The following is a 230,686-nucleotide window of genomic DNA, read 5'->3' on the forward strand; positions in this document are numbered from 1 at the left end:
ATAGCGGTGACTTGGCGTTTGTCGGCTGAACCGTTGCCGCACACTGCGGCTTTGGCCTCAGATGGCGTGTATGTGGCCACGGGCAATCCGGCTTTGGCTCCAGCGAGCATGGCGATGCCGGATGCTTGGGCGGTGCCGATAACACTGGCGACGTTATGTTGGCTGAAGACCCGTTCGACGGCGACGGCTTCAGGCTGGTGTCGTTCGAGAAAGTCACGCAGGCCCGCGTCGAGTTCAAACAGGCGGGTGGCTAGTTCGGTGTTGGGGTCGGTACGAATGACGCCCACGGCGACCATGGTTCCCTTGACTCCGGGGCTGCCTTCGACGATACCGACGCCGCAGCGGGTGAGTCCGGGGTCTACTCCCATGACGCGCAATTTCGCTCCTCGATGTCTGCCCCGCGGAGAGGCGGGCCTTCGACGTTGTTGAGGGCTGAGTTCGGCCCTCAGGGCTATAAGACTCTATCGTCCGGGGCAGACAGTTTCGGCGCGTGTGGGCAATTGTGATGCGGATTTTCTCTTTCGCTCCCGCTGGGGACGGGACCGTTAGCTCGCCAACGGCGAGAGGTGGGTGTTGCTCGCCGTTGACGGGCACCGGTACGGATCGATGGTTTTGTCCCTGTTGTCGCAAGGGCGTCCACAGGGTGGAACCGCATCGGTGATCTGGGCGTCAATCGCTGAAATTTACTTGCCGACCGGCTAGCTGGAACCTTAATCTCGTATGAGGCGAAGTCTCTCCCGCACTGACCTTAGTCAGGCCACTCCTACGTACCTTGCGAGTCTCTTGTGTCTGTTGTTTCCGTTAAGCCGGCAGTCGGCCCCACTCAAACACCGTCCTATCCACGGCGTTTCGTCGTCTTGCTGGTCTTTGTTCTCGGCGCGTTGACTGCTTTGGGACCACTGGCCAGCGACCTCTACCTACCCGCATTCCCCGAAATTGCCAACCAGCTGGGAAGCACCGAGGCGCGTATCCAGCTGACGATGACCTCGATGATGTTGGGCCTGGCGCTGGGACAAGCCATTCTAGGGCCACTGTCGGACCGCTATGGACGGCGCAAGCCCCTCCTGATCAGTGGCGCCATCTTCACTGTGGTGTCGCTCGCCTGCGCTCTGGCGCCCACCGCCGATATCCTCCTGATCCTGCGGTTCGTCCAGGGCCTCGCGGGGGCCGCGGGCATGGTCATCGCTCGCGCGGTCATTCGTGACTTCTTCGAAGGTGACGACATCGCTCGGTTCATCTCCAAGATGATGCTGGTGACGATGTTGGCTCCGCTTTTGGGTCCCATTCTGGGTGCGCAGCTACTCGAGCTGGGGTCGTGGCGATTCATCTTCATCTTCTTGACCGTGGCCTCGGCCATCACCATGATCTTTTTGTACTTCACGTTGCCCGAAAGCCTCCCGAAGGAGGCCCGGCGTGACTTCAACCTAGCCGAATTCGGCCGCACAGTCGGGCAGCTGCTGCGCGACGGGGCGTTCATGGCCCCGGTCATGGCGGTTGGGTTCAGCTTCGCGATGATGTTCACCTATATCTCGGGCTTCTCATTCGTGTCGCAGAACTCCTACGGAGCCACCCCACAAACCTTCGGACTCATCTTCGCCATCACCACCATTGCCCTGGTGATTGGTAATCAGGTCAACATCCTGCTCATTCGTTTTATCCGGTCGTCAACTCGGTTGGCCATCGGCTGCGCGATCAACACCATATCGGTTATCGCCCTGTTCGCGCTCCAACCGCTGGGCCTGGACACTCTGTGGACGATCACGGGAGTACTCGCGGTACTGATGTTCGGGGTCGGCGTGCTCTTCCCCAACGCCGGGTCGATGGCCATGACGTCCCAGCCGCCGCCCATCGCTGGCACGGCCTCAGCGATCATGGGATGCATCCAAATGGCGATGGGCGGTAGCCTCGCCGCCCTGGCCAGCATGAATCACGCCAGCGAGGTCACCTTCACCTCGATGACGACGGTGATGCTCGGTCTGGGCCTGGTCGCGGTGGTGGCTGTGGCCTTCACCGTGCGCATCTACCGAGCTCGCGAACAAGCTCTAGCCGCCTGAGCACCTACGAGGTGGGGCGTGGCTTTCGAGCAATCGAAAGCCACGCCCCACCTTTGCTTGGATATGACTACGGGAAACGCCCCCGAACGGGCTGGGAAGTCAGTCGATTTGCGCCAGGACCTCATCGGCGATATCAATATTGGAGAAGACGTTCTGCACCTCGTCTGAGTCTTCCAACGCTTCGATGACCTTGAAGACCTTCCTAGCCAAGTCCGCGTCAGCAGGTACCGTCACGCTGGGCTGAAACGAAGCCTCGGCCGAGTCATAGTCAATGCCCGCTGATTGCAGCGCGGTACGCACCGCGACCAGGTCGGTCGGTTCGGAGATGACCTCGAATGACTCCCCCAGGTTGTTGACCTCCTCGGCGCCCGCGTCCAACACCGCCATCAGTAGGTCGTCTTCACTCAAACCATCGGCCGCCGGAACCATGACGACGCCCTTACGGGAAAACATGTACGACACACTCCCGGCGTCGGCTGGGTTACCGCCGTTACGAGTCAGGGCCACCCGCACCTCACTCGCGGCCCGGTTGCGGTTGTCAGTCAGGCACTCGATCAGCAGCGCCACGCCTCCAGGTGCGTAACCCTCATACATGATCGTCTGATAGTCGGCACCGCCCGCTTCCAATCCTGCGCCACGCTTGACAGCTCGATCAATGTTGTCATTGGGAACCGAGCTCTTCTTGGCCTTTTGAATCGCGTCGTACAAAGTCGGATTGCCATCGGGGTCAGGACCACCGGTGCGAGAGGCGACTTCCACGTTCTTGATCAGTTTGGCGAACAACTTACCGCGCTTGGCGTCAATCACGGCTTTCTTGTGCTTGGTCGTCGCCCATTTAGAGTGGCCTGACATGTCCCTCTTCCGTCCCTCTCATCGTCTCCGACCCGGCTGAGTCGCAAACGAGTGCGGTTCTCAGCCCCGAGCCCCCGCAGCGGCCCGCACCATGGTCACAAAGTATTCGTGCACTCGAGCGTCGGTGGTCACCTCAGGGTGGAACGCCGTCGCCAAGTGATTTCCGGAGCGCACGGCGACGATCCTACCGTCTGCGGGCCCTTGGCTGATACGGCCGATCACCTCAACGTCATCGCCGATCTCCTCAACCCACGGAGCACGGATAAAGACGGTCCGATACGGGCCGCCCTCAATCCCGGTCAGCTCGACATCGGTTTCGAAGGAGTCGACTTGGCGACCGAAGGCGTTTCGCCGCACCGTCATGTCAATCGCGCCAAAGGAACGCTGATCGTCGCGACCGTCTACCACCCGGCGAGCCAACATGATCATGCCCGCGCAGGAGCCATAGGCGGGCATGCCGTCATCGAGACGCTTACGAATCGGTTCCAGCAAGTCGAATGCCAGCAGCAAATTGCTCATCGCCGTTGATTCGCCACCGGGAAGGACCAAAGCTTCCACATCGTCGAGTTCGCTCGCCCGACGGACCTTACGAACGTTCGCGCCAGCGGCCTCCAGTGCTCGGGCATGGTCGACCACGTCACCTTGCAGAGCCAACACTCCGATATTCGGTTTCGTCACGTTCAACATCCTCCCCAGACGCATTCCTCTTCGGCATGACACGTCACTTTTCAGCCTACGTCTAAACTCCGAGCACGGCCCGCTGGACCACATCCGGTTGTGAGCTGGAATGCCAGAAATTCACCAGCCTGTGAGCTGCGAAAATGTTCAATGGTTGCCGCAGACTGCCGGGCGCCTACGCTCAAGTCGCGTAAGCGAAGCCAGCAGTCGCGCCACCCACCAAGCTACCTGGCACAATATGGAGGCTTGCGAAAAACGGGCTCAGGGCCACAGGAGGCAAAGTTTACGCTGGTAAACGAGTCGACAGGTACACCACGGGTGCCGTTTACACAAGCCTTAAGGTCCGCTGCGAAACTTCTTCGCCCCACCCCAAGGAGCACTTCATGGCGACAAACGCAAAAGCCCGCGCCGCGCGCTCAATGCCCAGCCCGGCCCGGTCAGCCCGAGGCGCCCTCTGGCTGCAATCCGGAATCTCGGTCCTCAGCGGCGCGCTGGTGTGGCTGCTGCACGTGGCCGGTACCGATATGGTTCCCAACGCAGCGGTTGACCACGCCTACCGCGCCGCCGCCAGCTTGGCCGGATACGGTCTAGTCCTCCTTGGCCTCACCTTGCTAATGGGAACCCAGTGGCGCTTGCTCTGGCTACTGCTACTGACGTTGCAGTTTGCTACGGTGGCCGGCCTGTTTTGGCTGATTTTCACCGGGGGCGTTTACTGGGCGATGGGAGTGGCCTTGACTATTGTTCCGATAGTCATCATCGGCACGCTCACCGAACGGTCCTCGCGGCGGTGGTTCAACCGCTAACGATCCCGTCACCGCCGTTGCCCTCACTAAGATCACCTGCCCGACCGTCACGACAACGAGGTTAAAACCAGATGCTTCCCCAACCGAGCCAGCGCCACGATGGGCGACCGCCGCAGATCAAGAAGATCCAGATAGCGCTATGGGTGCAGGCGACATTTGCGCTCTGTGGCGGCAATCTAGTGGCGCTGACGCTCTATGGCGTCCAAAGTGCCTCCGTGGAGGAGCTACGTGAGGCCGGGTTCGCCGAACGACCGCCGACTGGCCCCTTCTGGATTCTGGTCGTGTTGCTGTTCCTCACCTGCGCATTCGCAGCTATGGCGGCGGGACGCCTATCCTCCCAGTTGCCGATCGCGCGCAAATGGGCCATCGCGGCATCGGTCATCTACTTCGCCGTTGGCTCCACGCTGGTCATGTTCGCGCCCAACATGGTGCTGGTGTTGGCCATCCCTCTCGTAGCGTGCATGTTTTCACTGTTCTGGCTTTTCAGTGCGGATGTCAAAGAATGGTTCACACCCAAGTAAGCCCGAGGAAGGACCCTTGGGTGGCATAGCCCACGAGAGTGGTCACAACTCATTAAAATGGGTTCGACACTCACATCGGCACCATCACGGCTTCGCAGACGTATCAGACCATCCGCGACTGACTCCGCCACCACCGTAAGCGAGAAACCATGACACATCCTTGGCCACGGTCAGGTTCGGCGCATTCGCAACCCCCGGAGAATGACGGCAGCCCCCCACAGCCCGGCGCGGGCCCCCAAACCGATACCGGTTTGCCCCATCGGGAGGCGACTAAACCGTTCGTGAGTCGGCTCGCCAAGGTCTGTCTCATCGCTATCTGTGTGTTCTCCGCACTGTCAATCGCAGGGCACAACTGGGCCGCCGCCGATGAAGAAACCGCACAATACACGGCCTTGGGCATCCCATACTTCCTGTTCATTTCCATCATCACGCTGCCGGTAATAGCGCTGGCGATTTTCCTTATCCGAGTAATCGACGTTCCCATAAGCGCGCTGGCCGCTGGCGGCATTAGCGTAGCGACAATTCTCGCCATGTTGTCGACACTTTCGTTTACCGCGCTATTCATCGCCACGTCCGGCTCCTCCTCGGCACCACTGCTCGACTCGGGCCGCCCATGGCCGTTCTATGTGGGCACAGTCAGCCAGTTCGCGGCGCTTCCGTTCTTGTATGGCGCGATTATCGGGTTCGCGCATCCGAGCGGGCGCGCCTGGATTCTCCGATCAGAGGGCGCCGGCGTAACGTCCCCCGCGCCGGGACGCGAATCCGCGACCTCTCCCCGCCCAGAAGGCCGTACCCACAAGAACTACTAAGGCATAGCTCTTCTCACCCCCGCCAAGGAGAAAACTCCCCCATGACCTATCCGCCCGCACATGGCCAAAATGTGCCCGGCCATGGGCTACCGCCACCCAGATCTCACCTGGACGGCCCGGCTGGAGCATACGGCCTGCCGTTGGAAGGCAGTTCCGTTGTCTCCGGACACAGCCTCGCCCCGCCGGTACGCAAGCCCGGGTCCATTGCCGGAGTCCAGACAATTCTGTGGATTTTGGCAGCCATCTCGGCGCTTGGCGAATTTTTTTCCATTATCAGCTTGGTCGAGTATGTCCACCCGCTAAGTCTCGTTGCCGTGGTGGTGGCTGGCTTCCTCACGGTGAAAAGCGTCATCGCGTCGATCTACATCGGACGCGGTCGCCGCTGGGCGTGGATTCTAGGTCTCATAGGGGCTGTCCTTGGCATTGTCTTTGGCCTCCTCGGCCTTGTCAGCGGCCTGTTTGTCTTCGAAGAGACCCCGATACCCCTATTGGCCGCGACCGTGTTCCTCGCAATGTATGTGACGCTGCTGTGTTTGCTGTGCAGCACAAGCGCACGTGTGTGGATCACGTCGCATCGGGCGCTGCCTATGATGCCCAGTCCGCATGGAACACCCACCGCCACAGGAGCGGGCGAATCTCCCGTCGAAGGCCCTACTCCGCAGGGCGCGAGTATGGATCCGCACGCGGTCGCGGCAGCCATGATGCAGATGATGCGCTACGACCCGGATAAGAAGCCTGGATCGCTCACCGCCGCCCAGGTGCTGCTATGGATCTGGACTTTCGGCGCCATCGCCATGGCTGGGATCTTGTGGATGGTCAGGCTGCAACCAGCCGAACCGGCCGAGCTCAATAGGTACTTCCCCGAATACCAGCCTTTGTTCATCTGCGCGATCGCCATGGCTGTGCTATTGCTGGTCATCTCCGTCGGGCTGGCGACGAAAAGCGCGTGGTCGGCAGTGGGATCGCTGGTTGGAGCCTGTGTTGCCTTTGCCTTGCACATAGCGATGTTCATCTTGATGTTTGTCTTCCTAGACAGTATGCGCAGCCCCTTTCACTCCTATTGGGAAGGCCACGTCCTCATCGCCGCCTGGAGCAACATGGCCCTCATACCCGTTGCGATCACCGCGATGATTCTCTGCATTGTCCCCAACGGGCGACGCTGGCTCGCCCACATCAACTCAACCAAGCCCCCACCGGTGGCCCACCGTCCACCCATATCTACCCACCAGAATCCACCCGCTCGTTAAGCCCTTACTCCCAACAGTCTTTGCGACACTTCGTCAACAGGAAGCCACACATGACCAATCACCCACCGGGCCCATTCCCTCCAGCGAGCGGGCAACCCGCACCCGGTTTCGCACCGACACCGCCACCTCAGCACTCCGGACCTCCGGCCAACTACGGGATGAATAGTGCCCCAGCCGGACCAGCTGGCGCATATGGCCATCTGCCGCACGGCCCGGCTCCGGTGCCAGGACAGCCACCACTTCCGTCGTTGACCAAACCCGGGACCGTCACCGGAATCCAGGTGATCCTGTGGATCATGGCCGCGATGTCGGCTATCGGCGAGCTGTTCTCGATCATCAGCTTGGTCAACTACTTTCACCCGCTGGGTCTCATTTCGGTCGTCCTCGCCGGTTTCCTGACGGTGAAAAGCATCATCGCGCCGATCTACATCGGACGCGGTCGCCGCTGGGCATGGATTCTGGCCCTGATCGGTACGATCCTGGGAATTGTCTTCGGAACTCTGGGCCTTATCTCGGGTGCTTTGAGCGCTATCCCCGTGGTCATTCTGGTGGCGACGTTGTTCCTCGGCCTGTACGTGACGCTTCTGTGTCTGTTGTGCACCTCGAGCGCCCGCCGGTGGATCACGACTAATCGCATAATGGCCATGGCCGCGGGAATGCCGACCGGCCACCCCCAGGCGAACTATCCGCCCCAAGGGCAGCAACTAAGGGCCCAGATTCCGCCCGGAACCGATCCACACGTCGCGGCCGCCGCGCTGATGTTGATGAATCAGGGCTCCAAACCCGCCATCCCGCACAAGAAACCTGGCTCGCTAACCACCGCTCAGGTCTTCGCCTGGATTCTGCTTGTTGGCTTGCTCCTTGCCGCCATCAACCAGCTACGTATTCTGATCCTGCTGACCAACGACCCACTTATCATCTACGTCGAGGACCTGATCGTATACACGTCGGTGCATCTGGCAGGCTATTCGCTTCTGACGATTATGTTGCTGGTGACTGTCTTCGGGTTCATCAAGACCGCCAGATGGTCAGGCACCTTCGCCCTGGTCACATCCATCGTGGCCACCGCGCTGTTGCTGGTTCCCCTTACCATCATCATCTTGGCGGAAATGTTCTTGGGCGGAAGGCTTTACTTGGCCGGTGATCAGTTCGGTACCTTCGTCAACTTCCTCTGCCTTGCCACCTTCCCGCTGGCTCCCGTGATGATGATTTTGATGATCGTCCCCAGTGGTCGACGCTGGATCAAGCACCAAGGATCCCTCACGTCGATGCCGCCGACCAACCAAGCGTATTTTTCAAGTCCCGCAGCCGCACCACCGCAGCGCGAGGCCTATGACCAGTCTGGTTACAGCGGATACTCCGAGCACTCGCCCTACGCCCAACCTGGAAGCCAGCCTCCGGCCAATCCTCAGTCGTATCACCAAGGCGGGCAGCCGCCCACCTTCCCTTAGCGGGACAGTTTCCTCTCGGCGCAAATGGGGGAGGCACTAAGTGGACGCCTTGTACGACAATAGGGTTAGGTGACGCAGAGCCATTTGCGCTGTCGCCGCTTGCCTCACCATGTCGGCCCCAGATACAACTTGAGCCTCAACAACGATCGGACGCGAACCACATGGCTTATCCACAGCCACCGCAACCTCGACCGGGCCCCGCCCAGCCCCCGGCGAGCCATCCGCAGCCCGGGGCCGCTCCCGTAGCCTCGGGACACGATCCTGCCACCGTTCCGCTGCGTGCCAGTCAGCTCTCAGGCCGACCGCAAACGGCGATGCCCATTGCCCCGGCCATCGCACCCAAGCGTTCGCAGCCTCCTCAGTATGCCGTTCCCATCCCCGACAAAGTGGGCCATAAGAAGTCCGGCACCATGAAGGCCGCGCAGATTCTTCTGTGGCTACTGGTGGGAATCTGCTTGGTGAACGCCGCACTTCCCAGTTTGCTACTGGGCGAGTTCACTCCGCGCATTTCGGCGATAGTGGCCGCTAGTGGCGCGGTGTTGTTGGCAGCCGGGACATACTGCGTCGTAGCCAAGCGGATGAACGCCCTGCGGTTGGCAACCGTCGGACTGCTGGCTGTGCTGATGGCGGCGTCAATCGTTGGATTTATCCTGGGCATGGCCGAGGGCACCCTCTCGTTTCTAGAGGCTTTGGCGATTTTCGGACAGTTGGGCTTGATGGCAACGACGGCCGGGGCTCTCCTGTCTTCGGGAGCGGTGCGGTGGACGAACCCGGGAAAGGACCCACGTCGATCGAGGAAACCATTTCCCGCCAATCCAGGCCAGCCTTCGCCCTCAATGCCCCCGACCGCGCAGCGGAGCGGGCAGCAACCGGCACCACCGGCTCGAACCATGGTGCCCACACAGCAGCAACTTCCACCTGGGTCCACGCATCCGGCAATGGGGCACCGGCCCATGTCTGCGCCCGCTGGGAATCCGCAACCACCACAGGCCGCTCCACATCAGGCGCCGTGGGTGCCCAAGTAATATTGCGCTGTGATCGGTAATGCCGCATCACTCCCCAATATCCACAGTCGCATAACCGACAAAGATGGTTCTGGAAACGTCATCTGTGGGCCGCGGAATGCTCATAGATTACAGCCTATGAACCTCACTTACTTGCGTGCGTTTGCCCTCATGATCGTTTCGATTTTCGTGGTCACCTCAATAGCCACTCCCGCCTTCGCCCATATGAATCAAGACGGAATCAACGCGAGGATTCTGGAGGGTTTGACCGGAGTACATGGCCGCCAGGGAGTCTGCCGTTCGATTCCATGATGAGTGGCCCTATCTCACGCGGCGACACGACACGACCAAACCTCAGAAATGCCGTATCAGCCATACATGAACGCTTAGTCTGCCGACTATGAAACAATTCATGTCTCGTATTGCCGCTGTGGCACTCGCGACCGGTCTCGTGGCCGCAGTCACCGCACCGGCTTCCGCTGAACGCATGCCCGTGGAGGGTCCGGTTACCGAAGCGGCGGCGCAGCCCGACTTTTCGCCCGGTGCCTTCCAGCGCACCGCCGTGCTGACGATAGTGTCCTCCAATCACACGCAATACCGTAGTCAAGTGCTGCACTGCGTCGAGGGAACCCACGATCATCCACGACACTCAGCGGCATGCCAGCAGCTAGAGGAGTCCAACGGACGCATCGCGATGATACCGATCGTGGACACTTACTGCACAATGGAGCGTGACCCGGTTCAGTTGCACGCCTGGATCATGTGGGACGGGAAGTATCAACAGTTCCAAGGAGAGTTCGGAAATGCCTGCCAGGCCAACGCCGAAACCGGCGGAATAGTTTTCGACTTTTGACCTAATCTAGGTGAGCTTGAGCAGCGATGCGAAATCGCCTGTCGGCAGGCTACTGGGTAACTGAGGATCGCACCTGACTTTTCATTGATTGCCATCAATGTCCAGAATGTGACAGGACTCTATGCTCATCGGGTTCGGGAGAGGGCACCAATGCCTTCTCCCGAAATTTTTCTCACTGGGAAACGCCGAGAACGACCTGCGAATAGACTAAGAACACGGTGCGAACTCTCAGAGTTTGTTGGCAAATCCGCCAAAATCCCCGTTGATCTTTTTTAACCTGCAACGCATGGACAAAACACGAAACATCATTCGCGGCAGCCTAGCAGCAGTAGCCGCTGGCGCCCTCGCTTTGGGCTACAGCAGTCCCGCTGCCGCTCATCACCACAGTACGCACGACAACGACTCCGCGCCGCAGCAGCTTGCGGACCCAGATCTCGTGGATCCGGGACTGGTCGATCCGGGTGATCTAGTCGATCCGGGTGATCTGGTGGACCCGGGTGATCTAGTCGATCCGGGTGATCTGGTGGACCCGGGTGATCTAGTCGATCCGGGTGATCTGGTCGATCCGGGTGATCTGGTGGATCCCGGTGATCTGGTGGATCCGGGTGACCTCACGGACCCGACCGGTCTCATCGACGCCGACATCCTCGCGACGGTTCTGGCTGACCTCAGCGCCGAAGAGCTTCTCGATCTGCTTCCCGAGGACCTTCTGATCGACCTGCAGGTTTCGCTGCTTCTTGAACTCTTGGCGATCCTGCCCGAGGACGTTCAGGCAGAGATCATCGCTCACCTGCCTGCTGAGTTGGTGGCCGCCATCGGCGCCGACCTGCCTGATGATGTCCTCGATGACATCACCGATGACCCGATTTCACCACAGCCGAGCACCTAGAGACAGTGCCGCTGAATCTCTAACCGCGCAACCGCTCTCGTCTCAAGGGTGCTGCGCTATCGAAAGAGCTCACAGCCACTGTGGGGCGGCCGAGGAATCGGCCGCCCCACAGTGTTCGCCACGGGTGATCAGTCCACGTCACAAACGCCAGACCAATCAGTTCTGCTGGGTATTACCAGCCACGCTTGGCAAGCTTGCTCGCCTCGTCCAAGGTGTCGACATTGATGCCGACCATGGCCTCACCCAGGCCACGTGAAACCTTGGCAATGACATCCGCGTCTTCGTGGAAGGCAGTGGCCTTAACGATGGCGGCAGCGCGCTTGGCGGGGTCTCCGGACTTGAAAATGCCCGAACCCACGAAAACACCCTCGGCACCCAATTGCATCATCATCGCCGCGTCGGCGGGAGTGGCAATGCCTCCAGCGGTGAACAACACGACCGGGAGTTTACCGGCTTGGGCCACTTCGGCGACGATCTCGTAAGGGGCGCGCAATTCCTTCGCAGCGGCGTGGAGCTCAGCGGAGTCCATCGTGCTCAATCGCTTGATGTCCGCCCGGATTTGGCGCATGTGACGAGTCGCCTCGACCACGTTGCCCGTACCCGCTTCACCCTTGGAGCGAATCATGGCCGCACCCTCGCTGAGGCGGCGCAGGGCTTCTCCCAAGTTCGTCGCTCCGCACACGAATGGGACAGTGAAGGGGAACTTGTCGATGTGGTTGGCCTCATCGGCTGGCGACAGCACCTCGGACTCATCGATGTAGTCGACGCCGATGGACTGAAGCACCTGAGCCTCGACAAAATGGCCGATGCGAGCCTTCGCCATGACCGGGATCGACACTGCGTCGATGATGCCATCGATCATGTCCGGGTCGCTCATCCGGCTAACTCCGCCCTCAACACGGATGTCGGCCGGAACGCGCTCCAGGGCCATAACTGCCACCGCACCGGCGTCCTCGGCGATCTTCGCCTGCTCAGGAGTGACGACGTCCATGATCACGCCACCTTTGAGCATGTCGGCCATGCCGCGCTTAACGCGCGCGGTGCCGACGGTGGTTTCCGCAGTGTTTTGCTGGTTGGACACGCTGACCGCTCCCATTTCCTCGGGGTAGTTGACACCCTGAATTTTACGCCGCGACGGCGCTCACAGTGATCGACGCTAATCGCAGCAGCCAGAGCCACAACATTCGTCACTGGTTGATGTGGCGTCGCCGCCGGTGATGACTTTCAGGTTCTTATGGCCGCGAGGGCACTGTCCTCCATCGTCGGATACCTCCAAGGAGAAGAAGATCCCACATTCCTCGCACCGATACGAAATCTTAGCCATGCTTCAAGCCTATCTCACGACTCATAGGCAACTTTTGGCGTGCTAGCGGGCACAACCGGCCCAAGTGGTCACCGAAAACCGATATCAGTGAGCAACAAAGCCCCATATCAGCCCTATAGGTGTATTCATGCCCGAACAGGACTCGAAAGGTTGATATGCCGCAGCTTCGGATCAGCCAACTCCCAGTATTCGGGGCGGGGAAGCCTCTCGGCAAAGCGCAGCCACACGGCGACTCGGCGTTCCCGGGAGGTGATCGCGTCACGAACCACGTCAGTGTGCACCTGACGCGCCACCGAGACTCGGCGATTGCTCGCGGCAAGCTCTTCAAGCATATGCGCTGGCAACGACGGTGGAAGAGCGCGAAGAATCTCGGTAAGGTCGTTCTCACGGTACTGGCGACGTTCACGGTCCATCGTCGTGTTGACCGGGGCGCACACGACTTCCTTCGCAATCCGAACCGCCTCGTCACATTCGGGCCGATCCGCCCATTTCAAGACAGTCGCGGCCCTCTCATCGAGCTTGGCCACCAAGGCCCGCTCAGCACCGTGCACCCGCTGATGCAGACGATTGACGCGGCGAAGCGACCACCACACATAGGTCGCCAGCGCCACTACCAGCCCACACATTGTTACCAACCACACCATAGGGCAATGCTATCGCCTTAACATGCACAAAGGTGATCACGTCTGTGAATCAACTGTTGCAATCTGACATCGCCTTACTACTACTGGCTCCCATCGCGGTAGCGCTAAAGCCTGCTGCGACGCCAGTTCAGGCCGCAGGCGATGAATCAGCGTCAATGGCGGCCCGATAGACCTCTGTGATCTGAGTAGCCACCACAGGCCAATCAAACCGTTTCACCCATTCATCCGCGTAACTGACGTACTGTGCGCGCATCTGCGGATCGTCCAGGAGGCCTCTGATGTGTTTGGCCAAATTGTCGGCATCGCCGTTAGTGAACAGGGCGCCAGCACGGCCGTCATCGACTACCAGCCGGAATGCCTCCAGGTTGCTGGCCAGCACACAGGCCCGCGCGGCCATCGCCTCGACCAAGATCATGCCGAACGACTCGCCGCCAGTATTGGGGGCTACATAGATGTCTATGCTGCGCAGCATTCGGGCCTTTTCCTCGTCGGAGACCATGCCAAGAAACTCGATGCGCGCGGCCACGTCAGCCGGTAGACCTTCGACGGCAGCCTTGTGGTCGCCTTTGCCCGCTACCACTAGCTTCAGCTCCGGGCGCTCTGGCGCCAACTGCGCAAACGCTTCTCGAAGGAGCCCGAAACCCTTGCGCGGCTCGTCGAAACGCCCAAGGAAACCCAGAGTATGGCCGTCTGGTTTACGTTCTGGCAGCGGCGAGGCGGTGCGATACGCCGATATCAAGACGCCATTGGGAATCTCCACTGCTCCCCCACCGAGATGCTCGACCTGCACCTTTCGTGCCAAGGCGCTGACGGCGATACGCGCGGAGATCTTTTCCAACACCAACTGGGCGAGACCGCGCCCTGCGGCGAGCGTCCTCGATCTAGTCATGGCGGTATGGAACGTGGCGACGACAGGGCAGCTGGCCATGAGGACGGCCAGGAAGGACAGACTGGGTGTCATGGGTTCGTGCACGTGAATGACATCAAAATCACCGGCCTTGACCCACCGGCGGACACGAGTGGCGGCGAGAGGACCGAAGGCCAGGCGGGCGACCGAACCGTTATAGGGAACTGCCACCGAGCCCGCGATGCCGGTCACGTACGAGGGAAGGTCAGCCGTCTCGCTGGCCGGACCGAGGACTTGGACGTGATGCCCCGCGGCGATAAGGGTTTCAGCTAGGTCCCGGATATGGAATTGCACGCCGCCGGGAACGTCGTAGGAGTAAGGGCTGACGATACCTATGCGCAAAGCGCTCATGTCAAGTCCTCGGTCGTACGCCCGGTGTTAGTGGAGCCGTTCTCATCCGCTGTATTGTCCCGCACTGGGCGTTCTTGGGAGCCCTGGTCGGAAGAATCCTCGCTGAGTGGAAATGAGCCCGGGGCATCCGTGCTTCCAGGAGCGGCCTCGGTATGCGCACCTGTTTGGTCACCACGGGCCGACATTCGCTCCATGGCTCGGACATTGAGATCCGGCCAGAAGCGTTGCAACATGTGCCAATCCTGCGGGTGTTCGGCGATTCCACGTGCGAAGTGATCGGCGACCTGTTGAGTCGCGGTGGCGACTCGTTGCCGTAGGCGTCCGGGTCCCGCTACGGGAATCTCCTCGGACAGGTAGCAGACGGCCCGGTCCTCGGCATAAAAAATGTGCGCCGCGTACAGCGGAACGTTCGCACGGGCAGCCAAGAGCGCGGGACCGGAAGGGAAGAGAGCTTTGTGGCCGAAGAAATCGACCTCCACTCCCCCACTCGATAGGTTGCGATCGGCCACCAAGGCCACCACATCACCCTTGGCGAGGCAGTCGGCGAGCTCCGTCTGTGGTGACCGGGCCCCACCCGTGAGCGGAATAATGTTCATACCCAGTTCACGCCGATAATCCAAGAAACGCTGGAAGACGCCTTCGGGTTTAAGTCGCTCGGCCACCGTCGACAGTTGCAGTCCCTGCGCGCCGACCCATGCTCCCGCCAGGTCCCAGTTACCTGAGTGCGGCAAGGCCACAACTGAGCCGCGCCCAGCCCGGCTGGCCTTGGCGACGGGTTCGAAACCGTGCATCTCGAATCGACGCAGCACATCTTGCTGGCTCAACGTCGGTAGCCGGAAAGCCTCCATCCAGTAGCGCAGGTAGGACCGCATCCCATCGCGTACCAGGAGCTCTAGTTCCTCCTCATTGAGGCGGCCGTCTGTAACGCGACGGAGGTTTTCACGTAGTTGTCTTACTCCACCGCCGTTGGCGCGCCATGTCCGGTCAGCCAACCGTTGGAATAGCGAGGCGGCCACACCTTCGGGCATTCTTCGAACCAGTGACCACCCGGAACGATAGGCAAATTCCACCAACGCATCACGCACTGGCATTCCTCAATTCCGCAGTTGGTCACGAGTGTGCAGCAGACGCTGCACGATGGTGGCGAACGAAAGTGCCGCTAGCAAACTCAGAACGATCAACATTCCAAAGGGCACGCCAAATATTTCCAACAGGCCTGCGAGGCCAATCAAGATCAGCCGCTCCAGGCGTTCGACGTAACCCACGTCGCACGTGGCACCCAATCCCTCTGCCCGCGCCTTTACGTATGAGACCACTTCGGAGGTCACCAGGCACGCCAACGCCACGGCCATTTCGATATAACGGTCCTGCAAAGCAAACCAGAAGGCGACGGCCCCTAGAATCGCCCCGTCTGCGATGCGGTCGCATACTGAGTCCAGTAGCGCTCCAAACTTACTGCCCCCGCCTTGGATACGAGCGATCGAACCGTCCAATATGTCGCCAAGGCAGGCGACTAGGAGGATGAAGAACGCCCATACCCAGTAGCCTTGCGGAATGAGCACAACGCTGGCCGTGACGACCACGAAGGTGCAGGCGAGGGTTACCGCGTTGGCGCTGATACCAAGGGCAACACAGCGCCGAGCGATGGAGTCGAGGAAGATGCGCAGCCAACTGCGGCCTTGAGTTCTGAGAAACTTAGCCATGTCTACTTAAGATAGTTCTTTCTCCCAGGATTGCGCCAGTTGTGCCCGAGTATCAGACAGAAACTGCGGAATCACTTTGGTCTGGCCCACAATGGGCATAAAGTTCGCATCGCCACCCCAGCGGGGGACAATATGTTGGTGCAGGTGACCGGCGATACCAGCTCCGGATATCGCGCCTTGGTTCATGCCGATATTGAACCCGTGCGCGCCCATGACGGCCCGGATGACACGCATGGAGCGCTGAACAAGCGCTCCCATTTCGGCCACTTCCTCGTCATGGAGATCTGTGTAGTCGGCGACATGGCGGAACGGGCAGATCATCAAGTGCCCCGAGTTGTACGGGAACTTATTAAGTACCACATACATCGACTTGCCCCGCGTCACAATCAGGCCGGTTTCGTCGTCCAGCTGTGGCACCTCGCAAAAGGGGCAACCTTGTCGGTCCTCAGGTGCGCCGGTGGGTTTGCCCTCCCCCTTGATGTAAGCCATACGGTGAGGCGTCCACAACCGCTGGTAGCCGTCTTGTTCACCTGCCAGGTCACTTTCGCGTTTCTCATCACTCACGTGACCGATCCTAAGCCTCCCGCGCACATGCCGCTACCGGGTGTCGCCAGCCGCGCCTTAGCGGCAGCAGTGATATGTGAGGGCGCAGTTGAGGCGACCGGATTGGAAGGAAGGGGCATTTTCGGCTGGCCCAGCGCGAAATTCGGGGCCGCATGCGGCAAAGGCGCATCTCAGTGTCAATTTCGGCCAGAGTTGGGCCACGCCTCAACCAGAGGCTAGCCACCTGGAACGTGGCCTCTCGCTTATTCAACAGGCTTTATCGTCGGTAGTGCACCCGGAGAACGTCAACAGCTGGCCTGCACCCATGCTGGCAACAAGCTCTCAGGCGCGGTACAGGGCCCGCCCAGTTAGAACCAGACGAGCCCTGTCCCCCATTCCTCACTGAGAATCCTTGACCCCACAGTCCACACGTCGACCGGGATACGCCTAGGTTCCTTCCTCATCGAGCCCCTCGGCGTCGAAGCCGTCGACTAGGCGCAGATGCGACCGAGCCTCCTCAACTCGCCCGAGTCGCTGCAATGTTCGTCCTAGCAACAGGCGAGCATAGAAGTCGGCCGGGTTCTGATCGACCATGTCGGAGGCCAGCTGGCGGGCCTTAGCCAGCTGCGCTGAGGCGAAATACGCCCGAGCAGCCAGCTGCTTGACATTGCCGTCGTTGGGGAAGCGCTCCAGTAGCGGCTGCATCAGCAGCAGCGCCCCACGCGGGTCGCGGTGTTTGGTCAGCAACGCATCGGCTTCCCGCAGGCGAGCGACTTCCTCGGGAAGTTCACGGTTGGACGCGGCTGCCTGGAAAAACTCCCGGATCGCCGACTCCTCCTGGATTCCGGCCAAAGACTGCTCCCCCACGGTCATGGTCGGAGAGGTCTCCACCTCGATCGCTTTGGCGCGCAGCAGCTGCTCGGCCAGTTCCTGTTGACCGGCGTCGCTGTTCATGAGCGCGCTGGCCTGGCTGAATCCGGCCGCCTGCGCAACCTCAATGACGACATCGAGAGATGACACGTCACGCTCGTCGACGTGCCACGCCTCCATTAGCGCCGTGGCGACGGCATGTTGAGTCTGGCTTCCACCGTCGGCGCGCGCCAAGAGGATGACGCGGGCGGCTTCAGTGGAATCGACGCGGCTGTCCACTGGAAGAGGACGCCACACGATATCGACGTCCTCTCCAGTGAAGCTGGCGAGGGCATCGTCTACTCGGCTTTTGCCGACGTATGCCCAGGGGCTCACCACGTCGGCCCAGAACTCTGCTTTCATATCTGGCCCAACGTCACGCCCGGTTCGGAAAATTCCGCCCATGGCCTGGGGCACACCCGGTGCCACCGGTAAAACAGCCCGGCGCAAACTAAGGTTTGCGCCGGGCTGTCAGTGGCAATGTTCACCTACTACTAGGTCGTGCTCTCGGCGCTGGGCTCCGCGGCGTTGTCTTCCGCCGCCGAAGGACTGGTGTTCACACGTGATTGCACGAACTCCACCACATGCCGCAACGCCTCATCCTTAGACACGCCATTGCGCTGCGATCCATCCCGATAGCGGAACGACACGGTTCCCGCCGCCTGATCGTCGTCTCCGGCGATGATCATGAACGGGATCTTCTGCAGCTGCGCGTTGCGGACCTTCTTTTGCATCCGGTCGTCGGAAAAGTCCACCTCACAGCGCACGCCCGCGCTTCGCAGTTGAGCAAAGAACTCATCCAGGTAGTCGACATTCTCCCCGCGCACCGGAATACCGATGGCCTGTACAGGAGCCAGCCAGGCCGGGAACGCCCCGGCATAGTGCTCGGTGAGCACCCCGAAGAACCGCTCGATCGACCCAAACAGCGCCCGGTGGATCATGACGGGCCGCTGCCGCGTACCGTCAGCCGCCACGTACTCCAATCCGAAACGTTCCGGCTGGTTGAAGTCAAGCTGAATGGTCGACATCTGCCAAGTACGACCAATGGCGTCCTTTGCCTGCACCGAAATCTTCGGCCCATAGAAAGCCGCCCCACCCGGGTCGTCAACCAGGTGCAGACCCGATTCCTCGCCGGCGGCCCGTAGCGCCTCCAGCGATTCCTCCCAGACCTCGTCGCTACCGATGTACTTCTCAGGGTCCTTGCTGGAAAGCTCCAGGTAAAAGTCATCCAGGCCATAATCCCGCAATAGGTCAAGGACAAAGCCCAGCAGGCTCTTCAGCTCTGCGGCGAGCTGTTCCTTGGTGCAAAAGATATGGGCGTCGTCCTGCGTCATGCCCCGTACTCGAGTCAGCCCGTGTACCACCCCGGACTTCTCGTAGCGATAGACCGACCCGAATTCGAACATCCGCAACGGCAGCTCACGGTAGGAGCGACCCCGGGAACGGAAGATCAGGCAGTGGTACGGGCAGTTCATTGGCTTGAGGTAATACTGCGCGCCTTCCATCTCCATGGGGGGGAACATTCCCTCGGAGTAGAAGCCCAGGTGCCCTGAGGTGTGGAACAGGTTCGCCTTGGTGATGTGTGGCGTGTTCACAAACTCATAGTTGGCGGCGATGTGCTTGCGGCGAGAGTAGTCTTCCATTTCCCGGCGGATGATGCCGCCCTTGGGGTGAAAGACCGGCAAGCCCGAGCCCAACTCCTCGGGGAACGAGAACAAATCCAGCTGCGTACCGAGCTTGCGGTGGTCGCGCTTCCCGGCTTCCTCAAGCAAGCGCAGGTGCTCCTTGAGGTCGGCCTTGGTTGGCCAGGCGGTGCCGTAAATGCGCTGGAGCTGCGGGTTCTTCTCCGAGCCCATCCAGTAGGCGGCGGCCGAGCGCATCAGCTTCACCGCACCAATGAGCTTGGTCGTGGGCAAGTGGGGGCCACGGCAGAGGTCAGACCACTCCACCTCACCGGTCTTGGGATTATGGTTGTCGTAGACGGTCAGTTCGCCTCCGCCAACCTCCATGACTTCCTCGGAGTCCAGCTCGTCGCCCTTGGTGTTGATCAGCTCCAACTTGAACGGCTCGTCGCTGAGCTCCTTGCGGGCCTCATCCTGGCTGTCATAGACGCGCCGGGAAAACGTCTGCCCCTGTTTGATGATCTGCAACATGCGCTTTTCGATTTGCTTGAGATCATCGGGGTGGAACGGTTGCGCCACGTCGAAGTCATAGTAGAAACCGTCGCGGATCGGTGGGCCGATGCCCAACTTGGCGTCCTCGTGCAGTTCCTGCACCGCTTGCGCCATGACGTGGGCCGCAGAGTGGCGCATGACGTTAAGGCCATCGGGGCTGTCCAGCTCCACCGGTTCCACGACCACGTCCGATTCCGGGGCCCAGGACAAGTCTCTGAGCTGGCCTTCGGCATCACGGACGACCACGATGGCCTTCGGACCCGTTGTGGGAAGACCTGCCTGAACCACCGCATCGGCGCACGTAGTGCCAGCCGTGACCTGAAGCGGCTCGATAACGGCTGGAGACTGATTGGGCGATGCGGAAGCCACAGATATCCCTCGCAATACAAAAGTTGTCGGATCGGGCCAGGTGACGCAGACGCGCCGGGCCCGACGTTGCCATGTCAATCTTAATCACGGCCGAACCTGGCATTCCACCCGATTACAGTCCCGGTGAGTTGCGGCGCGCCCACCACAGAGCGGCACCGTCACTGACCTCATCGAAACCGTCGATGGACCCCACGTGGCCAGCGCCGGAAAAATCCTTCGTCTATGCCTTGACCTTGGAGTCGGCTCCAAGGTCTACGTTTGATCAATGAACGCGATGACGGTCGGCCAATTGGCCACAACGATCGGGGTTAGTGCCGATACGGTGCGGTTTTGGGAACGCGAGGGGCTGCTGCCCGCTCCTCGCCGCTCTAGTGCGGGCTATCGCCTCTATCAGGAAGACTCTATCGACCGTCTGCGATTCATCCGCACATGCCAGCGGCTGGGCCTCACGTTGGCTGACATTGCTCAACTGTTGCAGGTGCGCGACACGGGACGCTGTCCATGCGAGAGCGCTGAGGGTCTCCTAGCGCGTCGTCTGGCCGAGGTCGAGGACGAGATCAGGCGGCTGCAAGTGCCGTAGGCCCAGCTGGCGAATGTGCGTGAGTCGGTTGCTGACCCCTGCGACGAGGAATCGGCTCGCCAGCTGCCGCCACAGTGGTGCCCGCCAGCGCCCTCACCGAACGGGCCCGAACCGATTCGCATCGACGAGAGGAGGTGAGCATGTCACAGACTGATTGCCCGTGTTGCACGGTTCAGGGCTGCCCGTACGCCTGTGAGTGCTGTCAATAGGTCCTTAGAGATCCTCGTCGGCCACGAGCAGGATCTTTCCGAAGTGCCCGCCTGCTTCCATGAGCCGATGCGCCTGCGCGGCCTCGGCCAGCGGCAGGCGGGCATGGATGGGCATGATGATCTCGTCTTCCTCCACTAGTGGCCACATGTCATCCTCGACCCCGGAGAGAATCTGAATGCGGGACAGTAGTGATCGCGAGCGCAAGGTGGAGCCGGTGATTTGGGCGCGTTTGGCCATGAGGCGAGCCATGTCTATTTCGCCGGTGCGGCCTTTTTGCAGCCCGATGGTGATCAACTGTCCATAGGGGGCGAGGGCCGCGATGTTGCGGTCGAGGTAGCCTCCGCCAAGGTTGTCGAGGATGATGTCAGCCCCGCCAGCTTCTTTGAGTACCGCGACGAAGTCCTCGTTCTCATAGTCGATGACGACGTCGGCGCCCAGTTCTAGCAGGCCGTCGTGGTTTGATTCGCGCGCTGTGGTGTACACGACCGCGTCGACGGCTTTGGCGAATTGCACGGCGAAGGTGCCGATGCCGCCTGCTCCCCCGTGAATGAGGACGGTGAGTTCTTCTTCAATTTCGCCGACGTCCACGAGGTTTGACCACACAGTGGCCGCGGCTTCGGGGAGAGCGGCCGCGTCTATGAGGTCGACGCCATCGGGTACGGCCATGAGCAGCCCGTAGTGGACCGCAACCTTGTCGGCGTAGCCGCCGCCGGGAAGTAGTGCGCACACCTCTTCGCCGAGCTCCCAGCTGGTAACGTCGTCTCCGAGAGCACTGATGCGCCCGGAACATTCCAGGCCAGGCCAGGCGGGCGCGCCTTTGGGCGGCGGGTAGTGCCCGGCCCTCTGCAACAGGTCGGCTCGGTTGACGCCCACCGCCGCGATGTCGATGACGACCTCTTCGGGCCCTGGTGTCGGATCGGGTAGATCGGCTTCGACCAGAGTTTCCGGCCCCCCTGGGGCCTCAATGACGACTGCGCGCATAGTGGTTGATCGTAGCGCGGTTTGGTTTCGGTGCAACCATTATTTAGGGTGCGACTTCTCATCGTGGGAGATGTTGAGGGGTACGGTGCGTGCGGTTGTGGGCTGACTGGTTGTGGCCACCACAAAAGCTCTGTGAATGAACGTCGATGGTCTGCTTTGCCGCAATGTGGCGGCCTGAGGAGGCTCCAGATGAAGGAGGAAGCGAGTGGGCGCGAAGGTTGCTCTCATCACCGGTATCACCGGCCAGGATGGTTCTTATTTGGCTGAACTGCTGCTGGGCAAGGGCTATGAGGTGCACGGCATCGTCCGCCGGTCCTCCCATATTGGCAACACCTCTCGTCTGGATGCGATCTATCAGGATCCACATGAGTCGGGGCGGCGGCTATTCCTTCACTACGGAGATGTGACCGACGCCGGGCTGATGGTTAATTTGATCCGAGACATCACCCCGACCGAGGTGTATAACTTCGCTGCGCAAAGCCATGTCCGGGTCAGCTTCGACCTACCCGACTACACGGCGAATGTCACAGCGTTGGGGGCTATCAGGCTGTTGGAGGCGATTCGCGCGGCTCGCATCGACGCCCGGGTGTTCCAAGCCTCTACCTCGGAACTGTATGGAACCACGCCGGCCCCGCAAAGCGAACTGACGCCGTTCCATCCGCGCAGCCCCTATGGGGTGGCGAAGCTGTACGCCTATTGGTCGGCGGTTAACTATCGCGAGGCCTTTGACTTGTTCGCCTGTAACGGCATCGCCTTTAACCACGAAAGCCCACGCCGAGGCGAAACATTCGTGACCCGCAAGATCACGCGGGCGGTGGCCCGGATCGAGGCGGGCCTGGAGAAGCGGGTGTACCTGGGCAATATGCAAGCGGTACGCGATTGGGGCTACGCGCCTGAGTATGTCGAGGCGATGTGGCGGATGCTGCAACAAGACCGGCCCGACGACTACGTCATCGCCACCGGCCAAGGAGCCTCGGTGGAGCAATTCTGCGCGGCGGCTTTTGCGCATGCGGGCATGGACTGGCGCGACCATGTCGAATACGACGCCCGTTATGAGCGTCCCGCTGAGGTTCCGCACCTAATTGGCGATCCCAGCAAGATTGAGGCGGCGATCGGCTGGCGGGCTCACACTAATTGGGAAGCGTTGGCGGCGCTGATGGTCGATGCTGACCGTCAAGCCCTGGCTCAGAATAGGGAATAATCTCATCACCTGCGACGTATGTGCCACCTGTTGGCCCGGTGGAGTTCATCGCAAACGAAAAACTGACGCCGGGCATTCCCGTACGCCAGCCTCTGTTACCGGCTCTCATAGCCGGTCTTTTGTGTCGTTGTGTCTGGAATTCTAGTCGCGGCGGCCCAGATTATCGCGGGCACGGTCACGCACGTTTTCTGGAATCGAGTCGGTCACCATGCCCATAATGTCCATGTCTCCGACAAGTTGCTGCGCCATCTGCGCCATCTTCATGGAGTAGGTGGCCGTGGCCTCATCGATCGTTTGCCGGATCATGCCACCCAGACGCGTACCGTGGCGCATCGCCGCGTCTTCGATGTCAATGTCGGTGACGTGTCCTTCGGAGTTGAGGACGACTTTGATGGAGCCGTCTTCGCTGACCGCCTCCGTGCTTTCGCTGGCCATTTCCGCCTGCAGCTGCTCGTACTTAGCCAACGTCTGTTCGGCCTCGCGCTGCATTTCCTCCAGTTTCGCCATCATTTCCTCGGGGTCAGGACGAGGGTTGTTGCGCATCCCCGAGAGCGGGTTGTTGTCAGTCACTTCTTCTCCTCTTCCGTGTTCTCGTCCTCGCCGATGACGTCCTTCAGGTCCGGGAGTCCTCCGCTGAAGAAGTCCTGCTCACCGGTGCCACCAAAAGTCTCTCCCAGCGTCGCGGAGATCTTTGCGTTGAGGTCGGCGTCTATCTCCTGACGCCCCCTTGCCAGCGTCTCGACGATCATCGTGCCCAACTCAGATCCGGACAGGCGCAGCGCGCGGTGGCTCAGTTCCAATTCCTTGATCGACCCAGCTGGCCCCATCAGCACGCTCACCTCCTTATTTTCGGAGGTAACCTCTAGTTCGGCCTCTTCGACCATGCGCTTAAGGCGGTCGGCCTTGGCTTGAAAGTCCTGCTCGTCCATGAGGAGAAATCCTTAATAGCGGGTTTCCTAGAAAGCGCGAACAGTGCGGCTATCCCAGCGGCACTGTCGCCAACTGCGTTCACAATATCCGACTATCGCTAACGCGAAAAACTCCACTAAGGCTGTGACATACATGGCTGTCTCACGTTAGGATCGCGCCCATGCAGATCCGCGAACGCACCATCTTGCTAACCGACGGCGTTGAGATCCCCAGAGTCGGATACGGCACCTCCAAGGTCAAAGGAGACCAGGCACACTCAGCTATCAGCACAGCGTTGGAGACCGGATACCGCCTCATCGACACCGCTGAGCTATACCAGAACGAATCTGAGCTAGGCCACATTCTCACCAACAGCGGGATCGACCGGGAGGAATTGTTCCTGACCTCAAAGGTATGGAACAACCACCAAGGCTATGACCAGACCAGGCAGGCCCTCGACGAGAGTCTTAACCGCTTGGGGACCGACTACCTGGACTTGTACCTCATTCACTGGCCCTGTCCGGATACCGACCGGTATGTCGACACTTGGCGCGCGCTCATCACCGCCCGCGCCGAGGGCCTCGTGACCTCGATTGGGACCTCCAATTTCCAACCAGAGCACATGCAGCGGCTCGCCGATGAGACCGGCGTGATGCCGGTTCTCAACCAAGTGGAACTTCACCCGTACTTCAACCAGCCATTTTTGCGCACCTGGCACCTGGAAAACGGCGTCGCGACCCAGTCTTGGGGACCGTTGGGACAACGCGCGGGCACACTGTTGAATGAAGAAGTCATCACCACCGCGGCGAAGGCACATGGCACGACCCCCGGACAAGTGGTCTTGCGATGGCACTTGCAACGAGACTGCCTAGTCATCCCCAAATCAGTCAACGCCGACCGCATAAAAGCTAACTTCGACCTGTACGATTTCGAGCTGTCTGAAGCGGAAATGCACGCCATCGACAAACTTGACACCGGAGAACGGCAAGGCGGGAGCCCCTACGAGGTTCACTGAGGCCTACCGGCGCTCTCGCAGCACGGCCCACCGTGCCGGAGCCGTTCGCACCAGGGGTAACTATCCGTGCCGCCTCAGATCGCGCCTGGCGGCAGAACATGGTGGCGCAAGAGTCGTATTCTGGGGGAGCTTCAGCGGCCACCCCCTTAATTCTGATGCGCCCCGACCCCGAGGACACGATGGTGTTCCCGGACAGGATTGAGGGCCCCGGCGCCGTGCGCGTGAGTCATCCAAGGAGAATCCCCATGGCCTTCCCGCCTCCCCCTGGCCACCACAGCCCCGATTACGGTCAGCATCGGCCACAATCTCATCCCGGTTCGCCCTATCGTGGACACCCGCAGTCTGGTCACTACCCGACTGCTCACAACAGCCACGTGCCCAACGGTGGATCACCGCTCCCGGCCCCTGGGCAATACAATCCCCATGCCGTTTTTCACAGCGCCCGCGCCCGCAAGGAGAAATCCGGTTGCGGAAAAGCCGCCCTCATCATCGGCATCTCCTTGGCTTCGATCCTCCTGCTCGGTGTCATCATGACGATCTACTTCCTGTTTCAGTCCGGCACGTCCGATTCCGATTCCACACCTGGGTCGTCAGCGCAAACTGTGGACGAACTGCACTACGACGGCCCCGGTCTGACGCTGGGAACAGGCGAGATCGTGGTCGATGTGTTCCTCGACTACTTGTGCGGAGCCTGTCAAAACTTTGACGCGGAATACGGGGACCAATTGCGCGCCATGGCGCTCAATGACGACATCACCCTCAACTACATTCCGGTGGACAACGCGGGTTACAACCAAGGATCCGCGACGGCCTCGGGCCAGTCAGCGGCAGCGGCGGCCTGTTTCCATGCGCACGCTGAAGACTCTTTCGGCGAATTTCACCGCGAGCTGCTGCGGGCTCAACCGCCGCAGGAGACCGGAGCCATGCAGCAGGCCGATCTGATCGAGTTCGCCGACCAGTTTGGAATGTCCACCGAACTCGAAGCATGCCTAGCCGAGGGCACATTCGGCGAATTTGGGATGGAGACCTCCGCACACGCGGCCCTGCACGGAATCACAAACACGCCTTCGGTGTGGGTGGATGGTGAATCCGTCGACACCTTTGGTGTACTCGATGCCATCGGCCAACGCTAACGAGGGCCTGTCCTGGCTGGGGCCGAGGGGATGCCTAGCCGTTGGACACTGCGGCATGACAGCGCCGACTTTCGGTCAACGCTTGGCAACAGAAACTCATGCGAAAGTGCGGATGCAAGGCCGCGGGAGGCGAAGTTTGCGCTGGTGAACGGGCTGACGACAATGCCGCAGGCGGCTATTGCATAGGCAATGCAGGTAATCGCGCCACCTTTGTGGCATTCGGTCGCCACATGTGTCGACGTGGTACGTCTAACCAGCATTGATACGTGGGCATGAGAACCAGTAGGCGCTCAGCCAATTCGTCGATGATGCGGGCAACCAGCTTCGGGGGCTATCGCCGCTGTAGGACCAGCCGGAATCAGGTATCCAAGTTTCAGGACTTATCTCTCTTGCGGATCGCACATGCCGCGGTACTGACGGCTTCGATGCCCCAGGTATCGAATGGATCGCGCACTTGCACGGCTACCTTCGGATCAGCCAACCAGAAAACGAAGCGGTCGCCTCGACGCCCGGCCCCATCGGGGTGCGCAAAGTCTTCTAGATGCCATTCGTCACGCCTTTGCTCATGATATTCGGCCAAGAATTCCACCACAGCCTCAATGTCACACAGTCGTTCCCCCCGCATCACTATGACTTGTAGGTCTACTCGGTGGCCGGAGTCAGTTGGGCTTTCCCATACTCGCTGGAAGAAGTCGACTTCGCCCCATTGGTGCTCAAAATCGGACGGCGTTCCTATGTCGCCGACAAGGGGGCCCAGGGTGAACCCGTGAAAGTTCTCCCCGTGGCTGTCGTCGGACTGCATTCCATTCGCATCGCTCATACTTCCACCCTAGGTCGGATTCAGTGGCTCGTTCGGTTTCGACACCGGTGAGGCCTGGACTTGTTTGGGGCGGAAATCGATCAGATAGTACATATCGACCACTGTGAACTGTCGATGCGCACTCCACTTGTGACTCAGGGTGAAAGCTGGTTATTAAGTGAATAGTTGGTCGCGGTATTTGTGTATCACCTCTTGAGACGGCCAATCATCCGATGAATAATAGAGGCATGTCAATATCTCGATGCTTTGACAGATTATCCCGACCGTTCACCCCATAGACAGTCCCATTTTCCCCTGAGCCGTCAACCTGAAGCATGTTCGCCTCCCCGATGCTTCGGGCTCGATCCCGTAGCCAGGTCTACGAAGGAGACTCATCGTGAAGCGCAGACTTCCCCGCTTCTGGGCATCAATAGCCGCCACGTTCGGTGCCGTCGTCCTCGCCACGTCGCTCGCCACCGCTCCTGCCGCAGCCGAGTACACTCCGACCACTGCCAATGACGGATACTCGGTAGCCTCCATTCCTCCGGGCATCCCCACTCTCTCCCAGGCCCAAAGCCAACTCAACGGGCTCACCGTCGAACCCGAAGGTTCCCGAGACGGTTACAGTCGAGATCTATTCCCACACTGGCGGGTCGTCGAATCACCGTGCACCGCTCGCCAATACGTCCTCGTCCGCGACGGCAGCAACGTCCAGACCGACAGCAACTGCCAGCCCACATCGGGATCCTGGTTCTCCGAATTCGACGGAGAAACCACCACCAACGCCGGGGACTTCGACATCGATCACATGGTGCCGCTAGCCGAAGCGTGGAGATCCGGCGCCGCCTCCTGGACCACCGCCGAACGCGCCGAATTCGCCAACGACGTGAACTCCTCGGCGCTGTGGGCCGTCAGTCGATCCTCCAACGCTTCAAAGGGTGACCGCGACCCGGCCGAGTGGATGCCCCCTCGCACCGCCATTCACTGCGACTACGCCAAGTCCTGGATCAACGTCAAACACCTCTACGATCTGAGCGTCGATGCGGCCGAACGCTCAGCGCTACAAAGCACCCTCGATACAGCCTGCTAAGTCCCGTCTCCTCCAAGTGAGAGCATCGGTTCCGGGTCCGGGGTGCCGGAACCGATGCTCTGTCTCCATCCTCCAACAACGTCCCGGTACCCCAACGATTCATGGTCTTGTGCATGTCCCTCTGGTGCACAAGACCATGAATCGTTTCAAGTCCCAGCGCTAGAGGCTAAGCATCTGCGCTATACCCATTGCGAACAGCCCATACGGCGGCCTGCGTGCGGTCCGCCGCGCCAATCTTCAACAAGATGTTCGTCACGTGAGTCTTGACTGTTTTCTCTGCCACCGTCAAATGGCGAGAGATTTGCCGGTTCGTCTGCCCGGCCGTGATCAGTTGCAACACTTGTTTCTCACGCGGAGTCAGCTCGACGGCCGAGGGGGTCGAACCGCCGCCTTTGGGATTCATCAGATGGCGCATCGCCTGGGGAGCCAGCAAGTTCTGACCCGCATATACGGTCGCGATCGCTTGTACCAGTGCGTGCGGCTCGATGTCCTTGTACACAAAGCCTGCCGCTCCGGCCTGAACCGCCGCCGGTACATGCTCAACATCAGTTGCCGAGGTGAGTACAATGACCTGCGGCATCGGGTCAGCTCCTCCCCGCAACGCCTCCAATACCCCCTGGCCGTCCATATGTGGCATCTTCAAATCAAGCAACACCACGTCAGGGCGATGCAGGGCAATCGCGTCGAGTGCTTCAATCCCGTTCTCGGCCTCCGCAACAACCTCCAGCTCAGCACGAGTATCCAGGTAGGCCCGCAATCCTTGCCGCACCACCGGGTGATCATCGACCAAAAGCACTGAAATGACGTCCTCATTCATTCGGGATCTCCAAGCTAAGCCGCGTTCCACGGCCCGGACTGGACTGGATGTGGAGCCGCCCCCCGATGGTGCTGGCGCGGTCAGTCATGGACAACACCCCCATACCGCGGGTGGCGGCCTCGGAGGGATCAAAACCGACCCCGTCGTCGGAAATTTCCACCCGCAGAACCTCAGTGGCGTGGGCTGTGACCAGAATCCGCTCAGCGTGAGCGTGTCGCAAGGCGTTGTGAAGTGCCTCCCGCACAATGCGCAAGACGTCCACTTCCTGGTTCTTCTCCAGCCGCGACTCGCCTGAGACCTCGACCTCAATGTGCGCCGGATGCGACTGACTGACCAGTTCAATCTGGCGTCGCAAGCATTCCAGCAGCCCCTCTCGGTCGAGGTCCGCGGGCCGCAATTCGACGATGACAGCTCGCAACTCGGCCACCGCTTCCCGAGCAAGCTGCGATACTTGCCCCATCAGCGCCCGGGCGCGTTCAGGGTCGGATTCGACAAGCGATTCTGCCGCCTGAGAGGTCAGCCGAAGAGAAAACAGCCGCTGAGACACCGCGTCATGCAGGTCCCGCGCCAGACGATTGCGTTCCTCCACAATCGAAAGCTCCCGCGAACGTTCGTAAAGGCGAGCATTGCGCAGGGCGATTCCGGCATGCAAGGCCAGTAGTGTCAGCCGCTCGGCATCGTCCTCAGAGAAACCGGGTTTGCCAGAGTCGTTGGCAACCACCACCAGCCCAATGTTCTCCTCTTCGTCCTCACCTCCGAAAATCGGCACCCCTAGAAACGCCGCCATGACCGGATGGGCTTTCGGAAAGTACTCAAAACGCGGGTCGCGCCGAATGTCGTCCAGACGCACAGGTTGACGCTGGCTCAGCATGGCGGCAAGCAGGCCATGCTGGCGTGGCAACGGCCCAATGGCCAAACGTTGTTTGTCCCCAATGCCATCGGTGATGAACTCGGCAAACCCACCGAAGTCGTCCGGAATTCCCACCGCCGCGTAGTCAGCGCCAACCAACTGGCGGGCCGACTGGGCAATAACCGTCATCACCTCGGCCGCCGACAAGTTCCGGTTGATCGCGGCGACAGCCTGGCTGACCTCATGCAGAACCCGCATGGGTTCGTGCGAACGGGGATCGGACATGACTTCACTATATAAGGCACCCGGCCCCGGCTAGTCGCCGAACAGCCACCCTCGACGCCGTTTTCGCAGCTCAGCAAATTACTCGACCTCATGGAGGGCATATTGGACCAATGGTCCTAAGACCAGCGGACCAGTACTCAATGCGACCTTAGCCCCAGGCGCGCGACCGCACTTCTTCATAACCTCGAAACCATGAATTCGAACTCACGCATTGCACTCATCACCGGCGCTTCCCGCGGACTCGGGAAAGCCCTCGCCCGGCAGTTGGCCAATGAAGGATGGACTCTCCTTTTGACTGCCCGTGGCGAGGCGGCCCTATCCGAGACCGCCACCGAAATCGGCGCCCACTATCTGGCCGGAGACGTGGCCGATCCACATCACCGCGATCGGCTCACCAAGAAAGCCCACGAGTTGGGAGGGTTGGACCTGCTGGTCAATAATGCCTCCAGTCTTGGGCCGACCCCGCTGCCAAAGCTGGCTGACGTCTACGTTGACGAACTTGCGCCCTTGTTCACCACCAATGTGTTCGCGCCGCTGGCGCTAACCCAGGCGATACTTCCACTCGTGCGGGCCCGCCAAGGGGCCATCATCACCATCTCCTCAGACGCGGCCACCGAGCCCTACGAACAGTGGGGAGCCTACGGCTCCACAAAGGCGACTCTAGACCAGATAGCCAATGTGCTGGGAGCCGAAGAACCCGACATTCGGGTGTGGGCCGTGGAACCCAGCGATATGAACACCGCCATGCTGCACGAGGCCCTGGGACCGGCCGAAGCGGCCGGGGCGAATCCACCCCAGCGGCCCGCAGCGGCAATAGCGCACCTCATCCGACTGCGGCCCGCATCAGGCCGCGTCCGGGCCCTCGACTTTGAAACCGAGTCGGCTCAGCCTCATTTCGAACAACTGCCCACGGAGGTGCGACCATCATGACCACGATCATTCCCCCGGCCTTGGAGTTCACGCTTGACCCATCGCTAGAGGCGTCTGCCCCGACCGAGAAGCGAAACTCATCGCGGTCCGACGTTCGGCTACTGCTGTCGGACTCCACCGCCGGGAAAGTCTCTCACCACTGGTTCTCCCAAATCCCGACGCTTCTGCGTCCAGGAGACCTCATGGTCGTCAATAACTCCGCGACTGTCGCCGCCTCGGTGCCCACCTCCGGTGGACTACTCGTGCATTTTTCCACCGAATTGGAGAAAGACGTTTGGCTGATTGAACTGCGGCAACCACACGGACACTCACATAGCCCCTATGCGGGTGGTCTGACCGGCGACACACTGCAGCTACCGGGCAAAACCCGCCTCAGGCTGCTTGAGCCCTACTCGTCACGACTGTGGAGAGCCCACATCACCGGGCTTGACGTACTGCGGTTGTTGGAGCGGCACGGTGCCCCGATTCGCTACTCATATGTCGATGAAGCCTGGCCCTTGAGCGACTATCAAACAGTTTTCGCCACCGAACCCGGAAGTGCCGAGATGCCCTCAGCGGGGCGTCCCTTCACCCCCGAGGTGGTCACGAAGCTCGTCTCAGCGGGAATCGGCATTCGGCCCGTCACCCTCCATACTGGCGTGTCGTCATTGGAGGGTCACGAACTCCCCTATCCCGAGCGTTTCGACGTACCTGATTACACCGCCCGGGCGGTGCGCTCAACCCGCGCCAACGGCGGACGTGTCATCGCCGTGGGAACCACGGTCGTTCGGGCGCTGGAATCCGCCGTCGATTCCACTGGAGAAGTTCAAGCAACTTCGGGCCTGACCAGTCATATCGTGACTCCCACGGTCGGAGTGCAAGCAGTAGACGGGCTGCTGACCGGATTGCACGAACCGGCATCAACTCATCTGGCCATGCTGGAGGCCATCAGCGATCACTCGATGCTCCACCGCAGCTACCGCGAAGCCATCGACCAACGCTATCTATGGCACGAGTTCGGGGACGTACATCTGATTCTTTGAAGACCATCCGAAATCCAGAAATGGCCCCCCGCGACCGCAGGCCGCCCTCCTCTCTGTCGAGGTCGGCGGCCTGCGGCTCCCTATCGAGATGAGGTGAAAAGATGGCCCTATGCCCGTTGACCCACTCACCGCTGCTCTACCGACGCCCCTCGAGGAGATAGCCGCCCCCTGGTTGGAAGACTCCGAGGTCCGCCTGCTGCTCAAAAGAGAGGACCTCATTCACCCTCTCCTACCGGGAAACAAGTGGCGCAAGCTGCGCTACAACCTCGAGACCGCGCGGACACAGGGACACGACACCTTGCTGACCTTCGGCGGGGCATACTCCAACCACATCAGGGCCGTAGCCGCCGCCGGTAAACTCGCAGGATTCGCCACAATCGGCGTTATTCGAGGAGAGGCACACGACCCACTCAACCCCTCGTTGCAATTCGCACACGACCAGGGCATGCAATTGACCTATCTCGACCGTGCGACGTACCGGCGCAAGCACGAGCCAGACGTCATCGACGCCCTTAACACCGAGTTCAAAGACTGCTATCTCATCCCTGAGGGTGGCAGCAACGCCCTGGCAGTCAAAGGCTGCGCCGAGATCCCAGGCGAAATCGCATCCGACTACGACCTCATCTGCTGCCCGGTCGGTACAGCTGGAACACTCGCGGGAATCGCCACCGGGCTACCGGAAGGAAAGCGCGCGCTGGGCTTCTCCGCCCTCAAAGGCGGCCACTTCCTCCACGACCAGACGGCTCGCCTGCAACTGGCGGCGACCGGCCAGGTACGGAACAACTGGAGCATCGCCACTGAGTTCCACTGCGGCGGCTACGCCAAACGTAACCGCGAACTGGAGGAGTTCATCAACTCCTTCGCCGAGGAACACGGCATTATCCTCGAATGGGTCTATGTGGCGAAGATGCTCTACGGCATACGCTCTATGACCAAGGCTGGCGCATTCTCACCGGGAACCACCATCATCGCCCTCATCACCGGATGAAGAAGCACGCTCAGCGAAGCGATCTTGCAGGTTATCCAACGTCTTCTCAATGTTGCGTCGATTGACCCGCGGATAGGGCGTAAACCGGAACAGCCACGACCAACGAGCCGGGCCCCAGTCGAAAGTCTCAGTGACCTTCGTCTTCGTACCACCTTCCATGGGCTCCAACTGCCAGCGCCAACGGTGTCCGTGGAAGTGACGCCAGGCGATGAGCCGGTTCTCCTCGAACTCGACCACCGTATTGAGGATCTTGTAGGAGGCTCCAATCTTCATGTCCATGCCGAATGTGGAGCCCAGCTCCAGGCGCTGATGGCTAGATTTCCGGTTACCCACGACCGTTCCTGAGCCGTCCAGCTCGGGGTGCCGCGCAGGGTCGGTAAGGAGATCGAAGATCTCTTCGGGTTTGGCCGCGATGACGCGGGTTCCCGATACTTGTCGTTGTCCCATACAGTGACCCTACTGTGCGGTAGGGGTCTGGCTCTAGTACTTCGCCAGGCCGCGTGGAAGGCCTCGATCAAACAGCCGCCGTCGCGTTCTCGGCGCTCGTGGCTGTAAGCAGCTGAGAGGTGGCCAAGTCGCGGTACATGTCGTCACTGGCAATCAGCTCCTCGTGGGTTCCCTCGGCTCGGACGACTCCGGCATCCATGACCACAATCTTGTCGGCGCTGGCCACGGTCGAGAGGCGGTGGGCGACGACGATGACATTGGTTTGTTCGGCGGCTGTGGCGATGACGCGGCGCAGGGCTTCCTCGTTAGTCGCGTCGAGCTGGGAGGTGGCCTCGTCCATCAGCAGCAGGCGGGGCTTGCGCAGCAGGGCCCGGGCGATGGCGACCCGTTGCCGCTCTCCCCCGGACAGGGTGGTCCCCCGGTGGCCGATCGTGGCGTCGAGTCCACCTGGAATTTCGGCGACCAGGTTGGACAGCTGTGCGCTTTCGATCGCTTGTTCCAGGTCCTGGTCAGTGGCATTTGGCGCTGCCAGTAGGAGATTGTCCCGCAGGGTGCCGTCGAGGACGGGAGCGTCCTGTTCGACGTAGCCGATCATGGATCTTAGGGCAGACAGCGGCCATTGCTCGACCGGAGTCCCGTTAATGCTGACGGTGCCGCTGGAAATCGGGTAGAAGCGCTCGATGAGCGAAAATACGGTGCTCTTTCCGGCCCCGGAAGGTCCGACGAGAGCCGTGAGGCCGCGCCCGGCTGCCTCGAATGTCACTCCGTGGTGCACGAGGGGAAGGTTGTCGCGGTAGCGGAAGGTGACGTCTGCGAAGGCCACCTCCAGTGGGCCCTCAAGATCAAGTCGATTATCGGCGCTGCTGACGGGCTCGCCTTCCAGGTCGGCCACATCGTCGATGCGTTTGATGGCGGCGAGGCCGGTTTGCAACTGGGTAGCCGATTGCACCAGGACTGAGATGGGTTCCATGAGATAGAACAGCAAGAGCAGGAATCCGATGAGTGTCGCGACGTCCATGGTTCCAGCGGCCACTCGCCCCCCGCCGATGCCCAGTACGGACATGAAGGCGATATTGACTGGCATCCAGGCGACGACCCCGCCCAGGGCTTCCCACACGGCCACGGTCAGACCCTTGCGCCACGATTCGCGGGCGGCTCCTTCGAGGCGGTCGATCTCGGCGTCCTCGGCCCCGTTGGCCTTGATCGTGCGAAACGCCCCAAACCCGCGTTCCAGTATGGAACCCATATCGCCGAGGGCCTCTTGGGAGGCAACGGTCGCGGCGCGGATGCGAGGCAGGATCACTCGCATGATGAGTGCGACGGTGATGATCAACGCGAAGGTGATGCCAAAGAGCAACAGGTCAAGCCAGGCCATCAAGACGATGCCGCCCAGCAGTAGGAACGCCGAGGTGGTCCCGTTGACGATGGCGGCGCTGACGACGGTCCGCAGCAGTGTCGTATCTGAGGTCAACCGGGCGACCAGATCCCCCGGTTTGAGGCGGTCGACTTCGGAGACGGTCAGCCGGACGAGTCGGCCAATGAGGCGCTTGCGAACTGTGAAGACGATGTCCTGGCCAGCTCGTTGCAAGAGGTAGGCGGCGAAGGAGCCGACCACGCCGCCGACAACCACCGCCGTGGCGAGAATGATGAGTGGGCCACGCAAGCCCGATTCGTCTTCGAGAGCTTGGATGATGGACATCGCCATCAGCGGTTGCAAGAGGCCGATGGCTCCGGCCACGAAGGCGAGACTTCCGCCAATGATCAATAGTCCGGTGTGTTGGGCCGCGTAGGAGAAGAGCCGTTTCATAGGCGCCTTCGTTTCGGTCTTCCCTGGGGTTTCGGGCGCTCCACCGTCGACCTCAAAGTCGCCCGATTCCTCGAGTGGGGCGGGGCTCTCGGGCGCGGGGGCGCTGCGGTGTGCCATGCGGGACTCCGGTTTCACAGGGATTGTCGGCTAATGCCAAGTTACCGCCATGATGAGGTTGATTCACCATCCCGCAGGAGTAAATCAATGCCCTACCGTGGGAGGAGGATATCCACCGTGGTCGGCGGCGAGCCTGCTGCGCGTCGGTGTCGAACAGGCTCGGCCGATTCATGCGGTGGCTTCACTCATTGGCGAATGGGTGAGCACTGCGGTGGTTGCGCAGAGCGTGCGCCCACCAGCTGAGCTGGTCTAGCATCGTCGCGGCCGACTTGTCGCACAGGGTGGGATCGATGATGTTTCCCTCATCATCGAAGGATTCCCAGAAGTTCGGAAAGCAGACCGTGTCACGGATAGCCACGGCGTTGAGCTCAGCGAATACCAGTCTCAGCTGCTCAACCGCCCGTAGGCCTCCCGAGACTCCGCCGTAGCTGACGAACGAAATGGGCTTGGCGGCCCATTCGGAATATAGCCAGTCAATACCGGTCTTCAACGGGGCCGGAAAGCTATGGTTGTACTCGGGTACGACCACCACGACAGCGTCGGCTTTGCCAATGCGCTTTCCGTAGTCGAGTACGGCCTGAGGTATGTCGCTCTCATTCTCGACCAGAGTATCGGGAAGGGCGACCTCAGCCAGATCGATGACGTCAACGGTGAATTCGGCATGTTCGTTGGCGCGCTGGGCAAACCAGCGAGTAACCATGGGGCTGACGCGGCCCTGTCGGGTGCTACCAACGATGACGGCGAGATTCAATGGGTTCGACATAGTGTCCTCCAATGTGAGTGTGTCGTTCACTGTCACCACCATGCGGGCCGGCGATTACACAATCCTTACGACCGGATGATGCCCCACCCGTAACCAGTGCGAGATACTCGACATTTCGGGTGTTGGCGCCTAAATGATGCCTCCTTACTGTTCTGTTGCGCGCCGATACGTGGCGCGGATTTGAGATGGACCACGTGGTGGCATTGTCGACATTGGCTACCGACCGGACTCGCGACAGTCACCGTTTGGACGAACCGAAGCGAAAGAATATGCTGGGTGGATGAAATTCGGAGCGCTCGGCCCCATCACAGTCTGGGACGACCAGGGACGCGAACTCACTGTCCCCGGCGTCAAAGTGCGTGCCCTTTTGGCTATGCTCCTCATTCATCGCGGCCAGGTCGTGTCTGTCGACAAGCTCGTGGACGCGTTGTGGGGCCATGCCGCTCCAGGCGATGCCGCAGCCGTTCTGCGCACGAAAGTAACTCACCTACGCCGAGTCATTGACCAGGCCGGAGGCAATGGCCGTTCCACTGTCCTGTGGCGTTCCCCCGGCTATGTCCTCGATGTCGCGGCGCAAGCGGTGGACTTTGAGGAGTTCGCCGCCATCATCGCCTCGGCTCGCAAAGAACAGTACGCACGTGGCACCGTCGAGTATCTCTCCTGGGGCCTCAGTAATTGGCGCGGTGAAGCCTTCGGCGAATTCCGTGACGAACTTTTCGCCAAGGCCATGGTGGCTCAGCTCGAAGAGCAGCGCATTGAGGCAATCGAGGAACGTGCCGAGGCGCGGCTTGAGTTGGGCGACCCGGCCTGGCTGACCTCTGAACTGGCCGAGGTCACCGAACACTACCCCCTGCGAGAACGCTTGCACGCAGTCTGGATGCGGGCGTTGTATCAACAGGGACGCCAAAATGAAGCGCTAGAGGTCTATGCGAAGTTGGCCCATCGGCTGCGCGAGGATATGGGCCTCGATCCCAGTCCAAATCTTGCCGCGCTACAACAATCCATTCTGCGGCAAGAAGAACCGGCCGCCCCCACTGAGAGCACTGCCGTGCCTCCTAGGCGAAATGCCTCTCGCGTTCCCACTCCCTTGACAGACATCATCGGCCGCGATGAGGACATCCGGCAAGCCCGCAAGTCCCTGCGAGAGAACCGCTTGGTCACCATTGCCGGTCCGGGCGGAGTGGGAAAGACACGCCTGGCTATCGAAATCGGAAATGAGTCCGCCGAGGAATATCCCGACGGGATCTGGTTTGTTGACCTAGCGCCCATTCCGGCTCCCTCAGGCGGGCCGGACGCCGATACGCGCGCCCAACACTCCATCCACGACGCTATCGCGCGGGCCATCGGGTTGCGAGACGACTACGCCGCCAGCAAGCACTCGTTCGAAAATCCGTCCCATCGCGACCGCCAGCCAGATACCGACACGCAACTCGCCTGTACTCCAGACCAACCCGAGCTGGCAGGCCGCATATCCAGTTTCCTCATGATCACTCGGTCTCTACTGATTGTGGACAATGCCGAGCACCTTCTCGAGGCCACCGCGAACGTCATTCGGCAACTGCTGTCCTCCACCGCTGATGTGCGGGTGTTGGTCACCAGCCGAGAGCCGTTCCGTTCACCATACGAGCAACTTCTAACCCTGCCCCCGTTGGACGTTCCGGGGGCACAAGCACACTTGGATCCAACCGACCTACATCGCTTCGCCGCTGTGAACCTGTTTCTAGCTCGCGCCCAATCGGCGGGGGTGAGGATTGATCCGACCCAGGAGAACCTCGCCCGGGTGTCCACAGTCTGCCGTCGCCTCGATGGCCTCCCGCTGGCGGTTGAACTGGCCGCCGCCAAGGTCCGGGCGCTGGGTTTGGAACACCTGGTAGAACGGCTTGATGATCGGTTCCGACTCCTCGCCACCGCTTCCTCAGGTGCCGATCCGCGCCACCAAACTCTACGCTCAGTCATCGACTGGAGCTGGGACATGCTCTCAGAAACCGAGCGAATGCTCTTGCGTCGAATATCCGTCTCCGCAGGCGGTTACCTGCTGGAGGCTGCCGAGAACGTAGCCGGATTCGGAGAACTCAATCCGACCGACATTGTGGAAACGCTGTCGCGATTGGTCGAACAATCGCTGCTATTCGCCTACGAAACTCCTCACGGCATGCGGTACCGGATGCTGGAGTCCATCGCCGCCTATGCGCTGGAACGGCTCGGCGCCTCCGGCGAATACCACACCGTCACGTCGCGACACGTGGCGTACTTTTCCTCACTGGTCACCGAAGCCGAGCAACGGCTGCGCACGCATGAGCAGTGCCACTGGCTCAAGGCCATGCAAGCGGAGTCCGATAACCTTCGTTCCGCGCTAAGCTACGCCACCGAATCGAGCGACCCCGTCGCTGCGCTGCGGGTAGCCAACTCATCGGTGTGGTTCTGGTTCATGCGCGGACGCCTCACCGAGGCGCATTGGTCACTCGCCGAAGCGATTCACACCGCTGAGGCGACGACCACAAACGACTCGTCCGTCGACACTTTGCTCGCAGAAGCCCGCAATTGGCTGGCCGCCCTGCGACTACGAATCAATGCTGGAATCGACCAAACAGCTGAGACCACAGCGCTCTTGCGCTCCTGTCCCACCGACAGCGCCCGGCTACGCCGTTCCCGCTGGTTTCTGGCCTTCACCATGGTCTGCTCCGAACACACATCCAACATCACCGTGGAACCGGGCACACCGGTGGAGGCAGCGCTAACAGGGACAACTGCAGACGACGTGTGGGGCGAGGCCGCCTCCGTCCTTGGCCGTGCTGGAATCGCCCTGACACTAGGCCGCGAGGACGAGGGACAACAACTCGCCGAAGAAGCGGCCACCCTATTCGATCGCCAAGGCGATAACTGGGGCTGGCTACAGGCCACCTGTTTCCTCAGCTGCGTCGCAGAGAGCCACGGAGATATGGACACGTCCCAAAAACTCAACCAGTCAGCGCTGGAAGTCGCAGAAGCACTAGAACTGACCAGCGAATACTCGATGCTACTGTCCAAAATGGGGTTGGCGGCTCTGGTGCGCGGAGAATTCGGCGATGCGCGCCAATGGTATCAACGGGCCCGCCATCTGGCCGGGGACCAGTGCGACTCCACCGTTGTCGGCATCGCGGAGGCAGGCTTGCGTCTGGTCGATAGACGACGCAGTGGAGGCAGCGTCATCGCCGAACTCGAACGGGAAATCCGGCCCGCGGTTCCGGCACCGACATGGGAGAAAGCCGCCTCATAGCCCCATCGGCGCTATGGGCCCACGAATCGCAGCCGGTCGAGCCAACGCCGCGACTCTCACCCGGTCCGCGATGCGGCGACCAGCCACCTCACCCACTAACAGAGCTCTTGAAGACTGAACTACCTGGCCTGGGCAGTCTTCTCGACACGGTCACATCGGTAGCTCCCTCCGCCAGCCAGGGCCGCCCGCATTCACGGACGGCCCTAGCCTAGAGCCTTATCGGCTAGCGAATCAGGACTTCGTACCCACCAACTCAGATTGCGCAGCCTCATCGACGGAGTTGCCCAGCTGCCGTTGCAGCTTCTCGCCCTCCACATCGACGTTGGGAATAATCCGATCAAGCCACCGTGGGACCCACCAGGCGCCTTTGCCCAACAGACTCAGCAAAGCCGGGATGATCGTCATCCGCACCACAAACGCGTCGAACGCGATCGCCACGGCCAGGCCGAAACCAATCGGGGCGATCAGATCCTCAGGACTGAAGATGAATGCCGCGAACACGCTGATCATGATCAACGCCGCAGCCGTCACCACCCGGGCGCTGTGCGAAAAGCCCGTGACGATCGCCTGGCGCGGGTCCTCCCCGTGCACGTACGCCTCACGCATTCGCGTCACCAGGAAAATCTGATAGTCCATCGCCAAACCAAACACGATACCGATCATCAAAATCGGCATGACGCTCATGATCGGGCCCGGTTCATCGATCCCGAACAGGCTCGAGGCCCATCCCCACTGGAAAACCGCCACCAAAGCGCCCATGGCGGCCGCGACACTGAGCAAGAATCCCAGCGCGGCGGTCAGGGGAACCAACAGGGAGCGGAACACCATCAGCAGAAGAATTAGTGACAGACCCACAATGAGCGCCAGATAGAACGGCAGCGCATCCGCCAAGGTCTCCGAAATGTCAATGTCAATCGCGGTGGGCCCCGACACGGCCCAATCAGCACCGGAGAAACCGGCCAACTCGGCGCGGATGTCATGCACCAACTGGGTCGTCTCCGCGCTGGCGGGCCCATGCTCGGGAATAACGGAGAACAAAACCGTATCGGCCTGCTCGTTGGGCATGGCCTGCTCGTCGACGGCGAGAACTCCTTCGAGCCCGTCGATAGCCGCGGCGGCCTCGGCCGCTGCGGAGAACGGGTCAGTGCCCGGCTCAAGATCCCCCACCATCAGCAACGGGCCATTGAAACCTGGACCGAAGCCTTCCGAAATGAAGTCATACGCCTGACGCTGGGTTGATTCTTCGCTAAACGATCCTTCGTCAGGCAAAGCCAACTCCATATCCGTCATCGGTATGGCAATGACGCCCAGGAAAAGGATTCCGGTCAGGCCTGTCAAAAGTGGACGCTTCACCACAGCCGTCGACCAGCGCCGCCCAAGCGTCGGGGTAGTGCGCTGTTTCCCCGCGTCGATCGCGGCCCGCTGTTTGCGAGTATGGATTCGCTTGCCCGCTATGCCGGCGAGGGCTGGCAGCAGCGTCAACGCGATGACCACGGCCACAAGCACAGTCGCGGCGGCGGCCAGCGCCATCTTGGTCAAGAATGGGATCTGGACGACCGAAAGACCTGTCAGAGCAATGGCGACCGTGAGGCCAGCGAAGAAGACCGCCGAACCCGCCGTACCGACCGCGCGCCCCATGGCTTCCTCTCGACTGAGGTTGCCCGCCAACTCGGCCCGGTATCGCATGAGGATAAACAGGGCGTAGTCGATGCCGACCGCCAGCCCAAGCATGGTCGCGAGGGTGCCAGTTTCCGAGCTGAGGTCGGTGAAGTAGGTGGCGGCCGAGATGCCGGCTACGCCGATGCCGACGCCGATGATGGCAGTCAGAATCGGTAGTCCGGCAGCCACTAGGGCACCGAAGGTGAAGGCTAGGACGACCGCCGCTACAGCTAGACCGACTAGTTCCGCAGTGCCAAGGTCGGGTTCGACCATGAATGCGTCGCCACCGGCTTCGACGGTGAGGCCAGCCGCTTGTCCGGTTTCAATCGCGGAGGTCAAGGCATCGCGGGCATCGTCGGACAAGGCCATCGCATCGGCGGTAAAGCTGATGTTGGCCAGAGCCATCGTCTCGTCGAGGCTAATCGGGCCTTCTTCGAACGGGTTGCTGATGGAAGCTAGCTGGGGTGCCTCGGCAATTTCGGCCAGGACCCGCTCTATGGCGGCCACAGATTCGGACTCAGTGATGGAGTGCCCGTCCTCGGCCACGAAAACTACCCGGGCGCTCGCGCCGTCTGCGGCGAAGCCGGGGAATCGCTCTTCGAGCAAGTCAAAGGCAGCTTGGGATTCGGTGCCGGGGAGCTCGAAGTTTGGTTCGGTCTCCTGGGCCATGGTCGCCGCGGCGGTGCCGATGCCAAGCAGGACGATAAGCCAGGTAGCTAGCACTAGCCAGCGGCGCCTATAGGCGCCTTTTCCGAGTCGATAGAGGTACGTCGCCACGGTATGTCTCCAATCGTGTGCGGTGTTTGTGGCACCGCGGGGCGGTTTTTGGGTGTGTTGATTTGCCCGAGGCTCGCGGCTGGGTCTTCCGGGGGCCGGCATGTCAGCGATGAACTTCGGTAGTGGTGGTCGCAGTCGTGGGTTAGCTCGTGCGGCTAGATGAATGGGCCTCCGAGTCATCGGCGTTGACGCTGGCGGGTTGCAGGTCGGGGTGGTTGAACTCGATGGAGTCGAATGCTTCGGTGATGAGTTCGATCAGGGCCGGGCCGTCTTCGTTGTCAAGCCATTGGTCGATCGATGCTTGCACAGCGGCGCAGGCGGCGGCGCCAAAGATTTTGGGAGAGAAGTCGCGAGTGAGATCTTTGCCGGTGATATCGCAAATTACTTGCGTGAGCAGGGCGGATTGTTCGGAGTATTGCCTTGCGTGGTAGGCGGCCAGAGCTGGAGACTCCCGGCAGAGTTGCTCCCGACGGCGAAATTCCTCGTCGGTCAGATCCATCTCGCTCATCAACTCCACGATGCCGTCGCGCAGGGACGCCCACAGTGTGTGGGTGGTGGCCCGCTCGCGCACGAAGTCAAAGAGGGAGAACGCGGCGTTTTGCTGGATGTAGAGGACGGCTTCCTCTTTGGAGGAGAAATAGTTGTGAAACGTGCGTTTTGACACGCCTGCCCGCTCGGCGATCTGGTCGGAGGTTATCGCTTCGAATCCGTCGCGTAGGGCTAGCTCCCACGCGGCCTTGTAGATGGCCAGGCGGGTCGATTCCTTCTTGCGCTCCCGGAAGCTCAGTTCTCCCATGGCCCGACAGTAGCAGGGGTAAATAGTGTTCACATAATGCACTCCCTGCATTTTTGCAAAGTGTGCACTTATTCACAGTGGCGCGCTTCCGGCGCGAACGCGCCGCCAATCGATGGTGGTCAATGCCGGCCCGCCCCTATCCCGGCCGCATGGCTGCTTCCACAGGCGGGTAGGTCAAATCCCCACCGGCTTCGAAAACTCTGAAGTTTTTCTCTTCTCAACGATGAAATTCCACGCACAGCGCAGTCTTATCTATGTATCCGCAAAATGAGAGGGCAACATCATGAGTGGGACAATCTTTGTCAATCTCCCGGTCGCCGACCTGGAAGCATCCAAGAAGTTCTATTCGAACATTGGGTTCGATAACGTACCGGCCTACTCCGATGAGAACGCAGCCGGAATGCGATACAGCGACACCATTTTCGTCATGCTGCTAACGACGGAGTTCTTCAGCACCTTCACAAATAGGCCAGTCGGGGACATAAACTCGCCGATCTCAAGTATTTACTGCCTCACCTGCGAGAGCACGGACGCCGTCGATAAAATCTACGAAGCCGCGGTCGCCAATGGAGCCATAAAGGGCAAGGAGATACCAGACATGGGAATGTACGTGCGTACCTTTTCCGATCTCGATGGGCACGCCTGGGAGATCCTGCATATGCCCGAACCACAGTAGCACCGCTGCGGCTGGCGCAAAGGCGCTCACCTGAGGCACAGGAGGCGACGTCTGCACAGGTAAACGAGCCGACGAGAACCCCGTAAGCGCTTTTGTGAAAGCCTCACTGGCCACGCGGCACGTTCTCTCACAAGCCCAGATCACTGCTCTAGAGCAGTATCGAACGACTGTGTCGATGTGCGGCATCTCGACGATGACGCGATCGAGAATGCCAGCGAGGTGGCCACAAATCTACTTGTCCGATACCCGAAGGAGAGAAAATGGGAAACTCTGTCTACATTAATATCCCGATTGAAAACCTTGAGCGTTCAAAGAAGTTCTTCGGCGCCCTGGGCTGGAAATCAGTACCTGAGTTCAGCGATGACAATGCCGCCTGTATGGCGATCTCAGAGCACACCTACATCATGTTGCTAACGAAGGATTTCTTCCCCACCTTCACCGATAAGGCCATTGCTGACACCAAGTCGAGTGTTGCGGCGCTCTACTGCATCGCGGTGGACAGCAAAGAGGAAGTGGATTCCTACGTTGAGAAAGCTTTGCACAACGGCGCCACGGAAGGAAAGGAGTTCCCCAACCGGGGAGAGCCTGATATGTACTTCCGAAGTGTCTATGACCCGGACGGTCACGGGTGGGAATTCATTTACATGCCGGAACATTCCCCGTCTCACCCCGGATAGTACGAGAGCCGGTATACGGCGAAACGCTCGTTGGGTGAAGGGAACCGCAGCCACGCGGTTCCCTTTGCTGGTGGTCACTGCTGAGCCGCGTGCGCAAGCGGCTCAGCAGTGACCACCAGCGTCAATCCAGATACGGAGGGAGATCACATTTCTCAAATAGCTCCGGGGTGTCCATAAACAGGTTCATGCCATAGATCAACCCGTCTTCGATCTCCAGTACATGCAGCGCCCACGGACGCCAACGCCCCTGACCTGCTGGGTCATTTCGAGGCGCGATCGGAGATTCATTCGCGGTCTCGGCTGGCCGATACTGCGCCAGCGCGGGAACCCCATTGGCCGATTCGGCGGGGATCAAACGCGAGCCCCTGCACCCACGACCGTGGCCTCCCAACCACAACCGCACTTGATTCGGGCCACAAAGCCACAGAGAAATCGGCGGCATCGAAAGAACGACATCTTCGTGCAACAAACTGGTCAGGTAATCAAGGTCGTAGCTTTCAAACGCTCGCACGTACTGTGCCAAGAACTGCTTTTGCCGCATATCCATCGCATCGGCTGGATCAGCGGTGCGATTCTTGGCCTTCGACATCGTCACTCGGGCTCGCTGCAAAGCGCTGTTAACGGCGGCCGGGGTGATCCCCAATAGCTCCGCTACCTCAACGGCCTGCCATTGCAGCACTTCACGCAGGATGAGTACCGCGCGCTGCTTGGGCGGAAGGTGTTGCAAGGCGGCCACAAATGCCAGCTGGATGGATTCACGAAGTGCCACCCTCTCGGCCGGGTCTGCGCTTTGCACCACACCGTCGGGGATTGGCGTCAGCCATGAACTTTCAGGCAAGACCGATATGTTTGCATCGGCCGCGTCGCTGGCGGGCCCCAGATCGGTCGGGCGAGCACGACGTTGCGAATGCTTCAACATGTCCAGGCAAACATTGGTGACGATCCGGTACAACCACGACCGCACGGAGGCCTCACCTTTGAAAGAATCTCGGGCTTTCCAAGCCCGCAAGAACGCCTCTTGCACAGCGTCTTCAGCCTCGAACGCCGAGCCAAGCATCCGGTAGCTATATGCGATGAGCTCTCGCCGATATGGCTCAAACTCCAGGTCAACGTCCATGGACACCATCATGCCACTCTGGTATGACATCGCAGTGCCCAACCGAGTTCACCGGTCAAACAATCTGCGTTGCATATTCCCCAGCGCGCAAAGCGGGGGCGAAAGCCACAAGACGATCGCCCCCCGCTGGGGATGACTAATCGGCGCACCGGCTTAAAGGTTGCCAATTTCGGAGGTCAAGATTGAAGCGGTACTGGAGTCCAGCTGCCCCGCCCTCGACATCGCGTCCACAAAGCGGACGGTGGCATTCAAGATTGCCTTCTCAGCGGTTGAAGAGCGCTCGCCGATCATTTGGGCGTTAGTCAGATTGGCCCGCACAATCGCTTCGGTGTGGGCGTTGAGGTCACCCGCGTCGGCCAAGTAGTCGAGCAGCTTGTGCAAGCCGGCGTAACTGACCGAAGCGTCGATCGTCGCCACCTCCGGGTCGTGGTCCGAAGCGCCAAGATGCCCATAAGCTGGCTCCTCATTGACCGCGTCCGCCGGATAGTCGACGTTGATCTTCGCCGATCGGGCGTCGACCAGCACCTCTAGCAAAGCCGGCGAGAACCACAAGTGGTCCAACGTCTGCGCCTGGCCCTGGAAACCAAAGGTGTAGGCGGCGCTGGGGTAGTCGGAGAGCATCTGGTCATACAGGTTCGTAAACGGCGAATCATACAAAGCCACCAACTGGTCAGAGGGGCCCTCGCCGATGCCGGAAATCTCCTCACCCGGAGCGTATGGGTCGTCCGGACGCGGGAAGACGTTCATGTCGCCACCAATGACAACGTGCGCTTGCGCGTCCTCGGCCAAAATGGCCTCGCCAATCGCGGCAACATACGCCGCCTGGTCGGTGCGTTGCAGAATCCGGCGGTCAGGCCCGGCGTTGAAATGGTTGTTTACCAGGTAGACGTCGTTGTACGTCGACGCTCCAATCTCGTCGCGCCAGATGCGGAACTGTCCGACCATTGGCGCGCGAGCGTGAACGTTGTCTCCCGAACATGCACGTGGACCCGATGAGGTGCACTGATCGAGTACCTCATCACGCAATACCGAGTTGAGAGCCTTGGGGTTGGATACCTCGAAATTCATCTCCAACGGTTCGCCGTCGTAGTCCAACGCGACATTTTCTCCCAAGACAGGGTCGGAGGCCTCGGCCTCCAGCAACTCGACCCGGTCGGTACGGTGCAGATATGCCGTGGTGATGCCGCGCAGATCCCCGCCGTCGAGGTCGAAGGAAGCCTCATAGGAGGGGCCGCCGATCTCGGAGATGACCAGCGCGAGTTCCTGAAGTGAATCCGGCGCACCGTTGGTACGAGTGTTGTCGTCCCCGGTGTTCTCCAAATCGCAGTCGAGGCGATCGGGGCCCAACTCGGCGCCGTGTTCGGGACTCCAGTCATCAGAAATCGAGCACACATCCTGTGCCTCGGTCTCCTGGATCAAGATCACATCGGGGCTATGCATGTCAGTGACGATCTGCTCAGCCATACGGACCAATCGGTCCTGATACTCCGCTTCAGAGCCCGGTACGTAATCGAACGGAGGATTAACCGTCGAACCGTCATCCCCAACACAGCCCTCATTGCCCACAAAGTCGCAACCGGAGTTGGGGTTATCGCGGTAGTCGTAGAGGTTCTCAACGTTGTACGAGGCGATCGACAGTTCGGTTTCACGGTCGATCTGTTGGACCGGGTGATTGTCCTTCGGGTCGACCCCGGAGGTGTCCAACTCCAGCTGATCCTGGACGTTCACCACGTGCTTTCCGAACGAGATATTGACCCCGCCCCGCGTGGAGTTGGTGATGACGTCGAAGGTCTTGGCCGGAGACAGAACCGCATACGGGTCGTCCAAGGTGTCCTTGACACCCGCGCCGCCGATCACAAACCGATAGCCGTTGCCATCGTCGAAATAGGAATCGGGGTTGTTGTCCAGCGGGTGCGCGTCGCGGAACACTCGGCGTTCGTAGGGGTTCTCTCGTTGAGCGACTTCATGGTCACCGCGCATCGCCCATACTTCGGAGTCAGAACCGCTGAAGACGTCGCGCCCAGAGATGACTTGGCTATCGGCGGGCACCTCCATCTGCATTCCGAGGTGACGCTGAAAGTACCGCCGCGAATCTTCGAAGTCGTCTGGCGGGTTGATCTCGGTGATCTCGACAGTCTGTTCAATGTCGAGTCCCGAGTCCACCCGGTCGTAAATGAAGGAGGAGCCTCCGGAGAACTGGGTCATGCCGAAGTACTGGGTCACTTCACCGTGGAGGATGATCTCGTCACCGACCTCCACGTCGTAATTGGAACCGAACTCTTCCTCAGCCGGAGAGTCAAATACGGTCCGCACGGTGGTGAACCTGGAATTGAAGACGTAGATGCCGTCGGAGGAGTTGGGGTCACCATCGGTGGCGTCAGCACGTTCTTGCAGGTAAAAACCGCGAGCGTTCTCACCTTCCATAATGGTCTGGGTGATAACGCCCTGCACGGCGACATCTTCGCCCAGCAGCGGGGAACGAAAGTTCGTGTCCTCGTCGCCTATCGATCCCTGGACTTCACCGATGTGAACGAATGGACGCTCGTCGGTTTGGGCCGCCCCATCGGCGTTTTCGGCCAGTACCGCGACGGGGACGAGGCTCACCGCCAACGCCGTCGCGCCGCCAAGCGCGACTAGGGCGGTTCTTCTTCGTGTGAGTTTCAAGGAGGATCCTCCACTGTGAGGGTGGTCGGGCCGGGGTGTGGCACGTCCTACGGACGAGTAACCATCAGTGTGTCAGCCTCGCCGATCGTTTCGATGACAGGCAGGCGAACCCGAGGTCAATTTTCCTGAATCATCCTATGGTCCCTTCTAACGTGTCAAGCCAAGGGGTTAATTACCTGCGACAATGTGGTTTTGAAGCCAGGTACTGGCGTCCAGACGCACTATGCGAAGCAGCTAGCCGACGCAGACCAGGTAATCGGCACGCACGCGGGTACGAGCAACAAGTTCGGCATTGCGCTGATCAGGTCCATAGCTCCAAGCCTTCGCCGCCTCGGGGGTGGCACCAAAGCGAACGTGACGCCCGACCAGCTGAGCTAGGCGACGTTCTTCGGGGGTGTCGACAAACCAACTCTCATCCAGAAGACCAGCCACCGGCGCGAATCCGAAGTCATCGAGAAGCAAATAGTTACCCTCGACAATGACCAACGGTTTCTCCTTCGGGACCGTGATCGCATCGGGTAGCGGTTCCCCAACATCCCGACGAAAGCTGGGAGCCTTGATAACCTCGGCCCCGCCACGAAGTCGTCGTAGCAGCTCCACAAAGGCTGGGGCGTCGAACGTGTCGGGGGCGCCTTGCCGGTCTCGACGGCCAAGCTCATCTAGTCGCGCCAGGGGCAGATGAAAGCCGTCCATGGGCACCAACGTAGCCACTCGCGCGAGAGTCTGACGTAGCTGCTTGGCCAGCCGAGATTTACCCGACCCAGGGGCTCCCGCGATACCGAGCAAAACTCGACGACCATCGTGCTGGGCCAGAAGCTTTCCAACGCGGGCCAGGCAGGCGGATTTGCTATACAGGACCCCTTTATGACTCATGCGGTCACTGTAATATCCACGCGCCCGCGCCCACGGTGTTTGGCACGGACCGCTTCAGCCGCGCATAGGTGAAGAACAGGCCATGGGCCAGAGTCAACTGCGAACAAGAGCGGCCTACCGTAGAGGAAGCCCACCCGTCGCACGGCGGCGGAAACCGGTTGCCCCCATCAGCGCCGTTCGCATCGGCGCACCGTGAGAAAGGCCCGCCATGCCCCACCCCTCCGAGCCCCCACATGACCAGCCGTCGAACAATCCTTACCTAAGTCGGGATCGTTTCGGGCCCGGTGGGACCGAACAACCACGCCTGGAGCACTCCCGCCACCAAGGCTCCGAGGAACAACCTCAGTTCGGATCTCACTTCGATCCCAATGACTACGGCCGTTACGGGTATGCAACGAACCCAAACCCTCCCTCTTCCAAGAGAGGCGTGCGCAATGTTGTGGTCGGCTGGCTTGTCATATTCGGCACGGTCACCATGGCGACAGTCGCGGCCATGATCTATTACATGTGGGCCAACGCACCCTCCAGTTCCCCGTTTGGCAGCGGGGAGAACGAACCGCTGGAGGCACGGGAGTGGTACAACGGCGACTGGGAATTCGCCCGCGAAGACGTGCGCGCCGGCAAAGAAGGAGAGCTGTTCACCACCAGTCTTGAGTTCGCCTACTCGTGGGATCACGACAACTGTGCAGGGGTATTCGTCGACGGGGAAGACTCTGCGCTTTTGGAAGACTGCAACTACGGCATTGAGGCGCACTACGTGCGGCCAGATCTTGAAATGGAGTTCTGCCAGCGGGTCTTGGAGTTCTCCAACGAAGACGCGCCCTTGGCCATCGAAGAGCTCTTCGACACCACCGACTTGGAGCCAACCGACTCCTCGCCAGTGGCATGTCAAGCCAATCTGGACGCGGGCGAGAACTACCTGACCCGGGCGCGGTCCGAGGGTGACTTTCTGGTGCTGACGGTGGCCTCATGGAGTCTGGAAGAACCCTCCGAAGATGAGTATTACGACATACTCACGGCGATCAATTACCGGCACACCGAGATCGGCAACGCGGTCATGTGGAAAAACGGCTTCTGAGGCTCACGAGGTTGACCTATTAGAGAGCGTGACCCAATGGACCGAGATGGAAGAAGTGGAGATCCGCCAGTCGGTCTAGGTGTGAGCACGATCGGCCATAGATGGCAGGGCCGAAAAACAAAGGTAGGTCTTCCACTGTGGACCTTCCCTTTCAGCTTATGATCGGTCTGGCAGTAGCGGCTATCGTTGCCACCTGGTCCATTCGTGCCCTCCCCCGCACCTCACTCATAGTCGGAGTCGTGGCATGGGCTAGCTTGATCCTCTATCCGATCGCCGAATTCTGTTTCCCGCAGTCCCTGCTCATGAACTGGGCGTTCGCCGGAATGGGCATTGCCATCGCTATTGGGGCGTTGTGTTTGCGTTCATCTGGGCAATTGGCGTGGCCGCCTCATTCGCCGCCCGTTATCGGTCAACCACCGGATCTAGTAGCGATGAAGGGTCTCTGCCCGTTCCTTGAGAGGTGGCACAGCCTCAGAAAAAGGTATGCACTGCCTCGACAACGATCCCGTCGTCTGAGACCACGGGAATCAACCCCCACTTGTCGAACGCGGTGCATGGGTGTGAGGGCCCCAAAGTGAGAACCTCACCCACCACCAAACCTGAGGTTTCTCCGGTCAGGAAGGCATGTTGGTCGGCGATCGCACTCATCGTCAAACCGGGCAGACGAATCCCATCTTCGTCGACAGGGTGCGCCAGACCTTGATCAAACGGTAGGTCCCGCCGCCCGGCGTCAAGAATCGCTCGGCCCGGCTCGGGAAGCGCCAGCACTCGGGACCGTGAGAGAAGCGCCGGACGCAGCTGCGGGCCATCTCCGCCCCGAGCAAACGGCGTGAGCCGAGCGTAGAAACCATGATCATGACTGAGGTAGGCCCCGCAGCGAAGAACGATTTCGGCCACTGGAGCCAGCCGACCCAGCACTGAGGCGACAATGTCGAAGTACGCACTTCCACCAGCGGTGACCATAGGGGAATCGGTCGCGAAGTCGCACGAGGAGTACAAGGAGACCACATCTTCGAGATAGGCCGCGACGTCCGCCAGATCCGACGCCTCAGTACCTGAGGTAATGACCCCTTCATAAGCAGCGACGCCGACTAGCCGGGCCCGCGGATGCGCCTCGACCAGCCTGGCCACCTCAGCTGCCGCCGTAAGCGAGCGTGCCCCCGCCCGCCCACCCGGGGCTCCTAGCTCGACACAGACATCGAGCGATGGCGCGCCAGCGGGAAGCGCGTCAAGCGCCGCTACCGCTGCGGGCGAGTCGACAAAGTGCGTCACCTCGATACCGTCAGCGGCCCACCTGGACAGCTCAGTCAGCTCAGCGGCATCGATGACTTGGTTGGCGATAAGGATGCGGCGCACTCCAAAGGCTCGGGCGACACGAGCTTGAGCCACGGAGGCCAGCGTGATGCCGACCGCCCCCGCGGCAAGCTGTTTGGACCACAGCTGCGGAGCCATCGTCGCCTTCCCATGCGGAGCTATGGCGACGCCACGGTCGTGGCACCACTGCGCCATCACGCGGACATTGTGCTCAACTGCCGAACCGGCCAGCGCCAGCGAGGGGGTGGGCAGGTGTTCGAGGCGGGGGCGGGAGGAAAGCCATTGCGCGATCGAATATTCATGTGCGTCACTTCCGACTGTCCGGCAGCGCCAATCGAGCGACTGATTGTCCAGCTCTGTGAGTGCGGCATGGTCCACGAGATACCCCTCCAGCAATAGGAATGTATCTTTACTATATGACTGACAAGACTGCCATCCACACCACCTCCGCCCCGGCCCCCGCCCACACCTTCCCCCAAGGAGTGCGCAAGGGCCCCCTGCTACAGGTCTCCGGTCAAGGCCCCGTCGACCCGGCCACCGGCACCTACCTGTACCCCGGTGATGTCAAAGCCCAGACCACCCGCACCCTCGACAACGTGCTCGCCATCCTCAACGCCGGCGGAGCCAGCCTAGACGACGTCATCATGCTGCGCGTCTATTTGACCGACCGCGCCGACTTCGCCGCGATGAACGAGGCATACGGGGCCTTTGTCACCGCCCACACCAGCAAAGGCACACCGCTTCCGTGCCGCACCACCGTCATGACCGGGTTGCCGCGCGAAGAAATGCTCGTCGAAATCGACGCCTTGGCAGTCGTGAACTAACCATGCGCGGCATAGTGGACGCCATCTGTTTCGGGGAGTCCATGGTCGTGGTCGCACCCGACCCTCCCCAACCATTGTGTGAGGGCCCGCCGACTCGACTGGGCTGCGCCGGGGCCGAATCAAACGTAGCGATATATCTAGCCGGAATGGGATTGCACGTAGCTTGGCGTGGACGACTCGGAACAGACCCCTTCGCCGACCTCATCACCGGCACTCTCAACGCGGCCAAAGTCGATACAGACTTGGTGGAGACCGACCCAAACGCCCCAACGGGGGTCTACTTCAAAGACCCGCAACCGACCGGTACCCAAGTGCACTACTACCGTTCCAACTCGGCGGCCTCCCACATGGGACCGGGATTCATGGACTGCATGCCCAGCTGCCGCCTGTGGCACTTCACCGGCATCACCGCGGCCTTGTCCAACTCGGCTCGAGCGCTGGCCACCGAGATACCCAAAGTCAGCGGCGCCTCGCTGACCAGTTTCGATGTCAACTACCGGCCCGCTCTCTGGTCTCCCCAGGCCGCACAGGCAGTGTTGCGCGATATCGCCAACCGAGTAGATATCGCGTTCGTGGGCCTCGACGAGGCCCACGCCCTGTGGGGAACCGAAACCCCTCAACAGGTGCGAGAAACCTTGCCCGGGGCGGGAACACTCGTGGTGAAGGACGCGGCAAACGGGGCGACGGCCTTTGGCCCAATGGGACCGATCTGGGCCGCCGCGCCCACGATCGACATCGTGGAGCCAGTCGGCGCGGGAGATGCTTTCGCCGCAGGCTATCTATATGGGCTACTCACCGACGCAGGCACAAAGGCTAGCCTGGAACTGGGCCACTTGTTCGCTCGCTCGGCGCTGAGCGTTGCGGGCGATATCGGCCCGCTTCCCGACCCACACGACATAGCCGCATTGGCCAAGCCGCAGTAGCGGCACCCAACGGCCCCTGAAGCACCCCTCCGAATTTGAGGAGACCTCCCATGACAACCACTTCGTTCGACGAGATCTTTGCCCGGGCCCGTTTCATGGTGATCCTGAGAGGGCTCAGTCCAGACCAGACGGTTGAGTTGTCCCTGAAGGCTTGGGAACTGGGCATCGACTCGGTTGAGGTGCCGATCGGGTTGGGCCATCACGTCGAATCGCTAGCCGCGGCGGTGAAGGCTGGGGCAGAGCGAGGCAAGCGGGTAGGAGCTGGGACAGTCGTCAGCGAGACTCATGTCGAGCAGGCCGCCGAGGTGGGGGCCGCCTATACCGTGGCCCCTGGGTTCGACGCCGATGTCCTCGCCGCCAGCAATGCCGCTGACCTTCCTCATTTGCCGGGCGTCGCAACGGCCACCGAAGTACAGCAAGCGGTGCGCTATGGCTGTCAATGGGTCAAGGTCTTTCCCGCGTCGGTTTTGGGCCCCGACTGGTTCCGCGCTATCGCCGGGCCATTCCCGGGCGTGAAGACTGTGGCCACAGGCGGCATTCACGCTTCCCAAGCCGGTGACTTTCACGCTGCCGGGGTCAATGTGGTCGGCCTCGGGTCGGCCCTATCCGACCCCGCCCAGTTCGCCGCGCTTGCGCGCATGATGGCGCACTAGCGCATCCCACGAACACGATCGAGAGCCCAGACGCAAGCCAAGCGAGAGTGGATCAGTTCCCTTCTTCCCAGACCGAGACGAGGCGTGTATGAACAAGGCTGACCGCACCGTGATTCGCAACGTCGACATTGTCGACGGTAGCGGCTCTGCCCGTTATAGAGGTGCCATTCTCCTCTCGGAGGGACGGATCGCCCAGATCGGCTCCCCAACGATGGACGCGCCCCTGGCGCAGCAGATCGACGGGAGTGGTTTGGTCGCCTCTCCTGGCTTTATCGACATGCACGCACACTCCGACTTGGCCGTGTTGACAGACTCCGACCATCTAGCTCGCCTAACTCAAGGCTGCACGCTGGAGGTGCTCGGACAGGACGGGCTCAGCTACGCGCCGTTGACCGAGGACACCACCGAGCAGCTGTGGGAGGTGCTCGCTGCCTGGAACGGACAGCCAGCGGAGCTCTCGCTGGACTGGCGGTCAGTCGATGACTATCTACAGCGGGTAGACGCGGTCACCCCCACCAACGTCGCCTACCTCCTGCCACATGGCACTTTGCGGATGCAGGCTATGGGCTGGCATGATCGTCCTCCCACCGAGTCGGAACTGGCCCACATGTGCGCCGCCATCGACATGGGCATGCGCGATGGAGCGTTCGGTCTCTCCGCAGGTCTGTCCTATGTGCCAGGCATGTACGCGCAGACGACCGAGCTGGTCGAACTGTGCCGGGTCGTCGCCGAGCACGCAGGGTTCTTCGCCCCTCATCAACGCAGCTACGGAGCGGGTGCCCTGGAAGGATACGCCGAAATGCTAGACATCGGCACCGCATCGGGATGCCCCGTCCACCTCACACACGCCACCATGAATTTCGGCGTCAACGCGGGCCGAGCCGAGGAACTTCTCGCTCTTGTCGACCGACACCGTGATTGCGGAGAGGATGTCAGCCTAGACACGTACCCGTACTTGCCGGGCATGACGAGCCTGTCGTCTCTTCTGCCTAGCTGGTCGGTCGAAGGAGGCACCGAGGCGCTATTGGAACGCCTGCGCGACCCACGTTTGCGTCGCCGCATCATCCATGAACTAGACCAAGTCGGCACCGATGGCGCGCATGGGGTTCCGGTCGACTGGGATGCCATCGAGATCTCCGGGGTCGCCGCACAAGATCTGCGGCATCTTCTCGGCAGCAGCGTCGCTGAGGCGGCCAAGGCGGCCGTGCGTGAGCCCGCCGAGTTTTATCTCGATGTATTGCTGGCCGATCGGCTACGCAGTTCATGCCTGATGCACGTGGGCCACGAGGACAATGTACGCGCCATTATGTGCCACCCGACCCACATGGGCAGCAGCGACGGCCTACTGCACGGTGAGAATGTCCACCCGAGGGCCTGGGGTTCCTTCGCTCGCTATCTGGGCCACTACGCCCGCAAGGTCGGGATCTTCAGCCTTGAAGAGGCCGTCGCCCACCTCACCGGCCGGCCAGCTCGGCGACTTGGGCTGACTGACCGTGGGCTTCTGGCCGAAGGGAACTGGGCCGACATGGTGCTGTTCGACCCCAACGCCATCGAGGACACCGCGACGTTCGAGGATTCCCGTTCCCCCGCCGCTGGCATAACGCACGTGTTCGTCAACGGTCGGCTAGCGCTCGCAGACGGGCGTCGCACTGACGTCGTCGCGGGACGTGCCCTCCGGGGCCCGGCGTGGCGCGGGCACTCCTGAGACTTCGGAGTCCGCGCCACGGGCGCGGTCCAAGAACGCGGCCATGGCCACCGCCAGAAGAGTGGCCGACCCAGCGACGAAGAATCCCCACTGAGCCCCGAACGTTTCGACCGTCCATCCGACCAAGGGCGCGCCAATCGCCGCCCCGATTGTCATCGCCGAACCCTGCATGCCCATGGCTTCCCCGCGCACTGACACCGGCGCGAGCCGCGAGACTCGGTCGGTGCTAGAGGCAACGGCCGGGGCCATGAAGAAACCGGCTGGAATAAAGGCCAATGCCAACAGCGCCCAGTGGCCAATGAAACCCAATGGGATGGTGCAGACAGCGACGATTCCCAGGAGAATCACCGGCGAAAAGTGTCGGTCGGAGCCCCCGATGACGATTGCCCCGATCAGGGAGTACAGCGCCCACGCCCCCAGGACGACCCAGGCCCACTGGAGTTGGCCATGATGTTCCAGGAGCGAAACAATCGCAATGTCGGATCCGGCGGCGGCGATCGTGATACCCGCGCCAACGAACATCATGCCGATGAGAGGCCCACGCATCCACTGGCCTCGGGCAGGTTTGGGGGCTTTGGCGACGTCGGCGGCGTGCGCCTCGCGTCCGGTAGGTGGGTCAATCAGCCACAACATCGTTCCAGCCACGATCACAACTGCGCCGATGACGATCAGAGTCAAGCGGGGGCTGACCTGGGTGGCCAGGATGGTCGCGGCCGATGGCGAGATGATGAACGCCGTTTCCACGCAGATGGAATCCATCGAGTAGGCGGTGCGACGCTTATGTTCAGGCACCAAGGCGGCGATGGGTTGGCGGATGACCACGAAGACTGGGATGGCGAGCATACCGGCGGGAAAGGCTGCCACGAGCAACACCGGATAACTCATGAACGGGGCGCTCAACCAGAACGCCGACGAACACACGGTCGTGATCGCGATGACGAAACGGAGGCTAAAACGGTCGGACGCGCGGCCCATGAGAGTCGAACCAGCGGCTTGCCCAAGGACATAGAGCGAGCCAACCAGACCAGCATGGAAATACGACATCTCCAGGCCAAAACGAACATAGAGCGTCAGAGCTAGCCCCGTCGCGGCGTAGGGCAGTCGAGCGAGAAGGCCCCCGAACAGCAGCGACTTCATCTTGGGGATCGCTGCTACCTCACGAAACGGCGCGAGGTTGAAGTTCATATAGGCCACGCACCCATTTTGCGGGCTTACTTGCCGCCTGGCCAGTCAATGACAGGGTGAGTCTGGTCGCTTCCCGCACGGTTGTCTCCCACCCATCACGGCGTCGTTTCCGGGGCAGGAGGCCTCCAGTGGGGCGACCGCCAGGAGCCTGGTGGCCGCCACCGGGGCGTTCAGGTGTCCTCGCCTACTGGCATGTCCACCGGACGGCGGCAAAGGAGTGGACCTCGGTCGGATCAGTCTCCGCATTCCCGGCCAGAATGGCACCATCTCCACTTATGGCTATGGCGTTGCTGGTGGCCGTAGGATCATCGATGATCGATGGCAGGGTGTGGACTCCGGCCTCATTGGCAAATGCCGCCCTGTTGCTCTCGTGTCCGGCGATCCAGCCCAGTTCGTTGATCGCGCTGACAAACTCCAGGCTCTTCGTCTCTGGGGCGAGGTCACCGGGCTGCCAGCGGACCGTGCTGGCCCCGGCTTGGTCGCCATTCCATACCGGTCCTGTGACCCATCCAGCGGTAATGTCGGCGGCGAACCCGTCGGTAGGGGACGCGTCGTTGGGCATGGGAAGCGGAATCCCCTCACCCTCGTTTGTCCACAGATAGTGCATGCGGTTGCCCGAGTCGTTTCTGCTAACGAAACCGACTTTGGTGCCTTCCTCGTCGATGGCGAATACGTCTCCGTTGTGGTATCCCTCGGGAAGTTCCAACTCGACGGGGGCCGTCGCATCGGCTTCCCAATAGACGGGGACCCGCCCCTGCCCGGCGTCGTTTGAGCCGACCACGACTCCTTCGTCATTGATGTCACGGGCTGCCGCTTCTCTGTCGTAGGGCAGTTCGGAGACGACGCCGTCGCGGTAGAGAATCGGGACCGCCCGGAAGTCCACATAGGTGGACCCGGCTCCGTCTCCGGACGAGTTGATGCCGCCCAGCAGCTGGTCCTCCCCGGAAATGTCCACTCGCGTGAGGTCGCCCTCGTGCCAGATCAGTACCTGTCGCTCAAAGTTGGCCTCGGGATCACTTGGGTACGTACGTCCGGCAATGTAGGCGCCTGTGCTGTCCATTGCCGTAGCGAAACTCATGTAGGAGTCATCGGGGTAGGGCAATTCCTCCACAAAACAGCTGGCAGCCGCGTGCGGCTGCTCACCGTTGTCCTGCTGAGCGGAGGCCATGTTCATGGTGACGACGGCGATCGCGCCGACAAGGAGCGCGCTGCTTCCCACGAGGAGTAGACGCTGTCGGCGTTTCGATCCTGGTTTTTGCACTGAAGGGGCCTTCTCTCTAAATTCTCTGCGGCTGTGCCACGCTCGCCGATTCATTCCCCCGGGCACTTCGCTTACGCGGCTTCGGTTCCTGTTCTTTGGACTACTTCGGACCGTCTGCGGGTTGCACAAGCAGCCGCGCAATCTGAAGAATCCTCACTCCGACCGTCGGGCTCATTATCTGGGGAGCCCCGAGCCCACCGGATGCTGGCTCAGCGCTATCCACGTAGTCTTCGATCCGGTAGCGGCTACCGTTCGTGAGTCGACGTCCCGAAACCACCCTCCAGAACCTCTATATGGCGGAAGTCAGCACTTCTCTAGTCGATTCAATGGCCTTGCGGCCTGACCTCGCATCCGTCGCTGACCTGCGGTTGGTCCGTGTCCGGAGTATGCCTCTTCCACACCGCCTAGTCCGCTTTGCCAGACTTGGCTCGCGCGACCCCGGCGTTGGAACACCCGACCACATCGGGTAAAGTTTCAAATCGTTCGGGTCGCTTAGCTCAGCGGGAGAGCACTACCTTCACACGGTAGGGGTCACTGGTTCGATCCCAGTAGCGACCACCATAAAAAACGCCCCTTGACAACTGAGTTAAGGGGCGTTTAGTCAGCAGAGAGTCAGCGAGCAGCCTTCTAACCATCGAAGATGTTCCGCACATCATCACCATCATCAGCAATGACGTGGGTGTATCGGTTGAGGGTCGTCGACGCCTGAGCGTGCCCGAGTAGACGTTGTGCGATGTTGACAGGGACTCCGGCGGTGACCAGCCACGTGGCGTAAGAATGGCGAAGGTCGTGAAAACGCAGCCCACCTTCCTCACGCAATGCCACCGTAGCCACCGCCTCATATTCGCTAGGGAAGATCTCTGAGAACACCTCACCGTCACGTCTCCAGACGCCTTCCCATTGGTTTTCACCGATCTCGAAGACCTCGCCGAGAAGGCCCGCACGGACCAGGGACGGTCGCCAGATCTGTTTGCGGAAGTTTGTGCGCCGCAGCGGTGACCCAGTCGCAGCCGGACATACCAACTCATCATCCCTAGGCTGCTCAGATTTGGCTTCCCGAAGCAGTGCCATAAGTGGCTCAGGGAGTTGATTCCCGAGCATGTTGAACCGTCATTCTCCATCGCTTACGTCCGTAAACGCCACTTCATTCTCACGACGTTCGCCCCCGGCTCCGGTAACCGCATCAACGTCAATTCATATACCTCTCAAGAGAACGAATTCAACCGACAGATCATACCAACATTGAGTTCGGTGTATCAGTTATTCACCGGAGATCGACTGCGTAACTTCGCGGACCTGGAAGGTAAGGAAACCCCTGACGAAGTAAAGCACCTGTGTAATCAGGGAGTTGAAGCGAATGAGGCGGCGGTGAACACAAAGGCCGACCAAAAGTTCGCTCCCAAGTTCTATCCATAGGAAGACGCCTGCATAATCTCCGCCAGCGGAGAAACCACATCGGAACTTCCAGTTGCGGAACCGCACCAGGGTTCGAACGTGATGGTGAGCATGCAAATCACGTCGCGTGAGTCCGAGTCTAGTTTGGACGACAGCTGTTACGAGCGTGGTTCATCCACCCACCTGTCTCCGCTGCTGCAACCGACGACTTCGGCATATGGAGAGCTATGCCTCAACGGCAACGAGAACTGTATCGGCCAGGCAACCTTTGTCATGGGAGCGTGGCAGGATGGTGGCTTTATCGGGCATTTCTCATTGAAGGTCCGAGAAAACCAAGGCAACGATGTTGATTCTGACTTCAGTGGCAATTGGGAAGCGCCTCTGCATCTAGTCGACCAGATCTTCGAAATCTAAATGGCGGTTAGTTGCGCTGATCAAAGGCAACTAACCGCCATTTAGGATCGTCGACTCTAGTCAACTGCGCTTTTAATAACCTCCGCCAGTTTCGACAGTTCCACTACTTCGGTCTCACCGTTCGCTCGGTTAGTGATTTCGGCAGTGCCTGAGTCAATGCCGCGCTTACTGACCGTGACGCGATACGGAATACCCACCAGCTCCGCGTCGGCAAACTTCGCACCAGGCCGTTCATTGCGGTCGTCGAGCAGTACTTCAATGCCGTCATTCGACAAGCGCTCGTAGAGATCTTCTCCCACGGCCGCAACGGATTCGTCCTTGCCCAGAATCACAACCGCCACCGAGTAAGGGGCTATAGACAGGGGCCAGACGATTCCTTTGTCGTCATGGTGAACTTCAACCGCGGCAGCGATAGCTCGTTCGACACCGATCCCGTAGCTGCCCATGATCGGCGTGACTTCTTTGCCATTGACATCCAGCACTGTCACGCCAAATGCGTCGGTGTATTTACGGCCCAGCTTGAAGATATGGCCGACTTCGATCGCGCGCACGGCGTCAAGTGGGGTGGCACACGTTGGGCATGGTTCACCTTGGGTGACTTCGCGCAAATCCGCCCATTGGCTCACCGTGATGTCGCGTTCCATATCGACACCTCGCAGGTGCTGTCCGTCGCGATTGGCGCCAGTGACCATATTGGTGCGACCTGCCAATGAGCTGTCAGCGATGATGGGGTATTTGTCGACATCGACTGCTCCGAGGCTTCCCGCGTGAGCGCCCATGGCGTCAACTATTTCTGCGTCGTCGGCGGGACGCATGTCGATCGCTCCAGTGGAGTCCAGAAGTTTCTGATCCACTAGTCCGTGGTCGCCACGCATGAGTACGAGCGTGAGTTCCCCATCGAGGAAGTACACCAGGGTCTTGATTTGCTGAACAGCGGGCACGTCGAAGCGCTGCACAAGGTCATTGATGGTGCGTACGTTCGGAGTGTCGAAGGCCGTTGCTTTGTCAGTAGTTGGCTCATCCGCGATGGGTTCCAATTGGGACGTCGCCTTTTCGGTGTTAGCAGCATATTTGCACGCGGGGCAGCTCATCACAATATCCTCACCGGCTGCCGCTGGGCAGGCGAATTCGGTGGATCCACTCCCGCTCATAGAGCCATTGGAGGCATCGGCGGCAAGCACGGGGATGCCAAGTCGTTCAAAGATTCGGTGGTAGGCCCGTTTGTGGGCGTCAAATGCGGTGTCCAGTCCCGCTTCGTCCACGTCGAAAGAGTAGGAGTCCTTCATGGTGAATTCGCGGACCCGCATGAGCCCTGCTTTGGGGCGTGCTTCGTCTCGCAATTTGGTTTGGAACTGGTACCAGATCTGTGGCAGTTGCTTGTAGGAACGCAATTCGGTTCCCAGTGACGTAAAGACTTCCTCATGGGTGACGCCGAGGGCCTGTTCGGCACCTTTGCGGTCCTTTAGGCGAAAGAGGTTGGGCCCCATGACATCCCACCGTCCAGATTGCTGCCATAGCGCGGCTGGGTGCATGACGGGAGTCAGGAATTCTTGGGCGCCAATGCGGTCGAGCTCCTCTCGAACGATTGCCATGACTTTGGTTCGTACTCGCACCGCAAGCGGCAGGAGGCTGTAGTGCCCAGCTTGTAGCTGGCGGATGTAGCCAGCGCGCACGAGCAGCCGGTGGCTCGCGGCGTCGGCTTCTGCCGGGTCCTCCCGCAGCGTTGGCGCGTACAAGTTCGACCATTTCATAACCTAGTTCCCTCCTGGATGAGTGAGAAAACCCCCAAGCTACCCACTGGCTCACGACTCTTCCACCCATTTTTGCATTTCATAGGGCGAGGAAGTACGACAGTGTCGGTGAATGCCTACACCTGAAAGCTACTGGTTCTCTGACTGGTTGATATAGGCGGTACCGTGATCTTTAGTCCAGTTGGACATTGGGTCCTCATCGTTGTTCTCACTGAGGTGTTTTCATCCTGGGTGAGTGTTGGGGATCGAGCTGAGGTTCGTGGTCCTGTTGTGGGGCAAGGGAAAGGCTCCTGGTAGAACAACAAGCGTCGAAACAAGTCGCTTCCAGGAGCCTCAATGCCATTCTACCAGTCTGCGTTAGGCATTTGAGGCTACTTTGGCTCACCTCATATTTTAGAACTAGCGCAGAATACGTGGCACCATCAAGTTTTTCCCGCACTATCTGGTCCAAAACATCTTGACCAAACCGTCGGATAAGTTTATGCCGTTTCGGCGGTAGAGGTCGCGTCTGATTATCCGCAGGGTTTATGGGGTCAGGACGGTTAATCTGACGGTTTACGGGGTCAAGAATCGATTTTAGCGCGCTTATGACCTGGGGTTTTAGGTTCAAACAAGCGTAGGTTAGGTCCACCAGCCCGAGAGGATCCACACCGTTTGGTGTGGGGCTTCTCTGTCGCCAAATCCGGGGCCCTTGCCAACCCGAATGAAGTTCCACCAACAATCCTTGACACGTTTCTGACCTATGCTGATGTCAGGCATATCTCTGGCCTAACAAGTGAGTCGTCATTCGTCGATCGTGGGACAGTTCAGTTTGGCCCAGCCTGCGGCATCGTCCACCATGGGCGCAAACCCCACAGGCGTCGGAAGTTTGTGGAGCAGCGTGCTATCGGCCCACATCGCTTGTGACACTTCGCTCGCCTTGGCGATGACGGTCGTTTGTTCAGATCTAGCCACGTATACGAGGTCAATATGGTTGTGCGGCCCCGCCTGCTTGTCGTCGACAGGCATCTTCAGAATGCCCCATGGCGCATGATGGACGATGACTTTGCGGTATTGGGGTAGCCGTTCAGGTAGGAGTGTCGCCCGAACTCCGGTCTCTTCAAGAACTTCGCGCAGAGCCCCTTCGGCCGGGTCCTCATTCGCCTCCAAGTGTCCACCTGGGTATAGCCACAGGTTCAACTTATTGTGGAAGATCAGGAGAGTATCTAGGCGCTCATTGAACACGATGGTGGATACGGTGAGGTGGCAAATTCGCGGCGACATTCGGCCCTACCGGCAATGCTGGGCATGAGGCGGTATGCCCCGCCATAGTTCTACGTCAACGGTTCTCAGGTGACTGCCAGTTGGATTGCCGGCCAGGAGAGCCATCGCATGAACCACATTTGTCCCCTAGGCCAGGATTTGCTGGACGGACGCCACGATCGAAGGGCGTTTACCGAAACTGTGTACGCCTTCTGGGTGATATCGCATGGCAGTACGACAGAAACCAGGCGCGGACCTGACAGGATCGGGAAATATAGACATTGCGGGCAGCGACGTTCGCCTGCACGGGGGCGTCGCTCCCACTTCCGCCAGGTTCACACATGGAGCGGGATTCACGGCGGCGAGGGAGCCTGGGCTACCGCTGACGCCGGGTTGCCATGTTTAAGAGTGTGTTTGGATTCAGCATGGGGATACAGCTGGAGGCAAGCCCATCTTACCCTCTTTTGTGAAACGACATGGATGTTATTCGGTTACTGACAGATACCCGACAGGGCCAATTTGATGTTGTTTGCCCCAATATCGCCGGAACGCGCCCGGGTCTGTATTGCCGATCATCTAACGTCACTTGGTTTTGAATGGTAGATCTAATTATGAGGTGTTCATCGCTTCCGCTGGGCCCACTATCAGCGAGGCGGTGGCTGAGTTGTCGGTCGCATCCGGGGGGATTTGACCGGAACACTGGGGGGAATGGCCATGGGGACTGCACGTTCGACGACGGTCGATATAGATACCACGATGCGCCTGGTCGCGCCCGACTTTGCGACGGTCAGCGTCCGCGCGAGTCTCCGCTACGAGCCTGACGACCCCTATGCGGTCCACGTCATGTTTCACCCAGATGGGTCATCTTCGGACCAGGTCAGCTGGTCATTCTCCCGCGAATTGTTGGCCTGCGGGCTTGACGAACCGACCGGGATCGGTGATGTGAGGGTGTGGCCGTGGACGACTCCACGAGGCGACTCTGTCGCCCTGGCCCTGTCCTCTCCCGACGGCAACGCTCTGTTCGAAGTGTCGCGCAGCGTTGTCCAACGGTTCCTACGCCGCAGTTACAGCCTCGTGCAACGTGGTCGGGAAAGTTCGTATGTCAATGTGGACCAAACAGTGGCGCGGCTGCTCACCGACTGCTAGTAGTCACCAGCTTTATTCACACGCCGCAGAGGGGGAACGATTCGTTCGTTCCCCCTTTTACTCCCCTAGTCGGCATCCGGCATGTGGCGCACGAGAGCCACTGCTTGCTGGGCGATCTCAGACTCCTCATTGGTCGCAATCACCAACACCTTGGTGGACGACACGGCCGTGGAAATGACCGTTGTCCCAGGTGTGTGATTCGCTTCCTGGTCAATCTCAATTCCCAGCCCGGAGAGTCCATCGAGGACGCGGGCGCGTACACCCGGACTGTTCTCCCCAATGCCAGCTGTGAACACCACCGCGTCGACCCGCCCCAACGCGGCCGTATACGCGCCAATGTACTTGCGAATACGGTAGGCGTAGGCCTCCAATGCCATCTGTGAATCGGCATCGCCGTGATCAGCCGCCGCTTCCACGGCACGCATGTCCGACTCCCCGGCCAGCGCCGCCATTCCGGACTTCTGGTTGAGGGTCTGATCGAGTTCTTCGAAGCTCGCTCCGGTTTGCCGGTGGAGATAGAAAATCAGTGCTGGGTCGATGTCTCCGCAACGGGTTCCCATGATGAGCCCCTCTAGTGGGGTCATTCCCATGGAGGTGTCAATGCATCGTCCGCCTTGGACTGCGGAGATGGATGCGCCATTGCCGAGGTGGGCGACGATGACGTTGCAGTCGGCTACGTCGCGGCCCAGAATCCGTGCGGCCTCTCGGGAGACATAGGAGTGGGAGGTGCCGTGGAATCCATAGCGTCGTACGCCGTATTGCTCCCGCCATTGGCGTGGAACGGCGTAGGTGCGGGCGTGTTCGGGCATCGTGGAGTGGAATGCCGTGTCGAAGACGGCCACTTGTGGCAAGTTGTCAAAGATGTTTCGCGCGGTGCGGATTCCTTGGAGGTTGGCGGGGTTGTGCAGTGGAGCGAGTGGGATGAGGGAGGCGATGGTTTTTTCGACTTCGTCGGTGACCAGGACGGGGGCGACGAATTTTTCTCCTCCGTGGACTACTCGGTGGGCGACAGCCACGAGGTTTGTTTCCGATAGTGGGGTTGCGGTTTCGACAAAGGCCGCTTGCATGGCATCGAGCGCGGCGGCGTGGTCGGGTATGGCTTGCTCGATGCGGCGCTTGTGGCTGCCGTGGCGGTGGGTGAGTGTCGACTGTGCTTGGCCTATGCGTTCGATGAGGCCGCTGGCGAGGGCTTCTGTGGTGTGGTCGGCGTTGAGCAACTGATACTTCAGTGAGGACGATCCACAGTTGATGACAAGGACGTGCTGGTTGGTGTGGTTGGCTGTCGTCACGAGGTTTCCTCCCCGGCTTGGATGGCCGTCAGTGCGACCGTGTTGACGATGTCGACCACGGTCGCGCCACGCGAGAGGTCGTTAACGGGCTTGCGCAGCCCCTGCAACAGCGGGCCGACGGCGATAGCACCGGCGGAACGTTGCACAGCCTTGTAGAGGTTGTTGCCTGTGTTGAGGTCCGGGACGATAAAGACAGTGGCTCGACCGGCTACTTGAGAGTCGGGAAGTTTGGTGCCCGCCACCGAGGCGTCCGCGGCCGCGTCATATTGGATCGGGCCTTCTATGGCCAGGTTGGCGTGCGTGGCTTTGACGAGGTCGGTCGCTTCCCGGACTTTGTCGACCTCGGCGCCCTGTCCCGATGCTCCGGTGGAGTACGACAGCATCGCCACTCGTGGTTCGATGTCGAACATGCCAGCGGTGTGGGCTGAGGAGGTGGCGATGTCGGCGAGTTGTTCGGCGGTGGGGTTGGGGTTGACGGCGCAGTCGCCGTAGACGAGAACTCTGTCTTCCAAGCACATGAAGAACACTGAGGAGACCACCGACGTCCCCGGTTTGGTCTTGATGATTTCAAAGGAGGGGCGGATCGTGTGGGCGGTGGTGTGGACGGCCCCGGACACCATGCCGTCGACCATTCCGGTGTGGACCATCATGGTGCCGAAGTAGGACACGTCGGTGACCACATCCATGGCTTGGTCGACGGTGACTCCTTTGTGAGATCGCAGCTTTGCGTATTCGGCTGCAAAACGTTCTCGGATTTCATGGTCGCCGGGGTTGAGGATGCGGGCTTGGTCGATGTCGGCGCCCAACTCCGATGCTTGTTGGCGGATCGCTGACTCTTCCCCCAATAGCGTCAGGCGGGCGACGTTGCGTCGCAGCAGCATGTCAGCTGCCTTGATGATGCGTGGCTCAGCCCCTTCGGGCAACACGATGTGGCGTTCGAGCTTGCGTGCTCGTTCCAGCATTCGGTGTTCGAACATCAGCGGGGTGACTGCCTCGGAGGTGGTCAGTCGCATCTGTGAGAGCAACCGTTCTGAGTCCACTCCAGAGGCGAACGCGTCAAGCGCGGTGGCAATTTTGCTGTCACCGCCAGCCAGGAGCGTGCCGTGCACTCCCCCAGCGAGAACTGCCATTTCGAAGGTGTCCCGGTCTACCAGGATGATCGGAAGGCGTGAGTCCATACCGTTGACAATGTCGAGCACTTGTGGCGGCGGGCGCATGCCTCCGGTGAGGAATACCGCCGATAGGGACGGGACGCCTTCGGCCTGATGCGCGGCGAGCAGTCCTAGGAGCACCTCGGACCGGTCGCCGGGGAGGATGACGGCTTTGCCTTCGGAGAGTCGGTTGAGCAGGTTCGGCAGTGTCATCGCGGCGACGACGACATCGGTGATGATGCGAGAGAGGACTTCCGTGTCGCCGGAGAGCAAGTGCCCATCGGCAGCTTCGATGAGGTCGGCGACGGTGGGCGCTTCAAGTTTGGGACGTTCCACTATGACGTCGGCTTCAGGATGGGCGGCGGCGACTTGGTCGGCCAGCTCAGGGTCTACTCGGTTGATGACCGTTCCCAAGATCGTCGCGTGTGCGGCTTTGGCCTCGTCTACGCCGAACCGGCACGCGGCCTCGATGTCGGTCAGGGAGCGGTTGAAGCCGGTGACGACCATGAGCATGGGGGCCGCTAGGTTGACGGCCACTTGGGTGTTGAAGCCGAATTCGACCACGTTGGCCACGTCGGTGTAGTCGGAACCGACGATGAGGATGGCCTCGTGGCGTGCTGCCAGGGCGTGGTAGCGCTCGACGATCCTGGACATCGCGTTCTTGCCGTTGGCGCGTACTTGTGAGTACGTGGCTCCGACGGAGTCGGCGTAGTGGTCGCCGAGTCGGTAGCGTTGCCGCAGGAGCGTGATGATGGGGTCGCCGGATTCGGGGTGCTCGTCGCGCACGATGGGGCGAAACACCGCTACCGAACCGGTTTGCTTGGTCAACTGTTCCATGACGCCTAGCGCGATGGCGGACTTACCGCTGGAGGCGTCGAGACTTGCCAGATACAGACTTTGAGCCACGAATTGAGCGTATCGGCCCGGGCGGGGTGGCGCAGGGCTTCTGCGCTACGAATCACGGCACTTTCTCACCACAGTCTCATAATTTTTAAGGCGAGACCCCGACTGGGTCTCGCCTTAAAAGCTATGGGGTGTCACAAGCCAACGAATACATGGCAGTGGCACTCAGGCTGGTGAAGCCCGCGTTTACTCTGGTCGTTCGACCGGCTGCGGGGCGGGCGTTCCGGTGTAACGGGCGCGGGGGCGAATGATCTTGGAATCGCGAGCTTGTTCCAAGACGTTCGCCGACCAACCGACCACCCGGGAGGAGGCGAAGGTGGGGGTGAACATGTCGCGCGGCACACCGCACAGTTCCATGACGACGCCCGCGTAAAACTCGACGTTTGTGTACAGGCTGCGACCCGGTTTCACTTCGGCGAGGATCTCCACGACGCGCTTTTCGACCTGCTTGGCAAACTCGACCAAGTCTCCACCGAGGTCGGTGGCTACGCCGCGCAGCATGACCGAGCGCGGATCGTCGGTCTTGTAGACGTTGTGCCCGAAGCCCATCATGCGACGACCGGCTTCAAGTTCGCCGCGTACCCAGGTGTCGATGTTGTCGCGGGTACCAATCGCGTCAAGGGCGTCCAGTGCCCGTGACGGTGCGCCCCCGTGCAGCGGCCCGGAGAGAGCGCCGATGGCGCCGGTCAGGCATGCTCCGACGTCGGCTCCCGTGGAGGCGATGACACGGCCGGTGAAGGTGGAGGCGTTGAAACCGTGGTCGATGGTCGACATTAGGTAGGCCTCAATGGCGCGGGCGTGGGCCTCGGTGGGCTTCTCCCCGGTCAACATGTAGAGATAGTTGGCCGCGTATCCCAGGTCATCGTGGGGGGCAATGGCCTCTTGTCCCTGACTGTACCGGTACAGGGAGGTAAGGATGGTGGGCACGAGGGCGGAGGCAAAGAGGACGTCGTCGAGGCGAGAGTCCTCGTCAATGTCATACACGGGCTTCATGCCACGCTCGGCGCAGGCAAAGGAGAGTGCGGTCCGCATGCCATCTAGTGGCTTGGCGTGTGCGAGTTTGGGGAGAAGCTCAGCTAGGGCGGGGCTGGGCTGGCGGTAGGGTGCGACCCGTTTGGTGAAATCGGCCAGCTCTGCGGCGTTGGGCAGCTTGCCGTTGAACATCAAGTACCAGACTTCTTCAAAGCTGCACTTTTCGATCAGTTCAATGGCCGAATACTGGCGGTAATGATAGAAGCCTTCTTCACCTCGGACATCCCCGATAACGGTATCGGCCACGATCACACGATCTAGGCCGCGGGGTACTTCGATGAACTCCGTCATGGGGACCTCCATTGGTCAGGCAGTATTTTCCGAAGACAATGTTTACGCAAGACTGGGTCTTGTGGTTGCGACCCTTACGTTAGTGCCACGGCGCTCTCTGTGAGAGTCGAGACTCGACGTGACGGGCTCTGGTCAGGGGATCGTAAGAAAAAAGAGTAGCCCCGTTTGCATACCGAGCGCTACCAGACGGTAGGTCTGGGTGTTGTTAGTCATAGCTTTTTGACCGCCTGGCATCATAGCGGAATGAACGAGGGTTTGAATGCTGCTCCTGGGGTAGCGGTTGGCGTGTTGTTGCTGGTGGCCGCGATCATGTGGTTTTCCCCATCGGCCCGACACAAGTTGCGGAAATTGACCCTGTGGCTGGTGGTGGCCGCTATCGCCGCCATTATTTTGTGGGGCTATGCCTCCAATGCCACAGCGGGATGACAAAAATCGGAGAAGGAATGGTCTTGCAGGTCACCTATCGACTTGAATGAAGTCAACAATGAAAGTGGAATGAAACCTACAAACGCACTTACATCCCTGAGTTGAGCTAGTCATGACTATGCCCCCGACGTGACGTCGGGGGCATAAGCGATCTGGTCAGTGTGCGATTGGTTCGGTCAATCCTCGTGGGGGCTACCGATTTTCCGGCTTTGCCACAAGTTGCGGGGCGGATATGACCGCTGCGGCGCGGCACGGATCGACCAAACCCACACTTGAGTCCACAAGCGAATGTGGGGATGAGACGCTGTGGCAATGAATCATAAGGAGGTTTAGGCGGTTGGATCCGGCATGATCGTACAGGACAGTCGGGCCGTCGCGACCCGCTTTCCCTCTTCTTCGGTGGTGACGACGATTTCATAGACAGCGGAGGTGCGCCCAAGGTGGGCCGCAGTTGCCTTCGCGACGATGTAACCGTCCATCACCGGCCGATGGTGGGTGATATTGAGGTCAACGCCGACGGCGATTTTCCCAGGCCCGGCGTGCAGCATCGCACTAACCGAACCGACCGTCTCACACAACGCGGCCGTCGCCCCGCCATGCAGCAATCCGTACGGCTGCGTGTTGCCCTCGACCGGCATGCGCGCTTCGGAACCGGTGGAATCAGCGCGTATCGCGTCAATCCCCATCCACTTTCCGAGCGCACCGGCGCTCATCAGTTCAACGAGATCGACACCGACCTCTGACCATTGCTTAATAGCGGCAGGAGTAAAGATCTTCTCCGCCTCTGGGGGGAATACCTCGTGGGTTTCTCTGCTACTCACGCTCGGTAGCTTAGCGTGAAACACGCGAATGAATCAATTACTCTCGGGAAGCGACCGAACTCGAGAATTCGGACGCAGAATTCCAAAAGCCACGCCCAAAGCGAGAATCCCACTTAAAGTGTTTGTGTGATTACCGAACGTGTGGACAATCGGGTATCTTTCCGTCGCGCGGCCGTGAGCATTGCCACGGCTGCTCTCGCCACTACCACTGCGGGGTTGCTGTGGGTGACACAAACTCAGGCCGCCCCCTTGCCTGACGGGCTGGGTCCGTGTGTGGGCGAAAACTGTCCCGACACGTGGCCAGATCCCAATAGCGACGCACCCACTGGTTTCGACGAAGCCATTAACATCTACGTCGGCGGTGATTTCCTAGTACGGGAACGCGCTGCTGAGGCAGAAGGGCTAGTCGTGGTCCTCAACGACTTTGACATGAGCAAGAGCGGCCAAAGCTCTATTTACAACGTCGGTGCCGTGGGAGTGGGTTCGCGAGTACCGCCGCCAAACGGTAGCCCCTATCTTGTCGTGGGAAACGATATTTCGGTAGCGGACGGGCAACGCCTACTGGGTACCGATGGAGCTGGTGGCAACACTGGCCAGCTGATATATGGCAACGATTTCACCGGGCCGGGCACCTCTGATCCCACCGCCATCCAGGATTCCGCGGCTATCGAGCCATACGTTCACATCCGCGACAACTTGACGTCCGCCAGCACCTGCTATGCCTATGTGGACACCGAAAGACGTCCCTCTACTGGGACCGTCCAGGTCCAATCGTGGGGTGACGTGACCTTCATTGGTGATGGCGCATCGATGTTGCAGGTCTTCGAGATAGATGCGGAGCTACCTCCGGCGGACGTCGCGGACGCTGATATCGCGTTCGAAGGCATTCCCGAGGGCGCTACCGTCTTGATCAATGTTTACGGTGACATGCCAATCATCCGCACCACCGGCGGATTCGATAGTAGCTGGGCCGGGCTTCGTCACCACATCCTGTGGAATTTTCCCGATAGCCAGGAGGTGACGCTCAGCGGTAGGTCTCAGTTCGAAGGCTCCGTCCTCGTCGGGCCACAGGCGAGTATGACGACCGTCAGCACTGCTGGCGTCAACGGTCGTTTCTTCACTGCGGGAAGCTTGACGCACACCAGCCCACCTGGAACCGGTGGCGAGGAGTTCCACAGCTATCCCTTCGATGGGGACCTGCCTGACTGCGAGTCGGATCCTGATCCCACTACGGACCCGACCACCGATCCGACCACCGATCCGACCACCGACCCCACTACGGACCCGACCACCGATCCGACCACCGACCCCACTACGGACCCGACCACCGATCCGACCACCGATCCGACCACCGACCCCACTACGGACCCGACCACGGACCCGACGACCGATCCGACGACGGACCCGACGACGGACCCCACCAAGGATCCGATCATCGATAAGCCGACCAAGTCAGCCATCGGGGTACTGCCTACCACGGGAGCCAATATCGCTCTGGGCGTGACTGTCGGAGCACTGGCGCTAGGAACTGGAACCGCTGTGCTGCTGGCCATCCGCCGCCGAGACCAAGACGGCTTCGATCAGGCCGAATCATTCACCGACGAGAAGGCCTAACCCAGGTAACCAAAAGGTGACAAAGGGAGAGTCAGCGCCGTGACATTGCGAGGGGCCAGGTTCGTGTTTTTCATCGAACCCGGCCCCTCCTCGTGTCATATTTCACCTGCTACATCGGTTTTTTCCCAGGGGATCGGTGATGATTTCGGGCCAGCCGGTCGATCACGGGTCCATCACAAGTCAGCATCAGTCGCCAATGCCCCATATCGAACCTCATCGAGCTCTGAAAGACTCACCCCAGGAGACAAAATAGACAGACCCCCCAGAAGATCGCAGTCAAACTTAGTGTTGGCGTGCCGTCTCAAATATCGGAGGACCGCCCCATGCGCCGAACCGCCAAGATCGCTCTCTCCTCCGCCGCGTCAGTACTTCTCGTGCTCTCCGCCTGCAGCAGCGAGGGAGACGGTACGTCCGGCGTGGGGTTCGAAGACTGCGACGACAACCCCTTGGAATGCAACTCCGGCGAACGAATCGATGGCGGTGACCTGGTCTGGGCACTGGACTCGGGATGGAACGGCTGGACCAACGCCAAAGCCGAGACGTTCTCGCTGTCTCAGCTGACCGTGATCGAACCCGTATCCCCCGGGCATATCGATGTTCTTCCCGACGGATCTGATGACCTAGACACCGCCACCTGGGACGCCGAACCCGAGCTCATCAATGAAGATCCCATGCAGGTGCGCTACCAGCTCAACCCTGATGCCAACTGGGGAGACGGCACAAGCATCGGGTATGACGACTTCATCTGGTTTTGGTACGCGTATTCGGGAGACCCCACAAAGTGCGAAGCGTGTACTCCACCCTCAACCGTCTACGGCGCCAACGTGGAATCCATCGAGGAAGAGAAAGAAAACAGCTTCGTCATCACGTTCCGCGAGGGATATACCAACCCCGAGTGGCGCTACACCAATGTCATTTTGCACCCGGCCCACATCGCCGAAGCCAACGGGTTCACCGACTGGCAGACCAACCCTGAGGTGATGGCCGCCTCCGTCGACTACTTCGCCGAGACTCCCCCGCTCGAATGGTCGGCCGGCCCATACCGCATGATCAGAGCCGAGGTCGGCGACTACGCCATCTACGAACCCAACCAGGACTGGGCGGGCGACACTGATCGCACGCTGGACACGCTTACCTTCCAGGCGTTCAACGACACCGACGCGATCTTCACCGAAATGCGCCAAGAGGCAGTGCATGGCACCGCCCCCCGTCGATTCGACCCCAACATTATCGACCAGCTCCGTGGCGCTGAGGAGATGCGCCACAATGTTGCGCCCGGAGCCGCATGGGAACACATCACGCTCAACACACAAGGCGAGTTCCTCAGCGACGTCGAGCTACGACGGGCGGTCTTCACCGCCATTGACGTCAAACGCCTCAACGAGCGCGTCTACGGCAACGCCACCGACGAACTTGACCAGAAGCTCAACCACTTGTTTGGCCCCGACGACCAATATTTCGTCGACCACATCTCCCAGACCACACAAGGAACCGGAGACATAGAGGCCGCGCGACAGATCCTAGACACAGCAGGATACACCTGGGACGAGGACGACAACCTGCTCAGCGCCGAGGGCGACCACGTGCGGCTGGACTACCGCGTTATCGCCGACAACGTGGCCGCGCAGACAAAGGCCGAGCTCGTGCAGTTCGACCTGGAAAACATCGGCATCGACATGAACATCGACCCGTTTAACTCCGCTGACCTCACCAGTATGTTGGGAGAAGGCGAATTCGACCTAGCCCAGTTTGGTTGGACCGCAAACCCCCTATTCGCCGCAGTTCCCAACCAACAATGGCACTCCGCCTCGGCGTCGAACTTCGGTAAACTTCACAACGACGACCTGGACGCGACGATTGACCGCATCCAGCAAACCCTCGATATGGACGAAGCCGCAGCGTACGCCAACGAGGCCGTCGCAATCCTCACCGAGGAAGCCTACGTACTGCCGTTGATCCATAACCCGGCTTTGATCATCGTCTCCGAGGACCTCGTCAACGTCAGGGACAACTGGGCCACCCCCACTCGAGCCACCTACAACGTCGCGGAATGGGGATTCGTCGCCCAATAGGTCCAACAGTTCGGTTTGGGCCCTCGGTCGAACGCGGCCGCCACCCACCCCACAAGCGTGGGCCTGTGGCATCCCCGCTGACGCCCGCATTCCTCCTCATAGTGTCTCCCTCACTGGACATCGAACGAGTCTCCCGCTAACCACACAAGGACGGTGTGACATTATTCGTTGTCCGCAACAGATCAGAAGTAACATAGGAAGCAGCTGGACATCGATAACACTCTTTAATTTATTTCGTGCGGAATCGAGGTGCACCCGACGAGCAAAACTGGTTGAAAGTCAGGACATTCGAGCGTCAAATTCCAAAACTGACATTGGGTGAAGTAGCAACCTGCTTACCTCATTGTCACAGCGACAGAACGCCAGCTACCCCGCTTGCTCAGTCCTAGCCCATAGGTTATGGTTTCGTCGCGGGGGAAAGCGCGGTAAGGGAGGCGCATATGGCAACGGTGCAATCTGCGCCTATAGTCCGTGTAGCCGTTCTCCAGGACCTGCAAAGGGAACTGGAAAGCAACAGCCGGATCATCCTTCACGGCCCTACAGGGATGGGCAAGACCACCCTCGCCAACCAACTTCTCGAAAATCTCACGCACCTTCGAGTGCTCTCCGCTCGCGCCACACCCATCACAGCCAGTCAGGATAACTCTACGCTCATTGAACTCCTGAGCTCGGTCACCGAATCCGATATTGCGGCGGTCGAATCAACGAAACGCGCCACAATAGAAAACTTGATGGAGTCGCTCGCACCTCCGACGGAGCACAATCCCTGCGCAGTGCGAATTGCAGTCACCGAATTGATCGCCACCATGGCAATGAAACAGCCGTTGCTGCTTTTCATCGACGACGCGCAGTGGCTAGACAATTCCACCATAGATGTCATCTCCTACCTCTTGCGTCGCCTACCGAATGAACGTGTCCACGCGATACTCGTCGTTCCGCCCGACTCCATAGAGGATCTCCATCGCACTTTTGATCTCACTAGTTTCGGCGTACCGCCATGGGACATCACTGAAGTCAACAAACTCATCCAAAGCCACGGCATTCCCAGCCGCCTCTCGGGGCGCATCCACCATGCCAGTGGCGGCAACCCCTACCTTGCGGAGCTGGCAGCATCGTCCCTGACCGGATGGCGCGAACCGTCAGACTTTCTGCAAGCACCGCAGGAGACGGCCGAAAGCCGCATGGCAACTAGCCGCACTATCGACGAACTGCCCCGTGAGGTCCGTAAGACACTCTTGCTCGTTGCCCTCTCCGACCACCCCACTACCACTCTTCTCCGCCGGGCCGGAGACACCGAATGCGCGGCCCACCTCGATCGGGCCCGCGACATCGTGTCAATCGACGCCGACGGCATCATCACCTTCTGTGCCGAGATCTTCGCCGACGGAGTCCGCGACCAGGCCGGCCACGATGATGTCATCGCCGCCCACCGGGCCCTCGCCGATGCGGAGAACGACGTCATCTTCTCCCTCAAACACCAAGCTCTCGCCAATGTTGACACCAGTGCCGAGCTCGCCCGCGCGCTAGGAGAGGCCTCGGGGCAAGCTGTCGAGCGCGGGTACCGCAAACTCGCCGCCGAGCTGCTCCTCCTCTCGGCTGAACGCACCCCAGCCGATCAACCCGACAAGGCCATCGAAAGGCTCGTCCTCGCCACTCAACACGCCGAGATGACCAGCCATACCGATCTGGTCCGTCGTGCCGCCTCCGGAGTGCTGCGGCTGGCCACCAGCCCCGCGGACCGGGTTCGCGCGCATTTCGCACTCATGCAGGCAGCCGGACAGGCTCTGGCCGACCTCGACGAGGTCTTCGCCGAAGCCGAAGCGCTCGCCGCCACCGAACCAGCGCTGCTGGCCGAATACAAGATGTGGCAGGCTTGGCGCGCCAACGTCAGCATGGCCGACCCACATCGTGCCATCGAATACACCAAAGAGGCCGCGAATCTCGCCCACGGAGTCGACCAAGAACTTTACTCCGTAGCCCTCACCTACCAAGCGGTGCTCACCCGCAGCGTCGGTGACCTGAGCTGCCGAGCCATTCTCGAGGAAGCACTGGCCGCCACCCCAACGAACTACAACGGCGAAATCCGCACTTCCGCGCCACAAATGAAAGCCATCTTCGCCCTCCTCGACTACAAAGTAGACGAATCACGCGAACTCAACCTCGAATTGCTCCCCCAAGTCAGTAAGCGCGGCGACCTACGTGACCAGGTGGGGATCTGGCACATGCTCGCCACCACCGAGATCCGGGCTGGCAACTGCGCAAAAGCTTTGCGCTACATCAAAAGGGCAATGGAACGCAACGAGACCACCGACCATTCGCCCGGACCACTATGGATCGCGGCATCGGCGGTCTATGCCGCTGCCGTCTCCATGGACGAAGGCAAGGCGTTGGCCCGCAACGCGCTGGATGCCAGTCGGGAGGAAAACGACCTCCTCCACATCGCTCACTCCCTGACCAGCATTGGTCAATTCCAGCTCATCTCCGGGGACGCCCACGCCGCTGTCAGTGCGCTCTCCGAGGGTCGCACTTTGCTGACCACCGCCGGAATCATAGATCCTTCACTGGCCCGCTGGCATTCAGACCTAGTGGAGGCGCTGGCAATGACAGGACGGGTCGCCGAGGCCGAGGGGCTGCTCATCGATCTTCGCTCGTTGGCCACCCAACTTGAGCTACCGTTCGTGCTGGCGAGCCTAGACCGGGCAGAATCAGCTTGCCTCACCGCACGTGGAGACACCGACGCGGCAGCTGCGATGCTCCTCAAAGCCCGCGAAGCGTTTGAGGGCCTGCGGCTGCCATTGGAGATCGGGAGGGTGATTCTCACCCAGGGACGACTTGAGCGGCGGCGACGCAGGCAGAAGGCGGCCCGGGACTATATAGCGGAGGCCGCACAGCTGTTTCGCGACCACGAGGCGTACGGCTGGCTTGGCATTGTCGAATCCGAACAGACTCGGCTGAGCCAAGGCCCCCGCAACACCGAGTCCAAATTGTCCCTCACCCACGCCGAGCAACGGCTGGCGAAGCTGGTCGCCGAGGGCGCCTCCAATCGGGAGGCCGCAGCGCAGCTGTATTTGAGCGTGAAGACGGTCGAGAGCACCTTGACACGGGTCTATCGCAAGGTCGGCATCCGCTCACGCACTCAGCTTGTGGAATACATGGGGCGCCACAGTGAGAGCTCCGAGCAGTAATACCCCGGCCAGGCCCACCAGCAAGGCGTCGTATCCGATTGCGAACGACCAGACGTGAGCACTCCCCGCCATGCCTGCCTCGAATTCGGATTTCCCCAAATGGCCACCGTCGTGTGCATCTACGAGGCTTATGCAAAAGGGCGGATTCAAGGCCGCAGGAGGCCAAGTTTTCGCAGGTAAACGAGCCGACGAGAACGAAGAAGGTGCCTTTTGCATAAGCCTCGTAGTTCGTTCAAACTGTGTTTTCTGCGGCTCGACCGATATTTTCCGACCATGCCGACATGAACAGGTCATCACGTGCGGCAAAAAGGGATACTCAAGGCTTTTGTCAATTTTATGTGAATTAACCGAATTCAGCCATGTTTGGTCACTAACAGTGTTCGGCTAATACGCGGATGAAATAGGACCCTCATAGCCCCGGGGCGACGCGCACGAAATTTTTCTTCCCATCACGCTTTTCGAAGTCCACCACCGCGTCGAAGCTACCCACATTCTTCAGGCCCATCAAGGCCAAAATTCCTAACTTGACCTGCAAATACTATTGCTTCCAATTTGTCAAGTAGAAACAATTCAGTGAATACACAAAGCTACCCAAAAGCCGCGCTGGGTAACCCCCTGTAATACAAGGGTTTTCCCTCTACTCGGGGTTAATTGACACTCCTAAGATTTCGATTAGACGGGCACAATCCGAAACCCTGGCGGATATGCGTCCGTACGAGGAATATCTATTCCCCAGGTGGCTGCCGCTGGGGGCAGCCACCTGTTCGTGGAAAGGACCCCTTCATGTCACATTCTGGGACGGCGACATCCCACAAACATCGGCCACGATATATCTCTCGGAGTCTCGCCGCTGCGGCGGCACTAGCGACCACCAGCGCCCTAGCGCTATCGGTTTCTAGTCCCGCCAGTGCTCAAACCGCTGAGATTTTCGGAACCGATAACCCCGACGTCATCGACAACCAATTCATGGTGGTTCTCAACGACACCCCGGGAACGTCCGAAGAAAACATCACCGGTACCGCCGAACTGATCGCCGGCAAATACGACGGCACGATCAACCACATCTACAGCAACGCTCTGCAAGGCTTCTCGGTGGAAATGAACGCCGCAGAAGCCGAGAAGGTCGCCGCGCTGCCAGAGGTGGACTTCGTAGAAGCCGTCTACGAAGTAGAAGCCGACACCACCACCCAGTCCAACCCACCCAACTGGGGGCTGGACCGCATCGACCAACAATCGCTTCCACTCGACGATGAATACACCTATCCCTCATCAGGTGGTTCGGGAGTGACGGTCTATGTCATGGACACCGGAATCCGCACGACTCACCAAGAGTTTGGCTCCCGTGCATCCACCGGCCCGAACTTCACCGGCGATGGGGTAGACAACGGCGACTGTCAAGGACACGGCACCCACGTGGCTGGTTCGGTAGCCGGTGCGCAGTACGGCGTGGCGAAATCCGCCGACGTCGTCTCACTGAAGGTTCTCGCTTGCAACGGCCGCGGATCGCTGGACGGCATCATCGCCGCCATCGACTGGGTCACCGACAACGCCTCAGGACCGTCCATCGTCAACATGAGTTTGGGTGGTAACTCAAGCAGCGGCGACCAGGCTTACGAAGCAGCCATCAACGCTTCCATCAACGCTGGCGTGACCTACGTGGCCGCCGCCGGTAACGATGGCGCAAATGCCTGCAACTACAGCCCGGCTCGATTCGAAAACGTCATCACGGTCGGTAATAGCAACTCCAACGACTCTCGCCACATCAGCCACCCCGGACCGAGTAACTTCGGCCCGTGCGTGGATATCTTCGGCCCCGGAACCGACATCTTGTCGGCCACTCACCAGAACAACACTGGCGTCGTGAGCTTCACCGGTACATCCATGGCAGCCCCGCACGTTGCGGGAGTCGCGGCCCTGTACCTCGGTGAGAACCCGAACGCCAGCCCGGCTCAGGTCGAAAACGCGCTGCTGAGCAACGCGGTCTCCGGAGCCCTGTCGAACATTGGACAAGGGTCGCCGAACCTGTTGCTGAACTCGCAGTTCCTGCTGAACGGCGACGATGACAACGACAATGGCGACACTCCGCCCGTCGAGGGCTGTGACGGCTACCAGCACACCGAGTCCGGTTCACTCCAGGCCGGTAACTGGCACTTCCTGCCCGGCAGCCAAGGCTACTTCTACGCCAGCGCCGGTACGCACGAGGCATGCTTGGAAACCGCCAATGGTGGCTTCCGGCTTTACCTGGAGTACTGGAATGGTTCTAGCTGGACCATCGTCGCTTCCGGTGAAGACAGCCTCACCTATCAGGGGCCTGCCGGGCACTACAGCTACGTTGTAGCGGCCACGAATGGCGGGTCTGGGGCATACACCCTGGGGTTCTCCACTCCTTAAGGCCACACCCTGGGCTTTAACGAGATTGACCCCTAAACCCTTCGGTTCGGGCAGTGCCTATAGGCACTGCCCGAACTCATTGCTAGGCGAACTTACCTGGCGTAAAGTCCTCGAATGCTGCGACGAACGAGTCCGCGTGTCTGTTGCGTCCCTAGGTGCTCTCGCTGAGGTTCCGTTCGACTTTTGACATGACCTCATCAGGCTTAGATCCTGGCCCCGCAGCGACTTCGCGGCGCACCAAGGCTGTGCGGAGCCGAATGCGAAGTCGGTGGTAGATGGCGAGGAGGCCGCTGCCTTCAGGCCGTCACCAGCTGGGAGGCCGCTAGGTCGGCATACATCGGAACGCTTCGCATGAGTTCTGCGTGAGTACCAACGGCCTGTATTTCTCCCGCGTCCATCACCACGATCTGTTTGGCTGCCACGACTGTGGACAATCGATGGGCGATGGCAATGACCGTGGTAGTCTTCGCCACCGACTGGATGACCTCACGCAGTTTGCCTTCATTGGTCGCGTCCAGCTGAGATGTCACCTCGTCCAATAGCAGCAACCGTGGTGAGCGCAGCAGTGCCCTGGCAATGGCGACCCTCTGTCGTTCCCCGCCCGACAACGCCACTCCTCTGTGTCCGACTTGGGTGTCCACACCCTCAGGCAGGTTGGCGACCATTTCCCCCAGGCGTGCTTCTTCCAAGGCTCGCCACAATTCCTCCGCCGAAGCGTGTGGTGCCCCAAGAAGTAGGTTGTCGCGCAAGCTTCCGGCCAACACCGGCGCGTCTTGTTCCACGTAGCCGATAGTGCCGCGCAGTCCCGCTAGCGGCCACTGTGCCACGTCCACCCCATCAATTCGAACGGTGCCCCGATCCGGGGAGTAAAAGCGCTCGATCAGTGAAAAGACCGTCGTCTTGCCTGAGCCCGAAGGGCCCACTAGCGCCGTCAGGCCTGGACCCGTACAGCTAAATGAGACTCCTTTGTGCACGGCGGGGAGGTTCGAATCGTATGCGAACCAGACATCGCGTAGCTCCACCGTGGCGGCCCGGCTGCTGGTGGGGAGCGTCGTGGAGGGAGCTTCAAACTGTTCCACGGGCAGGGAGTGAGTCGCCTCGATTCGCCGCATGGCCGCTAGTCCGGTCTGGAGCTGGGTTGCCGCGCTGGTCAGCATGTCGATCGGGTGCATTAGATAGACCAGCAACAGCATGAATCCGATCAGTTCCCCTATGCGCATCGCCCCGGTGGCGACCTGCGCCCCACCGAGGGCGAGAACTGCCAGGTAGGCCAGATTTAGTGGGGCCCATGTCAGCACGGTCGTCGAGGCTTGCCAGGCTACCGCCCGTACCCCGAATCGCCACGTTCGCGCATTGATGTCGCTGAAGCGTTGCCGCTCCATTGGCTCGGCTCCGTTGGCTTTGATCGTGCGCAGGTTCGACAGCATTCGTTCCACGGCCGCGCCCAAGTCCCCCAGGGCTGCCTGTGATTGTTCGAAGGCCGCGCCGACGCGAGGGAGGACCAGTTTCATCATGAGCGCGACGAACCCGACCATCGCCGCGGTTATGACGAATAGTCGCCAGTTGAACCAGGCGAGCAGTCCCAGACCGACTGCCAACAAGAGTCCATGGGTCACCAGGTTGGATATCGCGGCGGTGGCTACGGTGCGCAGGAGGGTGGTGTCGGCTGTCAGGCGTGAGACCACGTCGCCGGGTTTGAGGGTGTCCGCTGCTGGCACTCGCAGGCCGGACAAAGTCGTCAGGAGGCGTTGTCGCACGCCTCGCACGAGATTTTGCCCGGCGCGGTCAATGAGGTAGTAGCCTGCCGCTGAGATAACGGCTCCTGCGATCAAGACGGCGGCCAGCCATGCCAGAGCGACGGTTGAGACGGCTCCGTCTTGGAGCGACTCGATCAAGGCGGCAGCGATCAGCGGTTGCGACAGTGCGATCGTTCCACCGGCTAGCGACAGTATACTCCCGGCGACCAGGAGCCTCTTGTGTTCGCGGGCGTAAAACCACAGTTGCCGTAGTTTGGCGGGAGTCTCCTCCAAGCGTGCGCTCATCCGCTGGCTTCGCTTTCTGGGGCCGCTTTGGCCGCCATGTAGTCGGCTCGGCGCAGCAGGTGCGTCGCGACCGTTTCTCCACTGGCCCATTCAAGGTCGGCCATGTCCAGGCTGCTGGGGTTTTGGACGATGCGTCGAATCGCGGTCTCCAACTGCTTCCATATTTGACTAGGTCCGTCTTCGGGATCTGCGTATCCGATGAGCCGGTTGACCGCTAGGGCTTCGATGCGCCGAGTGAACGATTCGGGGTAGGTGGTTCGGTTTGATGTCATGCCCAGGACCGGGATGCGGTTCCAAACGAGGTCGCAGGTGACGGTTCCGTTGGCGTTGGCGAGGACGACGTCGGAGGCCGCGTAGTAGGTTTCGGGTGTGCCGGTGATACCGACCCAGGTGATGTCGTCGCGACGGTGGTAGGGCACGTCTCGGAATTTTTCTCCCAAGACGAAAAGGTGATGGCCGCGTGGCGTTTTTTCAAGCCAGGTGTCGACAGCCGCGGAGGCGATGAGTTGATTGTCCAGCGCTGCGGCGTAGCCTCCGACGGTGACTGTGGCGGCGAATTGGCGGGTGTCCAGGCTCAGTTGAGTGCGGGCTTGAGATCGGCTGATGGCGAAGTCGCTGACGACGGGTCCGAAATAGTTGATAGGTGTCGTGGTGTCGAAGGGTCCTGGGTGGGCTCGCCTGAAGTCGAGCATGATGATTTCCCCGGCATAGTTGAGCAGAGAGTCGTTCTCTGGTTGGCCCATTTCGGAGAACATCCAGTCGGTGAGCAAGATGGCTCGTCGTTTCCATTCTTTGACGCAGAAGGGGAGCGCCCATATGACTTCGTCTGTGATGACCAGATCGGGGCGTTCCCGTTGCTCAAGTAGCTTCCATAGGTGGCGTCCGGCGGCGGGGGTCATGTCTTCGTGGTCGCCAATGCCCATGTCGGTGAACGTCTCTCCATACAACTGGAAGTATTCGGAGGCGCTGCCCGAGGCCATGATGTCGATGTGGAGGTCTGGTCGAAGTCGGCGCATCGCGGCGATGATGCGTCGGTCGCGGGCGGCGTGTCCGAAGCCGTGTCCGCGGGCTAGGAACAGGATCTTCATTGATCGTTCTCCCTTGCGTCGGTTGGTGCGGCCGTCGAAGGCAAACCTCGGCTGGAAAGTTCTAGTTGCCCCAGGGCGGCGGCGAAGGGAGCGCATCCCCAGCCTTCGTTGTCGCCGGTAGTCCAACTGCGGACGGGAACTGGAGGAATGACCTGGCAGTGTGGACGTTCGTTGATCGCCGCGACGTGAGTTGCGGTGACGGTGCTTTGCCATCCTCCTGGAGGTAGCGCGGGAGCGACGATGACGGGAACGTTGGCGCAGTGGATAGTCAGCAGACTGGGGGAATCGGCCAGTCCAAGCGCCAACCTGGCTAGGTAGTGCAGTGTGGAGGGATAGACGAGGATTGCTTGGGCCCACTTGTTCCACGCGACATGCACAGCTGTGGTTGCGTCGTCATCCCATTGATCGATGTGAATTTCTTGCCCCGTGATGAGACTGAGCGCGGTTGGGGTGACGAACTGGCGCGCCGAGGGCGTCAGGATGACGGTAACGCTCAGGTCGGGGTAGGTCGTGCGGAGCCAAGAGAGGTCGGCGGGCAGATATGCGGCGCTGACTGACCCGGTGGCGATCACGAGAAGGCGCGAAAAGCTTAGCGGGGGCCACGAGGGGTCGGTCGACGTCACGGTCATCATGGACTTAGTTCGTCCTCCTCAGCTCGGGGCCCTACGGCGATTTCACCGATGGGGAGTTCGTCGACTGGCTGGCGGCCGGTTGCTTCGGCGAAAACGGCAGCATCTCCACTGCCGACCGGACAGCAGGCGAGCTTCATCGCCTCGGCGCTCAATTGCAAAGCCAGCATGATCACCCCGGCGTTCTTGAGGGTCAACGAATAGGCCAGGTCGCCGTATTTGGTAGCCAGCGCGGGATATCGGCTGGTGAGGGTGATGAGGATATGCGGCACTGCAACTTTTCTCAGTGCGCGATAGGAGTGGTCGATCAGCGCGACGATGTGTTCGGTGTCGGTGTTGAGGACAGTCAGCGCGTGGTCGTGGGGCCGATAGTGGTAGATGCCGGGTGCGAGGCCTTCGCAGCGGCGAACGGTTAGGTAGTACTCGATCTCATGTATGCCTCCGGCGGCTGGGACGGGGCGTTTGTTTGGGTTTTGGCCGTCCTCCTCGCTGCGGGCGCCGGTGACGCGATAGAGCAGTTCTGCGATGTTGCTCAAGGTCATGGGGGTTTGGCCGTAGGAGCGACGTGATTTACGGCTTTCCATGAGTGTGGCCAAGGATGGGTCGGTGAGTGCGCGCCTGTTGAGGTCAGGCTTGGGCAGTTCGATGATCGCCTTGGTTTCGGGCCCGGTGGGTTTGTTGTCCTCGCGGTCGGGCCCCGGTAGCCCTTCATCGTTGGGGTGGGAAAACTCTGGCTGGGTGGGACCGTAGAGGCTCAGGCCGTCCCGGCTGCGGCTGTGTGCCCAGGCGGTGGCGAATCCGTGGAACTGGTGTGGGGGCGTGTTTTCCTCTGACAGGTGGGTGTCACTGCTATGGGTGAGTATTCCCAAGGCCAGCATCATCTGTGCCAACTCTTTGACTGCGGTGGCTGACATGTCCGATGGTGCGCAGATGTGGTGAACTGGCGCGGGGGTGGCCCATTGTGCGAGGAGTCCCGCTAGCGCGGGTTGGTGTAGTTCGACGACTCCCCCGGTCACGGGGTTTTGCGCGACGAGATGTCGTCTCAAGCGACGGATGGCCGTAAAGCGCGACAGTTGTAGGTGAGGGCGCGAATCGTGGGTGGGTGGTTTCACCAGTTGTCCGATGCGAGTGGTCATCCGTCCCGTGGCGATCTCGGTGTCACCCTCGTTGACGAAGGTGACGACCAAGCCGTCGGCCAGGAGCCGCACGATAGTGGATCTGGTGTGCCCGAGGGGCTGCGCCGGGTCTCGCAACTCTTTTTCAACCTCGGAGAGTGCCCGTGGGACGCCGAGGTATTCGAGGGTTCTCCGAAAGAGTCCGTCTCGGTCACGGTAGCGGACGCATCCCGCGCGGTCGGATGTACACACGAGCCGACCGGTGTGGTCTGGGCTAAAGGCGAGGTCTGGGTCTCTACGCAATCTCATGTCCACCACGGTCTCTTTTCTCCGAAGTGGTATCCGATCCGGATCGCCTCTGTGGTCATTTCGAACAAAGGTCGGGCTAGTCGATCGAGTGTTTCAGTTGCCATGGCGGGAAACAGTACTGCTTGACCGATCGTCGTGAGTGCTCTGTGGACGATGGAGTGCTCGAGTACACTTTGCAATTGTTTTTCGGTCATTGGCAGCGGCCGGGCGGCGGCGGTCCCGTCCGGGTGTTGCAGTCGCACCGAATCGCGCCCCAGCGTGATTCCCATGGCGAAGGGCAGCAGCCACATGTGATCGATGAGGTCCGGAAGTTGCCGATAGCGTCGCCTCCAACCTCGCAGTGTCGCCTCGGCCAGCGCGGTGACCTGGGGGGCCTGATCTCCTAGCCACTCTTCAGTAAGGCAGATCTTCCAAGGTTGGTCGCATCCCTCCGGTGGCCGAATCGCGTAGAAGGGACGAGAGGCGAATTCGTCGGCCAGGAAGTGGGAGAAGGTGGGGAGTTGTTCGACTGTGGCGCGCAGTTCGGCTGGCATGTCGTCGACCACGTCGTCGGCGAAGCATACCGAATGGCGCGGCCCCTGATTCGCGTTGCCGGTGAGGCTGTCTTCGGGAACGTGTTCGACCAGGGTGGGGATGCGGCACAGTGGCGTTATCGCCCGGTCGTCGAGGAAGGCCCGCAATGCCACGTCATCGGCGCGATGCCATTCGCTGACGCGGCCGGCCGTGGCGGAGGCGAAGTCGCGAGCCAGGCCGCTGGGCATCACCAGGGCGACACATGGCACGTATTCGTCGAGCACTTCGGCCCAGGCGCCCCCGGCCATGGCGGCAAAGCGCAGGTGGTGGGCTGTCAGGGAGCTCCATTCGGTGAATAGTGACAGTGGGGTGGCCGGATACAGTTTGAGGATGGTGTGGAGTTTCTCGGCAAATCCGTCGCACAGTTTCGCATCGTCTTGCAGCACGAGGTGATGTGTGGCTTCCTCAGTTACGGCGGCCCAGGCTAGGGAGGCTGTACGCAAGGCTGAGGGTGTCTCCTCCGGTGCCGGATCGAGGATGATCGTCGCGTTGAGCTCCGGGTGCCGTTTAGAGAGTTCCCGGGCCCGATGAGCGCGGCTGGGGTGAGCCATGATGGCTACGGAGAGTCGGATGTTCACGTTGGCGTCCCTGCCTCAACTGTGGTGAGGTGAATGATGGCGTTCCCGCTGGGCCAGGCCCTAGTACGGTCGTTGCGGGTCACGCTGGGAAATTGTGGTCGCAGGGAATTAATCAGGCGGTGAGCGAGGATTCCGGCCGCCACGGTGCCGTGCCGCAGGTCGGACCAGTGGCGCGGGGCCGCTGAACCGATGCGGATGCGGAGTCCTGCGGGTTCGATAGGCGGTGTTTCAATGGGCGAACTTCCGTGTTCCCAGCTAGTGGTGCTGCCATCGCCATTCCAAAGCTCGACGTGGACCACCAGAGAAGCTAGCTGAGCGATCTGATCAACGCACTCGGAAATGGTCGCGAGTGGATGGTGACCCGGGGGCGTTTGAGCCGGGATGTGGCCTGCGGTGGTGTGGCCTTCGGGTAGCGCCATGGCCTCGTGGTAGGTCGCTCGTCGTTCTTTCAACGGCATTCGATCTCCTCATCGAAGCTCAGCACGGCGGCAATTTTTTCCCGGTCGGTAAACAGTTCCAGGTCTTGAGCTAGCTCAGCGGCGTCCACTGAGATCATTCGAGCCGTCGGCACCGCTGTAGCAACGCGATCGGCCGTCTCTCCGGCGTGTAGGAAGGCTCGCCGGATGCTCGCCTCAGCGTCAGCGGTCTGGAGCCGTCCTGGACAGGCCACCAGAGCCAGTGCCAGCGAGCCGCACTTGGTCGTCGGGCGTACTAGATCGGCGCGCGTAGCGATGAGGGCCGCCTCAGTTGGTGAGTAGCGGTAGATCGGGTATGGCAAGGTGGCCGCGCCCATCAGGTAGATATCGACGGCGGGGCTCGCTCGCGCGGTCTCCATTGCGGTGATCAGGGCAGGCGGCAGACCCGATTTGGCCAGTGGCAGCCGGGGGGAGGTGGCGAGGTCGCGATCGTTGATCTCGGGCGAGATTGTGGACGGAGATAGGTTTCGGTTGAGCCATTCCCATTGCGACAGTGTGTTCGCCTGTGAGTGGGTCGATTCGCTGCGGGTCACGTCGCAGGTGGGGCATTGGGGGTCGGGGACGACATCCCGGTGGCTAAAGGAGCCGGAGACGGGGTCCCACTGCCATAGGCGGTGGGGTGGGCGCGGTGGGTTGAACCCTGTGGCCATGGCGTGAACCTCGGCGATGGCTAGGGCACTCATGATGCCGATGTGGGCCGCTTGGGGGTTCGCCGAGGCAGGGCTTATGCCGCTGTGGCGAAAGCACGCTAGACACGTGGTCGCCGGTCCGGTGAAGACGGGCCCCAGGTGAAGTTGGCCGGTAGCAGCGACCCGCAAGAGGTCGATTTTGTTTCGTCTGGCGAACGCATAAGCGGCTGGCAGATGTTCTGCGACGTCACAGGCGATCACCAAGGCGTTGCTGGTCGCGGGTGGTTCGCCCAGGTCCGAAACCCGTCCCATTCCAGCCTTGATCGCGTCGGTTCTCAGCCGCGCGAAGATTTCGCTGGGCGCGGCTATGAAGAGCTCTTGTTTATTCAGGGCTTGCGCGACCGCGGTGGGGTGATCGTGGGCGCCTGTCACCGACAGATGACGCGCCACGAAGGCGGTGGCCGCGTCGGGACTGGCCTCACCTGGGCCGGTCACCAGTAGGCCTCGCTGCCGCAATGCATCCAGCAGGGTTGTCACGTGGTCAAGTGGGACGTCCAGCTGGCTGGCCAACTGGGCGGGCGAGGAGTGTCCGTCCAACAGAGGCAGCAGCGAGGCCAGGATAGCTGTCGAGGCGGCGCCGCTAATGCGGACCCGGCGGGGCCCGCCTTCTATCAGGATGAGGCCCGGTTCGGCCACGATGGCGAGGCCAGGTGCCAAGAGTGGATGGCGCGGCGTCATTGTGGCTCCTTTACAGGGGTCTCGATGGGCGCCGCCGCCGCGATCGCCTCGGCTAGGCGGGGGTCTCCCCACGCACTCGATTTTGGACAGTCGGGGCAATCCTGGCGTGCCGATACCTGGTAGGTCGACAACTGCGAGCTCATGAGGTCCAGCAGGTGCGTCGATCCCGGCATCGGCGCCGCGCATGCCATACGTATGAGAGATTCGGCCAAGCTCACGTGGTGCGGCAGATGTCCGTAGACGCCCAAGGTGTCATCGGCGCTATATGCGCGGCGCAATCTCAAGCGAAGCTGGCGGCCAGGATCGTGCTGATCACGGCGGAATTCGAAGCACGAATAGCAAGGGCCGTTAGTGGGGTCAATCCAGGGGCCAACGATGAGGCGTGGGTGCTCGACCATGACAGGCAGCCATGGGGTTCCCGCGGCGGCGGCACGACGGTTCCATTCGGCGCAATGGCCCGGTTCGGGTCTCCAGGAGACCAGGACGAGGGCCGATGCGTGGTCGGGTGGGTCCTCTACCGGGACGATTCGCGCTCCGAGGTCGCAAAGTTCTCGCGCGACATCGCGCCCGAACTCGCCGATCGCGCTCACGGCAAGCCGGTCTAGGCGAATGGCTGTGGCCATGAGTTCTGCTCCTTTTCTGACAGCGCGGGGTAACCCATGCGAGCACACGCTTCGGCTAGCCGCGGATGAGCGCGAAACTGACTGCGCGGATGCAGAGACATCGGCTGCAAATCGGGCACGATCACAGCCACCGCGCACAGACCCACTCGGCGGAGTTCCGCCGTGGTCAGGTCGGCGCAATAGGCGGCCATGTTAAGTTCCCGCAGCCGCGACAAGATTTGACGCAGAGCCGTTAGTGGGTCTTCGGGCAGGCCAGGGCCAGGTTCGATGACCAAACGTTGGTCTAGGCCGTCGGTGAGGAACTCGAATGCCACGCCTCGCTGTGGCTGCGCCATGTACCGAGCGCCGTCCATGATGTCGTTCCACGTGGCGTCCACTTGGTCGGGTGCGGTGGAGTGCAGGAGCTGCCGGATGGTGAAGACTTCGATGAGCGCCTTTTCAGCGGCCTCGGCTAGTGAGCGCCCGGTGCTCGCCCCGACGAGGTTGCGTCCTTGGCGGTCATGTGCGGACTGTTGGAGTACATAGACTGTGGGAACACCGATGTCGGTCGTAGCGTCGAATAGGTGGGTGGTGAGGAATCGCCGGCGTCCGGCTTCGAGTAGGTATCGCACATGGGCCGAATAGGCACTGTGGTGGACCGGAGGCAATGGTAGTTTCTCTAGCCAGGTCAAGGCGATGGCGTCGCGCTCGATGACTTCCATGAGCCCGCTCAAGAGCGCCCGAACGGGGTCGGAATGGACAGCGTGCCCGGTCGAAATCTGGAAGCAGATGCGTTCATTGGGTTCGGCATGAATGCCATATCCAGTCAGGACGGCGGGAAGCCAGGTCGGTTCATTCGTGTATAGGTCCACGCCACGCCGCCACCTGATTTGCGCTGCCGGATCGAAGGGGACGAAGGGATTATCAGGGTGGGCGTATTCGCTTGTGGTGCAACGAGCCAGCCTCGAATGGTCGAAGACCCTGCCGGGTAGATCTGAGGCCCGAGCGCGCACCAGCTCAGCGGTTGGGAACGAACCGGCGTAACGCTCATAGGCTTCGGCTATGGCGATGTGACGGGCCAACTGGGCATCGTCCAACAATCGGCCGGTTCCACTCAGGATGGTGTGACCATGCGTTTCGGTGACTCCATGGTGTCCAATATGGGTGTTGCCCGCGCGAGCGTGAGCCATGCGTACCCGATCCAGTCCGCGCCCAGCCAGACTGAATCGCACGTCGCTGACAACGCCGAGCGGATGAACGGATTGAGTCAAGGTGTGCATGAGGTCCTCGAATTAGGGCCAGAGGGCGCAGCCATTGGCTTGGGCGGGACCCAGCGGCGGCCTCGGCGGCCCACGTGGGCTTCGGTGGAGGCCCGGAGCTGGGACCCGGGCCCCACCACGACTGCCTTTTCTAACAGCCGCACCGGACGCTCGAAGCGCAACATCCGGAGATCGTGGAGACATCGGGGTCGTGCGGAGTCAGGTCGCCGGCGTTTTCCAATATGTCGGCCACGAGCGCGTCCCAGTCTCCGTTCGAGACGTCTTGGACATCAAGGTCGAGTTCTTCGTGCATGGCATGTGCGGACATATGCCCTCCAAACTGATAGGGGTGGGCGATCCGCAAAGGTGCTCGGGTTGCGGAGTCGGCCAGGGCCCAGTGCTCCGCGGTGCGGTCACACTCAAGCACGGATCAGCCCGTCTGCTCTATTATTAAGAAGTATTACTAATAATAGATGCGTAGACTTTACCACCAGGACAAATGCCGCACCCGCTTTCGGCGACATGAACGCGCAGCTCACCGCATGAATATTCACAAAACCAACCGATAACACCGCTACCATAAATGTGATCAACATCACTTTGGCAATGCGGGGGTTGACTCGCGCGAGGTCTCGCACCGCAGGTCTACAGTGGCCTGACCATATAGAACTCTGGAATGATCAGCGGAATGGGTCTTCCCTGTTCTCGGTCGTGCCCCAAGGATCATCCTCCAGCAACCACGAGTCGTAGGCGTCTTCGGAAGACTCCTCCTCTTCGGGCTCCGTCCTGGTTTGCCCCAACCTCGGTGGCGGAGGCGGTGGCGGGGCCATCGCCCGGACCTGCGGTGCAGCCCGATTCACCATCGCCCCACCAGATGGGCCCTGGGCACCGGCTCCCGCTGCGCCTCCTTGGCCGCCAGAGCCACCGCCGGAGGGCATGCCACCGCCAGACATCAACATGCCGCCATAAAGGCCGCCCTGTGTGTCACCTTCTCCCCCATGGAGCTGCCAATCAACACCACCATCCTCACCCACCGGCGCGGTAGGCGGAAAAATTGGAGCCATTCCCGCCGCACTTGCGCCAGGCACTAGACCCATGGAGCTCCCCCACTGGCCGGAGTCATCCAGGTCAGCACTGGCGCCACTGGGAATCATCGGCAGCATCTGACCGGAGCCACCCAATTCGTAGTTGGGAAGCCGGCCGCCCTGCCCCGCCGTCTCTTGGCCATAGGAGGGAGCGACAATTCCGGGAAAGGTTTCAGCCTCTCCCTGATAGGCAATATCCGGAAGCCGCCCTACCGTCATGCTGAAGGCAGGCCGCGTCAAACCAGTCTCGGTGTTGATCACTCGTTGACGAAGATCATCACCTACGGCCACATGGTGCTCATATATCTCCCAGCGCAACTCATCGATGAACTCACGCAACCACATTCCGGCATCCTTGCGTGCCTGCGCCTCGGCCGTAGTGAGATCCACACCATTGGCCTGGTAGAACATCATCTGTTCTTCAAGCGCCATATGCATCTCATTGACGAAAAGACTCGCCGCGCCCTCATCACCGATCGCCCAGGCCAGTGCCGCTTCAGGGGTGAACCTCTCACATTCCCCCTCATGCCACGGGACACGCGCGTGAATCGAAGCGCCTGAGGAAAGTTCCTGGTACCAAGCCGGGTCGATGTGAAAGTTCGGAATGGGGAACGGCACACCCTCTCCCGAGACTCCTTGCTGTGCGGCGATAATGTCCGAAGATTCACTCAAGGAATCATGCAGTCTGTGCGCGTTGTCGGCAATCGTGCGGGAAAAAACTGACAATTGATGGATGAGGTCTTGTAGTTCGTCATAGTCCTCCCCCGCATAGCCAAGCCCGAGCTCCTTGATTCCTGCCTCGATGTCACGCCGGATGGAGTCGACGTCGTCGGCAACGCACGTTTTCCATTCCGCTGCCAGTGGCAACAAGGCATGGATGTCCTCTGGGCGGACCGCGTCGAGCATCTTAAGGAATGTCGGGCTATCTGGAGTGGGGCGATACTGCCCATTCGGATGGAGGCTTCCTGATTGACCAGCATCCACCACCGCCGACATGAGGACTTGCCAGTCAAATTCATCTTGGGTCGAGCCCAGCCCACAACTGCATGGTGTTTGAGCCGAAACCACCTCCGAGGCCGCCATATTCTCCGAGCGTGGTACGTCGGAGAATGTGGGTCCCACTTCAGCCTCGGAGCCTTGGGCATTGTGCGTGGAGGAGAGGCTCTGTCCATGATCGGTCATTGGCATCCTGGGGTGGTCTCGTGCAGGTACAGACTTTGGAAATCTGACGAGCTGCTAGGGGCGATAGCGTGTCTCATCGTTCCCGTTGGGAATCGGCAGTTCGAAGTTCTTCGACATTGGCGGCCTCGGATTCGCTGTGGCGAGCCAACGCCTCGTCAAGCCCCGACCGCAGCCGCCCGAGAGTATTCTTCATACCTTGCAGATCATTCCAGACAATCTCGGCCGCCTGACGGTACTCACCAGCACGCGCGGCACCAGGGTCGGTCAGACCAAATGCCGGAGCATGCTGCAACCGTCCCGATCTCAACGACGAAATCGCGCCACTTTCAAGTTTCTGCTGGGATTCCTCTAGCAAGGTTTGAAAACGGGCAATCGCCGCAGGGTCAAGCTCTCGGTGTAGGCCGCTCATGGGAATCTCCAGGGCAATAGGTTAAGGCGGGTGGGCTAGGTTGATTGGGGGAGCCAGAAAAGGCTCCCCCAATCAACCTAGCGATATGGGTCGTCCTCTTCATCGGCCACTGCGAACACGTCTTCGTCTTCGCGCAGCCAGTCACTGTTCTTACTCTCGGAATCAGTGTTGTTGCCAGACCCAGCGCCGCCACCCATAGGCATCATCGCAGCGCCGCCTCCCATGCGGGAGCCACCGGAGCCGCCCGTCCCCGCAGCGCCTGAGGCCCCTGGGGTCCCTGCGACCACCCCTCCGACCGAGCCAGCTGCCCCCGTGCCAGCGGTGCCAGTGCCAAGTCCGCCGACGCCACTAGCAGGCGCACCGCTGCCTGAGGTGCCGGATGGCCCGGACGGAGGTGTGCCCCCATAAAGCCCACCGTCAAAACTAGGCTCATCAGGACGTTCAGGTCGGGGGCGTTCGGGGATTCTCCAGTCCGGTTCATCATCCCGCTCGTTGTCCCGCTCGTTGTCTGGTTTCTCGTCCGGTTCGGGTGGGCAAACTGGAAGCTCTGGATCCGGTCCTGGGTACCAAAAGACGCGCTCCTCCTCGTCGTCTTTTTCCTCTTCATCCACGCTTTCGTCGCGCTCTTTTTCCTCGTCGACAATGTCGTCTTCAGGCGGTGGCGGCGGATCGGGATCCTCTGTATCGTCTAGATCATCCCGATCGAGGTTCGGCGGGTCGAACGTCGGCGGATCGGGTTGACCCCCTGGGCCATCAGGGCCAATACCGCCTCCCCCACCTCCTCCACCTGGAGGAGCGGTAGGAAGGTTCCCCAGAGGACCGACCCCCTCAACCAGGTCAACCCCAATGCCCAGTTGGGCGGGGTTCGGTGGATTCCCAGGGGGTAGGGACAGCTCCATCTCATTGAGTTCACGAACGATGGACTCATGCAGTGTCCTGAGAACTTCCACCCTTTGCGTATGCCCGTCAATGAGCCTCTGTTCCATGTCCTTGATCATGGGTTCAAGCTTGTCGTGCATATCCTTATGGGCCCGATCTTGAGCTTCCTTTTGGGAACTGACTTGCCCGGACTCCAGCAAATAATTCTCATGTGCGGCCACCCAGTCTCGGTAGTCGCCAACGAATGTCTCAGCCTCCGTCGGATTACGAGTTGCCAGCGATATGGCTTCCACGGGTTCAAGAACTGAGCACGGACCGTCCCGCCACGCTGGTCGAACGTGGACTTTGACGTTGCTCAGGAAACGCGCGTCTTGGTATTCGGTCAGTGGAGGTGGGTATTTGGCTCCACTACAGGAGGTCTGCAAGTTATCGATGGCCTGAGCACGCCTACGCATGCTGTCAGCCATGCCGCTGGTCTTTTCCAGGATGTCATCGATATGGCGTACGATTTCACGCGCGTACTCGTCCAATCGATCGAAATCCTCGCCCACCCATTCTCCAGAGAGCTTCTTGAGGCCAGAGACGATGGTGTCACGGCATTCCCGCAAAGGAGCCGCGAAGTCATTCTTCCAATTGTCGGCGATGGGGAGGATCGCGTGTTGGGCGCCAGCACGGATGTGCGACTTGGCTCTAAGTACCGCACCGGGGTCTGGTTCGCCGACTTCCCCACTGGGGGCCGCGCAGTGATCTTCTGGTTCCACCACTACGGACATGGCCTGTTCCCACACCGGCTGGGTGGGATTGCACCCGAGGTTGCAATCACAACCCGCGGCCATACTGGTGTACGAGGGATCTGAGTACAAGGTGGCGTTATGTGGCTTCAAAGAGTAGTTCGGCGCGCTGGGGGTGCGGCCACCGTCGAAAATGGTGTTGCTCATATCAGGTACCAATCACGTGGTGGGCGCTACTATTCGAGGGCAGCCGAGAAGTTGGTCAGTTCGACCGTATTGGCCTCTTCGGCTTCGGCTTCAGCGGCGACCGCCTCATCGATGGAGTCGGCCAGCGCTGACAGGTTGTCCAACAGTGTTTGCATGTCGGTGACAACAGTGCGGTATGCGCTTTCATATTTTTGTTCATTGACCTGGGCGATTTCGGGAACGCCAAAGGCTGGCATAAAGGACAGGACTCCGCTATGCAGGTTGGTCATTGAAGTTGCGTCGAGGTCAGATGCGGCCTGTTTGAGGTCGTTGCTGAAGTCTATGGCTGCGTCGGGGTCGAATGATCTGTCGCCAGCTGTCATGGGTTGCCTCCGGCTATAGATGTTGAGGGGTGTCAATACCTGAAATTGTTACGCGCATTACTACGATACAAGGGGTTCACCAATGGGCCTCCGGCTTGCAGACCGTGAGTTCTTACTGCTCCATGGCCCCCTTGGGCTTGTCATCGTCACGGGGGTTTTCCTGACACGGCCCGCCTACACGCAGAGGATGGATATGCCACCGGTAGTGAGCGATCGAGCACTGAATCGGGCGCTGTTGCAGCGCCAATGGCTGCTTGAAAAGGTCGATGCCACCGCCGAGAATGCCGTCGACCATCTCATTGGACTACAGGCGCAACTGGGAGACCCTCCCTACTACCAGTTGTGGAGTCGGCTGCGCGAGTTTTCTCCGCAGGATCTGTCATCGCTATTGCTGGAGCGGAAGGTAGTCCGCATCGTGACGATGCGAGGGACGATTCATCTGGTGAGGGCGGCCGACTGTTTTCCTTTGCGAGATCTAACCCAGGTCATTATGGATCGTGAGGTGGCCTCGGGTTCACGTAAGCAGGTGGTGGAACAAGTTAATCCCACGCTCATCGCAAGGGAGGGGCAACGGATCCTCCGAGGTGGCCCGCGCTCGAGTGTGGAAATCGGTGAGCGTTTGGCTCAGAGATGGCCGGCTTTTCGACCCAATCACTTGGTCTCGGTACTACGCAACGTGCTTCCGCTGGTGCAAACTCCTCCGCGCGGCGTGTGGGGACAAGGTGGCGCGCTCACCTATGCGCACGCTGCGCAGTGGCTGGGGATGAAGGCACAAGCTGTAGCCGATCCGCAGGGCACGATAAGGCGGTATTTGCGCGCGTTCGGCCCGGCCACGGTGTTGGACTATCAAAAATGGTGTGGATTGTCCAAACAAAGAGAGCATTTCGAGCGCCTGCGCCCCCAGCTGATCACATACACCGATGCGGTCGGCAAGGAGCTGTTTGATATTCCAAACGCTCCGGTGCCAGCGGAGGACATGGAGGTTCCCCTTATCAAAATCATTGGACCGTTTGACAATCTTGTCTTGTCTCATGCCCGGCGAGATCGGATTATGGACCAGCGGGCTTGGGAACGCTTGGCGACCCCGAATGGCCAGTTTCCAGGGATGTTCCTGCGTGATGGAATGTTGGCGGGCGTGTGGTTTATCGATCGCAAGAATACGGCGGCAACCATCCGGTTCGAACTTTTTCACAACCTTTCGACGTATGAGAGGGACCTGCTGGAGCACGAAGGTGAAGAGCTGTTGCGGTTTGCGGCACCAGATTCCCAACAGCGTCATGTCACCTTCGTGCCAGATGGGTCCTTATCGGGCCCGGGGCCCTATTCGCATCGCCATTCGACGCCATGGGTCAGGCCGTCAGCTTCAGTGCTGGTCAGGGCGAACCCAACGACGCTGCGGCCACTGATTCCGGTGACAGTTGACCCGATCTCATCGGGCTGGGCTAGACCTGGCAAATCGAAGACGCCATCGTCGGTTTGCAGGATGGCATGGGTGGGCGTATTTCCCACTGTCCAGCCATTGGCGTTGATGTGGGAGACGTTGGAGTGAGCAAGAATTTCGTATTCGCCGGTCTCGGAGCGCCAGCGCAGGCCTTGATGTTCTAGCGTTCCATCATCGCCGAAGATGTGCGCTGAGCCGACGATCCAGCCGTTACTGATATCGAAGGCAAAACTATCCATTGTGCCCTCAACATGGTCGATGTCGAGGATGTCACCGTCGTCGTTGGCGCTTTTCCACAGGTAGGCGACGTCGCCGCCTCCAGCGTGAGGAAAGACATGACCGACAATGGTGCCATCTTCGTCAATGCCACGCCCCATGCCAAACGAATGGCCTTCGGGCAGAGCCAGCACTTGGGGTTCTGCCTCGGGATATTCCCAGTAAATGGGTACGGCTCCGGAGCCATCGTGCCGATAGCCAACGACCTCACCTGCGTCGTTGATGTCCATTGCGTAGCCCTCGCCATAGAGTTTCATGCTGATGACTTCGCCGTCCACATAGGCGATGGGGACGGCTTGGCCGTCTTTGGTGACAGTTCCTACGGCGTCGCCGTGGGCGTTGATCGAGTTCAACCAGGGTTCTTCTCCAGGGGTGTCGATGACGGTTATGCCATCGTCGTGCCACATGATCGCGCTCACTGGCGCGGTAGCCTCGGCTGGGTAGGCACGTCCACCGATATAAGTACCGGTGGGATCGACCGAGACGGTGACGGTCCATTCGTAGCCAGCCGGGACCGGAAGTTGCCTGACTTCGCAGTCGATGACGGCGGTTTCGCTACTTGCGGGAGAGGCGGTGGTGTCCTGCGCTATGGCGGGGCTTGAAATGGCCACCGTGGCGGCTCCCATGATGAGCGCGCTGCCTCCGGCTAGGAGACTGCGCGTCGTTGCCGTATAGGGTTTCAGGCTCACGTTACGGATCCCTTCGCATACAACGTTGGGCGAATTCTTTGCTCTGGGGTGCGAAAACCGCACATGAATATGACCTCTCGACTGTCCATTGAGGTTGCATATGTCGTTGGTTTTGCGCAGAACAAGGGCCCTAGCGATGGAAGACATCGCTAGGGCCCTTCCCCGTTTCCCTTAGGTTTAACTCGGTTAGTCGCGCGGAGGTAGCGGCGCGACCCGCAAGTCGGGTTTCGCAGTGAGCTCCGGACGAGTCGCCGGGCTCTCCTCTAGTTCGGCCACCGCCTGCGCGATCGCTGCCTCCAGCTGCGGATCGGTGCCCTTGGCGAAGTCCTGCGGTGCGAATTCGACCTCGATGTCAGGGTCGACCCCGTAGTTCTCAATGCCCCAACCGATTCCATTGAAGTGAGATGCCGCTTCGGGCTGTGTGACCAAAGTGTTGTCCGCCAAGAAGAAACGGACGTTGATGCCCACGACACCGCCCCAGGTCCGCTTACCGATGAGCGTTCCAATCCCGCGTGATTTGAAGGTCTGACTGACAATGTCGCCGTCTGAACCCGCGTATTCGTTGGTGATGCCGATGGCCGGGCCTCGCAAGGCATAGTTAGGTTGCGAGAACGGCTTGCCGTGCGGGGTGGCGAAGTATCCGATGCGAGGCCGGGAGAGGACATCGAGCAGCAGTTGGGATACATGGCCGCCGCCGTTAAAGCGGAGGTCCACGATCATCGCTTCCCGGGAGCACTCGGAGAGGAAACCACGGTGGAATTCGGAGTAACCATCGGCCATCATGTCGGGAATGTGGACATAACCAATGCGCCCGTTGGTGGCCTGGTGGACTGCGGCCCGGTTCGCTTCGACCCAGTCGCGGTAGCGGACGCCCGCCTCGTTGGCCAGCGGCGTGACGGTGACGGTCCGCGCCGGTGAGCCCGGCGTGCGGACGGTCAGCCGCACTTCCTGCCCGGCCAGGTTCACGAGTCGTTCGTTCACCGAAGTGTGTTCGTCAACCGGCATTCCATTGACGGCCAGGATTTCGTCCCCGTCGGCCACGTTGACGCCCGGCAGGTTGAGCGGAGAGGTCGCGGCTGGTCGCCACCTGTCGCCTTGGGCGATATTGCTGACTCGGTACGTCCCCGTGGCTGCGTCGAAGTCAAGATCCGCGGCCAAGTGCCCAATCCCGTAGTGGTCGGGGCCATGGTAGTCCCCCAGCATTTCGTAAGCGTGCGAGGTGCCTAGCTCGCCGTGCATTTCCCAAATGAGGTCGGAGAACTCACTGCGGCTACAGACGCGGTGGGCCAAGGGAGCGTAGCGGTCGAAGACCGCCGGCCAGTCCAGGCCACCGAGATCCTGATTCCAAAAGTGGTCACGCTGGAGACGCCAAGCTTCGGCGAACATTTGCGGCCATTCGCTGGCGGGCTGTACCGAAACCTTGACGCGGCCAAGGTCGACCCAACCGCTCTCGCGGCCCGCCGCGTCGCCTTCGGGCACTTTTTCGGTGGCTTTGACTACTCGCAGGCGATTTCCGGCCCGGTATAGAAGGGTGGAGGCGTCGGCGCTCAACCACGCGTCAGTCACTCCGTCGGCGACCTTCTCGACCTTGCCGGTAGCGGTGTCGACGCTGTGCAAAGTCGAGTCTGACGCTACACCTGCGGACATCAACGCGCTGCTGTCAGTAGGTTTGACGGCGTTGGACAGCGCTAGGACCTTTCCCTTGACGCCGAAGAGCTTCTCGTACTGCCCAGCTTCCAAGGGAACGGGTACGACGCGATCGGCAAGGCCGTCCACATCGACGCGCACGGTTACCTCCGCGTCCTCCTCTTCACCCAGTTCAGACTTTTCCTCCCGGTTGGAGAACGGGGCGGGCGTGGACTTTTGCAGTACCACCGCATAGGGCTTGGTACCCCACATGAAGCTCATGTTGAAGTCAAGACTGTCGTAGCTGGCTTGAAATTCGCGCCGGCCAACAAAGTAAAGGTATTTGCCTTCGGCATCGAAGGTGGGCCGGTGCTCGACAAACACGTTGCGGGCGGCGAGCGTCGTCTCCCCGGTGGCCAGTTCGCACAGGTGCACGGTTTGCCCAGCGACGAGTTCAGTGCCGTCAAAGGACTCACACGATCGTGAGTAGGCAACCCACGCGCCATCGGGTGAGACTGCCAGGTCCGCAATCGCCGCGGCTTCGGATGAGTCCAAGACGGTGATGGTGCCGCTGGCGTCTTCCAGATCGAGCAGCATGAGTTCGCCCCGGTGGTTATTCATGACAACCTTCGCCGCGTTCGGGAGGGCGACGATCTCGGTGGGGCGACCAAAATCGGCAAACGGCAGTTTGCGAGGCGCAGTAATCCCGTCAGTGAAAAGCTCCACCAGGTATTCACCAGTGTCGGCGGCGGAGGCGACCGCCAGCACAGACGCACCCCCGGCCAAGGTAGTCGGCAGACGGTACGCGGTTCCATCGACCTCACCTAGCTGGGTGACCGGACCATCCCAGGGTCGCAGGTTGAACAGTTTGCCACGCGAATTGAGCACGACTTCGCTACCGTCATGGGAGATGGTGGCCGCGTGCAGGTACTTCATCGGGTCGACAAACCGTCGGCTCTTGCGGTTACTGGTCGCCGCGATGGTGACGTCAACCTTTCGGGTTTGCGACCCTGGCTCGAGAACGTACAGGTCACCACCCGCGTGATAGGCCAACCTGCGGCCGTCCGAGGCGAGACCGCGAGCGTAGAAGTCGTCGTGGTCGGTGTGGCGTTGTATGCGCGAGCCGTCTTTGTCGCACGAGTAGACGTTGGCATACCCCTCGAAGTCGGACAAGAAGTATAGGCGGCCATCGATCAAGTGTGGGTCTTCGATGTATCCGCTCAATTCGTTCATACGCCGATAGCTGCCACTGCCGTCGACGTCGATCCACAAGTGCCCGGCGGTACCGCCCCGGTAACGCTTGCGATGGGCCGCAGGAGTCTTGGGGTTCACTCGCGAAATGACAGAAGTACCGGTCGCGTCCTCGACGAATCCATGCACGTAACCAAGGTCGCGCTTGATTGGCTGGCCACCGACTTCCACTTCCCACAGGTTGAAGGAGGGCCTGTGTGGAGAGAAGGCGTTGGAGGCATAGCGGATCGTTTGGCCGCTGAGATCCCAGCCGACCCATATGATCGTTCCGCCTTGGTAGGTCTGCCTGGACGACAAGCCCCCGTCGGTGGCGACCACATAAATGTCGCTCTCACCTTCTTCGTGGCCTACATAGGCGATACGAGTTCCGTCCGGGGAGATGGCAATGTGGGTGACACGGCCTTTTCCCGCGGTGATCCGGCGGGCGGTGCCGCCGGAGGCTGGCACTGTCCAGATGTCGTCTTCGGCAACGAATGCCAGGGTGTCGCCGCAAATGGCGGTGAACCGGGGGTACGCGGTCATAACTGACGCCTCCTGATTAGATCTGAAGATATATTTTCACACTATCTCGATTATCCAATTTCTGAAAGACAATTTTAAGATTTTCTCGGCCGTACCCCCTCGGCGCGAGTGAACACACAGCTAAAGAGACCACGGGAAGCCAAAATTTGCCACACACCATTCGCCTAGCTAGGCCACGCCATCCACACGGCAACGTGGCCCCACACCTTGCGATCATGGGCTCCGTCCAACGACAGACCGGAACCTTCACGCCTTCGCACCAGCGGCACCTTTAGTCACACTCACCAAGTACTGCCGCCGGTTGAGTGGATTGCTATCAGACCTCGACCGAGTCGGATATTCACCCCGCACCCGCTGATAATGGTCGAAACGGGTCTCCATCGCACCTTCTCCATGCGTCAGCGATGGCAGCCGGCGCGCAAGCGCGCCCGCTGAAGCGACCGGGAGCGCTCCAGCCAGAATCGACGTCTCCGAGACTTCCTCATTGGCATGAACCACCGCCCGCAACCCGGCCATAACCTGCCATACCGCAGGGAACGTGCCAGTGGGAACTTCCAGGTGGAACGCCTGCATCGGCTCAAACACAGCAGTGCGGGACCTACGCAAAGCGTCCATCAACACCAGCGGGGTCAAGTTGCGGAACCCACCAGCCGTCGATGACATGCGGCTGTCAAACGTCCCACCCATCCGACTCTGCCGCGCCCAATAACCACAATGGGTCATCGTGACCAGGCAGTCGGTTACCCGCCATCCATACAAGCCCTCTCGCAACGTCGCATGGACTGCCTCCTCTACTGCCCGAAAGAACGCTGGCGGCATCGAACCCAGCTCCACTTCCAAAGCGAATGCCACGCCTGAACCCACCGCAGCTGGCTCCACCCGCAAGCCGACGGTGCCCAAGAACGGATTGGAATCGGTGTTGATCACCTCAAGAGCCGTCCCCACTCCTAGGGGGCGCTCAATGCAGACCGTAGAGGTCTCCCGGAAATCCACCTCGACGCCATAGTCAGTAGCCAAGGTGGACTGAATGACTTCCTTCTGAACATCACCAAATAGCGACACATATGTCTCTTGCCGAAGGTCGTCTTGCCGCACATTGATCAAAGGGTCCTGCTCGGCCAGTTCTGACAAAGCGGCTCGCATTGTGCCCTTGAGGTCGGCTGAACGCGGATAAATCACCGTCTCCAACGTCGGCGGAGCGAAGTATCGCCGCGGGCCATCAACATTACAAACCCCCAGTTCATCCCCCACTCTGGCCTGCTCCAAACCAGATACAATCCCGATCTGACCCGCGCTTAGACGTGGACGCGGTACCACCGCCCCAGGCTCGATGACTTTCAGGCCCGTCACTCGCCCCTCCGCATCAGCGCCAATAGGCACCTGCTGACGCACATGGAGGCTGCCCGCAAAAAGCCGAACATAGGCGACCTTGTTACCGCGAGAAGTTCGCTCGACCTTAAACACGCGCCCCGACAGCGGCGCGTCGGCCTCACCCGAGGCCGACGGCAACCACCGCGTGATCGCATCGGGCAAAATCGAGATACCGGCACCGGTGTGGGCAGAACCAAAGTAGACAGGCGTGACCGCGCCTTGGCGAGACTGAGTTTCCAACGCGCCCAACAATCTGGGTCCCGTCCATCGCACCCCGTTGACGAAGTCGCCCATCAATTGCTCATCACTCACCGACAAGAGATCAATCAGTTCACAGGTAAGCCTTGGGTCCTCCGCCGAGTACGGGAAGAAACGCGCATTTGCCGTTCCCGCATTATGCACAGCGCCCATCGACACCATCGAAGGAGTCAGCTTGCGCGAGATCTGACCAAGAGTTCGGGCCACATCGGCACCAACCCGGTCGATCTTATTGACAAAAATGAGCGTAGGTATGCCAAGCCGACGCAACGTCCGCATCAAGATGCGTGTCTGGGGCTGTACCCCCTCCACAGCTGACACCACCAGCACGACACCGTCGAGGACTGCCAGTACTCGCTCAACCTCAGCGATGAAATCGGGGTGGCCGGGAGTGTCGATGATGTTGACCATGACACCGGCGCTGGCAAACGAGGCCACCGCCGACTTGATCGTGATGCCGCGCTGGCGCTCCAAGGCTAGCGAATCAGTCTGGGTGTTGCCTTGATCAACGCTGCCGATGTGGTCTATTGCCCCAGCGGTGTGGAGAAGCCGCTCGGTCAGGCTTGTCTTTCCCGCATCAACATGGGCCACGATTCCAAGGTTCAACGAGCAGGTCACAGGTCATTTCCTCACGATTGCCGAATAGTTGCATCTGTGTAGAAACAGCCTGTGCTCGCATGAATGAATTCCTCTCGTGGATGTTGTTAGAGCTCCTATCAGGTTTGTTTCCGTGGCGAGGATGGTGTGCTGTCAGTGCGTGGGGAGGCGGAGGCCCTTGTTCATACCCAGCGGGTATGGGCAAGGGCCGACAACGCGGCCAGGCGCGACATCACTCCACCGCAGTAGGAAGAGAAACCTGATAGGAGCTCTAAGGGGCAGTTAAGCAAAGATATTGGCCGTAGGGCAAACGGTTTTCAGTACTGTGGACGATACGAATGCGCTCCATCTGATCAGAGGGGAGGACCTCATGCCTGCGGTGGAAACACGCTTGGCGGCAACCGTCCTCGGAGCCGCGGACCCGCGCGCTCTCGGTGCCTTCTACTCGGCCCTGCTCGGCTGGGACATCAAACACAATGAGCCTGACTGGGTCACAGTACGGCCCGACGATGGCAGCGCGGGCCTGTCGTTTCAACGCGAAGTCGAATTCACGCCACCGGTCTGGCCACGCGGTGCAGCGGGGACCCAACGTATGCACGCTCACTTGGACATCGCCGTGCGAGACTTGGAAGCCGGGGTCGCCTGGGCCGAGGAGCTCGGAGCCTCGCAATCGGGCCATCAGCCGCAACCGGGCGTCTGCGTCATGGCCGATCCAGTTGGACACATTTTCTGTCTCTTCGCTGCCGAAACGCTCTAGCCCACAGCGGCCCTATTGCGCCTTCAGTGGAACGTAGACCTCGAAGAGAAGCTACGCACCCGAGCGAACCAATGGTCAGGGCCGTCACGGATATCTGCGCGAAACGAGTTCGGGACTGTATGCGCGCTGTTGCGGCGCATGGTCGATTAAACCCCGTGCGCAGGCGGGTTCGACGTTGTGCGGTCCCGATTCAGCACAGCCCGACATTTCGTGGAATCCCAGCTGCGCCCGAGGCCACATGGCCCAGCAGGCTCCGCGCGTCTCAGGACCATCCGTCTCGACAGCAGGCGAGGACGGATGTGACGAGCACGGCTGGCTGTTGCCTAGTTGGCCCCAGCTCGCCGCCGGATCGCGCTAAAGATGATCGTGCCAACGAAGAGAACGATTCCGATCAAAGCCAGCCACAGCAAGCCTTCGAAAACGAACCCGATGATCGACAACACTGCCCATGCAACGAGCAGGATAATAATGATTGTCCACATCTTCTCAGGTTACGCCTTTGGGGGCTTAAGCGAGGCAAATATGCTCAAAGAGCGCTACCATAAGAGTTTTCCATCCTTGAGGCTTATGCAAAAGGGACCATCATTATAATGTTCCCTTTTGCCTTATATGCGTGTTTTGGTGGGCCTGGCCGGGTGCTTCTCAAACCCTCGCAAGCCTCTGGTGGCGTTGATTCGCCGTGTTCTCAGGGGTGCCAAGCGTGCGAGGCCACGTCCTCCGCGACGGGAGATCGAGGATGCGCGGGGTGCGGTGGCGAAAAGTTCGCCCGTGGTTCAAACTCGTTTGAACGCCCAGAGTCGAGCGGAGTTGCCGGACGGCTACGCGGCTGGGGTGCCCGTGCGGGAGCCGGCGGAGCGGCTCGGCGGCCATCGCGAGACGGTTCGGGCGCCTGCTCGTCACGCTGGTCTTGCTCCTCGCAACGGACCGGAGCTTCCTCAGCATATGCGCGATGAGGCCGTGGCCCCGTATGCGTCGGGTTTGTCGCTGTTGAAGGTTGGTCGGCAACTCGGGATCGGCGACGAGACGGTTCGGGCTGAGGTGCTCGCTTCCGGCGGAACCCTCCGGCCCCGGGGTCGGCACACCGTTGTCGCCTGACGCGAACGCTCCGCGGCAAGGGTTCGCGCCCGCCTCGATGAGACAGGCGCGAACGGCGATGCCGGGGTGAATCAGTTGCCGGAAGGGTCGCCGTCGAGCGGGTAGTCGAGCTTGGCATAGGCCTCGGCGTATGACTGCGCCGCGGCGAGCATGATCGCGTCGAGCGTGCTCGTGGTCCGTTGCTTCGCGACGTGAATCTCGACTCCGGCGTCGTGCGCCCGCCTGGGCTCGGAGAGTCCGCGGTCGAAGGCGACCCGGTAGAGGGAAACAGCTTCGTGTTCCTTGCCGAGGTAATCGTGGACGGACGCCCACTCGCACAGGGCGTCTGGATCGTCTTTCGGCGCGCTCTACGACCAGGGTTTGCATGTGGTCGAGCATCGTGTCGGGTGCGGTGTCGTCTACCGATTCCCAGAACGACGCGATCGGGCGTCCCAGTCGGCCATCCATCCCGTCAACATCTCACGCAGTCGATGCTCGCGCGGCGATCAGCCTGTCCCTGTCAGTGCTAGGCAACTCGGGGTTCTGGCTACCCCGCTGTAGCCCAAGCAGGGTGGATGCATGACCGGTTCGCAAGCTCTGCTGCTGGTTGGCACCGCCAGATGTTTCGGGAAGGGGAGCGCCGTATGACGACCACTGTCGGTCCCGCACCTGATGCCGAGGTCGGCCAACCACCGGCTGCCGTGCCGCGGCGGAAGGCGGCGCTCGCGCTCTTCGCGTTGAGTGTCGGCGGGTTCGGGATCGGGTTGACCGAGTTCGTCATCGCCGGGCTGCTCACCGAGGTCGGCACGGATCTGGGCGTCACCATCAGCCAGGCCGGGCACCTCGTCGGCGTCTACGCGCTCGCGGTCGTGCCCGGCGCGTTGCTCATCACCCCGTTTCTCATGCGGCGGCCCCCGAAGTACGCGCTGGCGGTGCTGCTGGCGTTCTTCGTCGTGGGGAATCTGCTCTCGGCGTGGGCGCCGACGTATGAGGTGATGATGGCGGGCCGGATCGTCGCCGCGCTCGCGCACGGCGGCTACTTCGGCATCGGAGCAGTGCTCGCCGCCTCGCTCGTGCCCGCCTCGAAGCGGGCGTCTGCCGTGGCGGCCCTGTTCGCGGGCCTCACGATCGCGAACGTCCTCGGAGTGCCCGCGGGAGCGCTCGTGGGCCAGCAGTTCGGGTGGCGCACGGTGTTTTGGATCATCAGCGTCCTCGGCGTGGTCGCGCTGGCCGGGCTGATCGCTCTCGTGCCGAAGACGGAGCCGGAACGGGATCAGTTGCCTGTCGTCCAGCAGTTCCGGGCCCTGGCCCGCCCGCAGGTGCTCGCCTCACTGTTGACCACCGCGCTGGTGTTCGGCGGCATGTTCGGGGTGTTCACCTTCATCGAGCCGCTGCTGCGGGAGGTCACCGGTTATTCGGCCGCCGCGATCCCGTGGCTGCTGGTGATCTTCGGAGCGGGCCTGTTCGCGGGCAACATCCTCGGCGGCAAGGCCGCGGACAGGAACGCGGACAACGCGGTGCTGATCCTGTCGATCCTGCTGCCGATGGTGATCCTCGCCCTGGGTGCGGTCGCGGGCATGCCGGTGCCGGTCGCGATCGCGTTGTTCCTGCTCGGCCTGGTCGGCTTCGCGACCGTGCCGGGCCTGCAGGCGCGGGTGATGCGGCACGCGCAGGGGGCTGCGACCTTGGCTTCGGCGACGAACATCGCCGCGTTCAACCTCGGCAACACCATCGGCGTCAGCCTCGCCGGTGCCGCGATCGCCGCCGGCTACGGGCTAGTCAGCCCCACCATCGTGGGCGCGGGCCTCACAGTCATCGGCCTGGCGCTCATCGTCGTCGCGCGCGTCGCCGCACGGCACCGGGCTTCTTCATCGTCTCTCCACCTCACCTCGGCAACCTAGGAAGGCTGCACCATGCATCTCGATCTCGAAAGCCGCGTCATCATCGTCACCGGCGGCACCAGCGGCATCGGCCTCGCCACCGCCCACGAACTCGCAAGCGAAGGAGCGAACGTCGTGGCAGTCGCCCGCCGCGGCCCTGGAGACGGCGTACTTCCCGCATCGGCGCACTTCGTCGCCGCCGACCTGAAAGCACCGGACGCCGCGGCCCGGGTTGTGGCGAAAACCATCGAACGGCACGGCCGTATCGATGGGCTGGTGAACAACGCCGCCCTGTTCGATACCCGCGACTCGTTCGAGGCGATCGACGACGAGCTGTGGGAGTCGACGTTCGAGGTGAACCTGTTCGCCCTCGCCCGCCTCACCCGCGCCGTGATCCCGGCAATGCGGGACGCTGGCGGCGGAAGCATCGTGCACCTCGGCAGCGAAGCTGCCCGCATACCCGATCCGACGATGGCCGCCTACGCCGCGTCGAAGGCGGCGGTGCTGTCGCTGTCGAAATCGCTGGCGATCGAGTACGGGCTGGCGGGTATCCGCTCGAACGTCGTGTCACCCGGCCCGACTCGCACCGCGCTGTTCGACGCCCCGGGCGGGTTCGCCGAGCAGCTCGCCGCGCGCTTCGGCACCGACCCCGACACTGCGGTCGACCGATTCATCCGAGAGGAGCGCCGCCTGCCCACCGGCCGAATCGGCCGACCCGAGGACGTCGCCGGAGTGATCGCATACCTGCTCTCACCACAGGCGGGGCAGGTGACGGGTGCGGAGTGGTCGGTCGACGGCGGCGCACTGCGCCAAATCTGACCGGACCCATCATGACCACGATCACTGCCCCTGAAACGACGCTCTCCAGTGCTGTCGCATCCGATGGCGCGCCGGTGCCGCTCCTCGTGCATCGACCGGAGAGCCCGCGCGGCTGGATCGTCTGGGCGCACGGCGGTTCCTGGCAGTACGGCTCCGCTGCCGCCTGGGCGCCCGTCACCGGCGGGCTCGCATCCCTGTCGGGGTGGGCGGTCGTCTCCGTCGAGTACCGCCTCGCGCCGGAGCACCGGTTCCCGGCCGCGGTGCTCGACGTGCTTGCAGCACTCGCCTGGGCCGACCGTCGATCCGACGGGTTGCCGGTGGCCGTCGGGGGCGACAGCGCCGGCGGCACAATCGCCGCCTCCGCCGCGCTCGCCCGGCGCAATACCGGCGACCGGGTGCCGGCCCAGGTGTTGGCGTATCCGCCGCTCGATCCCGAATGCGCCCGCCCTTCCCATCGGATCGGGTCTGGCGCGTTTCCGAACCGGGAGGACCTGCGTGCGGCATGGCGACTCTGGCTGGACAGCACTCCCGAGCCGACGATCCTGCCCACTCCACTGGAGGCTCCGAGTCTTGCTGGGCTGGCCCCGGTGTCCCTGGTCGTCGGCAGCGACGATCCGGTTCGCGACGACGTGATCGTCTACGCCGACCAGCTCCGCGCCGACGGCATCCCCGTGACGTTGGAGGTGCTTCCCGGCGTCGGGCACGCCGACCTGCTCAGCCCTCGCAGCCGCGCGCTCGCGGCGGTGGCCGCGGCACTGTCCGAACTATCCACTCCGAGTCCTCAACCGAATCACCTGGAAGGAACCCCATCATGACTACCATTCCCGTGCCGCTTGAGGCGTTGACCCGTCACTTCATCGACCTGCGGGACAGCAACCATTTCGGCCACGTCACCCGCACCGGCAAGGAGACCGCCTTCGGAGAAGCCGTCCAACTGCTCGACGGCCCGGCCCGACAGGTGCTGGCAGAGTTCAACGAGCATCTCCTTGCCGGCACGGGGAAGATCGAGGTGACCGGTCTGCACCGTGACCAGCGTGGCGGGCTCATCGCCTCCTGGCTGCTGACCTGGCCCGAACAGCGCGCCGCCAACCTCGCCCCCATCAGCCTGATCGCGACCTACGGCGCCGGGTTCCACCACCCGCACCTGCGCGGCGCGACCATCGGCGAGTGGCCGCTGAACGTCGCCGAGCCCGAGCACGCCGAAGAGCTGGTGCCGGTGCTGCGCACGATCGCCGGCGCCGATATCCACAACCTCGTCTTCCAGGTCGGCGGCGACTGGCGCATCATCCCCGCCCTCCACCCCGCAAACGCCGAGAAGAAGTCAGCATGAGGGTCTCGATCCTCGACCAGGTACCGATCACCGAACACACGCCGACGCCAGCGGAGGCCGTCACGAGCGGCCTCCGCCTCGCCCAGGAAGCGGAAGCGCTGGGGTATCACCGGATCTGGTTCGCCGAGCACCACCGCTCGGCCTCGTTCGCGAGCACCGCACCGGAAATGATGACCGCCCTCGCGCTGGAGCGCACTCGGCGTATTCGGGTCGGCACCGGTGGCATTCTCCTCCCGCTGTATCCCGTCCAGAAGATCATCGAGGTGATGAGCCTGCTCGGGCAAGTGCACGGTGATCGGATCGATACCGGAGTTGGGCGTGCTGCCTTGGACGACCCGGACTACGGGGAGAAGATCGCCGCCCTCGCCCACGCCCTCGGCACACAGCATCCGTCAAGGGACGGTGAGCCGGATGGCCGGGTCTGGGTGCTCGGCGCAGGCGGCTCCGCCTCACCCCTCGCCGGCCTCGCCGGCGCCGGATATGCGCACGGACACTTCTTCGTGCCCCGCGGCGGCGAAACCGCGATGTCTGCCTACCGTGCAACGACCGCCGAGCATGGTCATGGTGCGCATACGGTGCTGGCGGTGCGCGTGGTCACCGCCGAGACGCGCGAACGCGCCCAAGAGCTGGCGGATGCGACGCTGCTGTGGCGGGCACGCAAAGACCTCGGCTTCGTCGGGCCAATCCCGTCGGCCGAGACCACGCTGCGGCACGAGTGGACCGATGCTGAGCACACCCGCGCGAAAGCCCGATCCCAAGCGATCATCACGGGCACGCCCGACCAAGTGAGCACCGAACTCACGGCACTGGCCGAAGCGCACAACACGGACGAGGTCATGATCAACACCCTCACCAGCGACCCGAACGACCGACTGACCTCGTACCGGATGCTGGCCGAACGCCTCATGGAGTGATCGTCACGGTCACCGCACGAAGAAGCGCTCCCAGAGATGATCCTGGGAGCGCTTCTTCACTGTGCGTCGGACGACCGGTTACAAGGCCGAGGTCAGTAGCCGCAGCGCGGCGAACGACGCGCTGCCGGGCTCAGCGGTGTGGGTGAGGATACGTTGCCCGTTGCCCTCAGGCAGATGCAGCACCTCATAGCCCAGCTCCAGCTCCCCGACCTTGGGATGGCGGAATCGCTTCGCTCCGCTCGTGCACAGCCGAACGTCGTGGCCGGCCCAAAGACGGGCGAACTCAGGGCTGTTCATGCTCAGCTCCCCGACCATTTCGGCCAGGCGCATGTCGTCGGCGAACTGCGCCGCGACGTAGCGCAAGGAGGCGACAGCGAGGGCAGCTTCGTCGGTCCAGTCGACGTAGAGGTCGCGGGTGTGCTCGTCGAGGAACAGCAGCTTCAACTGGTTCGGACGATTCTCTTCCCACGAGGGCGCATCGCAATCGAGGTGCCCAGCGAGTAGGAGGTGGCCAGCCCGGTTCCAGGCGAGGATGTCGTTGAACCGGCCCAGCAGCACCGCGGGCACATCGCCCATCGAGTGCAACAGTTGCGCCGCGCCGGGCTTGGCCACCTCCGGCTTCGACGCCTGCGGTCGCTTCACCGGGGCGGGGTGCGCCAGCGCATACAGATGCGCCCGTTCGTCGTCGTCGAGCTGGAGGGCACGCGCGAGCGCGTCGATGATGGCATCCGAGGCGTTCTGCGACTGCCCCTGTTCCAGCCGGGTCAGATAGGTCACCGAGACTCCGGCCAACTGCGCGAGTTCCTCCCGGCGCAGGCCGGGAACGCGGCGGCGTCCGTAGCTGTTGACGCCGACCTCGTCCGGGGTGATCCGGTCGCGACGCGAGCGTAGGAACTCGCCCAGCTCGGTGACCGGGCCATCGGTATCAGTGGACTGCGGTAGTGCCATGCCATCTATTGTCCCGCACGCGTACCGGCGGAGCCTGACCCTGTCAGTGCTAGGCAACCGCAGGCCACTCAAACCGGGGATCTGGCTACCTCGTTCGCATCGTCCGATTCTGGATGTCATGAGCCAAACAGACACCTCACCACCACCCAGTACCGCATCGACACCTGTTCCGGCGGAGCGGTTCACCGCAGCCCAGAAGATCGCCATGGCGGTCCTGCTGACGGCGAACTTCACCCTCGCGGTCGACTTCTCGATCCTCAACGTCGCCCTGCCGCACATCGGCACCGAGCTCGGCTTCGCCACCTCTGCCCTGCAATGGATCGTGACCTCCTTCGCGCTCTGCGCCGCCGGATTCACGCTCTTCTTCGGCCGCGTCGCTGACCTGTTCGGCCGCAAGCGGCTGTTCATGATCGGGATCGTGCTGCTCGGCGTCTCCTCCCTGGCCGGCGGACTCGCGACCGAGCCCGTGCTGCTGCTCATCGCCCGCGTCGGCCAGGGCATCGCAACCGCGATGGTCACCCCCGCCGCGCTCTCGCTCATGACCACCATGTTCCCCGAAGGCCCCGCCCGATCCCGAGCCCTCGGACTCAACGGCGCGCTTATGGCCGCTGGCTTCACCGCGGGCGCCGTGCTCGGCGGGCTGCTCACGGGGGCCGTATCGTGGCGGTGGGCGTTCTTCATCAACGTCGCAGTCGCCCTCGTCGTGATCGTGATCGCCCCGTTCGTGCTGCGCGAACCCGCCCGTGGCCCCCGTCCCAAGCTCGACGTGCCCGGCGCCGTCACGATCACCCTCGCGCTGGTCGCGCTCGTGTTCGGGATCGACACCGCCGGTCACAACGGCTGGACGCACCCCGGCACCTGGGGTCCGATCCTCGCCGCCCTGATCCTGTTCGCCGTGTTCCTGAAGATCGAGGGCCGCGTCACCGAGCCCCTCGTCGCACCGGGCCTACTGAAGCGCTCGAATATCGGCTGGGGCAACACCGCAGGCCTCCTCGCCTTCGGAACCTTCACCTCGCTCGTGTTCCTGCTAACCCTCTACCTGCAGCAGATCCTCGGCTACTCCGCGATCACCGCGGGCCTGATCCTGGGTGTGCTCGGCATCGGCACCGTGATCGGCGGCCTCATCGCCCCGAAGATCATCGGCAAGACCAGCGCCAAGACCGCGATCGTCGTAGGCCTCGTAGTACAGGCCGCCGCGACCGCGCCGCTCGCGTTCGCGGGCGACAGCCGCGTCTGGCTGGTGCCGGTGCTGATTCTGACGTTCGTCGGCGGGATCGCGAACCTCGTCGCGATCGTCGGCTACGTCGTCGCCTCCACCTCCGGCGTCCCCGCCAACCAGCAGGGCCTCGCCACCGGCCTCGTAACGATGAGCCAGCAGGTCGGCATCGCCCTCGGCACCCCCGTGATGTCGGCGATCGCCACGGGCATGGTCGCCGCGACGCTGCTGCCCGGGTTGCAGCTCGCGATCGGCGTCAATGCTGTGATCGCGATCGGTGCGGCGATCCTCATCGCAGTCTCCCTACGCCTGCCGAAGACACCTGCTCCGCTCACGACACCGCAACCAGCCGGCGTAGCCGCCTAGCGACATCCCCCTCAATCATGGACGCCCTGCGAGCTCCCGGCCTGATCAGGAGCTCGCAGGGCGTTCACCTATGGCCGGACTGATCGTGATGTTTGAGCCCGTATTCGCGCGAACCAGCACGATCCACCGACCTGTCGGCCCGGTCGCCTACGACTGTGTGACGCTCATCGTGATCCGGTCGGGGTCGGCGATCCTGTACTCCGAATTCGGCGGAAAAGTTCGCTACAAAGGTGAAATCTATAAGGGTAAGCATGAACCACTAATTGATGCCGCAACGTTCCATCGAGTGCAGGAGATAATCGAGTCACGGGCACCTATTCGTGAACGACGATGGCATCACTTCATCAAAGGGCTAGCTTGGTGCAATCGCTGCGACAACCGTTTGATATACGAACGCGGCAAGAACCCTCGTGGAGTCATCTACTTCTACTTTCAGTGCCGAGGCCGTCGACTATCCAATTGTGACCTTCCTTGGCTGCGAGAAACCGACGTCGAGAAAGAAATTGAGAGCCACCTGGCCACTGTCCAGATTCCTCACCAATACGCTGAAGAGCTTCAAGATGCGCTCACAGAGGCCCATGCCAGCCGCAGCGGCCTCGCAAAAGCACACAAGAAAAACCTCGTTCGCGAGAAGCGTGAACTGGAACGACGACACGTCGAACTAGTCAAGCTCGTTGGCCACCCAAAGTGGCCCGCCGAAGTACTGACCGGGCAAGTTGCTGAGGTGACAGATCAACTCGACACGATCAAGGCTCAGCTAGAGACGTGCCAGCAGCTCGACATTCAATCCACCAAAGAGTCGCTGCAAATCGTACTTGAGTTGCTGCGGACACCCAGAGAAACGTACAAGCGCGTCCAAGAGGTCGGCAAGACCCTCATGCTGAAGGCAATCTTTGACAAGATCTGGCTTGACGCCGATGACGAAACCAAGACCCCCTACACCGTGAGAGACCGTCTCGGCCCAGTCACTGAACCACTCCTACCAGCGACCCGATCTCCACAAGAAAGGGCCGCCAAACGTGGCGGCCCCATGCTCACACCCTCGAAGTTCACCTTCAAAGGTCAGTGTTCGGATAAGAACTTTTTGGTGGACGATACTGGGATCGAACCAGTGACCTCTTCCGTGTCAGGGAAGCGCTCTCCCGCTGAGCTAATCGTCCAAGTCTTCGTTGAGGTGGAGACGGGATTCGAACCCGTGTAGACGGCTTTGCAGGCCGCTGCCTCGCCTCTCGGCCACTCCACCAACGCACTTGCGCGGTTTCCGAGCGGAAGACGGGGTTCGAACCCGCGACCTACACCTTGGCAAGGTGTCGCGCTACCAGCTGCGCCACTTCCGCATATCGCCCTGCGAGTTTACAACCCCGCGTTGGCAACGGGAAAACCTTAGCTCACTACTCACCGCGCGCCTAACTCGGGGTGGCCCCAGTCTAACGGCTGGAGCCGGACGTGGGCTTTCCGGTGCATATTTGCCACGGGCGCGCCACTCATCTTCACGGGGATGACAGAATGCCTACGTTGTAGTTTGGCCGGTTTTGACGTAAGGAATCCCGTGGCTATCGCGATTGATCAACGAATTGCCAATGAACTCTCCGTGGCACCCACGTCGGTGAAGGCTGCCGTTACGCTGCTCGACGAGGGTTCAACCGTGCCGTTCATCGCCCGCTACCGCAAGGAAGCCACGGGCGGACTCACCGACGAGCAGCTACGTACGCTCGAGGAGCGACTCGCCTATTTGCGTGACTTGGAAGACCGGCGCAAGACTATCCTTGAATCGGTATCTGAACAGGGGAAACTCACCGACGAGCTGGCTGCGCAGATTCAGGATGCCGACACGAAGGCTCGTCTGGAAGACCTCTACCTCCCCTACAAGCCCAAACGTCGAACCAAGGCCCAGATCGCCAGAGAAGCGGGCTTGGAGCCACTCGCCGACGCGCTTTGGCACGACCCCACTTTGGATCCCGAACAGACCGCCGCTGGCTATGTAAACCCCGAAGTTGACATCAACGATCTCACCTCAGCGTTGAACGGCGCCCGGGCAATCCTGACCGAACGGTTCTCCGAAGACGCCGATGTCATCGGCCAACTGCGCGAACGTATGTGGAGCCGCGGCAGGCTCGTGTCCACAGTTCGGGACGGCAAGGAAGCCGACGGTAAGAAGTTTTCTGACTACTTCGATTTTGCCCAGGGTTTTGACAAGCTTCCCTCGCACCGCGTTCTTGCCATGTTGCGCGGAGAAAAGGAGGAAGTGCTCTCGTTGACACTCGAGCCGGGCGAAACCGAGGAAGACGTGGCCGCCTACGAGGCGATCATCGCCTCCCATTTCGGTATCCATGACCAGGGACGCGCAGCCGACAAATGGCTAGCAAAATGTGTCTCGTGGGCCTGGAAGACTCGAATAATCGTCAAACTTGGCGTCGACGTTCGCATGCGGCTGTGGAACAAAGCTGAAGACGAGGCCGTCGCCGTCTTCGCTGGGAATCTTCGCGACCTCTTGTTGGCCGCACCTGCCGGACAGCATGTGGTAATGGGACTCGACCCGGCCTACCGCACAGGGGTCAAGGTCGCCGTGGTCGACGCGACCGGCAAAGTCGTCGACACGGCGGCGGTATTCCCACACCAGCCCCAAAATCAATGGGACAAAGCTCTGGCCACGTTGGCGACGTTGGCGCAAAAGCACGATGTCGACCTGATCGCCATTGGCAACGGCACGGCTTCCCGTGAGACCGACAAACTCGCCGCGGAACTAGTCAAGGCATTGCCAGCCGCGAAGCTAAAGAAGATCATGATTTCCGAAGCTGGCGCCTCGGTGTATTCGGCCTCGGCCTACGCCAGTCGCGAGCTGCCATCGTTGGACGTGTCGCTACGCGGCGCGGTGTCAATCGCGCGACGTTTGCAGGATCCGCTGGCTGAGCTGGTCAAAATTGACCCCAAGCATATTGGGGTAGGGCAATACCAGCATGACCTGACCGACGCGAAGCTGACCCGTTCCTTGGACGCCGTCGTAGAAGACTGTGTCAACGCCGTCGGTGTGGACCTCAACACCGCGTCGGTGCCTTTGCTGGCGCGCGTCTCTGGGATCAGCGAGTCCATTGCGGGCAATATCGTGGCCTGGCGAGACGAAAACGGCAAATTCCCTGACCGCAAGACACTCTTGAAGGTGCCCCGCCTGGGGCCCAAGGCGTTCGAACAAGCGGCGGGGTTCCTGCGCGTACCGCAAGGCACCAACCCATTGGACACCTCTGCGGTACACCCGGAGGCGTATCCGGTGGTCGAACGGATTCTCGCGGCCACGGGAGGCGGGATCGAGACTGTCATAGGTAATTCGGCGAAGCTGCAGTCGCTCAAGCCTGCCGACTTCGCTGACGAAACGTTCGGTGTGCCAACGGTCAGCGACATTCTCTTGGAGCTGGACAAGCCGGGACGGGATCCGCGCCCTGAGTTCACCACCGCGTCTTTCGCTGACGGGGTAGAGAAGATGAGCGACTTGAAACCGGGCATGATCTTGGAGGGCGTGGTCACCAACGTGGCCGCGTTCGGGGCGTTCGTCGATGTTGGAGTACATCAGGACGGTTTGGTCCATATCTCGGCAATGGCCAACACCTTCATTTCCGATCCACGTCAAGTCGCTAAGCCTGGGGACGTTGTCAAAGTCAAGGTCCAGTCGGTGGAGTTGGAACGAAAGCGCATTTCACTGACTATGCGGCTGGATGAGCCGGAGCCCGATCAACGCCCGGCGGGTAAGCCGCAACAGCGGTCACGGGAGGGCCAGCCGCAGCGTCGACAGGGACGTGGGAATCCTAACGATGGTCGCCAGCGCGGTAGTTCCTCTGGCGGGGCCATGGCGGAGGCCCTGCGTAGGGCCGGTTTGACCGATTAGCTGATCAGTTGAAGCATGTGAACAGGGGACCAGACGTGCCCTGTTCTCGAAGACTGGCCAGTGGTGCGGTCTGTGCGCCGGGTATGGCTGTGGGTGCGGGTTGCCGGGTGGGCAATGTTGACGCGGCCTCGAGCATCTACAGTGGAGAAATGGTGATCCAACGGGGTTCGGACTCTGAACGGCTCTTTGACTTCCTGGTGGGAGTGGCTGTGGCGTTCTTCGTGGTCGTACCTCTGCCGCTATTTGCCTTGAGCGCTCGTCGCCAGGCGGGCGACCTCGAGTGGCTGGCCTGGATTGTGCTGGCCATTGCTTGTCTGGCGATCTTTTTTCGACGGCGCTATCCATTGACTGTCAGCATCGTTACCGTCGTGTGCACGCTGTTGTACTACCCGCTTAGCGACCTCGATGGTTTCGTGCTTTTGACGGTGGTGGTCGCGCTCTACACGCTCGCCTCAGTTGGGCGGGTAGCTGCCTCTGCTTTTCTCAGTACTGCGGTCTTCGCTGTCATCGTCATCAGCCAAGTGATGCGAGACTTCGTCAATGTCTCCATCATGAGTTTGCTTCTGATGGCGGGATGGTTCATTGCGGTCGTGGCCTTGGGTGGATTGGTGGGCAACTATCGCTCGTTTCGAGCGCAGTCGCAGGCCGCTATGGAGAGCGAGGCTAAACGGATGGTCTCGGAGGAGCGGTTGCGTATCGCTCGCGATTTGCATGATTCCGTGGGTCACCATGTGTCGCTGATTCGGGTGCAGGCGATGGCGGCGCTGCGTAAGGCGCGTAAAGATCCCGGGTATTCGGCTGCGGATACGTTGGAGGTCATCGGTGAGACAAGCCAGCAAGCGCTCAAGGAGTTGCGGTCGACGGTGCGAGTCATGCGGTCGGTCGACAGTGAGTCTCCATTGCAGCCACTTCCTGGCTTGGATGGGCTGGAGGAGCTTGTCGGGTCTGTCCGTGATTCGGGCCTGGCGGTGACGTTGGCGCACGAGGTGGACCGTCAGCTTCCTCGCGCGGTGGAGGTGGCGGTGTACCGCATCGTGCAGGAGTCATTGACGAATGTGACTCGCCACGCCCGTGCCAGCGCAGCATGGGTGTCTATCGCTTTGGGTCCTTCGTCGGTGGTGGTGTTGGTGGAGGATGACGGAATCGGCGGGAGCTGTAGCCCAGGTAGCGGCTTGGCCGGTATGCGGGAGCGAGCTGAGGCTCTTGGCGGTTCGTTCGTCGCGAAGCCCATTGGACAAGGTGCCCAGTCCGTTGGGGACGTGTCCGGGCGCTCCGACCGGGGGTTCATGGTGCGGGCGATCATTCCGGTGGAGGGAACATGATCTCAATTTTGCTGGTTGACGACCAGAGGCTGGTGCGGGCGGGTTTTGCCTCGATCCTCGGCGACGAGGACGATATGGAGGTGGTGGCGCAGGCGTCCGATGGGCACCAAGCGGTCGAATTGGCGCGTCAACTTCAGCCAGATGTCGTGCTGATGGATATTCGGATGCCGCAGTTGAACGGGCTTGACGCGACCAGGGAAATCTTGGGGGGCGACCGCTGTCCGCAGACCAAGATTATCGTCTTGACGACCTTTGATATTGATGACTATATATATGCCGCGTTGCGGGCGGGGGCCAGCGGGTTCTTGGTGAAGGACACCGACCCCGATGAGCTCGTACATGCGGTGCGGGTGGTGGCGGCCGGGGAAGCATTGATGTCTCCGTCGATCACGCGCCGTTTGATTAGCGAGTTTGTCTCCTCTACGTCACAGCGAAGGCAGCGTGACCCGGCGTTGAACGCGTTGACAGGGCGGGAGACTGAAGTGTTGACGCTTGTGGGTGCGGGTCTTTCGAACGACGAGATTGCCGGAGAATTGTTCGTCTCACCCGCGACTGCGAAGACGCACGTCAGCCGGGTCTTGTCAAAGCTTCGAGCGCGAGACCGGGCCCAGCTGGTCGTTATTGCCTATGAGTCGGGACTTATCACGCCGGGCACGGGGCGCTGAGGTCGATTTCTAGCCTGGGTCCAGCCGGGCGCCAATGTGGTCTGCCTCATTTGACCGGGATGCGTCCTTAATCTGGAAGCAGCCTCGTAGGCTCCGTTTGTTTGGGTGCTGAGAGGCCACCTACACCCACCGGTGTATCCACACCCGAGTCACTACACCCACGGGCTCACTCACAATGCCAGCTACAGACTGATGCGCGGCCCCTCTCCATAGGGCGAATGTTGTTGGCATGAGCAAAGAAACTGAAACCAAACCGGGAACGTCGGCCCTGAGCCGATTGTCGAGTTGGACCAACCGTCGGCCACTGCTCGCTCTGCTGATGTGGGCGTTGATCTTGGTCGGGACCGTCGGCGCTATGGGAGCCATCGGCGGAGACTTTTACGACGAGCACACCCTGCCTGGGAGCGAGTCCCAGGAGTTGGCAGACCTATTGGAGGAGGTCGCCCCGGAGGCGACCGATGGAACCATCCAAGTCGTCTTTGGCGCCGCTGCTGGCGTCACCAGCCCGCAGGTCGAAGCACAGGTCGAAGGCGTCCTCGCTGAATTGTCAGGCATGGACGGCGTCGCGAGAGTAGACGATCCATACACCTTTCACGGGAGCATTTCAGACGACGAGACGATCGGGTACACGACGCTCACTCTCGATAAGCCCCCGCTCGATATCGACAAGGATGAAGTACGCGCCCTGGTTGACGTCGTTGAGGACGCGACCAACGAAGAGGTCGCGTTCGCGATGGGTGGGGAACCTATTGCCAATTCACTCGAAGCCGCCGGAGGGGAAGCCGAGGGCTTCGGAATGCTCGCCGCCCTCATCATCTTGGTGTTCATGTTCGGCTCGTTGCTGGCCGCGTCGGTTCCACTGATCACTGCCATTTTTGCCGTCGGTACGGCGTTGGCTGTGATGACACTTCTGTCGCACGTGTTCACCTTCCCCACATATTTGGTACCGATGATGATGTTGGTCGGACTTGGGGTCGGTATTGACTACGCCCTCTTGATTTTTGCCCGGTACCGTTCCGAAATTCTGCGTGGCCGCGCCCGGCACATCGCCGGTGACATCGCCTTGAATACGGCTGGACGTTCCGTTCTCTTCGCCGGTTGTGTCGTGATCGTGGCGCTGTTGGGTCTGTATTCGCTTGGAATCAGCAGCATCCAAGCCCTGGCCCTTGGCGTGATGTTGACCGTAGCGGTAACGATGTTGGCATCGGTTACGTTGTTGCCTTCCCTGCTGGCTCTTTTCGGCCGCAGGCTGGAACGTCGCATTCTCACTCGGCAAGCAAAGCGCCGCCAGCTGGGTAAGGCAGAGCCGGGCAAGCGTTGGGACGCATGGGCGGGAATGATTGAACGCCGCCCCTGGTCAGCCATGCTGCTGGTGGTCATCATGTTGGGGTTGTTGACGGTTCCAGTGTTCGGTATGCGATTGGGTTTTGCCGACGCTAGCGCCGATGATGAATCAATGACCACCTATCAGGCACACGACATGTTGTCCGAAGGGTTCGGTCCTGGCTACACCGGACCTCTCATAGTCGTCACCAACGGTACCGAGGCTGACGCGGCGCAGGCCGAACGCAGCATGGCGGCGCTGGATAGCACTGAAGCTGTGGCTCCCGCTTTCGAGGTCGCCAACGGCGTGTGGCTCTCAACCGTGGTGAGTGTGGACAGTCCCCATGCGGAAGCGACGGAAGATCTGGTCCGCCAGTTGCGTGAGGATGTTCTCGCGCAACTGAGCGAAGCGAACGACGCTCAGTATCTCGTCGGTGGATCTACGGCCGCGGCGATTGATTTTGCCGAAGTCATGAGCGATAAGATGCCCTATTTCTTGGCCCTGGTCGTGGGAGTGTCCACACTGCTATTGATGATCGTCTTCCGCTCAATTTGGATCCCCGTGAAGGCCGCAGCGCTGAACTTGCTCACTATTGGTGCGGCATTGGGCATTGTGACGCTCGTGTTCCAAAACGGGTGGTTCAATACCGCAGAAGGCCCAATTGAGGCGTTCGTGCCGGTCATGATCTTCGCGATCGTCTTCGGCCTGTCGATGGACTACGAGGTATTCCTCGTATCGCGAATGCAAGAGGAGTGGAAGCGCTCCGGCAATGCGATAGCCGCCGTTCGCAAGGGTCTATCGACAACAGCTGGGGTCATCACCGCGGCTGCGGCGATCATGATGGTCGTCTTTGGCGCGTTCATCCTGTCGCCCGATCGCATGATGCAGCAATTCGGCCTGGGGCTTGCGATAGCCATCTTCCTAGACGCCATTGTCATTCGTTGCCTGGTCATGCCGGCAATCATGCGTTTGCTCGGTCAGCGTGCCTGGTGGCTACCCACCTGGCTGGACCGCGCGTTGCCACACGTCACCATTGAGCCCGAGCCTGCGCCGCAGCAGAAGGAACCCGATCTGGTAGGTGCGACTCCGCAAAACCACCGCACCTGATTCGTAAAGATTTCCGCGTGGTCCCGGCCAAGGCCGGGGCCACGTTTCTTGTGCATGGGTTGCCGTCTGTGATGGCCCCGGGACGGCAAAGACGTCCTGGCCACCAACAACGGCCAGTTGGCGGCGCTAGCTAAGTGCTCGTTTCAAGCTCTGGGGAAGGGAATGGCGATGGGGTACCGTATCGTGCGGTTGCGGATCTGGGTGGTGTTTGGGACGGTTGGCACTCTGGTGACCGACCCCTTCGGGTTGATGCCGAGGCGGACGTGATCGAGGATTATCGCATCAGACATGACCACGGACAATTGGTTGGCCGATACTCGAACCTCCTACGACACCGTTGCTGTCAGCTATAACGACCAAGCGCGCGATGCCATTGGTGGGGACCCTCACCGTCGCGCCGCTCTGGAAGTGTTCGCCGATCGTGTGAAAGCCGCTGGCGGGGGCCCAGTGGCAGACCTCGGCTGCGGCCCCGGACACGTCACCGCCCACCTGCGCCGACTCGGTGTCGACGCCTTCGGTATTGACCTTTTTCCGGGGATGATCGCCGTGGCCCGGTATGACCACCCCGACTTGCATTTCGAGGTGGGTTCGATGACCGACCTACATCTGAGCGATGCATCGGTGGCGGGTCTGCTCGCCTGGTGGCCGTTGATCCACATTCCCGACGATGAGGCACCGACTGTCTTTGCGCATTGCCGCCGGGTACTGCGTCTGGGCGGACCGTTGCAGCTGGGGTTTCACGTTGGTGACACCACACAGCTGGAAACGCAGCATTATGGAGGCCACCCCATGACGGTCTACGTTCACCGCCGGCAGCCTGACCAGGTGGCTTCCTGGCTGTGTGGGGCTGGGTTTGAGATCGAAGTCCAGTGGCTGTGTAGCCCGGATGACCACGTTCCGCAAGCATCTCTTTTCGCGCGCCGCTCGTCCTGACCAGCTGTCTACCACGACTGGTTACACTCCAAACGGATCAAGCCGATCATTCCGCAACGAGGCTGGACGAAGACAATCGGTCTAAGCACGACCCACTGCGTTGTCGAACAGGCCATCGGCCACCTTCACCTGGTCAAACACCTCCCCGTACGTTGGGAACGCCGACTCAGCCTCCACCGCTGCTTCACCGAACTCGCCGCGCTTATCTGCTGCAGCCGCCTCATGCAGGCAACGTGAAACGAGCTCTAAGGTCGGCAATGGAATACGTTACTGCGTACCCGCACCTAACCAGCACGTCGATATCGGAGCCTCCACGGAACTAACCTCAGGGCGCTCTAAGCCCTCGTGTAACGGACTTCTGGCAGTTCCGTGCCATCTGGCATGGAAAACGATGCCTCTGTTTTGTCGAAGGTAAAGCCGTGCTTTTCATAGAATCGCCGAGCTCGTTCATTGTCACGAAGAACCCAAAGCCGATAGGGCAGCAACTGTATTTGGCGCAGGTAGGTCAACCCAACATCGAGCAGTTCCGCTGCTATGCCTCGTCCCCAGTACTCAGTGTGCAAGTACAGGGCATATAGTTCCCCACCTTCCCCCGGATCAAGCTGTGCCGGGTCTTCGATCGTGCGGTAGGGCCCAACGTTGGCCCAGCCCACGATCACTCCGTCCGCTGTTTCAGCGACATAATTTTCTGTGTTTGGAGCCGGGTTCTCCAGTCTATTCCGCAATCGTGGAGACGCCTCAGTCGCCAAGTTGTCTAGGAACACCTGCGGCATAATCCCTCGGTACCCGTGCTGCCAGCCTCGAACTCGAGCTAGAGCTATCCCGTCGGCATCTTCCACAGTGGCACGGCGAATCTTCATAAGCCCAGTCTCCCACGGGACGTCCAGCAATTTTCGCCCTCGTAGCGCAGCTGTACACATTGCTCCCCACGACGATGGCCCGCATGAGAGTCACGTGATGGGCCACCCTAGTTGGCTCTGAGACTAGCTGGTGTTTCCACTATGGGCACTGCCCCTATCACCGTCGCGGACAGACGGTAACGCCGTTTCTTGATTCGGGCGGGCCCTGCCCCATGTGAGAAAAGCACAGTGGATCCGAACCCAATCCTCACTACTTGGCACGCTCCACCATGGTGATTGGCCGGTTTGCCGTTGACAGGGAGATAGCCCCAGACGTGACCTGCTGACCTGTACGCAGGGTGAGATACCTGTCGGTCAACGACAACCTCTACACATTGCACGCTCCGAACCAGATCGCTAATGCATGCTCTCTTAGAATCTGCGTGGGAGATGGCATTCATAGAGATGCCGACTTTGGTAGCCGCAAGAAGCGTGGTGGCTGGCCGCTAACGCTGCAAGCCAGCCCCAAAGCCCTCATGTGGTGCGCCGAATTTCCTTCAAATGGACACAGGCTCTTCCACTTCGCTAGTTCTCTTTCGATGAGCCCGGTCCTCGATCAACCGCTTCGCACGTTTGGCCAAGAGCATATTTACCCGCATGATGACAAGTGCGTTGATGGCATGGATTCCGAACATGACGTGGGTGACGGTGTTGTCCCCCAGGTTCGACCTGCCGATTGCCATTTGCACCATCATGAGGGCAAACACCGCCGCAGCCATACCAAGCGTTCCCCTCGAACCACGTGCGAGCAGTGCGAGGACCAGGTTGATCAGGGAAAGCGCCACCAGAATGTGTCCCAGATTCCGATGTTCGGAGAACGAGACGAAGGGAACGTCAAATTGGGCCGCTGCATAGCCAGCCAGGAAGAACTGGATCAGTACTCCCCAGCCAAGCGCATAGACCGACGTTGCGAAGACTCTAGGCATGAGACGCACCTGAGCCTGCGGTGTTCACAAGCGTATTTTCGATGTGAGAAGTTGCGGCGATCGCGCCGTAGGAGAGGAGGAAGGCCAGGCAATGGTCAAGGTATGTCGTTCCTTGCCATGCTTCGACGTCTGCTGGGGTGATTCGTGACGGTTCGATCGCGGCCAGAAGAATCAGGCGTGCCGCTTCGTGTTCTTTCTCCAGGGACGCGATTTCTTGGTCGATCCAGTCGACTCGAGTCGGAGGATCATCGAGGAATTGTCTGATAGAAGTCTCCAGCTTCTGGGCGGTATCGTGACTGACTAGTTCGCGGCCCTGAGTGGCCGTGGCTTTGAGCCTGGCCCAGGCGGTTCCCACCGGTTCGTCTTGAGACCACCTCGGTATGTCGAGGTCCACCGCCCAGTTATGCATATGGGATTCGAGCTCGCAGCGGCGTGCGGGTTGCAGCTCTTGATCGAAGAGTCTTTTCCAGGTTGGCGTCACCTTGGATTTCAAGGTTTCTGCATTGACCTGGCCTGCCGGTGCGAATGAGTCGGTTGTCAGGGCCTGCACCATTCTTGTAAAGAAGTGGAAGAACAAGGCGGTGCCGATGATTCGCGGTGCGACATCGTGCGAAAAGGGCCCCTCGACGCGTGCGGGATCACAGACATCACCGGTGAATGTCGACCGTGCCCACACCGCGACTCCCGCGTAGTCCCTATTGCCGGGAATCTCCCCCTGCATGAGTTCTTCGGCCAATTCGTGGGCCCCCGCAGCGTGAAGGAGGAAACCGTGAGCGCTCGTGCAATACGAGCATCCACTCTCCCGCGCTATCGCGATGGCCACGACTTCCTTGGTGATGCGTTCCTGACGGCCGCCGACGAGGAGAGATTCTCGTAGTGCGGCCCACGCGGAGGCCAATAGTTCCGGAGCCGCGGATAGCGCCATGAGCGGAGGGGGGAGGGTGCCCAGCTCAAGTTTGGCGTTCTTGTAAACAACCGCCACAGCACCGGTGGCGTCTTCTTCTCTCACCGGAGCGACCAGTTTGAACGGTGATGACATCTTGAGTCTCCTTCGCTGCTACCGGTTTCCCGGTGGTTTCAAGGTGAGCTCAATGGTGGAGGATTTCAAGTTGAGAGTCGTCAACCCAGTGCGGGCAATTTTAAGTCCTACGTCCGATGCAAATCTTGAGCTTTGTACTACGAACGCGGTAGATAAATTATCAACCCAGCGATTGACGACACCAGTATCAGGCTCACCTACAGTTAATGCATGATTCGCACGTTCTTCCAGTCACGCACTCGCCTCGATGCCTTCCTGGCCTTGGTGTGCGTGCTGGTGGCAATCGCACAGGGGGCTATAGCCGAGCGGATGGGGCTCCTAGGTTGGATCTTCCTCCTCATCGGTCCCCTCGCCCTGCTGCTACGGAGCCGTTCGCCGCGCGCTGTGCTGCTCGTGACATTCGGAGCCTCGGTCGCCGTCATCCTCACCTCAGACATCGGATACTTGCCGGTGGTCGCCGTGTTGGTGTCAATCGTGACTGTGGCAGGGGCAGGACACTACTGGTTGTCCTCAGCTGTGGTCGGAGGAGTACTCGCCTCAGTAGTCGCGATGCGGTTGCCGGATGGTGGCGGCTCGGTGACCGAAACTCAATTGCTCGAGTTCATGGTGTTTGCCGGATGGTTCCTGGTTGCGTTGAAGGTGGGCGTCGCCCTCCGCTTCTACCGGCTGGCCATGACCGAGTCTCAGGAAAAAGTGGCCCAGATGGAGCGCAGCAGGGAGGAGACCGCCCTACGCAAAGCAAGCGAAGAACGTCTGCGTATCGCAAGGGAACTGCACGATTCGCTCGTCCACACGATATCTGTCATCCGTGTGCATTCCAGTGTGGCCGTCCACCTGGCGCGTAAGAAAGGCGAGGTAGTACCGGATTCGACATTGGCGATATACGAGGCTGCGCAGGAGGCCAATCGTGAACTTCGACAAACTCTTGGCATGCTACGAGATGAGGAGATTCAGAACGGAATCTCACGCTTGGAAGATCTGGTGAACCGTTCCCAGTCAACGGAGCTTGCTGTAGACCTCAGGGTCGATCCGCAACTCGAATCAGAATCCGAAAAAGTTCACATTCCATCTACTGTGGATCATACTGTCTATCGCATCGTGCAAGAATCATTGACTAATGTGGCGCGGCATTCGACGGGAAACAAGGCCGAAATTTCCATTGCGTATGCCGATCGTGGCATCGACGTCTTGGTAGCCGACAACGGGCACATTTCGCCCTCAGTCGCGACAGCCCCGGGCAACGGCCTAACAGGAATGTCGGAGCGGGTGTCGGCGCTGGGTGGGGAGCTAACAGCTGGCCCAAGTGAGTCTGGTGGGTTTCGCGTCCACGCACGGCTTCCCGTAGCGGCGTCGCGATGATCACGGTAATACTGGCGGACGACCAGGTCTTGATGCGCGGTGGCTTCCGGGCCCTTATCGACGCCGAGGATGACATGACCGTACTGGCCGAGGCAGCCAACGGCAACGAAGCAGTTGCGCAAGCGCGAATCCATCAGCCCGACCTCGTCCTCATGGATATTGAGATGCCTGAGGTAAACGGCATTGAGGCCATGGCCGAAATCGCAGCGGATGCGTCCCTGTCATCGGTACGAGTCGTCATGCTGACCAACTACTCATTTGACAACTACGTATTCCAGGCACTTAAAGCTGGGGCGGCAGGATACTTGATGAAGGACATGGAGCCCGCCGAACTACTACGATCGATTCGTTGCGCTGCCGAAGGGGACACATTGTTGTCCCCGACCATCACCCGCAAGCTCATCGAAGACTACGTCACCCGCCCGCTGGCTGGCCACGAGACCGAGCTAGTAAAGCGACTTACCGCCAGGGAGAAGGAAGTAGCGACACTGCTATCTCGAGGATTGAGCAACTCCGACATCACCGAACAACTAAGAATCAGCCCAGCTACCACCAAGACCCACATCAATCGAGCCATGAACAAATTGGGAGCCCGCGATCGTGCTCACCTGGTCGTCATCGCATATGAGACTGGGCTCGTCACCCGGTCGGTTCAGAGAATGGATTGACAAAAGTGTCGCTGCGCCGAGAGCATAGTCGACAAGTTAAGAGCTCCTATCAGGTTTGTTTCCGTGGCGAGGATGGTGTGCTGTCAGTGCGTGGGGAGGCGGAGGCCCTTGTTCATACCCAGCGGGTATGGGCAAGGGCCGACAACGCGGCCAGGCGCGACATCACTCCACCGCAGTAGGAAGAGAAACCTGATAGGGGCTCTAAGGGTTGGCCATTCGCAAAAGCAATCACTACAACATCACTTGAGTCCACAAGCCTTGTAGTAAAGCGGCCACAGATGCAAAGCAGAAAGGCGACACAATAGTCACCACCATCGGATGCGCCAGTCGCTTGCTGTCCCACTTACCAATGGACCCACACTCCGTTTGCCGTGTGGAGGCCCAGCTATAAGCACTCTTACGAACCTGGAATTACAAATCCACAACGCGGTATCGCCCTACCTTACAGACCAATCCAAGAGTGGAGATTCAAGGCTGTAGCGACATTCGCACTGGTAAATAGTCGACGAGAAAGACTCAGGTGACTCTTGCCTAAGAGCTCCTATCAGGTTTGTTTCCGTGGCGAGGATGGTGTGCTGTCAGTGTGTGGCGAGGCGGAGGCCCTTGTTCATACCCAGCGGGTATGGGCAAGGGCCGACAACGCGGCCAGGCGCGACATCACTCCACCGCAGTAGGAAGAGAAACCTGATAGGAGCTCTAAGCCTCCGCAACCCGTGTGTCGGTGGCAGTGGGGACGCAGGTCGCCACCGACTGAGGGCACTACCTGGATCCTCAGCGATCCACGACGCGCACAGACGGCCACAGACGGCCAGAAAGATCGAACTCGTTGGTGTAATACTTCGCGCATCGTCGGTACGGCACACCCACTTACCTGGTGCACCGACCGCGCAAACCCACGTCCCTTGCTAGGTCGATCGGCTAGCCGACCACACGCTCACCAAGCTATTTTTATCCAGCCGGTTCGGCTACTCGCATCCCACAGGTGTGGTGCGATCGAGCCTGGTAGTTCACGAAAGTGCCGCTCCGCAAGGAGAGCATTGGGTAGACAAGCGGGGACCGAGACAGCGCTAAACAGCAAGCTCCCTAGGTTGAAATAGGCTCACTGACGGTTGAGATACTCATTGATTCGCTCCAGCTGCACCGCAACAGACTTCGGACCTGTCGCACCATGCGTAGAACGAGCAGCCAAGGCACCCTCGACATCCAAAACCTCGCGCACCGACGGATCAAGGTGCTCAGAAATCGCCCGCAAATCAGCATCGGCCACCTCATGTAGTTCAAGACCGGTACTCTCGCAGTGCGCGACCACTTCACCAGCTACCTCGTGGGCGCTGCGGAATGGGATGCCCTTGCGGACCAGCCAATCGGCAACCTCCGTAGCCAGCGCAAACCCGGTAGGAGCGGATGTGCGGATTCGGTCGGTGTTGAAACGCATGGTGGCGACCATGCCTGTCACCGCCGGGAGTAGCAATTCTAGGTTGTCCAATGAATCAAAGACGGGCTCTTTATCTTCCTGCAGGTCCTTGTTGTATGCAAAAGGCAATCCTTTGAGGGTGACGAGGAGCGATTGCAGGTTGCCAACCAGCCGGCCCGATTTCCCACGAGCCAGCTCGGCCACATCGGGGTTTTTCTTCTGCGGCATGATCGACGAACCGGTGGAAAAGGCATCGTCGATTACGACCCAGCTGAACTCCTGACTGGCCCAGAAAATGACCTCCTCCCCCAGCCGAGACAAGTGCACGCCAATCATGGAACAGACGAACAGTAGTTCAGCGGCGAAGTCGCGATCTGCTACCGCGTCGATGGAATTCTCGGCAGCGGTGGTGAACCCGAGTTCCTCTGCTACGGCTTGCGGGTCCAGCGGCAACGATGAACCCGAGAGGGCACCTGCGCCCAACGGGCAGATAGCCGCACGGCGGTCCCAGTCGTCAAGTCGATCCACGTCCCGGCGGAACCCTTGGGCATGGGCTAGCAGCTGATGGCCAAGAGTCACGGGCTGGGCGTGCTGGAGATGAGTGAATCCGGGAGCCGGAGCGCTGGCAAGTCCTTCGGCTTGATCGGCCAGGGCCGCGATCAGTCCCAGGAGGTTTGCACGAAGGGCCTGCGCCTGATCGCGGCAGTAAAGGCGCAGGTCGGTAGCAATTTGGTCGTTGCGACTGCGACCAGCTCGAAGTTTGCCGCCTACGTCGCCGAGTTTTTCGACTAGGCCACGTTCAAGGGCGGTGTGGACGTCCTCGTCGGCGAGGGTGGCGACGAATGTTCCGTCAGCGACTTCGGTATGCAGCTCATTGATGGCGCCAAGTATCTGGGACAGCTCGCCTTCGCTAAGTAGACCAGCGCGGTACAGAACTCGGGCATGCGCAGCCGAGGCTTTGAGGTCATAGGGAGCCAAGCGCCAGTCGAATTCGATGGATGCGTTGAGCGCTTCCAATGCTTCACTTGGCCCGCCTTGAAAGCGGCCACCCCATAGTTTTGTCATATCCTCGTCTACCTTCGTTTTTATGTTTCAGATGCGCACAAGGCCGTTGGTGGACCCATGTGGTTTCGTTCACGGTCTCTCCCCCGGTGGCGAGCCAGTTCCGCGAGGGCATTGGAGATCAGCCGATGGCCTGGAGTCCGCCGCGCCGGTAGGCCTGGCCTATTTTGGCTGCCGCTACGTGCAAATTGCGACACGAACAAGAGCTTCCTGGCACGGTCGCCGCAACTAGGCGCTACGACGGCTACCAGCTAAGAGTTCCAGCCAAACACACGGCAAGACGCCGAACGTTCTTTGGGTTAAGACCGGAGAACGCGCCAGAACAACGGGTGCGGGCGTCGCCGATCGGCGACGCCTCTCACGCCCGGAAGCCTATGCGAGATTCACTCGCCCTTCTTGACCCGTTCGTTTCGTTCCGCGGCCAGCTTCGCGGGCATCGACCACAGCTCCACGAATCCCTTGGCGTGAGACTGATCGAACGTATCGCCCTCATCATAGGTGGCTAGATCGAAGTCATACAGGCTCGCATCGGACCATCGACCGGTCACCGTCGCCTTACCAGCGTGCAAATGCAGTCGGATGTCCCCAGTGACATGCTTCTGTGTGTGATCAATGAACGCTTCAAGCGAGTCTTTCAACGGTGAGAACCAAAGGCCGTCATAGACCATTTCGCCCCAGCGTTGGTCGACCCCACGCTTAAACCGGGCTTGTTCACGTTCCAACGTGATGTTCTCAAGCTCTTGGTGCGCAGCGATGAGAGCGATCCCGGCGGGAGATTCGTAAACCTCACGGCTCTTGATACCGACCAAACGGTCCTCGACCATGTCGATCCGGCCCACGCCTTGTTGCCCGGCCCGGTAGTTGAGCTCACTGATTAGTTCAAACGCCGTCTTCGTTTCGCCATCGAGGGCGACGGGCCGCCCACCGTCAAAACTGATGACCACAGTGTCGCCATCGCGAGGCTGGGCCGGATCGGCGGTGTAGGAGTAGATATCCTCAATCGGCGCATTGCCAAGATCTTCCAAGAATCCCGTCTCGACAGCCCGGCCCCACAAGTTCTGATCAATGGAGTACGGAGACTTGGTGGTGACGTCGATCGGAAGGTCACGTTTCTGCGCATAGGCGATGGCCTTATCCCGGGTCCAAGCGAAGTCACGGGCCGGAGCCACAACAGACAGATGCGGGGCCAAAGCGGCCAGACCAGCCTCGAACCGCACCTGATCGTTCCCCTTACCCGTGCAACCATGGCTGACAACAGTTGCCGAGTGTTTGATCGCGGCTTGGGCAAGGTGCTTGACGATCAGAGGCCGCGAAAGTGCGCTGACCAACGGGTAGCGGTCCATATAGAGCGCGTTGGCGGCCACCGCCGGATAGCAATAGTCAACCGCGAATTCCTCCCGCGCATCGACGACTTCGGCAGCGACTGCCCCGCAGCCCTCGGCCCGCTGGCGTACGACCTCAAGGTCCTCCCCACCTTGGCCCAAGTCGATCGCCACGGCTACCACTTCGGCGTTGAGTTCCTCGGCCAGGTATGGAATCGCAACGGAGGTGTCCAGCCCTCCGGAGTACGCAAGCACGACCCGTTCTTTGCTCATTGTTTCCTACTCCTTGAGTTCCTTGTGGTGACCTGGCGACTTGCCAGCCCACTGCAGCATTTGTTCGGCCAGCTCCACCCCGAGCAGCCCTTCCCGGGCCACCAGAACGACCGTGTCGTCTCCAGCAATGGAGCCGATGACTTCAGAGATGCCAGAGCGGTCGATCGCGCTGGCGAGGTATTGGGCCGCTCCTGGCGGGGTGCGCAGAACGGCAAGGTTGCCCGAATGGTCAGCCGAGACCAGTAGTTCCCGGATGAGTCGCAAGAGCCGGTCGGGGGCCTGCGTCGCGTCGCGCAGCGGGCGTTCACCTTCAGGGAAGATGGAGTACACGCTTGCGCCTCCGTCGGTGCCGCGCACCTTCACCGCACCCAGTTCCTCCAAGTCCCGCGACAGTGTGGCTTGCGTGGTCTCGATTCCGTGTTCGGCCAGAAGCACCGCCAGCTCTCCCTGCGAGCGAATCTCGTGGCGGGCGATGATGTCGACAATGCGGGATTGCCGGGCAGCCTTCGTGGTCGGTACGGTCATGGTCTGTCTCCTATTAGCCAAGTCAACAGCGCCTTTTGCGCATGCAGTCGATTCTCCGCCTGATCGAGGACCCGCGAGGCCGGTCCATCAAGCACCGCCGATGTTATTTCCTCTCCGCGGTGGGCAGGTAGACAGTGCAACACAATCGCTTCGTTGTCGGCATTGTGGAGCAGTTCGGTGTTGAGCTGGTAACGACCCAGGTCAGCCCGGCGTTGCGAGCCATCGGACTGCGTCATTGACGTCCAGGTATCCGTTGTGACGACATCGGCGCCCGTGACGGCTTCGACCGGATCTTCGGTGAGGAGGATTTTCGCCCCTGCGGCGCGCGCCGATGAGATCAGGTTCGCATCGGGCTGATAGGCCTTCGGCGACGCCAACCGCAACTCACAGCCGGTCATAGCGGCGATGGCCACATAGGAGCGCCCCATGTTGTGGCTGGTGTCGCCGAGGAAGGCAATGGATGATTGGGCCGGGTTGTGGCCGTTCTCGATCATGGTTTGCAAATCCGCCAGCAGCTGACAGGGATGCCAATTGTCGGTTAGCGCGTTGATCACCGGCGCGGAGGAGACGCTTGCCAGCTCCTCAATGTCGGAGTCGGCCCCTGTGCGCAACACGATCGCGTCGACGTACCGCGACAGCACCGCTCCGGTGTCGGCGAGCGTCTCGCCTCGCACATGGTGGGTGTTGGCCGTGTCAATGACCAGTGGGTTTCCTCCCAATTCGGTCACGCCGACTTGAAAAGAAACCCGGGTGCGGGTTGATGCCTTGGCGAACACGAGCGCCACAGACTTGTCTTTGAGCGTCTGGAATTCGTGCCGGTGGGCCTTCATCTGGGCTGCGAGCGCGAGGATCTCAGCCTGCTCTGCGGTGGAGATATCGGAGTCTTTCAGGAAGTGCCGTGGTTGTGAACCGTGCGGAACTGATGCGCCCATGATGAGATTCTCACCTGTAGCGGCCCGGTCGTGGGCGAGGATCTCCGGCGAGTTGCGGGGAGTGTCGGTGATCATTCGGAGGCTCCTTGTGCGAGGTGGTTTCCGCCAGCGGGGCTGGCCTGTGAGCTCGTGGCTTCGGCAAGGCTGGTGGCCAACGCCGCGCAGAACAAATCGACTTCTGCCTGGGTGATGGTCAGCGGCGGGGCTATCCGGATGGTGTCGGGCCGAACCGGATTGGCCAATACTCCGTGCTTTTCGAGCCTCTGGCAGACTTCGGCGGCATTGGTGGTGTGAAGTCCAATGCCACGCCACAGCCCATGGCCTCGGACTTCCGCTACCGCGGGGTGCCCCTTTAGGGCTGAGAGGAGATGCTCTCCCATCGCCGTGACATGACTCAGCAAGTCGTCATGGGCGATGGTGTTGATGACGGCGAGGGCGGCCGCGCATGCCACCGGGTTACCTCCGAAGGTGGAACCGTGAGAGCCTTTGACCAGCACATCTGCGTACGGTCCGACCCCGATGCAGGCGCCAATCGGTAGCCCGCCGCCGAGTCCTTTCGCGACGGTGATCAGGTCGGGCGTGATCTTGTCGCTGTGATGGGCAAACCAGCGCCCGGTGCGGCCAATACCGGATTGGATCTCGTCGCATACCAGCGCGGCGCCAGCCTTGGTACATGCGGTCCGAGCCTCGGCCAGATACCCCTTGGGCGGCACGACCACGCCAGCTTCGCCTTGCGTCGGTTCCAAAAAGACGGCGGCGACATCCTCGCCCAGCGCCTCTTTGAGCGCTGCGGCGTCTCCATAGGGCACGAACGTGACCTCGATGCCAAAAGGCGCGAACGGCTGGCGAATGTCGCTTTTCCCGGTGAGAGCGAGTGCTCCCAGGGTCCGGCCGTGGAAACCGCTCTCGGCCGCGACGATGCGCCGCCTGTTATCACTGGCACCGGCGAGGAGGGCAATTTTGAGTGCGGCCTCGTTGGCTTCGGTGCCCGAGTTACACAAGAAGACTTTGCCCACAACACCTGCGATGTCCAATAGTTGCTCGGCCAACCGTATCCCTGTGGGGTGCGCGTAAAGGTTAGACGTGTGTGCCAGGTGGCGTACTTGGTCGCACACGGCCGCGGTGATGGCGGGGTGGTTGTGTCCGAGCGCGGACACGGCGATTCCGCCGATCATGTCCAGGTAACTCTTGCCGTGAACATCAGTGACATAGCGCCCATGACCGGACTCTAGAGTCAGGCGTGGGTGTCCATAGTTCCCCATGAGCGCCGTGGATTGCCGCTGATGCCATTGGTTGCCAATACCCTCACCACTGAGGGCCGCGGATGTGTAGCTCATGAGTTGCCTCCTGGAGCGGGGGTGACGGTGGTGCCCACGGGCGTTCCCTCTGCCAGCGCAGCGCGCAGCAGGGCGCTGCTGTCTCGTCCGTCGATAATGTGCGCGGTGCCGACTCCGGCTTCGACTGCCCGCAGGCAGCCTTCGGCTTTGGGGACCATTCCGGCAGATAGGTGCGCCAACATCCCTTTGAGGGCTTCGGTGTCAAGGTTTGGGATGAGGCTGTCGGTCTCAGGCCAGTTGGAGTACAGGCCCGTCACGTCGGTGAGGACGATGAATTTGTCGGCCTTGATTGCCGCGGCGATCGCCGCGGCAGCGGTGTCGGCGTTGAGGTTGTGGACGGCGCCACCGGCGTCGGGAGCCAGGGTCGAGACGACGGGAATGCGGCCACTGGTGAGCAGGTCGCGCAGGATCGAGGGGTTGACCGATCCTGCGTCACCTACCCGACCGATGTCGACGGGTTGCCCGTCTATGTCGGCGTAGCGTTTGACTGCGGTGAGGAGCCCGGCGTCTTCTCCTGACAGGCCGACGGCGACTGGTTGGAGTTGATTGATGTGTCCGACGAGTTCCCGATTGACTTGTCCATGCAGCACCATTCGGACGATGTCGATCATGTCCGGTGTGGTGACTCGCAGGCCGCCTTTGAATTCGGACTCGATGCCGAACCGGTCGAGCATCGCCGAGATTTGCGGGCCTCCTCCGTGGACGACGATGGGTTGAATTCCGTGTTCGCTCAGGCAGAGCAGGTTGGCGGCAAATTGCTGTTGCAGTGCCAGACTGGTCATGGCGTTGCCGCCATATTTGATGACGGCAGTGCTGGTGGTCACGTTTTGGGTCTCAGGTTCGTTGTGGTTCATGAGGAGTAGGCCGAGTTCTCTTCGACGTAGGCGTGTGAGAGGTCGTTGGTCCATACGGTGGCGCAGTCGTCGCCCGCGTTGAGCTCGATCGTGATGTCGACAGCTCGCGAGGTGAGGTCAACGAGGCTCCGGTTTGCCGCGGCCGCTGTGTTGCGGCAAATCTGGACACCGTTGATGGTCACGTCGATGCGATCGGGTTCGAACTTCGCCTGGCTGGTGCCGATGGCGGCGACGATGCGCCCCCAGTTGGGGTCACTTCCATATAGCGCCGTCTTCACGAGGTTGTCGCGGGCGACGCAGCGGGCGACTTCGACCGCGTCGTCTTCGCTGGCGGCCCCGGTGACGGTGATGGCGATGTCCTTGGTGGAACCTTCGGCGTCGGCGAGCATCTGCATGCCTAGGTCGTGGCATACGGCGGTGAGTTCGCTCGTGAAGGTTTCGACATCAACCTCGATTCCCGCGGCTCCGGAGGCCAAGAGAAGTACCGTGTCGTTGGTGGACATGGATCCGTCGGAGTCGAGCCGGTCGAAGGTGTGGCGGCAGGCGTGTCCGAGGGCTTCCTCTGCGATGGCGGAGTCGATGAGGGCATCGGTGGTGATGACGACGAGCATCGTGGCCAGGCCGGGGGCCAGCATTCCGGCCCCTTTGGCCATGCCGCCGATGGTCCATCCGGAGGTGGTGCGGCTGGTGTGTTTGGGAACCGAATCGGTCGTCATGATCGCTTGCGCGGCTGCTCTGTCATCGTCTGTGCCTAGCATGCTGACGGCCTCGGGTATGGCGTTCAGAAGGGCCTCTATCGGTAGCCTCTCTCCGATTAGCCCGGTGGAGCATACGGCCACCTCGGCGGCGGAGCACGAAAGGTTGGCGGCGACGCTTTCGGCGGTGCGATGAGTGTCGGCGAAACCCTCGGGGCCGGTGCAGGCGTTGGCACCGCCGGAGTTGAGCACGACGGCGCGCACCTTTGCGGCAGCGAGCACTTGGCGGCTCCACATGACGGGCGCGGCTTGCACCCGATTGGAGGTGAACCGGCCAGCGGCGACGTATTGCGGGCCGTCGTTGACGACCAGCGCTAGGTCAAGGGCATCGTTGTCTTTGATCCCTGCGGCTATTCCCGCTGAGCGAAATCCAAGGGCTTTGGTGACGGTCATGGGGCGACTCCATTCACGGCTAGGCCGGTCGCTTCGTCGAGTCCAAGCATGAGGTTGGCGCATTGGATGATCTGGCTGGCCGCGCCCTTGCCGAGGTTGTCGATGGCGCTACAGACGATGACGCGACCGGAGTCGGCGTCGAGGGTGGCTTGGAGCTGGACTGCGTTGGAGCCGAGGGTTGCACCGGTGTGCGGCCAGAGCCCTTCGGGCAGCAGCCGGACAAATGTCTGGTCGTCGTAGGCCTGGGCCAGGACTGACTGCACGTCGGCGGCGCTGATGTCGTCTCTGGTCGGCTTGGCGGTGACGGTGGCCAGGATGCCGCGTGGCATGGGTGCCAGTAGTGGAGTCATCGACACGCTCCTGGCGCCGGTGGCGGCTTTTATCTCTGGAACGTGCTGGTGGCAGCCAACTTTGTAGGGGCTGACGGCACCGGAGACTTCGGAGGCCAGTAGCCGCGCGGCCGGGGTCCGCCCGGCACCGGAGGTGCCGGAGGCGGCCACGACGACAACGTCGTCGGGCTCGACTAGGCCCGCGTCCAGCAGCGGCCGTAGCGCGACGATGACGGAGACGGCGTAGCAGCCGGTGGCGGCGACTCGCGTGGCAGTGGAGATGTCGGCGCGATGTCCGGGCAGCTCGGGCAATCCATAGGTCCAGTCGGGGTCGATCCGATGGTCGGAACCGAGGTCGATGACCTTGATTTCGGGGCTGAGTTTGCCAACGAGATGGGTGGATTCTCCGTGCGGGAGGGTCAGGACGACCACATCGGCGTCACTGAGGTTTTCTGGGGTGGTGCTGGCGAAGTAGTGGCCGGCGTAGGTGGCAAGGTGGGGGTGGACAGACGTGATGGCGGCTCCGGCGTGGCTGTGCGCCGTGGCGGCCGCGAGCTGGAGTTCCGGGTGGCTGGCGATCAGGCGGAGGACTTCTCCCCCTGCATAGCCTGATGCACCTGCGACAGCGACGCGGTATCCCACGTGGCAACCTCCCGAATAAATAGTCAGAATATTGAGTAATTATGCGCTAGGTCAGATTCTAATACAGCCCCCGCGCCGAAGCAACGGCAATTCCCAGCCTGTTGCACGCAAAAACTATGGTGTTGGTAACCATGACGATGGGTCGTGCCCGAAGGGGCCCTCAACGCCCGGTCCACTTCCGCGTACGCCCATCCCCCTCGGAAACGCAAACGCAGCTGCCCGAAAGGCATCGGACATATGAGTGAGGCCCTCGACCATCTCGGCACCGCCGCAGCAAACACCCCCGTCGTCAAGCACGTCTGGAGCGCGGGAAACAGCGTCTACGACGCATGGGGCGACCCCGCCCAGCTCACCGCCGCCGCAGCCGACGCGGCCACCAGTGGTTGGGCCCTGTATTCGGAAGTGAAAAGTCTGGGCGGATGGCTCACCGACCCCATCGGCAACCTCGCCGGCCTAGGCGTCGACATGCTGCTGGCCTTCGTACAGCCGATCCAAGACCTCATCCACCTCGTTACCGGTGACCCCGGCTCGATGGCCGACGCGGCGCGAGTCTGGGACGACGTCGGGGCCTCCTTGCAGGAGGCGGGCTCATACGTGGTCGAAGCTGGTGAGTCCAACCTCGGCGACACCTATAGCCTGGACGTCCTGGTCGCGCGAGGGGCCCTAGGCGTGGCCGGAACCTGCCTTTCGGGCCTGACGGTCCTTGGGTTCGGTGTGAAAATGCTCCTCACCATCGCCCAATGCATCGCCACGCTCGCCTATGAAATCATCAAGATGCTGCTATCTCAGCTAGTCAAACACCTCATCATCTCCGGCCTGGTCGCTCTGGCCACCGCAAAGATCACCCTAGGTGGGTCGCTGGGCAAGTTCCTGGCCTGGGCCAAGGTACAAAGCGCCAACACCTATATCAAAGCTGGCGGAAAGTACGATGCCACGCAGTCACTCATGGAAAACCTTGGCGGCGCGGTACAAGAGGAGGTCACGAAAATGTTCGGCGAGAACCTCAATAAGACACTGTTCAAGATCACCAACAGCACCATCAAGGACACCGTGCTCACGGTCTTGCCCGAGTCGGCCACCGGAGAGTCCTCAGTGAGCTCTCCCCAAGGCACCGGCAGCGGCGGCGGAGCCCTGTCCATTCTGATTAACCCGGAGGGGCTGCGCCAGGCATCCGCTGATGTCAACCATCTTGCCGGCGAGGTCGATGGCATCGTCAGCCGCTCCAATGACGCCGGTACCTCCGACATAACTTGGGGAGTCGTGGGAATTCCGTGGGCGGCGGGCTACTTCGCGGCCTCCAACGCCTATCGCCAGCTCATCAAAACCTCGGCAAGCGCCCTAGAAGTCTGTAGTTCCACTCTCGACCACCAAGCCGAAGCCTGGCAGAGCGTCGAAGACACGATCACGCAAGTGTTCGATGACTACGACGAAGAGATCAGCGTCAGCGAGCGTTGATGCCCCAGCTATCAATGTCTCCCTACGTCACCCTCTCCGCCCTTCTAGCGCTCCTCTCCGTGGTCTCCCTGCTCTGTGCCTGGATCGCGATGCGGCGCCGGGTCCGGGCCGACGAAGAATGGGCACAGGCAAACCCCGACTATGTCTTGCCTGCCTATAAGTGGGAAACCCGCAAAATATGGATGCGGCGCGGCTATGAGGCCAACCGGCGGTTTACCCGACGGGCGGGACCGGCCATCGTCGTCTACTTCAGCGTCTTCTCACTGTTGGGAGCATGGCTGACAGCAGCTCTCATGTTTCTCACCCTGGCCCCACCAGCGCAAGACGATGTCACCATCGGTGAAGTCCTCGACGTGCATCAATGCGCCAAACCGTGGTACTGGACCTCCGGGGCCTATGCGTGCTCTGTATCAGTGGATTGGGAAGACCCCGAGATTCAAAACGACCAGACAGTAACGGTGCACAGTCTCGAGTCGATGTCCACCTCATCGGAGGCGACACTGGCGAGCAACGGCACCTGGGTGATTCCCGCTCAGAGGCTCCAGGCCGCATCATCGTGGTGGGCCATCGCCCCAATTTTCCTCGTGGGAGCCTGGGGCATTGTGCTGGGTTCTCTACACTTCCCCCACCACTCCCACATTCGCCGCGTTCGTGACTGGCCTACCTATTGAGGACGCCTCCATGACTGTGAACCACTGGACCTATCACCTAACTGATCCTCCTGCGGTGCGACAACGCTCGGCGCAACTGGAGATCGATGGCCACCCGGCACGATCTTTGGTCGACGACGGAACAGTCGAGGTCGACCCACCTGACATGTACCGGTGGCTCCAACTGAAGCCCACCGCTAACGTCGACACCCGGCCACCACCGATCGCGGGGATGCCCGATGGGTTCGGCGTACTGGCCGTAGAAGTACGCTCCCGGGTCTCGATTCCCTTGCTGTTGGTCGATGGGAGGCCCGTATCAATCGGTCGCGGCCGCACCCGAATCGCCCTGCCTCCCGGCCACCACTGTGTCGAAGTGCAATCGAACTACACCAGCGAGCCGGTCATAGTCACCATCGGCGCGCAAACCACCGAGGAGATCGAATACTTCGAATCGGAGGACGGCCTCACCGCCGAATTCGGGCATCGGCCCGGTCAATACCGACCCATTCCCGGGCCCCGCTATCAGATGAAATCCCTCTACATACTCGGCCTGATAGCGGCCCTGCCGTTGTTCATCGTCGCCATTCTCGTCAGCGGCCGCGAAGCGTTGCTGATGTGGAGCGCAATTGCGGCCATCTACCTTCCGCTACTGGCATATATGCCGCGCCGATCCCGGTTTCGACGTCAGTGGGAAGAGGACACCGCCAACCATCTGCGTCGCATCGGTCGGCCCAGTTACCCCTATCCATGGGGTCAAACCGGCGACCACCTACCTGCGGCCATCGGCAAAGCAACGGTGAACCGCCCCTCCTCTAGCGTCCACGGCAGCGGATTGATCTTGCGACTCCGAGCGACCAGAATTCGCTACCCCAAGCCCAATAACGCGGCGGGAAACGCCCATCTGGCCATGTACCCGCTGGCCGCACCCAGCGTGTTCATCAATGGTCAACGTCAACCAGCCACCTGGGGAACCTGGTGGTATCCACTCCCCGCCGGTAAACACACAGTCCGTGTCGTCGTAGACGGCGTACCACCCGGGATCGGGCTCGGCTGCGTCCCCGACGACCAGGTGGAAGACGAATCGTACGAATTCGAGCTAGGCCACGGGGCACAAAGGGAAGTGTTCGCCAACGCGACCGTCCATACCATGCTCGACGCCCGCTCATCGAGCGTGAGTTTCTCCCGCCCCCAGCTATCGGTGCATGGGGCCCTCAGGGACATCGCATCCCTCACCACCACGTCGACCTGACTCCAGGCCCAGCAACACCTCCAACTCATCGTCGTTACCGGTATGGACGATTTCACCCCTTTGACACAACTTGACATATCGACAAAAGTCACTGATAGCCTCACCCCTACTTTCGTTTCGCCTCCACACCCCACCACGCGATCAAGGAGCCCACGTTGGAAGACTTTCTCGAAACCCTCGGCAGCGGCAACGACATGTACTGGAAGTACTTCGTCATTCCACTGCTTGTCGCCGTCAGTTTGTACTTCACGCTCAGATCATTGGGAGTGCAGTTTCGGTTGATTCCACACATGTTTCGCACCATTAGCGAAACACCGGGCCAAGCCTCCGACGGTAAAAAGGGGATCTCCGCCTTCCAGGCGTTCTCCATCTCGGCCGCCGCCCGTGTCGGCACTGGCAACGTCGTCGGTGTATCGGTAGCCATCAGCGCTGGAGGCCCCGGCGCGGTGTTCTGGATGTGGGTCATGGCGATCATCGTCGCTGGAGCCGCATTCGCCGAATCAACCCTCGGACAGCTGTACAAGATCCGAGAGAAGACCAGTTACGTAGGTGGACCGGCCTATTACATGGAACGTGGGTTGGGCAAGCGCTGGATGGGAATGCTCTTCGCGGCCATCCTCATTTTCACATTCCCGTTCACCTTCATGATGGTGCAATCGAACACCTTCACCGGAGCTGTCAACAACTCCCTTGAGGCAGCCGGAGGAACCAACACCAACGCCAGCTCGGTCATCATCACCCTGATCTTGGTGACTATGATCGCCGCCGTCATCTTCGGCGGGGTACGCCGCATCGCCAACGTCGCCCAGACCGCAGTGCCACTCATGGCGGCGATCTACCTGGTCATCGGTATTGCGATCATCGCAATGAACATCGACCAGATCCCCGGCGTCGTCAGTAACATCTTTGGGTCAGCCTTCGGTCTACGCGAGGTCGCCGGAGCCACCATAGGTACCGCCATCATCGTCGGTGTCCAGCGCGGCATGTTCTCCAACGAGGCGGGTATGGGTTCGGTTCCCAACGCCGCGGCCACCGCCTCGGTGAGCCACCCGGTGAAGCAAGGACTGACGCAAAGCTTCGGCGTGTACTTCGACACCCTACTCATCTGCTCCATCACCGCCTTCATCGTCCTGGTCTCCAACCCCACGCTCGGAGACGAGGAGATCGCTGGCGACCTGGTGCAGATGGCCATCGGTGAGTCCCTGGGCGCCTGGTCAATCCATGTCCTGACCGTCGTGCTGCTGTTCTTGACGTTCACTTCGTGCCTGGGTAACTACTACTACGGTGAATCGAATCTGCGATTCATCACCAGCAACCGATTCGCGTTCACCGCATTCCGCTCGGGCATCTTGGTGGTCGCGTTCATCGGTGGTATCGCCACCCTCGACCTGGTGTGGGCGTTCGCGGACGTCACCATGGGCGTCATGGCAGCCGTGAACCTCTTGGCGCTGATTCCGCTGAGCGGAATTGTCTTCAAGCTGCTGAAAGACTACGAGGAGCAGACAAAACTCGGAATCGACCCCGTGTTCACACGCGACCGCATCCCTGGCCTCAAGGGCGTGGAATGTTGGGAGCCCGAAAGTGAACGTCCCGACGCATCGACAAACGAGTCGGCCACCGATTCTGCCGTGAAGCCATAGGACGTTCCGCCACTTCGAGTGTTTTAGGCCCACGGGTCTTGCACAACAGGCAGAAGGGGTCTGCCGACCGCAAACGCGGTGGGTAGACCCCTTATCTTTGTCGACGTGAATGCCGTAGAGTTCCGCGCCGATCGCGACCGCCCTCATTTGCTGCACCTAGTAGCCGACCAGGTAATCCAGGCCACCATCGACCTGGACGACCCCACTTACCTCGACGCCGAGTACATGCAGCGCATGACCTACCTGATCGACGCGATAACGCCGACTGGTCAACCGCTGCGAACCTTTCACCTAGGCGGTGGAGCCCTTGCCATGGCCCGCTACATCGCGGCCACCCGCCCGCGCTCGTACCAACAGGCAGTTGAACCCAGCCAGGAGATCATCGACCAGCTACGGCGCTACGCTCCCCTGCCACGAGGGGTGAAAGTCAAAATCCGCACCGGTGACGCGCGCACCCAGCTGGAGGCAGCACCGGAGAACTGCTACGAACTGATTATCACCGATGCCTTTAATGGGGCCAGAGTTCCCGCCCACCTGACCACCATCGAATTCCTGCAACAGGTCAAACGAGTGCTCAGCGGTGGAGGCCACTATACGGTCAATCTCTGTGATGGCGGCAAACTCCACTACTTGAAGTCCTGCCTGGCGGGGATGGCTGAGGAATTCGATCACCTCACGCTCATGGCCGAACCTGCCGTGTTGCGGGGACGCCGTTACGGAAACGTGGTCGTTTGTGCCGCAGAGACGGCATTGCCCGAAGACGACATGCGCCGCCGCGCTGCGGGGGCACCATTTCCCTGCCGAGTCGTCAGCGGGTCGGAACTTGCCAAGCTCATTGGATACGCCAAACCGTTCACTGACGCTACCGCGCAGGCATCTCCGCCTCCGCCCAAAACATGGCGCGAGCATTGACCACCGTTAGAACATCTCTTCGGGCACGGCGATCGACCTCGCCACCGCGCGAAACAACCAGCTCCCCAACCATAGTGGCCCACCGCAACAACGATGTTCGCACGTTCAGGGACCTCCACTAAAGACAGTGGAAGTCCCTGAACGTTGCCCGATGGTCTACACGTCGCGCAACGTGGCTCCCAGCCGTTGCGCTGCCTCGGCAACACCGGCATCACGCACTTCGACGGCTTCCTCATTGGTGAGGGTTCGGTCGGAAGCCCGCAAAATCAGCTTGAACGCCAGCGACTTACGCCCCTCTCCAAGTTTTTCGCCCCGGTACACATCGAACAGCTCGACATTCTCCAGTAGCTGGCCGCCACCGGAATGCAGCGCCGCTGCGACCTCGCCTGCCGGGGTGTCCTCGGATACGACTAGGGCCACGTCGATCCGCGCCACCGGGTAGTGCGAGATCACTGGTGCGGCGGCGTTGCCCGCGAAGGGCAAGGCCGTCACATCAAGTTCAACCGCACAGGTGCGCTTTGGCAGGTCAAGTTTTTCGCACACTTCAGGGTGCAGCTCGCCAGCATGGCCAATGACCACCGAGCCAACAGCCAGCTCCGCACACCGGCCCGGATGCCACGGGGCTCGCTCACCTTGGCGCACGCTCAGTTCGAGGCCACAGGCGTCGACGATGACTTCGGCGGCCTCAATGGCGTCCGACCAGTCAAAATCGCGGCCATGGGCCCCGGCCGCACTCGGGTCTACCTTGCCGCACAACAGGGCCGCCACATGCCGTGGCTGCTGTGGGCGACGGGCCTCCGCTTCGGCCAACTGTTCGTCGCTGGGGCGGTGTTCCACCGGCAACTGCACATAGTCGGCCTTATCCCATCCCGCCACTGGCAGGAAGACGAGACCCTCCTCGAACAACGCCAGATCCTTGGCTCCGCGCGACAAGTTCAACTGCGCGATCCCCACCAAACTGGCCAATACCGAGGTACGCAGTTGCGGGCGACTGTCGTCTAGCGGGTTGAGCAGCCGGAGAGCCTCGCGACGTTCGTCGTCGGCGGGCAAATTGAAATCCTCATGCCGTTGCGGCGAGACGAAGGGGAAGGAGAACGTCTCCACGAATCCGTTGTTGGCCAGTGCGTTGGCGATGCGGCGACGGCGACGCTGAATCGGCGTCAGGCCGCGTCCGGCATAGGCCTTGGGCAGGACCGACGGAATCTTGTCGTACCCGTCTAGGCGCACGACTTCCTCGACTAGGTCAGCTGGGTCAGTCAGGTCGGGCCGCCAGGAGGCGGGGGTGACCTGAACCTTCTGGCCAAGGTCGGCGACGATGCAGCCAGCGGCAACCAGCATGCCGATGACGGTGCCCTTGCTGTACTCGATGCCAGCCACGCGACTCGGTAGCGTCACATCGAACGGGATGGGTTCGCGACGGGAACGATTGTCGATGTCGGTGACGCCGTGGCGTACCTGGCCGCCACCGTACTCGACCAACAGGTCCAGGGCCCTGCGGATGGCTACCGCGCTGAGGGCCGGGTCGACGCCACGCTCGTAGCGTTTGGATGCTTCGCTAGAGAGTTTATGCCGTCGCGCGGTTCGGGCGATGGCGATAGGGTCCCATATCGCGCCTTCCATGAGCACACGCGTGGTGTTGGCGGATACTTCGGTGGAATCGCCGCCCATTGTCCCGGCCAGGGAGACCGGCCCCGACTCGTCACAGATGACAATGTCTTCAGCGTCGAGTTCGCGTTCGACGTCATCGAGGGTCGTCAGTTTTTCACCTGCGGTGGCACGGCGAACAACGAGCTCCCCTTGCACCTTGTCGGCGTCGAATGCGTGGAGTGGGTGGCCCAGGTCCAACATGACGTAGTTGGTGACGTCAACCGCAAGCCCAATGGGCCGCATTCCGGCTTGGGTGAGCCGGTCGGCCAGCCATTTGGGACTGGGCGCGTAGGCGTCCACACCGTCGACTTCGATCAGGCCGAAGCGTGGACAGCCCACTGGGTCTTCGACTCGTACCGAGTAACCTGAGTCGTTGCCTTCGGGTTCGGCCACCAGGCTGGCGGGGTCGGTGAACGTGACTCCAAGTTGATGCGCGACTTCGCGGGCGATACCGCGCATCGAGAAGCAGTGTCCCATGTCGGGAGTGACGGCGAGTTCGAATACGACGTCGTCAAGGCCGACAGCGGGTCGAGCGTCGTCGCCGGGAGCCACCTGTAGGTTCTCGGGCAGCACGATAATGCCATCGTGATCCTCCGAGATGCCCAGTTCACGGCCGGAGCAGATCATTCCTTCGCTCATACGGCCGTAGGTTTTGCGTGAGCCGATGGCGAAGCCGCCAGGCAGGACCGAGCCCGGCAGCACCACTACCACGAGGTCGCCTTCGGAGAAGTTCGTCGCCCCGCAGATAACCTTCTGTGGTTCGTCCTTGCCGATGTCGACGTGACAGTAGCGGATCGGTTTCTTGAAGCCGGTGAGTTCCTCGATCGAGGAGACGCGGCCGACGACGAGGTCGCCTTGCACGTTCTGGCGCAGGTCGGTGACGTTTTCGACTTCGAGCCCGGCGGCGATGAAGGCGCGGTCCAACTCCTCGGTCGGTAGATCAGCGGGCAGGGCGACATATTCGGCGAGCCATGTGACTGGTACCAGCATTGCGTTACTCCTCCACCCGCAGGCCTAGCGGGAATCGGATGTCCCCGTCGATAATGTCTCTCAGGTCGGTGATGTCGTGGCTGAGCATGAGCGCGCGGTCGACCCCCATGCCAAAGGCGAACCCAGAGTACTTTTCTGGATCGATGCCACAGGCAGCGAGAACACGCGGGTTGACCATGCCGCAGCCGCCCCATTCAATCCATCGTGGCCCGTCCTTGTGGGCTGTGAACCACAGGTCCACTTCCATTGATGGCTCGGTGAAGGGGAAGTACGAGGGGCGGAAACGTACTTCGGCGTCCTCGCCGAACATGGCACGGGCCCAGTGGCTCAACGTGCCTCGCAGGTTGGCGATGGTGATGCCCTCGTCAACCACGAGCCCCTCGGTCTGGTGGAACACCGGCGAATGTGTCGAGTCGACTTCGTCGGTCCGGTAGACACGGCCCGGGGCGACCGTGTAAATCGGTGGGTTCTTGCGTTCCAACATGGTGTGGATTTGCACCGTTGAGGTATGTGGGCGCATGACGAGGCCCGACCCGGCGTTGCCATTGGAATCGGCGATATGGAATGTGTCCATCATGGTGCGGGCCGGATGGTCTGGGTGAATGTTGAGCGCGTCAAACGCGAACCATTCGAGGTCCACCTCGGGCCCATCCGCGACTTCGAAGCCCAGGGAGAGGAAGTAGTCGGCGATGGCGTCGATCTTGGCGTTGATCGGGTGGCGAGCGCCAGCACGCTTACCGCCTAGGCGGGCGGTGACATCGACAGTCTCCTCGCGGAGAATGCGAGCAGCCTCTTGGGCGGTCAGGACTTCCTTGCGCTCCTCGAATGCCTCGGATACGGCGGTGCGGGCGATGTTGACGTTCTTACCTGCGGAGGCCTTGGCTTTGCCCGGCAGCGAGCCAATCTCACGGCGGGCTAGCGACAGTGGAGCTTTGTCACCTAGGTGAGCAGACTTTGCTTCAGCGAGCTGGTCAAGGTTCGCCGCAGTCGCGAACGCCTCTTGGGCGGCCTTGGTGGCCTGATTTAGCGCGTCGGGATGGAGGGCTGAACCCTCGGGGATCGCAGATTGTTCGTGATTGTCACTCATGGTTCTCTTCCGGCAGTACCCGTCAATAGCGTGGTCGAAGCGAGGCTTGTGGCAGTCGTCGCGGAGCCCAACGCGGGCTCGGAACGCTAACGAATGGCAGACTCGCGGCTGTACTTGTAGGCACGATGCTGCTAGCGCGGTGCTTCATGCGGCCTGATCTTGCGCGGCTGTGCCGCCCGCCCACCGAAAAGAGCTACGCCAAGGACCATCGACGCGGCCCGCGCTCGGCGGGCCACATAAACTCCATGTCCTTGGCGTAGATACACATGCAACTATCGTAACCGATGGGCGAAGCCGCGTCACTCTTGCGCGGCGTTGCGCTGCGAAGACGCGGTCACGTACAGGCACACGCCGGCAGCGACCGCCAAGTTCAGGCTCTCAGCCTGTCCCCAAATGGGCACCCTCACCTTGCGGTGCGCAATCGAGGCCAGTTCGCTGTCGAGGCCATGCGGCTCGGAGCCAAATAGCCAAACGATCGGACCCACCAAGTCGCCCGCGGCAGCCAGCTCGAAAACATCAGCGTCGCCACCAGCATCAGCGGCGAAGACCTGAGCACCGAGGTCACTCATCGTCGCCACGTGTTCGGCGGTGACTCCGCCCCGCACAACGGGCAGGTGAAACAGGCTGCCAGCGGAAGCCCGCACGCACTTGCCGTTGTAGGGATCGACCGATTCCTCGGGGAACACCACCGCGTCGGCCCCGGCCGCGTCGGCGGCGCGAAGAATCGTGCCAGCGTTCCCCGGGTCCGCAATGCGATCGCACACGACCACTAGCCGGGCGTCGGCGGGGACATGGTCCTCAAGGTACCTACACTCGGCAATCAAGCCCTGTGGCGTCACAGTGTCAGCCAACGCCTCCAACACCTCATCCTCCACCACATGGGTGTATGCCCCAGAACGCTCGGCAGAGGCGATGATGTCGGTGAAACGTTCGGCGGCGGATTCGGTGTAGTACAGGTCGATGATGGCACCGGCGATCGCGGCTTCAGCGACCGATTGGGGGCCCTCGGCTAGGAAACGGCGCACCTTGTCACGGTTGCGGCGGCGATTGAGCTTCCGCGCAGAAACAACCCGGGCAGAGCGCGTGGTTAGCTTCTGCCCGGGTTGTGTCGCAGTCACAGGGACCGACCTACTTCTCGGCCGGGAGGGCCTTGCGGGCCACTTCCACCAGCTGCGAGAAGGCGTCGGCGTCGCGCACGGCCAGGTCGGCCAGGATCTTGCGGTCGACCTCAACCTCGGCGGCCTTCAACCCCTGGATAAACCGGTTGTAGGTGATGCCGTTGGCGCGGGCTCCAGCGTTGATACGGCTGATCCACAGGCGACGGAACTCGGCCTTGCGGGCGCGGCGGTCGCGGTAGGAGTAGTCGTACGAGTGAAGCAGCTGCTCCTTGGCCTTGCGGTAGAGGCGCGAACGCTGACCACGGTAGCCCTTGGCGGATTCGAGTACGGCGCGACGCTTCTTACGAGCGTTGACGGACCGTTTCACGCGTGCCACAGATAATTCTCCTTGATTCAGACCGCCTAGTCGGGACGGTCACGGCTGTCTGTTTATGGGGCTTAGCGGCCCAGCATCTTCTTCACGGTGGGAGCGTCGGCCTTGGAGACACTGACGCGGCCGTCAAGCTTGCGGGTGCGCTTGCTGGACTTGTGCTCCAGCAAGTGGTTCTTGTTGGTCTGGCGGCGCATGAGCTTGCCAGAGCCGGTGACCTTGATCCGCTTCTTCATGCCACTGTGGCTCTTTTGCTTCGGCATAATGCCTCTCCTCGTATGTAGCAGGGGCGTACCCTGGCTGATTCTCGCCGCGCGAAACCGCGAGCACCAGGCGGTGATAACCGGTCGAGCCCGGTCGGATGTCCCCAAGGGGACTAATGAAGCTCTATTCGACGGCTTCCTTTTGGTCGCTGCGTGCAGCGCCCTTGCGTCCGCCACCCTTCACATCGCCTTTGGGGCGGTGAGGGGCTACAACCATGATCATGTTGCGGCCGTCCTGCTTCGGAGCCGACTCCACCACGCCTAGGTCGGCGATTTCCTCAGCCAGTTTGCTAAGCAAACGGTGCCCCAGTTCGGGGCGGCTCTGCTCACGACCGCGGAACATGATGGTGATCTTGACTTTGTCGCCCGCCTTCAAGAACCGAACGATGTGACCCTTTTTGGTGTTGTAGTCGTTCGTGTCGATCTTGGGCCGCAGCTTCATTTCTTTGATGACAGTCTGCTGCTGGTTGCGGCGAGCGGCCCTGGCCTTCTGCGCACTCTCGTACTTGAACTTTCCGTAGTCCATGAGCTTGCACACCGGGGGGCGAGCCTGCGGCGCAACCTCTACCAGGTCCATGTCCACGTCGGCTGCCAGCTGCAGGGCTTTCTCGATGGTGACAATACCTACTTGTTCACCCTGCGGACCGACCAGTCGTACTTCTCGTGACCGGATCTGTTCGTTGACGCGCAAATCGCTAATGAGGCCTCCTAGGAGATTTTGCGTGGTGGTGACCGACACAATCAGAGACCCAGAATGAGAAATGGCCCCAGCGTAGCTGAGGCCCATTCATAAAGTCGCCAGCGCGAGGCGGCGACTAGACCCGTTCCCAGCCTGTCGGCGGTTCGGGTGGGAGCTGGGCTCCGCTTGCGACGTCGCTGATCGGACAGCGACGCAGTCAAGTGTGAATTTTAGCAGGTGTTCATGACCGACCCATCAAGGCACGGGTGCGAGCTGTGATGCACACCCCTTCCGCAGGGGCGGTTAACCGTCTTGGTCGTCGCCCTCAGCGGTGCGGAACCCTTCGAGCAGCGCCCGCAGGTCACGGACGGCTTGAATGGCGAGTTCACGATCGGTCTTTTGAATGGCCATCATCGACATTTCGTCGTCGTCGGCCAGTTCCAGGGTGGCCCATGACATACCGCGTGGGAAGGAGACGCGCTCGACGACTTGCCAGGGCACGTACTTGAATGAGCCGATGTTTCGGACCCAGATGCCGTGGGAGTCGGCCCGGACTACAGGGCGGGTGAAGAGGAGGAAAAGCGCGGCGCCGAACAGGCCCAGCAGAATCATGGCGACTTGGTCGGCCGGGTGGAACACTCCTCCGGCAGCAGTGGTGGTGCCCATGAAGAAGGACAGGACAAAGAATGTCCCGGCAAAAAGAACGGCGGACACCCAGCAGGCGATGCGGGATTTGCGGGGACGAACAACCACAGACGGCGATTCGGTCATGGCTTCGCGCTCCTTTATTGCTTCCACGGTCTCAGTCTGCCACTTTCGTCTAGGTCACAGTGACGCCGGTGGGAAGTTCAATGGTCTACGGAGAGCCATTGCAAGCCATCCAGCGGCTTGGACCTGCGGATACAAGACCAGGATGCTTAGGGAAGCTGGTCGAGTTCCAGCGAGGAGTCGAAGGCCAAGAGGGTTTTGGCCTCTCCGGTGACGATGGGCCAACCGCGACGGCGGGCTCCGCACCAGGCCACGTGTCCGGCGGCGACGTTGCCGTGCTGGCGGGTACGCGACATCATGAGCCCCACGTCGCGGGCGGCTTTGCGGTCGAGCTCCATGATCACGGTGACGGGAAGTCCCAGCAGTACTTGCAGGGCGTCACGGTCGCGGCGGCGGGCTTGCGCCCAAGCCTCAGCCAATGCGCCTGAGGGCACGGCGAGGACTACTCCCTCTTTGACGGCGGTCCACACGACGGCTTGGGGGTAGGGCATGGAGGCGGCAAACCCGACGAGGGCCGATACGTCCAGAATTCGGCCACCGATCACAGTTTCGCCTCACCCTCACCGTTAGCGTCGACTCCGAGGACCTCGCGGGCCCATGCCAAATGTTCCATGCTCGGGGAGTGGCCCTTGCGGTCGAAGAGATCCTTCAGCTCTTCGAGTGAACGATCTCGGTCCAGCCGCGCTTGGACCGCGTGCTCGACATACGCCGCTACGGAATCGGCCCTGCCTGCGGCGACCAGACGGCGTATCTGGTCGACCTGTTCCCGGGGCAGGGCGACTTCTGCGTGTTCTGAGTTCACCGCTTTAGGTTATCGAGCTTCACAGTGATACAAATTGTGGCCTTCGACAATGACAGCGGCCTGCGAATACAGGTACGGTCGAGTTGACACCGATGTCATCCGGCCTGCCATGAGGGTTGTACACAAGAGCAATGGCGTGGGGATTCTCCGCCGAGGCCGCAGCTGGATCGTTCATCTCAGTGAGCGAACCAATGTGGACCAGAATGTGCCCTTTTGTGCGACCCACGTGACCTGGCTGGCTATGAAAGGCCCACTCTATGTCTAACAAAAAACCCGTGAGCGGGGAACGAAGCCACGACCCCCGGTTTCCCGAGAAATTTCTCCAGTTCATGTCAACTGGATGGGGCGACACCTCCCTGGCGAACCTGAAGCCGGTTGAGCAGGCTCCACGCCATGCGGCGCGCCGCCAGGCACTGTCGAACGCCTTCCCCGGCGAGACGCTCATTATCCCCACTGGTGGGGAAAAGGTGCGTGCGAACGACACCTTCTTTAAGTTCCGCGCGGGTACCGATTTCGCCTACTTCACCGGCGACTACGACCCCGAGGGCGTGCTCGTGCTGCACGCTGTCGCCGATGGCCACGACGCGGTTTTGTATCGGCGGGCTCGCAAGGGCACCGATTCCGATGAGTTCTTCCGTTCGGCGAAGTACGGCGAGCTGTGGATTGGCCGTCGTCACTCGCTGAGCGAAACCACCACGCTGCTGGGCCTCGAGTGCCGGGACGTGGAAGACCTCCAGAAGGCCCTCTCGGGGCTGCGCCGCGATCAGGTGCGCCTATCGCGCGGATTCGACGCGACGGTGGATTCGTGGTTCGCCGCGGAGACTGTCGCAGAGGGCCTAACCCGCGATAAGGAGTTCGACCGCGTCATGAGCGAGCTTCGGCTACGCAAGGACGCCTGGGAGCTAGCCCAGTTGCAAGACGCCGTCGACGCGACCGTACGCGGGTTCGAGGACGTGGCACGCATTCTGCCCGCGGATCGTTCGGTACCGGAGCGACTTCTTGAAGGTGTGTTTCACCAAAGGGCACGAGTGGAGGGCAACTCGATCGGCTACGACTCGATCGTGGGGGCCGGCCCGCACGCGACCACGCTGCACTGGAACACCAACACGGGGCACACCGCGCCCGGTGAGTTGATCCTGATGGACATGGGAGTGGAGAATCGCCACCTCTATACCGCCGATGTGACGCGGACTGTGCCGGTGAGCGGCACGTTCACTCCGTTGCAAAGGCAGGTCTACGAGATCGTCCTGGCCAGTCAACAAGCTGGAATGGACATCATCAAGCCGGGTGTGGAGTTCCAGGAAGTTCACACCACTTGTATGCGAGTCCTGGCTGAAGGGCTGTCTGACCTCGGTGTGCTTCCGGTCAGCGTCGACGAGGCCATGGACAAGGACAGCATGCTCTACCGCCGCTGGACTCTGCACGGATTCGGCCACATGCTGGGTCTCGACGTGCACGACTGTGCCAGCTCCAGCCCGGAGAAGTACCACAAGGGCACTTTGGAGGAAGACTACGTGCTCACCGTCGAGCCGGGGCTGTACTTCCAGGCCAATGACGAGCTCGTACCGGAGGAGCTGCGCGGTATCGGCGTGCGCATCGAGGATGATGTGCAGGTCACGGCCGATGGCCATAAGAACCTGTCGGACGGGTTGCCTCGCGAGGTCGACGAGATCGAGAACTGGATGTCAGATCAGCGCGATGCTGGAATGCGACTTCCAGGACTGAGCGACTAACGCGATTGGCCATGGCTCAATTCCCCATCACAATAGGTCAATCCGGCTGCGGGCTTGGTTCCACAAGTACTGAGTCGGAGGCCATCCGTTAAGGGAACAGAGCTGGCAGCCCGCGGATGACACGCAGTGGCAGCTGGGGCGAGGCCTTCGCATACTTGGAGGCCCCTGGCGAAATCCATCCGCGCACGTTCGCTCATTAGAGGACAAGGACTAGTCCTACCCACTCTTGTGGGAAAGGCACCTCGGAGCGGTCGTTGGGTTCAGTGCCGGTGAGTTCACTGGGGTGGGGTTAGCCCGCGATAACACGGAGCGTATAGTCCGCTTTAAGGCTTTTATCACCGCACCGGCCCCGGCGGCGGCGATATACACCGCACACCAACCGCCCGTCGCCGCCGGGGCTCTAATTCAATAAGTATCGCCTTCGGGCGTTGCGGGCCTCGCGTTAACGCGAGGCCCAATTTTTATGCTTCTTAGGGCCGGTTGCGGACGGTGTTAATCGCCGATGCCAGCACAGGGCACAGCGTCCTTTTGGATTCCAGCCCGAGTTTCTCCAGCTTCGCCCAGAACGCCTCTGCCCCAATGGAAAAGGCCGACGCGAATCCCTGCGGACCACAGTGGCAGTAACACAGGCTGGGAGGAAAAATGTATTCGCCGACATCAATTATGAAAAGTAGAGTGCAAAGATGCACTCCCCAGCTATCACGTCGACCACGCGCGCTTCACTCCTCCCCCTCCTAGCCGCCGGAATCACGATTATGGCGTGGGCATCCGGATTCGTCGCGGTCCGACACCTCGCCGGGGACGTATCCTCCGGAGCACTCGCATTGGGCCGCATCGGCAGCGCCGCCCTGGCATTGAGTGTCATCGTCTTCATCTACCGCCGATACTCCCCGGCCCAACGGGCTCAACCACTGTTGCCGCGCCGCCGCCACCTGCCCTTGCTGACGCTATCGGCCATACTGTGGTTTGGTATCTACCATCTGGCGCTAAATCAGTCGGTCCACTACATTGACGCTGGGACTGCGGCCCTGGTGACCAACACCGCGCCCATCATCATCGCGGTCCTCGCCGGGCTGTTTCTCCGTGAAGGGTTCTCGGTCCCACTGCTGGTGGGCATGGGTGTGGCCCTCATTGGAGTCATCGTCATTTCCATGGCCAATAGCAGCGGATTCGACGCCAGTCTTCTCGGCATCGCGCTTTGCCTGGTATGCGCCGTGACATGGGCAGTTGGCGTAGTCGCGCAAAAACCCCTGCTCGATGAAGGGCTTTCCGCACTAAACGTCACCTGGTGGTCATGCGTCATCGGAGCACTCATGTGTCTACCCTTTGCGGTCAATCTGGCCTCTGATGTCTCCGCGGCTGGGTGGACGGCTCTTTGGTGGACCGTCTACCTTGGCGTCATTCCCACCGCACTCGGCTTCACCACCTGGGCATGGGCCGTTACCCGTATGGGCGCCGGACGTTTGGCGGGCAGCCTCTACCTCGTTCCACCGACGGTGATCCTCATGGGCTGGGTCGTGCTGGCCGAGGTGCCACCGGCGATGGCGATCCTCGGTGGAGCGCTGTGTTTGCTAGGCGTGGCCATCACCCGCTATCAAAGGCGCAATCCCGCACCGCGACAGACCACAAACACCGCCGAGGACATGATGCAACCACAGAAACCCGCCAGTGCGGCTAAGAAATTATCGACCGGAGCCGGTGGACATAATCGCACTTCAGACACCTGCCACAGGGGTGCGCCAGCGGCTAGCGGTGCCCCAAGTTTCGAAATTTTTCCCGATCTGGGGAACCCAGTTGCGCAATTGATCGTCTCAACCGTATGAATACCTCACGAGACACCAAGACGCGGCCGGTTGTTGCCACCGGTGCTCTCGCATTTTCCTCGGCGCTGCTCCTGGCAGCGTGTGGAACAGCCGACGAGGGCAACACTGACAACGCGGAAAACGGCTCCATCGATCCATTTTTGGTGGCCATAGAATCGGACACCTTCGAGGCCCAAGGAACGGTCCTCCAAGGCCCCGACGACGAGGCACCCCAGCTGTGCCAGGTGGTACAGCACAGTCTTCCTCCCCAATGTTCGGGCATCGACCTCGAAGGCTGGGATTGGGACGATGTCAACCATGAATCCGAGGCCGATCACCGGTGGGGTGAATACACCGTTACCGGCACCTACGACGGGCAGACTTTCACCCTCACCGAAGACCCGCGCGAGAACGAGGTCGGGATACCGGTTGAGGACGAAGACGGCGTCACCTTCACTACTCCCTGTAGCGAACCTGACGGCGGCTGGGAGCCCGAAGACACCAGCTTGACCTCAGACGAAGCGTTGCACGACGCCATGGGCTTGGCGACCCAACGCGACGAATTCGCCGGGCAATGGATCGACAACAACAGCACCCTCGAGGGCGAAAACGACGTCGAATCGCTGATCTACAACGTGACCGCGACGGAAAACCTCGATGAGATCGAAAGCGAACTACGCGGAGTCTGGGGCGGAAACCTATGTGTTTCGGAGGCTAAATACACCCACCAAGAGCTGCTTGAGATCCAAGCGACCATGGAGGAAGAGCTAAGTGACAGCTTTATCCACATCGGGGTCAACGAGGTTGAAAACCACGTTGAGGTTGAGGTCACAGTCGTAAGCACGCAGGCCCAGGCCGACATCGACGAGCGATTCGGAGAAGGAGCTGTGGAGTTCAACAGCTGGCTGCGACCAGTTAAGTAGCCACACTCACCACATGAAAAGAGCATAAAGGCTCTTCCGGGAACTTTACGCGCAAAGGGTAGGTGAAGCCCTTCTAAGTCTGACCGAGACTCCCAGACTTAGGAGGGCTTCACCGTGTTTGGACCTCGGCGCCCTCCCTCTTCGCCCGGCCAGCGCGCGCCACCGGCGTCTGTCGACGAGCCAGCCTCATCGGCCTCACGCCAACACCTGAGGAAAAATCTCTTCCTACTGTGCACATAGCCAATGGCCAGCTGCTACACCGGGTACCTACCCGCCGGATCTGTCTCACTCGGCCTGCGCAAGCAGCGGAGCCCCCATCTGTGGCAGGTGTATAAACGAGTTATGGACCACCCACACAAGCCCGCGGGCGAGAGCCCCCAGGGCGCTTTGACCTATTCCTCATATCTGGCGCTGGACGAACTACTCGCCGCGCAACGTCCGCGCTCCGATGAACATGACGAAATGTTGTTCATCATCATCCACCAAGTCTATGAACTGTGGTTCAAGCAAATGCTGCACGAACTGCACGAGGTTCAACGGCGCATGAAACTGGGCGAGACCACGAGCACGCTTCGTACGCTACGCCGCTCATTGAGCATCCTCAAAGCCGCCGTCGCCAACATTGACGTGCTGGAAACCATGACCCCCACTCAATTTGCCAGCTTCCGCTCCCGCCTTGATGCCTCCTCGGGCTTCCAAAGCGCCCAATTTCGGCAGTTGGAGGCCCTCATGGGCCGCCGGGACGACTCGGTGTTGCGTCACTATGCCCCCGACAGCAGCGAATACGCGGCCATCAAACAAGAGCTGACCAGCCCGAATCTGTTCGACTCGTTCTTGACCTACCTGTCGCACCGCGGCTATGCGGTTCCCACCGATCGAGACGTGACCCAGCCTTTGGAGGCCTGCGAGCCGGTCCAGGACATCTTGATCGAGGTCTATGCCAAGGACGAGGGTCCCGCCTTCGTCGCCGAGCAAATGGTCGACCTCGACGAGGGCTTCCAAGAATGGCGCTACCGCCACGTCATGATGGTCAAACGCACCATCGGGGACAAAATGGGCACCGGGGGTTCCTCTGGCGTCAACTACCTGCAATCCACCACGTTCACTCCGGCCTTCCCGGACCTGTGGGCGGTAAGGAGCAAACTGTGAACTTGGGAGAACTGACATCCTCCCCCAACGTTCTGGCCTCGCATTACTCTCGATTTCAGGTCGCCGACCGGCTCCTGTTGACCGGCCATTCGCATCAGGCATGGCCGGATGTGGCCCTCGATGGACTCACGGAGAGTTTCACCTCAGCCGCCCGCGGCGTTGACGCAAAGTGGGACGACGCGCTGGCCAAGGCCGACGACCTACGAGCAGCGGTACGGGCGTGGATTCAGGACCCAGGCGCGGATATTGCGCTAGGGTCCTCGACGCACGAATTGTTGATTCGATTGCTGTCCGGTTTTGGGATTTTGGGTGCCAAGGGTTCCGGATCTGGTCGAGGCAAGATCATCACCACGGACATGGAATTTCATTCGGCTACCCGGCAATTGCAGCGACTGGCCGAAGACGGGCTTGAGGTGGATGTCGTCTCGGCTCAGCCGGTCTCGACCCTGTCGGAGCGAATCGCCGCTCGCTGCGATCACCACACCGCCGCTGTGCTGGTCTCCTCGGTCCTCTTCACGACCTCGCAGCGAATTCCACATCTGGACCTGTTGGCGACCAAAGCTAGCAAGGTCGGCGCGGAGTTCATTGTCGACGCTTACCACCACATCGGACCGTCCGTCTTTTCGGTGGCCGACCTCGGGTTGGATTCGGCGTGGATAGTCGGCGGTGGCTACAAGTATCTGCAGTGGGGCGAGGGAGTGTGCTGGATGCGGCTACCTGCTCATGCCCAGCAACTTCGACCGGTCGTCACCGGCTGGTACGCACAGTTCGGAGCGCTTTCGGAGTCCAACGAGTCCGGCCAGGTCGCCTATGGACCAGGCGGACAACGCTTCGCCGGTTCCACCTATGACCCCACCAGTCATTACCGGGCGGCTGCCGTCGCGACCTTTTTCGCTGAACAGGGACTAACGGCCTCGTTTTTGGAGCAGGTGTACCGCCACCAGGTCGGGGTACTCATGGACGCCTTCGACGGGCTCGACCTCCCCGATTCGGTGGTGACTCGGGACCGGTCGATGGCCACTGAGGACCTAGGCGGCTTTCTGACCCTGTCCAGCCCTCACGCTGCCCAACTACAGCAACGTCTTGCTGACAAGGAAGTTCTCACCGACGCCCGAGGCGCTTTCCTTCGCTTTGGACCAGCGCCTTATCTCACCGACGACCAGCTGCGCGAAGCGATGTCCATCTTGGGCGAAGTGGCACGCACGGTGTGATCCATGATGTTTTACTTGAGCCCTCGGCGAGGGGCCTGGCGCTGCACGCGGCCCTTGCCGAGGGCCGCGTGACAGTCCGCCAATGAGCACGAATGGACAACGTGGGCCCACTTGCGCCTCGATCGACTGCTATACGAGGTGACCTGTGTTCAAGCTGCCCGCGCCCGCGGCCTGGATGCGTTGGTTTCGAGGCAGGCTCCTTGACGTGGATGCCAGTGCACCTATCGATCTCCCCGTGCGTGAGCCACTACCGTTTCGGCTCTTGGGCCAGCGCCATGAATTCCAACCGGTTTCCAAAGGGGCATCGCGTGTAGAAGCGTACGTAGCCCGCAGAGACCGTCTTTTGGTCGGCTGCGCTGCCGTCGTTGCGGTACATGGGATGATTTTCCAGTTCACCGTCCCAGGTGACTGGGTAATTGGCGGACTGCAGGCGGTCGGCCAACGCCGTTAGGGATTCGATATCGCCCCAGACGATTCCCGGATGCACTTTCGGTGGGGCCTGGAAGCCGGGAATCGCTCCGAGGTGGAACTCGATGTTCCCTCCGGTGGGGCCTCGGAACCACTTTCCGCCTCGAGTCGCCAGCGCCGGTGGTTTCGCCAGTTCTGTAAGCCCGAGGATATCGACATAGAAGGGGGCTAGTTTGGCCTCTTCTCCGACGGGGAATCCCAGTTGGATGTGGTGAATACCAAAGTACATGTCGTGCCCTTCCCGTGATATGCTCACAGCAATCTTAACAAGACGTACGTACGGTTTGGTTCGCGAGTGTGCCATCCATCGCCAGATGTGCCACCTGCGCCACCAATCCATTTCACTAAGGCAGACTAAGAGTGCTGCAAACTACGAACTAATAGGAGTACAAGTGGTGAGCAAGGACTCCTTCGGCGCCCGCGGAAAGCTTTCCGTCAACGGCACCGAACACGACATTTTCCGCATCGACACGGTCGAGGGCCACCAGCGCCTTCCCTTCAGCCTCAAGGTGCTGCTGGAAAACCTACTGCGCAACGAAGACGGCGCGAACATCACCGCCGACCACATCCGCGCCCTCGGCAACTGGGATGCCAAAGCCGACCCCAGCGTCGAAATTCAGTTCACGCCCGGTCGCGTCATCATGCAAGACTTCACCGGCGTCCCTTGTGTAGTCGACCTGGCGACCATGCGCGAAGCCGTATCCGACCTCGGCGGGGACCCCGCCACCATCAACCCGTTGGCCCCTGCCGAACTGGTGATCGACCACTCGGTCATCGTCGACTACTTCGGCAGCCCCGACGCCTTCCAGCGCAACGTGGAACGTGAATACGAGCGCAACCGCGAGCGCTACCAGTTCCTGCGCTGGGGCCAGACTGGATTCGACGAGTTCAAAGTCGTTCCGCCGGGAACTGGCATCGTCCACCAGGTCAACATTGAAAACCTCGCCCGCGTGGTCATGACGCGCGATGGCGTCGCCTACCCCGACACGTGTGTCGGTACCGACTCGCACACCACGATGCAAAACGGCATCGGCGTGCTGGGCTGGGGCGTAGGCGGTATCGAGGCTGAGGCCGCGATGCTCGGCCAATCGATTTCCATGCTGATCCCCCGCGTCGTTGGATTCAAACTGACCGGGAAGATGCCCGCTGGCGCTACCGCCACCGACCTGGTTCTAACCATTACGCAGATGCTGCGTGAACATGGTGTCGTCGGTAAGTTTGTCGAGTTCTACGGTGAGGGCGTAGGCACCGTTCCGGTGGCCGACCGCTCCACGCTGGGCAACATGAGCCCCGAATTCGGTTCGACGTGCGCGATGTTCCCGCTGGACGAGCAGACCACTGACTACCTGCGTATGACCGGACGCACCGAGGAAGAGATCGCCTTGGTCGAGGCATACGCCAAAGAGCAGGGCATGTGGCACGACCCGAAGGCAGAACCGGCCTACTCGGAGTACCTGGAACTTGATCTGAGCACGGTCAAGGCCTCGATCGCTGGGCCGAAGCGCCCCCAGGACCGGATTGAGGTTTCCGCGGCGGACACCGCTTGGCGTCGCGACGTGGCCAACTATGTCGATGGTTTTGAGGGCGACCGCCCCTCGAACCCGCAGACGGTCTATTCCAACGGCAAAGAGTTCGAGGTAGACCACGGCGCGGTCGTTATCGCCGCCATCACCTCGTGCACCAACACCTCAAACCCGTTTGTCATGGTCGGCGCGGGCCTGCTGGCGAAGAACGCCGTCGAGGCGGGCTTGCTGACGAAACCGTGGGTTAAGACATCGCTGGCCCCGGGCTCGAAGGTCGTCACCGACTACCTCGAGCGCGCCGGATTGGACACCTACCTTGACAAGCTGGGCTTTAACCTCGTCGGTTACGGCTGCACCACCTGCATTGGCAACTCCGGTCCACTGCCCGAAGAGGTCTCGGCCGCCGTCAACGCCGGCGACCTCGCCGTGTCGGCGGTGCTGTCGGGTAACCGAAACTTCGAGGGACGCATTAACCCCGATGTGAAGATGAACTACCTGGCTTCGCCGCCGCTGGTGGTCGCTTACGCGCTGGCGGGGTCGATGGACTTTAACCTCGAGACGCAACCGCTGGGCACCAACGCCGAGGGCAAAGAGATCTTCATGCGTGATATCTGGCCCTCCTACGATGAGATCGCCGCGGTGGTCCATTCCAACATCGGCCGCGACATGTTCCTGGAGCAGTACGCCTCGGTGTTTGAGGGCGACGAGACGTGGAAGTCGCTGCCGATTCCAACGGGCAATCTGTTCGAGTGGGACGAGAACTCCACCTACGTGCGCAAGGCACCGTTCTTCGAGGGTATGTCGGCTACTCCGGAACCAGTGGAGGATGTACAGGGCGCTCGCGTCCTCGCCAAACTTGGCGACTCCGTGACAACCGACCACATTTCTCCGGCCAGCACCATCAAGGCCGACAGCCCGGCCGGACAGTACCTGCGCGAACAGGGCGTCGAACCCGCCGACTTCAACTCCTACGGCTCGCGCCGAGGTAACCACGAGGTCATGATCCGCGGGACCTTCGCCAATATCCGTCTGCGCAACCAGTTGGCTCCCGGCACCGAGGGCGGCTGGACCCGTGACTTCACCGCCGAGGGCGGCCCGGTCACCACGATTTACGAAGCGGCTCAGAACTACGCGGCGGCTGGCGTGCCGCTGGTCGTGCTGACAGGTAAGGAGTACGGCACCGGGTCTTCCCGCGACTGGGCAGCCAAGGGCACCCGTCTACTGGGCGTCAAGGCTGTGGTGGCAGCGTCGTATGAACGTATCCACCGTTCGAACCTGATCGGTATGGGTGTGCTGCCTTTGCAGTACCCCGAAGGCGAGAACGCCGACACCTTGGGCCTGACCGGTGAAGAGACCATCTCCATCACCGGCATCTCCGAGATCAACAATACGATCCCCGAGACAGTGAACGTGAAGGCTGTCGCGCAAGACGGCTCAACTGTCGAATTTGACGCGACCGTACGGCTGGACACGCCTGGGGAAGCCGAGTACTACCGCAACGGCGGCATCCTGCAGTACGTGCTGCGCAACCTGCTCAACAAGTAACGTGTTTTAGTCTGGGGCCTGGCCCGAGACTGGCAACACGGCGATGGGGACGGCCCGAGGGCCGTCCCCATCGCCATTTCTGGATTACAGAGGACTGAAAGGGAGGCGACTGCCACCAGACGGTGGGTGCGTGCGCCAAGATCACCGTGGCTTGAGAGTATTTCTGCATGCACATTGGTCAGCCGCTCCTTCGCTTCCTGCGAGCAGGGATCTTCGCGGCTGTCTGCGTCACCGTCTCGGCAGGGCTGCACCGGCTGGCTGGCGGCGAATCGATTTCATGGCTGGGTTACACGGCCGCAGCCTTGTTCATTGGCGCGGGCGCCTATGTTCTCGCCGGTCGTCAGCGCGGCATTACGACAATCCTGTCAGCTTGTCTGACCAGCCAGGTCCTCTTGCATATTCTTTTCACCCTCGGGGCCGACCCGGCCGGGGCTGGTACGCACACCCATCATCAGCCAATGGCGATGGTGCTTCTCCACGCTGCGGCGGCCGGGGTTTCGGCAGTGTGGTTGGCCCGAGGTGACGCCGCACTAGCGGCATTCTTCGACTATCTGCTTCTATGGCTGGCGCCCGCGCTGATTGCGTTCATGGCCGCCGCTATCCCGCTGGTCACCAGCCTGGTTGTCCGGGCTAAGGCGGAATGCCCGCGCCGCTCGCAACTGACGGGGCTGGCCTTGGTCGCGCCCCGGCGGGGACCACCGGCGTGCGTGCTCATTTAAGTCCTATTTCTGGGGTCAGTCGCATGTAACGCACTGGGCCAGACAGCTGTCGCTGTCTTGGCTGACTCCATTTCCTGCACGAATCGCTCGTCGGCCGCCGCGTCCTTGGATTGCTTGTCAAGGCCGCAGCGACGCCTTTATCCGTCCGGTCACCTTGACTGGCCGCGGCCAGGCCCACGCGCATTAAGTGATCGATCCTCACTTCCGCTCAAGGCCAGTTATGACGCTGACCCGAGGACTTCGGCGAACCCGAGCCGTGCCATCGGCCCTCTCATCGTTTCGACAGAATCAGGAACACTTGTGACCACTGCACGTTCTCTTCATACCCTTTCACCACGTTGTCTTGTCGGCGCCACCGCCGCGTTCGCAGCCACCATGACGCTCATCGGCTGCGGCAGCAACCACGAGCCGGTCTCTGAAACTCCAGCCTCCACCATGGCCGACGCGGTCACGGTCACCGACGCCTGGGTGGCGGCGACCGATGATGCCATGACCGCCGCTTTCGGCATCATCGAGAATTCCTCCGCCACCGAGGTGCGCATAGTCGAGGTCGCCAGCGAACTATCCATCATGGAACTACACGAGGTGGTGGCGGTGGACGGGAACACCACCATGCGTCAAAAGGAAGCAGGATTCACCATCCCCGCGCACGGTGAACACGAACTAGTCCGGGGCGGCGACCATTTCATGTTCATGAGCCTCGAGGAGCCCATAACTGCCGGGGACATTGTCGCGATCACGCTGATCTTCGACGATGACTCGGAACTCACCGTCGATACCATCGCCAAAGACGCCACTGGCGGCGAAGAAGAGTACGAGTCCGGCGACAACCACGCCGACCACACTGAACACGACCACAATGGGCACGGAAAGAGGGACTCCGTATGAGTGCCTCAGAAAATCAACTAAGCAGGAGGCGACTACTAGGCTACGCGGCCGCCACCACTGGCGTCGCCGCCAGCGCCGCCGCCGGGGCCATGGGTGGCCACATGATTTCCCAGCGGGTACGACCTCAACCGACCGACGACTCGGAAATGGCCTCTCAACGAGTGGAGGCGTTTTTCGGCCCACATCAGGCAGGAATCGCGACCGATCCGCAAGCCCATGCGCTATTGCTGGCATTCGACCTCAATGAGGAAGTCGACCTGGAGCGTTTCATGGCGCTGATGCGGATCATCTCCGATGATGCGGCCCGGCTGACTCAGGGGCAGCCAGCGCTGGCCGACAATGACCCGACGCTGGCGAAGAACCCGGCGGGGCTGACTGTCACGTTCGGGTTCGGCCCCATGCTGTTTACAAAACTGGGCTTGGCCACCCAGCTGCCGGAGGGACCGGTCCGTATCCCTGGATTCGATATCGACCGACTTGACGTGCAATGGACGGATGGGGATCTTATCGTCCAGTTGTGCGCCGACGATGAACTGGCGCTTATCCACGCACAGCGCATGATGGTCAAGGATCTACGTGCTTTCATGAGTGTGCGCTGGGCACAGCGCGGTTTTCGGCCCCTACCGACAGTCCTCAGTGACACGCCGCGCAATGTCATGGGGCAGCTCGACGGTACCTCTAATCCTCGACCGGGAACCGATGAGTTCTCACAAACGGTGTGGGCTGATGCGGCCCCTGATGTTCCGGAATGGTTCACCGGTGGAACGACCATGGTGGTGCGGCGCATCCGAGTGGAGTTGGATGAATGGGACCGGCTCGATGAGGTCGGTAAGGAACTGGCGCTGGGTCGCAAGATGGATTCCGGCGCACCGTTGGGAGGGACTGCTGAGCACGACGAGCCGGACTTTGCGGCCCGGAAGGAGGGCGGGTTGCCCGTGATTCCGACCAATGCCCACATTCGGCGGGCTCATAGCGACGATGGGGCGCGGATTTTTCGCCGTAGTTACAACTTCGATGCGGGGCCGACTGCTGGGGGAACGCCTGAGGCGGGGCTGTTGTTCGTGTCGTTTCAGGCGCGGCTGCGCCAGTTCGTGGCGATTCAGGAGCGCTTGGCGGAGGCCGACATGCTCAATTCGTATACGACCCCGGTGGGTTCCTCGGTCTTCTTTGTCCCGCCAGGCTGTGAATATGGGGGCTGGGTGGGGCAGACACTGTTGGATCGCTAGGAACGGTTCTCGCTCCTGGGGACGACTCGTAGATAGGAGCGGGTGACCACCTCCTCAACCGAGGGATGGAGCGGGCCTGTGGCCCGCTCCATCCCTGTGCACTGTTCCGACCGATGTGTGTGACCCGATGGGTGGCGAGGCTCCCCACGTCGACGACGGGGGTCTAGCTGCCGATCAACCACACCGGCGCGGTTCGAGCATTTCCATTTCGTTGGAGTCGCTTGGGGGAAGTCCAACCCAATGGCGACGAGGCACCTATCTGATCGTTGACTGTGGATCCGGCTACCTTAAGGATCGGCGGCTAGCCCTCCCCCGCTTGACTTCCGACAGCTTTGGCAGGCCGCAGCATCGCCCAGGCCATCCACAGCAAACCCAATCCCAGCACGAGGCCATGTCCGATGCGAGCCGCCGGTGGGGTGAAAAACTGCGGCAGGTACAACGCGAATCCTCCGGCCATGATGACCGCCGACCAGCGGTGCGCGATTCCGGTGCGCCACAGTGCCACCGCGGCCATGACCGCGCCCAGCGCCAAGGCCACCAGACCGAGGCCAAAGAAGGTCATGGCAAGGCTATGTTCACGAATCTGATCGGCGAGGGCGACAGCCTCACCTGCGGACAATTCCTTAGCCACGGTGTTGAGCGTGAATGTCTCCAACCCGTAGTAGGGCAAGGTGAGGCCGACTCCGGTCAAGAAAGTGGCGGCGGCCGCGGTGAGCAGGCGAGTATGTGGCCCAGCGTTTATCCATCCGGCGAAGGTCCATAGACCCACGGCAGTGGCAATGAAACCGACCATTCCCAGGCAATGTGAGACCAACCAGGCGTCGGAGGCGAACGCAGCGGCGTTCGCTACCGTGTCGCCCTCAGTCTTGTCGCCCCAAGGACGCAGGGTCGGATAGAGAATGAACGCGATGCCCGCCAGCGCGAAGCTGGTCGCACCGAGGAGTGACCGTGTTGATGGGTGGGTGCCCATGGGGTGTCCTTTCATTGATGAGGTTTCCTGTCTCTCATGCTAGTGGGACACCCTGCGGCCCAATGGTTGGGAAGTGGCGGCGAAAGTGGTCTTCGAGGTCGACTTTTACCCATCGGTGGATGGCTGAGGGATCATAGATCGCGCTGGGGCAGTATGAGCGGAGAGCCCTCGACGGTCGTCGTCGTCACCGGGTGTTGATACACCTGGCTGATCAGCTCGGGCCGCAGCACTTCCTCGGGGGTGCCGCTGGCGGCAACGGTTCCCTGGTCGAGTAGGACGATGCGGTCGCTATAGGCGGCGGCGAGGTTCAGGTCGTGCAAGACGACGATAATGCCCCTCTCTTGTGCCGCCAGTTCCCGCAAGGTGCGGCCGACGAGTTCTTGGTGGCGCAAGTCGAGTGCGGCGGTTGGTTCGTCGAGCAACAAGACCCGAGTGTCTTGAGCCAGAACGCGAGCGAGCATCACGCGGGCCTTTTCGCCTCCGGAGAGGGTGTTGAACGCCGTGTGTCGCATGTGCGTGACATCGCAGCGGGCCATGGCCGCCTCGACGTGGTCCTCGTCGTGTTCCTCGGCGGCGGTCTTAGCCCACGGGTTGCGCCCCATCCGCACGATGTCGACCACGGTGAAGGGGAACGATACGGTGTGTGCCTGTGGCAAGACAGCTTGCCGGCGGGCGATCTCCAACGCGGGTAGGCGTTCGATGGGGGTGCCGTAGAGGGTGATGTCGCCGCTAGTGGGTTCGAGGTCGGTGCATATCGCGGCCAACAAGGTGGATTTTCCTGCCCCGTTGGGGCCTACAAGGCTGACGACTTCGCCGTGTTTGACCGTGAGGTCGACCCGGTCGAGCACCCGTCGGCCTCCCCGGTCCACGATCAGGTCGCGGACGTTGACCACGTGGCCTTCATAGTGGGAACGGAATCGTTCCACCTCATCGTGGCTGTGGCGCAAGAGCGCGGAGAACATTAGGCCCATCCTCCTTGGCGTCGGCGGGTCCGGCGCAAGAGCCAGAAAAAGAACGGGCTGCCCACTAGCGCGGTGAGGACCCCTAGCGGTAGTTCGGCGGGGGCGGCGATGGTACGAGCGGCCAAGTCCGCCCACACGAGGACGGCTGCGCCTCCGAGCATGGACAGTGGTATGAGGACGCGGTGGCCCGGGCCGATTGCCATGCGCAACAGGTGCGGTACCACGAGCCCGATAAATCCGATGACACCGGATACGGCGACCGCCGCCGCGGTCAGGAGGGCGATGACTCCGATGAGGACGATCCGCATTCGTTCCACGTTGACACCTAGGTGGCGGGCGGGCCGCTCTCCCAGCGATAGCAAGTCTAGGCTGCGGGCGTACAACGGTGCGATGATCAGGCCAAGCGCGGCCAATGGCAGGATCGCGATGACTTTGGGCCAGGTGGCTTGGGCGAGGGAACCCATCTGCCAGAAGGTGATCGAAGTGATTTGCGATTCATCGGAGATGAAGATCAGGAGCCCGATGCCCGCTCCGGCGAAGGCGTTGATGGCAACCCCCGTCAAGATCAAGGTGACAACCTCGGTCTTTCCGCCTGATCGCGACATCGCGTAGACGACCACGACGGTGATCAGGCCGGTGATGAAGGCACATACACCGATGGTCCAGGTACCGGCGAAGGTGAGGCTGAGGGCGATGGCGGCCACGGCGCCGACTGAAGCTCCGGTGGAGACGCCAATGATGCCCGGCTCGGCCAACGGGTTGCCGAACATTCCCTGCATAAGGGTGCCTCCGACCGCGAGGCAGGCACCGACGACGCAGGCGAGCACGACGCGGGGGAACCGAATGTTCCATAGGACGTCTTCACCGAAGTCATCCACCGGGCCTCCGCCGAGTCCGAGTCGGTTCGCTATGGAGTCCAACACTTCTGAGACGCCGATGTGGTAGGCGCCGGTGCCAGCCGAGACCACGATTCCCGTGGCCAGCACCGCGATCATGGCGATGGTCAAGAGAGCCGGTCCGCCAATGCGGCTCAGCCGTGAGTTCTCGTGCCGCTGTTGTTGGTTTAGCGACCTTGGCGGGGATTGTGGAGGGTTGGTCTCGGTTACCGTCATTGGACCGAACCGTGAATCTGCGCGCTGAGCGATGTGATGACATCGGCTGTGCGGGGGCCGTAGTTGAGCAAGACACCGTCGGCGATCGCGGCGACTCGCCGGTTCTGTCCAGCCGGGGTCTGGGCCACGCCCGCCAATTGCAGGAGCCCGTCGACACCGCCGACGGAATCGAGACCTTTTGTCATGGTGAGGAACGCGTCGGGTTGTGCCGCGGCCATGGCCTCGGGGGTCAAGGGGACGAAGTCGCCTTCGAGCCCAGCTTCCTTGCCCGCGTCAATCCCTCCGGCCGCCTCGATGATGTCGCTGGCTCCGGAGTTGGTGCCGCCCAGGAAATATACCGACGCCGATCCTCGCAAGTACAGGAACGCCACGCGTAGTGGCGGTCCTTCCCCGGTAGTGGCCGCTGCGGAGCTTATGCGTTGGTCGGTGTGTTCGATGAGGTCATATCCGGCCTGAGGTACGCCCAAAGCGGTGGCTATGGCGTCGATTCGTGGGTTGATCCCGGCCAGATCTGTGACAGAGTCAAAAGTGGCGATGGTGGCTCCGGCGGCACGCAATTGGTCCAAGGTCGCATCGTCGGCCGAGGCCGGTTCGGTGAGGATGAGCGTTGGCTGGGTGGACAGGACTCCTTCGACCGATACGTCGTGGCCGTGGGAAATCAGTGGTAGATCGGCGGCTTGATCGAAGGTTGCCGTCACATCGCGGGCGACGATACGGTCCCCCAGCCCGAGGGTAAAGACGATCTCGCTAATCGCGCCTGAGAGTGGCACTATCCGGCTGATGTCGGTGATGGTGATCTCTTGTCCCGTGGCGTCAGTGACGGTGACCGGCAGCTCTGGGGTCGCTGTGGTTTCTATGGGTTCGACTGCGGTGGGAACTGCGTCGTTGTCGACCGTCGCGGCTGACGTTGGGTCTGGCGTGTCTCGCAGCCCCCACCAGAGGCCACCGACGGCCAGTCCGGTGGCGGCGGGAACCCCCAGTAGCAGTGAGCGACGACGGAGACGGCGAGACATATGGTTTTTCCTTACGCTGGGGCGATTCACCGGATGGCAGGGCGAGGGGCTCGTTCGTAGGGGTATGTGTCGCCGGGGCTCGACCTAGCGTTGAGACCGGCCCGCACCGGGCGGTCGGTTGGCATGGCCTCGCTCATGGCTGTTGGTAGGGGGCGGTTGCGCTGGCGCGGTCTGGGGCCGCAGTTTCCTCCCTGGCGTGCAGAAGGTTCATGTCGTGGCCCCTGCTGACTACGGGGCAGGGGCCACAACATGAACCCTGGGCTCGCCATTGCCGCGACGCTGGGTGGTCGCTGGCGGTGGGAGGAGCGAGCCCGCCGAGGAGTGGAAGGTGAGTGACCACATCCTCGAATCAGAACTTAGCATAGCCTAACCTAACTTAGAAGTGGCCCCACCAAGAAATCTCGCAACTATTTAGGTTAGTCTAACCTAAGTAAATCTTGGAGGTTTCACAGATGCCCCGGCTTTTCCCTCGCCTTCGCGCAGGTCAGACCCACACTGGCCCCGTGTGCCGCCCCGCTGAGGTTGGCACGCCCCGCGCCTTTCTCGCGCTCATCGGCCTCGCCGCTGGGCTCATCGTCGTTCTCCCGTCACCTGCCTTCGCCGAAGAGGAACACACCGTCTCCGGCGGACGACTCGACTGGGGCGTCCGCGATAGCTTCGTCAACTATGTGTCTGGGCCCATCGCGCAAGGCAATGTCAACCTCGATGAGGGACTCTCCACCCACAGCGGCGCCTTCCGCTTTCACAGCGCCCACGGCGACTACTCCGGCACCGGACAGCTGAGGATCTCCTATCAAGGATCAGTTCACTTCACAGGGCACCAGCAAGACGATGGCAGCTTTGAACTGGATTTGCGCTTGTCCAACCCCACCATCGACATCACCGATTCCGGCAGCAAGCTCTACGTCGACATCGACCGCCCAGACGGCAGCTTCGATCAAGTCGCCTTCGCCGAACTGGGCATATCCAGCAGTGCCACGGCCGGACAATCCACGACCGTTAGCGCCCAGACAGTGGGCGTCACGCTCACCACCGAAGGAGCCGAATCCTTCGCCGGGTTCTACCACCCAGGCGAAGAACTGGCCCCACTGAGCTTCACCGGCGACCTCACCCCCATCGAGCCCGAACCCTCAGCTGCCGAACCCACCGACGACTCCACACAGCAACTGGTAGCAGGCGCATTGGACTGGGGAGTCCGCACCACATGGCGTGAATTCATTACCGGAGATATCGCCCAGGGCGGTTGGCGGGTTGACCACGGAGCACAAGACGGCGGAGCGGTATTTCGCTTCGAAGAAGCCCGCCAGCGAGGCGTCGGTGAGGAAATCCTCGATCAAGACGGTCAGGGCGCGCTGGCCTTCTCAGGTGAAGTCTCCTTTTATGGCAACGACATCGACCTCTCTATCAGCGACCCCGACATAACCTTCAATGCGCACGTTGGCACATTGAGCGCACTAGTCGATGATCAACGACTCCCACTGGTGACCTTCTCCCCCGACTGGGATCACACAGATGGCCTGCTGCAACTGGCCGAGGCCGAGACCTCTCTGTCCGAGGAAGCCGTGGAGGTATTCAACGGCTTCTACCAGGCTGGAGAACCAATGGATCCCTTGAGCCTCAGCATCCCTCTGGAACCTGGGGTTCAACCCACAGCACTGCCGAACCTCGGGTCAGACCCCGTCGAAGTCTCCCCGGCGCATCAGGAAGACCAGCCGGACTCATCGGTGCCGACACTGCCATGGCTGCTGGCCATAGCGGCCATCATTGTGCTCGGCGCAGGCATAGCGCTGAGGTTCGCGCTACGACGCCGCGCCGCGGCCGCCAACGACCAGGACCGCTCGCACACCGAGCAAAGCCAGATCGAACCACAGTCTTCCTCTCTCTCGGAGTCCGATGCCGAGACTGAGGAAAAACCCCAGCCCCCCACGCAGACTGAGTCTGCCTCAACCACCCATCCTGACAAGGAGTAAAGACACCCATGTCCCCATCCACTCAACCGCGCCGGTCTCGCAAACGGCGTGCCGCACTTGCGGTAGCAGCGATGTTCGCCGCCCAAGGCGCGCTATTCCTCGCCCCGCAAACCGTCTCCGCCGACGAAAGCCAGTCGTTCCCCATCGTGGACGGCTTCCTCGACTGGGGATTCAAGGAATCCTTCCGCAACTACGTGTCTGGGCCCATCGCCGGCGGTGACATCACCGTGTCTGACGGAGCCGAACGCAACGGCGACGGCTCGTTTAGATTCACCGACGCCACCGGAGAGTACTCCCGCACCAGCCACAACGTTTCGGTGGAGACCGAAGGGACCGTGCACTTCCACGGTCACTCCGGGGACCTCGATGTGACATTCGAGAACATCAGAGTGCAAACCGACCATGCCGCCAACAGCGGCAAGGTCATCATCGACGTCACGTCGGGCTCCAATTCCTACCCCGACACTCACTTTGCCGACCTGGACCTCGAAGGGCTGTCGTGGGATCGGGGCGATCTAACCATCATGAGCGACATCCCCTCGGTGTTGACCGAGGCCGGATCGGACTCCATGGTCGCACTCATCAACGGCAACGAGTCCCGGTTCTATCAAGCAGGCGAAACCCTTGACCCGTTGACCATCGCTATTGAGGCTGACGCTTCCGGCGGTGGCAGCGGCGGCAGCGGTGGAGGTGGCGGTGGAGGTGGCGACACCGGCGACAAGGGCGAGGAGGACGACGAAAAGAAGAAGCGCCACGAGGACGAGCCCGATGGCCCCCTGACCATCGAGGACGGACGCCTGGACTGGGGCTTCAAAGACTCCTTCCGCAACTACATCACCGGACCGATCGCCAACGGCACGATCACCGTTGCCGGTGGCGCGGAGAACAACTCATCCTCATTTGGCTTCGTCGACGCCCACGGCACCTTTGACCCTGACACCGGCGAGCTAGACGCCCGGTTCTCCGGATCAGTGAACTTCTATGGCCACTCCGGCTCGCTAGATCTCACCTTCGAAGACCTGCGCATCGCTGGGGAGGCCAGCAACCTGAAGCTGTACACCAATGGAGCCCCCATCGCCGACCTTAAGGTGGACGCCCTCGCCCTCAAAGGCGACCAGCTTGTGCTGGCCGACGTACCGGCGACGCTCACCGAGCAGGGCGCAGACCTCATGGCAGGCGACGTCAACGGTAACGAGGTGCGCTTCTACGAGCCCGGTGACGCCCTAGACCTGGTGTATGTGGCACTGGCCTTCGAAGAAGGGGTGGACCTTGGCAGCGGCACCGGCCGACTGCCGGTCACTGGTACCACGCTCACCTGGGCCCTGGCCGGTGGCGCCGCGCTACTAGTGGTGGGAACGGCCGCCCTCGTGATGACGCGCCGCCGTGTCACCATGCCCGCTTAATAGCCACCATGACCGAAAGCCGGTAAGTGTGTTCAGGTCGGGCTGAGGCACCCGCCTTGGCCCGACCACCACCCCACCAACGCACTCTGAGCCACACCTACCGCCGTCAGCCCGACATCGCCCCCGGAGGCCCTCGATCTCCGGACCGAAACGTCGATCATCGACTTCGCCAGTTCTCGGATGATCGAACGGAATGGGCCGCAGCCTCATCGTTCATTCGCGCAATCCGTGCCATAAAGTAGGCACGCGACGAATGAACACTCTAGTCCGACGACTCCATGTTCGCTCGCTCATCTGGGCAGACACTCATCGTCTCCACTACGGGCTAGGAGTGGTTGCGGCCCGTTTGCATGCCAAGAACCGCGATGCCAGCACCGCTGGGGCCATGACGGCATCTTTGAATCAGATTCGCATTCTTCCGCGATTTTTTGACCTCCCGCATACCGCCTCGAGTGTTAGATTGAGGTGAACGCCAAGGGACACCAGCGACGGGAGTGGCATGACAGTCGCGGACGTACAACAACAGCACATCATCGGGCTAATCACGAGTTTTGCGTCCTTGGACAAGCGCGAGGAGCTGCTGCGGCTCGCGGAGGATCCCGCCAAGCACGGTGACCTGCTGGCCCTTCTGTTCCATCGCGGAACATTGGGAACCCACTGGGCCCGCAAGGTGACCTCCGGTCGCGACACGCACACCATCGAACAGCTGCTGCACGCCTCGGGCTCGGGTGGCCAATGTGTGGTCATCAGTACTAGCCCCGATGCCGACGGCCAATGCCTACCTTTGGCCGAGGCACTGGAGAAGTACGTTGGATCCGGCTCAACGCTCATCATCTCCTGTTCTCCCGGAGAACTCGTCTACTTCGAAGACGACAGCACCGATGAACGCTACGTCTTCAGCACCCGCGACGGAACAGCTTCGTTCTTCTAAAGGACCTCCGACTTCAATTGCCTCTGGCCGGAAGCGCGTCGAGGAGATCACGCCATTGGCCCACGGCCTCGGCCTTTACCGGACTCGCCCATGATTGGCGCACCGCCGAACCCAGATGAAATTGGCGGATTCCAGCGGCGAACAGCACCGGAATATGCCGCACCTTTAGCCCACCCCCTGCCAGGATCAGGTCCGTGGGAACCCGCCCCGCCAGCACATTCACCCCTTGATCAAGGCCCTGGGGCGAACCCGCCGTCAAAACCGTGTCCAGGCCGGGAAGGTCCAGAAGCTGTGCAAACAAGCTCTCGGAATGAACACTGTGATCGATGGCGCGGTGAAAGGTCCATGGCCGATTGACAACGGTGGCCAACTGCCGTGTGGAGACCTCGTCGAACGCGCCAGCCTCGTCGAGGAAACCGAACACGAACCCGTCGGCCCCTGCCGACTCAAGCTGCTCGGCCGCTTCGCACAGGTGCTCGATTTCGGCCACGCTGGCGCTAAACCCGGCGTTGGGACGCAACATACATCGCAGCGGCAGCGAGGTGGCGGACCGAATCGTGGCCACCAGGTCGCGACTAGGCGTCAGTCCGTCGGCCTCCATATCCGTAACGACCTCGAGACGGTCTGCTCCGCCAGCTTCGGCCGCGATGGCGTCTTCGGGAGTAAGGGCAATAATTTCCAGCAGCGGTCGGGCCACAATGCGTCCTTAAGTGTTCAGGCTCGGGCAGTCCAGCTCAAGACTTGGGGATTCACTGCAGGCAATACTGACACAGTGGGCATACAGACGTACTGCGGTCTTGCGGCCACAGCCCCCACGACAGACATACCGACCACATGATCACTTTGTGCCGAATCGAGCTACTGGGCTCCGTACCACACCAGTTCCCACGTGGTGGCGACCTGCGCGCCCCCGAATTTCTCCACCATCTTCACCGAGGCGGCGTTCGCGCTATCAATATTGGCAATCGCCGAATCGTATCCACGTCCTCGCAGCTGGGCGAGCATATGCCGAAGTAAAGTGCCGCCGAGGCCCCGTGACCGGTACCGAGGGTGCGCGCCCACGAATCCGATTTTGGCTCCACTGGGATTGCGCCACGTACGGGCCATTGCCGCGAAATCTCCCGACTGGCTCAGCGCCACCAGGTACAGTGCTGGGTCGTACGGTGGGCTGTCGGCCAGATCAGCGGCGAAGTCGTCGCTACCCCATCGCCATCCCCTGGTACCGGGCACAAACTGCCGCAGATCGTCGTCCCACTCAAGCAGCTGGGCGAGCGAAAATTGGTCACTTTGCTTCAGAATCCACTCGCTATCGTCTTGCGGCTGGTCGACTGCCGGAATATTCCACGCGATGTCTTTGCGGTCGAAGACAAAGCCAAGGCCCAGCAATTCTTTGAGCCCAGAGGTGTCATCCGGGCACATGACACGCAAAGGTACTCCATTGTGCGCGTTCGCGGCTGTGAGCAACTCCAGCCCATCGGTTAGGGGGCTTTCCCACCGGAGGAAGACCTTGCCATCGGGGCGCTGGTGGGCGCGCGCTGTGCAGTCTCGGTACCGATTCCGCCATTGGCCAATCAGCCAAATAAGTCCAGTTCATGGCCATAGGATAGGGACTCTTACTCCTTTGTCACAAACGTTTCATGGCACACCTTCTCGGCTCAATGGCAAGTCACTGAATGCTGCTTTGAAGACTCGTAGCCGAATCCCGCACACATGCGTATCCGCACTTGGGCACGGTCCAGGCGACCTCGACACCGCAGTGCCCTCCAGAGAGGACTCGACCTCACTGACGAATGGAATGGGTATTCATTTCCATATGAGGTGGCTATGGGTTACCGAGGACTACCCAATCGACATGTGATCCATTGTGATCCTTGGAACCGTCGCCAATGATTCGCCAGTGCGGATAAATGCGAGGTTCGGTGAGCCAATCGCAGTACAGGCAATAAAAATGGGACAGTCCGCGCAGGACTGTCCCCAAGGGGTTACTCTGCTGCCTCGCAGGGGGAGTCGCATGTCCAAGGGTGCTTCGGACATACACCTGATTTCGGCAACGTCGTTCAGAATAACAGAGATGTCCGATGTTGTGTGTTCACGATTTCGCGCTGAGACGGATGTGCCACTTGCCCATCTACCACCAAGATCATTTGCGATCAGGAAACGGGGTTAATCGCGCCACCAATGATCAATGATGAGTGTAAATATTTGCCAGGATATCGACCTCCCGACGACGAGGGAATATTCATTCTTACCAATTCTTGGCTGACATTCATCCCATGAGCCGCCCACCGGATACGTTCCATAGCACCGCGTTCGCACTCTCAGCCAAATAGGACGAAGGTCTCACCTTCCAAGTCCAAAATAACGGCTCGCCCGGTGGTGGCCGCGCTTCTCAAACAGACGCGCGGCCACCACGCACCCTTAACGGTCCTGCGGTCGCGCAGGCAACGAGGTGAACGTGAGATTCGGCTTCGGAGATGCCTGATAGGTCGCCACCTGGGCAGTCTCCAGCTGATCGAGAATGTTCGCGATCGCCGCGTCCAACTGCGGGTCTTTTCCGGCGGCGAAGTCCTGCGGGGCGTATTCGACCTCGATATCGGGGTCGGACCCGTAGTTCTCCACGTCCCATCCGACATCGTTCATGTGGGTGGCGATCTCCGGTTGCGTCACCAACGTGTTGTCGGCCAGAAAGAAGCGGACGGAGATGCCCACGACGCCGCCCCACGTGCGCCTGCCGATGACCGGTCCCAGGCCACGCATCTTGAACGTGTGGGTTCCAATGTCGCCGTCCGAGCCGGCGAATTCGTTGGTCACGGTGACCAACGGGCCGCGGCGTACGTTGCGAGGCACCGCAAACGGTTTGGCGTTACGGGCGACCATGTGGCCAAACCGGGTCCGGTCCAGACGATCCCACAACAGCGCCGAGACGCGGCCTCCACTGTTGAAGCGCAGATCGACGATGAGCGCGTGGCGGGAGACTTCCTCGAAGTAGCTTCGGTGGAACTCCGCATATCCGTCGGACATCATGTCGGGAATGTGGATGTAGCCCACTCTTCCACCGGTCGCCTCATGCACGGCCGCCCGATTGGACTCCACCCAGTCCCGATAACGAGCGGGCCGATCGTCTGCCAACGCGGTGACGTTGACCGCCCGGACTGTCCCAGACTTGGAACGAAGCACCAGCTCTATCTTTTGATTGGCGAGGTTGGCCAGCCGTTGTTCAGGGGAGGCCTCCGGTCCGACGCTCATGCCGTTGACCGCCAGGAGTTCCTCACCGACCGCAGCGTTTACTCCCGGCCGGTTCAACGGCGACGTCGCCGTGGGTTTCCACCGGTCGCCGATGACGATCTCGTCGATGCGATACGTCTTGCTGGTGGAGTCGAAAGAGAACGAGGCGCCCAATTTGCCTTGAGGGTAGTTTGCTCCGCCAATGTAGTCGCCCAGCATCTCATAGGCATGGGACGAGGAGAGCTCTCCCTGCATCTCCTGCATGAGGTCGGAGAATTCGGCCCGGGAGGCCACGCGGTCGACTAGGGGCCGATACCGGTCAAATACCGCCTGCCAGTCGATTCCGCCCATGTGTTCGATCCAGAAGTAGTCGCGTTGCAACGACCATCCCTCAGCGAAAATCTGACCCCACTCCGCGGCGGGCAGCACCGAGAGCTTGATTCGGTCCACATCGATCCAGCCCTGCTGTTTGGAAAACCTAGCTTTGCCAGGATCATCCTCATCGGAGACCTTCTCGTCGGGGGTGATGACCCGTAGCTCCTCGCCGGAGCGATACATCAAAGTGCTCGCATCAGAGCTAAGCCAAGCCTGGGAGACGTCTTCGGCGATCGTCTCCACCTCGCCGGTCTTGAGGTCCACGCAGCGCAGAATGCCGCGCCCCGGCTTGTTCTTGTTGAACAAGTCAGCCGAGGCAGCGGGTTTGAGCGGATTTGACAGTGTCAACACCTTGCCTTTGAGGGCAAACAGCTGCTGGAAATTGCCCGCCTCCAATGGGAAGGGCACCAGTCTTTCGGGGGCGGTCTCAGCATCGATGCGGGCCGGTACCGCCGCGTCATTCTCTGTGGGCGGGGTGTACTCGTCGTCGAACGGCGCAGGGGTGTCTCGACTGAGAGCGACCGCGTAGGGCCTACTCCCCCACGGGAAACCGATGTCGAGATGAAGCGCGTCCTCGGCCGGCTCGTATTCGCGTCGACCAATGAAGTACAGGAATTTTCCGTCCGGGTCAAACGTTGGTCTCTCGTCGGACAGCACGGGACGCGACGCCAGGTGACTTGCCCCAGTTTCCAAGTTATGTAGATAAATGGCCCGGTAGGGGGTGGATTCGGTCCCGTCCGGAGAGTCCAGACGAATCGAATAGGTCAGCCAGCGCCCGTCGGGTGAGAATTCAACATCCTCAATCGAGCCAGTGTCCGACTCCACCAGCACCGAGGCATCGGATTCAGGGGACCCCAGGTCAGCCAAGAGCAGCTGCCCACGGTGGTTGCACAGGGCCACCTGGTCGGAAATCGGAGAGGCGCAGATAGATTCGATGCGGCCTATGCCTTCGACCTCGCGCGTGCCTTCCTTGTTTGCGAGGTCAAAGAACTCAATGCGTTGTGGTGGGGTAAGACCCGTGGCGTCGAGGCGTACGAGGTGCTCGGGTTCATCCGCGGTGGAGGCCAGGGCAAGTAGCGAGGTTCCATTGTGCAGCCAGGTGGGGAGCCGATACCCGGTGCCGTCGACCTCGCCCAGTTGCCGGACGGGGCCGTCCCAAGGGCGTAGGGCGAAGAGTTTGCCACGGGTGTTCACCACGGCCGTGGAGCCATCGGGCGAGAGTGTGGCGCCTTGTAGGTACGTCATGGGGTCAACGAAGCGGCGTGCCGTGCGGATGTTGGTGGCTGGCAGGTCGACGCCAAGGTGTCGAGAATGATTCTCGATGGGATCCAGTAGGTACAACTCGGCACCGCAGTGATAAGCCAGACGGCGACCGTCGCAGGTCAGGCCGCGAGCATAGTAGTCGTCATGGTCGGTGTGACGGCGTTGGTCGCTGCCGTCGAAGCGGCAGGAGTAGACGTTGCCGATGCCTTCGTGGTCGCTGAGGAAGTACAACCGGTCGCCTAGCAACTGTGGGCAAGAGACGTTGCCCCTCAGCTCGGACATGAGGCGGTAGGTGCCATCGCCGGTGGAGTCAATCCAGAAGTGACCGGCGTTGCCTCCTCGGTAGCGTTTCCAGTGCGCGGGTTCGGTCTTGGGGGTGGTGCGGGCGACCACGGAGTTTCCGGCATGGTCCTCGCTGTAGGCGGTGGCCATTCCGACCGGCAGTTTCGTTGGTCGGCCTCCGGGCGCGACTTCCCACAGGTTGAAGCGGCGGCGGGTGAAGTTGGTGGCATTGCTCGCGTAGCGAATCGTGGTGCCCTCGGGGTTCCACCCGACCCAGATGATCTCATCGCCTTGATAGGTGAGCTGCTGAGGAAGGCCGCCCTCGGCACTGACTAGGTAGAGCTCGGTGGTTCCTTCATCGTTGCCGACGAAGGCAATGTGTTCCCCATCTGGGGAGAAGGCGGTCGCGGTGACGCTGCCGAGGGTGGATGTCAGGCGGCGGGCGGTGCCGCCGGTGGCAGCTACTGACCACAGGTCATCTTCGGCGACGAATGCCAGCAAGTTGCCGTTGAGAGTGGGGTATCGGGGATACGCAAGGGCCACACGGCCTCCTCGTTTTTTGGTAGGGTCCCTCGCCACGCTATCGAAGTCGGCGGCGGCCCGGTACCGATTAAAGCGACCTCTGACACGGCCAGGGTCGCAGTTGAGGTGGGGCGGCGTGTGGGTGGTTTAGGGCAACGGTGTTGTTGGACGGTCAATGCCCGCAGCTGGAGGCGGGGCCTCTAGCTGCGGGCATCGGTGACGGACGAATTGTGGTGCTTATGCGCCGAAATTGTGAGAGTTGGCGTTGCGGCACTGCTGCGGCTGCCTGAATTGGACAGACACTGCTGTGGCCGCTGCGGCTCCGACGGGTGGTGGCATCCGCGCAGCCTCAGGAACTGCGTGGGTGCCCGGCCCGTTGGTGGAGCCGCCGCACCGTGTTTCCACCGTCGGGACGCCCCGGTCAGGACCGGAGTGAACCGAGGAGGTCGACGGCCGAGCGAGCGGACCAGGCGGCCGGCCGTCGAACAATGCGTCCGGTGTCGTGGTCGGGGACGGACATTCCTCCGTCCCCGATAGTGGACTCAACTTGCCAGGCGCGCAGTGGCCGCGGGGACTTCTCGTTGAGATTCCCCGGTGTAGGCGCTGAGCGGGCGAATGAGCGCGTTCGCCGCTAGTTGTTCGATGACATGCGCCGACCAGCCGGTGATGCGTGACATGACGAATATTGGCGTGAACATGGGGATGGAAAAGCCCATGAGGTAATAGGCCGGACCGGCGGGAAAATCGAGATTGGGGTGAATGCCTTTGAGGGAAAGCATCTCCGCTTCCAGCTCCTCGTACATCGCCACCCACTTCTCGCCGCCGGTCAGCTCCGCCATTGTGGTGAAGGCGTCCTTCATCGTCGGTACGCGAGAGTCGGCGTCTTTGTATACCCGGTGCCCGAAACCCATGACCTTGTTTTTTGCCGCTACTTGGTCGCGCAGCCACTGGGCTGCTTTCGCAGGGTCGTCGATTTCCAACATCATGTGCATGACCGCTTCGTTGGCTCCACCGTGCAGCGGGCCCTTCAGCGCGCCGATGGCGGCCGTCACCGAGGAGTAGATGTCCGACAGAGTCGAGGTGACGACGCGAGCGGTGAAGGTCGAGGCGTTGAAGCTGTGCTCGGCGTAGAGGATCATCGAGATCTCAAAGCAACGCACGACTTCCTTCGGCGGGACTTCCCCAAAGCACATGTGGAAGAAGTTCTCGCTGAAGCCCAGCGACGTATCGGGAGCGATCCGGTCGAGTCCTTGGCGGCGCCGATAGTCGTGAGCGACGATGGTTGGCAGTTTCGCGAACATGGCCTCGGCCTTAGCCTGGTTGGCTTGCGGCGAGTTGTCGTCTTCGGCTGGGTCTTCGGCTCCTAGGCAGCTGACCGCAGTGCGCAGCATGTCCATTGGATGGCAGTTGTCCGGCAGCCGGTCGATGATGGAGATCGTCGAACGGCTCACCTCGCGCTGGGACCGGGTACGTTCGTTAAAGCTTCGCAGTTGTGCCGCGTCGGGCAATTCGCCAAACCAGATCAGGTAGGCGACTTCCTCGAATGTGCATGAGGCAGCCAACTCTTGCACCGGGTATCCCCGGTAGGTCAGCGAATTGGTTTCGGCGACCACATTGGAAATGGTGGTGTTGTCGACGACAACACCGGCCAATCCCTTATGGATGTCTGTGCTCACTGATTCCTCCCGGGGACCTCGAAGTTGAACAGGGCCTGGTCGAATTCGTTGTAATCGGAGTAACGAACCAATTCATATAGGCGCTTGCGGGTTTGCATCCGCTCCACGGCCGGTTCCTGGTGCCCGGTCGCCTTCAGTGTGTCGAATAGTTCATCAACCGCCCCCATGGCCGAGCGCCACGAGGTGACGGGCCAGATGACGAGGTTGTACCCGAGGTTTTCCAGCTGCGTGGTGGTCAACAGTGGAGTCTTGCCGAATTCGGTCATATTGGCCAGCAACGGCACATCGACGGCCTTGCGGAAAGCGGCCATCTCCTCCTCGGTTTGGAGCGCTTCGGGAAAGAGCATGTCGGCCCCGGCATCTACATAGGCCTTAGCTCGTTCGATAGCCGCGTCGAGCCCCTCGGAGGTGCGCGCGTCGGTACGGGCGCAGATGACGAAGCTGGGGTCGCGCCGGGCCTTGACGGCGGCGCGCACTTTCCGCACCATCTCGTCAGTGGCCACGATCTGCTTGTTGTCCAGGTGCCCACATCGCTTTGGGTTGACCTGGTCCTCCAAGTGGCACCCTGCCAGTCCGCCCTCTTCAAAGGCGTTAATCGTGCGGGCGACGTTGGCCGGTTCACCAAAGCCGGTGTCAGCGTCGATGATCGTGGGCAGGTCGGTCACTCGGGCGATCTGCTGACCGCGCAGTGCCACCTCGGTGAGCGTCGTTAGCCCAATGTCGGGCAGCGCCAAGTCAGTCGACAACACGGCCCCAGAGACGTAGACCCCTTCGAAGCCGTGGTCTTCGACGGCGCGGGCGACCAGCGGCGAGAAGGCGCCGGGGAAGCGAATGAGCTGCCCGGAAGCCAGCTGAGCGCGGAACTGGCGGCGCTTGTCGGTCGGCGAAACGTAGCGTTTCGGTTCACTGTTTGTCATTAGAAGAGTCCTTCCCCGGCGGTGACCGAACCGATCAGGTCGGCTGGAGCGATAACGTTGAGCGCGCGTACTTGCTCGACCGACAGCTCGTTGACACGACAGGCCAGATCAAGGAAGCGGTCTTGCTCGTCCTTGGCGATGATGCCCTCGGCCAGGGTGCGGAACTTGGCGATGTAGTGCTCGCGCTGGAACGGACGGGCTCCAGCGGGGTGGGCGTCGGCCACGGCAATCTCGTCGGTGATCGTCGAGCCGTCGTCCAAGGTGATGACCACGCGGGCACCGAAGGCTTTCTCGTTGGGGTCTTTGGCGTGGTAGCGCCGGGTCCACTCTGGGTCCTCGGCGGTGCGGATCTTGTGCCACAACTCCACCGTCGAGGGCCGGTTGGCCCTGTCGGGGGCATACGAGTGTTCGTGGTGCCAGCTGCCATCTTCGAGCGCGACGGCGAAGATGTACATCAGCGAGTGGTCCAGTGTCTCGCGGCTGGCCTTCGGGTCCATCTTCTGTGGGTCGTTCGCACCGGTGCCGATTACGTAGTGCGTGTGGTGGCTGGTGTGGATTTCCACGTCTGTGATCTTCGAGAGGTCGCCGACCTTCGGCCCCATGCGGCGGGCGATGTCGATGAGCGCCTGACTTTGGTACTCGGCGGAGTGCTCTTTGGTGTAGGTGTCGAGAATGGCGCGCTTGGCCTCACCAGGGGCTGGCAACGGGACCTCATAGGAGGCCTTGGGGCCGCCCAGCATCCAGGCGATCACGCCGTCTTCACCTTCATAGATCGGCGAGGGGGCACCTTCGCCACGCATAACGCGGTCGACCGCTTCGATGGCGAGTTTGCCCGCGAAAGCCGGGGCATAGGCCTTCCAGGAGGAGATTTCGCCTTTGCGGCTTTGCCGCGTGGTCGTGGTGGTGTGCAAAGCCTGGCCGACTGCCTGATAGATGGTCTCGGTCGACAAACCCAGCAGCGTGCCGATACCGGCGGCGGCGGCCGGGCCCAGGTGGGCGATGTGGTCGATCTTGTGTTCGTGCAGGCAGATGCCCTTCACCAAGTCGACGTGGATTTCGTAGGCCGTGGCGAGACCGCGTACCAAAGCAGCCCCATCCAAGCCCTTGTGCTGAGCGACAGCCAGCACCGGCGGAATGTTGTCGCCGGGGTGGGAGTAGTCGGCCGCCAGGAATGTGTCATGGAAGTCCAGCTCACGCACTGCGACGCCGTTGGCCCAGGCGGCCCATTCCGGGGAGAAGGTCTCGCCGCTGTCCAGGCCGAAGACGGCCGCACCCGGACTATAGGGGTGCTTCCGCGCCTGCGCGCGCGCTGAGACGACGGGGCGACGCCGCAGCGAGGCGGCGGCCACGGCGGCGTTGTCGATGATCCGGTTGCCGACCATCTCGGTGACCTCGTTATCGACGGCGACCGGGTCGACGGCCACTTCGGCGATGCGCCATGCCAGCTGCTTTTCGCGTGGCAAGTCTTCAGAGGACGGATAGGTGCGAACAGAGTGGATCTGCATGTGATGGGCTCCTTGGCGGTCACAACTAAGTAGGAAGGGCCGGGTCAATGGCGGCACGGGATCGCCGTGTCCGCACCTAAGGCGCGCGAAGCACAACCGGCCCCCTACGATGTACCTTTACAGTGTGCACACTTTAAGCGTGCATGTGAAAGCACTAAAAATGTGGGTTTTTGTGGAGACGGAACCCCATACTTGTAAATTTTGTGAAGGTAGCTGGTCATGGGTTCTAAGAAAGCCAAGGTAGGAGTGCGGCTCCGCCGATTTCGCGAAGAGCGCGGCCTGACACAGGCGGCGTTGGCCGATTCCTTGGACATTTCCCCCAGCTACATCAATCAAATGGAATCCAACCAGCGCCCCATCACCGTGCCGGTGCTGTTGAAGCTGGCCAGCATCTACGACGTTGACATTCAACAGTTCTCCACCGACGAGGCCGACCGACTTGTCGCCCAGCTACGCGATGTGCTGGCCGACGCTTCGATCGGTGAGCAGATCTCGATGGCCGAGACCCGTGAACTGGCCAGCTCGATGCCAGACGTCGCCCGCTATGTGGTTGACCTGCACCGGCGCTATCGACACGCGCTGGAAGTCAACGAAACGGTCACCGCCCGCATCGACGCTGGCAGCGCCGGGGCCAGCTCGGTACCTCCGCCGATGGCCTATGAGGAGGTGCGAGACCTCTTCTATTCACATCGCAACTATGTGGCGACCCTCGACCAGGCAGCCGAGCGCCTCGCCACCCATATGAAGGTCGGGCCCGCCGACATGGTCGCGGGCCTCACCGACCGGCTGCTTAGCCACCATGGCACCACGGTGGTCGATCTCAGTGCCGATGATCCCGCCAAAGCCAAGCGCCGGTTCGATCCGGTGGCGCGAACCCTCGGCCTCTCACCAGCGCTTCAACCGGGACAACGCGCGTTTCAGCTGGCCACACACTTGGCGTTTGTCGAGTTCGCCGATGAGATCGAAAGCTATGTGGATTCGGCCGAGCTCTCTGGCGAGGAGACCCGGGCGCTGGCCCGCATCGGGCTGGCCAATTACTTCGCTGGAGCGTTGATCCTTCCCTATCGAACGTTCCTGGCCGCCGCCGAGGAGCTGCGCTACGACATCGAACTGTTGTCGCAGCGCTTCCGGGTCGGGTTCGAGACCGTCGCGCATAGGTTGAGCACCTTGCAACGACCCGGAGCACGCGGAGTGCCTTTTTTCTTTGTGCGAGTTGACCGAGCTGGGAACATTTCCAAGCGGCAATCGGCCACCGACTTCCATTTTTCTCGGGTCGGTGGCACCTGTCCGCTGTGGAATGTCTATGAGGCGTTTGCCTATCCGGGCCAAATCCGCACCCAGCTGGCGCAGATGCCCGACGGTCGTAGCTACTTGTGGGTGGCGCGGACTGTGTCACGGCGCAACGGTGGATACGGTACTCCGGCCAAGACGTTCGCGATCGGCTTGGGCTGCGACCTTCACCATGCGCATCGTCTGGTGTACTCCGACGGGCTCGACCTGGCCAACCCGGGCGCTTTGACACCCATTGGCCCCGGTTGCAAGGTGTGCGACCGCGATACGTGCCCACAACGGGCCTTCCCCGCCATCGGTAAACGACTTGAAGTCGACAGCCACCACAGCCGATTCGTCCCCTATAGCTTCGAGGCGAAGAACTAAGGCCCACCACACCCAGACAGTACGGCCTTTACGCTTAATGCATGACAACCAACAAGAAGTTCGCCACAGTGCGCGGCCTTGCCGCTCAATCCCATGCTCAGGGCGACCAAACCGCTTGGTTCGAAACCCTCTATTCGAGCGCCGCGCAGGGGAAGGCGGACATTCCGTGGGCGGATCTGGCACCGAATTCGCTGCTGGTTGGAAACGCGCCCACCGGGCCGGGCACCGCAGGTGTCGTCGGCTGCGGACTGGGAGACGACGCCCAGTATCTGGCGAGCCTGGGCTGGGATGTCACCGCCTTCGACATCTCCCCCACCGCCGTCAAACAGGCCCAAGCACGTTTCCCCGACTCACCGGTGACCTATACCGTCGCCGATGTGCTCGACCCGCCACAGAGCTGGGCATTCGACTTCGTCTTGGAAATCTACACCGTGCAGGTGTTGCGAGACGCGCCTCGACGCAAGGCCATTGCCAACATTGCCTCACTGGTGGCCCCTGGCGGCACCCTGATGGTTATCGCCCGCCATCGAGCCGAAGACGACGAGCTGGCGGCTTTCCCGTGGCCCCTGGCCGGTTCCGAGATCGACTCGTTCGCCCAATCGGGACTGCGAGCATCCTCCATCGAAAAAGTCTGGGACCACCAAGACCCACCCGTCCTTCGATGGAGGGCCATCTTCAACGCCAATCGGGACTAATTCCACACCTGTGCCATCGCGTCCCCCTCATGGAAAACCACGTTCCGGCCCACCCGTCACCGGCACATCAGCTCCTCTCAGCGATAACCTCAGTCTGGAAAGTGATTCCGTCGGCTAGCTCAGCGCAGCGACGCACCGCTTCGGCCCTCGTTGGAGCGGTCGCGAACACATACCCCTTGTCACAGGCCAATAGCGAATCCATACCACCGGTCTCGTCGCCGATGTGCTTGCTGATAACGACAGCGGAATCGACATCACTGAGGTCTTTCAGGCACGGAACCATGTGTGTGGGCGTGACCCCCTGCGGCACCCAGCGAACAGGCACAGGCAGGTCCTCAACGCCCGTCACTGCCACAATCCGGCCGGGTTTGGCATCCAGAAAGCGGATCGCCGCCCCGCGCACAGGCTCCGGTGCTTCCTCGGGCAGCTGATCGATTCCCAAAGGTACGGTCATGAACAGGCGCGCCGGGTCCCATCCGGTTGCCCGGTTGACCATCTCAGGAATGCCGGAGCCAGAGAGGCGATTGTGGGTCTCAAGCAGGCGCGGACCATTCTCGGTCAACACGAACTCACTGTGCGAGGGCCCGTCCTTGAGGCCTACCGCATCCAAAACGGCGGCGGTCAACTCACGCAGCTCACCCAGGATCGGGGCGGCCTGATCGGAGGATACGCTGCACTCCCACTCAACGAAGTGTTCATTGACCTGGTACTCACACACGCCCAAGACAACATGACGTCCATGATGTGAAAAAGCCTCCACGCTGACGACAGGCCCCTCTAGATACTCCTCGGCCAGCACACCACCGAAGCCGAAGTCACCGATCTCCTTGACCGCCCGCGCCACTTCGTCCGCAGTCGTGACCACGTTGATGTGCAGACTTGCCGCGCCCATTCCCGGCTTTAGGACGATCCGGTCGCCAATGTCGTCAAGGAATCGCACGGCTTCCTCGACCGTGGAGATGCGACGGTGACGTACCGGGCTAATTCCTGCCGCGTCCAAAGCCTCGCGCGTGAGGAACTTGTCTCTGATGATGTGGCAGACATCAGCACTCGTGCCTGGCAGACCCAACGCCTTATTGACCTCGGCGACTGGTACCGCTGACAGCTCAGTCGTGGTGAGAATGAAATCGAACGGATTCTCCTGGTGCAAAGGACGAAGTAGACGCAACAGCTCGTCCGCGTCGGTGATGTCCCCAGTAATCACCTGCGAACAATGCGGCTCGACCTCGGCTGGATCAAACTGCCCCTCGGTGTGCACAACGACCGTGTCAATGCCCAAGTCTTTCGAGCCGTGCACCGGCGCTGGCCGGCCCCCAATGACAGCAATACGTGGTTGCTTCTTCATGTCTGTTTTCCTCCAAAATAGAGCTTGCGGTTGTAGTGAGATTCAACCTCGCGGCACGTTCGCACCTGCTGAGGTCGAGATCCCCAAGGGCGCTCTCGTCATTGAGGGCCCGATACCTTTCATGAGTTGTTAGCTTTGGGCAAACAAATCACGTCAGGGTCGTCTCAGTCTGCGCCGATTCCGGCGCTCCACGATCGCGCTGATCAGAAACGCTGATCGCTTTCCGTTCAGAGCCGAGGCGACGGTCGTGGCATTCGCCACCACGGAAACGCCTAGGGAGGCGATGAATGCAAACGCCACCATGAACCTCACATAGCGATGCCCCACATGGCGCTAGCGAGCTGGGACCGACTTCTTCGGCATCGCGTCTTCTTTGTCCATGTGGGCTTCGAAGGCAGCAACGTCGGGGGAACGTTCGCGACTGATCAGGCAGATTATGGCGCATCCGGCGGCGACAACGGCGACGATGTACCAGTTCAGCCCGGACACCCCGGTGTTAAAGGCCAGGTCAAAGAAGAGTCCCGCCGATATAGCGCCGGTCATGTTGCCCACGCTGCGGAAGAAGTGCATCGCTCCCATCGCCTTAGCAAGCCGGTCTTCAGAAACCTTGCGCGAGACCCACATGTCAAACGATGGAGCGAAGAGGATCTCGCCGAAGATGACCACAAAACAGCCCAGCGCAACCCACACCAGCGTCTGCCCGCCGCCGAATGACAGGAACGCCAGGGTCATACCGACGAGACCGATGGCCATGACGGTGCCCGGGTCGAAACGCTTGATGAGGAAATTGAACAACGGGTATTGCAAGATCAGAAGGGTCAAACCTGTGATCCAGAAAGGTGCCGACGGCGCCAACTGTGGCACGTATTCCTGCATGTGCAGTGGAATACCGACGACGAAACTCATCGATAGGAACCAAAATACAGAGGAGAGCATAAAGTAACGGGTGGCACCTCGCACCTCGATTCCTTTAAGGACGGCGAGATTGAACAAGGGTATCTTCGTGGTCGAGCGTGGAGCCTTCGCCACCTCCCCGGTTCCTGCCTCGAAGCCGTGCTTGGGAATGAACATGGTCGCTGACAGGCAGAATCCGACAAAAATCGCGAAAACCACGGTGAAGAGAATACGTAGGTCCACCCCGACGAAGTAGCCACCGGCCAGCGCGCCACCGAACAGCCCGACCTGCGTCGACATTTGGAAGGTGGAGAAGGCCTTGGGCCGTTCCTCCTCAGGGTATGAAATAAGGACGTTCTTCAATCCGGGGAAAACGGTTCCGGAGCCGAAGCCGATGAAGAAGGCAAGCGTGCTGTACATAAAGATTCCGCCGGAGAAACCCATGAGGCCCAGAGCGATGGCTTCCATTCCCGCGCCGAAAAACACCACTGAGCGGGTGCTCATACGGCTACAGAAACCCTCATAGAAGAACGTGGCGAGAAGCCGGCCGACGTAGGTCATGAACATGACGAACCCGGCCCAGAATCCGGAATTAGTGCTACCTAGAGTAGCGATGAGGATCGGGAACCAGATGAAGTTACCGACGTGGGCTAGGGCTATGCCCGCGTTCACGCCGATGAGTGTCTTTCTGCGTTGTGGGCTCACAGCACAACCTTGCCTTTCGTGTTGCCAGCGCTCAGTTGGGCGCTGGCTGCGGCGGGAGCTTCTCGGTCGCTGAGGGTGCTGCCGGCGAAATTGGCTGGCAGTCGGTTTGTCAGCAAGGGGCGGGTCGGGGAAACGTGATGGTGGGGTTCGATGTTGCCGGGCCACCGTTCACTTGTGCTTCCGTTTGGTTGGGAGGCTCTCTTGTCGGGGCCGTCTTGCCCGACGTTGGTGTGACCGCCTCGCGTATCGGAGTCCGACACGGGGGCGGTTACAGTGCGATGGGTACTGGCCCATCGTTCGGGTCCAGCCTCCAAGCCCGGGGGCGGGTTCGCCCCCGGCTGGGAGTTCGTCACTTGGCTACCTCCACCGACAACCGCATGTCGATGTGGTCGAGGGCCGCTTCGCAACGTTTGTTGGCGTTGTCACGGTCGGTCCCAGTGAAGATGACATGTCCAAGCCAGTCGAAGTTGCTCTTGGAGAGTCGAGAAATGGCGGTGCCGGGTTTCTTGTAGGCAAGCGCGGAATGGTATCCGGGCTGGTTCTCAACTTCGGTGAAGTCGATGGAGCGCAGGACTCCGGCGACGGGCGATCCGAACCAGTGTCCGCCTGCGGTGACTTCGCCGGGGAAGGGTAGTTCGGGTTTTTCTCCGAGGGCTTGGCGGATGACTTCCAGGTAGGGGTCCACGCCGGAAGAAATCTTCATGAGTTCGGGGCAGAAGCCGCCGATAAGGCGCCCATTGACCTCGCATAGGACTGGACCGTTCTCACTGAGCAGGAACTCGGTGTGAATGAAGCCAAAGTCAACGCCCAGCTGTTCGAGGACCGAAGTGGTGGCGGCGAATAGTTGTTCTTGTAGGGGGTGTCCTCGGAAATAGGTGGCACCCATTTCGATGAAATGGGGGAAGCCACTCAGAGGCCGGTCGGTGAGCCCGAGGTTGACGACCTCGCCACCTTGCAGCACACAGGATTCGACTGAGATGAGTTCACCTTCGACGAATTCTTCGACGAGGATGTCGGGGATGCGGACAACACCACGCCCATAATCGGCCACATGGCTCAAGTCGTCCAGGTACCTCTTCAGGTCCTCTTCGGAGCGAATGTGGACCACGTGGAGTCCGGCCGTACCGTCGGAGGGTTTGAGCACGCAGGGGAGCCCAATCTCGCGTACGGCCGCTTCCACCTCACTCGGATCGGTGACGTGGACGAATCGAGGCTGGAGCACGCTGCCACCGTCCAAAGCCAGGCGAGTGCGGTGTTTGTGCCGGGAGTTGAGCGCTCCGTCAACACTCATGCCCGGTAGTCCCAGGGCGTCGGCCACGGTTGCAGTGTGGACCGTGTGGTATTCGCTGTAGGTGGTGACCCCGTCGATAGGATTGTTGGCGTGAATTCCTTTGGCCAGATCCAGCAGCGTGTCGATGGCGAAGGCATCGTCGCTCTTGACCACTGTGCAGTTGGGGTGATCGTAGTTGCCCTTGGTCAAGGGGGACACCGCAAGGTAGAAGTCAGGGTCAACCGATACCAGTGTCACGTCGTGCCCTAGTTCAAGGGCGTTGGCGATCCCGGCCATGCCGTTGGGGTTGCATTCGATCATGAGGATGTGCATGTGTGTCTCCTAATTTCGTTGCTTATCGGTAGGTTTCCGCTTTGGTGTCTATGGCGGCCAGAACTGCTTCCAGGGTGAGACCGACTTGGGCGAGAGTCTCAGCGTGGTCGCCCCCCTCGACGGGCCAGCGTTCGTCGGCCCCCACTCCCCTCACGTGAGCTTCGGGGAGCAAGTAGGCCAATGCTTCGGCGATACCGCCAGTGCGACGGTGTTCCTCGACCACGACGATGCGACCGTGGCCGCTTTCTCTCAGCTCGGCTGCGGCAGTCCGCAAATTTTCCTGGTCCAGGTAGCACAGTTGGGCATGGGAGAGTCCGTCTCGCACCGCTCCGGCTTCCAGGCACAAACGGGTGCCTTCCTCCCCTACTGACACCAAACAGACGTCACTGCCTGTCTCATTTCCCCAGGTGAGGACTGGTGGTGGTGATCCAGTGAAGGGCAGTGAAGTGTAGGTGGCGTTGCGACCGGTGCGAATATAGTGCGGTCGTTGTGACTGGGCGGCGGATTCCACCACTGCCCGCATCTGCGATTCACCGTAGGGGGCGGCTATAACGACCCCGGGCACAGCGCGCATGATGGCCAGGTCTTCCAGACAGTGATGGGTGGTCCCAAACCAAGCCCCCGAGACTCCGGCATAGGGAGCGACGACGGTGACGCCCGCATGTAGGTATCCGAGAGTGAGTTTGAGGCTTTCGGCCGCGCGCAATGCTGCGAACGGCGCGAATGTGCTGGCAAAGGGCTTGTATCCGGCCTCGGCCAAGCCAGCGGCCATGTCGATCATGGCGCCTTCGGCGATTCCAAGGTTGAAGAAGCGGTCGGGGTGAGCTTCGGCGAAGGGATGCTTCTTGCCGCCTAGGTCCGCCTCCAAGCACAGGATCGAGGAGTCCTGTTGAGCCAGTTCGGTGAGAGTGCGGCGATAGGAGTCGCGTCCTGACAACGTCATCGAACCACCCGCTTCCATTTCGCCGCGCGAGCCGCGTCGATGCTCACGTAGTGTGATCCAGCCTTGCCTTCCACGGGTTTAAGTCCCTTTCCCTTCACAGTGCGCGCCAGGATCGCCAATGGTTGGGAAGTCGAGGTTTGCAAAGCGTGGATGAGCGATTCGTGATCGTGACCGTCGGTCTCGACTGTGGTGAATCCGAAGGCTGTGAAGCGTTCGGTCAGGTTCTCCAACGGCGAGATGTCGGCAACGAGCCCGTCGTTTTGGCCACCGTTGACGTCGACGACGATGGTGAAGTTCGCCAGCCGTTGGGCTGCGGCGACCTGGATGGTCTCCCACACCAAGCCCTCCTGCAGCTCGCCGTCTCCGGCGATAGCGATACCTCGCCCAGAGGTTCCAGCGAGGCGTTGGGCCAGCGCCCACCCTGCGGCGTAGGGAACACCGTGGCCGAGACTGCCGGTCGGAAATGTCACGCCGGGAACTTTGGGGCCTGGGTGCCCAGTGAAGGGATGTCCCACCTGACCGTAATGCTCGGCTGGATTGGCCTTCAGCTGGCCAGTAACGTGAAGGGCCGCGTACAGTCCGGCGGCGGCGTGCCCCTTGCTGAGCACAACCCGTGAGTCGGAGTCGTTTGAGGTGGTGTAGAAGGCGCTGATGAGAATGTCGAGGACGGACAAGCTTCCGCCTAGGTGGCATCCGCGTTCGGAGGCTGCCATGTCGATGATGAGTTTGCGAGCTTCGAGAGCCTGGTCTGCCAGGATTTTTAGCTCACCTTCATCGACGTTGGCCTCGAGGTGTTCCTCCACATTGGCATCGGTTGTGGTTCGGTCAAGTAGCGTCATGAGTTGTCGCCTCTCGTCAGGGTGAACCAATTGGCAACGGCGGTACTGAGAACGGAATTTGCCGTACGGAATTCGTCGGCGCCGATGCGTTCTTCGTTGGTGTGATCAAGCGTGGCGTCTCCCGGCCCATAAGCCAGCATTGGTACGTCTGCCCAAGTCGTAGCCAGAGTGTTCATATCCGCGGTTCCTTTTTTGACGACATATCGAGGGCGAATATCGTTGGCACGGAATGCTTTTGTGAACGCTTTGGCTAGTGGCCCGGAACGTCCATTGGAGAACCCGGGGGTGGCTCGTAGGATGGCGACGCTGGTCCCCGGAATGTGAGGAATCGCCTTTGTCACCACGTCCACGTCGACACCCGGTGGCAGTCGAAAGTTGAGTATGCCCGTCGCTTCGTCACCGTTACTGGACTTGATAGTCCAATGGTCGATGACGGCGTGTAGGGCCTCGGGGGCTTCCGCGAGCACGGCCGAGCGAATGTGACTCAGCGAGGTCGCCAGCGCGTCGGGCGCCGAGACCGCGTCCTTACCGGCCGAATGCCCACTCGCCACTGTGGCGGTGACCCGCAGTTTGAACAGTCCGAAGTAGCCCAACGTGAGCTTCTCGCTGCCACTGGGTTCGCCAATGACCACTGCATCAGCACGATAGTGGTCGCGCACATAGAAGGCACCTTTCGAGGAAGAAATCTCTTCCTCGACGGCCCCCACCACCCGCAGCTGGGCGTCGGCGGGAACCTCAACGTCACGCAGCACATGCATAAAGTTGACGAGGCTGCCTTTAGCGTCCACCGTGCCGCGCCCGAAGAGATGCAGGTCCTTCTCCCACACGGTCGGCCAGTGAAAGGGAACGGTGTCCATGTGTCCCATCAGAAGCAGGCTGCGCGGCCCGTTCCCCTTGGTGGCCACCAAATTTCCAGCCGGATCGATCTGGGCGTCTATTCCAGCTTCGGTGCACCACTGGCGCAGATAAAGCGCCAGTTCCCGCTCGTCACCGGAAACCGACGGGATCGCGGCGGCTCTGGTGAGCAGTTGTAGGTCGTCAGCGGGTTCGCGGGCGGGCCAAAACCTAGTCCATCCGCTTTCCTGACTGAGCGTGTCTGGGCCGGTGATGGCCACATCTGCGCTGCCAGAGAGCGCCATCTCGGCGGCGCGCACCTTCTGTTTCATCCGCCCACCCGCAAATTCAGCTCCCTCCCCGGCGTACAGGTGAGGCAACGTCGACTGGGGGTCGTTGGGGTCGGCCAATAGACCAGCGGTGCCAGTGACGAGGCGTAGATGGTCAGCCTTAGTTGCCACCGCCAACGCTGCGGCGATGACATCTGCGTCGGCGTTCAGGGGCGAACCACTTGCGGTGTCCGCGATCGGAGCGGATAGACATACCACGTCGAATGCGCCCAGGAGGGCACGGAGCCGATCGAGGTCGACGTGGGCGGGCACGCCGACTCGGTGGTCGCGTTCCAGCCTTGGTCTACCATTCGTTCCTATGGTGCGAAGAGGCTTGTTGGCTTTACCGCTGACCAGGTTCCCCTGAGCGGCTATCGAGGTGTACGCGCTGAGACCCAGTTGAGAGAATCCAGCTTCCACCTGTGGCAGGGTGACCAGTCGGTAGGCAGAAACGATGTGGTCGATCTCGGTGCTAGTGCAGTGACGTACGGTGTCACCGGATTTCAACGTCAGGGTCGGCTGTTCACGTCCGATCGCCGCGTAGTGAGCGTCGATGCCGGCCGCTCCACCCGCGACCATGAGTACTGATGCGCCCTTCTCGACTAGCTGACCGATCTCTGCGAAGATGGTCCCCTTAGCGAGGGTCGAGCTTCCGACTTTGACTACGTAAAGCGGTTTCACGGTCCCACCGCCGTGGTGGGCAAGCCCTGTGTTTCCTCAATCCCGGTTATGAGGTTCATAGCTTGTACGGCTTGGCCAGCCGCGCCTTTGACGAGGTTGTCGATCGCACAGACTGCGACCACTTCGTCGGCACGCACGTTGACCGACACTTCGGCCAGGTTCGATCCGATGACAGCCTTCAACATCGGGAAGTCTTGCGGCTTCTTTGGAGCCGAACGCAAACGCACGAACGGCTGGCCAACATAGGCTGCGGCGAAAGCGCGTTTGACTTCCAACGCACTGACGCCTTCGCGCAGCTGCGCATAGCCGGTCACGAGGATGCCGCGCGGCACGTCGAGGCTATAGGTGGAGAACTGCAACTGTGGGATCTGCCCGGTGAAATCGGTAATCGCCTGTCTAACTTCTGGGCTGTGCCGATGCCCGTGCGGCTTATGCACTCGAAAGTTTCCGGCCCGTTCTGCCGGGTGGTCCGAGGTGCCACGGCCACCGCCAGAGGAGCCAGTTTTGGCATCGACCACTACTCGCGGTTGCACGAGCTCATTGGCGAATAGTGGGTAGAGCGCGTAAATGGAGGCTACCGCCATGCAACCGGGCAAATTGATGAAGCGGCCCTCACCAACCTCGGTGGATAGCTCAGGTACGAAGTAGGTGAACTTCTCCGCCACTTCGGCCGAGTCAGGATAGTGATTGCGCAGTTCTTCTGGGTCACGGAGCCGAAAGTCTCCAGCCAGGTTGATGATGCGTTTCGCCCGGCTCGACACATGCGACAGATACTTCGGTAGGGCCCCAGTAGGTAGGCACCCAAAGGCGATATCCACCTCTGGCATCTGAGCTATAGGCCGGAACCTCATCTTGGCAACCCGAGGGTGATTACGCAGCCAGGGATGTACTGAACCGACCGTGGCCGAGGCATTGCGTTCTCCCGAGAGAAACTCGATGTGTACGCTCGGGTGATCAGCCAGCAGGCGCACCAGTTCTCCGCCGGTGTATCCGCTGGCACCGATGATGGCGACGGTGATTTTGTGGTCAACCAAGACGTGCCGCCTTTCGGTACGGGCGTGGGTATTCGCCCTGGCTGACGAGCTTGCGAATCGCGTCTGGACGCTGTGAGACCTTTGCGAAGGCCTCCGCATAACGCAGGATGCGTTCGTACTCCACCGGCGACCGCAGTTCGCGACACAACACGAGGGTGCTCTCCAACATCGACAGGGTGGTGGGAAAGTCCTCGGGTTGCGATGCGGGTTCCGACTTGTCGTTGAGGGTAAAGGGATACCCGATGCCGTTGGAGCCGCTAAATCCGCGCCGCTGTTGGAAAGGCAGATGGCACGGAATTGGGGTGTTCTGCCATTCGCGGGCCGGTACACCCTCGGCTACCAGCAGTTCGTGCACGGCTTCCTTGACCGCGTGGATCGGCAGGTCCTCAAGGCCTACTCGCTCGGGGCACAGCGAAATTCGGTACATGTTGTAGGAGTGGACATGTCCTTTAGGCACAACTGGCGGAGCGAACAGTTCCGTCGCTGTCAAGGCCTCCCCCAGCAACGCGGCGTTTCGGGCTCGCACCTGATCGTAATAGGGGAGCCGACGCAGCTGGCTAGTACCAAACGCGGCGACAATGGGAGCCATCGAGTAGTCGATACCGTGGCGGGCCATGTATTCGGAGGCACGATGGTAGGCCTCCTCGGTAGAGAAGAAAGCGATGCCACCTTCTCCTCCCACGGGGAAGTTCTTGTCGGCCATGAGGCTTTGCCCGGCGGTGTCTCCTATCGATCCTGCGACCTGGTCGCCGATTTTGGCGGAGTGGGCGTGCGAGGCATCTTCCACTAGAGCCAATCCATGCTCGTTGGTGATGACCCGCAGGGCAGACATGTCGGCTGGCAGCCCGTGGACGTGAACAGGCATGATCGCTGCGGTTCGGGGCGTGATGGCCCGTGCGGCCGATTGTGGATCCATGCAGTAGGTGACCGGGTCGATATCGACAAACACCGGAATCGCGTGGGCCGCGACAACGGCTTGCGCGGTCGCGATGAAGGTAAATGCTGGAACGATGACTTCGTCTCCAGGCTCTACCCCGGCGCCAACCAAAGCCAAGTGCAAGCTAGAAGTGCCCGCCGCGGTCGGTAGCGCGAATGTGGCACCCACATATTCACGGTAGGACTCGGTGAATGCATCAACTACTTTCTGGGGTTGCTGTTTTTGTGACAGCATCATGTTCAAGACGTCCTCTTTGGTGATGACCGGGAAGAGGGTCTTACGAGCGTTACTTTCAATCATGGCTGGTCCGCCAAAGGCGGCCAGCTCGGCGGCGCGCTCGGATTCGGCTGGCGGATGCAAGGGAGTGCTGGGGAAGTCGGTAATCATGCGGAAGCTCCCGTCTTCTGGGGGGTGGTCGCATTGGTTTGGCCCCGATTCTTGTGGGCACGGCTCAAAGCCATGCGCACGCAAGCGGCCACGAGTGGACTCAGTCGATAGTTGAACTGCACCCCTGGGATCAGATCGGGATTGGATTCCTCCTGAGTCCACATGGTTCGCAAGTCGAACGCACCGAAAATCTTCAGTCGTTCGGCACGGGCCCAGGTTTGCTCATCGTCGGTGAGTACGGCTGCCGCAGGGCCAAAGCCCAGCCCGCTGAGGTCCACCACCAACACTGGCGCCGTAGCTTCGGCGGCACGATCGGGTAGGGTGTGCGCGTTCTGGGCATCAAGGCTCACCACCTCAAAGCATGGTTCGCCGGTGTCGATGGCGGTGATTCCCAACCACGAGAGAAAAGCACGCGTCTTGTCGTCCAGTTTCGGGAGGCTGATCGTGTCGCCGTATCCGATCGCCTGACCGGCTACAGCGGCATGTATCGCCGCGGTGGATGTGTTGACCAGGGATACGTGTTTACGACCGGTCTGTTTGCTAAGTAGTCGTTCCAGTCCTGGCAGTTCTCGGTCACTTTTTTCGATGCTCATGACCACGCCCGAGGTCATCACTCGGGTCAGGATCACTGCGGTGTCGAAATTGTCCATGCAGGGGTCTCCATGCTGTGGGCGGTCAGGTTCGGGCGAGGATCGGAGCGGGTGTTGTCTGCTGGTCAAGCACGGTTGCGATATGGGACGCAAGTCGGCCCGCCACGTCAACGCCATGGACCTGTGAGGATTTGGCGAACTCGGGGTTGGCGTTAACCTCCAAGACCATCAATTCACCGGTCTTGTGGTTTTCTATGAGGTCAATGCCGTAGAAGCCTGGGCCCAGCACATCGGTCACCTGCTTGCACAGGTGGCGGATCGCGGGCGTGATTTCGCAAGCTCGAACGGTGGCGCCCAGGGTGGTGTTGGTGCGCCAGTCGTCGGAGGAGCGTGCGATCGCCGCGATTGCGTTATCTCCGACAACCACTACCCGCAAGTCATGTCCTGGCTTTTCGATGTACTGCTGCACTAGGACCGGGAAAAGCTTGCCAGCGGCGTCGGCAGATTCGCGGCCTCCGACCCACGCGTCCAGGCATTCTTCGTTGACCATGCGGCTTACTCCACGTCCCCATGAGCCCGACACCGGTTTAACCACCGCGGGCCATCCGAAGTCTGCACAGGCATAGCGAACCTGGTCGAATCCGAATGCCAGACGGGCCTCAGGGTGTGGGATGCCGTGGCACGCGAAGAGGACCGATTGCAGGCCCTTATCCGCGCAGGTTTCAATGGCAGACGTCCGGTTGAGGGTTGGTATGCCGCTGTATTCGAGCAAGCGAGCCGTCTGCAATGCCTGTTGGTGCGACAGGTTACGTATTAGGCCCATGCGGGCTGGTGGGGTTGTGGGGGTCGAGCCAGAGCCTTTCAACCCGGTGCTCTGAGTCAGGCCACTATTGACCACTTTGCCAAGGTCCGCTGGCAAGATGGTCTCCACTGTTTTGCCCTGCTGTCGGAGAGCCGCGGCAAGGAGCTTCTCTTCGGGACGCAGCTTGGTGACCGACAGCAGGACATCGACGATGACGTCGTTCACTCGCCCCAGTCCTCTTCTACTTCGGGGGCGAGTTCAATGCGAGCCGATCCGGCCGTCATCTCGGCGACCTCGTGTTCCTGGCCACAGGATTCACACTCGACGATCTCGCCTTTCTCCCATGCTGGGTCGACCTCAAAGTCGGTATCACAGACGAGACACTCTGGCGCAGCTATTGCGGTAGTCATTGTGACAGCCACCATTTCCTTCCAGTGGGGCTTGATTGGTTAGCACCAACTGTCACAAGAAATCTGGCGAGGCGTAAGTGGTTACTTGTGGCAACGAAAGCTATGGGCATTTATGCCCAAAGATGCCGATGGGCACAATGAGCTTTTTCAACCTGGAGAACTTGCTGTTCAACGGTGTCTCAGCCCCGCTTGTCTACTCAGCGCCCATCTTGCACAGCAGCACCTTCGTAAACTACCAGCCTCAGTCGCACCACACCTGTGGAATCGGGAGCCACCGAACTGTCAGGATTGAAAAGGCTTAATGAACGAGGCACGTTGTTCGACTAAGAGCTCCTATCAGGTTTGTTTCCGTGGCGAGGATGGTGTGCTGTCAGTGCGTGGGGAGGCGGAGGCCCTTGTTCATACCCAGCGGGTATGGGCAAGGGCCGACAACGCGGCCAGGCGCGACATCACTCCACCGCAGCAGGAAGAGAAACCTGATAGGAGCTCTAAGCCTCTGGAAATTCGAGACGCAGCGCCACGCAAGCGTGAGGTGCCATGTGATTGCACTCGCGGTGACCGCTTTCAGCGGTATGGATCTCTCTGGCACATCGATTCACCAGGCATAAGAGGGTTGGAAATGCTGATTGACTGAGGTGTTCTCATCGGGTTTCTGGTTTGAGTTGCTTGAGGATGTTGCTGGCGCGGCGGGGTCACAGTGGAGGTTATATGGGAGGTGCCAATTCTCTAGTTTCGCGAAGGTGGCATAGGTGTCGCCTTGCCGCAATCACATCAGAGTACCCCAAGCTTGCTGACCTGCATCTAGACGCCTATATGGGGGAACCGATGGGCCCCGATGTGGCCGGCTACAACGTTCAAGGCCCGACTCGACAATGGCCACACAGCCTAAGGGGCCAACAACACCAGTTCCAGGTGGGATGGTTTGTTTAGTCGCCAACTGTTCTACCAGGAACTTGTCCCATGCCCTACAACAGCACCACACACCAAGCCTCCACACAACCACCTCAAGCTGGATGGGAAAGCATCACTGATGCATAAGTTTCTTGTTTGGTCAATGGTTGGGCCGCAAGGCAATCCACTTGCACGGCCGCATATGCACTGGGCGACACGGTCGAAGTGTCAGTTTGTTCAAAACCTCACCTGTAACAGCAGAACGTTCTCACACTAGTCCCTCATTACTCACAGCCAACTTCTACACCTACACGACCGCCCTTCCCCACCGAAATAAACACCCCCACCCTCAACCCTATGCTCGTTACAAGGGTGTGCGAGCAACACCCTCTTCGAGGGATCAATGACAGCCCAAAGAGGGATAAGACCCTCAGTCCAAGAAGTGAAATCATTCCTGTCGCCTACGTGGCCAATGATAAAGTAGGCTATATCTAATACTGCGCGAGCCGATGCCCCATCAAACTTCGCGCATCAATTACCCTGCACAACATCGATCAGAGCGGTGAAGCGCCCATGACCTTCTCACATTTGAAGGTCACCGCAAACCCTCGTTGGTTAGCGCCCCTGGAGATATAGCGTGCTTAGCACCTTCGGCTTCGACAAAGCCACCGAATCAGTCTACCTAGCGATGCTGGAGAACCCCAGCGCTGGAGTAACGGATCTCGCCTCCATCCTCAACCAAACCGAAGAGACTATACGTGCCTCGCTCGACACATTGACAGAGTCGGCACTCGTCACCGCCGAGAACGAGCGCATATCACCGGTCGATCCTGAGATCGGCCTGGCGGCCCTACTATCTCGACAACAAACTCAGGTCTCGATGATGCAGCAGCAAGTCGAAGCCAGCCGCCTAGCTATAGCTCAACTGCTGAGCAAGTACGGAGCTAAGTCGTCTGAGAACACCAATGTGGAAACCATCATCGGTCTAGCCGCAATCCACGAACGCATTAAGGAGCTTTCCGACGCTTGCCAAGCGGAAGCTTTGATTCTTGCCCCGACCGGTCGCCTGCAATCAAAGACCGTTGAAAGATCCGAACCCACCGATCAGGCCATGCTCAACCGGGGCGTCCGTATGAAGACCGTCTACCTGGACAGCGTCCGCAACGACAGCTACACGATGGAACACATCGAAATAGAAATGGCCGCAGGCGGCGAGGTCCGCACAGCTCCATCCCTACCGCTGCGCATGATCATCTTCGACCGTCAAACAGCACTCATCCCCCTCGACGACAGCACATGCGAAATCGGAGCCCTGGCGTTGCGAAACAGGGTCATCATCCAGGCATTGGTGACCTTGTTCATGACCGTATGGAGTGAGGCCAAACCGGCCACCAAGCAGCGCACGCCACGTTGTGATCCACTGACCGACCAGGAGAAACACATACTACGCCTCTGGGCCCAAGGAAACACCGACGCATCTGCGGCGCGCAAAATGCGTGTCTCCATTCGTACCGTCCGACGCCTCTCCGATAAGCTCACTGCCAGACTCGGAGCTCGTAGCCGGTTCCAGCTGGGGGCGTTGGCCGTCTCTCAATCCCTTATCGGCGAAGCAGATATTGTATTATACGCCCATTTTGGGCTTAATTGCCGAATGGAGCTTTTCACTAAAAACGGGCATAACTATGTGGGGGTTCGGGCATCTGCCCGAACCCCCACATTAATGCTTTGTCGTAGGTTTACTAATCGTCCCACCCGGTTCCATTCGTGTGCGCGGCAGCCAGATATGGTTCCACCGCTACTTCCTCACCTTGCTCTATCGCGCCGTTGATAGACGCGGCCGAGAAGAACAAAAATGCTAGGGCAACAGCGGTACGTCGCATTCAGGAGATCCTTTCATAAGGGGTGCCTACTACCCCCAAAGCTAGACACCTTCCAGCCACTCCGAAAGAGGTCAAAAGTGCTCGGCCCGCACGTCCGCAAAAGTAACCTAGGAACCCTAATTTTTGTCAATAAAGGGAAATATAGCTCATTCAGATTCATTTGGAAGCGCATACATAGAGCCAATGAGCCCGGACAACACCAATGGAAACACTCGGCGAAAAGTTTCATATATAGATTTGACATCGCTTTGGTCACCATCTATGAAAATCTCCTACCACGCAGCAAATAAGTATATGCACCAATGCAATATATTCTGCTTTCATAAGAGCTCCTATCAGGTTTGTTTCCGTGGCGAGGATGGTGTGCTGTCAGTGCGTGGGGAGGCGGAGGCCCTTGTTCATACCCAGCGGGTATGGGCAAGGGCCGACAACGCGGCCAGGCGCGACATCACTCCACCGCAGTAGGAAGAGAAACCTGATAGGAGCTCTAAGGGCACGTATGCAAAAATGCAAGCTCAAGGCCACAGGAGACGAAGTTTACGCAGGTAAACGAGCCGGCGAGAATGCCGAAAGCTTCCTTTACATAAGCTTCAAGTGTGCTCGCCTATGCATTTAGGCGAGCACACACGACAAAAAGGCCGAGGCTAATGCCTCGGCCTTGAACTGGAGTATCACATCTCCAGGGCCCAGCACGTGTAATCGTCGAGTGGGGCCACTGCACGGCGTATTAGCTGTTCAATACGGACCTGAGCCTCTTGGTGCCCTTCTACTCCGGTGTAAACCACGACCTCCACGCGCTCCGAAACCCGCACGTAAACATGCTCGACTAGATCCTGCGGAGATTGCGCCGACAACACGCTTCGTTTTATGCAATCGGGTTCAAGATCTTGAAACGCACCCTTGAGTAGACAAACGATCATCTGCATGGGATTGGTTTCCGTCGTATCAGATCGACAAGTCGGCGGCTACTCTTGGACACCACGGGACTCCTGTTGTCACGGCAATTACAAAGAACATCTGTATAAACTTTCTAAACCACTTAGCTGTTACGGTTAGGTCATGACCAAATAATACGGTTTGTCCCCGCTTCACGTCAGTGGTCATAAGCTGCCCTGCCACAGTCGAACAGTTGTGACCTCCCCAGGCCCGACGGAGAATCGACCTCCTGCGCGGCTACTAGGTGTTCAGCCTGCACGCTCCAGAATATGCCGTGCCCGCCCATTGGCGACCGCTACTGATGCCAATCGCGACAACCAACGATGCGTTGGCATAAACGCGAACCCTGCTTCCATAGCCTTATGCGGCGACATTGTGAAGTCACTCGGATAGGAGAACGGCGAACGCCTCTCTGCATCGGAGAGCTGATCGCGTTCTTCGATGATCGCCTTCACTCCAGAAACGTCCTCAATGACAGCGCACATATCGGCCACACTCACCGGCTTCACAGAGCACACGTTGTATGTCCCCTCAACAGTGGACGTGGCCGCCCAGGCCAGAAACCGGGCCACGTCTAGAGCTAGAACAACTGAGGTCAACCCCGCATCAACATGGGTGAGAATCGGCTGTCGCGCGAGCACGCGGTCAACATGGAACTGGAAACGACCCGTGAAGTCCCCAACTTCGGCGAACACGTGCGCGGCCCGGGGAATCACCACCGGTACCGGTGCGTTCTCCCATAGAGCGGCCTCGGCCTGGCGCTTACCCTCCCCGTAATTTTGGGCAATGTAGGCCTGTTCGTGCCAGGGCAGTTCGGTGTCGTAACCGTAGGTTCGCGTATCGAGTTCCTCCTCCAACGCGAAGCCCCCGATCTGCGGCGCGGCCTGGCCAAACGAGGAGGGATTGTATACCTCGATCGTGGAGGTCATGACATACTTGCCCACCCGATCGCCGAAGGCCGCCACGGCGGCCAATGCCGCATTCGGTGTGTAGCAGACCTGGTGGATCACCGCGTCGAAGGAGCGTCCGGCAACAGCGGAGGTCAGTTGCTCGGCGTCGGTGGCGTCGGCGTGGAGGCGTCGCACTGAGTCACCCAGGTCATCGGCGCTTTGTCCTCTGGTGATGATCGTGACGTCATGACCTTCGTCGATGAGAGTTTGCACCAGGAGCTTGCCGACGAATCTCGTTCCGCCAATGACGCATACGTGGGCCACAAGAGTGTCCTTTCGGGTGTTTGCGTTGAACTCTGCGGACGCAACAGGGGTGGGACCGCAGTCAGTCTAACTGACGGTAAAGCCTGTTTCACCAACCCGGATATGGCTCCCGATGTTGTCGGGACCAGGCACATTGACGCGCTAGACGACTAAAACGGGCGGTCATATCCAAAGGGAAAGCGGCGGGTTGTATACGGGCTAGGCCGGCAACCACGGCGCGGGCAACGTGCATTCCCGCAGAGCGGACGCGGTCGGTGGCCACGTCAAGCAGGATCAGCTCGTGTTGTTCTGCCAATGCAGCGCGCACACTGTCGCAAACGGGTGCTGGGGTCACGTCGCGTGAGGGGAGACAGCGGTGGCGGACGGCCCGGGCAACCCGGGGATCAAGCGCCCGCTGCACGTGGCACATGGGGTCGATGAGGCCGCGCAGATCGATGCCGAAGGCATCGCGGTAGCGGCGGCGCTCATCATAGGGCACCAGCCCAGCCACGCCCTGGTCTCTGATCAGACTTTCGGGTGAATTGAGGTCCTGGGCCGAGGCATGTTGGATGAGCGATTCGACCACGGCTAGTTCGGCGGCAGTATCGGGGTCGCGGTGAGCGGCGAAACCAAGCGTCACGATGTCGGCGGCAGGATCATCGACCACAGCCAAGACAACTGGGACTTTCATAGTGGAGGGAACTTTCAGCAGCGTTAGCTTCAGTTCGCACTCTCCCCAAGCCTGCTTGACCGTCGGTGGGACGGCTGCCAGCGGCAATCGATCACCACCAGCCCACCACAGGGCCACCGCGTCGCTGGCCACCACGTGGGCACAAGCGCGCTCCACGGCCTCATCCCAAGTGTTGCCGGCTTGAAGGCCGACAAGGTTGTGATAGTTATGCGCCACCAGGCCCGGCAAATCAGCTTGCATCCAACCGGCGTGGACGAGGCTGAGGGGAACCCAGCAACGTTTGTCTCCTCGTTTTCCCGCCATCCACCACAGCTTTTGGTCAATATCGAAGCGGATGAAGGGGAAGCCGGGTTCCTCGTGCAGGGCTGGGTCATGCGGTTCCCAATCACGTAGGTCAAGGGCATCTTCTCCGGCCTCTCGCAACTGCGTTAGAGAGGCATAGTGGCGTTGGCCTTGGCCCAGGTAGGCCCCGCAGTAGTGGGCCAAGCCCGACAGCAGGCCAGGTTGGTCATCCGCAATGGCTCTGGCAGCGGGGTCGGCCCCGGTGAGGTATCCGGCCGGAGCGAGCGGATCGGGTTGCCAGTGTGGGTCAACGCTGCTCAGGTGGGGTAGTTCGGCGTGCCAGTGCACGAATCCCAGTGGCAGAGCCGGGTGCGCTGGCCGAGCCACGATGCGTTTGAGGATGCCCGTCACTGGATCGACCAGCGGCGCTGGATCTAGAAGGTGGTCGACCCAGGTGCCATTTTCCCACCGTTGCAAAACCCCTGGTCCAGGCTTGGGAGTCGGTGCACGCTCGATTGATGGTTTCGCCGGGCGGTGGGCTGGCCCAGCCAACACCGCCGCCAAGTCCGCATCGGGGATCGTCGCCCGAAGACAGTCAACGGCAGTGCGCAATGCCGCGTGGTCGCGTCGCATCCGGTACCAGTGTCCGGCGAAGAACCACCCGGTGACGTCCTCTGCGCGGCGTCCGCCAGTAGTCGCGCGGTGAACGCCACCGAGCAGTTCATCTGTGCTGGAGACCAGCACGTCGTGGGGGTCGAACCGTATCCTCACGGCGGGCCCGGCTAGTGCGGCCAGGTGGGCCAGGACTGTTGAGGAGAGCACATCGTCAGGGGAGGCGTCGATGCGCCATTGCCGTCCAAGTGGGGCGACCACCAACGATTCGGTTCCGACCGCGTATATGGCGAGGGAATCTACCTCAGGCATGTGGAAGCGGGAAATAGTTGAGATCCGACTCGGTCAAGGGCCTCTGACGCCAGCCAAGAGTGACCGCCAGCTCCTGCACAACGCCACGGCCGAGGAAGGGGAAGGCCGCCGGAGCGTTGCCGACGGTGCCGGGCACCAACGCACGCACCACCGACATGCCAGTGCTGGCGATGTCAGACGACGTTAGGTCCACAATGATCACCTCGTGTCCGACCGCCTCGAGCGCACTTCGATATGCGGCCGGGCTGCGTTCAGGCAGCGACGGTATGGAATCCAAGGTGCGCCCGACCGGTCGGCGCAGAAGTGGATCGACCTTCTCAATCGCCCGGGGGTCGAGCAACACCTGTTGCTGCACCATGAGGTCGTCGCAATCGCGCATGTCGCTGCGATAGGAATCGAGGTATCGCCGGTCGGCCCGCCAGGGTTTGAACGAACGGCTGTTGAGGTCACCGCGAGCCATCGCGTCCCAGTGCGCTCCATCTACGTCGAGGAGGTCGCGGCTTCCCTCTTGCAATGTGCAGGCCTCGGTCCAGGCTTTGGAGGCGGCCGAGGCCGCGGTGTCGCGGCAGGCGAACCCAACGTTGAGCAGCTGGTCAACCCTGTTGTGCAGGACACCGGCCGTCACCGGCACCGCGAACTCGTTGTCGAGCATGATGAGCGAAGGCTCTTGCCCGTACTCGGGAGCGACCCCGCTCCACAGTGCCGCGAGTGCCTCATCGGGGGCCACGGCGTCCAGTGGTTGCGCGTTGAGCCACCACACCATGGTCGCGTGCCGTTCGATGATCTCTTCGAGTGCCGAGGTTACCGCGTAGTCATAGTTGTGTCCGGCCGCGATCCCAGCGAAGGGACAGAAATTGGTCACCGGCGCGGCGGAGTATCCGGCGGTGAACCAATTGACATAGACCATGCTGGCGGGCACTAGCACCGGTTCGTCCAGAGTGAGCGAATGCCCCGGTACCCAGTGGACTTCCAGATCAGGGGTGAACCGCACAAACGGAAATCCCGGGGCGTCGTATTGCGCCTCGGAGTACAAGACCAGTTCATCGGGGTCTAGCACCCGCATGGAGCTGGTGCGAGACAGCTGTTTATAGGACCCGAAGGTGACCGGTTGGGTGTCCAAAAGGTTGCCGCAGTATCGTTCCACAGCTTCGCCTACAGCGCTGGCCCGTGCCTGGTCGACATCGGCGAACGCGGAGCCTTGGCACGAGGTGTTGTTGGCCCATCGCGATACCCGACGCATGTTGCACACGTCGCTTTGCGCTGTCTTGAGCGCTGCGGGGATGCTCCGGTGGTGCGTGACGTCCCTAGTGCGTTGCACTAGTCCGGTCACGCGGTCGATCAGGTCGGTCGGTTTATGCGGTCGCGACCGCGAAATAACACTATCTGGCAGTGGCAACACCGGATGCCGTTCCACCTCACCTGCGGCGTTGATTTCGAGGACAACGTCGCCGTCCAATCCATCGTCCAAAGCTCTCACCGCTGCGGTGAGAGCCGGGCCCAACCGGTGAGGCGGTAGCCCACAGTCGCCAGTGACCGATGGAGTACGCAATGCTCGATGAGCAACCGGGTCGAAGGCGGCGGCAAGTCGGCGAGCAGCGAAGTCTTCGTAATTGGCCCCAATGCCAGGGCGTACGTGCGGGCCGACCCATACAGTCGAACGGGTGACTTCGATCGCTACCCAGGGGGTGCGAGCATCCGAACAGAGGCGGTCGAAAGCCACCACTGTGGCGTCATCGCCCCCACGCACGCAATAGAGGAGCAACTCGCCGGTCCGAAAGGCTCGGTGGATGACGCGCTGCCAGTCTGCGTCGGAAACGCTATGGACACCCCGTTTGACCGAGGAGTTCTGCGCGATGGCACCTTGCAACGCGGCAATCACGGCCGGGTCGCCCAACAGCAACAGGTCGCCAGCGCGGGCGTCGCCTTCCTCACCGGGGTCAAAGGAGAAGTCATCCATGTCGCGTTCGTCGACGGGCTCCCCTAGCGCACCACCGCGGGCTAGGACGCTGAAGATCGCCTCGGCGCTGTCGTACCACTGAGGTGGCAGCAGCGGTGATGCCGCGCCTGTGACATGAGCGTCGATGAGCCGAAATACCAGGTCAGCTGGTGCGTCGATGGTGAACGAACTGTCATCGGGTGTCGTTAGGAGCGTGCGACCGGAGCCGAGGGCACGGATCTCGACGCGAGGGCGGGTGGGGAGCGAGGTGGTGGTTCTCTCGGTCGGCGACATGGTTTCTCCTGGGGTGGAAGGAATCGACGGCTGGGTGGCGGGTGCCTCGCTGACCAAGACACCCGCCCTTACGTGTGGGCCGTATCGATGCGCTTCCACTGGGGTGGGATCGACATTGTCAATCCGGCGACCCCATGGGGCTCATGTCAACGACCAGTGGGTTAGGACCAGGCGAAAGCGGTCGAGACGTGGCCGTGGTTGTTCGCGTTGGGGGCCAGGATCTGGTTCTCGGAGCGCTCCGTGGCCACCTCGGTGACGGTGATCTTCTTTTGCATCTTTCATCTCCTCTCAAGGGGTCTTTTCATTTGTTATCGCCACGCGGTTTCTCCGATGAGGACTGCGCGGCGAGTTCGGGGGCCTCCGCATGGGCGAGCACGGACCGGTACTGCTCACAGGTGGCCAGGATGTGGTCGTGGGTGCCGGTGGCGACGATGCGGCCGTGGTCGAGGAAAACGACCCGGTCGGCGTGGCGGATGGTGGAGACGCGGTGGGCGATCACGACGGTCGTTCGGTTGTGGCGTACCCGGGCCAAGGCGCTGGCGAGTTGTTGTTCTTGGGCGGCGTCCAGGTGGGCGACGGCCTCGTCCATTACCAGGACGCTGGGTGAACGTAGAAATGCTTGGGCGATGGCGAGGCGCTGGCGTTGTCCGCCCGACATGGTCGCCCCGCCTTCTCCGACTAGCTGGTCGAGCCCCTGTGGCCAAGAGCGAACGGTCGGGGCCAGTTGGGCGTCTTCCAGGGCCGCCCATAGCTCGGATTCGGTCGCCTGGGGCGCGGCGATGTGTAGGTTGGATCGAACACTGCCACGGAAGAGGTAGGGGTGTTGGCCAATGAGGGCGACGCGTTGGCGAACCTGTTCTTGCGTCATGTCACGCAGGGAGACACCATCGAGCAGGATATGTCCGGAGGTGGGGTCCCAAAAGCGCACGAGTAGGTGCGCGATGGTGGTCTTTCCCGCCCCGGACTCACCGACGAGGGCCACGGTCTGTCCGGGCTCGATATCCAGGTCCAGTTCACGCAGCACAGGCGTGTCGCCATAGCCGAAGTTGACATCGGCGAACCGTAGGGCTCCGCTTGAAGTGGTGGGTTCGCGCGGCTGAGCGGGGTCGGTCACTGGTGCGGAGGCGTCTAGGACGTCGAGTACTCGCTGCGCGGCCGCCGACATGTCCCCCAGGCGTTGGAACATCGCGAATACTCCGGTCGCGGGAGCGAAGGCGGCGGCTAGGAGGACGATCGCGGCGGGGAACACCAGTGGGTTTAGCGCGTTGTCTTGCACGCGGGTGGCCAAGACGAGCAGGAAGCTGACGGTGGTGAGGGCGACAACCACGTCGGCTAGTGCTCCTTCGGCTCCGGATCGCAGCGCAAAGGCGAGTTTGCGCCGTTGTACTCGGCGGGTTGTGGCGAGTACTCGCCGCTTCTGGTATTCGTCGAGGCCCAGGGAGAGTATTTCCCGCAGCCCTTCGGCACCTTCCAGTGTGATCGCTTTGAGTTCGCCTAGTTCGGCGCGCACGGCTCTGCCTTGGCGAGCTTGCAGTCCGCCCAGCAGCCAGGGTACGGCCAGGTAGGCGGCTACTCCGGCCAAGACGATGAGCCCGGCTGGTCCCGTGAGCACGACGAGGGCGACGGTGACCAAGAGCGGCCCGAGGGCGGCGTTGATGGCCGCGCCGACGGTGTGGGCGTAAAACCACTCCAGGTTCTCCACATCGGACATGGTGGAGCCCGCGACTTCTCCGGCTCGACGGTGCTTCATACCGCCGGGGCTGATCCTTTCGATGGCATCGTGCAGACGCATCCGCAATCGGCCGAGGATGCGGTAGGCGAGCACATGGCTGAGCCAGGATTCGACCCAGATGAACACTCCGTTGACTGTGACGGCCACTATTAGGGCAAAGATCAGCAGCGGCACGTATTGTGCCCCGTGTGGATCGGCTACGACAATGGTGGCGATAAACGTGCTTAGTCCAGCAGCGGCCGCGGCGGCGAACTGGTAGGCCGACATACTGGCCGTGGAACGCCAGAACAGGCCCCGGTCGGCAAAGGCGGCCTCCAGTAGTCGCAGGACCGGTCGCAGAAGTTGCGCGCTCGTGGGGCGGTCGCTACTCATACACTCACCTGTTCGTTTTGGGCGCGGTGCAAGGCGGCGAAGAGCCCGTCGCTTTGCAGCAGTTCCGTGGCGGTTCCGCGTTCCACCACCTGTCCCTCTCGCAGAACGAACACAGTGTCGACGTGCCGGATCGAGGCAAGCCGGTGCGCGATGATGATAGTGGTGATGGGCTCGCCGCCGGTACGAGTCAGGGAGTCGGCCAAGGAGGCGAAGACGGATTCCTCCCGGCGGGCGTCTAGTGCGCTCGAGGCCTCATCGAGGATGAGGATCGGCGCGTCTTTGAGGACGGCCCGGGCGATGGCGAGGCGTTGTTTTTGCCCGCCCGACAGCAGCCCTCCGCCATCGCCCACTGGGGCATCTAGCCCGCCTCGTTCGTCGGTCACGATGTCGTTCGCGCCAGCGATGTCAATGGCTCGCTTTAGAGTTGCCTCGTCGGCCTCGGGGGCGACCAGCTGGAGGTTTTCGCGCACGCTTCCGGAGAAAAGTACTGGTGACTGTGACACCAGCGCCACGATTTCGGCGCATTGTTTCTGGGTGAGGCTGGAAGTGGGGACTCCGCCGATGAGCAGCTGGCCGTGTTGGGGCACTGCCAGGCGCAGCAACAGGCTGGCCACCGTTGATTTGCCCGATCCGGATGGGCCGACCAGGGCCACCGTGCTGCCTGCGTCGATTGTCAAGTCAACGTCGCGAAGCGCTGCTGTGTGCGCGTGTGGGTAGGTGAAGGTCAGGCTGCGCGCTTCGATGGCGGCTTTGGTTTCGTGGCCCCCGTTGGCCGAAGTCAGGGGGGTGGTCGGCTCGGTGGGCGCGTCGCTGGCCCCGGCTTGGAGTAGGTCTCTGATGCGGCGTCCAGCGGAGACGCCGCTGTATCCGGCGTGCCAGTGGTTGGATAGTTCGCGGAAGGGTCGGAAGACTTCGAAGGCCAGCAGGGTGATCGCGAACAACTGCAACGGATCGACGGCTCCGCTTTGCACTCGTGTGACGCCGACGATGAGGGCGATCGCGGGTCCGGCGATGAGGAACAGTCCGGTGAGGCCCGATTCCAGCAGCGAGATGCGCAGTTGGTGCAGGGTCGCGGCAAGCAGGCTGTCGCTCGACTCTTGCAGTTGCGTTCGTCGACGGCGGGCCGCGTTGAATGCTTTGAGGGTCGTCATGCCACGTAGGGAGTCCACTACTTCGGCATTGAGTTTGGCGTATGCCCCCCAGTGGGAGTCACCGCGTTTGGCGAGGAGGCGGTCCCATAGGCGGGGAACGAAGGGCACCAGTATCGCCACGGCTCCGACGACGAACCCCACCACTGGGTCGATGAGGACCAGTGCGCCCACCACAGCCAGGGATGTCACGGCTGTGATGAGGACTTGGGGGATGTATCGCCCGAAGTACGGTTCTAGGTTTTCGACTCCATCGACTAGATGTGACTGTTGGGTTCCGCTGCGTTCTCGGCCTAGGGCGATCGGTCCAGCGGCGAACATTGCAGTGAGCATCCGTTCGCGGATGGCGGTTTTGACGCGGGTGGCGACCAGGTGCACGGTCATTTCGCGGGCGAAGACCAAGAGCGGCCGGGCCAGGAGGGCGGCGCTGAGGAGCACTAGCGACAGCGTCAGGTCGCCTATGGGGGTGCCGGAGATGATGCCAGCGAAGATGTCGGCGGTGACTAGGGCCTGGGCAATGGCCACGGTGCTGAGCGATAGACCGACGAGGACGGCCAGCCCCATGACCGCATAGGCGCTGCGGGCCAGGGGAAGTAGGCGCAGATGAATCACGTCGACTCGCTTTCGATCACCGGGTTTGGTCTCTAGGGCACCGGCTGTGCCGGGGCTTGGGGTGCGGTCGCACTCGCGACCCTTTTCGTCACACAGGCGCGTACACCGCCCACTTAATGAAGATGATTATCGTTATGCTAGCTTATTGAAAATGATTGTCAATAACGGGGTGGAAGAAAATTCTTCCTCGCCTGGCCGCCCCCACCACTGCGCCACGGCCTCCCCAGCACAACGCACAGCCACGCATTGAAGGCGGACCAGACTCCATGACAGCCACAGTCGCGCGCCCCACGCCCCAAGCGGCACAGAAAAAGACCCCCTCGCAAACGCCAGGACAACGCCAACACCGGCGCGCCATCGTCTGGACCGTGGCCCTGGCCGGCGCCCTCGTCGTCTCCGCCATCGTCACCATCGGGCTCGGACCGGTCCCCATCCCGCCAGACGTAGTCGCCCGCATCCTCGCCCACCACCTCTTCGGAATCGGGGAAGTGACCTGGACAGCCTCGGACGACAACATCGTGTGGCTCTTGCGAATCCCCCGAGTCCTACTGGGAATCTGCGTCGGCGCGATCCTCTCCATCGCCGGAGTCGCTGTGCAATCACTCGTACGCAACCCACTAGCCGACCCCTACCTCCTGGGCATCTCCTCAGGTGCCTCCGCCGGAGCCGCCGCCAGCATCCTCTTCGGCGTCGGCGCCGGAGCACTCGCGCTCACCGGCAGCGCATTCCTCGGCGCCGTCGCCGCCATCGTCCTCGTCTTCGCCGCCTGCCGCATGGGCGGACAACTCATCCCCGCCCGCCTAGTCTTCGCCGGCATCGCCGTCGGCTTCGCCCTCACCGCCGTCACCAACTTCTTGGTCTTCACCAGCGACTCCCGAGATGGAGCCCGGGCCGTCATGTTCTGGATGCTCGGGTCCCTAAGCCAAGCGCGCTGGCAATCCGTACCCATCGCCGCCGCCGCGCTCCTCATCGCCCTAGCCACCCTGCTGTGGTGGGCCCGCCGACTCGACGCCATCGCCATCGGCGACGACGCGGCCCGCAGCCTCGGCACCAACCCCTCAACCTTCCGCGCCGGATGCGCCCTGCTGGTGTGCTTCGCCGTCGCCGCCGCCGTCTCCGTCTCCGGCGCAATCGGCTTCGTCGGTCTGGTCGTCCCCCACCTGGCGCGCCGCCTCGTCGGCGCGACCCACCGGCTATGCCTACCCGCCGCAGCGCTTCTGGGTGGACTGCTCCTCATCTGGGCCGACGCGCTGGCCCGCACCGCATTTGAACCCCGGGAACTCCCTCTGGGAATCCTCACCGCCCTCATAGGGACCCCACTGCTCATCGTCCTGGTCCGTCGCCTGACGTCCCACTAAACACAGAAAGAATCACATGAGAAAAGCATCGTTGATCATCCCCGCCGCAACCCTGCTGGCAGTCACCGCCTGCGCCAACGCCTCCCAGCCCGAGGCCAACAGCCAGGAGGCATACCCACTAACAGTTGACAACTGCGGCGAAGACCAAATCATTGAGTCCAAGCCCGAAACCATCCTCACCATAGGAACGGCCGCGATCTCGCTACTGGACGCGGCCGGTGCCACTGACCGCATCGTCGCTCGCGCCGGAGAGTTCGGAGCCGACCTACCCACAGACCTGCAACACGAACCAACCGACGCCGAGATCATCGACCCCTCCGACCCCACCACCGAAAAAATCATCGGTGCCAACGCCGACATCATCGTCGGATACGGGCTGTTCAACGCCGACGACGCCGACCTAGAAGACCTGGGCATCCCCAACCTGGTCATCTTCGGCGAATGCAGCCACGACACTCCCGTGGGAGAATCGGTCAACTTCGAAGCGGTCATCACCGACATCGAACGACTGGCAACAGTCTTCGACACTCTCCACGAAGCGGCGCCCGCGCTGGCTGACTTCCGCTCAGAACTGGCCGACCTCGATGCCGCAGCCTCGGAGGATATCTCCGGCAGCGCGGCGGGTGTGTACTATTTCTCCGCCACTGGAGACATTTCGGCCTTCGGTGGATACAGCATGCTCGATGACATCTTCGGACGGATCGGCCTCGACCACGTCTACGGCGACGAAACCGCCGCCTACGTCTCCTCTGGAATCGAAACCCTGCTCGACGCCGACCCCGAATACATCGTGATCTCCTACGGCATTCACGGCGAGTCGGCCGAAGAGGCCACCCAAAGGTTCCTATCCGAGCCAGGCGCCGCCGACCTGCAAGCGGTCACCAACGACAACGTCATCCTCGTACCCAACGACGACCTCACCGCCACCCCCGACGCGCTGCGCGGATACCGTGCCATCATCGAGGCCACCCAATGATCACAGTCGAGAACCTGACCGTTCGCTACGGTGAACTGAAGGCAACCGACCAAGTCACACTGAGGGCCGCCGACGGGCTCACCGTCGGACTGGTGGGCCCCAACGGCAGTGGGAAATCATCCGTCTTGCGCGCCATACTGGGCGGTTTGCACGAGTCCGAAGGCGTTATCGCCATCGACGGGCAGGCAACGACAACTCTGAGCAGCCGCGCGAGGTCCCGCCAACTGGCGGTCGTAGCCCAAGAGGAAACTTCGGACTTCCCGCTGACCGTATGGGATGCGGTGTTGCTGGGACGCTCGGTCTACCTGTCCGGCTGGTCGAGTTATCGCGAAGCCGACAAGTCCGCGGCCGAAGCGGCCATGCGGCAAACCGGCGTCTGGGCTTTCGCCGACCGGCCCCTGAGTGCGCTCTCCGGCGGTGAACGCCAGCGCGTGCTGATCGCCCGGGCACTGGCCCAAGGTGCGACACATTTGCTGTTGGACGAGCCGACCAATCACCTGGATGTGCGATTTCAGCACGAGATTCTTTCGTTGGTCTCCTCGCTGCCGTTGTGCACCATCGTGGTCTTGCACGATCTCAACCTGGCGGCCCGCTACTGCGAGGAGATCGTCCTGCTCAGTAAGGGGAGAATCGTCGCGGCGGGCGAACCTGGGGACGTGCTCACTGCGCAACTGCTGGAACCGGTCTATGAGATTTCGGTGCGTCGGGTCGACCAGGAGGGAGTCCCACAATTGCTGTTCTCTCCTCGGGAACGTGCCATCACTGAAGTCACTCGCAACGAGCCCATTTCTATGGCTGGGCTCGAAGGTTGACTGTGGTGGGTGAGATAGCCGCCTATGTTCATGCTTCCAATGGTGCTGCCCCTTGTTGCTAGGGCAGTCGGGGCGAGGCGAGCGATCTCACCCACTCGGATAACTCGTGCGATCTGATCCCTTGGTCCCAGGACGACGTCGACAGATGAATAGGAGGCGCAGGAAATGTGGTGTGGTCACATCGAGCGCAATGCCGCCACCGGGTCCAGCCGTGCCGCAGCCAAAGCGGGCCACAATCCCGCCAGCATCCCCACCAAGACCCCGATACTCAACCCAACCGGAATCATCAGCGGAGACAACACCACCATCCACCCTTGATAGAGGGCCACAGCGGCGCTGACGTTGACCCCAACCACGACGCCGACCAGACCTCCGCTGGCTCCCAAGAGTGCTGACTCCGCCAAGAACTGACAGGCGATACGTCCTTTGCCCGCACCTGTGGCCCGTCGCAATCCAATTTCGCCCCTCCGCTCCAGCACCGCCACATAGGTGGTGTTGGCAATCCCGATCGTGGCGATGAACAATGACAATCCGGCCAGACCAAGATAGAGGGCCTGGGTATCTCCTTCGACGCCTTGCCTGACGTTCGACAGGTCCGGTGGTACCGCCACGCTCAACCGCTGTGGCTCCTCAGGGTGCAGGGCCCACGGTATCTCTGCGGCCACATGTGAGGCCGCGCCCAACTTCGAACGGGCCACTACCTCTTTGGAACTCCACTTTTGTGGGTCTTGCATGCATTGTGAATAGGGCACCACCACAGCGTTTGTCAGTCGAGGCTGGTCACGTGGCGGGACGAAGATCCCGGCAACAACGTAGCGTTCGCCGCCAATGTAAATAACTGGTGCCTCGACGAGATCGAGGATGCCAAGCCGACGGGCCGCGGCCGAGTCGATGAGGGCGACGGCATCGTTTCTGTCCACATGCGCCGTGTCAGGCCAGCGTCCTGTTTCCAAGGTCGCGCCCAACGCCTGCAACGTTTCCGGCTGAGCTGCGGCCAGCTGGAAACGTTCTGCTCGATCAGTATGACCAGGTCGGGTCCGGGTCACTGACACCTGTTCATCTGTGGCGCACATCGCGCCGACCTCCTCGGCACCATTGAGCTTGCGAGCCTCGTCGATCCGAGTTGGCCCAGGCGGAGCTACTCCATCGGGAAAACGCACTGTGACGGATGTCGCGGCCACGGCGTCGAAATGTTCGCTGACCGCATCGGCCGCCGAGGAAGCAATGCCGATCGTGGCGATGCCCGCTCCAATTCCCAGCGCAACTCCGCATATGGTGAGGACTGAGCGCAAGCGTCGCCCTAGCACCGCCCGCCAGGCGTCGATCACGATGTCGGATGCGAAGGAGGCACCACGTCTCCTACCCACGGGCCACTCCGTCCAGGACCGAGATCGTGCGGTCGCATCGTTTGGCGACTTCGGCCTCGTGAGTGACGATCACGACGGTGTGTTCCCGGGACAGGTCGGTCAAGAGCGCGAGAACAGCCTCGGTGTTCTCACTGTCTAGGTTGCCAGTGGGCTCGTCACACAAGAGAACGCGCGGGCGGGTGACAATAGCACGGGCTATGGCAACACGTTGGCGCTCCCCGCCTGAGAGCGTCGCTGGAGCGGCCCGCAAGCGATGGTCAAGGCCAACTGCTTGAAGGGCCAACTCAGCTCGTGCAGATCGTTGTCGACGTGGAACTCCAATGTGAGCCAGTGGAACGGTGACATTGGCACGAACGTCGAGGTGGGAAACGAGGTGCGCCGCCTGAAATACGAAGCCCAACACTGCGGCTCGTAGACGGGTGCGCCGCCGTTCGGGAAGATCGTTAGCCCTGGTCCCGTCGATTGCGTAGTGGCCTCCAGTTGGGGTGTCGAGCAGACCAAGCTGGTTGAGCAATGTGGACTTTCCAGAACCGGAAGGGCCGGTCATGGCAACCGTTTCTCCAGGAGCAATGGTGAAAGTGGCGTCGCGCAAAGCTCGTACCTGCGGTGGCCCCGGGAACGTCCGTTGTAGCCCACGCAGTTCAATAATGGGATTCGTCACCGGTCACGCCCCACTACCACCAGGTCCCCCGGTGCAAGACCGGTCTCGGCGACGACGCTAGTGCGTCCCCGGTGGCTCAGGTCGATATCCACTTCGACGTCGCGAAGTTCCCCATCCTCCAGTACGGTGACGACAGTGGTGCCATTGCTTCGCTCCCACAGAGCCGTTGCTGGTACCACGACGGTTTCGCTCTCCGACCGGGCCAGTTCGACCGTCACAGTCACAGTCTCCCCCTCGTCGAACTCGGGCTCGTCGGAGAAACCAAAGACAGCGATGTTCCGGACTTCTCCCTCCTCAGTAGTCTCGCCTCGCGTGCCAACAAAAACAAGATCGGTCTCCCCATCTCCCGTTGCCGCGGCGTCGGCCGGGATCTGTTGGGTGTCGGCCCCTCGCAGGCTCGACTCGACGTGCCAGTCGCCGGAGACGATAGTGACCAAGTCGCCCGCGTCGTCGTCAATGTTCGCCAAGACCTCCCCGACGACAGCGGGCAGAGTGGGAAGAAAAAGCAACTCCGCTTGCGGCACAAGCACGCTCGGTTCAGGAGTTGGGGGCTCTTCCCCCTCCTCGGTGGGCCCAACCTCTTCGACCGGGTCTCCCTCCAACGGCGAGTATCCGTTGCGTTGGTACAGCTGGTCCACAAAGTTCGCCGTATTGGGGCCGAAGTACCCAGTAACGTCACCTCCGTACAAGACAGCGAGGGCCTGCTGCAGCTGTTCGACGTCACGCCCCTCGTCACCCTCCGACAAGTCGCGATAAGAGCGAAAACTGCCGGGGAGTGCGATCAACGGGCGCCCATTGAGCTCGGCGACAACGTCCCCGGTCTCGATAGTGTCTCCACTTTCGACTCCCAGCTCAGTGACGATCGCTCCTTCCTGGGGTGCCGAAACGGTCGTGGTCGACTCCCTGACAACTGTTCCCGGGAGTTCCATCTCTTCTAGCAATGGGCCCGCGACCACCTCGGCGGTTATGACCGAATCGGGCGGAGGCTCAGAGTCGAGTGACCTCTGTTCGGGGGTGCGAGCTTCACTGGCGATCCACCACGTCACCCCGGTCGCGGCGAGGAGCAGTGCGACCAACCCGGCCGCTAGGAGGGACTTTCGTAGCATGGGAGTTCCAAGTTCGAGGTCTAGGAGGCGAGCAGTTCGGCGGCGCGTTCCTCGGCGGCCTCCACGAAGTCAAACCAGGCATAGACCTCGTCTTCGTGTTCAACGAGATAGTCGGCCAACGCCGCATCCCACGCGTCAGACTTAGCCTGCCAGAATCCTGTTTCCTCCTCACAGGAGGCGTGGGCGATCGCCAGAGCCCTTTCACTCTCGTGCGCAGCCTCGGTCTGCGCTGGATCGTCCCGGTCCAGCTCGTCGTGCCATATCACCGCGTATAGCTCATGCCACAAATCAGAAGCTTCGGTCAGGTGCTCATAGCCCGCATCGGCCATACACGCCGCCCAGGCACCACGTGCGGCCACCGGCTCCTCGCGCTGCATAGCGTCTTCGAATACGGACGTTTGCAGACCGAACACTGTCGTGTGCTGATATTCGTGGTAGAGGTAGGGATCCCCCGTCACCTGTTCTTCAGCCCAGAACCTGCAGCTTTCGGGAAAGAACTTAGTTTCAGTTCCATCTGGGAAGGTATAGGTCTCACCAGTGGACTCTCGAAGCTCGGCGATCTCGTCTGGAATTAGCCCCCAACCAAAGTGGTCCGGAGCGTCCCCATCGGGGAAGTACTTTTCTTTCAGCTCCTCCAATCCGAACTCATCACGATCAAAGAAGTGGCCGTAGGTTAGGATCTCGCCATATTCGGTTTGCTCTTCTATAGTCAGGTCGTACCAGGCGGAATCGTCTTCTTGGTCGTTGGCAGTTCCGACCTCCGATTCCCCTCCATTCTCGGGACCAAATTCGACGCCATAACCGAATCCACGTTCTTGCGCCTCTGCCATGGTTGGCGGCTTCGGTTCGGAGAACTCGGGCGTACCATACATTTCACCGTCAGAGTAGCTACCAATAGGCGTGTGGACTTCAAACCCACGGTCTTCCATACATCTGCGCACCACGAGTTCAATGGCGTGATCGATCCCCTCCAACTGTTTATCCGTCGCGTCGACAGAATCAGCTAGTTGGGAAGCCTTATCCTCGCCCTCTGTTGGGGCATCACTAGTGCAGGCGGACGTTATAACGACAGCCGCTACGAGGAGTGGTCCAGTCACCAATTTCATACTCAAGTGCCTTACGTTTGTCGAGGTCATGAACAGTGGCCCTTGCTCTCAACAAGGGCCACCACATTCAGTTTTGAGATCGCGACACGCCCACTCTTTAATGGAATATCTCTAAAATTCCATTAGTGGGACTTTGAAGACGATCGCCACAGTTAACAGTTTCCACTGCCGCCTGACACCCAGCGGTTTGAGCTAAGCCGATCATGCAAGGGTGGATTTCCGTTTGAGAATGCACTCTCACCAAGGCCGCGCACGAGGTAGTAGTAGTGACCATTGTGGTTGTTGTACTCGTAAAGGCACACATTCATGCTGTTTCCGTTGTTGTGCCCCGATCGACCGCGGTTACTGATCCAGGCCACTTCTGACCGTAGATGACTCCAAGCGTGAAATGTGTACTCGAAGCTGGCACCACGGCCATACCACCAGTACTCGCTGTATACACAAACCCGGCCGGACTGACAAGTAGCGGTACCGTTGCCTTGAACTCTCGCTGCCCCGCCGTCGGACGCCGCGACTGTAAATTCGTTTGCAGCCGAGGCTTCGTCGGCATTCGCAGAGGTGGATATGAGAGAAGTGGCCATGATGGTCGCTGCCGAACTCGCGAGGAGAGCACTGACAATACGCTTGAGACTACGAGGCTTATGCAAAAGTGCAAATTCAAGGCCGCAGGAGGCGAAGTTTACGCAGGTAAACGAGCCGACGAGAACACTGAAAGTGCCTTTTTCATAAGCCTCTACGTGGGGTTATCGCCATACGGCGACCTCTTTCTTGAAATTGTAAGGGCTTGGGTCTGTTGCGCAACGCCAACGACCATAACGCGGGATCCTCCAATCAGTCAAGAACCTATGTCAGATATTTCCACATAGGAAAGTGCCACTAATGCGCGACTTTAGCCTGCCAACTTCGAATCGGACTTTAGCCGGTCCTCATATCATCAATTAGCCAGTCTCGCTGTCCACCCTTGCGGAGGCAAACATCACATTCTGGAGGCTTTTATAGCTGGTGAGCATAGGCCACATTCCAATGAGAATCGGTCATCCTGTAGCCTCACAACTCATCGACTCGGGTAAACCCCTATCCAAATTGCCCGCATTGGCAAAGCCGCTTACCCGCAGCGTTATGCTCACCCGCCCATCCAGCTCCAATTCCGCTGGAGCGCTGCCCGAATAGACCTTCGGCACCCCGTGATAGGCCATTCGCGATGGTCCCCCAAACACGAAGAGGTCACCGCTGCGCAACTTGATGTCCTTATAGGGACGACGGCGTGAGTGCGGGTTGCCAAACCGGAATACGCAGGTATCACCCAAGCTCATTGAGATGACAGGAGCATCAGAGGCTTCTTCCTTGTCCTGATGCATCCCCATACGAGCCGAACGGTCATAGAAATTGATCAAACCAATATCGTAGGTTTCGGTGGGAGCCGCAGATCCATATGCGGCTTCGAGTGCCTGCGTGGCTAGCTTATTAAGCCACGGGGGAAAAGGTTTGACTGGTGAGCCATCGCCGTCCACGACATGGCGCGCATAGCGGTATGGGTACCAGTGCCAGCCAAGGCCCACTTGTTTGGCGCTCATCGTGCCACCGCCAGGAGTACGAACCGTGCGCATTCCTGCGGGCGGGCGAGCCCAAGCACGGCACGTGGCCAGGAGCCCCACCTGCTGGCCCACATCAAGCCAGCCAGGGACTAGCACCGCACCGGGTGCCACCTCGGCCTTTTCGCGTGCGAACAGCTCCCCCATACTGCCGATTGTAGAGCGGGGGGACTCATCCGTCCCCGACTCGCTCCTCAGCCACCGATCAGGAGGGGATGTCGATGTGTCCTCGAATGGCGATGGTGGTGCGGCCACCGATCCACAGCTCACCGTCGGCAACATTCACATTGATGCGCCCTGACCTGTCCAAACGTGTGCCTTGACTAGCAGTGTAGGGAGCCGAGACCCGGCCGGAGTCGATCATCCACTGCGCCACCGAGGCATTCAGACTGCCGGTCACAGGGTCCTCGCGGATACCACCAGAGTTATCGGCAAAAAACGCCCGCACCTCATAGGCACATTCATGCCCATCGCCATGAAACCCAACCACCCCCACGTGAGGCCGATAGGGGCTGGCGAATTCAGGAAGGGCCACATCGGTCGGCTTCGGTTCGACCGACAAGACCTTGTCGGCGCTGCGGAGAAGGACGCCCACCCATCCGGGGCCGTTGTCAACCCAGGCCGCATCGACCACATCATCGTCCTCAACGCCGAGCATCGAAATCACGTATCTGAGAAACTCCGGCGACACCTCACCTGTGCGCACCAGCGCAGGCGCCGCGAACGCCAATTCCTCACCGTCGTAACGGACCGGCACCAATCCCGCAGCGCACTCTTGCACCACGACGTCGTCGTTTCGCGGCTGGCCACCGGCGGCCAGCCATGCCCTGGCGGACCCAAGCGTGGGATGACCAGCGAAAGGCAATTCGTTGGACAAGCTAAAGATTCGCACCCGATAGTCAGCCTCCGCAGTTGTCGGAGGCAAGAGGAAGGTGCATTCAGACAGGTTCGTCCACGCCGAAACCGTTGCCATTTGGGTTGTGGTCAGCCCCTCGCCATCCACGACCACCGCCACCGGGTTGCCAGCGAACGGCGCCGAGCCGAACACGTCGATTTGTTGAAAGGTTCTACTGATGTCACGTGTCATGTCGCGATCCTACTCCGGGCACTGGCCTACGCACTCTTTTCCGACCTCGCTTCTAGCGCAGAGTCCGGCTCCCACTTCTATGAATTCGGATTCACGTCGCCTTTGTTGACTCCCGTTACACTCGTACTCGCCCGCCCCACCGCCACATGCAGCCCTTGCAGTGGGCGTGAGTGGGAATACCCGCCTTGCAAAGGAATCCATGAGTATACGTATCCCACGTCGCACCCTTCTCGGAACCGGATTGGCCGTCGCCGCTGTAAGCGGCTGTCGCAACGGCAGCGGCGACGCGGAATCGAACACCGGAACTTTCGCACTGCGCAACGCCCGTATTTTCGACGGCGATTCCGATGTAGACGCCGACACTGTGATCGTAGAAGACGGCACCATCACGCACATGGGCACCAACCTCGCTGTACCAGAGGGCATCGACACCGTTGACGCCGGAGGACATACTCTCGTGCCGGGACTCATCGACTCCCACGTTCACGACGCCTCCACTATGGCCCCCGCCACTGTCAGATTCGGCAACACGACGCAGCTGGAAATGGGTAACTCCCAGACCAGTGGGATGCGACGACTGCGCCAAGTGCGCGAGGACCCGTCTCAATACGAGCAGGCCGACACGTTTTTCGCCTCCCATTTCGTCACCGTTCCCGGTGGCCATGGCACCCAGTTCGGCAGTGTTCCCGTCATCAAGGATGACACTGACATCGCCGACTTCATGTCTGACCAGTTCGACACCGAGCCCGACTTCATTAAGTTCATGATCGACAGCGGCAACGCCGAGGACCCCCGAGACACACTCACCCTCGACCAGGCCCGCGCTGTGGTGGAGCAAACTCACGCCGAAGGGTACCTAGCGGTAGCGCATGCCCATACGTGGAAGGACTACCGGGCCGCCGTCGAAGCTGGCGCGGACATCATGGCCCATGGCCCCATCGGCTCGGACGTCGACGAAGAACTGATCGCGATGATGGCCGACAATGGCACGGTCATCATCCCCACTCTGGCGGTGGTGTCCTCCGCCTGTGACGACCTCATTTTCGACCTGGTGGACAACGAGGACCTTGTCCCATTCCTCGACCAGAATCAGAAGGCCGCCATAGAACAGCTGGGCAACCCCAACTGTGGCGAACCTGGTATTGACGAACGTTTCCGCACCAACGTCCTTGCTGGGGTCGAGGCGGCCTACGCGGCTGGGATTCCCCTCCTGGTGGGTACCGACCTTGGTAACCACAATCTGGTGGCTGGGCTTAGCACCTTTCACGAGATGCAGCTGCTGTATCTGGCCGGTCTCAGTCCGACCGACATCCTCGTCGGGGCGACCTCGGCCACCGCCGACGCGTTTGGGCTGAAAGACCGGGGCCGAATTGGAAAAGGACTCAAGGCCGACATGCTGTTGCTCGACACCGATATCACCGAGCACGTTCCACGGCCCGAGGACATCGTTAGGGTCTGGAAGAACGGGTACAGCGTCACTCGTGAGGTTGATTAGGCCCGGTTCGTCGCGTCCACCCGGCCAAACACCGGCGCGGGGGCGTTCATCCCCTTCTCGTCAGCGCTGCGGCCGTTTTGTCCCCAGTCGTGGCGCGCTGTCGCTGGCCCGAAGGTGGGAATGTGCCATGGCCTCTTTAGCGAATTGACCGCGTGCGGAACGGTTTTTTGCGATGGTGAAGCCAGGGGGATGATGAAAGTCGGCTTTCTGGTTCACAATGCCTACGGCAACGGGGGCACGGTGCGAACCACTGTCAACACCGCCAACTTCCTGGCCGAACGTGGGCATGAGGTGGAGATCGCCTCGGTGCATCGTCACCGCGACGACGTGGCGTATCGATGGGACGAGAGGGTCAAGCTGTCACCTCTGACCGATTCGCGTCCGCTGTTTTCCAGTAAGTGGGGAACAATGTGGAGGCGTGGTAACCACCTGCGGCAGCGGCGGCTCGCGCAAGTGGAATCGGACATTTTTCCACGAGACGCCCCGGGGCACGACCTCTATAGTCGACTCAGCGACGAGCGTGTTCGGCAATGGCTGGCGACGACCGAGGCGTCGGTCATCATCAGTACCAAAGCCGGGCTGCACTCGTATCTGGCCGCTTATGGTCGGCCTGAGACCATCTTGATCGGCCAAGAGCATCGGTTTCTCAACTCCTATCGTGGTCGGCTGCGCAGCCAGTTGCTGAAGACAATGCGTGGACTCGATGCCATTGTCACGTTGACGCAGGAGGACTGCCAGGAGTATCGAAGGGAGCTGGCCGACTTTGCAGCTCCTATTCGGGCCATCCCCAATGCGGTCCCCGTCCCGGTACGACGTATGTCGAAGTTGAGCGAACCGGTCATCATGGCGGCGGGTCGACACACCCGTACGAAGGGTTTCGACTTGTTGGTGGACGCGTTTGGGATGCTCGCCGAGGACTTTCCCGAATGGTCGCTGGTCATCTATGGAAGCGGTAGCGAGTCATCAAAACTCGACGAACGCATTAGCCGCGAGGATCTGAGGGGCCGAGTGGTGCTGGCCGGGGAGGTCACGCCGCTGGATGATAGGTGGGCCCAGGCCTCCATCGCCGTGGTTCCCTCGCGTTTCGAAGGATTCGGGATGTCTCTCATTGAAGCTATGGCAAGCGGTGTACCTGTGGTGGCCACGGATGTTCCGATTGGGCCGCGGGTGCTCATCGAGCATCATCGAAACGGAATGCTCTGCGAGCCCACCGCATCGGGTATCGCCAAACAACTGGAACAGTTGATGGCGGACGCTCAGCTTCGCTATGACCTAAGCGAGGCTGAGCTGCGCACCGCCGAGGGATACCGTCCCCAGCAGATCGCCCCCATGTATGAGGATCTGTTCGGTGAACTGGTGCAGCGGCGTCGCCACAGTTTCAAGATGTGAACGTGGTAGCGCCACCGTCACGGAAGTACCTGGCCAGTACGAGACAAGGCTATTTCGCCCCGCACTGACCAGGCAATTGCCCCTGAAGGCAACTGAGATGGGCTAACTGCGAGTGAAGACTCGCACGTAGTCGACCAGCATCGAGTGTCCCGGTTGGGTCTGCGCCGTGGGTGTCTGCTTACCCGCTACTCCATCGGGAAATCCGCCGCCTATGGCGAGGTTGAGCAGGATGAAGTAGCCAGCGTGTTCGGTCATTTCCGCCCAGGTGTGGGCCGGTAGCTGACCTTCGCTGACGGTGTGGAAGTGGGTGTCGTTGATGTACCAGCGCAGTTGCGCTGGAGATACGCTGTCGTCCCATTCGAAGGCGTAGTTATGGAATCCTCCAATGCAGGGGCCGGTGATGCAGTCGGTCGAACCACTGAGGCCGTTGAACTCATTGCATGGTCCGCCCGGTGCGACACCACAGTGGAGTGCGCCTGAGATCCAATCGAGGCCATTGACGTTCTCCATGAAGTCGAACTCTCCGATGCCCGGCCAGTTCCAGTAGTTGCCACGGTATGGCGAACCCAGGGCCCAGAATGCGGGCCAGTATCCTTCGGCGGCCTCTCCGGTCACATTGGGCAGCTGAAGACGGCCTTCCACGCGGAGGGCACCGCCTTCGGGCGGGCGGAAGTCTCCGCGATGGGTCTCCAAGCGGGCCGACGTCCAGTCCCCGTTGCCGTCACGGTGCGCTGTGATGACGAGGTTGCCGTTGCCATCGAGGGAGACGTTGGCGGGGTCGTTGGTGTGGTAGGCGATTTCGCCTGTGCCCCATAGGTCGGGGCCACCAGGGTAGGAGTGCCCGATGTTGAAGTGCCAGTTCTTCGAGGAAGGCAACGAACCTGCCGGGCCGTTGAATTCATCGGCCCAAATCAGTTCCCACTCATGGTGGTGATCCTGAGCGTTGGCGTTGGCCGAGGCCATGGTGATGCCAGCGGCGGCGACCACTGTGGCCGCCGCAGCCGCCACGAATTTCACGGTGCGGCGTTTGGGCCGGGTCGTTGTGGTGTTTGTTTCGGAAGTCATGGGGGTTCCTTTTGCCAGGGGATGCCTCAGTCGCGAGGCGGAGGGAGGAGCGCGGCGACGTTGACGCGTGTGGAGGTGGGATCGAACCCTAAGAGCTACCAACTGATTAGTTTCCGTAGCGAGGATGGTGCGTATGACCGATTGGCAAGGCGAGGGTGCTTGCCATGCCTCAGCGGATATGGCAAGTGCCGACAAGGCGGCCAGGTGCCATAAACACCATCGCAGTGGAAGGAAAATCTGTTAGTGGCTCTAAGACTGTGCACGTCCTGGAACCTCAATTATGACGGTCTATTAACCAAAGTCAATATATTCGGACATATTACTTACAGAGTTGTAAGTGAAATTTTGCGCTTGGCGGGAACCGGGCGCTATACCCACAAGTCGGTCATATCGATCGCATTCTTGACTTTCTCCACGGCCGCAACGTTTTCGGCCTCCGCGTGTCGGTCGCGCGGGTCGGTCGCTAGCCTTTGATTGGCTTCGGCAAAAGGTCGCATTCGTATTTCGTATCGTTCGAAGGCCACTCGATGTTCCCCCTCGGCCCGATGCAGCTCCGAGGCGAGCACATATGCTCCCACCATCGCCACACTGGTCCCTTGCCCCGAAAGGGCGGACGCACAACAGGCCGCGTCCCCCACGAGAGCCACTGGCCCCTTTGACCACGAGGGCAGGTGGATTTGGGCCATGGAGTCGAAATAGAAATCGTCAGCCCGCCGCATCCGCTCAAGTAGTCGCGGAACTTCCCAGCCCAGGCCAGAGAACCGGGCCTGAAGCAGCCGCTGGTTGGCGGTGGTGTCGCGGTGATCGAAGTTGAATGGCTCGGTGATAAAGCCCAGATTCACCCGCAGCTGGGAGTTGTCACGAACAGTGAACACCGCTCCGCCCACATCCCCCTCGTTGAACCACGTCTGCCAATCCTCTAGGCCCAAGAAGTTGTCGCAACTAAAAATCGACAGATACGTGCCCAAATGAGAAATGTAGTCTCGTTCGGGTCCGAACACCAGGTCACGGGTGGAGGAATGAAGACCGTCAGCCCCGATCACTAGATCGAAGCGGCGTGGGGCACCGTGCTCGAACTCAACGTCGACTCCCGTCTCATCTGCGCTCAAAGCACGGATGGAATCACCGAACAGGTACTCGACACTGTCGGTGGCCGCGTGCATGAGCTGTACCAAGTCTTCTCGCAAGAGCTCAATGTCATCGGAGTCCACGCGCCCGGCAGAAAGCGTGACTTCCTCGGAACGCCATTGTTCATTGCCCTGGCCATCCAACATGGACATACCTCGCATTGTCGTGCGCACAGATCGGGCGGCTGACTCGAGACCCATCTTCCGCAGCACCTCCACAGCGACTCCGCGCACGTCGACTGCCTGCCCTCCAACCCGCAGCGCCGGTGCCTTCTCAACGATGACGGGGCTGAAGCCGAATCGACGCAGCCAGTAGGCCAGGGCCGTTCCCGCGACTCCGGCCCCCGAGATAAGTACAGTGGTCATTGCTACTCCCCTAGAGCGTAAAAGTGATGCCATAACTCTAGGAAAGTAGCGCGTGAACTGCATTTCTAGCTTCTTCTAGCCTAGAACAGTTAAGGCGATCAGAACTGAACACGCGGGCATCTGTTCTAGATCAGTTGATAGGGAGGCACCTACGTGGACCGCACTGAGGAAGCACCGTTTCGACAGATTGCCGCCGAACTACGCAGGCGGATTACCAACGGCACGCTCGGTACTGGCCAACGAGTGCCATCGACGAGGCAGGTCGCCAAAGAATTCGCGGTGGCCTTGGCCACCGCGGCCAAAGCCCTCGATGTGTTGCGTCAAGAAGGGCTGATCGTGACCCGTCCGCGTTCGGGCAGCGTGGTGGCCGCACCCCCACGATCGCCCCAGGCAGCGCACAACCCTGCCGCTAGTGAACTCAACCGAAACCTGATCGTCGGCCACGCCATCGATATCGCCGATACGGCCGGGCTACCAGCGGTGTCCATGCGCGCAGTCGCCGGACGCTGCGGCGTCTCCCCCATGTCGCTATACCGGCACTTCGACAGCAAAGAGGAACTAATCTTGTCGATGGCCGACACCGCCTACGGCACCATCGATGTCCCCAACCAGGTGGCGCAACCCTGGAGGAGCCGCATCGAAGAACTCGCCAGCGAGCTATGGCGCATACACGCGCGCCACCCTTGGCTGAGTCATATGCACCCCGTGACGCGCCCAACCCCCGTACCGAGCTTGTTGGCCATCGGCGACCACATGCTCGCGGCCTTGAACGAACTTGCTCTTCCACCTGCGGTCCGATTCGACGTCTATGTGTTGATACACGGCCACATCACCGGAGTGGCGGCCAATCGCGAAAAGGAGGACATCGCGATCTCACACACTGGCGTGTCACACGAGGAATGGGCCGACCTGCGCTATCAGCCGACTATGCGGTCCGACGATGCTCGCTTGCGCTACCCGGCCTTGGTTGGCATGTTCGGCCCTTCGGGCCAGCTGGAAGACGGTTACGACCTCGACTTGGACCGACTCTTCACCGTCGGGCTACGTCTGCTGCTGGATGGAATCGAAACCCTCAGCGCAAACTATGAGCAACCCAGCTGATCGCCTCATCAAATGAGGGCCAACACAGGGCAACCGATTATGAGTGGGTGCTGCGATAACGGGCCGCCTTGGCCTGATTTCCGCAGGTTTTCATGCTGCACCAGCGGCGACGCCGCCCACGCGAGGAATCCACAAAGAACCAACCACACCGACCGCACGATCGCAACGGCCGCGACCCCGGGCTCAGCACCAACCTGAGCGAACGCAACGCAAGGACCGAAAGCGCCCCCCGAACCATATGCGGCGCAATCGAACCATCAGCACCCACAGTCACCGCGTCGCGCACACCGCAATAGGCGACCCCAAGCAGGCCCGCCAGTGCCGAAGTCGGTACATCGCTCCCACTCTCCAGGGAGGAAAAGACCGCCCACATGTGCTGGCGCATCGTGCGCCCCTCATCCAGGACCGATTCAGGGTCATCGTCCAGTGCTGGACCATCCCCTGCTGGCAACAGCGCAGCCCAACGCAGCCACGAAAACAAGGACTCAGGGCTATCGAGCAGGTCCGCTCCCAGCTCAGGGGTGCGGCGATAGACCGTGTTCGCGAAATCCAGCGCAACATCACCGGCGATAAAATGGTCGTCGCTCCACACAGTGCCAGTGCTCATCGCAACGAGTACCGCATCACTGGACGGTCGCGGCGGGGTCGTGCGACCTCGTGAAACCCGACGGTGCGAAACGCGCTGGCGATGCCGGTCATCGCGTTGTCGGCCCCGGCTTGCCGGCCGCCGAGCGGGTCCACTGGGTAGGCTTCGAGCGTTCGAATTTCAGCGGTCCCTGTGAGGTAATCGCATACGGCCCGGATCAACTCTGGCAATAGCCCTTCGCGGCGGTGACCTTTCTTGATGAGTAGGCAGCTCAAGGAGGTGACCGGCTCGTCGTCGATCGGTTTCAGCAGCGGAGAGCGCTGCATGCGGGGATAGTCGGCGCGGTTGCCGAAGGCGCACCAGGCGATGGGCTCGGTTTCGAGGTAGCCAACGACTCCTGGACTGGGCGAACCGGTGGCGAGTTTCCTCATGTGCGCTTTGTTGCCATCGCCTTTGCCCTCCATCCATTCGTCGATGCTTAGCCGCCAATGCATACACCAGCAGCCGCGGGCTCCGCCGTTGGTTCCCATCACCGTTTCGAAGTCGTCCCACGTTTGCGAAGTCAAGGGACTGACGGTGAGTCGCGTGGTCGTCATACTCGCACCCCTTTCGGTGGCGCCGTTATTCGTGCCCGTTCTTGGTCGTGGTGGCTCATCCTGGCTGCGGGTTCTTGGGATCTTGATTCAGGATCGCCCGACAATAGTAACTGTAATACAGCCTTTTAACAGTTACTAGGATTTGGCTGCAGGAATTCGCCTAGGACCCTTGACGCACGCACAGCGCCTCGGTAGGCCTGCTTGGGGTCGCTTCCAGCACTAACGCGCAATCGGCATGGCTCTTGAGATCCGCAGAGCTCCGATCGGGTATGGGGCTTCACTCGCTGCCATTGCCTGGCACGGGCGAGGCGGGATGTAGCGAAAGAGGCAGCGGGCTACGAGGCTAGGCGTTCGCCGGGTCGCTGAGGCTGCCGCTGGGCATCAGCATCGCTCGTGGGCTGACTGATCTGCGCCCACACGACATCAAGTGAAAGGTCGTGGACGGCGGCGATGGCCGCGATGGTGGTAAACGCGGGGGTGGCCACTCGCCCCGACTCGATTTTCCGCAGTGTCTCGGGGGAGATGTTGGCGGCCAACGCGACCTCAAGCATGGATCGTTCACCGCGGGCGCGGCGCAGGATGGCGCCCAAGCGCTTGCCGCGCTCAATATCCGCGGATGTAAGGGGCAACCTGACCATGCCTAGGATATTAACACTGGGATAGTATTACCGGGATAGTTATTGGACCACCGGACGAGGAAATTAGCGTGATTGAGATAATGAGCCCTGCTGAGCTGCGCCGGGCCCGCAAGACCGGCAGGCTCATCGGGTCGATTCTGCAAACGCTGCGACAGCGGTGCGTCGTGGGCACGAACCTGCTGGAGATCGACCAATGGACGCACCACATGATCAGCCAGGCGGGTGCCCAGTCCTGCTATGTCGACTATGCGCCGCCATTCGGCCAGGGGCCGTTTGGTCACTACATTTGCACATCGGTAAACGACGCTGTCCTCCATGGGCGGCCGCGCGACTACCAACTCAAGGATGGGGACCTGCTCAGCCTAGATCTGGCCGTATCCTTGGACGGGGTGGTCGCCGACTCGGCCATCAGCTTTTTCGTCGGCGATTCCTCTACCTCGTCGGGGCAAGCGATGATCGATACGACCCAGCGTGCTCTTCAAGCTGGAATCGCGGCCGCAGTGCCAGGGGCACACATCGGAGACATCTCCCATGCCATCGGTACCGTTCTGACCGGGGCAGGCTACCGGGTCAACACCGACTTTGGAGGCCATGGGGTCGGGTCGACCATGCATCAAGACCCGCACATTCCCAACCTAGGACGCCCTGGGAAAGGCTATCGATTGCGCCCCGGGTTGCTGCTGGCCCTTGAGCCGTGGGTCATGGCTGACACCGATCGGCTCATCACCGACGCCGACGGGTGGACGCTGCGCAGTGCCACCGGATCGCTGACCGCCCATAGCGAGCACACGATCGCCATCACAGAAAATGGGGCCGACGTCCTCACGCTGCCTCAGTAGGCGGGGTCTCGTACTCGGCCAAAGTCGGTACAGTCGGATGAGACCCGATCACGGTTGCTCCGGTTACCAACTCGCGCCCGTCGACTCACAAAGCTAGTAAGTCAGCGGTGCTGGTCCCCCGCTGTTAGCCCCAGAGTGCAACTACACCTGGGACGCTGGCGTCGAAGCTCAGCTGGCGGAGCAGTTCACTCTCATCGTCGCCACCCCAGGGACTACGGTCAGAGTTCCAGGACCGGGGGACCTAGTTATGACGTGGGGTGCTGGGCTGCTGACTTGCAGGCCGTTGCGCGGCATGTGGGCTATGAGCGCTTTGTGTTCTTTGGCTACTCCTTCACCGGGGTTTTCGGGCCGTGGCTGACTCGTCAGTTGCGCACTGCCAAGGCCGTCGCAGCTGTGGCTTCCGGTGGTTTTCCCGTGCTCGGCGATTATCGAATCACGCTAGACGACGTCGAGACCCAGGCGCGAGAGCTAGAGCAGGATCATGCCGTCTTGGAGCAAGTGCAGCAACGGTTTGATCCTTTGGCGGCGCGGAAGTTCTATCGCGACATTGCCAATCTGGCTCCCGACGCCCTAGTCGACGATGCGCCGTGCCCAATTTACTGTTTCTGGGGAGACGAAGACACCGACGCGGTCCAGATGGCGCTCTCCAATGAGGAATACATGAAGCTTACTTCATCGTGTTTTTTGTTCGTGGCTGTTGAATACGCTGATGGCGTGGGTGATATTGGTGGCGTGGTGGGAGTTACAGCGGAGTTTGTGCAGGATGCGCCATTTCTTCAGTTGGGCGAAGATGCGTTCGCCTCGGTCGCGTAGCTGGCTGTGCAGGCGGTTGTAGTCGGTTGTGTATGGGGGTTTGTTACTTCCATTCCATGGCGCGGCGATGTTGTCAGTGTCCAAACCCTGGTATCCCTTGTCGGCTAGGGGGCATGTTAGCCCGGTGTCACTCATAGGGGATCTGCCAGATGCGGGCGGCTCGTGTGTCATGAACAGGGCCGGGCAAGGCTGCCGATATCCACAACAGATTTCCTTGAGGATCGGTAATGGCATGTATGTTCACATCGTGGAATCACCATCTCTTGAAATGCGAATCCATGTTCACAGGTGACTCAGACACGAGCTAGACGCTGAACATCTCTGCGCCCTCAACCTCTAATTTGCACTGACCAGCTTGCTACAGATATACGCCTAACCATGAAACAAAGGCGCACGCCCCCACCACCACCTACGCGCACTCAATTCGCCTCCCCCATGTTCTGCGGGCCAACGGAAGACCTCCAGCGTGGCTGCCAGGAACCTCTCATCAGCCCATCGCAAAATCCGCGTCTCTTGCGCGCCTATACCCCCGTGGCCATCAATGATGTCACGTACCCGCAATGTCGCATGGAACTCGTCTGGCCCCATGGCATCCTCGCTATCAACAGATCCGCTTTCCAGACACGAAACGCGGCTTTCCCAAGTAAGGACCAGATCTCGTTTTGGAGCCGAAATCACCGGCGACCTACCCCCGTCTTCCCCCACGACTGGAATACTGGGATCGACCACGTTTCGCAAGCACGCACGATGCATTGCCAGTTCCTGAAACCGCTGGTCCACTCGCACATCCACCTGCACCATATCGTGCGTAGATCTATCCACGTCACGACTCAAACAGACACAACAAAGCATATAACTAGATCTCATTTTATAAACTCCAATTCCTAGGCTGGATCACCACCAAGTGTCTCATTCCCAGCGCCCTCCAGGCCCGGTGTACCTATTGTACTCAGCATCAGTAATGGGAAAATTCGTGATAGGTTTATCCCCTTCTCTGATTACAACATGCCTCGTGCCATTCCCCTGATCGAGGATTTTTACCGATCTTCCCGTCTCAAAATCAATAAATAGTTCTCCTTCGTCCCAGACATGTTGCACGTCTATGCCACGTTGATTGGCTCTTTCAGCACTATGCACCTCTCTCGGGTCGACCTCCGAGCAGTTGTGGTTGAGGAATGCATAACTGCCTACCTGTACGTAGTAGGTGTGGAGCGATCCGACGGTGAGGCTGTGGGTGGTGGTTGTGGTCTCATGATGCTCTACCTGGGCCGCTTGTGTCCACGAACCGGATGAGGTCTTGATCCATGCCCCGGTTGCGAGGGCGCGCGCCGGTGCCCAATAACCATCCGTGGCCCCGCATCTACAGGGTCATCAACAACTCAGAAAGCGTGACTGGCCAGATTCGCCTCTTATCTTAGAATTCTTTTATGCGAAAGTGCACGTTCTCCCCAAGTAGTGGAAGGCCAGCGTGCGGTCCCTTATAGGCGAAATCGCTATTGAAAGCGTTGCGGAATGGGTCCGCGACTTCCCATTGGATCGCGTTCCGTGGGCCGTATCCAACTTCAACCCCGTCCAGGTTCAGAAGGCCTCCGTAGATGAAGTGGTAGAAATATTCTTCGTATTCCATGAGAATATTTTTGTCCTCAGTAAACGCCTTGAAACCGTGCGCTTTATTCCAGGCCTGGACTGCCGGCAACACCAAATCCCGCGCCGACACGATCCCGAACTCCGCTAGCATCAGCTCATACTCTGCCTGTGCCAAAGAATGCGCCAGAGAGAGACATCTTTTTCCTTTCTCGGTTATACCAAAATCAAACCCTTCGTCTCCGTCCCAGCCGATATTTTCGAAGTCGCCGTCGTCGAGAAAGGCGTGCACATACTCGACCTGCACGTCAGCAGGCTCCCGCATCCGAATATAACCATCACGCGTTTCAGCATCAGGATTACCATATCCAACGCAAAGATCGATACTAATCAACTCGCGTTCAATAGCATCACACACGGCTCGTATCCCACGCCGACAATAAGGCTCTCGCTTTTTTCCCGACTTATCGCCGTCTAGCGGTGCATAGAAAAGAAGGTAGGTAAACAGTCGATCCTCATCAGCTATTTCAAGAAGAATCGAGACAGTGATCTCGTGATCTATTCGCTCCTGACTATTTATCAATATGCACTCTCCAATTATCGATACTTCTACCTGTTCCTGGATTAACATCGATTGCTGCACCCTCAGATCTTGAACTGTATCGATATTGCACTCTGGTTCCATCCGGGAGATTCGTGTAAAACCCAACGTTGTTTTTCATACTAGAAATGCTATCACCATGATATGCGATTTCAAGAAACAAATCGTCGAGGTCCGACTGCGACGATACCACTCGGAAGTTTGGGTTGCTACTTTTCCCTCGCTGCAGAGTCCGCAGATTGTCAACGACTCCCTCGATGCCACTGATTCTGCAGTTGTGATTAAGGAGTTTTTTCTCTCAACTGACGACGTAGAACGTGTGGAGCGATCCGACGGTGAGGCTGTGAGTGGTGATTGTGGATTCATGATGCTATATCTGGGTGGCTTGGGCCCAGGACCCGGATGGGGCCCTGATCCATGCTCCAGCTGCGAGGTCGCGTGCCGCTAACCAAAGATGACTTCAGTCGAGTTGCCGACTGTTTACCGAGAGCCCATCGAAACCGACCCGGCAGCGGCGTGAGTAATATCCTTACTACACGCAGATTGCCTCAGACTAAATGAAGCCTGCTGATCCAATGTAGATTCAGTTCACTAGTTCATCGAAGTATCAACTAGATTCGAGTCGTTCTAGGACCTATTCTTTTGCAGTCTATAAACGCACTGACACGTACCCACAGACTTCCTGGCAGCCGCGATCCAAGCATATTCACAAAACACTTAGCCCAGCCAAAAATGCATATCGGCCTAAGAATAGCGACTTTATTGAACGCATTACTTGTTGTCCTAAAAGAGTTCAAAGGAGTTTACAAACGCCAAAAAGTACTTCTCCACCAATAAAGTGTTGACCGATCCTCTGGCCACGGGTCGAGTTGATCATATTCGGCTTCAAAGTTATCCTTCTCCACATCAACGGCTCTGAAACCCTCTTCCTTTTCTTCAATCTTTTCATAGGAACTCGTCAATGAGACGATCCGCGGATCCGAACCATATGCGCCAGAACTGCGATAATTTTTCCGCACTTCAACGAGTGAGGGCTTGTTCGCCCCGCCTCGCAGAGTCGGCCATCTAAGCTGTATAAGGTCATCTTCCCACCAGCAAACTGGGCAAATCATATAGCTACCCACATCG

General features: G+C 60.9%; 194 protein-coding genes, 4 tRNA genes and 3 pseudogenes (2 of these 201 cut by a window edge). 78 read left to right on the forward strand and 123 right to left on the reverse strand.

Translation table 11 applies throughout. The features are described 5' to 3' along the window. Positions 1 to 377, reverse strand: the 5' portion of a protein-coding gene (gene ruvC, locus JQS30_RS09270; RefSeq protein ID WP_213170009.1) for a crossover junction endodeoxyribonuclease RuvC. Its footprint begins 142 nt before the window's first position; 377 of the gene's 519 nt are visible here — the first part of the coding sequence; its start codon is at positions 375 to 377; its stop codon lies off the left edge, out of view. Positions 378 to 785: 408 nt separating this feature from the next. Between ruvC and JQS30_RS09275 the strand changes: the two genes are divergently transcribed. Beyond that, the gene (locus JQS30_RS09275) at positions 786 to 2,054 is read left to right on the forward strand and encodes a multidrug effflux MFS transporter (protein WP_213170010.1); all 1,269 of its coding nucleotides are present in this window, start codon (positions 786 to 788) and stop codon (positions 2,052 to 2,054) included. A gap of 99 nt (positions 2,055 to 2,153) precedes the next feature. Here the strand turns inward: JQS30_RS09275 and JQS30_RS09280 are convergent, their stop codons facing one another. Next, positions 2,154 to 2,906, reverse strand: coding sequence for a YebC/PmpR family DNA-binding transcriptional regulator (locus JQS30_RS09280; protein ID WP_213170011.1), 753 nt, complete (start codon positions 2,904 to 2,906; stop codon positions 2,154 to 2,156). Between the two features lie 60 nt (positions 2,907 to 2,966). Beyond that, entirely contained in the window at positions 2,967 to 3,584 is a 618-nt protein-coding gene (pdxT, locus tag JQS30_RS09285; protein ID WP_246497840.1) for a pyridoxal 5'-phosphate synthase glutaminase subunit PdxT, read from the reverse strand. Between the two features lie 383 nt (positions 3,585 to 3,967). Here pdxT and JQS30_RS09290 point away from each other — a divergent pair, with 383 nt between their 5' ends. The 9 genes from JQS30_RS09290 to JQS30_RS09330 all read left to right on the forward strand — a co-directional run bounded on the left by JQS30_RS09290 (position 3,968) and on the right by JQS30_RS09330 (position 11,161). Then, complete coding sequence (locus tag JQS30_RS09290) at positions 3,968 to 4,387, forward strand: hypothetical protein (protein ID WP_213170013.1); 420 nt, start codon at positions 3,968 to 3,970, stop codon at positions 4,385 to 4,387. A 71-nt stretch (positions 4,388 to 4,458) separates the two neighbouring features. After that, on the forward strand, positions 4,459 to 4,908 hold the full coding sequence (locus JQS30_RS09295; protein WP_213170014.1) for a hypothetical protein: 450 nt from the start codon (positions 4,459 to 4,461) through the stop codon (positions 4,906 to 4,908). Between the two features lie 149 nt (positions 4,909 to 5,057). Next, positions 5,058 to 5,717 (forward strand): hypothetical protein, encoded by a 660-nt coding sequence (locus tag JQS30_RS09300; RefSeq protein ID WP_213170015.1) that lies wholly within the window; start codon positions 5,058 to 5,060, stop codon positions 5,715 to 5,717. Between the two features lie 41 nt (positions 5,718 to 5,758). Next, positions 5,759 to 6,964, forward strand: coding sequence for a hypothetical protein (locus JQS30_RS09305; RefSeq protein ID WP_213170016.1), 1,206 nt, complete (start codon positions 5,759 to 5,761; stop codon positions 6,962 to 6,964). A 50-nt stretch (positions 6,965 to 7,014) separates the two neighbouring features. Then, on the forward strand, positions 7,015 to 8,415 hold the full coding sequence (locus JQS30_RS09310; protein WP_213170017.1) for a hypothetical protein: 1,401 nt from the start codon (positions 7,015 to 7,017) through the stop codon (positions 8,413 to 8,415). A gap of 161 nt (positions 8,416 to 8,576) precedes the next feature. Beyond that, positions 8,577 to 9,440: a hypothetical protein gene (locus JQS30_RS09315; RefSeq protein ID WP_213170018.1), complete on the forward strand. Its 864-nt coding sequence runs from the start codon at positions 8,577 to 8,579 to the stop codon at positions 9,438 to 9,440. Between the two features lie 117 nt (positions 9,441 to 9,557). Next, the gene (locus JQS30_RS09320; RefSeq protein WP_213170019.1) at positions 9,558 to 9,731 is read left to right on the forward strand and encodes a hypothetical protein; all 174 of its coding nucleotides are present in this window, start codon (positions 9,558 to 9,560) and stop codon (positions 9,729 to 9,731) included. An 88-nt stretch (positions 9,732 to 9,819) separates the two neighbouring features. After that, positions 9,820 to 10,272, forward strand: a complete 453-nt coding sequence (locus JQS30_RS09325) for an SSI family serine proteinase inhibitor (protein ID WP_213170020.1) — start codon at positions 9,820 to 9,822, stop codon at positions 10,270 to 10,272. Positions 10,273 to 10,558: 286 nt separating this feature from the next. Beyond that, positions 10,559 to 11,161, forward strand: a complete 603-nt coding sequence (locus JQS30_RS09330; RefSeq protein ID WP_213170021.1) for a hypothetical protein — start codon at positions 10,559 to 10,561, stop codon at positions 11,159 to 11,161. Positions 11,162 to 11,333: 172 nt separating this feature from the next. On the opposite strand, the gene pdxS is transcribed toward JQS30_RS09330, so the two are convergent. The 9 genes and pseudogenes from pdxS to thrS form a co-directional block, all read right to left on the reverse strand. Then, on the reverse strand, positions 11,334 to 12,257 hold the full coding sequence (gene pdxS, locus JQS30_RS09335) for a pyridoxal 5'-phosphate synthase lyase subunit PdxS (protein ID WP_213170022.1): 924 nt from the start codon (positions 12,255 to 12,257) through the stop codon (positions 11,334 to 11,336). 60 nt (positions 12,258 to 12,317) lie between these two features. Beyond that, on the reverse strand, positions 12,318 to 12,485 hold the full coding sequence (locus JQS30_RS09340) for a hypothetical protein (RefSeq protein ID WP_213170023.1): 168 nt from the start codon (positions 12,483 to 12,485) through the stop codon (positions 12,318 to 12,320). A gap of 125 nt (positions 12,486 to 12,610) precedes the next feature. Next, positions 12,611 to 13,129, reverse strand: a complete 519-nt coding sequence (locus JQS30_RS09345) for a hypothetical protein (protein ID WP_213170024.1) — start codon at positions 13,127 to 13,129, stop codon at positions 12,611 to 12,613. Between the two features lie 127 nt (positions 13,130 to 13,256). Next, positions 13,257 to 14,378: a glycosyltransferase family 4 protein gene (locus tag JQS30_RS09350; protein WP_343076209.1), complete on the reverse strand. Its 1,122-nt coding sequence runs from the start codon at positions 14,376 to 14,378 to the stop codon at positions 13,257 to 13,259. A gap of 218 nt (positions 14,379 to 14,596) precedes the next feature. Then, a pseudogene (locus JQS30_RS09355) lies at positions 14,597 to 15,478 on the reverse strand (phosphatidylinositol mannoside acyltransferase); the annotation flags it as partial. 3 nt (positions 15,479 to 15,481) lie between these two features. After that, on the reverse strand, positions 15,482 to 16,090 hold the full coding sequence (gene pgsA / locus JQS30_RS09360) for a phosphatidylinositol phosphate synthase (RefSeq protein ID WP_213170027.1): 609 nt from the start codon (positions 16,088 to 16,090) through the stop codon (positions 15,482 to 15,484). Between the two features lie 6 nt (positions 16,091 to 16,096). Further along, the gene (locus JQS30_RS09365) at positions 16,097 to 16,579 is read right to left on the reverse strand and encodes an HIT family protein (protein WP_213173028.1); all 483 of its coding nucleotides are present in this window, start codon (positions 16,577 to 16,579) and stop codon (positions 16,097 to 16,099) included. A gap of 501 nt (positions 16,580 to 17,080) precedes the next feature. After that, the gene (locus JQS30_RS09370; RefSeq protein ID WP_213170028.1) at positions 17,081 to 17,905 is read right to left on the reverse strand and encodes a DsbA family protein; all 825 of its coding nucleotides are present in this window, start codon (positions 17,903 to 17,905) and stop codon (positions 17,081 to 17,083) included. A gap of 131 nt (positions 17,906 to 18,036) precedes the next feature. After that, complete coding sequence (gene thrS, locus JQS30_RS09375) at positions 18,037 to 20,085, reverse strand: threonine--tRNA ligase (protein WP_246497842.1); 2,049 nt, start codon at positions 20,083 to 20,085, stop codon at positions 18,037 to 18,039. 265 nt (positions 20,086 to 20,350) lie between these two features. Here thrS and JQS30_RS09380 point away from each other — a divergent pair, with 265 nt between their 5' ends. After that, entirely contained in the window at positions 20,351 to 20,665 is a 315-nt protein-coding gene (locus JQS30_RS09380) for a MerR family transcriptional regulator (protein ID WP_213170029.1), read from the forward strand. Between the two features lie 213 nt (positions 20,666 to 20,878). On the opposite strand, the gene JQS30_RS09385 is transcribed toward JQS30_RS09380, so the two are convergent. After that, positions 20,879 to 21,856, reverse strand: a complete 978-nt coding sequence (locus tag JQS30_RS09385) for an NAD(P)H-quinone oxidoreductase (RefSeq protein ID WP_213170030.1) — start codon at positions 21,854 to 21,856, stop codon at positions 20,879 to 20,881. A gap of 205 nt (positions 21,857 to 22,061) precedes the next feature. Here JQS30_RS09385 and gmd point away from each other — a divergent pair, with 205 nt between their 5' ends. Continuing rightward, the gene (gene gmd / locus JQS30_RS09390) at positions 22,062 to 23,057 is read left to right on the forward strand and encodes a GDP-mannose 4,6-dehydratase (protein ID WP_213170031.1); all 996 of its coding nucleotides are present in this window, start codon (positions 22,062 to 22,064) and stop codon (positions 23,055 to 23,057) included. Between the two features lie 141 nt (positions 23,058 to 23,198). On the opposite strand, the gene JQS30_RS09395 is transcribed toward gmd, so the two are convergent. Next, positions 23,199 to 23,627 (reverse strand): YbaB/EbfC family nucleoid-associated protein, encoded by a 429-nt coding sequence (locus JQS30_RS09395; RefSeq protein ID WP_213170032.1) that lies wholly within the window; start codon positions 23,625 to 23,627, stop codon positions 23,199 to 23,201. Continuing rightward, entirely contained in the window at positions 23,624 to 23,986 is a 363-nt protein-coding gene (locus JQS30_RS09400) for a YbaB/EbfC family nucleoid-associated protein (protein ID WP_213170033.1), read from the reverse strand. Before JQS30_RS09400 ends, JQS30_RS09395 begins: the two co-directional genes overlap by 4 nt. Before the next feature lie 161 nt (positions 23,987 to 24,147). Between JQS30_RS09400 and JQS30_RS09405 the strand changes: the two genes are divergently transcribed. Together JQS30_RS09405 and JQS30_RS09410 are read left to right on the forward strand one after the other, a co-directional pair. Next, positions 24,148 to 24,981 (forward strand): aldo/keto reductase, encoded by an 834-nt coding sequence (locus JQS30_RS09405; RefSeq protein WP_213170034.1) that lies wholly within the window; start codon positions 24,148 to 24,150, stop codon positions 24,979 to 24,981. A 245-nt stretch (positions 24,982 to 25,226) separates the two neighbouring features. Next, the gene (locus JQS30_RS09410) at positions 25,227 to 26,114 is read left to right on the forward strand and encodes a DsbA family protein (protein WP_213170035.1); all 888 of its coding nucleotides are present in this window, start codon (positions 25,227 to 25,229) and stop codon (positions 26,112 to 26,114) included. 373 nt (positions 26,115 to 26,487) lie between these two features. On the opposite strand, the gene JQS30_RS09415 is transcribed toward JQS30_RS09410, so the two are convergent. Then, positions 26,488 to 26,934, reverse strand: a complete 447-nt coding sequence (locus JQS30_RS09415; protein WP_213170036.1) for a hypothetical protein — start codon at positions 26,932 to 26,934, stop codon at positions 26,488 to 26,490. 376 nt (positions 26,935 to 27,310) lie between these two features. Here JQS30_RS09415 and JQS30_RS09420 point away from each other — a divergent pair, with 376 nt between their 5' ends. Next, entirely contained in the window at positions 27,311 to 28,003 is a 693-nt protein-coding gene (locus JQS30_RS09420; RefSeq protein WP_213170037.1) for an HNH endonuclease family protein, read from the forward strand. Between the two features lie 166 nt (positions 28,004 to 28,169). Here the strand turns inward: JQS30_RS09420 and JQS30_RS09425 are convergent, their stop codons facing one another. Together JQS30_RS09425 and JQS30_RS09430 are read right to left on the reverse strand one after the other, a co-directional pair. Beyond that, the gene (locus JQS30_RS09425) at positions 28,170 to 28,820 is read right to left on the reverse strand and encodes a response regulator (protein WP_213170038.1); all 651 of its coding nucleotides are present in this window, start codon (positions 28,818 to 28,820) and stop codon (positions 28,170 to 28,172) included. Beyond that, entirely contained in the window at positions 28,813 to 29,955 is a 1,143-nt protein-coding gene (locus tag JQS30_RS09430; protein WP_246497843.1) for a GAF domain-containing sensor histidine kinase, read from the reverse strand. The genes JQS30_RS09425 and JQS30_RS09430 overlap by 8 nt, the downstream gene beginning before the upstream one ends. Before the next feature lie 192 nt (positions 29,956 to 30,147). On the opposite strand from JQS30_RS09430, the gene JQS30_RS09435 reads away from it, so the two are divergent. The 3 genes from JQS30_RS09435 (at position 30,148) to JQS30_RS09445 (ending at position 32,895) form a co-directional block, all read left to right on the forward strand. Next, complete coding sequence (locus tag JQS30_RS09435) at positions 30,148 to 30,885, forward strand: SDR family NAD(P)-dependent oxidoreductase (RefSeq protein WP_213170039.1); 738 nt, start codon at positions 30,148 to 30,150, stop codon at positions 30,883 to 30,885. Next, entirely contained in the window at positions 30,882 to 31,907 is a 1,026-nt protein-coding gene (locus JQS30_RS09440) for an S-adenosylmethionine:tRNA ribosyltransferase-isomerase (protein ID WP_213170040.1), read from the forward strand. Before JQS30_RS09435 ends, JQS30_RS09440 begins: the two co-directional genes overlap by 4 nt. A gap of 109 nt (positions 31,908 to 32,016) precedes the next feature. Then, positions 32,017 to 32,895: a 1-aminocyclopropane-1-carboxylate deaminase/D-cysteine desulfhydrase gene (locus JQS30_RS09445; RefSeq protein WP_213170041.1), complete on the forward strand. Its 879-nt coding sequence runs from the start codon at positions 32,017 to 32,019 to the stop codon at positions 32,893 to 32,895. Here JQS30_RS09445 and JQS30_RS09450 read toward each other — a convergent pair. From JQS30_RS09450 to JQS30_RS09460, 3 genes are all read right to left on the reverse strand, one after another. After that, positions 32,857 to 33,342, reverse strand: a complete 486-nt coding sequence (locus JQS30_RS09450) for an SRPBCC family protein (RefSeq protein ID WP_213170042.1) — start codon at positions 33,340 to 33,342, stop codon at positions 32,857 to 32,859. The genes JQS30_RS09445 and JQS30_RS09450 overlap by 39 nt on opposite strands. Before the next feature lie 67 nt (positions 33,343 to 33,409). Then, positions 33,410 to 35,149: an ABC transporter ATP-binding protein gene (locus JQS30_RS09455; RefSeq protein ID WP_343076210.1), complete on the reverse strand. Its 1,740-nt coding sequence runs from the start codon at positions 35,147 to 35,149 to the stop codon at positions 33,410 to 33,412. 298 nt (positions 35,150 to 35,447) lie between these two features. Next, entirely contained in the window at positions 35,448 to 36,029 is a 582-nt protein-coding gene (locus tag JQS30_RS09460; RefSeq protein ID WP_213170044.1) for an NADPH-dependent FMN reductase, read from the reverse strand. A gap of 280 nt (positions 36,030 to 36,309) precedes the next feature. On the opposite strand from JQS30_RS09460, the gene JQS30_RS09465 reads away from it, so the two are divergent. Next, positions 36,310 to 39,285, forward strand: coding sequence for an AfsR/SARP family transcriptional regulator (locus tag JQS30_RS09465; RefSeq protein ID WP_213170045.1), 2,976 nt, complete (start codon positions 36,310 to 36,312; stop codon positions 39,283 to 39,285). A 231-nt stretch (positions 39,286 to 39,516) separates the two neighbouring features. On the opposite strand, the gene JQS30_RS09470 is transcribed toward JQS30_RS09465, so the two are convergent. Further along, the gene (locus JQS30_RS09470; RefSeq protein ID WP_213170046.1) at positions 39,517 to 41,721 is read right to left on the reverse strand and encodes an MMPL family transporter; all 2,205 of its coding nucleotides are present in this window, start codon (positions 41,719 to 41,721) and stop codon (positions 39,517 to 39,519) included. Between the two features lie 142 nt (positions 41,722 to 41,863). Next, on the reverse strand, positions 41,864 to 42,550 hold the full coding sequence (locus JQS30_RS09475) for a TetR/AcrR family transcriptional regulator (RefSeq protein ID WP_213170047.1): 687 nt from the start codon (positions 42,548 to 42,550) through the stop codon (positions 41,864 to 41,866). Positions 42,551 to 42,800: 250 nt separating this feature from the next. On the opposite strand from JQS30_RS09475, the gene JQS30_RS09480 reads away from it, so the two are divergent. Next, positions 42,801 to 43,193: a VOC family protein gene (locus tag JQS30_RS09480; RefSeq protein ID WP_213170048.1), complete on the forward strand. Its 393-nt coding sequence runs from the start codon at positions 42,801 to 42,803 to the stop codon at positions 43,191 to 43,193. A gap of 260 nt (positions 43,194 to 43,453) precedes the next feature. Further along, the gene (locus JQS30_RS09485) at positions 43,454 to 43,870 is read left to right on the forward strand and encodes a VOC family protein (protein ID WP_213170049.1); all 417 of its coding nucleotides are present in this window, start codon (positions 43,454 to 43,456) and stop codon (positions 43,868 to 43,870) included. Positions 43,871 to 43,991: 121 nt separating this feature from the next. Here the strand turns inward: JQS30_RS09485 and JQS30_RS09490 are convergent, their stop codons facing one another. The 3 genes from JQS30_RS09490 to JQS30_RS09500 form a co-directional block, all read right to left on the reverse strand. After that, on the reverse strand, positions 43,992 to 45,017 hold the full coding sequence (locus JQS30_RS09490; protein WP_246497844.1) for a sigma-70 family RNA polymerase sigma factor: 1,026 nt from the start codon (positions 45,015 to 45,017) through the stop codon (positions 43,992 to 43,994). Between the two features lie 123 nt (positions 45,018 to 45,140). Further along, positions 45,141 to 47,651, reverse strand: coding sequence for a hypothetical protein (locus JQS30_RS09495; RefSeq protein WP_213170050.1), 2,511 nt, complete (start codon positions 47,649 to 47,651; stop codon positions 45,141 to 45,143). A gap of 234 nt (positions 47,652 to 47,885) precedes the next feature. After that, positions 47,886 to 48,524, reverse strand: coding sequence for a nucleoside/nucleotide kinase family protein (locus tag JQS30_RS09500; RefSeq protein WP_213170051.1), 639 nt, complete (start codon positions 48,522 to 48,524; stop codon positions 47,886 to 47,888). A 427-nt stretch (positions 48,525 to 48,951) separates the two neighbouring features. On the opposite strand from JQS30_RS09500, the gene JQS30_RS09505 reads away from it, so the two are divergent. Continuing rightward, positions 48,952 to 49,602 carry a hypothetical protein gene (locus JQS30_RS09505; RefSeq protein WP_213170052.1) on the forward strand — a complete coding sequence of 217 codons (651 nt, stop codon included), beginning with the start codon at positions 48,952 to 48,954 and terminating at the stop codon, positions 49,600 to 49,602. 471 nt (positions 49,603 to 50,073) lie between these two features. Here the strand turns inward: JQS30_RS09505 and JQS30_RS09510 are convergent, their stop codons facing one another. Then, positions 50,074 to 51,294, reverse strand: coding sequence for a type III PLP-dependent enzyme domain-containing protein (locus tag JQS30_RS09510; RefSeq protein WP_213170053.1), 1,221 nt, complete (start codon positions 51,292 to 51,294; stop codon positions 50,074 to 50,076). Positions 51,295 to 51,332: 38 nt separating this feature from the next. Here JQS30_RS09510 and JQS30_RS09515 point away from each other — a divergent pair, with 38 nt between their 5' ends. The 4 genes from JQS30_RS09515 (at position 51,333) to JQS30_RS09530 (ending at position 55,021) form a co-directional block, all read left to right on the forward strand. Beyond that, entirely contained in the window at positions 51,333 to 51,740 is a 408-nt protein-coding gene (locus JQS30_RS09515) for a RidA family protein (protein WP_213170054.1), read from the forward strand. Positions 51,741 to 51,742: 2 nt separating this feature from the next. Beyond that, a complete protein-coding gene (locus JQS30_RS09520) occupies positions 51,743 to 52,663 on the forward strand; it encodes a sugar kinase (RefSeq protein WP_213170055.1) in 921 nt (306 codons plus the stop codon). 50 nt (positions 52,664 to 52,713) lie between these two features. Beyond that, positions 52,714 to 53,316: a bifunctional 4-hydroxy-2-oxoglutarate aldolase/2-dehydro-3-deoxy-phosphogluconate aldolase gene (locus tag JQS30_RS09525; RefSeq protein WP_213170056.1), complete on the forward strand. Its 603-nt coding sequence runs from the start codon at positions 52,714 to 52,716 to the stop codon at positions 53,314 to 53,316. Positions 53,317 to 53,404: 88 nt separating this feature from the next. Next, a complete protein-coding gene (locus tag JQS30_RS09530) occupies positions 53,405 to 55,021 on the forward strand; it encodes an N-acyl-D-amino-acid deacylase family protein (RefSeq protein WP_213170057.1) in 1,617 nt (538 codons plus the stop codon). Here JQS30_RS09530 and JQS30_RS09535 read toward each other — a convergent pair. Beyond that, complete coding sequence (locus JQS30_RS09535; RefSeq protein ID WP_246498151.1) at positions 54,941 to 56,206, reverse strand: MFS transporter; 1,266 nt, start codon at positions 56,204 to 56,206, stop codon at positions 54,941 to 54,943. The two genes, JQS30_RS09530 and JQS30_RS09535, sit on opposite strands and share 81 nt — an antisense overlap. Before the next feature lie 184 nt (positions 56,207 to 56,390). Continuing rightward, positions 56,391 to 57,467, reverse strand: coding sequence for a hypothetical protein (locus JQS30_RS09540; RefSeq protein WP_213170059.1), 1,077 nt, complete (start codon positions 57,465 to 57,467; stop codon positions 56,391 to 56,393). Positions 57,468 to 57,953: 486 nt separating this feature from the next. Between JQS30_RS09540 and JQS30_RS09545 the strand changes: the two genes are divergently transcribed. Then, positions 57,954 to 58,028 (forward strand) — tRNA-Val (locus tag JQS30_RS09545). Positions 58,029 to 58,094: 66 nt separating this feature from the next. Here the strand turns inward: JQS30_RS09545 and JQS30_RS09550 are convergent. After that, positions 58,095 to 58,568, reverse strand: coding sequence for a tyrosine-type recombinase/integrase (locus JQS30_RS09550; RefSeq protein WP_213170060.1), 474 nt, complete (start codon positions 58,566 to 58,568; stop codon positions 58,095 to 58,097). A gap of 405 nt (positions 58,569 to 58,973) precedes the next feature. Here JQS30_RS09550 and JQS30_RS09555 point away from each other — a divergent pair, with 405 nt between their 5' ends. Then, the gene (locus JQS30_RS09555) at positions 58,974 to 59,276 is read left to right on the forward strand and encodes a hypothetical protein (protein ID WP_213170061.1); all 303 of its coding nucleotides are present in this window, start codon (positions 58,974 to 58,976) and stop codon (positions 59,274 to 59,276) included. Positions 59,277 to 59,332: 56 nt separating this feature from the next. On the opposite strand, the gene JQS30_RS09560 is transcribed toward JQS30_RS09555, so the two are convergent. Beyond that, a complete protein-coding gene (locus JQS30_RS09560) occupies positions 59,333 to 61,027 on the reverse strand; it encodes a proline--tRNA ligase (protein ID WP_213170062.1) in 1,695 nt (564 codons plus the stop codon). A 783-nt stretch (positions 61,028 to 61,810) separates the two neighbouring features. Continuing rightward, positions 61,811 to 62,290 carry an NUDIX hydrolase gene (locus tag JQS30_RS09565; protein WP_213170063.1) on the reverse strand — a complete coding sequence of 160 codons (480 nt, stop codon included), beginning with the start codon at positions 62,288 to 62,290 and terminating at the stop codon, positions 61,811 to 61,813. 693 nt (positions 62,291 to 62,983) lie between these two features. Here JQS30_RS09565 and JQS30_RS09570 point away from each other — a divergent pair. Then, positions 62,984 to 63,415 (forward strand): SsgA family sporulation/cell division regulator, encoded by a 432-nt coding sequence (locus JQS30_RS09570; protein WP_213170064.1) that lies wholly within the window; start codon positions 62,984 to 62,986, stop codon positions 63,413 to 63,415. A 65-nt stretch (positions 63,416 to 63,480) separates the two neighbouring features. Here the strand turns inward: JQS30_RS09570 and JQS30_RS09575 are convergent, their stop codons facing one another. From JQS30_RS09575 to JQS30_RS09585, 3 genes are all read right to left on the reverse strand, one after another. Further along, positions 63,481 to 64,704, reverse strand: coding sequence for an acetate/propionate family kinase (locus JQS30_RS09575; RefSeq protein WP_213170065.1), 1,224 nt, complete (start codon positions 64,702 to 64,704; stop codon positions 63,481 to 63,483). Then, positions 64,701 to 66,761: a phosphate acetyltransferase gene (gene pta / locus JQS30_RS09580; RefSeq protein WP_213170066.1), complete on the reverse strand. Its 2,061-nt coding sequence runs from the start codon at positions 66,759 to 66,761 to the stop codon at positions 64,701 to 64,703. Before pta ends, JQS30_RS09575 begins: the two co-directional genes overlap by 4 nt. 183 nt (positions 66,762 to 66,944) lie before the next feature. Next, entirely contained in the window at positions 66,945 to 68,081 is a 1,137-nt protein-coding gene (locus tag JQS30_RS09585) for a citrate synthase/methylcitrate synthase (protein WP_213170067.1), read from the reverse strand. 243 nt (positions 68,082 to 68,324) lie between these two features. Here JQS30_RS09585 and JQS30_RS09590 point away from each other — a divergent pair, with 243 nt between their 5' ends. After that, entirely contained in the window at positions 68,325 to 68,507 is a 183-nt protein-coding gene (locus JQS30_RS09590) for a hypothetical protein (RefSeq protein ID WP_213170068.1), read from the forward strand. Between the two features lie 329 nt (positions 68,508 to 68,836). Here the strand turns inward: JQS30_RS09590 and JQS30_RS09595 are convergent, their stop codons facing one another. Next, entirely contained in the window at positions 68,837 to 69,328 is a 492-nt protein-coding gene (locus JQS30_RS09595) for a PaaI family thioesterase (protein ID WP_246497845.1), read from the reverse strand. A gap of 126 nt (positions 69,329 to 69,454) precedes the next feature. Between JQS30_RS09595 and JQS30_RS09600 the strand changes: the two genes are divergently transcribed. The 4 genes from JQS30_RS09600 (at position 69,455) to JQS30_RS09615 (ending at position 78,590) form a co-directional block, all read left to right on the forward strand. Continuing rightward, positions 69,455 to 70,942 carry a choice-of-anchor A family protein gene (locus JQS30_RS09600; RefSeq protein ID WP_213170069.1) on the forward strand — a complete coding sequence of 496 codons (1,488 nt, stop codon included), beginning with the start codon at positions 69,455 to 69,457 and terminating at the stop codon, positions 70,940 to 70,942. Positions 70,943 to 71,265: 323 nt separating this feature from the next. After that, positions 71,266 to 73,014 (forward strand): ABC transporter substrate-binding protein, encoded by a 1,749-nt coding sequence (locus JQS30_RS09605; RefSeq protein ID WP_213170070.1) that lies wholly within the window; start codon positions 71,266 to 71,268, stop codon positions 73,012 to 73,014. Positions 73,015 to 73,454: 440 nt separating this feature from the next. After that, entirely contained in the window at positions 73,455 to 76,199 is a 2,745-nt protein-coding gene (locus JQS30_RS09610; protein ID WP_213170071.1) for an AAA family ATPase, read from the forward strand. Positions 76,200 to 76,982: 783 nt separating this feature from the next. After that, entirely contained in the window at positions 76,983 to 78,590 is a 1,608-nt protein-coding gene (locus JQS30_RS09615; protein ID WP_213170072.1) for a S8 family peptidase, read from the forward strand. Positions 78,591 to 78,886: 296 nt separating this feature from the next. On the opposite strand, the gene JQS30_RS09620 is transcribed toward JQS30_RS09615, so the two are convergent. The 14 genes from JQS30_RS09620 to JQS30_RS09685 all read right to left on the reverse strand — a co-directional run bounded on the left by JQS30_RS09620 (position 78,887) and on the right by JQS30_RS09685 (position 93,483). Beyond that, positions 78,887 to 80,632, reverse strand: coding sequence for an ABC transporter ATP-binding protein (locus JQS30_RS09620; protein ID WP_213170073.1), 1,746 nt, complete (start codon positions 80,630 to 80,632; stop codon positions 78,887 to 78,889). Further along, entirely contained in the window at positions 80,629 to 81,720 is a 1,092-nt protein-coding gene (locus tag JQS30_RS09625) for a hypothetical protein (RefSeq protein WP_213170074.1), read from the reverse strand. The genes JQS30_RS09620 and JQS30_RS09625 overlap by 4 nt, the downstream gene beginning before the upstream one ends. After that, a complete protein-coding gene (locus JQS30_RS09630) occupies positions 81,717 to 82,352 on the reverse strand; it encodes a flavoprotein (protein WP_213170075.1) in 636 nt (211 codons plus the stop codon). The genes JQS30_RS09625 and JQS30_RS09630 overlap by 4 nt, the downstream gene beginning before the upstream one ends. After that, the gene (locus JQS30_RS09635; RefSeq protein WP_213170076.1) at positions 82,349 to 83,773 is read right to left on the reverse strand and encodes a SagB family peptide dehydrogenase; all 1,425 of its coding nucleotides are present in this window, start codon (positions 83,771 to 83,773) and stop codon (positions 82,349 to 82,351) included. Before JQS30_RS09635 ends, JQS30_RS09630 begins: the two co-directional genes overlap by 4 nt. Beyond that, the gene (locus JQS30_RS09640; protein ID WP_213170077.1) at positions 83,770 to 84,924 is read right to left on the reverse strand and encodes a hypothetical protein; all 1,155 of its coding nucleotides are present in this window, start codon (positions 84,922 to 84,924) and stop codon (positions 83,770 to 83,772) included. The genes JQS30_RS09635 and JQS30_RS09640 overlap by 4 nt, the downstream gene beginning before the upstream one ends. Further along, on the reverse strand, positions 84,921 to 85,382 hold the full coding sequence (locus JQS30_RS09645; protein ID WP_213170078.1) for a hypothetical protein: 462 nt from the start codon (positions 85,380 to 85,382) through the stop codon (positions 84,921 to 84,923). The genes JQS30_RS09640 and JQS30_RS09645 overlap by 4 nt, the downstream gene beginning before the upstream one ends. Further along, entirely contained in the window at positions 85,373 to 86,767 is a 1,395-nt protein-coding gene (locus JQS30_RS09650) for a hypothetical protein (RefSeq protein ID WP_213170079.1), read from the reverse strand. The genes JQS30_RS09645 and JQS30_RS09650 overlap by 10 nt, the downstream gene beginning before the upstream one ends. Next, positions 86,764 to 87,390, reverse strand: coding sequence for a TOMM precursor leader peptide-binding protein (locus tag JQS30_RS09655; protein ID WP_213170080.1), 627 nt, complete (start codon positions 87,388 to 87,390; stop codon positions 86,764 to 86,766). The genes JQS30_RS09650 and JQS30_RS09655 overlap by 4 nt, the downstream gene beginning before the upstream one ends. Beyond that, positions 87,369 to 88,649: a YcaO-like family protein gene (locus JQS30_RS09660; protein ID WP_213170081.1), complete on the reverse strand. Its 1,281-nt coding sequence runs from the start codon at positions 88,647 to 88,649 to the stop codon at positions 87,369 to 87,371. Before JQS30_RS09660 ends, JQS30_RS09655 begins: the two co-directional genes overlap by 22 nt. Positions 88,650 to 88,779: 130 nt before the next feature. Then, entirely contained in the window at positions 88,780 to 88,956 is a 177-nt protein-coding gene (locus JQS30_RS09665; RefSeq protein WP_213170082.1) for a hypothetical protein, read from the reverse strand. Between the two features lie 352 nt (positions 88,957 to 89,308). Then, positions 89,309 to 90,895: a hypothetical protein gene (locus JQS30_RS09670; RefSeq protein ID WP_213170083.1), complete on the reverse strand. Its 1,587-nt coding sequence runs from the start codon at positions 90,893 to 90,895 to the stop codon at positions 89,309 to 89,311. Between the two features lie 73 nt (positions 90,896 to 90,968). Further along, complete coding sequence (locus JQS30_RS09675; protein ID WP_213170084.1) at positions 90,969 to 91,304, reverse strand: hypothetical protein; 336 nt, start codon at positions 91,302 to 91,304, stop codon at positions 90,969 to 90,971. Between the two features lie 77 nt (positions 91,305 to 91,381). Beyond that, positions 91,382 to 93,121 (reverse strand): hypothetical protein, encoded by a 1,740-nt coding sequence (locus tag JQS30_RS09680; protein ID WP_213170085.1) that lies wholly within the window; start codon positions 93,119 to 93,121, stop codon positions 91,382 to 91,384. 29 nt (positions 93,122 to 93,150) lie between these two features. Next, positions 93,151 to 93,483 (reverse strand): hypothetical protein, encoded by a 333-nt coding sequence (locus JQS30_RS09685; protein ID WP_213170086.1) that lies wholly within the window; start codon positions 93,481 to 93,483, stop codon positions 93,151 to 93,153. 193 nt (positions 93,484 to 93,676) lie between these two features. On the opposite strand from JQS30_RS09685, the pseudogene JQS30_RS17830 reads away from it, so the two are divergent. Further along, positions 93,677 to 94,675: pseudogene (locus JQS30_RS17830) on the forward strand (winged helix DNA-binding domain-containing protein); the annotation flags it as partial. A gap of 128 nt (positions 94,676 to 94,803) precedes the next feature. On the opposite strand, the gene JQS30_RS17345 reads toward JQS30_RS17830, so the two are convergent. The 3 genes from JQS30_RS17345 to JQS30_RS09700 all read right to left on the reverse strand — a co-directional run bounded on the left by JQS30_RS17345 (position 94,804) and on the right by JQS30_RS09700 (position 101,535). After that, positions 94,804 to 95,889 carry a hypothetical protein gene (locus JQS30_RS17345; RefSeq protein WP_246497847.1) on the reverse strand — a complete coding sequence of 362 codons (1,086 nt, stop codon included), beginning with the start codon at positions 95,887 to 95,889 and terminating at the stop codon, positions 94,804 to 94,806. Between the two features lie 186 nt (positions 95,890 to 96,075). Next, positions 96,076 to 99,288: a S41 family peptidase gene (locus JQS30_RS09695; RefSeq protein ID WP_213170088.1), complete on the reverse strand. Its 3,213-nt coding sequence runs from the start codon at positions 99,286 to 99,288 to the stop codon at positions 96,076 to 96,078. A 246-nt stretch (positions 99,289 to 99,534) separates the two neighbouring features. Next, a complete protein-coding gene (locus tag JQS30_RS09700) occupies positions 99,535 to 101,535 on the reverse strand; it encodes an elongation factor G (RefSeq protein ID WP_213170089.1) in 2,001 nt (666 codons plus the stop codon). A 349-nt stretch (positions 101,536 to 101,884) separates the two neighbouring features. Here JQS30_RS09700 and JQS30_RS09705 point away from each other — a divergent pair, with 349 nt between their 5' ends. Next, positions 101,885 to 102,271 carry a VOC family protein gene (locus JQS30_RS09705; protein WP_213170090.1) on the forward strand — a complete coding sequence of 129 codons (387 nt, stop codon included), beginning with the start codon at positions 101,885 to 101,887 and terminating at the stop codon, positions 102,269 to 102,271. Positions 102,272 to 102,594: 323 nt separating this feature from the next. Here JQS30_RS09705 and JQS30_RS09710 read toward each other — a convergent pair whose 3' ends face one another. After that, entirely contained in the window at positions 102,595 to 102,753 is a 159-nt protein-coding gene (locus JQS30_RS09710; protein ID WP_213170091.1) for a hypothetical protein, read from the reverse strand. A 286-nt stretch (positions 102,754 to 103,039) separates the two neighbouring features. Between JQS30_RS09710 and JQS30_RS09715 the strand changes: the two genes are divergently transcribed. Continuing rightward, entirely contained in the window at positions 103,040 to 103,366 is a 327-nt protein-coding gene (locus tag JQS30_RS09715) for a hypothetical protein (protein WP_213170092.1), read from the forward strand. Positions 103,367 to 103,437: 71 nt separating this feature from the next. Here JQS30_RS09715 and JQS30_RS17835 read toward each other — a convergent pair whose 3' ends face one another. Continuing rightward, positions 103,438 to 103,686 (reverse strand): tetratricopeptide repeat protein, encoded by a 249-nt coding sequence (locus JQS30_RS17835; protein WP_213173033.1) that lies wholly within the window; start codon positions 103,684 to 103,686, stop codon positions 103,438 to 103,440. A gap of 303 nt (positions 103,687 to 103,989) precedes the next feature. Between JQS30_RS17835 and JQS30_RS09725 the strand changes: the two genes are divergently transcribed. Genes JQS30_RS09725 through JQS30_RS09745 form a run of 5 tightly spaced genes read left to right on the forward strand, consistent with a single transcriptional unit; the run spans position 103,990 to position 108,288 of the window. After that, the gene (locus JQS30_RS09725) at positions 103,990 to 105,246 is read left to right on the forward strand and encodes an MFS transporter (RefSeq protein ID WP_213170093.1); all 1,257 of its coding nucleotides are present in this window, start codon (positions 103,990 to 103,992) and stop codon (positions 105,244 to 105,246) included. Positions 105,247 to 105,258: 12 nt separating this feature from the next. Then, positions 105,259 to 106,044 (forward strand): SDR family NAD(P)-dependent oxidoreductase, encoded by a 786-nt coding sequence (locus JQS30_RS09730; RefSeq protein ID WP_213170094.1) that lies wholly within the window; start codon positions 105,259 to 105,261, stop codon positions 106,042 to 106,044. Positions 106,045 to 106,055: 11 nt separating this feature from the next. After that, positions 106,056 to 106,859 (forward strand): alpha/beta hydrolase, encoded by an 804-nt coding sequence (locus JQS30_RS09735; protein ID WP_213170095.1) that lies wholly within the window; start codon positions 106,056 to 106,058, stop codon positions 106,857 to 106,859. Then, on the forward strand, positions 106,856 to 107,374 hold the full coding sequence (locus JQS30_RS09740) for a hypothetical protein (protein WP_213170096.1): 519 nt from the start codon (positions 106,856 to 106,858) through the stop codon (positions 107,372 to 107,374). Before JQS30_RS09735 ends, JQS30_RS09740 begins: the two co-directional genes overlap by 4 nt. Next, positions 107,371 to 108,288, forward strand: a complete 918-nt coding sequence (locus tag JQS30_RS09745) for an LLM class flavin-dependent oxidoreductase (RefSeq protein ID WP_213170097.1) — start codon at positions 107,371 to 107,373, stop codon at positions 108,286 to 108,288. The genes JQS30_RS09740 and JQS30_RS09745 overlap by 4 nt, the downstream gene beginning before the upstream one ends. 78 nt (positions 108,289 to 108,366) lie before the next feature. On the opposite strand, the gene JQS30_RS09750 is transcribed toward JQS30_RS09745, so the two are convergent. Then, the gene (locus tag JQS30_RS09750; protein WP_213170098.1) at positions 108,367 to 109,236 is read right to left on the reverse strand and encodes a helix-turn-helix transcriptional regulator; all 870 of its coding nucleotides are present in this window, start codon (positions 109,234 to 109,236) and stop codon (positions 108,367 to 108,369) included. Positions 109,237 to 109,354: 118 nt separating this feature from the next. Here JQS30_RS09750 and JQS30_RS09755 point away from each other — a divergent pair, with 118 nt between their 5' ends. Then, entirely contained in the window at positions 109,355 to 110,818 is a 1,464-nt protein-coding gene (locus JQS30_RS09755) for an MFS transporter (RefSeq protein WP_213170099.1), read from the forward strand. An 88-nt stretch (positions 110,819 to 110,906) separates the two neighbouring features. Beyond that, a pseudogene (locus JQS30_RS17840) lies at positions 110,907 to 111,323 on the forward strand (recombinase zinc beta ribbon domain-containing protein); the annotation flags it as partial. A gap of 580 nt (positions 111,324 to 111,903) precedes the next feature. On the opposite strand, the gene JQS30_RS09760 reads toward JQS30_RS17840, so the two are convergent. From JQS30_RS09760 to JQS30_RS09770, 3 genes are all read right to left on the reverse strand, one after another. Then, positions 111,904 to 111,978: transfer RNA gene (locus JQS30_RS09760), tRNA-Val, on the reverse strand. 12 nt (positions 111,979 to 111,990) lie between these two features. Beyond that, a tRNA-Cys gene (locus JQS30_RS09765) sits at positions 111,991 to 112,061 on the reverse strand. A gap of 21 nt (positions 112,062 to 112,082) precedes the next feature. After that, positions 112,083 to 112,155 (reverse strand) — tRNA-Gly (locus JQS30_RS09770). 161 nt (positions 112,156 to 112,316) lie between these two features. On the opposite strand from JQS30_RS09770, the gene JQS30_RS09775 reads away from it, so the two are divergent. The 5 genes from JQS30_RS09775 (at position 112,317) to JQS30_RS09795 (ending at position 120,046) form a co-directional block, all read left to right on the forward strand. Further along, a complete protein-coding gene (locus JQS30_RS09775; protein WP_343076134.1) occupies positions 112,317 to 114,695 on the forward strand; it encodes a Tex family protein in 2,379 nt (792 codons plus the stop codon). A gap of 149 nt (positions 114,696 to 114,844) precedes the next feature. Further along, positions 114,845 to 116,017 carry a sensor histidine kinase gene (locus JQS30_RS09780; protein WP_213170101.1) on the forward strand — a complete coding sequence of 391 codons (1,173 nt, stop codon included), beginning with the start codon at positions 114,845 to 114,847 and terminating at the stop codon, positions 116,015 to 116,017. After that, positions 116,014 to 116,682: a response regulator transcription factor gene (locus JQS30_RS09785; protein WP_213170102.1), complete on the forward strand. Its 669-nt coding sequence runs from the start codon at positions 116,014 to 116,016 to the stop codon at positions 116,680 to 116,682. The genes JQS30_RS09780 and JQS30_RS09785 overlap by 4 nt, the downstream gene beginning before the upstream one ends. Positions 116,683 to 116,911: 229 nt before the next feature. Then, positions 116,912 to 119,113 carry an MMPL family transporter gene (locus tag JQS30_RS09790; RefSeq protein ID WP_213170103.1) on the forward strand — a complete coding sequence of 734 codons (2,202 nt, stop codon included), beginning with the start codon at positions 116,912 to 116,914 and terminating at the stop codon, positions 119,111 to 119,113. A 288-nt stretch (positions 119,114 to 119,401) separates the two neighbouring features. Next, a complete protein-coding gene (locus JQS30_RS09795) occupies positions 119,402 to 120,046 on the forward strand; it encodes a class I SAM-dependent methyltransferase (protein WP_213170104.1) in 645 nt (214 codons plus the stop codon). 335 nt (positions 120,047 to 120,381) lie between these two features. Here the strand turns inward: JQS30_RS09795 and JQS30_RS09800 are convergent, their stop codons facing one another. The 3 genes from JQS30_RS09800 to JQS30_RS09810 form a co-directional block, all read right to left on the reverse strand. After that, a complete protein-coding gene (locus JQS30_RS09800) occupies positions 120,382 to 120,906 on the reverse strand; it encodes a GNAT family N-acetyltransferase (RefSeq protein WP_213170105.1) in 525 nt (174 codons plus the stop codon). A gap of 536 nt (positions 120,907 to 121,442) precedes the next feature. Continuing rightward, positions 121,443 to 121,871, reverse strand: coding sequence for a DUF6220 domain-containing protein (locus tag JQS30_RS09805; protein ID WP_213170106.1), 429 nt, complete (start codon positions 121,869 to 121,871; stop codon positions 121,443 to 121,445). After that, positions 121,864 to 122,910, reverse strand: coding sequence for a carboxymuconolactone decarboxylase family protein (locus tag JQS30_RS09810; RefSeq protein WP_213170107.1), 1,047 nt, complete (start codon positions 122,908 to 122,910; stop codon positions 121,864 to 121,866). Before JQS30_RS09810 ends, JQS30_RS09805 begins: the two co-directional genes overlap by 8 nt. Positions 122,911 to 123,120: 210 nt before the next feature. On the opposite strand from JQS30_RS09810, the gene JQS30_RS09815 reads away from it, so the two are divergent. Together JQS30_RS09815 and JQS30_RS09820 are read left to right on the forward strand one after the other, a co-directional pair. Further along, on the forward strand, positions 123,121 to 124,269 hold the full coding sequence (locus JQS30_RS09815) for a sensor histidine kinase (protein ID WP_213170108.1): 1,149 nt from the start codon (positions 123,121 to 123,123) through the stop codon (positions 124,267 to 124,269). Then, positions 124,266 to 124,937: a response regulator gene (locus tag JQS30_RS09820; protein ID WP_213170109.1), complete on the forward strand. Its 672-nt coding sequence runs from the start codon at positions 124,266 to 124,268 to the stop codon at positions 124,935 to 124,937. The genes JQS30_RS09815 and JQS30_RS09820 overlap by 4 nt, the downstream gene beginning before the upstream one ends. 1,099 nt (positions 124,938 to 126,036) lie before the next feature. Here JQS30_RS09820 and argH read toward each other — a convergent pair. From argH to argC (JQS30_RS09860), 8 genes are all read right to left on the reverse strand, one after another. Beyond that, the gene (gene argH, locus JQS30_RS09825) at positions 126,037 to 127,416 is read right to left on the reverse strand and encodes an argininosuccinate lyase (protein ID WP_213170110.1); all 1,380 of its coding nucleotides are present in this window, start codon (positions 127,414 to 127,416) and stop codon (positions 126,037 to 126,039) included. 380 nt (positions 127,417 to 127,796) lie between these two features. Continuing rightward, positions 127,797 to 129,008, reverse strand: a complete 1,212-nt coding sequence (locus tag JQS30_RS09830; RefSeq protein WP_213170111.1) for an argininosuccinate synthase — start codon at positions 129,006 to 129,008, stop codon at positions 127,797 to 127,799. Positions 129,009 to 129,014: 6 nt separating this feature from the next. Continuing rightward, complete coding sequence (locus JQS30_RS09835) at positions 129,015 to 129,533, reverse strand: arginine repressor (RefSeq protein ID WP_213170112.1); 519 nt, start codon at positions 129,531 to 129,533, stop codon at positions 129,015 to 129,017. Continuing rightward, on the reverse strand, positions 129,530 to 130,465 hold the full coding sequence (gene argF / locus JQS30_RS09840; protein ID WP_213173034.1) for an ornithine carbamoyltransferase: 936 nt from the start codon (positions 130,463 to 130,465) through the stop codon (positions 129,530 to 129,532). The genes JQS30_RS09835 and argF overlap by 4 nt, the downstream gene beginning before the upstream one ends. Before the next feature lie 71 nt (positions 130,466 to 130,536). Further along, positions 130,537 to 131,802 carry an acetylornithine transaminase gene (locus JQS30_RS09845; protein ID WP_213170113.1) on the reverse strand — a complete coding sequence of 422 codons (1,266 nt, stop codon included), beginning with the start codon at positions 131,800 to 131,802 and terminating at the stop codon, positions 130,537 to 130,539. Beyond that, a complete protein-coding gene (gene argB, locus JQS30_RS09850) occupies positions 131,799 to 132,626 on the reverse strand; it encodes an acetylglutamate kinase (protein ID WP_246497850.1) in 828 nt (275 codons plus the stop codon). Before argB ends, JQS30_RS09845 begins: the two co-directional genes overlap by 4 nt. Before the next feature lie 26 nt (positions 132,627 to 132,652). Next, positions 132,653 to 133,804 carry a bifunctional glutamate N-acetyltransferase/amino-acid acetyltransferase ArgJ gene (argJ, locus tag JQS30_RS09855; protein ID WP_213170115.1) on the reverse strand — a complete coding sequence of 384 codons (1,152 nt, stop codon included), beginning with the start codon at positions 133,802 to 133,804 and terminating at the stop codon, positions 132,653 to 132,655. Continuing rightward, the gene (argC, locus tag JQS30_RS09860) at positions 133,801 to 134,775 is read right to left on the reverse strand and encodes an N-acetyl-gamma-glutamyl-phosphate reductase (RefSeq protein WP_213170116.1); all 975 of its coding nucleotides are present in this window, start codon (positions 134,773 to 134,775) and stop codon (positions 133,801 to 133,803) included. Before argC (JQS30_RS09860) ends, argJ begins: the two co-directional genes overlap by 4 nt. Before the next feature lie 237 nt (positions 134,776 to 135,012). On the opposite strand from argC (JQS30_RS09860), the gene JQS30_RS09865 reads away from it, so the two are divergent. The 5 genes from JQS30_RS09865 (at position 135,013) to JQS30_RS09885 (ending at position 140,681) form a co-directional block, all read left to right on the forward strand. Continuing rightward, positions 135,013 to 136,230, forward strand: coding sequence for a WXG100 family type VII secretion target (locus JQS30_RS09865; RefSeq protein ID WP_213170117.1), 1,218 nt, complete (start codon positions 135,013 to 135,015; stop codon positions 136,228 to 136,230). Further along, on the forward strand, positions 136,230 to 136,901 hold the full coding sequence (locus tag JQS30_RS09870) for a hypothetical protein (RefSeq protein WP_213170118.1): 672 nt from the start codon (positions 136,230 to 136,232) through the stop codon (positions 136,899 to 136,901). The genes JQS30_RS09865 and JQS30_RS09870 overlap by 1 nt, the downstream gene beginning before the upstream one ends. A 10-nt stretch (positions 136,902 to 136,911) precedes the next feature. Then, on the forward strand, positions 136,912 to 138,129 hold the full coding sequence (locus JQS30_RS09875) for a hypothetical protein (protein WP_213170119.1): 1,218 nt from the start codon (positions 136,912 to 136,914) through the stop codon (positions 138,127 to 138,129). 155 nt (positions 138,130 to 138,284) lie between these two features. Next, entirely contained in the window at positions 138,285 to 139,769 is a 1,485-nt protein-coding gene (locus JQS30_RS09880; RefSeq protein WP_213170120.1) for an alanine/glycine:cation symporter family protein, read from the forward strand. A 105-nt stretch (positions 139,770 to 139,874) separates the two neighbouring features. Continuing rightward, positions 139,875 to 140,681: a spermidine synthase gene (locus JQS30_RS09885; RefSeq protein WP_213170121.1), complete on the forward strand. Its 807-nt coding sequence runs from the start codon at positions 139,875 to 139,877 to the stop codon at positions 140,679 to 140,681. A gap of 156 nt (positions 140,682 to 140,837) precedes the next feature. Here JQS30_RS09885 and pheT read toward each other — a convergent pair whose 3' ends face one another. The 9 genes from pheT to JQS30_RS09930 all read right to left on the reverse strand — a co-directional run bounded on the left by pheT (position 140,838) and on the right by JQS30_RS09930 (position 148,405). After that, complete coding sequence (gene pheT / locus JQS30_RS09890) at positions 140,838 to 143,318, reverse strand: phenylalanine--tRNA ligase subunit beta (RefSeq protein ID WP_213170122.1); 2,481 nt, start codon at positions 143,316 to 143,318, stop codon at positions 140,838 to 140,840. Between the two features lie 4 nt (positions 143,319 to 143,322). Next, entirely contained in the window at positions 143,323 to 144,405 is a 1,083-nt protein-coding gene (gene pheS, locus JQS30_RS09895) for a phenylalanine--tRNA ligase subunit alpha (protein ID WP_213170123.1), read from the reverse strand. A gap of 299 nt (positions 144,406 to 144,704) precedes the next feature. Continuing rightward, on the reverse strand, positions 144,705 to 145,523 hold the full coding sequence (locus JQS30_RS09900) for a TrmH family RNA methyltransferase (protein WP_213170124.1): 819 nt from the start codon (positions 145,521 to 145,523) through the stop codon (positions 144,705 to 144,707). Positions 145,524 to 145,533: 10 nt separating this feature from the next. Continuing rightward, positions 145,534 to 145,899, reverse strand: coding sequence for a 50S ribosomal protein L20 (gene rplT, locus JQS30_RS09905; RefSeq protein WP_213170125.1), 366 nt, complete (start codon positions 145,897 to 145,899; stop codon positions 145,534 to 145,536). A gap of 62 nt (positions 145,900 to 145,961) precedes the next feature. Then, positions 145,962 to 146,156, reverse strand: a complete 195-nt coding sequence (gene rpmI, locus JQS30_RS09910; protein WP_213170126.1) for a 50S ribosomal protein L35 — start codon at positions 146,154 to 146,156, stop codon at positions 145,962 to 145,964. A 124-nt stretch (positions 146,157 to 146,280) separates the two neighbouring features. Next, a complete protein-coding gene (gene infC / locus JQS30_RS09915; protein ID WP_213170127.1) occupies positions 146,281 to 146,943 on the reverse strand; it encodes a translation initiation factor IF-3 in 663 nt (220 codons plus the stop codon). 195 nt (positions 146,944 to 147,138) lie between these two features. Further along, the gene (locus tag JQS30_RS09920) at positions 147,139 to 147,633 is read right to left on the reverse strand and encodes a PH domain-containing protein (RefSeq protein ID WP_246497852.1); all 495 of its coding nucleotides are present in this window, start codon (positions 147,631 to 147,633) and stop codon (positions 147,139 to 147,141) included. A gap of 119 nt (positions 147,634 to 147,752) precedes the next feature. After that, complete coding sequence (locus JQS30_RS09925; protein ID WP_213170128.1) at positions 147,753 to 148,148, reverse strand: hypothetical protein; 396 nt, start codon at positions 148,146 to 148,148, stop codon at positions 147,753 to 147,755. Further along, the gene (locus JQS30_RS09930; protein ID WP_213170129.1) at positions 148,145 to 148,405 is read right to left on the reverse strand and encodes a hypothetical protein; all 261 of its coding nucleotides are present in this window, start codon (positions 148,403 to 148,405) and stop codon (positions 148,145 to 148,147) included. Before JQS30_RS09930 ends, JQS30_RS09925 begins: the two co-directional genes overlap by 4 nt. Positions 148,406 to 148,662: 257 nt before the next feature. Here JQS30_RS09930 and JQS30_RS09935 point away from each other — a divergent pair, with 257 nt between their 5' ends. The 5 genes from JQS30_RS09935 (at position 148,663) to JQS30_RS09955 (ending at position 155,223) form a co-directional block, all read left to right on the forward strand. After that, positions 148,663 to 150,138 carry an aminopeptidase P family protein gene (locus tag JQS30_RS09935; RefSeq protein WP_213170130.1) on the forward strand — a complete coding sequence of 492 codons (1,476 nt, stop codon included), beginning with the start codon at positions 148,663 to 148,665 and terminating at the stop codon, positions 150,136 to 150,138. 683 nt (positions 150,139 to 150,821) lie between these two features. Then, positions 150,822 to 151,961, forward strand: a complete 1,140-nt coding sequence (locus JQS30_RS09940) for a DMT family transporter (RefSeq protein ID WP_213170131.1) — start codon at positions 150,822 to 150,824, stop codon at positions 151,959 to 151,961. After that, positions 151,958 to 152,863, forward strand: a complete 906-nt coding sequence (locus JQS30_RS09945) for a hypothetical protein (protein WP_213170132.1) — start codon at positions 151,958 to 151,960, stop codon at positions 152,861 to 152,863. The genes JQS30_RS09940 and JQS30_RS09945 overlap by 4 nt, the downstream gene beginning before the upstream one ends. A 342-nt stretch (positions 152,864 to 153,205) precedes the next feature. Further along, positions 153,206 to 154,012, forward strand: coding sequence for a tryptophan 2,3-dioxygenase (locus JQS30_RS09950; protein WP_213170133.1), 807 nt, complete (start codon positions 153,206 to 153,208; stop codon positions 154,010 to 154,012). Next, complete coding sequence (locus tag JQS30_RS09955; RefSeq protein ID WP_213170134.1) at positions 154,009 to 155,223, forward strand: aminotransferase class V-fold PLP-dependent enzyme; 1,215 nt, start codon at positions 154,009 to 154,011, stop codon at positions 155,221 to 155,223. Before JQS30_RS09950 ends, JQS30_RS09955 begins: the two co-directional genes overlap by 4 nt. A 247-nt stretch (positions 155,224 to 155,470) precedes the next feature. On the opposite strand, the gene JQS30_RS09960 is transcribed toward JQS30_RS09955, so the two are convergent. Continuing rightward, the gene (locus JQS30_RS09960; RefSeq protein ID WP_246497853.1) at positions 155,471 to 155,947 is read right to left on the reverse strand and encodes a VOC family protein; all 477 of its coding nucleotides are present in this window, start codon (positions 155,945 to 155,947) and stop codon (positions 155,471 to 155,473) included. 139 nt (positions 155,948 to 156,086) lie between these two features. Here JQS30_RS09960 and acnA point away from each other — a divergent pair, with 139 nt between their 5' ends. The 4 genes from acnA to JQS30_RS09980 all read left to right on the forward strand — a co-directional run bounded on the left by acnA (position 156,087) and on the right by JQS30_RS09980 (position 161,592). After that, positions 156,087 to 158,759 (forward strand): aconitate hydratase AcnA, encoded by a 2,673-nt coding sequence (acnA, locus tag JQS30_RS09965; RefSeq protein WP_281398345.1) that lies wholly within the window; start codon positions 156,087 to 156,089, stop codon positions 158,757 to 158,759. Positions 158,760 to 158,926: 167 nt separating this feature from the next. After that, positions 158,927 to 159,478 carry a hypothetical protein gene (locus tag JQS30_RS09970; RefSeq protein WP_213170136.1) on the forward strand — a complete coding sequence of 184 codons (552 nt, stop codon included), beginning with the start codon at positions 158,927 to 158,929 and terminating at the stop codon, positions 159,476 to 159,478. Between the two features lie 300 nt (positions 159,479 to 159,778). After that, positions 159,779 to 160,366 (forward strand): copper chaperone PCu(A)C, encoded by a 588-nt coding sequence (locus JQS30_RS09975; RefSeq protein WP_213170137.1) that lies wholly within the window; start codon positions 159,779 to 159,781, stop codon positions 160,364 to 160,366. Then, a complete protein-coding gene (locus JQS30_RS09980) occupies positions 160,363 to 161,592 on the forward strand; it encodes a Dyp-type peroxidase (protein WP_213170138.1) in 1,230 nt (409 codons plus the stop codon). Before JQS30_RS09975 ends, JQS30_RS09980 begins: the two co-directional genes overlap by 4 nt. Before the next feature lie 301 nt (positions 161,593 to 161,893). Here JQS30_RS09980 and JQS30_RS09985 read toward each other — a convergent pair whose 3' ends face one another. From JQS30_RS09985 to JQS30_RS10000, 4 genes are all read right to left on the reverse strand, one after another. Further along, entirely contained in the window at positions 161,894 to 162,562 is a 669-nt protein-coding gene (locus JQS30_RS09985; protein ID WP_213170139.1) for a hypothetical protein, read from the reverse strand. A gap of 131 nt (positions 162,563 to 162,693) precedes the next feature. Beyond that, positions 162,694 to 163,524, reverse strand: a complete 831-nt coding sequence (locus JQS30_RS09990) for a heme ABC transporter ATP-binding protein (RefSeq protein ID WP_213170140.1) — start codon at positions 163,522 to 163,524, stop codon at positions 162,694 to 162,696. Continuing rightward, a complete protein-coding gene (locus JQS30_RS09995) occupies positions 163,524 to 164,636 on the reverse strand; it encodes a FecCD family ABC transporter permease (protein WP_213170141.1) in 1,113 nt (370 codons plus the stop codon). Before JQS30_RS09995 ends, JQS30_RS09990 begins: the two co-directional genes overlap by 1 nt. Then, on the reverse strand, positions 164,633 to 165,649 hold the full coding sequence (locus JQS30_RS10000; RefSeq protein WP_213170142.1) for a heme/hemin ABC transporter substrate-binding protein: 1,017 nt from the start codon (positions 165,647 to 165,649) through the stop codon (positions 164,633 to 164,635). The genes JQS30_RS09995 and JQS30_RS10000 overlap by 4 nt, the downstream gene beginning before the upstream one ends. A 503-nt stretch (positions 165,650 to 166,152) precedes the next feature. Between JQS30_RS10000 and JQS30_RS10005 the strand changes: the two genes are divergently transcribed. From JQS30_RS10005 to JQS30_RS10015, 3 genes are all read left to right on the forward strand, one after another. Beyond that, positions 166,153 to 167,619 (forward strand): HtaA domain-containing protein, encoded by a 1,467-nt coding sequence (locus tag JQS30_RS10005; RefSeq protein WP_213170143.1) that lies wholly within the window; start codon positions 166,153 to 166,155, stop codon positions 167,617 to 167,619. Between the two features lie 8 nt (positions 167,620 to 167,627). After that, on the forward strand, positions 167,628 to 169,022 hold the full coding sequence (locus tag JQS30_RS10010) for an HtaA domain-containing protein (RefSeq protein ID WP_213170144.1): 1,395 nt from the start codon (positions 167,628 to 167,630) through the stop codon (positions 169,020 to 169,022). 499 nt (positions 169,023 to 169,521) lie between these two features. Continuing rightward, positions 169,522 to 169,953, forward strand: coding sequence for a hypothetical protein (locus tag JQS30_RS10015; protein WP_213170145.1), 432 nt, complete (start codon positions 169,522 to 169,524; stop codon positions 169,951 to 169,953). A gap of 13 nt (positions 169,954 to 169,966) precedes the next feature. On the opposite strand, the gene JQS30_RS10020 is transcribed toward JQS30_RS10015, so the two are convergent. The 6 genes from JQS30_RS10020 to JQS30_RS10045 form a co-directional block, all read right to left on the reverse strand. Further along, on the reverse strand, positions 169,967 to 170,653 hold the full coding sequence (locus JQS30_RS10020) for a copper homeostasis protein CutC (RefSeq protein WP_343076213.1): 687 nt from the start codon (positions 170,651 to 170,653) through the stop codon (positions 169,967 to 169,969). Between the two features lie 158 nt (positions 170,654 to 170,811). Further along, positions 170,812 to 171,372, reverse strand: coding sequence for a GNAT family N-acetyltransferase (locus tag JQS30_RS10025; protein WP_213170147.1), 561 nt, complete (start codon positions 171,370 to 171,372; stop codon positions 170,812 to 170,814). Positions 171,373 to 172,371: 999 nt separating this feature from the next. Continuing rightward, complete coding sequence (locus JQS30_RS10030; RefSeq protein WP_213170148.1) at positions 172,372 to 175,641, reverse strand: S41 family peptidase; 3,270 nt, start codon at positions 175,639 to 175,641, stop codon at positions 172,372 to 172,374. Between the two features lie 521 nt (positions 175,642 to 176,162). Continuing rightward, positions 176,163 to 177,296, reverse strand: coding sequence for a bifunctional 2-methylcitrate synthase/citrate synthase (locus JQS30_RS10035; RefSeq protein WP_213170149.1), 1,134 nt, complete (start codon positions 177,294 to 177,296; stop codon positions 176,163 to 176,165). Next, entirely contained in the window at positions 177,293 to 178,213 is a 921-nt protein-coding gene (gene prpB / locus JQS30_RS10040) for a methylisocitrate lyase (protein WP_213170150.1), read from the reverse strand. Before prpB ends, JQS30_RS10035 begins: the two co-directional genes overlap by 4 nt. Further along, positions 178,213 to 179,718: an MmgE/PrpD family protein gene (locus tag JQS30_RS10045; protein WP_213170151.1), complete on the reverse strand. Its 1,506-nt coding sequence runs from the start codon at positions 179,716 to 179,718 to the stop codon at positions 178,213 to 178,215. Before JQS30_RS10045 ends, prpB begins: the two co-directional genes overlap by 1 nt. A 219-nt stretch (positions 179,719 to 179,937) precedes the next feature. Between JQS30_RS10045 and JQS30_RS10050 the strand changes: the two genes are divergently transcribed. Together JQS30_RS10050 and JQS30_RS10055 are read left to right on the forward strand one after the other, a co-directional pair. Next, positions 179,938 to 181,374, forward strand: a complete 1,437-nt coding sequence (locus tag JQS30_RS10050) for a short-chain fatty acyl-CoA regulator family protein (RefSeq protein WP_213170152.1) — start codon at positions 179,938 to 179,940, stop codon at positions 181,372 to 181,374. 41 nt (positions 181,375 to 181,415) lie between these two features. Further along, the gene (locus JQS30_RS10055) at positions 181,416 to 182,069 is read left to right on the forward strand and encodes a class I SAM-dependent methyltransferase (RefSeq protein WP_213170153.1); all 654 of its coding nucleotides are present in this window, start codon (positions 181,416 to 181,418) and stop codon (positions 182,067 to 182,069) included. Positions 182,070 to 182,136: 67 nt separating this feature from the next. Here JQS30_RS10055 and JQS30_RS10060 read toward each other — a convergent pair whose 3' ends face one another. The 12 genes from JQS30_RS10060 to JQS30_RS10115 form a co-directional block, all read right to left on the reverse strand. Next, positions 182,137 to 183,414, reverse strand: a complete 1,278-nt coding sequence (locus tag JQS30_RS10060) for an ATP-grasp domain-containing protein (protein WP_213170154.1) — start codon at positions 183,412 to 183,414, stop codon at positions 182,137 to 182,139. A 333-nt stretch (positions 183,415 to 183,747) separates the two neighbouring features. Then, positions 183,748 to 185,013: an MFS transporter gene (locus JQS30_RS10065; protein ID WP_213170155.1), complete on the reverse strand. Its 1,266-nt coding sequence runs from the start codon at positions 185,011 to 185,013 to the stop codon at positions 183,748 to 183,750. Beyond that, positions 185,010 to 185,366, reverse strand: coding sequence for a hypothetical protein (locus JQS30_RS10070; protein WP_213170156.1), 357 nt, complete (start codon positions 185,364 to 185,366; stop codon positions 185,010 to 185,012). Before JQS30_RS10070 ends, JQS30_RS10065 begins: the two co-directional genes overlap by 4 nt. After that, positions 185,363 to 186,616 carry an ATP-grasp domain-containing protein gene (locus JQS30_RS10075; protein ID WP_213170157.1) on the reverse strand — a complete coding sequence of 418 codons (1,254 nt, stop codon included), beginning with the start codon at positions 186,614 to 186,616 and terminating at the stop codon, positions 185,363 to 185,365. The genes JQS30_RS10070 and JQS30_RS10075 overlap by 4 nt, the downstream gene beginning before the upstream one ends. A 22-nt stretch (positions 186,617 to 186,638) precedes the next feature. Then, positions 186,639 to 187,559, reverse strand: coding sequence for a transketolase family protein (locus JQS30_RS10080; RefSeq protein ID WP_213170158.1), 921 nt, complete (start codon positions 187,557 to 187,559; stop codon positions 186,639 to 186,641). Then, entirely contained in the window at positions 187,556 to 188,398 is an 843-nt protein-coding gene (locus JQS30_RS10085) for a 1-deoxy-D-xylulose-5-phosphate synthase N-terminal domain-containing protein (RefSeq protein ID WP_213170159.1), read from the reverse strand. The genes JQS30_RS10080 and JQS30_RS10085 overlap by 4 nt, the downstream gene beginning before the upstream one ends. Next, positions 188,395 to 190,242, reverse strand: a complete 1,848-nt coding sequence (locus tag JQS30_RS10090) for a M20/M25/M40 family metallo-hydrolase (protein ID WP_213170160.1) — start codon at positions 190,240 to 190,242, stop codon at positions 188,395 to 188,397. The genes JQS30_RS10085 and JQS30_RS10090 overlap by 4 nt, the downstream gene beginning before the upstream one ends. After that, the gene (argC, locus tag JQS30_RS10095; RefSeq protein WP_213170161.1) at positions 190,239 to 191,276 is read right to left on the reverse strand and encodes an N-acetyl-gamma-glutamyl-phosphate reductase; all 1,038 of its coding nucleotides are present in this window, start codon (positions 191,274 to 191,276) and stop codon (positions 190,239 to 190,241) included. Before argC (JQS30_RS10095) ends, JQS30_RS10090 begins: the two co-directional genes overlap by 4 nt. Next, complete coding sequence (locus JQS30_RS10100) at positions 191,269 to 192,600, reverse strand: DegT/DnrJ/EryC1/StrS aminotransferase family protein (protein WP_213170162.1); 1,332 nt, start codon at positions 192,598 to 192,600, stop codon at positions 191,269 to 191,271. Before JQS30_RS10100 ends, argC (JQS30_RS10095) begins: the two co-directional genes overlap by 8 nt. Then, a complete protein-coding gene (locus tag JQS30_RS10105; RefSeq protein ID WP_213170163.1) occupies positions 192,597 to 193,250 on the reverse strand; it encodes a hypothetical protein in 654 nt (217 codons plus the stop codon). The genes JQS30_RS10100 and JQS30_RS10105 overlap by 4 nt, the downstream gene beginning before the upstream one ends. Before the next feature lie 25 nt (positions 193,251 to 193,275). Further along, positions 193,276 to 194,217 carry a RimK family alpha-L-glutamate ligase gene (locus JQS30_RS10110; RefSeq protein ID WP_213170164.1) on the reverse strand — a complete coding sequence of 314 codons (942 nt, stop codon included), beginning with the start codon at positions 194,215 to 194,217 and terminating at the stop codon, positions 193,276 to 193,278. Then, the gene (locus tag JQS30_RS10115) at positions 194,214 to 194,402 is read right to left on the reverse strand and encodes a lysine biosynthesis protein LysW (RefSeq protein WP_213170165.1); all 189 of its coding nucleotides are present in this window, start codon (positions 194,400 to 194,402) and stop codon (positions 194,214 to 194,216) included. Before JQS30_RS10115 ends, JQS30_RS10110 begins: the two co-directional genes overlap by 4 nt. Positions 194,403 to 195,930: 1,528 nt before the next feature. Between JQS30_RS10115 and JQS30_RS10120 the strand changes: the two genes are divergently transcribed. Then, entirely contained in the window at positions 195,931 to 197,121 is a 1,191-nt protein-coding gene (locus JQS30_RS10120) for a helix-turn-helix transcriptional regulator (RefSeq protein WP_213170166.1), read from the forward strand. Positions 197,122 to 197,844: 723 nt separating this feature from the next. Here the strand turns inward: JQS30_RS10120 and JQS30_RS10125 are convergent. The 6 genes from JQS30_RS10125 to JQS30_RS10150 all read right to left on the reverse strand — a co-directional run bounded on the left by JQS30_RS10125 (position 197,845) and on the right by JQS30_RS10150 (position 207,293). Continuing rightward, positions 197,845 to 198,099 (reverse strand): hypothetical protein, encoded by a 255-nt coding sequence (locus JQS30_RS10125; protein WP_213170167.1) that lies wholly within the window; start codon positions 198,097 to 198,099, stop codon positions 197,845 to 197,847. Positions 198,100 to 198,357: 258 nt separating this feature from the next. Continuing rightward, positions 198,358 to 199,323: an NAD-dependent epimerase/dehydratase family protein gene (locus JQS30_RS10130; RefSeq protein WP_213170168.1), complete on the reverse strand. Its 966-nt coding sequence runs from the start codon at positions 199,321 to 199,323 to the stop codon at positions 198,358 to 198,360. 88 nt (positions 199,324 to 199,411) lie between these two features. Further along, a complete protein-coding gene (locus tag JQS30_RS10135; RefSeq protein WP_213170169.1) occupies positions 199,412 to 201,199 on the reverse strand; it encodes a YcaO-like family protein in 1,788 nt (595 codons plus the stop codon). After that, complete coding sequence (locus JQS30_RS10140) at positions 201,192 to 203,429, reverse strand: YcaO-like family protein (protein WP_213170170.1); 2,238 nt, start codon at positions 203,427 to 203,429, stop codon at positions 201,192 to 201,194. The genes JQS30_RS10135 and JQS30_RS10140 overlap by 8 nt, the downstream gene beginning before the upstream one ends. A 301-nt stretch (positions 203,430 to 203,730) precedes the next feature. Then, positions 203,731 to 205,533 carry an ABC transporter ATP-binding protein gene (locus JQS30_RS10145; RefSeq protein WP_213170171.1) on the reverse strand — a complete coding sequence of 601 codons (1,803 nt, stop codon included), beginning with the start codon at positions 205,531 to 205,533 and terminating at the stop codon, positions 203,731 to 203,733. After that, positions 205,530 to 207,293 (reverse strand): ABC transporter ATP-binding protein/permease, encoded by a 1,764-nt coding sequence (locus tag JQS30_RS10150; protein WP_213170172.1) that lies wholly within the window; start codon positions 207,291 to 207,293, stop codon positions 205,530 to 205,532. Before JQS30_RS10150 ends, JQS30_RS10145 begins: the two co-directional genes overlap by 4 nt. A gap of 266 nt (positions 207,294 to 207,559) precedes the next feature. On the opposite strand from JQS30_RS10150, the gene JQS30_RS10155 reads away from it, so the two are divergent. Genes JQS30_RS10155 through JQS30_RS10165 form a run of 3 tightly spaced genes read left to right on the forward strand, consistent with a single transcriptional unit; the run spans position 207,560 to position 210,439 of the window. Further along, positions 207,560 to 208,651: a FecCD family ABC transporter permease gene (locus JQS30_RS10155; protein ID WP_213170173.1), complete on the forward strand. Its 1,092-nt coding sequence runs from the start codon at positions 207,560 to 207,562 to the stop codon at positions 208,649 to 208,651. A 16-nt stretch (positions 208,652 to 208,667) separates the two neighbouring features. Beyond that, the gene (locus JQS30_RS10160; RefSeq protein WP_213170174.1) at positions 208,668 to 209,627 is read left to right on the forward strand and encodes an ABC transporter substrate-binding protein; all 960 of its coding nucleotides are present in this window, start codon (positions 208,668 to 208,670) and stop codon (positions 209,625 to 209,627) included. After that, a complete protein-coding gene (locus JQS30_RS10165) occupies positions 209,624 to 210,439 on the forward strand; it encodes an ABC transporter ATP-binding protein (RefSeq protein ID WP_213170175.1) in 816 nt (271 codons plus the stop codon). The genes JQS30_RS10160 and JQS30_RS10165 overlap by 4 nt, the downstream gene beginning before the upstream one ends. 176 nt (positions 210,440 to 210,615) lie before the next feature. Here JQS30_RS10165 and JQS30_RS10170 read toward each other — a convergent pair whose 3' ends face one another. The 7 genes from JQS30_RS10170 to JQS30_RS10200 form a co-directional block, all read right to left on the reverse strand. Continuing rightward, the gene (locus tag JQS30_RS10170; RefSeq protein WP_213170176.1) at positions 210,616 to 211,806 is read right to left on the reverse strand and encodes an ABC transporter permease; all 1,191 of its coding nucleotides are present in this window, start codon (positions 211,804 to 211,806) and stop codon (positions 210,616 to 210,618) included. Next, positions 211,799 to 212,467, reverse strand: a complete 669-nt coding sequence (locus tag JQS30_RS10175; RefSeq protein ID WP_213170177.1) for an ABC transporter ATP-binding protein — start codon at positions 212,465 to 212,467, stop codon at positions 211,799 to 211,801. Before JQS30_RS10175 ends, JQS30_RS10170 begins: the two co-directional genes overlap by 8 nt. After that, the gene (locus tag JQS30_RS10180) at positions 212,464 to 213,573 is read right to left on the reverse strand and encodes a permuted SH3 domain-containing protein (protein WP_213170178.1); all 1,110 of its coding nucleotides are present in this window, start codon (positions 213,571 to 213,573) and stop codon (positions 212,464 to 212,466) included. Before JQS30_RS10180 ends, JQS30_RS10175 begins: the two co-directional genes overlap by 4 nt. 20 nt (positions 213,574 to 213,593) lie before the next feature. After that, positions 213,594 to 214,670, reverse strand: coding sequence for a hypothetical protein (locus tag JQS30_RS10185; protein ID WP_213170179.1), 1,077 nt, complete (start codon positions 214,668 to 214,670; stop codon positions 213,594 to 213,596). A gap of 161 nt (positions 214,671 to 214,831) precedes the next feature. Further along, positions 214,832 to 215,260, reverse strand: a complete 429-nt coding sequence (locus JQS30_RS17845) for a peptidase inhibitor family I36 protein (protein ID WP_213170180.1) — start codon at positions 215,258 to 215,260, stop codon at positions 214,832 to 214,834. 453 nt (positions 215,261 to 215,713) lie between these two features. Continuing rightward, a complete protein-coding gene (locus tag JQS30_RS10195; protein ID WP_213170181.1) occupies positions 215,714 to 216,418 on the reverse strand; it encodes an alpha-ketoglutarate-dependent dioxygenase AlkB in 705 nt (234 codons plus the stop codon). Between the two features lie 58 nt (positions 216,419 to 216,476). Further along, positions 216,477 to 217,358, reverse strand: a complete 882-nt coding sequence (locus JQS30_RS10200; RefSeq protein WP_213170182.1) for a PhzF family phenazine biosynthesis protein — start codon at positions 217,356 to 217,358, stop codon at positions 216,477 to 216,479. A 199-nt stretch (positions 217,359 to 217,557) separates the two neighbouring features. Between JQS30_RS10200 and JQS30_RS10205 the strand changes: the two genes are divergently transcribed. Together JQS30_RS10205 and JQS30_RS10210 are read left to right on the forward strand one after the other, a co-directional pair. Next, positions 217,558 to 218,853: an amidohydrolase family protein gene (locus tag JQS30_RS10205; RefSeq protein WP_213170183.1), complete on the forward strand. Its 1,296-nt coding sequence runs from the start codon at positions 217,558 to 217,560 to the stop codon at positions 218,851 to 218,853. Between the two features lie 189 nt (positions 218,854 to 219,042). Then, positions 219,043 to 220,242 (forward strand): glycosyltransferase family 4 protein, encoded by a 1,200-nt coding sequence (locus tag JQS30_RS10210; RefSeq protein WP_213170184.1) that lies wholly within the window; start codon positions 219,043 to 219,045, stop codon positions 220,240 to 220,242. Between the two features lie 102 nt (positions 220,243 to 220,344). Here the strand turns inward: JQS30_RS10210 and JQS30_RS10215 are convergent, their stop codons facing one another. Further along, the gene (locus JQS30_RS10215; RefSeq protein ID WP_246497855.1) at positions 220,345 to 221,307 is read right to left on the reverse strand and encodes a glycoside hydrolase family 16 protein; all 963 of its coding nucleotides are present in this window, start codon (positions 221,305 to 221,307) and stop codon (positions 220,345 to 220,347) included. A gap of 368 nt (positions 221,308 to 221,675) precedes the next feature. After that, positions 221,676 to 222,800, reverse strand: a complete 1,125-nt coding sequence (locus tag JQS30_RS10220; RefSeq protein ID WP_213170185.1) for an FAD-dependent monooxygenase — start codon at positions 222,798 to 222,800, stop codon at positions 221,676 to 221,678. Between the two features lie 153 nt (positions 222,801 to 222,953). Here JQS30_RS10220 and JQS30_RS10225 point away from each other — a divergent pair, with 153 nt between their 5' ends. After that, complete coding sequence (locus JQS30_RS10225) at positions 222,954 to 223,901, forward strand: TetR/AcrR family transcriptional regulator (RefSeq protein ID WP_213170186.1); 948 nt, start codon at positions 222,954 to 222,956, stop codon at positions 223,899 to 223,901. A 37-nt stretch (positions 223,902 to 223,938) separates the two neighbouring features. Here JQS30_RS10225 and JQS30_RS10230 read toward each other — a convergent pair whose 3' ends face one another. The 3 genes from JQS30_RS10230 to JQS30_RS10240 all read right to left on the reverse strand — a co-directional run bounded on the left by JQS30_RS10230 (position 223,939) and on the right by JQS30_RS10240 (position 225,721). Then, positions 223,939 to 224,508 carry a CGNR zinc finger domain-containing protein gene (locus JQS30_RS10230; protein ID WP_213170187.1) on the reverse strand — a complete coding sequence of 190 codons (570 nt, stop codon included), beginning with the start codon at positions 224,506 to 224,508 and terminating at the stop codon, positions 223,939 to 223,941. Next, a complete protein-coding gene (locus JQS30_RS10235) occupies positions 224,505 to 225,083 on the reverse strand; it encodes a hypothetical protein (protein WP_213170188.1) in 579 nt (192 codons plus the stop codon). The genes JQS30_RS10230 and JQS30_RS10235 overlap by 4 nt, the downstream gene beginning before the upstream one ends. 335 nt (positions 225,084 to 225,418) lie before the next feature. After that, positions 225,419 to 225,721: a helix-turn-helix domain-containing protein gene (locus JQS30_RS10240; protein ID WP_213170189.1), complete on the reverse strand. Its 303-nt coding sequence runs from the start codon at positions 225,719 to 225,721 to the stop codon at positions 225,419 to 225,421. Between the two features lie 68 nt (positions 225,722 to 225,789). On the opposite strand from JQS30_RS10240, the gene map reads away from it, so the two are divergent. Next, positions 225,790 to 226,560, forward strand: a complete 771-nt coding sequence (gene map / locus JQS30_RS10245) for a type I methionyl aminopeptidase (protein ID WP_213170190.1) — start codon at positions 225,790 to 225,792, stop codon at positions 226,558 to 226,560. A gap of 672 nt (positions 226,561 to 227,232) precedes the next feature. On the opposite strand, the gene JQS30_RS17850 is transcribed toward map, so the two are convergent. The 3 genes from JQS30_RS17850 to JQS30_RS17690 form a co-directional block, all read right to left on the reverse strand. Beyond that, positions 227,233 to 227,607 carry a transposase family protein gene (locus JQS30_RS17850; protein ID WP_425498821.1) on the reverse strand — a complete coding sequence of 125 codons (375 nt, stop codon included), beginning with the start codon at positions 227,605 to 227,607 and terminating at the stop codon, positions 227,233 to 227,235. Between the two features lie 1,180 nt (positions 227,608 to 228,787). Further along, positions 228,788 to 229,600, reverse strand: coding sequence for a hypothetical protein (locus JQS30_RS10255; protein ID WP_213170192.1), 813 nt, complete (start codon positions 229,598 to 229,600; stop codon positions 228,788 to 228,790). 761 nt (positions 229,601 to 230,361) lie between these two features. Further along, positions 230,362 to 230,686, reverse strand: partial view of a CPCC family cysteine-rich protein gene (locus JQS30_RS17690; protein WP_213170193.1) — the 3' portion only. 53 nt of this gene lie beyond the right edge of the window; 325 of the gene's 378 nt are visible here — the last part of the coding sequence; the start codon falls outside the window, past its right edge; it ends in the stop codon at positions 230,362 to 230,364.

Source organism: Natronoglycomyces albus (genome assembly GCF_016925535.1).
GTDB lineage: Bacteria > Actinomycetota > Actinomycetes > Mycobacteriales > Micromonosporaceae > Natronoglycomyces > Natronoglycomyces albus.

Bases quoted from the DNA above. Each gene is read 5' to 3' on its own strand.
- JQS30_RS09280 (WP_213170011.1), bottom strand. From the start codon at position 2,906: ATGTCAGGCCACTCTAAATGGGCGACGACCAAGCACAAGAAAGCCGTG.
- JQS30_RS09290 (WP_213170013.1), top strand. From the start codon at position 3,968: ATGGCGACAAACGCAAAAGCCCGCGCCGCGCGCTCAATGCCCAGCCCG.
- JQS30_RS09295 (WP_213170014.1), top strand. From the start codon at position 4,459: ATGCTTCCCCAACCGAGCCAGCGCCACGATGGGCGACCGCCGCAGATC.
- JQS30_RS09300 (WP_213170015.1), top strand. From the start codon at position 5,058: ATGACACATCCTTGGCCACGGTCAGGTTCGGCGCATTCGCAACCCCCG.
- JQS30_RS09305 (WP_213170016.1), top strand. From the start codon at position 5,759: ATGACCTATCCGCCCGCACATGGCCAAAATGTGCCCGGCCATGGGCTA.
- JQS30_RS09310 (WP_213170017.1), top strand. From the start codon at position 7,015: ATGACCAATCACCCACCGGGCCCATTCCCTCCAGCGAGCGGGCAACCC.
- JQS30_RS09315 (WP_213170018.1), top strand. From the start codon at position 8,577: ATGGCTTATCCACAGCCACCGCAACCTCGACCGGGCCCCGCCCAGCCC.
- JQS30_RS09320 (WP_213170019.1), top strand. From the start codon at position 9,558: ATGAACCTCACTTACTTGCGTGCGTTTGCCCTCATGATCGTTTCGATT.
- JQS30_RS09325 (WP_213170020.1), top strand. From the start codon at position 9,820: ATGAAACAATTCATGTCTCGTATTGCCGCTGTGGCACTCGCGACCGGT.
- JQS30_RS09330 (WP_213170021.1), top strand. From the start codon at position 10,559: ATGGACAAAACACGAAACATCATTCGCGGCAGCCTAGCAGCAGTAGCC.
- pdxS (WP_213170022.1), bottom strand. From the start codon at position 12,257: ATGGGAGCGGTCAGCGTGTCCAACCAGCAAAACACTGCGGAAACCACC.
- JQS30_RS09340 (WP_213170023.1), bottom strand. From the start codon at position 12,485: ATGGCTAAGATTTCGTATCGGTGCGAGGAATGTGGGATCTTCTTCTCC.
- JQS30_RS09345 (WP_213170024.1), bottom strand. From the start codon at position 13,129: ATGGTGTGGTTGGTAACAATGTGTGGGCTGGTAGTGGCGCTGGCGACC.
- pgsA (WP_213170027.1), bottom strand. From the start codon at position 16,090: ATGGCTAAGTTTCTCAGAACTCAAGGCCGCAGTTGGCTGCGCATCTTC.
- JQS30_RS09365 (WP_213173028.1), bottom strand. From the start codon at position 16,579: ATGGCTTACATCAAGGGGGAGGGCAAACCCACCGGCGCACCTGAGGAC.
- JQS30_RS09370 (WP_213170028.1), bottom strand. From the start codon at position 17,905: ATGAAAGCAGAGTTCTGGGCCGACGTGGTGAGCCCCTGGGCATACGTC.
- JQS30_RS09380 (WP_213170029.1), top strand. From the start codon at position 20,351: ATGAACGCGATGACGGTCGGCCAATTGGCCACAACGATCGGGGTTAGT.
- JQS30_RS09385 (WP_213170030.1), bottom strand. From the start codon at position 21,856: ATGCGCGCAGTCGTCATTGAGGCCCCAGGGGGGCCGGAAACTCTGGTC.
- JQS30_RS09400 (WP_213170033.1), bottom strand. From the start codon at position 23,986: ATGGACGAGCAGGACTTTCAAGCCAAGGCCGACCGCCTTAAGCGCATG.
- JQS30_RS09405 (WP_213170034.1), top strand. From the start codon at position 24,148: ATGCAGATCCGCGAACGCACCATCTTGCTAACCGACGGCGTTGAGATC.
- JQS30_RS09410 (WP_213170035.1), top strand. From the start codon at position 25,227: ATGGCCTTCCCGCCTCCCCCTGGCCACCACAGCCCCGATTACGGTCAG.
- JQS30_RS09415 (WP_213170036.1), bottom strand. From the start codon at position 26,934: ATGAGCGATGCGAATGGAATGCAGTCCGACGACAGCCACGGGGAGAAC.
- JQS30_RS09425 (WP_213170038.1), bottom strand. From the start codon at position 28,820: ATGAATGAGGACGTCATTTCAGTGCTTTTGGTCGATGATCACCCGGTG.
- JQS30_RS09430 (WP_246497843.1), bottom strand. From the start codon at position 29,955: ATGTCCGATCCCCGTTCGCACGAACCCATGCGGGTTCTGCATGAGGTC.
- JQS30_RS09435 (WP_213170039.1), top strand. From the start codon at position 30,148: ATGAATTCGAACTCACGCATTGCACTCATCACCGGCGCTTCCCGCGGA.
- JQS30_RS09440 (WP_213170040.1), top strand. From the start codon at position 30,882: ATGACCACGATCATTCCCCCGGCCTTGGAGTTCACGCTTGACCCATCG.
- JQS30_RS09445 (WP_213170041.1), top strand. From the start codon at position 32,017: ATGCCCGTTGACCCACTCACCGCTGCTCTACCGACGCCCCTCGAGGAG.
- JQS30_RS09450 (WP_213170042.1), bottom strand. From the start codon at position 33,342: ATGGGACAACGACAAGTATCGGGAACCCGCGTCATCGCGGCCAAACCC.
- JQS30_RS09455 (WP_343076210.1), bottom strand. From the start codon at position 35,149: ATGAAACGGCTCTTCTCCTACGCGGCCCAACACACCGGACTATTGATC.
- JQS30_RS09460 (WP_213170044.1), bottom strand. From the start codon at position 36,029: ATGTCGAACCCATTGAATCTCGCCGTCATCGTTGGTAGCACCCGACAG.
- JQS30_RS09465 (WP_213170045.1), top strand. From the start codon at position 36,310: ATGAAATTCGGAGCGCTCGGCCCCATCACAGTCTGGGACGACCAGGGA.
- JQS30_RS09480 (WP_213170048.1), top strand. From the start codon at position 42,801: ATGAGTGGGACAATCTTTGTCAATCTCCCGGTCGCCGACCTGGAAGCA.
- JQS30_RS09485 (WP_213170049.1), top strand. From the start codon at position 43,454: ATGGGAAACTCTGTCTACATTAATATCCCGATTGAAAACCTTGAGCGT.
- JQS30_RS09490 (WP_246497844.1), bottom strand. From the start codon at position 45,017: ATGTCATACCAGAGTGGCATGATGGTGTCCATGGACGTTGACCTGGAG.
- JQS30_RS09500 (WP_213170051.1), bottom strand. From the start codon at position 48,524: ATGAGTCATAAAGGGGTCCTGTATAGCAAATCCGCCTGCCTGGCCCGC.
- JQS30_RS09515 (WP_213170054.1), top strand. From the start codon at position 51,333: ATGACTGACAAGACTGCCATCCACACCACCTCCGCCCCGGCCCCCGCC.
- JQS30_RS09520 (WP_213170055.1), top strand. From the start codon at position 51,743: ATGCGCGGCATAGTGGACGCCATCTGTTTCGGGGAGTCCATGGTCGTG.
- JQS30_RS09525 (WP_213170056.1), top strand. From the start codon at position 52,714: ATGACAACCACTTCGTTCGACGAGATCTTTGCCCGGGCCCGTTTCATG.
- JQS30_RS09530 (WP_213170057.1), top strand. From the start codon at position 53,405: ATGAACAAGGCTGACCGCACCGTGATTCGCAACGTCGACATTGTCGAC.
- JQS30_RS09535 (WP_246498151.1), bottom strand. From the start codon at position 56,206: ATGAACTTCAACCTCGCGCCGTTTCGTGAGGTAGCAGCGATCCCCAAG.
- JQS30_RS09550 (WP_213170060.1), bottom strand. From the start codon at position 58,568: ATGCTCGGGAATCAACTCCCTGAGCCACTTATGGCACTGCTTCGGGAA.
- JQS30_RS09555 (WP_213170061.1), top strand. From the start codon at position 58,974: ATGCAAATCACGTCGCGTGAGTCCGAGTCTAGTTTGGACGACAGCTGT.
- JQS30_RS09560 (WP_213170062.1), bottom strand. From the start codon at position 61,027: ATGAAATGGTCGAACTTGTACGCGCCAACGCTGCGGGAGGACCCGGCA.
- JQS30_RS09565 (WP_213170063.1), bottom strand. From the start codon at position 62,290: ATGTCGCCGCGAATTTGCCACCTCACCGTATCCACCATCGTGTTCAAT.
- JQS30_RS09570 (WP_213170064.1), top strand. From the start codon at position 62,984: ATGGGGACTGCACGTTCGACGACGGTCGATATAGATACCACGATGCGC.
- JQS30_RS09585 (WP_213170067.1), bottom strand. From the start codon at position 68,081: ATGACGGAGTTCATCGAAGTACCCCGCGGCCTAGATCGTGTGATCGTG.
- JQS30_RS09590 (WP_213170068.1), top strand. From the start codon at position 68,325: ATGAACGAGGGTTTGAATGCTGCTCCTGGGGTAGCGGTTGGCGTGTTG.
- JQS30_RS09605 (WP_213170070.1), top strand. From the start codon at position 71,266: ATGCGCCGAACCGCCAAGATCGCTCTCTCCTCCGCCGCGTCAGTACTT.
- JQS30_RS09610 (WP_213170071.1), top strand. From the start codon at position 73,455: ATGGCAACGGTGCAATCTGCGCCTATAGTCCGTGTAGCCGTTCTCCAG.
- JQS30_RS09615 (WP_213170072.1), top strand. From the start codon at position 76,983: ATGTCACATTCTGGGACGGCGACATCCCACAAACATCGGCCACGATAT.
- JQS30_RS09620 (WP_213170073.1), bottom strand. From the start codon at position 80,632: ATGAGCGCACGCTTGGAGGAGACTCCCGCCAAACTACGGCAACTGTGG.
- JQS30_RS09625 (WP_213170074.1), bottom strand. From the start codon at position 81,720: ATGAAGATCCTGTTCCTAGCCCGCGGACACGGCTTCGGACACGCCGCC.
- JQS30_RS09630 (WP_213170075.1), bottom strand. From the start codon at position 82,352: ATGATGACCGTGACGTCGACCGACCCCTCGTGGCCCCCGCTAAGCTTT.
- JQS30_RS09635 (WP_213170076.1), bottom strand. From the start codon at position 83,773: ATGAGATTGCGTAGAGACCCAGACCTCGCCTTTAGCCCAGACCACACC.
- JQS30_RS09645 (WP_213170078.1), bottom strand. From the start codon at position 85,382: ATGCCGTTGAAAGAACGACGAGCGACCTACCACGAGGCCATGGCGCTA.
- JQS30_RS09650 (WP_213170079.1), bottom strand. From the start codon at position 86,767: ATGACGCCGCGCCATCCACTCTTGGCACCTGGCCTCGCCATCGTGGCC.
- JQS30_RS09655 (WP_213170080.1), bottom strand. From the start codon at position 87,390: ATGGCCACAGCCATTCGCCTAGACCGGCTTGCCGTGAGCGCGATCGGC.
- JQS30_RS09660 (WP_213170081.1), bottom strand. From the start codon at position 88,649: ATGCACACCTTGACTCAATCCGTTCATCCGCTCGGCGTTGTCAGCGAC.
- JQS30_RS09665 (WP_213170082.1), bottom strand. From the start codon at position 88,956: ATGTCCGCACATGCCATGCACGAAGAACTCGACCTTGATGTCCAAGAC.
- JQS30_RS09670 (WP_213170083.1), bottom strand. From the start codon at position 90,895: ATGACCGATCATGGACAGAGCCTCTCCTCCACGCACAATGCCCAAGGC.
- JQS30_RS09675 (WP_213170084.1), bottom strand. From the start codon at position 91,304: ATGAGCGGCCTACACCGAGAGCTTGACCCTGCGGCGATTGCCCGTTTT.
- JQS30_RS09680 (WP_213170085.1), bottom strand. From the start codon at position 93,121: ATGAGCAACACCATTTTCGACGGTGGCCGCACCCCCAGCGCGCCGAAC.
- JQS30_RS09685 (WP_213170086.1), bottom strand. From the start codon at position 93,483: ATGACAGCTGGCGACAGATCATTCGACCCCGACGCAGCCATAGACTTC.
- JQS30_RS09695 (WP_213170088.1), bottom strand. From the start codon at position 99,288: ATGACCGCGTACCCCCGGTTCACCGCCATTTGCGGCGACACCCTGGCA.
- JQS30_RS09705 (WP_213170090.1), top strand. From the start codon at position 101,885: ATGCCTGCGGTGGAAACACGCTTGGCGGCAACCGTCCTCGGAGCCGCG.
- JQS30_RS09710 (WP_213170091.1), bottom strand. From the start codon at position 102,753: ATGTGGACAATCATTATTATCCTGCTCGTTGCATGGGCAGTGTTGTCG.
- JQS30_RS09725 (WP_213170093.1), top strand. From the start codon at position 103,990: ATGACGACCACTGTCGGTCCCGCACCTGATGCCGAGGTCGGCCAACCA.
- JQS30_RS09730 (WP_213170094.1), top strand. From the start codon at position 105,259: ATGCATCTCGATCTCGAAAGCCGCGTCATCATCGTCACCGGCGGCACC.
- JQS30_RS09735 (WP_213170095.1), top strand. From the start codon at position 106,056: ATGACCACGATCACTGCCCCTGAAACGACGCTCTCCAGTGCTGTCGCA.
- JQS30_RS09740 (WP_213170096.1), top strand. From the start codon at position 106,856: ATGACTACCATTCCCGTGCCGCTTGAGGCGTTGACCCGTCACTTCATC.
- JQS30_RS09745 (WP_213170097.1), top strand. From the start codon at position 107,371: ATGAGGGTCTCGATCCTCGACCAGGTACCGATCACCGAACACACGCCG.
- JQS30_RS09750 (WP_213170098.1), bottom strand. From the start codon at position 109,236: ATGGCACTACCGCAGTCCACTGATACCGATGGCCCGGTCACCGAGCTG.
- JQS30_RS09755 (WP_213170099.1), top strand. From the start codon at position 109,355: ATGAGCCAAACAGACACCTCACCACCACCCAGTACCGCATCGACACCT.
- JQS30_RS09775 (WP_343076134.1), top strand. From the start codon at position 112,317: ATGACAGAATGCCTACGTTGTAGTTTGGCCGGTTTTGACGTAAGGAAT.
- JQS30_RS09780 (WP_213170101.1), top strand. From the start codon at position 114,845: ATGGTGATCCAACGGGGTTCGGACTCTGAACGGCTCTTTGACTTCCTG.
- JQS30_RS09785 (WP_213170102.1), top strand. From the start codon at position 116,014: ATGATCTCAATTTTGCTGGTTGACGACCAGAGGCTGGTGCGGGCGGGT.
- JQS30_RS09790 (WP_213170103.1), top strand. From the start codon at position 116,912: ATGAGCAAAGAAACTGAAACCAAACCGGGAACGTCGGCCCTGAGCCGA.
- JQS30_RS09795 (WP_213170104.1), top strand. From the start codon at position 119,402: ATGACCACGGACAATTGGTTGGCCGATACTCGAACCTCCTACGACACC.
- JQS30_RS09800 (WP_213170105.1), bottom strand. From the start codon at position 120,906: ATGAAGATTCGCCGTGCCACTGTGGAAGATGCCGACGGGATAGCTCTA.
- JQS30_RS09805 (WP_213170106.1), bottom strand. From the start codon at position 121,871: ATGCCTAGAGTCTTCGCAACGTCGGTCTATGCGCTTGGCTGGGGAGTA.
- JQS30_RS09810 (WP_213170107.1), bottom strand. From the start codon at position 122,910: ATGTCATCACCGTTCAAACTGGTCGCTCCGGTGAGAGAAGAAGACGCC.
- JQS30_RS09815 (WP_213170108.1), top strand. From the start codon at position 123,121: ATGATTCGCACGTTCTTCCAGTCACGCACTCGCCTCGATGCCTTCCTG.
- JQS30_RS09820 (WP_213170109.1), top strand. From the start codon at position 124,266: ATGATCACGGTAATACTGGCGGACGACCAGGTCTTGATGCGCGGTGGC.
- argH (WP_213170110.1), bottom strand. From the start codon at position 127,416: ATGACAAAACTATGGGGTGGCCGCTTTCAAGGCGGGCCAAGTGAAGCA.
- JQS30_RS09830 (WP_213170111.1), bottom strand. From the start codon at position 129,008: ATGAGCAAAGAACGGGTCGTGCTTGCGTACTCCGGAGGGCTGGACACC.
- JQS30_RS09835 (WP_213170112.1), bottom strand. From the start codon at position 129,533: ATGACCGTACCGACCACGAAGGCTGCCCGGCAATCCCGCATTGTCGAC.
- argF (WP_213173034.1), bottom strand. From the start codon at position 130,465: ATGGGCGCATCAGTTCCGCACGGTTCACAACCACGGCACTTCCTGAAA.
- JQS30_RS09845 (WP_213170113.1), bottom strand. From the start codon at position 131,802: ATGAGCTACACATCCGCGGCCCTCAGTGGTGAGGGTATTGGCAACCAA.
- argJ (WP_213170115.1), bottom strand. From the start codon at position 133,804: ATGACCGTCACCAAAGCCCTTGGATTTCGCTCAGCGGGAATAGCCGCA.
- JQS30_RS09865 (WP_213170117.1), top strand. From the start codon at position 135,013: ATGAGTGAGGCCCTCGACCATCTCGGCACCGCCGCAGCAAACACCCCC.
- JQS30_RS09870 (WP_213170118.1), top strand. From the start codon at position 136,230: ATGCCCCAGCTATCAATGTCTCCCTACGTCACCCTCTCCGCCCTTCTA.
- JQS30_RS09875 (WP_213170119.1), top strand. From the start codon at position 136,912: ATGACTGTGAACCACTGGACCTATCACCTAACTGATCCTCCTGCGGTG.
- pheT (WP_213170122.1), bottom strand. From the start codon at position 143,318: ATGCTGGTACCAGTCACATGGCTCGCCGAATATGTCGCCCTGCCCGCT.
- pheS (WP_213170123.1), bottom strand. From the start codon at position 144,405: ATGAGTGACAATCACGAACAATCTGCGATCCCCGAGGGTTCAGCCCTC.
- rpmI (WP_213170126.1), bottom strand. From the start codon at position 146,156: ATGCCGAAGCAAAAGAGCCACAGTGGCATGAAGAAGCGGATCAAGGTC.
- infC (WP_213170127.1), bottom strand. From the start codon at position 146,943: ATGGGCCTCAGCTACGCTGGGGCCATTTCTCATTCTGGGTCTCTGATT.
- JQS30_RS09935 (WP_213170130.1), top strand. From the start codon at position 148,663: ATGTCTAACAAAAAACCCGTGAGCGGGGAACGAAGCCACGACCCCCGG.
- JQS30_RS09940 (WP_213170131.1), top strand. From the start codon at position 150,822: ATGCACTCCCCAGCTATCACGTCGACCACGCGCGCTTCACTCCTCCCC.
- JQS30_RS09945 (WP_213170132.1), top strand. From the start codon at position 151,958: ATGAATACCTCACGAGACACCAAGACGCGGCCGGTTGTTGCCACCGGT.
- JQS30_RS09950 (WP_213170133.1), top strand. From the start codon at position 153,206: ATGGACCACCCACACAAGCCCGCGGGCGAGAGCCCCCAGGGCGCTTTG.
- JQS30_RS09970 (WP_213170136.1), top strand. From the start codon at position 158,927: ATGCACATTGGTCAGCCGCTCCTTCGCTTCCTGCGAGCAGGGATCTTC.
- JQS30_RS09980 (WP_213170138.1), top strand. From the start codon at position 160,363: ATGAGTGCCTCAGAAAATCAACTAAGCAGGAGGCGACTACTAGGCTAC.
- JQS30_RS09985 (WP_213170139.1), bottom strand. From the start codon at position 162,562: ATGGGCACCCACCCATCAACACGGTCACTCCTCGGTGCGACCAGCTTC.
- JQS30_RS09990 (WP_213170140.1), bottom strand. From the start codon at position 163,524: ATGTTCTCCGCGCTCTTGCGCCACAGCCACGATGAGGTGGAACGATTC.
- JQS30_RS09995 (WP_213170141.1), bottom strand. From the start codon at position 164,636: ATGACGGTAACCGAGACCAACCCTCCACAATCCCCGCCAAGGTCGCTA.
- JQS30_RS10000 (WP_213170142.1), bottom strand. From the start codon at position 165,649: ATGTCTCGCCGTCTCCGTCGTCGCTCACTGCTACTGGGGGTTCCCGCC.
- JQS30_RS10010 (WP_213170144.1), top strand. From the start codon at position 167,628: ATGTCCCCATCCACTCAACCGCGCCGGTCTCGCAAACGGCGTGCCGCA.
- JQS30_RS10015 (WP_213170145.1), top strand. From the start codon at position 169,522: ATGACAGTCGCGGACGTACAACAACAGCACATCATCGGGCTAATCACG.
- JQS30_RS10025 (WP_213170147.1), bottom strand. From the start codon at position 171,372: ATGTGCCCGGATGACACCTCTGGGCTCAAAGAATTGCTGGGCCTTGGC.
- prpB (WP_213170150.1), bottom strand. From the start codon at position 178,213: ATGACAAACAGTGAACCGAAACGCTACGTTTCGCCGACCGACAAGCGC.
- JQS30_RS10045 (WP_213170151.1), bottom strand. From the start codon at position 179,718: ATGCAGATCCACTCTGTTCGCACCTATCCGTCCTCTGAAGACTTGCCA.
- JQS30_RS10050 (WP_213170152.1), top strand. From the start codon at position 179,938: ATGGGTTCTAAGAAAGCCAAGGTAGGAGTGCGGCTCCGCCGATTTCGC.
- JQS30_RS10055 (WP_213170153.1), top strand. From the start codon at position 181,416: ATGACAACCAACAAGAAGTTCGCCACAGTGCGCGGCCTTGCCGCTCAA.
- JQS30_RS10060 (WP_213170154.1), bottom strand. From the start codon at position 183,414: ATGAAGAAGCAACCACGTATTGCTGTCATTGGGGGCCGGCCAGCGCCG.
- JQS30_RS10075 (WP_213170157.1), bottom strand. From the start codon at position 186,616: ATGCACATCCTCATGATCGAATGCAACCCCAACGGCATGGCCGGGATC.
- JQS30_RS10080 (WP_213170158.1), bottom strand. From the start codon at position 187,559: ATGACGTTGTCAGGACGCGACTCCTATCGCCGCACTCTCACCGAACTG.
- JQS30_RS10085 (WP_213170159.1), bottom strand. From the start codon at position 188,398: ATGACGCTACTTGACCGAACCACAACCGATGCCAATGTGGAGGAACAC.
- JQS30_RS10100 (WP_213170162.1), bottom strand. From the start codon at position 192,600: ATGATTACCGACTTCCCCAGCACTCCCTTGCATCCGCCAGCCGAATCC.
- JQS30_RS10105 (WP_213170163.1), bottom strand. From the start codon at position 193,250: ATGGACAATTTCGACACCGCAGTGATCCTGACCCGAGTGATGACCTCG.
- JQS30_RS10115 (WP_213170165.1), bottom strand. From the start codon at position 194,402: ATGACTACCGCAATAGCTGCGCCAGAGTGTCTCGTCTGTGATACCGAC.
- JQS30_RS10125 (WP_213170167.1), bottom strand. From the start codon at position 198,099: ATGCAGATGATCGTTTGTCTACTCAAGGGTGCGTTTCAAGATCTTGAA.
- JQS30_RS10135 (WP_213170169.1), bottom strand. From the start codon at position 201,199: ATGCCTGAGGTAGATTCCCTCGCCATATACGCGGTCGGAACCGAATCG.
- JQS30_RS10140 (WP_213170170.1), bottom strand. From the start codon at position 203,429: ATGTCGCCGACCGAGAGAACCACCACCTCGCTCCCCACCCGCCCTCGC.
- JQS30_RS10145 (WP_213170171.1), bottom strand. From the start codon at position 205,533: ATGAGTAGCGACCGCCCCACGAGCGCGCAACTTCTGCGACCGGTCCTG.
- JQS30_RS10155 (WP_213170173.1), top strand. From the start codon at position 207,560: ATGACAGCCACAGTCGCGCGCCCCACGCCCCAAGCGGCACAGAAAAAG.
- JQS30_RS10160 (WP_213170174.1), top strand. From the start codon at position 208,668: ATGAGAAAAGCATCGTTGATCATCCCCGCCGCAACCCTGCTGGCAGTC.
- JQS30_RS10165 (WP_213170175.1), top strand. From the start codon at position 209,624: ATGATCACAGTCGAGAACCTGACCGTTCGCTACGGTGAACTGAAGGCA.
- JQS30_RS10180 (WP_213170178.1), bottom strand. From the start codon at position 213,573: ATGCTACGAAAGTCCCTCCTAGCGGCCGGGTTGGTCGCACTGCTCCTC.
- JQS30_RS17845 (WP_213170180.1), bottom strand. From the start codon at position 215,260: ATGGCCACTTCTCTCATATCCACCTCTGCGAATGCCGACGAAGCCTCG.
- JQS30_RS10195 (WP_213170181.1), bottom strand. From the start codon at position 216,418: ATGGGGGAGCTGTTCGCACGCGAAAAGGCCGAGGTGGCACCCGGTGCG.
- JQS30_RS10200 (WP_213170182.1), bottom strand. From the start codon at position 217,358: ATGACACGTGACATCAGTAGAACCTTTCAACAAATCGACGTGTTCGGC.
- JQS30_RS10205 (WP_213170183.1), top strand. From the start codon at position 217,558: ATGAGTATACGTATCCCACGTCGCACCCTTCTCGGAACCGGATTGGCC.
- JQS30_RS10210 (WP_213170184.1), top strand. From the start codon at position 219,043: ATGATGAAAGTCGGCTTTCTGGTTCACAATGCCTACGGCAACGGGGGC.
- JQS30_RS10215 (WP_246497855.1), bottom strand. From the start codon at position 221,307: ATGACTTCCGAAACAAACACCACAACGACCCGGCCCAAACGCCGCACC.
- JQS30_RS10220 (WP_213170185.1), bottom strand. From the start codon at position 222,800: ATGACCACTGTACTTATCTCGGGGGCCGGAGTCGCGGGAACGGCCCTG.
- JQS30_RS10230 (WP_213170187.1), bottom strand. From the start codon at position 224,508: ATGAGCACTGGCACTGTGTGGAGCGACGACCATTTTATCGCCGGTGAT.
- JQS30_RS10235 (WP_213170188.1), bottom strand. From the start codon at position 225,083: ATGACGACCACGCGACTCACCGTCAGTCCCTTGACTTCGCAAACGTGG.
- JQS30_RS10240 (WP_213170189.1), bottom strand. From the start codon at position 225,721: ATGGTCAGGTTGCCCCTTACATCCGCGGATATTGAGCGCGGCAAGCGC.
- JQS30_RS17850 (WP_425498821.1), bottom strand. From the start codon at position 227,607: ATGCCATTACCGATCCTCAAGGAAATCTGTTGTGGATATCGGCAGCCT.